Raw genomic sequence first — 198813 nt, 5'->3', positions numbered from 1 at the left:
CGGAAGATCTCGGCATCAAGCTCGAGAACGTCACGCTCAACATGCTCGGTCGCGCCAAGAAGGTGATGATCGACAAGGAGAACACCACGATCGTCAACGGCGCCGGCAAGAAGGCCGACATCGAGGCGCGCGTGGCCCAGATCAAGGCGCAGATCGAGGAGACCACCTCGGACTACGACCGTGAGAAGCTCCAGGAGCGTCTCGCCAAGCTCGCAGGCGGCGTCGCGGTGATCCGCGTCGGCGGCGCGACCGAGGTCGAGGTGAAGGAGCGCAAGGATCGCGTTGATGACGCGATGCATGCGACCCGCGCGGCGGTCGAGGAAGGCATCGTCCCGGGCGGCGGCGTCGCCCTGCTCCGTGCCTCCGAGCAGCTCAAGGGTCTGCGCACCAAGAACGACGACCAGAAGACCGGCGTCGAGATCGTGCGCAAGGCGCTGTCGGCTCCCGCTCGCCAGATCGCGATCAACGCCGGTGAAGACGGTTCGGTGATCGTCGGCAAGATCCTAGAGAACAAGACCTACGCTTACGGCTTCGACTCCCAGACCGGCGAGTACGTCAACCTGGTCACCAAGGGCATCATCGACCCGACCAAGGTGGTCCGTACCGCGATCCAGAACGCAGCCTCGGTTGCCGCGCTCCTGATCACCACGGAAGCCATGGTCGCCGAGCTGCCCAAGAAGGGCGGCGCCGGTCCGGCGATGCCCCCGGGCGGCGGCATGGGCGGCATGGACTTCTAAGGTCCAACCATCTCAAGGACTACGAAACCCCGGCAGCGATGCCGGGGTTTTTGTTTTTGAGTGATACACTCTATGGTAGTATTATTCTTCCGTCATTCCGGGGCGGCGCAAAGCGCCGAGCCCGGAATCCATTTCACCACTTGCTCATGGCCTATTACGTCTACCTCCTCGCCAGCAAGAAGTACGGGACGCTCTATCTCGGCGTGACGAACAATATCGTCCGCCGCACTCACGAACATAAGAGCAAAGTCATTGCTGGGTTCAGCAAACGATACTCTGTCAGCCGATTGGTATGGTTCGAGATCTACGACGATCCCGTCACTGCGATCACACGCGAGAAGGAGTTGAAGAAGTGGCGGAGGGAATGGAAAATCCGGCTTATTGAGGAGAAGAATCCTCAGTGGATTGATCTGTATCCCCAAATTGCGGTCTGACCTCGCCGATCAATGGATTCCGGGCTCGCGCTTCGCGCGCCCCGGAATGACGGCGGGGGCCTCACCACACCTTCCCCAGCCGCTCCATGTGCGGCTCGCCGTCCTCATCGAGCGACCAGAAGATCCGGGTCACCCGCCCGACGAGGTTGTCCATCGGCACGAAACCGATCGTCGCCATCGTGCGGCTGTCGCTCGAATTGTCGCGGTTGTCGCCCAGCGCGAAGAAATGGCCGGGCGGCACGGTGTAGACATTGGTGTTGTCGTAGTAGCCGTTCTCGACGCAGTCGTAGGTGATGTAGGAATTGCCATTGGGCAGCGTCTCGCGCCAGCGCTTGACCTTGACACTGCCATCCAGACCGCAGGCGTTGCCGGCGAGCCCGTTTGCGAGCGCGACGCGCGTCACCGGTCTGTCATTGAGGAAAAGCTGTCCCTGCCGCATCTGGATGCTGTCGCCGGGCAGCCCGACCACGCGCTTGACGTAGTCGACCGAGGTATCCTTTGGCGCGCGAAACACGACGATGTCGCCGTGCTCGGGATCGACCGCGAAGACACGGCCCGAGATCCAGGACGGCGCGAAAGGAAAGGAATAGCGGCCGTAGCCATAGGCATATTTGGCGGCAAAGACGTAGTCGCCGACCATCAGCGTCGGTGCCATCGAACCCGACGGGATGTTGAACGGCTGATACAGGAAGAAGCGAAACAGGAACGGCGGCGACCACAGCACCGGGATCATCAGGATCAGGACGACGATCGCCTTCCATTCCCGCGGCCGCGCCGTAGGGCGGATCGATTGCTCAAGAGTGCTCATGCGCTTGCCATGATCGAGACTGTGGTCGTCACCGTGAGATTACGCAACCTTCGCGCGCGTGCAATGCCCACTCATGGCTTTTGGTCGCACGGGCGCGCGCACGCGTTCACCGCAAGCGTCGACAATGGACATATGAAGGGCCGCCCGTGGGCGGCCCTTCTGCTTCATGCGCTCTCGGGCGCCTTCAGGCGCACGAGCCGGGTCAGGAGGGCATCGAGGCCCTCGCCGTTGCCGGCATGGAGGTCGATGCGGCCGACCTTCTCGACCAGCCGCTCCAGCGACTCCAGCTCCTTGAGCCGCAGCAGCAGGGGGTTCTCCTCCATCAGGCGGGCGGTGTTCAGGAGCGAACGCGTCGCCGCGGTCTCCTCCTGCCGGCGGATCAGGTTCGCCTTCGCGACCCGCTCCGCCTCCACCACCTTGTTCACCAGCTCCCGGATCTCGCCGGGCAGGATCACATCCTTGACGCCGAGCTCGGTCACCTCCACGCCGGACTCTGCGACGCGTGCCCGCACATAGTCGCGCAGCTCCGCATCCAGCGCCGCCTTCGCAGACAGCACCTCGTCCAGCGTCCGGCCCGCCACCGCCTCGCGGATCGCGAACTGCACCAGGCGGTACAGCCACGCTTCCACGTCGGGCACGGTCGCAACCGTGCGCTCGGGATCGACCACCTTACGGAACGCCGTCAGCGTCACCCGCAGCGCGATGCGATCCTTGGTCAGCATCTCCTGCGCGGTGATCTCGACCGCCTGGGGCCGCAGGTCGAGGCGCTTCACCTCGATCTTGCGGCCGACGGTCCAGAAGGCGTGCCGGCCGGGCGCAAGCCGCTCCACGAGCCGGCCCTCGACATAGAGCAGGCCCGCCTCGTGGTTCTCGACCACCGCTTCCATCACGACGGTCGAGCGGTTGCGCTCGATCATGGTCAGGTGCCGCGCGCCAACCCGGGGATCGGCGGACACATCGATGCGCTCGACATCGATGCGGGTCGCGACCTTCCAGTAGACGCGCACCTGCCAGGGCGTCATCAGATGCACGGGCCGGCCGTCGAGGCTGACGATGGCGATCTCGTCCGCCTTGGTCTCGATCGCCTCGAACAGCTCCGCGGCCAGATCAGGCCGCGCGGCCTTCAGCACCGCGTAGCGATCCGCAGAGAATTCGCTGCGGACCACGTCGAGCACCTCGGCCTTCAGCTCGCGCAGGGGATCGAACAGGCGATGCTTGCCGGGCGCGAGCACGCGCACCAGCTGTCCGTTGCGCGTGAGCAACGCGCGCTCGCCATCCTTCACCGTCACGTTCAGCATCAGCAAATGCCAGGTCATGGCACGCCTCCATCATGTTGCCTCCGGCCGAACGCGGCCGGATGGCGGTTTCGTTTGCAAAGGACGTGAGGACGCGGACGACGCTTCCCGGGAAATCGGCGGGCCGGGGCTTGAGCTTGCATGATGACGGGCGCACGCGCGCAATCGCTCGACGCGTGTCGAGCGGTCATGCGGAGCCACCCGGCATCAGCGCAAGCGGTATCTGCCCGCGGCGCAAAGCCGGTCTCACAGTGTCGTTGTTCGGACGAAAGCCTTTTGGGCAATGCGGCCGGACGGCGACTGAAGCGCGCGTCCGGTCCCCTTCAGAGGTATCAGCTTTTCAGGCTGAAACGGAGCGCTGGAGCGGGATTCGAACCCGCGTCACGATGATTAACAGTCATCTGCTCTACCAAACTGAGCTATCCTTTGTGCAAGAGATCGGAATCGAACCGATGCCTTCGGGTTTTCAGCCCGACGCTCTCCATGAGCTACGTCCTGCGTTTGCCCTTCATTCGGCGGAACACGAAACCGCAGAGCGGCCCGCGCCAGTCGGGATCTCAGAGAGCCCGAACCCATGGCCTAGCGAAGGAGGGCGCTAATAGACGAAGCACGTTCGGGTTGCAAGGGGGAAAGCCAAGATTTTTCGTCACGCACTCCGCACTGTGACGCGATGATCACAATGCGATGTGACGTCAGCCGCGCGACGTTTCCTGAAAACACGCCCTCACCCAGTCGATCGTGACACGCGTCGCGGGATCGCGCTTGAGGTGGTTTTGCACCAGCAGCCAGGCGTCGCGCCGCTTCGGCAGCAGCGTGGCGCGCAGGCGGCGATCGCCGAGCAAGTCCGCGCAAACATACTCCGGCAACACGCCGACGGCCCGATGCGCGCGGATCAGGTTACGGATGACGCGAACGTTGTCGGTGACGCAGCGCGCGCGGGCTTGCTTCATGCGCAGGAATTGCATCTCGGGAATGGCACCGAGTTCGTCCGGATAGGCGCACAGCACCGGCTCGCCCTCGGTCGCAACAGGCTCGAAGTAATAAAGCTTGACGTCGCCGAGCCTGGAGATCGCGAAGTCACCCTTGTCGGGTTTGCGCAGCCGGATGGCGAGATCGGCCTCCCAGCGCGAGAACTTGACGTTCTCGCTCGAGGTGAGGAATTGCAGCGTCAGGCCGGGATTGGCGCGCAGGAAGTCGCTCGCGCGCGGCGACAGCACCTCCTCGGCGACCGTGTTGGTGGAGGCGATGCGCAGGCGGCCCACCGGACCTGCCAGACTCGCGCCGACGCGGCCGATCTCGGCGGCATGTGCGGCCATCGCCTCGACATGCGCCAGCACCGCCTCGCAACTCCGCGTCGGCCTGCGGACGCCGTCGGCGGCCTCGAACAGACGCAAACCGAGCGCACGCTCGATACGCGACAGCCTGCGCCCGACCGTGGTCTCGTCGATGCGCAGCCGCGCGCTGGCGCCCGCGTAGGTGCCCTCGTCCCTGACGGCGGCGATGATGCGCAGATCGTCCCAGTTCATTGCGCAAGGCTATACCGGCCGGGAGCAGCCTGCAATATCGCAGCCATCCGCTGCAATATCCCTGCATATCGGCAGGCATTCCCGGGGCTATGTTTGTGCAGCCTTTTGCCCCGGAGATTTCCAGACCATGACGACCGCAAAGACCCTGCTGCAGCTCGCCGGTGCCGATCTCAACCCGCCGCGTCTTGGCGACGCCGCGCTGGTGCTGATCGATATCCAGAACGAATATCTCGCAGGTCCTCTCGCCCTGCCCGACGCCCGGCCTGCGATCACGCGGGCGGCTGCGCTCCTGGCACGGGCACGCGAGAGCGGAGCCGCGATCATCCATATCGCCCATCGCGGCAAGGCCGGCAGCCTGTTCGATCGCGGCGCCGACCGCGGCGCCATCGTCGCCGAGCTGAGCCCACGTGCCGGCGAGCTGGTGATCGAGAAGGAATTGCCGAATGCGTTTGCCGGCACTGATTTGCAGGCGCGCCTTGCCGCAACCGACAGGAAGAACATCGTACTGGCCGGCTTCATGACGCATATGTGCGTCAGCTCCACCGCGCGCGCCGCGCTCGACCTCGGTTTTCGCACGACTGTTGACGCCGATGCCTGCGCCACGCGCGACTTGCCCGACGGCCGCGGCGGCACGCTGGACGCCCGGACCATCCACGAGGTTGCACTCGCCGAGCTGTCCGACCGCTTCGCGATCATCGCGCGCGGCGATGCGCTAAAATAACGGAGCAACGCGATGCTGCAGCTCTATTTCTCGCCGATGGCCTGCTCGCTTGCGAGCCGCATCGCGTTGATGGAAGCCGGCCTCGATGCGCGCTATCATCTGGTGCATCTCCGGACCAAGACGGTCGCGGACGACGACAGCGATTTCCGCGGCGTGTCGCCGAAGGCCGCGGTGCCGGTCCTGGTGCTGGAGAACGGCGACCGGCTGACCGAAAGCGCGGCGGTGCTGCAATACATCGCCGACGTGAAGCCGGAGGCGGGCCTCGCGCCCCGGTCCGGCGATCCCGACCGCTACCGCCTGCAGGAATGGCTGAGCTTCATCGGCACAGAGATCCACAAGGCATTCCTGTTTCCGACCTTCTGGTACCAGGACGACGGCTCGCTCGCCAAGCCGCGCGCAAGGATCACGCAGACATTGGCGGTGCCATCGGCACATCTCGCGGACCGCGAATTCCTCGTCGGTGACCGCTTCACCGTCGCGGATGCCCATCTCGCCTGGGCCTTGCTGCTGCTCCGTCCCGCGGGCGTCGACGTCGCGCAATGGCCAAGCCTGTCGGCCTATCTCGCGCGTATGCAGGCGCGGCCTGCTGTGCGGGATGCGATTGCAACCGAGATGACGCTGCGCAAGGCGATGGCGGCAGACCCGGCGTGACAGGATGTCACGGTCGCCCGATCTGACGGGTCCACAGCGAGGGCATTGATACCAACGCGGCATGCGCTAATCTGGGGGGATATTTTTCGATATTTCCCTGGAAGGCATTCATGCGTGCTCCTTCTGGAATTTTGCTCCAGTTTGTCCTGGCCCCCCTCGCCCTCTGGCTGAGCCTTGCCCCGCATCGGCGGACACGCGGGTCGCGCTGGTGATCGGCAACGGCGCTTATGTCTCTACGGCGCAGCTACCCAACCCGTCGCACGATGCCGAAGACGTCGCAGCCTCGCTCAAGCGCAGCGGTTTCGAGGTGTTCCAGGGAATCGACCTGCGCCAGGCCGACATGCAGGACCTGACCATCCGCTTCGCGCGCGCAGCCAGCCGCGCCGATGTCGCGATGTTCTATTACAGCGGCCATGCGATGCAGTACAACGGCGTGAACTATCTGATGCCTGTCGACGCCGTGCTGACGGATGAAGCAGACCTCAAACGCTTCGTGCGGGTCGACGACATCGTGAACGATTTGCAGCAGGCCAAGAATTTGCGCATCCTCGTGCTCGATTCCTGCCGCGACAATCCGCTGGCCGAAACCTTGAAGCGCTCTGCCGGCTCGACGCGCGCCGCCTCGATCGGACGTGGTTTGTCGAAGGTCGAGGCGCCGCGCGGCACGATCGTGTCGTTCTCGACGCAATCGGGACAGGTCGCCGCCGACGGCACCGGCCGCAACAGCCCCTATACGACCGCGTTCCTGAAGCACATCGAGGAGCCGCAGGAGATCGGCGACGTCTTTCGCGACATCAGCAGCGACGTCTATGATTCCAGCGGCAAGACCCAGCTGCCGGAGCTGTCGCTGTCGATCATCGGCAAGTTCTATCTGAACGGGCCGGTGTCGGTCACGGTCGCCCCGGCCGCACCCCAAGCCACGCCGAAGGCCGATCCCTGCGCAGCCGCCGAGGCGCACTGGAAGGCTGCTGAGGGCATCGGCACGCTGGGTGCCTTTGAGGATCATCTCGCGAGATTCCCGAACTGCATCTTCGCCACTCTCGCCAAGGCACGCATTGAAGGCCTGAAGCAGAAAGTGGCGCTGGCACCTTCCGGCAACGCCAGAACCACGGGAAGCAAGGATTTCGACGGCAGTTGGGACGTGACGTTAAACTGCTCGGCTTCCGGCAAGGCGCAGGGCTTCACCAGGCCCCTGGTCGCCACCGTGACCAATGGCGTGTTTCACGCCGAGGTGCAGGGTCCGGGCGGTGTCAATCGACTGGAGATCGACGGCCAGATCCCGCAGGACGGCAAGACGACCTTGAGCGCACGCGGCACGACGGGGGCGAGCACCTACACACTCAACAACCTCGCGCCCGGCTCGCCTTACGCCTTTACGGTCGATGCGCAGTTCGATCGCAACCGCGGCAGCGGCAAGCGCAACGAGGCGCGCGCCTGCAATCTGGTTTTCGTCAAGCGATAAGCCGCGCGATGATCGCGCGGCTTCGCGTGCAACGCCCGCTCACACGCCCGTCTGGCTGATGAACTTGGTGTTGAAGTAGCCTTCCATCGCCTCGGTGCCGCCTTCCGAACCATAGCCGGAATCCTTGATCCCGCCGAACGGCACTTCGGGCAGCGCCAGACCAAAGCTGTTGATCGACATCATGCCGGCCTCAACCGCCGAGCCGATCGCGGCCGCCGTCCTGGCCGAGCTGGTGAAGGCGTAGGAGGCGAGACCAAACGGCAGCCGGTTCGCCTCCTCGACCACGTCGTCGAAGGTCGAGAAGCGGGAGATCAGCGCGAGCGGGCCGAACGGCTCCTCGTTCATGGCGCGCGCATCCTTCGGCACATCGCTCACCACGGTCGGCTCGAAGAAATGGCCCTTGTTGCCGACACGCTTGCCGCCGGTCTCGAGCCTGGCGCCCTTGCCGACGGCATCCTGCACCATGCCTTCGATGGCGGTGACGCGGCGCGGATTGGCGAGCGAGCCCATTTTGGACTCGGGATCGAGGCCATTGCCGACCTTGAACGCCTTGGCGCTGTCGACGAATTTTTCGACGAATTCGCTGAACACGTCGTCCTGCACCAGCATCCGCGTCGGCGAGATGCAGACCTGTCCGGCGTTGCGATATTTCGCCGCCGCCAGGATCTTTGCGGCCGACGCGACGTCGGCATCCCCAAAGACGATCGCCGGCGCATGACCGCCGAGCTCCATGGTGGCGCGCTTCATGTGCAGGCCCGCGAGCGCGTTGAGCTGCTTGCCGACATGGGTCGAGCCGGTGAAGGAGATTTTCCGGATCACCGGATGCGGGATCAGATATTCGGAGATCTCCGAGGGCACGCCGTAGACGAGGTTGATGACGCCATCGGGCACGCCCGCGTCCGCAAACGCGCGGATGAGCTGCGCGGGCGAAGCTGGTGTCTCCTCCGGCGCCTTGACGATGATCGAGCAGCCGGCAGCGAGCGCCGCAGAGAGCTTGCGCACGACCTGGTTGATCGGGAAATTCCACGGCGTGAACGCGGCGACCGGGCCGACCGGCTCCTTCATCGCGATCTGGTAGATGCCGGGGCCGCGCGCGGGGATCAACCGGCCATAGGCGCGCTTGGCCTCCTCCGCGAACCACTCGATGACATCTGCCGCGGCCATCGCCTCCATCTTCGCTTCGCCGAGCGTCTTGCCTTGCTCCATCGTCAGGAGCGGCGCGATCTCGTCATTGCGCTCGCGCATGATCGCGGCAGCCTTGCGCATGATCCGGCAGCGCTCGAACGGCGCGACATTGCGCCAGATCTTGAAGCCGGCGGAAGCAGCGGCGAGCGCCTCGTCGAGATCGGATTGGCCGGCATGCGCGACGGTGCCGATCACCTCCTCGGTCGCGGGATTGCGCACCTCGATCACTTTGCCCGAATGGGCCGGGCGCCATTGGCCGGCAATGAAAAGCTGCGTGTTCGAATAGGTCAACGGAATCTCCTTTTACGTCGAGCTGTGACAGATGGCGTCCGCGGCGCGCGTCATCTCCGCTCCGAGATAGAGCCGGAAGCGCGGCTCGGCGGCGAGCGTGCGGAAGTCCGCCATCCGCGTCACCCCGCCGCCGGCGACGAACAGGAATTGCCCGGCGATCTCGGCGAGGATGTCGAGGTGCCAGCTGGCTGTCGGATGCATGCAGAGAATGACCAGCCTGCCCTCGTCGCGCAGCTTGCGGAAGAAATCGAGCATGAAGCCGATATAACCGTCCTGCAGGTTGAACTGCGGTTCGTCGAACAAATGGACCAGCGGCGTTTTTGTCGGCGACGGCGCCAGCAAGGCGGACGGAATGCGCTTGCGAAACCGCCGGACCTGATAGGACTGGTGATAGTGGATCGCGAGCCGGTCGCGCTCGCGATATTTGACGCCATGGATATCGGTGCCCGCAACCAGCACGCGCCCCGAGGTCGGCGCGTTGGAACCGGTCATCATCTCAAACAAGGTCGTCTTGCCGGCGCCGTTCGGCCCGACCACGCCGACAATGCCCGGCTCCTCCAGCGTCAGGTTCGCCCGAAGCGTGAACGTCGGACGGCGGATGACGCGGCCCCTGGTGTAGACCTTGCGGACATCATCGAGAACGAGCAGCGGTGCGGCCACTTATTGTACTCCCAGCAAGCGCTGCCGAAGGGCGCGATCATCGCGCAAGGTCGCGGCCTCACCGGTCCAGACGATCCTGCCACGGTCGATCACCGCGGCGTGGTCGGCGACCGACAGCGCGATCTCGGCATTCTGCTCCACGACCAGCGAGGCGATCCCCTCGTCCTTCATGCGCAAAATGGTCGCGAGCACATCGCCGACGATCTTTGGCGCAAGACCCTGGCTCGGCTCGTCGAACAGGACCAGTCCCGGCGAGCCGACCAGCGCGCGGGCAATGGCGACCATCTGCATCTCGCCGCCCGACAGGTTCTCGCAATCGCGCTCCATCAGATATTCGAGCGGCGAGAAGATCGCAGCCGCCTCCTTGACGGACCAGTTGCGAAAGCGCGTGCGCTTTTGCGCGATCGACAGATTGCGCGCCACCGACAAGGTCGGGCACAACCGCCGGTCATCCGGCACCCAGCCGATGCCGGCGCGCGCAATCTCGTGGGTCGGATTGCGCGTCACGTCGTGCCCGTCGAAACGAACGGCGCCGCGGCGCGGACGTGTCAGCCCGAGGATCGAACGGAGCATGGTGGTCTTGCCGGCGCCGTTGGGCCCGAGCAGTGCAAACACCTTGGCGTGCTCGATGGCGAGCGAGGCGCCGAACAGCGCCTGGGTCTCGCCGTAAAAGGTATCGACCCCGTCCACTTCGAGGATCATGCGAACTTCCCGAGATTGGAGCGACGCACCCATTCGTTCTGCTGCAGCTCGCGCGGCGTGCCGCGCGCCACCACCTGGCCCCAATGGATCACCGAGATGCGATCGGCGAGCGAGAACAGGAATTCCATGTCGTGCTCGATGGCGACGATGGTCAGCCGGCCCTTCAGGCGCGCCACCAGAGCTGCCAGCCGCTGCACGCCGTCGGAGCCGAGGCCGGAGGTGGGCTCGTCCAGGCACAGCACGCGCGGGGCCTGCGCCAGCGCGACCGCGATCTCCAGCGCGCGGCGGTCGCCATAGGATAGGTCTTTGGCGCGGACATCGCCCTTGTCGGCAAGCCCGACCGCGGCGAGCGCTTCGGACGCCTGCTCGGCAAACCTGCGGTCACCGGCTGCGGCACGGGCGATATCGAGGCCACGGGCGCGAAACGCGGGCAAGCCCATCATGACGTTGTCGCGGGCGGAGAATTCGTCGAACAGCGTCATGATCTGAAACGAGCGGGCGATGCCCTTGGCGGCGATGCGGTGCGGGCTCAATCCCGTGACATCCTCGCCGCCGAGCAGGACTCTGCCGCGGCTCGGTTTCACCCTGCCGGTGAGGACGTTGAAGAAGGTGGTCTTGCCCGCGCCGTTGGGACCCATCACGCCGTGAAACTCACCCTCGGCAACGGCGAGATCGACGCTTTCCAGCACGACGCGATCGCCGAAGCGGACGTGCACACCCGCGGCCTCGATCATGCTCATCGCCCGCCCCCGACCAGCAGTCGCATCGCGGACGTGCCGCGCCGCCGCAGCGCGTTGAGTGAGTGCTGCTGCGCGGCGGCCGAGAGCGCGCCGGCGATGCCTTCCGGGCGGAACAGCACGATCGCAATGAACAGCAGACCGAAATAGAGCATCCAGGCATTGGTCAGCGCGCCGATCACGTCGCGCGCGGTGAGGAAGAGAAACACGCCGATCACCGGCCCCCAGAAGCTGACGAGCCCGCCACCGACCAGCGTCATCATCACGACGTAGCCGGATTGATGCAGGCTCATGACGTCGGGGAATGCGGCGAGTTGCGCCATCGCGAACAGTCCGCCGGCAAAGCCGGACACGGCCGCCGACAGCGCGAACACCGATGCCTTGTAGAGCCACACGTTATAGCCGAGATGAGCGGCGCGAACCTCGCTCTGCATGATCGCCGCGACCACGCGGCCATAGGGCGAGTGCACCAGCCGCCACAAGACGGCGGTGCCGACCGCGAAGACCGCGAGCACGAAATAGTAGAACGCGACATTGTCGGTGAGATCGAACGACACCAGCCCGAAATCGGCCGGCAGCCGCTTGATCTTGAGCAGCCCGTCCTCGCCGCCGGTGATCCGGTGCGACTTGATCGCCAGCGTCCAGAAGATCTGGCCGAAGGCGATGGTCATGAAGGCATAATAGATGCCGCGCCGGTGCGAGATGAACAGCGCCACCAGCACGCCGGCAAGCCCCGCGACCGCGGCAGCAGCAGCAAGACAGATCCAGAGATTGGCGACGATATCGAGCTGGCAAAGCCCGAACGCATAGGCGCCGATGCCGAAATAGGCGCCATGTCCGAACGAGGGAAGTCCGGCCGTGCCCAGCACCAGGTTGAACGCAAGCGCATAGAGCGACCAGATCAGGATCTCGATCCCGAGATAGGGATAGAGCCCGATCCGCGTGATCCAGAGCGGCACCGTTGCAAGCACCAGCCAGAGCACCAGCATCGTCGGCGTGACGAGGCGCGCGGCGTCGGATGAAGAATTTGATCCCACAATCATTCCCTAGGCCTCGAGCACGCTCTTCTTGCCCCACAGGCCGCGTGCACGGAACGTCACGACGGCGACGAGCAGGATGTACATCGACAACAGCGACCATTCGGACGCGTAGGCGCCGGCAAGGCCGACACACAGTCCGACCAGCAACCCCGCCACGACCGCGCCCCAAAAGCTGCCGACGCCGCCGAGCACGATTACCAGGAACGCGGGGATGACCGCATCGACGCCCATATGCGGGCGAATCCCCCAGATCGGCGCGACGATGATGCCCGCGATCGCGGCCAGCATCGTGCCGAACACAAACACGAGCAGCCGCAACCGCGACAGGTTGATGCCGAGCGCGCGGACGATCTCGCTGTCATGCGCGCCGGCCTTGACGGTCGCGCCGAACGAGGTCTTTTCGATCAATAGCCAGACCAGGCCAATGACCCCGGCCGCGATGCCCGCCGCGTAGAAGCGATAGGTCGACCAGATCAGGTCGCCAAACAGGAAGCCGCCGTTGATGGCGGACGGCACCTGCAGCACGTAATCGCGTGTGCCCCAGACCAGACGGATCAACTCCTCGATCACCATCGCTGCACCGAAGGTCAGGAGAAGCCCGTACAGCGGGTCCTTGCCGTAGGTCCGCCGCATGCAGAGCTCGATCAGCATGCCGACGAGACTCACGATCACGGGCGCGATCACCAGCGTGGCGGCGTAGCGCCAGCCCAGCGGGAGCGCGAGCCACGCTTTCGCAAGATCGGCCGGCATTGGCGGGCGCGGTCCGGTCAGCTGCATGGCCACATAGGCCCCGAGCGCGAACAGGGAACCGTGCGCAAGATTGATCTGCTCCATCAGCCCGGCGATGAGCATGAAGCCGAGCGCGATCAACGCGAACAGCAGGCCGAGCGTCAGGCCGTTCAGAAGATGCGGAAGAAGGTCGAACAAGGTTTTGACTCTCGCAACTGGCAATGCTCACCCAGGCCTCGATGGCCCGGGCCTGCGGCGCGCGACTTGCGCGCCGCTCGTTCCACGACGCGACACACCGTCGCTAGGAGTCGACGGTCGGCACCTGCTCGTAGGGCGTGAGCTTGCACTTGCCGGGGGCGGCGTCATCGGCGGCCGATTTCGGTTCGGTCCAGCTGATGATCTCGAACAGATCGGTGTTGTCGGCCGGCTTGGCGTTGCGCCGCGCCAGATAGATCGTCTGCTGCATCTGATGCGTCATGGGATCCATGTACGCGTCGAAATGCTGCATGCGATCGGTCGCCGAGACCTTCAGGTTCTCGATCTCCTTGATGATCTTGACGTTGTTGGTCGACCCTGCCCGCTCGATCGCACGGAGCAATTCGCGCGTCGACATGTAGCCGTTGTAGGAGACGTTGCCCGGCACCGGGATCGGACCGTCCTTGTTGGCGGCCTGCCATTTCTTGACGAACTCGGCGACGCCGGGCAGCTGCAGCTTGTGATACCAGGTCGTGCCGAACACGCCGAACAGGCTGTCGGGCGCGCCCCAGACATCGGGCCAGTCCTGCTGGTTGTTGATCCAGGCCGGCTTGCCGTCGAGCTTGAGCTGCGCGACCTGCTCGCGCAGCGCCTTGATGTCGTCGCCGCCGATCGCAGTTGCGACCACGTCGGGTTTTGCCTGCTGGATCTTCAGGAGGTAGGCGGTGAAGTCGCGGGTGTTCTGCGGCACCAGGAGATTGTCGATGATCTTGCCGCCGGCAGCCTCGACCTGCGCCTTGGTCGCTGCAGAGGTCGTGTGGCCCCAGACGTAGTCATTGGTCAGCAGCATCCAGTTCTTGCCGATGGAATCGACGGCGTTCTTGACCGATGCCTTGGAGAAATTGGTGCCGTTGCCGTCCCAGACAAATTTCACGCGTGAGCAATTCTCTCCGGCTTCGCTCGGCGCGGAGGAATTGGTGTTCATGTAGATCACGCCGTATTTGCTGGCGACCTGGGTGATGGCGTTGGCGACGCCGGAATGCAGCGCGCCGATCAGGATGGTGCAGTCCTCGCGGGTGATGAACCGCTCGGCGACGCGGCTGCCGGTGGCCGGCGTCGTCTCGGTGTCCGCGGTGATGAACGATATCTGGCGGCCGAGCACGCCGCCTTTGGCATTGAACTCGTCGATCGCCATCTTGATGCCGCGGAAATCATCCTGGCCACTGTTGCCGTATTGGCCGCTGGCATCGCAGGTCAGGCCGAGCTTGATAGGCTTGGCGCCTTGCGCCCAGGCATGATTCTCTTTCCACGGCCCAAAGAAGCTGCCGGTGCCGCCGATGACGCTGGCCATCAAGCTGCCCTTCAAAACGCTTCGCCGTGAGATCTGAGGCCCTCTCATCGTTTCCTCCCGTTTTCGAAGTCTTTTGCTTTTTTCTGCGATTAGAATATTCATTCCATTTCTGATGTAAAGTGGAATATTTGATCCGAACAGTGAAATGCCGTTAAACAGGCGACCGATCCGGAGACCCGAGACGATGAACAAGGCACAAGGCGCGATGAGCTACGACGAGCTGCGCGGCGCCATTGCGCAGCGGCACCGGGCGCTGTCCGGCCGGCTGCAGCAGATCGCGGAGTTCGTGCTCGATCACCCGACCGATGTCGCGCTCGGCACCGTCGCAGAGGTGGCGCAGCGCTCGGGCGTGCCGCCCTCGGCGATCGTTCGCTTCGCCCATGCGCTCGGCTTTGGCGGCTTCACCGAGATGCAGCAGGTGTTCCGCTCGCGCCTCGTCGCCGGCGTCGCGCCGAGCTACAAGGCGCGGCTCGCCCGCATGAAGAGCGAGGAGAAGTCGGTGCTCGGCCGCCAGCCGGCCGCGGTGCTGTCGCGCTTCGTCTCGGAAGCGCAATCGGCGCTGGTGACGCTGAGCCAGTCCGTGCACGCGCGCGAGCTCGACGCCGCGACCGCGATCCTCGCCAAGGCGCGCGACATCTATCTGCTCGGCCTCGGCGGCTCGTTTCCGGTCGCGACCCACCTCGCCTACGTGCTGCGCAAGCTCGGACGTCGCGTCGTCCTGCTCGATGGCACGGGCGGCAGCATCCACGAGCAGTCGCATGCCGCGACCACGGAGGACGCGCTGGTCGCGATCAGCTTCCGGAACTACTATCCGGATACGGCGCGGCTGTTTCCCGAACTCGTTGCGCGAGGCGTGCCGACAATTTCCATCACCGATAGCCTCCTGAGCCCGATCGTCGAAGGCGCGAGCGTCGTGTTCGAGATCCAGGACATGCCCGAGCCGGCGCTGCGCACGCTGGTCGCGCCGATGTGCCTCGTGCAGGCGATGGCGATCGGGCTCGATCTCGCGGCAGACTGACATTCACAACAGGAAAAAGATCATGACATCGCATGACACGGCGAAGATTTTGGCAGGCAAGGTCGCGCTGGTGACCGGCGCGGGGCGTGGGCTCGGACGCGCCTTTGCGGAGAAGCTCGCCGCGCTCGGCGCCGATGTCGCCATCCACGGCATGCGCGAGAACGGGCCGGCGGAATATGGCGAGGGCACCACCCTCACCGCGGTGGCGGCAGAGATCGGCCAGCAATTCGGCGTCCGCAGCCGGCGCGTGCTCGGCGATCTCACCAGGGGCGAGGACATCGCGCGCGTGATTGCCGAGACGGAAGCCGCCCTCGGCCCGATCGACATTCTCGTCCATAATGCCGGGGGCGACATCGCGGCCGCCGGCGGCAAGCCCGACCCGAACGACGCGGTGAACATCAAGGAGGCCGATGTGCGCGCGGTGCTGGAGCGCAATCTGCTCTCGACCATCCTGACCTGCCAGGCGGTCGCGAAGGGAATGATGGAGCGGCGGCGCGGCCGCATCGTCACGCTCGGTTCGGTCGCCGCTTTCAAGGGCCGCACCCAGGGCTCGATCTATGCGGTGTCGAAGGCTGGCGTGACCCACTACACGCGATGCCTGGCCGACCAGCTCCGCGCTTACGACATCGCCGTCAACTGCATCGCGCCCGGCGATACCCGCACCGGCCGTTTCCTCGGCACCCGTGCGGTGGACCCTGACAGGATGGTCGAGACCGGCACGCTCGACCGCATCGCGACCGTCGATGAGGTCGCACGCGTCGTCGAGTTCTTCGCCGGTCCCATGGGCGCCTTCGTCTCCGGCCAGGTGCTGAGGATCGACGGCGGCGGACAATGCTGGCCGAGCTAAATCAAAAAAGAAAAAGGGCCGCTGCAAGCGGCCCTTTGAGATCATCGCGAATTGACTGAGCTTACTCGACCCGCGACAGCACCGCGAGCTTGCGGATGCCCTTGTTACGGTAGGCGTCGAGGAACGCGTAATAGTCCTTGAACGACACGCAGCCGTTGGAATCGCCGTTCGGCCCGAGCATGAAGGTGTGGGCGAGCAGGCCGTCGCGGCCGTAGATCGCGCTCTCGCCGCCGATCGGGGTCAGGCGCAGCGCCGGCACGCCATGGAACAGCGCTTCGCGCGGCTTCAGCGTGTAGATGTGCGGCGGCGTCACGCCGCGCATGCGGACGCGCGAGGAGCGCGGATCGTCGAGATTGGAGCCGAGGCCGGAATGTGCCTCGAGCTTGGTGCCGTCGGGCAGATAAACCATCTTGGCGGTAATGTCGTAGACCGCCGTGTCGCGCTCATAGGGCGCCGAACCGCCGAGCATGGGGTTCTGCTCCCTCGGCGCGATGGACGCGGTCACGCTGGCATCGGCCGAGGCATAGGCCAGCAGCCCGCCGGACGGCTCGCGCTTGCCCCAGAGCTTCTCGACCATCGACTGGCGCGGACCGGTGATCGACATCACCGCGGCCTTGGCGCGATCGGCAAACGATTTCGGCTTCGCCTCGGGCGCCTGCACGATCTCGGCCGGGTCGGCCGAAGCCAGTTGCATCTGCGCATCCGGTGCGCGCTTGGCCTTGTCCGCGCCCTTATCAGCGACCTTGGCCGCCGGCTTCAGCGCTTCCGCGACCTTCGCGATCACGCTCTGCTTGGGGGCATCCTTCAACGTTTCCTTGGACGTTTCCTTGGCGACGGCGACCTGGGTTGCGGGCGCGACGCTCGCCGCGTTCGACACAACGCCCTGGGTCGCGGCCGCGGCAAAGCGCTCGTTGAACATCTCGCGCGAGATCGGAGCTGCGACCTGGAGCCGGTCCGGCAGCAGCGCAAAGGTGTCCCGGATGGCCTCGCCAGCCTCACGCAGCACCACCCTGGGCGCGCGCTTGATCACGGGCTCGTCGTAGCCAAGGCTGCCGACGATCGGATAGACGCTGGCGCCGAAGACGTTGCTGTAGATGGTCCAGCCGGCGCCCATCACGACGCAGCCGATCGCCGCGGCGCCAAGCCAATTGGTCGCAGTCATTTTCCGGGAAGACTTCCGAAGAGAGTTCTTGGACTTCCGTGCCGCGTTACTCTGCGCAGCGATACTCGTACTCATTCGCCTTGCGTCCAGGACGGTGTCACTCAGTCCCCCTTCGAAGTGCCGCTGGTCACGATCCGGGAACAGCATCTCGCAGGAGGTCGGAGCGTCATTAAGGCGACTTTTAGTTAAATGCTGATTAAGTTCGGGCAGATGTGAGGCACCGCGTCAACGCTGTCCCATTTCGAGAAAAAAGCCCGCACAACTACGGACTTAGCAGCGTCTGTTAACTATAATTCTCGGCCGGGTCAGCACGTTGGACGGGCGTCACAAGCCACGTCTCTAAGGCCACCCAACCAAGTCGTTTTCGTGGTCTTCAATACCCGGACAATAGCGGGGAAGCGTTGCGCGGAGCTGGTGCGCGCTGCGCCCTTTCCTCTTCGGTCGCGGCGCGGGCGTCAGCAGAACGGCAGCAGCTCACACAGATCACACATCCCGCGGAGAGCGCTCACGCGGCACGGCGCCCTGACTGAAAGTTGATCGCGTCGGACTGGAAAAGACCGCACCGAGGAAATAGCTCCGAGAGCGGCACTTTTCAGCAGCCTCTGCGTGTGATACGGTACCGTATCAACATCGCCTTGAACTGTGCCGAGCACGCAAACGGAGGCTGGCATGAGAGGGTTCGCGCGCGCAGGGTTTTTCGCTCTGGCGGGGTCGTTTCTTTTGATTGGATCTGCGATTGCACAGCCGGCTGCCAATGTCGGCTGCACGCCATCGCCATCGGCTGCGGGCACGCAAGTCTGGCGCTGCGACAACGGCATCACCATCGTTGCGGAAAACGGCGCCAGATTTGAACTTAAGGACGCCAACCGCGACGGACATATTGACTCCGTGGAGTTGAGCAGCAAGGCGCTGCTGATCGAGGTGCCCAAGAAGCCCGGCGGCAATCCCTTCAAGGTGCTGACGCCGCAGGCGATCGCCGCAGTGCGCGGGACCAAATGGGCCGTCGATGTCGCTGAGGCCAAGACCGCGGTCTTCGTTGCCGACGGCCGTGTCGGTGTGAGCCGCAGGGCTCGTGGACGCGGCGTCGTGCTCGGACCGGGCCAAGGCGTCGATGTCGAGGCAACCGGTCCGTTGACAGTCAAGACATGGGGCCAGCCGCGCGTCGACGCGCTGATGGCAAGACTGGGTCAATAAGACTGGGTCAATAAGGCCTGGACAATTAAGGCCCGCGCAGCAACGCCCGGGCGACAAAGAAGATTGCAGCACGTAATGACTAGACGCGTTCAGATCCTGGTGGCACTCTTCCTCACCGCGCTGTGGGGTGCCGGCATCTATGCCGGCCACGCCAACGGTCATCTGCGCTTTCTCGATCGGCTCGAGGCGACGCTGACGGATTGGCGGACCCAGGTCCGCGGCGTGCAGGCTCCGCCCGATCTCGTCACCATCGTCGCCATCGACGACACCGTCGTGAAGCGCGGCGGCAGCTATCCGCTGCCGCGCGCCGATCTCGCGCGCGTCGTCGACACCATCGTGCAGTTCAAGCCGAAGGTCGTCGCGATCGACCTGCTGCTGGTCGACCGCAGCGCGGCGATCGGCGACGCGACGCTGGCCAACACGCTCGCCACCGGTCCCATGGTGCTCGCCGCCGCGGCGATCTTCCCGACCGCCAGCGAGACCGTAGAGCCGGGCACCCAAGGTCCCCTCGCCGCGCTGCCACAGGCCGAGCGCTTCCTGCTGCCGCTGCCCGCCTTCGCCGATCATGCCGAGGTCGGAGTCGTCAACGTCGCGACGGGCCAATCGGGCTCGCCGCTTTCGGTGCCGATGTTGTTCCGGACCAGCGACAAGGTCGAGCTGTCGTTTCCCTTGCGCGTCGCGACGCGCGCGCTCGACAAGCCGCTGACGATCGCGCCCGATCACCTCATGCTCGGCGACCGCGCGGTGCCGACCGACTCCGACTTCGCGCTGCCGATCACCTATTACGGCCCGCGCCGCACCATCCGCACCGTCAGCGCGCAGAGCATTTTCGACGGCACGCTCAATCGCGCGGCGATCGAGAACCGCATCGTCGTGATCGGCGCCTCGGTCGCCGGCGGCGGCGACTTTTATCCGACACCGTTCGATTCCCTGATGCCCGGCGTCGAGGTGGTCTCGACCGCGATCACCCATCTCGTCGCCGGCGACGGCATCGTGCGCGACCGCAAGGTCCACATCGCCGACGCGCTCACCGCGATCCTGCTGCCGATGCTGCTGGTGGGCCTGCTCGCCTGGCGGCGCAGCGCGCCCGGCATCATCGCCGCAGCCGCGGTGATGATCGCCTGGGCCGGTCTCAACCTGTTCGCCTTCACCCACGGCGTCTGGCTGAACGCTGCGACCACGCTCGCCGCGGCAGTGCCGCCGGTGATGGTCTTTGCCGGCGTGCAATTGTGGGCGGGAGGCCGCCGCACTCAATATCTCGCCGCCAAGAGCCGGTCGCTCGCGCAATTCCAGGCACCGGCGGTGCAGGAATGGCTGGCGCGCGATCCCAATTTCCTGTCCAAGCCCGTCCGGCAGGACGCAGCGGTCGTCTTCATCGATCTCTCCGGTTTCACGACGCTCAGCGAGCGGATCGATCCGGACGAGCTGCAGCATCTGCTGAGGGCATTTCACGCGCTGATCGACAAGGCCTCGGTCGATTCCGGCGGCATGATCACCGGATTTCTCGGCGACGGCGCCATGATTCTGTTCGGCCTGCCCGGCGCGATGCCCGACGACGCCGCGCGCGCGCTGCAATGTTCGATCGACCTGTATCGCAGCGTCGATCGCTGGATCGCTTCGCTGCCGCCCGCCACCCGCGGCCAGCTTGGTTTCAAGATCGGCGCGCATTACGGCCCGATCGTCGCATCCCGTCTCGGCGAAAGCCACCAGCACATCACCGCGACCGGCGACACGGTCAACGTCGCGAACCGCTTGATGGAGGTTGCCGCCCATAACTGTGCGCGGCTGGCGCTCACCGATACGCTGCTGGATTCGGCCGACCTCCACGGCGCTCCCGACGGCATTCTGTCAGGTCCCCTGCTCACCCAGGTCCGCGGCCGCTCCGGCGTCGTGACCGTCTGGTTCTGGCGCGACCAGAACGGGCCGGGTCAGGCCGCCACCAGGGCCGAGATGATCGACTGAATTTTGGGGCCGCCTACCGCGCTTCCGGCGGCGGCGAGCGGTCGAGCACGTCGCCCTTGGCGCCTTCGAGCAGATCAATGCCGTAGGTCTCGACCACGAGCGGCCCGCGCTTGCGCTGCAATTGCGCAATTTGCGTCACCTTCGCGAAGAGCTCGTCGAGGGCGGGATGGCCGTCCGGGCGCAGCTCGTCGACAGAGATCAGCTTGCCGGCAAGCAGCTTTGGATCGGGCTCGGGCATGTTGACCCAGCGGATGCGTTGGTTCTGCTGCAGCACGCAGGTGCCGCGCGGCAAGTAAAAGGCGAGCCAGCCCGTGGTGCCGTAGTCCTGCGCGAGCACGCAGGTCGCGCCACTGCGCGCGCGCGCCGCTTCGATCTCGGCGGCGAGCTCGCGCCAGCCGACGCCGACGCTGCGCACCGTCGCGTCGCGGCGATACCCCGACAGCCAGCCGGTGTTGGCCTGCACGATCAGCGCCGCAAACATCACGATGCCCACGGGCGCGGCCCAGCGCAGGCAGAAATCCGCGAGGCGGCGCGCGCGTGGTTGCCACTGCACGAGATTGGCAGCAGCGGCCGCGGCAACGATGAAGGGCGGATAGACCGGCGCGAACCAGTTGGCCTCGACGCGGGCATGCAGCGAATGCCAGACGAAATAGGCGACGATGGTCCAGAACAGCGTCTCGATCAGCATTCGCGAGGCCAGCGCGCCGGCCCGGCGCCAGGTCAGCGCGTGCAGGCCCATCGCGCCGAGGATGAAGACCAGCGGCGTTGCGAAGGCGATCTGGGTCGGGATCAGCTCGGCGATGAAGACGGGACGGAAGTCCTCGATCTTCGCCCGCCCAAGCTGCTTTACGAACGAGACCCATTGATGATCCGCATTCCACAGGATCACCGGTGAGAACAGCGCGAACGCAACGAGACCGCCGAGATAGGGCCAGGGCGAGAGGAACCAGCGCCGCAGTTTCGGCACGGAACCGAGCCAGATCAGGATCGCGGCGCCAAAGAACATCGCGGTGTATTTCGACAGCAGCGCCGCGCCGACCGCCGCGCCGACAGCGAGCCACCAGACGCCGCGGCCGGTCTCCAGCACCTTGGCGAGGAAGAACAGCACAAAGCTGGAGGCGACCAGCAGCGGCGCATCGGGCGTCACGATCAGCGTGCCGATCGAGGCCATCATGGTCACGTTGAGCAGGATGGCGCTGGTCGCAGCCACCCGCGCGCCGCCGAACAGGATGGCGGCGGAACGGTAGATCGCGTAGCTCATCGGCAGCGCGAGCAGGATCGAGAATACGCGGACGCCGAACTCGGTGTCGCCGGCGATCATGGTGCCGGCGCGGATCACATAGGCGACCATCGGCGGGTGGTCGTAATACCCTCCGGCGAGGTTCTTCGACCACATCCAGTAATAGGCTTCGTCGAAGGTGATCGGCGTGAACGCTGCCGCAACCAGCCGCAAGCCGACCAGCGCAACGATCACCAGCGCGGTATTACGGACAATCCGCGCGTCAGCCCCGCCCATGTCGAGCTATTTCTTGCGCCAGACGAACAGTCCGGACATCGCGTAGTTCCACACCACGCCCATCAGCGCACCGGCCATGCCGGCCAGCCACCAGATCGGCTCCTGGTCATAGACCGAGAAGGCGACGCCGACATTGGCGAGCAGGCCGACGCTGCACACGATGTAGAAGGCGATCAGGCCGCGCAGCAGCGCAAAGCCCTTGAGCCGCTGGTCGCGATAGGTGAGGAAGTTGTTGAGGGCGAAGTTGCTGGTCATGGCGACGACGGCGCCTGCGGCCTGCGCCTCCGCGAACGGCGCCTTGAACAGCTGAAGGGCGATGAACAGCGTCGTCAGATGCACCACGAGGCCGATGCCCCCGACCATCGCAAACAGGATGAAGCGCAGCGAGACGGCATCGTTGGTGAACTTGGCCAGCACCAGGCCGAGAAAATCCAGCGCGACCATGGAATCGAGCTTGCTCTCGCCGTGCTGGCGCTCACCGAACGTGTAGGGAATTTCAACGGCTCGCAAGCTACCGTTCGCGCTCGCGACGAGGTCGAGCAGGATCTTGAAGCCGTGCACCGACAGCTTCGGCGCGAGCTCCTCGAAACGGTCGCGGCGAACCATGAAGAAGCCGCTCATGGGATCGGCGATCTCGACCCGCAGCGCCTTCCTGGCGAGTTCGGTCGCAAGCGCGCTGGCGCCAGCGCGCTGCTTGTTGAAGCCTTCGCTCTTGTAGCCCTCGATATAGCGGCTGCCGACGACGAGATCGGCCTGGTCGCTTGCGAGCAGCAACAGCATCTTCGGCAGTTGTGTCTCGTCGTGCTGGAGGTCGGCATCGATCACGGCCACATAGGGCGCGCTCGAGGCCAGGATGCCCTCGATGCAGGCGCCCGACAGACCGCGGCGGCCGATGCGGCGGACACAGCGCACGCGGTTGTCGCGCTGCGCCAGCGCGCGCACGACGTCCCAGGTCCCGTCAGGAGAATTATCGTCGACGAACACGACTTCCCAGGCGACGTTGACGAGCGTCGCCTCCAGCCGCCGGTACAGCACCGTGACGTTGTCGCGCTCGTTGAACGTCGGGACGATGACCGACAGTTCCGGTGCCTCGTGAGCCTGCGGGGGAGTGCCGGAGCCCGGTCTGATCGCTTCGTTCATGACGGGAGCGTATATCCGCCGCGTCCTGCGCTGCCAAGACGTTGCGCTGCCAAGATCTACGGAGCCGGGGGTCTGTGGGGAAAGGCCCAAAAAGGGCCCAAAAATGCCAACGACCCCGGAACGGCGGACCGCGCGTACATCCGGCGCAAGTCCAAGCTATTCCAAGGTCGTTCCAGCGCCGGAGGTTTCACTCAACGTCGCCGTTACAGCCTAGATAGGAACGGCAAGACCGCTTCGCAAGGGGGCATAGCGGCCCTTTTTCAGATCCTGCTAGTTCGGGACTTCCTTGATTACCGGCCCGCGCGGCGCGGGCGCGGCCGGGACAGCGGGCGCTGCCGACGGAGCCGACTCGGCCTTTGCCGGCCTGGGCGGCTTGCCGTACTGGCCGATCGGCCCCAATACGACGGCGACCGCAAGCACGACCGCCGCGACGATCGCGCCCAGAATGCCACCCACCGACTCAGACGACATGGAAGCCCATCCCTGTTCCCGATGCCTCCAGTGATACCATGGATGCGCGCGGAGCTGGAAGGGCTGCCGAAGGGGCGAATAGCGAATGGTGAGTAGCGAATGAGCCAACACGGGCTTCCGCCCTACTCGCTACTCGCCACTCACCATTCCCTACTTCGCCGGCGGCCTGTGCTTGACGAAGGCCGTCACGATGTCCTTCTGCGCCGACTCGACCGCCCTGTTCGCGGTGGCGAGATGGGCGCCGGCATCGATGTTCGGATATTGCGTGGTGAGATAGTCGAGCAACGCCACCCGGTAATATTGCCGCTCGGACGGACAGGCGCCCGCGACCGAGCGGCCGAAATCCTGTTCCGATAGTCCCTGATTGGAGTCGCGCGAATATTCCCGCGCCAGGCAATGCCAATAATCGTCGCGGCCCTGCATGGCGAGCTTCTGCGCACCCTTGGCATCGTCGTCATCGTCCGCCATTGCAGAACAAGTCATGGCAGCAGATGTCATCATGACGAGCGCCGCTCCCACCATCAGCATCCGCATTCTTGTTCTCCTTTTGCGCGGGTCCGGCTGCGAGCTTAGACGGGACGGCGCAACTGGCCAATCACATCTGGTTTGATTAGGATGAGGTCCCTCCCCGTCGATGCGAGACCCTCCCGTGGCCAAAGCAAAAACCGCGTCCAAAAAATCCGGCAACATCTTCATCGGCGTCGGCGGCTGGACCTTCGAGCCCTGGCGCGGCGTGTTCTACCCGGAGAAGCTCACGCAGGCCAAGGAATTGTCCTATGCCGCCTCGAAGCTGACCTCGATCGAGATCAACGGCACCTATTACGGCTCGCAGAAGCCGGAGAGCTTTCGCAAATGGGCCAGCGAAGTGCCCGATGGTTTCGTGTTCTCGGTGAAGGGACCGCGCTTCGCCACCAACCGCCGCGTGCTCGCCGAGGCCGGCGATTCCATCAAGCGGTTCTATGATTCCGGCGTACTGGAACTCGGCGACCATCTCGGGCCGGCGCTGTGGCAGTTCGCGCCGACGAAAAAGTTCGACGGCGCCGATTTCGGCAAGTTCCTGGAGCTGCTGCCGCGCAAGCTCGAGGGGCGCGCGCTGCGCCATGTCGTCGAGGTCCGCCACGACAGCTTTTGCGCGCCGGACTTCGTCGCGCTGATCCGCGAGTTCGAGACGCCCGTCGTGTTCGCCGAGCACGGCAAATACCCGGCGATCGCCGACGTCGCCGGCGATTTCGTCTATGCACGGCTCCAGAAGGGCAATGACGAGATCAAGACCTGCTATCCGCCGAAACAGCTCGATGCCTGGGCCAAGCGCTTTCAGGACTGGGCCGAGGGGAGTGAACCCGACGATTTGCCGAAGGTCGACAAGGCCAAGCCGAAGAAAGAGCCGCGCGACGTGTTCGCCTATGTCATCCACGAGGGCAAGGTGCGCGCACCGGCCGGCGCCATGGAACTGATCGCGCGGGTGAGCTGAGGATGGTTCATGGCAAAGGCGAAAAAGCTCTTCACCATCGGTTATGAACAGACGCCGCCCAAGGCGGTGCTCGACGAGCTGGAAAAGGCCGGTGTCAGGCTCGTGGTCGATGTGCGGGCGGTGACCTCTTCGCGCCGGCCCGGCTTTTCGAAGAAGCAATTGTCCGCGGGGCTCGATGAGCGCGGGATCGCCTATGTCCATCTCGCCGCGCTCGGCACGCCGAAGGAAGGCCGCCTCGCCGCGCGCAGCGGCCAATACGATGTGCTGGAGAAGATCTATTCAAAGCACCTGAAGACGCCGCAGGCCAGGGAAGAGATGGACGAGCTCTCGGCGCTGGTGATGAAGGCCGGACCGGTCTGCCTGCTCTGCTACGAGCGCGATCACACCCATTGCCACCGCCAGATGATCGCGGAGATCATCGAGGAGCGCGATGGCGTGGCGGTGACGAATTTGGCGGGACGGCAGGTATAGCCGGCTCCGCCGTCATTCCGAGTTCGCGCTACGCTCGCCCCGGAATGACGAGTGCAGAGACCTCAGCCCTCACCTGCCAGCTCGAACGTCCCTTCCATCATCTGCACGCAATGGCCGCCGACATAGGCATCGAGAAGGGCGCCGCCCTCCTTTTCCACTGTCGTCCGCAGGATGCTCGGCCGGCCCATGTCAAACCCCTGGCCGATAGTGAGCTTCAGCTCGCCGTCGCGAAGCGGATCGAGCGTCGCAAGCAGCGCGGCGGCGGCGACCGTTGCGCTGCCGGTGGCGGGATCCTCGGCGAAACCGCTGGCGCCGCGCATGAACATCCGCGCCTGGAGGTCGCAAGGCGCCTGCGCCGCCGGGATATCGCGCGTGTAGAAATAGATCGAGAACGCGCCGTCGCGCGGCAGTGTCCGGCCGAACGCCGCAGCGTCGGGCGTCGCCCGCCGTAGCGCGTCGCGCGAATGCAATTCCGCGACAACGAACGGCGTGCCGACGCCGACGACCTCCGGCACATGACGATCGGTCCTGATGTCGTCCGCGGTCAATGACAGGCACGCGGCGACCTCGGCGGCGGACAGCTTTGCAAGACGCGCCAGCGGCTGCGGCGCAGTCAGCTCGGCGCCGACGACCTTGCCCTGCTCCCGCCAGATCTCGACCGGCACGATTCCGGCCTTCTCCTCGAACAACAATCGCGGCCAGGGCTCATTGCTGCGCCGGGCCAGCACGAAAGCGGTGCCGACATTGGGATGACCCGCGAAGGGAAGCTCCCTCACCGGCGTGAAGATGCGGACCTCTGCGTCGTGACCGGGATTGCGCGGCGGCAGCACGAAGGTCGTCTCGGAATAGTTGAACTCGGTCGCGATCGCCTGCATCTGCTGCGTCGTGAGCCCGCCGGCATCGAGCACCACGGCGAGCTGGTTGCCGCCGAAGGCGCGGTCGGTGAACACGTCGACGGTGATGTAGCGGCGCTGCATCGCTCATTTCCTCTTCACCCAAATCGCAGCCGCGCTCGGCTGCATCGCCGGCACTCTACAAGTGGCGGCATCGCCCGTCATGCCCCAAAATTGAGTGCAATCGGAGCAATCGCGGAAGACGATTCAGAAGCGGAAGAGTGAACGTGGCGATGCGAGCACTTGCGCACGCTCGGCTGGATCGGTGATCAGCGTGTCGAGAAACCGGCGGTTCCTCTCATAGCTCTGCGACGCCTCGAACTGCGTGTGCGGCCAGTCGCTACCCCACAGCAGACGATCAAGACCGTAAGCACTACACAGCAGCGGATAGGCTTCCTTCGCAAAGCTCTCGCCGGCCGCACCGTTGCGATACGGCGCCGAGATCTTCACCCAGACGTTCTTCGTCGCCCCTAACTTCAGCACCGACTGGAAGCCGGGATCGGCGACGCCGAGTTTCGGATCCGGCAACGCATAGTGATCGAGCACGACGGTGACACCATGATCGAGCAGCTGCGGCGCCAGCAGTGCGAGGTCGGACGCGTTGCGCTGGAGCTCGACTTGCCAGCCCATCGATTTCACGTTTCCGAGCAGCGCCTTCCATTCGCCGGCAGCGAGATCGGGCAAGGACTGGCCGACGAGATTGAGACGGATGCCGACGACGCCGGCGCGATCGAGCGCGCGCAGTTCGTCCGCGGTCACGGAAGGATCGACCACCGCGATCCCACGCAGGCGCCCGCCGGCCGTCTTCAGGCCCTCGACCAGATAGGAATTGTCGGTGCCGAGAAAGCTCGGCTGCACCAGCACGCCGTTGCTCATGCCATTGCGGTCGAGCTGCTCCAGATACAGCGCCAGCGGCGCATCATAATCGGGGGCATAGCGCCGGCCGGGCGCGAGCTTGAGGCCGCGGTGGAAGACATGGGCATGGGTATCGATCGTCGGCAAGCTCGTCTCACTCTTCGCTCGGCTCGCGGCGGCCGTGGCCGACACGAGGGATACAAGGCCTGTGCCGAATTGGCGGCGCGTCAGGCCGCGTTCGCGGGACATCATGGTGACTGCTCTCCATCCGGCGTCAGGCGCGCGTCGCGGCGGCTTGTTCAAAAACCTTGCCGCGGGTTTCGGGCAGCAGCACCACCGCGATCAGCACCAGCGAATAGGCGAAGGCCGCATCGATGCCGATCGCCGGTCCGAGCCCGATATGGTCGCTGAGATAGCCCACGAGGAAGGGGAACGCGGCGGAGACGATGCGGCCGAAATTGTAGCAGAAGCCGACACCGGTGCCGCGCACGCCGGCCGGATAGAGTTCGCTGAACAGCGCCGCCATGCTGGCGGGAATGCCGGCGGAGAAGAAGCCGAGCGGAAAGCCGAGCACCAGCATCTCGCCATTGGTCAGCGGCGCGAAGATGTAGATCAGCACGGTGACGATGCAGGCGCTGGCGAAGAAGGCGACATTGGCCCTGCGGCCGATACGGTCGCTGATGATGCCGCTCGCGACGCAGCCGCAGAAGAAGGCGACGATGATCACGGCAAGGTAGCCGCTGGAGCCCAGCACCGACAACTGCCGCACTTCGCGCAAGTAAGTCGGCAGGAAGGTGGTGAGCGCGGCGTAGCCGCCGTGGGCGCCGATGCCAAACAGGCCTCCGATCAGCGTCGAGCGCAGCACGTCGCGATGGAAGATGCCCGAGAGCGTGGCGAAGAACGGCGTCTTGTCGGCAGCGACCGCGCGCGGCGGCTCCTTTAGGCCGCGACGGATGAAGATGATGAGAAGCGCGGGCAACAGTCCCAGCGCAAACAGCAGCCGCCAGGCGATGTCGGCGGGTGCATAAGTGAAGACGAGGGCCGAGAGTAGCACGGCTGCGCCCCACCCCACGGCCCAGGCGCTCTGCACCGAGCCCAGCGCCTTACCGCGATGCTCGGGGCGGATGATCTCGGCCATCAGCACCGCGCCGCAAGCCCATTCGGCCCCGAAACCGAGGCCCTGGATCGCCTTGAGCGCCAGGAGCTGGGTGTAGGTTGTTGCGAACGCGCAGGCGAAGGTCGCGAGCGCAAAGGTCGCAACAGTAATCTGAAGCGCTTTGACGCGACCAAAACGGTCGCCGAGCGCGCCACCGATCCAGCCGCCGAACGCGCCGAAGAACAGCGTGACCGAGCCGAGCAGGCCCGCATCGGCCTTGCTGATGCCGAAGGCCGCGATCAGCGCGGGGATGGCGAGGCCGAACATCTGGACGTCGAGCGCATCCAGCGCCCAGCCGCCAAAGCTTGCCCAGAACGTGCGCCGCTCCAGCGGCGAGCTTTCGCTGTACCAGTTTGACATTTTTCCTACCCTGTACTCGTTATTGCTTGATGTCGTTGAAACGTCGCTCTCACCTGATCTCGGCGTGGTAGCGGAACCGGTCGGCCGGCCCCCGCGACCTGCGCCATTCGATCGGCCGCCGCTCCAGGTCGAGCGCGAGGCGCTCGATCACGATCAATGGTGCGTGCGCTTCGAGGCGCAGCAGGCGCGCCTGCATCTCGTTGGCGGTTTCGACCGTCAGGATTTCCTCGGCGGACACCACCACCTCCCCGCAGCGCTCCTCGTAGAGCGGATAAAGCAGGTCGCCGAATTCGGCGGTGTCGATCTCCAGGATCGGCGCGAAGCGCGATTGCTGGAGCCAGATTTCTTCGGCGAGCAGCGGCACATCGTCGATCAGGCGCAGACGCGACAGGCTGATCACGGGCTCGCCGACAGGGATGCGCAGCGCCGACGCAACGGCAGAATTCGCCGCAACGCTCCTGCGCCGGATGATGCGGCTCTTCGGCACGCGCCGCTCGCCGCTCTCGGACTGGAAGCGGAAAAAGCGGAACAGCGAGGAGTTGAAGCGCGCCCGGCGCACGAAGGTGCCGCGACCCTGCTGGCGCTCCAGCACGGCATCCGCAACGAGCTGATCGATCGCTTTGCGCACGGTGCCGATCGCAACGCCGTAATGCGCCGCGAGTTCGGCCTCCGACGGGATCGGCTCGCCCGGCCGCCATTCATTGCGGTTGATCCGCGCGGCGAGGTCGTCGCGCAGACGCTGGTAGCGTGGCAGGCGGTCGTCGTGCGGAGCTGCATTCATATAGTCATATAGATGACTATATGAAGTGGGAGTCAAGCACTACCACGGTACCGCAATTGCGAGAGCGGCGACGCGAGGTCGGGCCGGCGGATGTTGCCAACCCGACCCCGCCTTGCGCGTTAGTTCGCGGCCTTCGGCGTGCAGGGCGGCTGCTTGTAGGGCGCTGAAGCAAACGCGCCCTCTGCTGGCGCCCTCACACAATCCGCCGCCGCCTGAGGCGGAGCGCGCCGCGGGGCGACGTCGCGGGCGGCTGCGGCCTGGGTTTGATAGACGGCGGCGGCGATCAGGGCGGCCGAGACAAGGGTCAATCGGGTCATGGGTTCTCTCCGCGTGGCAATCGGAAGCCGAGAGTTTTCGGCGTCCTGACAACACGAGCGGAAATCGCCGTGAGATATTTCATCACGCGCCTTCAACGAAACGCGAGCACCTCACCCCAGTTGAAACACCGCTACCTTGTGCTCGTAGCCGCGAACCGCGACCTCGCCGAGCGCGACGGCGTCCTCACCGTCGTCGCCGAGCGCCTCGCGGACGGACTCGGAGATCAGGAGCTGCGAGCCGAGCTCCTTGTTGAGTGCCTCCAGCCGCGAGGCGAAGTTCACGGTGTCGCCGATCACCGTATACTCCTTGCGTCGGGGCGAGCCGATATTGCCGGCAACGACCTCGCCGAAATGGATGCCGATGCCGATCCGCAGCGGCCAGCTCGTTTGCGCGTTGATACGGTCCATCGCGGCCAGCATCTCGCGGCCCGCGGCAACCGCGCGGTGCGCGGCGTCGGAGGCCTCCAGCGGCGCGCCGAACAGGGCGAGGAAGCCATCGCCCAAAAACTTGTTCACGATGCCGCCCTGGCGATCGAGGATGTCGACCAGCACGGCGAACGCGCCGTCGAGCCGGTCAACCACCTCCTGCGGGGTGCGCAACCGCGCGCCGGCAGTGAAGCCGCGGAAATCGACGAACATCACCGCGACGCGGCGAAGGTCGCCGCCCGCGCTGGGTCCCGCCGCCATCAGCCGCTCCACCACCTGCGGCGAGACGTGCTGGCCGAACAGGTTGGTGACGCGATCACGCGCGGTGGCGGCCGCGATGCTCGCGGCAAATTGCCGCCGCAGCCGCGCGCCGACGGAGCCGGCGAGCACGCCGCAGATCAGGATGATGGTGCTGCGCACGGCGTGAAAGTAGATCAGCGGTTCGCCAGCGTCGCTGGTCGAATTGTAGTACAGCGCGACGGCCAGGAGTTCGGCTGCGGCCACAAATCCCGTGAAGGTGGACAGCCAGAAATCGAGCCGCAGCGTCGAAAGAATGATGAAGATGAAATAGGCCAGTGGCAGCACGAAACCGAGCGCCGGTCCAGCGCCCATGCTGCGAATCTGGAGGATCAGGATGATCGTCGGCAGCGACGTTTCGATGAGGGCGCCGATGTATCGCCTGATCACCGGCAGATCGCGATCGAGCTTGAGGTTTCGCCTGATCTGTCTGTGGACCCAGACCTCGAAGAGGATGAAGCCCGCCAAGAGGATGTATTCCCGAACCAGGCCCGCCGACCCGCGCCAGATCCGGTTCACGATGGCAGGGTCGATCAGGTAGGTTGCGGTGAGGAACAGGATCATGACGCAGCCCGTCGTGATCAGCGCCCTCACCCGCAACAGCTCGGTGCGCAGCACTTCCCGCATCAGCTCGCGCTCGAACTCCTCCGACATCACGGCATGCTGCCGGGTCTTCCTGCTGGCAAACCTGACCATTCGGCCCCTCGATTCCGGGGCATCTTGCCTCAATCCAGCGTGCGGCGGAAGCGCGTCACCGCGATGGTCATGGCGACCAGCATCAGGATCGCCAGCGCCAGCGCGTCGAAGCGCAAATTCTGCATGGTCGCGCCCTTCAGCATGATGGCGCGGACGATCCGCAAGTAGTGGGTCAGCGGCAGGCATTCACCGAGATATTGCGCCCAGACCGGCATGCCGGCGAACGGGAACATGAATCCGGAGAGCAGAATGCTCGGCAGGAAGAACATCATGGCCATCTGCATGGCCTGGAGCTGGTTCTGCACCACCGTCGAGATGGTGTAGCCGATCGACAGATTTGTCGCGATGAACAAGGTCGACAGCAGCGCGAGCAGGAACAGATTGCCGAGCAAGGGCACGCCGAACAAGCCGACACCGATGCCGATGATGAGGAAGGCCTGAAGGAAGCCAACCAGCACATAAGGAACGATCTTGCCGAACATCACCTCGACCGGCTTGATCGGCATCGACAGCAGGCTCTCCATGGTGCCCCGCTCGACCTCGCGGGTGACCGAGAGCGCGGTGAAGATCAGCATGGTCATGGTGAGGATGGTGCCGACGAGGCCCGGCACGATATTGAGGCTGGACGACGCGGCCGGATTGTAGCGCGCATGCGCGCGGATCTCGAACGGCATCTCGGGCGGATTGCCGATATAGAGATCGTGTGCAAGCGCGGTCTGCACGACCATGCCGAGCGAGCCGAGCGCAGCGCTGGCCGCAACGGGATCGGTGGCGTCGGCCGCAACCAGCAGCGCCGGCCTGTCGCCGCGCCGCACCGCCCGCTCGAAGCCGCGCGGAATCTCGACACCGAACAGCACCTTGCCCGACTTCAGGAGGTTGTCGAAATCGTCGACGTCGTGCACCTCGTAGATGAAGCGGAAATAGGCGGTGTTCTCCAGCGCCTTCAGCACCGAGCGGGCAAGATCCGAATCCTCCTGGAGCAGCACCGCGCTCGGCAGATTGTGCGGCGTGGTGTTGATGGCGTAGCCGAACAGCAGAAGCTGCATCACCGGCAGCATCACGATCATCGCGAACGAGACGCGGTCGCGCTTGAGCTGAATGAACTCCTTGACCAGCATCGCATAGGAGCGCTTCCAGAAGCCGAAGCGCTCGCGGATCTCGTGCGCGGGTGCGGGGTGATCGGCGGCGCTCATTGGAAATTATCCCTGGAACGGCTCATCAATTCGATGAACACGTCTTCGAGCGAGGGCGATGATTCGTGCCAGTGCAGGCCGCCCTTCTCGCGCCACGGCGCGATGCTGGCCTCGAGCGCGGCGACGTCGCGCCCGGAAACGTGCAGCGAGGTGCCGAACGGTGCCACCATGTCCACGCCGGGCTTGCCGGTGAGCGCGGCCGTGAGCCCGTTGAGTTCCTCGCCCGTCACGGTGTAGGTCGTCAGGGCGGACTTCGCGATCACTTCCTCCACCGTGCCGTGCGCCAGGAGATGGCCGTAGGCGATGTAGGCGATCTCGTGGCAGCGTTCGGCCTCGTCCATGTAGTGGGTCGAGACCAGGACGGTGAGGCCGTCGGCCGCGAGCGCATGGATCTCGTTCCAGAAATCGCGCCGCGCCTTGGGATCGACGCCGGCGGTCGGCTCGTCCAGCAGCAACAGTTTCGGACTGGGCAGCGTGCAGGCCCCGAGCGCGAGCCGCTGCTTCCAGCCGCCGGAGAGCTCGCCCGCGAGCTGCTCCTCGCGCCCCGACAGCCCGAGCCGCTTGATCATGTCGCGCGCGGCACCGCGTGCGTCAGCGAGGCCATAGAGCCGCGCGACGAATTCGAGGTTCTCGCGAACCGAGAGGTCCTGGTACAGGCTGAAGCGCTGGGTCATGTAGCCGACCTGGCGCTTGATCTTTTCGGCATCGCGCCGGATGTCGTAGCCGAGGCAGGTGCCCTCGCCGCTGTCGGGCGTGAGCAGGCCGCAGAGGATGCGGATGGTGGTGGTCTTGCCCGAGCCGTTCGGCCCGAGGAAGCCGTAGATCGAGCCGCGCTTCACCTGCATCGACAGATCGTGCACGACCTCGCGGCCGCCGAACGACTTGGTCAGGCCCTTGACGTCGATCGCGATGCCGTTGCCGCCGTTCATCGCTTGTCCGCCACCGGCGTTTTTGGATGGAGATAGACGTCGATCGGCTGTCCGACCCGCAGGGCATCGGGCCGCGAGGGCCGCGCCTGGATCAAATAGACCAGCTTGTTGCGCTCATCGAGGCTGTAGATGACGGGCGGAGTGTATTCGGCCGAGGTCGCGATGAAATAGATCTTTGCGGTGAGATCGGCCGCGCAATTGTCGCATGAGATGCGCACCGTGTCGCCGATCGCAAGCTTCGGCAGCTCGGTCTCGGGCACGAAGAAGCGCAGCTTCATGTTGCCGGGCGGCATGATCGAGAGCACCGGCCGCTGCGCCGCCACCATCTCGCCCTCGCGGAAATAGATCTGCTGGATAGTGCCGGCAACGGGCGCAAAGCCCCTGCGCCGCGCCATTCGCGTCTCCGACGTCGCAACCCTTGCTTCGGCAACACGCAAGGACGACACCGCGGAATCGAGATTGGCCTGCGTACCGGAGCCGGTTTTGTTCAGCGAGGCCGCGCGATCATAGGTCTGCTGCGCATTGGCCAGTGTCGCCTTGTTCTGATTGAGGTCGGCAAGCTGGAGATCGTCGTCGACGGAATAGAGGGCATCGCCGACCTTCACCTCGTCACCCTCGCGGACATTGAGCTTCGTCACCCGGCCCGCTTCGTCCGGGCTGACGAAGATCATGTCGGCCTCGACCCAACCCTGAAATCCGGGATCGCGCTTGTCCTTGCAACCGGCAAGGCCGGTTGCAAGGACGGCGGCCAATGCAAATGCAAAAAATGCTCGTGACGACCTCATGTCGTCCTCCGTTCGCCAAAAATCAGATCGAGATGGACGCGCAGCATGTCCTGGGCGTCGAGCGGCGCGTGCCGTGCAAACAGGCTCTGCCAGATCACCGCGATCATCGCGGGGGCGACCAGGATCTGCGGATAACGCGCGAGGTTCTTCTCGCGGATCTCGCCGCGGGCAATGCCGAGCTCGATCAGCGCGCGCATACCGGCGATCCCGCGCGAGACCACCTCTCGGTAGTAAAAATCGGCGACGGACGGAAAGCGCGGCCCTTCCGCCACGATCAATCGCACGAGATCGCCTCGCCTCGTGCCGATGACTTCCCTGAGGAAATTGCCGGCGAAGGCCTCGACGAGATCGCGCACCGAGCCCGTCGGCGGCGGCAGCGCATTCAGCTTCGCCACGACCGGCACGATCACAGTGCGCACCAGCTCCTCGAACATCGATTCCTTGTCCTTGAAGTGCAGGTAGATCGTGCCCTTGGCCACGCCTGCCCGCCTGGCGATGTCGTCGAGCCGCGTCGCGGCAAAGCCACGCGCGATGAACTCCTCCATCGCCGCTTCCACGATGGCCGACCGACGCTCGGCCGCACGCGTGGCACGGTTCGACGCGGGCGCGGCGTCGGCGGGCGCACGGCCCTTCGCATCGGCGCGAGCTGCGGTTGGCGTCGCTGCTTTGGTTGGCTCCTTTGTCATGCTCCATTTATGACTGACTGGTCAGTCATAGTCAAGATACCGATCCAGCCCTATACGAGCTAACAAATTAGCGTTGACTAATGCATTAGCGCCTGCTAATCGAATGCTCATGATCGAAGCCGCCCCAAATCCCGTCACCACCGTGATGCGCGCCCTCGCCGATCCGACGCGCCGTGCCGTGTTCGAGCGAGTGTTCGAGAGCAAGGAGATCAGCGTCGCCGAGCTCACCCGCGGCAGCGGCGTAACGCAGGGCGCGATCTCGCAGCACCTGAAGTCGCTGAAGCAGGCCGGCCTCGTCGCCGAGCGCGCCGAGGGCCGCAACGTCTATTACCGCGCCGCGCCGCAAGGACTCGAGCCGCTGGTCAGCTGGATGGACCATTACGGCGTGTTCTGGCGCGAGCGCTTCCAGAACCTGCGTGACCTCTTGAAGGAGATCGATCCGTGAGTGCAGCCGAGTTCAAAGCCGAGACAAAAGACGTCGTTCAAGACATTGTTTTGGAGGAGGTCTTCCCTCACGCGCCCGAGACGATCTGGAAGACGCTGACCAGCGCCCAGTTGATCGCGCGCTGGCTGATGCAGCCGACCGGCTTCGAAGCCATCGAGGGTAAGGCCTTCACGTTCCAGACCACGCCGGGCGGCAACTGGGACGGCGTCATCCATTGCCGGGTTCTCGAAGTGATACCGAACCGGCGCCTCGTCTATGCCTGGAAGGGCGGCGACGAACGCAACACCGGCTACGGCGCGCCGCTCGACACCGTCGTGACGTGGTCCCTCACCCCCATCGAAGCCGGCACGCGGATCCGCCTGGTGCATGCGGGCTTCGTCATGCCGATGAACGAGTCGGCCTACACGGTCATGAGCGGCGGCTGGAAGAAGGTCGTCCGCCAGCTCGACGAGATCAGTGGCGAGAAGTGAGTGGGAGATCTTTCGATGACCAAGCCTTTTACCGGCGGCTGCGCCTGCGGCGCGATCCGCTATTCGATTCTGGGTGAGCCGCTGTTCAGCAATCACTGCCAGTGCCGGGACTGCCAGCGCGAAAGCGGCAGCGGCCACGGCTCGTACATGACCTTCGCGCGCGAAGCTGTCACGCTGACCGGCGAGGCGAAGCATTGGGACATGGTCGGCGACAGCGGCAACGTGAAGACGCGCGGTTTCTGCACGCAGTGCGGCTTGCCGGTCTACATGACCTTCGCCGCAATGCCCGACATCTTCACCATCCGCGCCGCAAGCCTCGACGAGCCCGCCCGCTACAAGCCGCAGGTGGTCACCTATGCCGCACGCGGACATGATTGGGATCGTCTCGATCCCGACCTGCCGAAATTCGCGGGCATGCCGCCGGGATGAGGCGGCTGTATTTTGAATGCTCCGGTCCGCGCATCACTCGGTACCCGTTGCATCGTCAATGACAGCAGGAAGATTATCCCTTGGCGTCGCAGGCCCAGGCGCGGATCACGCATTCCTTGCCGCCGTATTTGTAGCACTCGCGCGTGGCGGCATTGAGCGAGGCCGATATCTTCGGCTTCACGGCATAGCCATAGGCGCCGCAAGGGTTGGACATATCGACCGACATCGCGGCGCAGGCGCGCTTCATCGTCACCGTCGTGCAATCGCCCTTGCACTGCTTCTGAGCGGCGGCACGGGCCTCGTGCTCGGCGCCGTAATCAAAAGCCTGGCCATAGGCCCCGCACTTGCCGACCGCAAACGCACCGGCAGCATGCGCATCCGTGATGTAGCGCGCGCCGGCGACACAAACCGACAGCGCAAAGAAAAACATCGCGCAACGGCGCGCGACGACGTTCGAAGCCATGGAAAAACCCCTCCCCCCAAGGCAGGTGGAGAGGACTCTACGCGCGGGACCGTTTCCACTTGGTGAACGAGTGGTTGAGAATCCTGATGGACGAATGAGCGGCGCAATACATCTTTTAGTTGCAATTTTCCAGCGCTTCATTTAAAGTAGTTGAAGCTCCAAGCAAAGAGCCGGAGGAAACAACCATGCGTCACATCAACGGAATGCTCTTGGCGATGATTGCGTCGGCGTCCCTGATCGGCCCCCTGCCCGCATATGCGCAATCGGTGAACTGGACCTGGACCAACCAGTATGGCTCGACCCTGGCCATCACCAGCTTCAACTCGAACACAGGTGCCATCACGGGGACCTATACCAACAACGCCGCTAACAGTTGCGACGAGGGCAAGCCGCAAGGTGTGGCGGGTTGGCTGGCCTACGGCAACACGGGCACTGCGATCAGTTTCTCGGTGAATTTCCTCGGCTGCGGATCGACCACCGTCTGGACCGGACAGCTCAATAACTCGTCTGGATTCCAGGGACTGTGGTATCTGTCCCTCGGCGAGGCCGTCGCATGGAACGGCATCAGCGCGGGCGCCGACACTTTTACGTTCTCGAGCGGCGACAAGGCCCTGCTGACGAAGAGCGGCGTCGATCTGAAGGCCGCCAGCGAGAAGCTGTCGAATACCAAGAAGTAGGCGAGCGACGAACGTAGTGCGTAGGGTGGAATAGCTCGCCGCTGCGCGAAGCGCAGTCCGCACGGCGTAATCCATCACCTTCGTCCGGCAAACGCGGAAACATGGTGGGTTACGCCCGGCGCCTGCGCTTCGCGCAGCCGCAAGGCTAACCCACCCTACGGCATCACGGCACAGTCATCCCCGTCGCGCCGCTTCCAGCGCCTGCGGCGTGTCGATGTCGAGGAAGGCGCTCTCGCCATCCACGGGGACTTCGGCCACCGCTTCGGTGTGCTTGGCGATCAGATGGCGCGCGCCGACGTCGCCGTCGAGCGTCATCAACTCCTTGAAGAAACGGCGCGACCACAGCACGGGATTGCCGCGGCGGCCCTCGCTGACGGGCACGACGATGAGGTTGCCACGGTCCGGCGCAAAGCCGTCGATGAGGCGATCGATCAGGCCGGCATCGATCAGCGGCATGTCGCCGAGACAAACCACGGCGCCGTCGCAGGCCTCAGGTACCGCCGCGATGCCGGCCTTGACCGAGCTCGCAATGCCGCCGACGAAATCCGGGTTGCGGACGAATTTCACCTTCAAGCCTTGCAGCGCCTGCTCGACCAGCTCGGTCTGATGGCCGGTGACGACGATCACCTCGGAGGCCCTGGAGGCCAGCGCCTGCTCGGTCGCGATCCGCACCAGCTTCTTGCCGTCGAGCTCAGCGAGCAGCTTGTTCGGTCCGCCCATCCGGGTCGAACGGCCCGCCGCGAGCACGATGGCCGCGACCCGGCTGTTGCCCTCGATCGCGGGTTCTGCGCGCGGCTGCGGCCGCGTGACGATCTCCATCAGGAGGCCGCCGACGCCCATGCCCATCAACTCGGAACGCGTCACTTTGATGCCGGCGAGCAGCCGCATCAGCACCCAGTCGAAACCGTTCTCGACCGGCGAGCGTGCGCAGCCCGGCGCGCCCAGCACCGGCACCCCGCCGGCCCGCGCGATCAGCAGCAGATTGCCGGGATCGACCGGCATGCCGAAATGCTCGATCTCGCCGCCGATCCCGGTGACGGCCGCCGGAATCACGTCGCGGCGGTCGGCGATCGCGGACGCCCCGAACACGATGACGAGCTCGGCGCCGAGGCCGAGCAATTCCTTGATCGCGGCCGACAGCGCCCGTTCCTCATGTTGCACGCGCCGCTCGGCAATGATGCTGGCGCCGGCCGGCGCGAGCCGCTCGGCGGTGACGCGCAGCGTCTTGTCGATCACCTTCGACGAGAGGCCCGGCAGCAGCGTCGACACCACGCCGACGCGCTTGATGACGTAGGGCGCGATCTTCAGCGCGTCCCTGCCCGCCTCCTTCACCGCGGCATCGCGCAAATTGCCTTCGACGCCGAACGGGATGATCTTGACGGTGCCGACCATCTCGCCCTCGACCACCGGCTTGTAGGCGGAGAGCGTCGCAAAGGTGATGGCCTCGTCGATGTTGTTGATGCGGTCGACCGCGGCGCGGTCGATCACCAGCACGCCCGGGCTTGCGGCGAACAGATTGGCGCGGCCGGTGAAGGCGCGCTCGACATGAATGCCCTCGCCGCCGACCGCCAGCGCGATGCTGGCGGCGGCGACGTCCTCGGAGACGTCGCCCTCCTCCATGCGCACCACCACGACGTCCTTGATGCCGGCGCGCGTCAGCGCCTCGACCTCGGCCGGGCCGATCGTCGTACCTTTCTTCAGCACCAGCGGACCCTGGCGCAGGGTGTGGACGGTCACCCCGCCGATCGCATCCTTGGGGCTCGCCGGTCCGAACTTCATGCCGCTTCTTCTTTTTCTTTTGGTGGCAGGCGGAGCACCGCCGTGATCTCGGCCATGATCGACACCGCGATCTCGGACGGCGAGACCGCGCCGATCGCAAGCCCAATGGGCGCGTGGATGCGCGCGATGTCGCTGTCCTTCGCGCCCTGCGCGCGCAGCCGGTCGCCGCGCTTGGCATGCGTCTTCCGCGAGCCGAGCGCGCCGATATAGAAGCAGTTGCGCTCGAAGGCGTGCAGCAGCGCGGGATCGTCGATCTTCGGATCGTGCGTCACCGCGACGAAAGCCGTGTAGGCATCGACATTGAGCGGCGGCAGCGCCGTGTCGGGCCATTCGGCGACCAGGGGAATGTCAGGGAAGCGCTCCGCGCTCGCAAACGCCGTGCGGGGATCGACCACGGTGACGTCATAGCCGAGCGAGCGCGCCAACGGCGCCAAGGCCTGGCTGATATGGACCGCGCCGACGATGACGAGCTTTGCGGTCGGAGCATAGACGTTGAGGAACAGCTTTTTGCCGCCGGCTTCGACACTGGCGCTCTTGCCCATGCGAAGCTGCTTGTCCAGTTCGGCACGTAGCGGGTCTTTTGCAAAATCCGCAGCCTTCACCAGGCGCTGCTCGCCGCTCTCGGTGTCGGTCACCAGGATCACCGGCCGGCGCGCGGCGCGCTCGGCATTGAGTTCGTGCAGGATTGCGAGCTTCACGGCTAGCCGACCTTCTCGACGAAGACGCGGATGGTGCCGCCGCAGGACAGCCCGACATTCCAGGCCGTCTCATCGGCAACGCCGAACTCCAGCATCCTGGGCTTGCCACTCTGGATCACGTCCATGGCCTCGGTGACCACGGCGCCCTCGACGCAGCCGCCGGAGACCGACCCCAGAAACGTGCCCTCATCGTTGATGACGAGGCTCGAGCCCGCCGGGCGCGGCGCCGAGCCCCAGGTCTCGACAACGGTGGCCAGCGCGACGCCGCGGCCGGCCTTCTGCCAATCCTCCGCCGCCTTCAGAATATCCTCGTCGCGATCGAGCATGGCTTAACCTCTCAAGCTGCGGAACGGATCAGGCTGCGGTGATGCGGCGGCAGCGGCCGGGAGAGCGTCGTGATCAGCTCCTGGATCGAACTCAAATTATGTACCGGGCGGAATTCGTCAACGTGCGGAAGCATCATTTTGATGCCCTGCGCCTTGGCCTCGAAGCCGCCGAACCGCAGAAGCGGGTTGAGCCAGATCAGTCGCCGGCAGGACCGGTGCAGCCGGTCCATCTCGAAGGCGAGCCTGGAATCGGCCTCCCGCTCCAACCCGTCGGAGATCAGCAGCACGATGGCGCCCTGGCTCAGCACGCGCCGTGCCCACAATTTGTTGAAGTTGTGCAGCGAGGCCGAAATCCGGGTGCCGCCGGCCCAGTCCTCGACCGAGGCCGAGCAGCTCGCCAGCGCCTCATCCGGGTCGCGCTGGCGCAGCGCCCGGGTGACGTTGGTCAGCCGGGTGCCGAACAGGAACACCGAGACGCGCTTTCGCGCGTCCCCGATGGCATGCAGGAAATGCAGGAACAGGCGGGTGTACTCGCTCATCGAACCCGAGATATCGAGCAGGGCTACGATCGGCGCCGGCTTCTCGATGCGCCCGAGGCGATGGATGTCGATGATGTCACCGCCGGTACGCAAGGACGCACGCAGCGTACGGCGCAAATCGAGACGAAGCCCGCGAGCATCGGGCCGGTGCCGGCGCGTCAGAAGCTCGGCCTGCGGCAGCCGCATCCGCTCGACGGCGCGGAGCGCTTCGGTGATCTCAGCCGCGCTCATCTGCGCAAAATCCTTCTTCTGAAGGATCTCCTTGTCGGAGACCGACAGGCGCAAATCCTGCTCCTGGTGCTGCGGCGTCTCCGTCATCCGCGGCTGCGACATCGCCTCCTGCACGCGGCGGGAGCCGGCCTGCGGCTTCTTCTTGGCCTGCTCCGGCAACGGCACCGAATCCAGCATGTGCTTCCACTCTTCCGAGGCCCGGAAGAACAGGTTGAAGGCCTGCCTGAAGATCAGCGCATGCTCGTGGCGCTTGACGAAGATCGCCTCCAGTGTGGTGAAGACGTCGGCGCGGTTGCCGATGTCGATCACCTGGAGCGCGCTCATGGCATCGATGACGGCGCCCGGCCCGACCGGCATGCTGGCTGCACGCAACGCGCGGGCGAAGCCGACGATGTTGTCGGCGAACTGCTCGGTCTGGTCGGGCGCAAGGTGGTTGATAGTCATGGGTCCACACTCTCAGCCGTCATTCCGGGGCGCGACGAAGTCGCGAGCCCGGAATCCATTCATCCACTAACTCTGCGGCCCGATGGATTCCGGGCTCGCGCTGACGCGCGCCCCGGAATGACGGGAAAATCAATTCTCGCTCGTCGCTTCCTTCAGGACCTTCTGCAAGGTATCGCCCTGCATCCGGGTGATATCGTCCTGGTACTTGAGCAGCGCCCCCAGCGTGTCGCCGACCACTTGCGGGGTCAGCGAGCGGGCGTCGAGCTCCGACAGCGCGGTGGCCCAGTCGATGGTCTCGGCGACGCCAGGCGACTTGTAGAAATCCTGGTTGCGCAGCGCCTGGACGAAACGCACGACCTGCTGCGACAGCTTCGCCGAGATGCCGGGCACGCGCGTCTTGACGATCGCGAGCTCGCGCTCGGCTTCGGGATAGTCGACCCAGTGATAGAGACAGCGCCGCTTCAGCGCATCGTGGATCTCGCGGGTGCGGTTGGAGGTGATGATGACGATCGGCGGATGCGGCGCCTTCACGGTGCCGAACTCAGGGATGGTCACCTGGAAGTCGCTGAGGATTTCGAGCAGGTACGCCTCGAACGCCTCGTCGGCGCGGTCGAGCTCGTCGATCAGCAGCACTGGCGGTCCCGCAACGTCGGGCTCCAGCGCCTGGAGCAACGGCCGCTTGATCATGTAGCGGTCGGCGAAGATGTCGGACGAGAGTTGATCGCGGTCGGTGTCGCCGGCGGCTTCCGCCATTCGGATCGCGATCATCTGCGCGGCGCTGTTCCACTCGTAGACCGCGGACGACACGTCGAGGCCCTCGTAGCACTGCAGGCGGATCAGCTTCCGTCCCAGCGCCGCCGACAGCACCTTTGCGATCTCGGTCTTGCCGACGCCGGCTTCGCCCTCAAGGAACAGCGGCCGGCCCATGCGTAGCGACAGATAGGTCACCGTCGCCAGCGATCGCTCCGCGAGATAACCGCGCGAAGTCAAAAGTTCGAGCATCGCATCGACCGATGCCGGCATGGCCGTGAGAGTCATGAAAAAGCCAGTCTCGCTACGCCCTCACCGGGGACAAGTTTGGGCCGAGGCGTGAGGTTCACTCACTCCTTGGCGTTGGCGGCATCGAGGGCGCGTCGCGTCAGCACCCCGATGAGATGCGCACGGTATTCGGCGCTGCCGTGGATGTCGCTGTTGAGGCCTTCCGCCGGCACCTCGATGCCGTCGAGCGCCTTCGCGGCGAAGCGCTTCTTCAGGGCTTCCTCGAACGCGGTGACGCGGAACACGCCTTCGGAGCCGGCACCGGTGACGGCGACGCGCACGTCCGAAGGACGCCGCGCCACGAACACGCCGACCAGCGCATAGCGCGAAGCCTGATTGCGGAACTTGATGTAGGCCGCCTTCTTCGGCAGCGGGAACATCACCTTGGTGATGATCTCGTCGGCTTCGAGCGCCGTCGTGAACAGGCCCTGGAAATACTCTTCCGCCTTGAGACGGCGCTTGTTGGTGACGATGGTGGCGCCGAGCGCGAGCACCGCGGCCGGATAGTCCGCGGTCGGATCGTTGTTGGCGAGCGAGCCGCCGATCGTGCCCTTGTGGCGCACGGCCGGGTCGCCGATCTGGCTGGCAAGATTGGCCAGCGCCGGGATCGCCTCACCGACGATCGCGGAGCTCGCGACCTCGGCATGCCTGGCGGTGGCGCCGATCACGAGTGCGCGGCCCTTCATCTCGATCGTGTTGAGCCCCTCGATGTGGGAGAGGTCGACCAGATGCGGGGGGCTGGCGAGACGCTGCTTCATGACGGGAATCAGCGTATGGCCGCCGGCGATCACCTTGGCGTCTTCGTTCTTCACCAGGAGGTTGGCCGCCTGGCGAACGGTCCCAGGGCGATGGTATTTGAATTCGTACATCTGAATGTCCTGATCGCAGAATGCGCGCGCGGTTAGGCGAGATCGGATTTCGCCATCGCCTTGGCGCCGGCGGAGATCGAAGCGACGATGTTCTGGTAGCCGGTGCAACGGCAGAGATTGCCTTCCAGCTCCTCGCGGATGGTGTGGTCGTCGAGCTCGTGGCCCTTGCGATGGACGATGTCGATCGCCGTCATGATCATGCCGGGCGTGCAGAAGCCGCACTGCAGGCCATGGTGCTCGCGGAAGGCCTCCTGCATCGGATGCAGCGGCGCGCCGTCGGCGGCCAGTCCCTCGATCGTCTTGACCTCGTGGCCGTCGGCCATCACGGCCAGCGTGGTGCAGGCCTTCACGGCCTTGCCGTCGAGATGCACGACACAGGCGCCGCACTGCGAGGTGTCGCAGCCGACATGGGTGCCGGTCAGGCGCAGATTCTCGCGCAAGAACTGCACCAGCAGGGTGCGGGGATCGACGTTGGCCGTGACAGGATTGCCGTTCACGATGAGGGAGATTTTTGCCATAAGCACTCTCTATCAGCGCCCCGACGGGTCCCGTCGAAGCGGTTCTTATAATTATTCCAACCTATCATATGGGCCATTATGCCCGGGGGCAACATCGCCCCGGACGCAAGGCGCCATGCCGAAAGGCGATAGCCTTCAGTCCTGTACAGCTAGCCCTGTACCGCCTTGGCGAAGTTTGCGAAAAATTCGTCGGCCAGTTTCTTGGCGGTGCCGTTGATAAGGCGCTGGCCGAGCTGCGCCAACTTGCCGCCGATCTGCGCCTCGACCTCGTAGGCGAGCAGCGTACCGCCGTCCTTCTCCGCGAGCTTGACCACGGCGCCGCCCTTGGCGAAGCCGGCGACCCCGCCCTCGCCTTCGCCGGAGATCTTGTAGCCGTTCGGCGGGTCGAGATCGGAGAGCGTGACCTTGCCCTTGAAGCGCGCCGACACCGGCCCGACCTTCATTTTCGCCGTCGCGCGAAAGCCGCCGTCGTCGGTCTTCTCCAGCTCCTCGCAGCCGGGGATGCAGGCCTTCAGCACCTCGGGATTGTTGAGCTTCTCCCACACGGCCTCGCGCGGCGCCGCAAGCTGGACTTCGCCGTTCATCGTCATGGCCATGGGGTGCCTCCCGGATGCTTCACTATAATACTGCTCAAGTAACGCACGGAGGCCGCAAAGGAAAGGGCAGCCCCCGGCCACGTGCAATGCATATTCGCAACTGCAAAAAGCTGCGCGCTGACGGTTTGGGATTGGCAGAGCCGGAGCATGGTGATTAGGTCCCGCGCAACATGAGCACAGCCCTCTCCCCCCTGCTCGCGCCGATGCTGTCGAGCCCAGCCATGCGCGCGGTCTGCGACGACCGGTCGACCCTCCAGAACATGCTCGATTTCGAGGCAGCCCTGGCACGCGCCGAGGCCGCCACGGATGTGATTCCCGCATCCGCGGTGGGCCCGATCGAAGCCGCGTGCAAGGCTGATAGCTTTGACATGGCCGCCCTGGGCGAGGCCGCGACGCGATCCGGCAATCTCGCGATTCCCCTGGTCAAGGCGCTCACGGCCAATGTCGGCAAGGCCGATGCGGAGGCCGCCCGCTACGTCCATTGGGGCGCGACGAGCCAGGATGTCATCGACACCGCGACCATGCTCACGCTTCGCGCCGGCATCGATGCACTCGATGCCGATCTCAGCCGCGCCATCAAGGGCTTTGCCGCCCTGGCACGGAGCCATCGCAACACCGCCATGGTGGCGCGGACCTGGCTCCAGCACGCGCTGCCGATGCCGTTCGGCCTGAAGGCCGCAGAATACGCATCGAGCCTTGCCCGCGCCCGCTGCCGCCTGCGGCGGCTCTCCCGCGAGGGCCTTGCGCTGCAATTCGGCGGCGCGGCCGGCACGCTCGCGGCCCTCGGCGACAAAGGGCTCGTCGTTGCAGAGCGATTGGCGCAGGAGCTCAACCTGCCGCTGCCGGAGGCGCCCTGGCACACCCATCGCGACCGGATCGCGGAAGCCGCATCATGCCTTGCGATTCTCGCCGGAAGCTGCGGCAAGATCGCGCGCGACGTCTCGCTGATGATGCAGACCGATGTTGGCGAAGCGTTCGAGCCTGCCGGCGAAGGCCGCGGCGGCTCCTCGACCATGCCGCACAAGCGCAACCCGGTCGCGGCCGCGAGCGCGCTGGGTTGCGCGACCATGGCGCCGCAACTCGCCGCGACGATTTTTGCAGCCCAGGTGCAAGACCACGAGCGCAGCGCCGGCCCCTGGCACGCGGAATGGCCGACGTTGCCGCAATTGATGCTGGTCGCCTCGGGCGCGCTCGCCGCCATCGTCGACATCGCGGAGGGCCTTGACGTCGATGCCGCGCGCATGCGCAGCAATCTCGATACGACGCATGGGCTCATCATGGCGGAAGCGGTCACGTTTGCGCTGGCCGACAAGATCGGCAAGAGCGATGCGCATCATCTGGTCGAGGCCGCGAGCAAGCGCGCGGTCGCGGAGAAGAAGCATTTGCGCGAGGTTCTCGCGGCCGATTCGCAGGTCACGGCGCATCTCGCACCGGAAAAAATTGCGGCATTGTTCGAGCCGATGGCCTATCAAGGGGCTTCCCAAGCCCTGATCGACCGGCTGCTCGACAGCCTCGAGCGCGATTAATTGTTTGAGCATGATCTTTTTCGGAAAACCGCTCCACACTTTTCCGGATCATGCTCCAGAACGGAGACGCCCAGCATGCCCATGATCGATGCCGACGGTTGCCTGATCAACGTCTCCGTCGAGGGCCGCGACGGCGGACCGACGCTGATGCTGTCCAATTCGCTCGGCTGCACGTTGCAGATGTGGGAGCCGCAGATGAAGGCGTTGACGCAGGTGTTCCGCGTCATCCGCTACGACCGCCGCGGCCACGGCAAGTCCAACGTTCCGCCCGGCCCCTATACGATGGAGCGCTTCGGCCGCGACGTGCTGGCGATCCTCGACGACCTCAACATCGAGAAGGTGCATTGGTGCGGCCTGTCGATGGGCGGCATGGTCGGGCAGTGGCTAGGGGCCAATGCGCCGGAGCGCTTCGGCAAGCTCATCCTCGCCAACACCTCCTGCTACTACGCCGAGCCGACCAAATGGCTGGAGCGCATCGACGCGGTGAAGAAGGGCGGCATCGCCGCGGTCGCCGATGCCGTGATCGCTGGCTGGCTGACCCAGGATTTCCGCGAGCGCGAGCCTGAGATCACGGCGAAGATGAAGTCGATGCTGCTGGCTTCCCCCGTCGAGGGCTATCTCGCCTGCTGCGTGGCGCTGTCGACGCTCGATCAGCGCGAGATGCTCGCCAAGATCAGGAGCCCGACGCTGGTGATCGCGGGCCGCCACGACATGGCGACGCCGATCTCGGCGGGCGAATTGATCCGCTCCAACATTCCCGGCGCCAGCATGACCATCATCGACGCCGCGCACATTTCCAATGTCGAGCAGCCGCACGCGTTCACCGACGCGGTGGTGGGCTTCTTGACGCAGCGCTAACCGCAACCGTCATTGCGAGCGCAGCGAAGCAATCCAGAAATCCCTCCGCGGTGACATTCTGGATTGCTTCGTCGCTACGCTCCTCGCAATGACGAAGAGGAGGAAACACAATGAACGACCAGAAGCGCCGCGATGCCGGCATGAACGTGCGCCGGAAGGTTTTGGGCAATGCCTGGGTCGACAAGTCGATCGCGGGCCGCAATGCCTTCAACACCGACTTCCAGGACATGATCACGCGCTACGCCTGGGGCGATATCTGGACGCGGCCGCATTTCGACGAGCGCACGCGGCGCGTGCTCGTGATCGGCACCATGGTCGCGCTGGGGCAGTGGGACGAATTCCGCCTGCATGTGCGCGCGGCGCTCGCCGAGGGCGGCTTCACCCCCGACGACATCAAGGAAATCCTGCTTCAGCAGGCGATCTATTGCGGCGTGCCGGCGGCGAACCACGCCGTCAAGGAAGCCTCAGCGATTGTGCAGGAGCTCGGCCTGCTCAAGAGCTAGCGGCGCGACGGTCTCGACGGTGTTCTGGACGATCCTGGGCGCCGGCGCGGGCCGTTCGATCACCACCACGATGGCAGCGCCGAGCAGCAGCAGGAGCTCGGTGGCATGCAGCCGGAGCGCGGCCAGCTCGCCGACCTTCGAGGCCATCAACATGCTCGTAAACGAGATGAGGCTGCCGATCCCAAGCGCAATGCCGAGCGCCTCGTCGCTGCCGCCATTCTTGCGGACGCGGGGAATGCACAGAAGCGTGAGATAGATGGCAAAGAACGCCACCACCGTCAGCCGGCCCAGCGCCAGCAGCCAGGCGGCACGCACCGTGCTCATCCCCGCCATCTGAAGATGGTCGCTGAGGAACAGCGCCACCGCGACACTCGGCCGCTCGTAGAGGCCGTGCACCGGTGCCACCATGATGTTGAAGGCCACAAGCGTCCAGGCCGGGATGAAATAGGCCGCCAGCAGGGCGCCGTTGACCGAACCGATCCGCCAATTCCTGAACATGCCGCTTCCCGCTTCGCTCGCTGCGCGCCTTCCATGGGAAGGCTTTGCCGGGGAGCTAACTCGCATCAGACCATGGCGGCAATTTAAACCCTTTGTTTACCTTAACTGGCCCGCCGGGCGGCGCGCCCAAGGAAAAAGGGCCCCGCCTCCCGGCGGGGCCCTCTTCACGTCTGGGCTCCGAAACTACTTGTCCTGGCCGTGCTGGCCGCCCTGTTGCTGGCCGGGCTTCTCGCCCTGGCGCTGCGGATCCTGCTGCTGCTGTCCGGGTTTCTGGCCGCCACCCTGCTGCTGCCCGGGTTTCTGGCCGGGGTTCTGAGTCTGCTGGCCCGGATTCTGATCTTGCTGTTTCGACATTCGGGGGAACTCCCTTGTTGGACCTCAGAGGAGAGACAACGGCCGGGATTCAGTTTGGTTGCTTTGCGGAACCCGGTTCCTCGCACCTGCGGAACCGAAATGACGTCCGTAATGAAATGACCACTGTACAAGCCTTTGTGCCGAGGCATGGCCAGTTGCAGCCGCCAGTTCCCTCCTGTTACAAAACGGGAAGAATGCTTAGGGGCTGCCGGGGCCCGAGAAGAAATTCGCAGAAACTCTCTCTCGAAGAGCTCCCTTTGAGCCGCGTCAGGTGGTAACGGCAGCCCATGGATTATTTCGCCCAGCAGCTCATCAACGGTCTCGTTCTGGGCTCGATCTACGGCCTGATCGCCATCGGCTATACGATGGTCTACGGCATCGTCGGCATGATCAATTTCGCCCATGGCGATGTCTTCATGATCGGCGGCTTCATCGCCCTGATCACCTTCCTGATCCTGGTCTCGCTCGGCCTGACTGCGATCCCGGTGATCCTGCTGGTGGTGCTGCTGGTCGCGATGGCGATCACCGCGCTCTATGGCTGGACCATCGAGCGCATCGCCTACCGGCCCCTGCGCCATTCCTTCCGCCTCGCCCCGATGCTGTCGGCGATCGGCATGTCCTTCGTGCTGACGAATTACTCGCAGGTGGCGCAGGGCGCCCGCGTCAAGCCGATCCCGCCCTTTATCACCGGCGGCTATACGCTGCACGAAAGCGCGGACGGTTTTGTGATCCAGCTCTCCAACATCCAGATCATGGTGGTCCTCACCACCATCGTGCTGCTTGGGATCTTCACCTGGCTGGTGTCGCGCACCCGGCTCGGGCGCGACATGCGGGCCTGCGAGCAGGACCAGACCATGGCGGCGCTGCTCGGCGTCAACGTCGACCGCACCATCTCCATGACCTTCGTGATCGGCGCCGCGCTCGCCGCGGTCGCGGGCCTGATGTACCTGCTCTATTACGGCCTGGTGGATTTCTTCATGGGCTTCGTCGCCGGCATCAAGGCGTTCACCGCGGCCGTGCTCGGCGGCATCGGCTCGCTGCCTGGCGCCATGCTGGGCGGTCTCGCGATCGGCCTGATCGAGACGTTCTGGTCGGCCTATTTCTCGGTCGAGTACAAGGACGTCGCGGCGTTCTCGATCCTGATCGTCGTGCTGATCTTCATGCCGACCGGCCTGCTCGGCCGTCCCGAAGTCGAAAAAGTCTGACGGTCGCCGCGTGACAGTTCTCTCGAGCAATACGGCCAAACCTGCAACGGACATCCCCGCTCTGCTGAAGACGGCCTTCGTCAACGCCCTGATCGCGCTGGTGCTGTTCTCGTTGATGGTCGGCGTCCGCACCGAAGCGGGTTCCGACGGCCAGCTCACCTATTGGACACGCTTCGGCGAGGTCGCCTCCCTCGTTGCCGCCGTGTTCGGCGGCTCGATCGTGCTCGGGCTGCTCAGGCAATGGATCGGTCCGACCGGCGCCGAGAAGCTGGTGCCGCCGGCGGTGCGGAGCGGAATGTCGTTCGTCGGCCGCTACCTGGCGCCCGCGCTCCTGATCTTCACGGTGCTTGTGCCCGTGATCTTCTATGACCAGCGCTACATCCTCGACCTCGCGATCCTCGTGCTCACCTATGTGATGCTGGGTTGGGGGCTGAACGTCGTGGTCGGGCTCGCCGGCCTGCTCGATCTCGGCTACGTCGCCTTCTACGCGGTGGGCGCCTATTCCTACGCGCTGCTTGCCACCAATTTCGGCTGGTCGTTCTGGGTCTGCCTGCCGCTTGCCGGCATCCTCGCCGCGTTCTGGGGCGTGCTGCTCGGCTTCCCCGTGCTGCGCCTGCGCGGCGACTATCTCGCCATCGTGACGCTCGCCTTCGGCGAGATCATCCGCCTCGTCATCATCAACTGGCAGAGCCTCACCGGTGGCCCCAACGGCGTCTCCAGCATTCCCCGCCCCTCGTTCTTCGGCATCCCGCTGGACAACAGCGACAACGGGCTCGCCGCCAGGCTCGGCATCGAATATTCGCCGACCCACCGCATCGTCTTCCTGTTCTATCTGATCCTGGCGCTCGCGCTGCTCACCAACTGGGTGACGATCCGGCTGCGCCGCCTGCCGATCGGCCGCGCCTGGGAGGCCTTGCGCGAGGACGAGGTCGCCTGCCGCGCGCTCGGCATCAACACCACGACCACCAAGCTCACGGCGTTCGCGACCGGCGCCATGTTCGGCGGCTTTGCCGGTGCGTTCTTCGCGACGCGCCAAGGCTTCATCAGCCCGGAATCCTTCACCTTCCAGGAATCGGCGCTGGTGCTCGCCATCGTCGTGCTCGGCGGCATGGGCTCGCAGCTCGGCGTCGCGCTCGCCGCGCTCGCCATGATCGGCGGCTTCGAACTGTTCCGCAGCCTCGAGACCTACCGCATGCTGGTGTTCGGCATGGCGATGGTGCTGATCATGATCTGGCGGCCGCGCGGCCTGATCGGCCATCGCGCGCCGACCGTGTATCTGACCAAGGCGCAGGCGATCTCCTCCGACCTCGTCAAGGAAGGGCACGGATGAGCGGCGACAAGATTCTCGGTGTGGACCGGCTGACCATGCGCTTCGGTGGCATCGTCGCCGTGCAAGACCTGTCGTTCGCGGCCGAGCGGAAGAAGATCACCGCGCTGATCGGACCGAACGGCGCCGGCAAGACCACCGTGTTCAATTGCATCACCGGCTTCTACAAGCCGAGCGGCGGCGCCATTCGCCTCACCCATGACGACGGCAAGGTGATTGCGCTGGAGCGGCTGAACGATTTCCGCATCGCCAAGCAGGCCAAGGTCGCGCGCACCTTCCAGAACATCCGCCTGTTTCCCGGCATGACCGCGCTGGAAAACCTGATGGTGGCGCAGCACAACGCGTTGATGCGCGCCTCCGGCTTCACCTTTCTCGGCCTCATCGGCGCGCCCGGCTACCGCGACGCCGAAAAGCGCGCGATCGACCTCGCCACCGACTGGCTGAAGCGGGTCAATTTGCTCGACCGCGCCGACGATGCCGCCGGCAATTTTGCCTATGGCGACCAGCGCCGGCTCGAGATTGCGCGCGCGATGTGCACCGAGCCCGCGCTTTTGTGCCTGGACGAGCCCGCCGCGGGTCTCAACGCGCGCGAGAGCGCAGCTTTGAGCGAGCTCCTTCTCTCGATCCGCAACGAGCTCGGCACCTCGATCCTGCTGATCGAGCACGACATGTCGGTCGTGATGGAGATCTCCGACCACATCGTGGTGATGGACCATGGCGTCAAGATCGCGGAAGGCTCTCCGCGCGAAATCCGCGACGATCCCAAGGTGATCGCCGCCTATCTCGGCACCGACGAGGAAGAGGCCGTGGCCGTGATGGAGAGCGGGTCGTGACGTCGTCCGCTCCCCTGCTGTCGATCCGGGGCCTGCGCGCCGCCTACGGCAAGATCGAGGCGCTAAAGGGCGTCGATGTCGAGATCAGCGCCGGCGAGATCGTCGCGCTGATCGGCGCCAACGGCGCCGGCAAGTCGACGCTGATGATGACGATCTTCGGCAAGCCGCGCGCCCGCGCCGGCCAGATCCTGTACGAAGGCCGCGACATCACCGACGTTCCCACCCATGAGATCGCCCATTTGCGCATCGCGCAATCGCCGGAAGGCCGCCGCATCTTCCCGCGCATGAGCGTGGCGGAAAACCTCCAGATGGGGGCGGATGCCACCGGCTGCACCGACGCAGAACGCGAGGCCACGCTGCAACGCGTGTTCACGCTGTTCCCGCGGCTGAAGGAGCGCTACGCCCAGCGCGGCGGAACGCTGTCCGGCGGCGAGCAGCAGATGCTGGCAATCGGCCGCGCCCTGATGAGCCGCCCCCGCCTGCTTCTGCTCGACGAGCCCTCGCTCGGGCTGGCGCCGCTGATCGCGCGCCAGATTTTCGATGCGATCCGCACCCTGAACCGCCAGGACGGCCTGACGGTCCTGATCGTCGAGCAGAACGCCAACCATGCGCTGAAGCTCGCCCATCGCGGTTACGTCATGGTCAACGGCCTGATCACGCTGGCCGGGACCGGCGCCGAGTTGTTGCAGCGCCCCGAGATTCGCGCCGCCTACCTGGAAGGCGGCCGGCACGGCTGAGGTTGCCCGACGGCGGAGCCCGTGCGGCCGAATGTGGCGAGATATCTCCGCCAATGCCCGTATTTTGCCGGTGACTTCTCCCGAGATTCATTCAAGAATGGCGCCGGTTTGGACCGGGCGTACCCGGCAACTTCCACAGTCGACCACCCGCGAGGTATCTCATGAAATCACTGAAGCTCATCGGTCTGGCATTCGGCGCGTCGATCGCGCTATCGAGCGCGGCTTTCGCGCAGGATGTCACCGTCGCAGTCGCAGGCCCGATGACCGGCGGAGAGTCCGCCTTCGGCCGCCAGATGAAGAACGGCGCCGAGATGGCCGTGGCTGACATCAACGCCGCCGGCGGCGTCAACGGCAAGAAGCTCGCGCTCAACGTCGAGGACGACGCCTGCGACCCGAAGCAGGCGCGCTCGATCGCCGAAAAGATCGCCGGCGCGAAAATCCCGTTCGTGGCCGGGCACTATTGCTCATCGTCGTCGATCCCCGCCTCCGAAGCCTATGCCGACGGCAACGTGCTCCAGATTACCCCCGCCTCGACCAATCCGAAGTTCACCGACAGCGGACTCTGGAACGTGGCGCGCGTCTGCGGCCGTGACGACCAGCAGGGCCTGGTCGCGGCGCAGTACATCGCCAAGAACTACAAGGGCAAGAACATCGCGATCCTCAACGACAAGACCACCTACGGCAAGGGTCTCGCCGACGAGACCAAGAAGGCGCTCAACAAGGCCGGCATCACCGAGAAGATGTACGAGTCCTATAACAAGGGCGACAAGGACTTCAACGCGATCGTCTCGCGCCTGAAGCGCGACAACATCGACCTCGTCTATGTCGGCGGCTACCATCAGGAGAGCGGCCTGATCCTGCGCCAGATGCGTGACCAGGGCCTCAAGACGATCCTGATGGCCGGCGATGCGCTCGCCGACAAGGAGTACGCCTCCATCACCGGTCCGGCCGGCGAAGGCACGCTGTTCACCTTCGGCCCCGATCCGCGCAACAAGCCGACCGCGAAGAAGATCGTCGACGCCTTCAAGGCCAAGAACATCGATCCCGAGGGCTATACGCTCTACACCTACGCGGCGATGCAGGTCTGGTCGCAGGCGGCCAAGAAGGCCGGCACCACGGACGCCAAGAAGGTCATGGCGGCGATCAAGGCCGGCAAGTGGGACACCGTGATCGGCCCGATCGAGTATGACGCCAAGGGCGACATCAAGCAGCTCGACTATGTCGTCTACAAATGGGACGCCAAGGGCGGCTACGCCGAGATCAAGGGCAACGGCACCTGAGACAGGATGCCTGACCTTTTAATCAGATCAATCCAACGCCCCGGTTCGCCGGGGCGTTTTCTTTCGCCATACGGTCACACGGCTGCGGAGAGCTCGCCGCCCGCCGCGGCCTGGGCCTTGTGAAGCGCTTGCAGGAGATCGTTCGGCCGAAATGGCTTTTGCAGGCATACCACGTCGCGCAGACCAGGCGCCTCGCCCATGAAATCCAGCGCGGTCATGCCGGAGACCGCGACGATCGGAAACCCGGGAACTCGCTCGCGAATGGCCACCATGACGTCGACGCCGCTGGTGTCGGCCAGGAAAATATCGACGATCGCGGCATCGAAAGCGCCCTCGCCGAAGGCTTTCAGGCCCGCTGCGCCGCTCTCGGCCTCGACGACGTCAAAACGGTTGACCCGAAGCACGATCGCGACCATGGCGCGGACCTCCTTCTGGTCGTCGACAACGAGGACACGGCGCATGGGAACAACTCCCGGATACCTATCATTATTTGGTTCAATTCACCGCAAGTGCCCGGCAAGGCAGTATGGGTCTGTCCCGGTAAATCACCTCTTACCAGTTACCTGTTCCAAGTCCCACTCCAAGTTAATTAAGCTGTAACCTTCGGTTGAGTCGCATGCGCTTTCTGTCAGGATGCGCGCCCGGAGCGGGCTACCATGCAGGTAGCCGCTTCCCGGCCGGAAGAGATTGACGTAGGAGGTGATCATGCCGGCTTACGAGAGATCGACGTGCTAGCGCCTAACGACCGAAGCACATTCCTGTCGACCTTGCCGGCTACGCGAAGCGATCGCAGGGCTGCGTTGGCGATCGTCGGCATCTCCGCAATCCTGTTCGCACTGGCGGTACCGTTTGCGGGCTTGCCGCTCGTACAGGTGCCGGCCTTCGTGGCGAGCTACCAGTCGGCGCTCGCGGTCATCGACATCATCACTGCCGTCTTGCTGCTGTCGCAGTTCGCCGTGCTGGGCAGCCGCGCGCTGCTGCTGCTGTCGACCGGCTATTTGTTCACGGCGGGCGCCGCGGTGACCCACGCCCTCACCTTCCCCGGGCTGTTCGCCCCGGCCGGATTGTTCGGTGCAGGCTCGCAGACCACCGTCTGGCTCTACATGATCTGGCACGGCGGTTTCCCGCTGTTCGTGCTGGCCTATGCCTGGCTCAAGGACGGCAAAGGCATCAACAGGATTGCGGGCGCGACGGCTCCCGCGATCGCGCTCTCCGTCGCCGGCGTGTTCGTCGCGTTGACCGTCTTCGCCTGGCTGGTGACTGCGCAGCACGGCCTGCTGCCGGTCCTGCTCAAGGACGGCCACTACACCCCCACCATGATCGGCGTGGTGTCGTTCGTGTGGTCCCTGAGCTTCGCGGCGCTGGTCACGCTCTGGTTTCGCAAGCCGCACACGGTGATCGACGTCTGGCTCATGGTCACGATGTGTGCCTGGCTGTTCGACATCGCGCTGTCGGCGATCGTCAACGTCGCGCGTTTCGACCTCGGCTTCTATGCCGGCCGGCTCTACGGCCTCGGTGCCTCGAGTTTCGTGCTCGCGGTGCTGCTGATCGAGAACGTGCGTCTCCAGGCCAACACGGCCGGCATGGTCGGCGCGCTGCAGCGGCAGTCGAGCTCGGAGCGGAACTATTATGCCGAGCGCGAGCGGCTGTTCAGCGCCGTCGTCGAGTCCTCCAACGACGCCATCATCACGAAGTCGCTCGACGGCACCATCACGTCCTGGAACAAGGCGGCCGAGCGCGTCTTCGGCTACTCCGCCAGCGAGGCGATCGGCCGCCAGGTCGATATCATCATGCCCGAGGGGCAGCGCGAGGAAGTCGCCGAAATGCTGGCCCGCACCCGCAACGGCGAGCTCATCGACCAGTACGAGACCGTGCGGCTGCACCAGAACGGCCAGCCGATCGACGTCCTGCTGAGCCAGGTCCCGCTGCGATCGACCGACGGCAAGATCATCGGCGCCTCCAAGGTCGCCCGCGACATCACCGAACGGAAGCGGGCGGAATCCGCCCTCAACCGCGAGATCGAGGAGCGCCAGCGCATCTTCGAGACCTCACAGGACCTGATCCTCGTGACGGACGGTTACGGCAATTTCATCCAGATCAGCCCGAGCGTGAAGGACATCCTCGGGTACAAGCCGGAGGACATGATCGGGCACAGCGCCATCGAGTTCATTCACCCCGACGACCTCGACAACACCCGCAGCGAGATGCGCGCAGCGCGGCGTGGCGCGGTCAAGCGCAGCTTCGAGGCGCGCTACTACCACTACGACGGTCACGAGGTGACGCTGAACTGGATGGGGACCTGGTCGGAGCCGGTGAAGCGCCATTTCTTCATCGGCCGCGACCTCACCGAGAAGCAGGCCGCAGAAGCCCAGTTCAGGCAGGTCCAGAAAATGGACTCCATCGGCCAGCTGACCGGCGGCGTCGCGCACGATTTCAACAACGTGCTGACCGTCATCACCGGCACGATCGGCATCCTCGCGGATGCGGTGGCCGACCGTCCCGAGCTCGCAGCCATCACCAAGCTGATCGACGACGCCGCCGAACGCGGCGCGCAACTGACCAAGCACCTGCTCGCCTTTGCCCGCAAGCAGCCGCTCCAGCCGCGCGAGATCGACGTCAATGCGCTGGCGCTCGAGGCCGCCAAGCTGCTGCACCCGACCCTCGGCGAGCAGATCACCATCATGCCGCAGCTCACCGAGGATGCCTGGCCGGCGCTGGTAGACCCGGGCCAGCTTTCCACCGCGATCCTCAATCTCGCCCTGAACGCGCGCGACGCCATGCCGGACGGCGGCACACTGGTGCTGGAGACCCGCAACATCTTCCTCGACGACGGCTATGCCAGCATGAATCCCGACGTCGTCGCCGGCAGCTACGTGATGATCGCGGTCAGCGACACCGGCACCGGCATTCCACCGGACCTGATGGAGCGGGTGTTCGACCCGTTCTTCACCACCAAGGAGGTCGGCAAGGGCACCGGGCTCGGGCTCAGCATGGTGTTCGGCTTCGTCAAGCAGTCCGGCGGACACATCAAGATCTACAGCGAGGAAGGCCACGGCACGAGCGTGAAGATCTACCTGCCGCGCTCGAGCGGCGTGCAGGAGACCGAGTACGAGTCGCTGCAGAACGTGCCCATCGCCGGCGGCGACGAGAAGATCCTGATCGTCGAGGACGACGCCCTGGTGCGCCAATATGTCGTGACCCAGATCAAGAGCCTCGGCTATGCCGCGCTCGAAGCCGCCAACGCGGCCGAAGCCCTCACCATCATCGATGCCGACAAGGGCATCGACCTGCTCTTCACCGACATCATCATGCCCGGCCACATGAACGGCCGCCAGCTCGCGGACGAGGCGGTACGGCGGCGTCCCGACCTGAAGACGCTGTTCACCTCGGGCTACACCGAGAACGCCATCGTCCATCACGGCCGGCTCGATTCCGGCGTGCTGCTGCTGGCCAAGCCCTACCGCAAATCCGAGCTTGCCAAGATGCTCAGGACGGCGCTGGCGAGTTGAGCGAGCGGCATCGGTGCGCTATCGCTGATGCCTGAAGCGCATGGAGTGCCGGCCTTGAAAAATCTGCTCACCGATATCGCCGGCGTCCGGGTCGGCCATGCCGAGGATGCGAAAATAGCCTCCGGCACGACTGCGATCATCTTCGATGCCCCGGCGGTCGCCGCGATCGACGTGCGCGGCGGCGGGCCCGGCACGCGCGAGGATGCGCTGCTCGACCTTGCCAGCACGGTCGAGCGCGTCGATGCGATTGCACTGTCCGGCGGCTCCGCCTTTGGCATCGAGGCCGGCGGCGGCGTCCAGGCCTGGCTTGCCGAACAGGGCCGCGGCTTCCGGATTCGCGAGGCGGTGATCCCGATCGTGCCGGGCGCCATCGTGTTCGACCTGCTCAACGGCGGCGACAAGGCCTGGGGTCGCTTCGCGCCCTATCGCGATCTCGGTTACGCGGCAGCTGTGGCCGCGCGCCACGATTTCGCGCTGGGCAGCGTCGGCGCGGGCCTTGGCTGTACCACCGCGACCTTCAAGGGCGGGCTCGGCTCGGCCTCGGCGGTCCTGCCCAACGGCATCAAGGTCGCCGCCATCATTGTCGTCAACGCGGTTGGCAGCGCAACCGTCGGCGAGGGACCGTGGTTCTGGGCGGCGCCGTTCGAGGACAACGGCGAGTTCGGCGGGCGCGGCCTGCCGGCCAAATTCACGCCGGACATGCTGGCGATGCGCATCAAGGGCGGCCCCGCCGCGAGCGCGCGCGAGAACACCACGATCGGCGCCGTCGTCACCGATGCCACGCTGACCAAGGCCCAGGCCAAGCGGCTGGCGATGATCGCGCACACCGGATTTGCCCGCGCCATCTATCCGGTCCATGCCCCGACCGACGGCGACGTGCTGTTTGCGGCTGCGACCTGTGAGAAGCCGATCGAGCCGCTGGTCGGCCTCACCGAGCTCGGCACGGTCGCCGCCAACGTTGTCGCGCGCGCGATCGCGCGCGGCGTGTACAGCGCGACGGCGCTGCCGTTCCCTGGCGCGCAGCCGGCGTGGAAGGATCGGTTCGGCGGGTAGTTAAACGCCCGTCACACATTAGGTGTCATCGCCCGGCGAAGACCGGGCGATCCAGTATTCCAGAGACGGTCGTGATTGAACCGGAAGGCCGTGGCGTACTGGATGCCCCGCTTTCGCGGGGCATGACAGCGTCATTTGCCGAGGGATCGCTCTTAGCTCACACGCTCATCGACATCGACGAGCCGGCGGCCGCTGAGGGGCCTTGCCCCTGCCCGCCTTGCCGCTGCATCAACTGCGCGAACAGATCGTAGGCCGAATTGCGAGAGGAGCTGGAGGCGCCCGGGACCGTCGTCGACATCTTGAAGCCGTCGGCATAGGTGACGGTGGTGGTGGTCGAGCCGTCGGCGGCGATCGTCGTGGTCGAGGTCGATCCGCCGCTCGCCTTCGAGGCGGAATCCGATCCGTCGCCGGAGCCGCCGGCACCGTGGGCATGCTGGCCGTGATGGCCGCTCTTCAGTGCCTTCGACATCTCATCCAGGCTGACGCTGCCGTCGGAATTCGTATCCATCTTCGAGAACACGTCGTCGGCCTGCGCGAGGTTGGTGCCGCCGGCCCCCAGCGCGTTCTCGAATTCGGACTTGGTGATCTTGCCGTCGCCGTCCCCGTCGATCTGGGAGAACAGGTCCTTCAGCGCGGCGTCGCGGCTCGTCGGGGTCGAAGACGTCGAGCTCGAGCCGGCCGTGCTGCCGGTGCTGCTGGACGACTGGCTCTGCGCGGCGAACAGCGCGTTCATCGTCTCCGGCGAGATCTGCGGAGTTTTGCCCGCATTGACCGACGAGGTCGCGCCGCTGGTCGTGCTGCTGCCGCTGTCGATCGCGAACGGATTGGTCGGCGCGCTCTGCGAAGACCCCGTCTTCTGGGTCGACGAGGACGATTTCGAGTTCGTCAGCGACTGGATCGCGTCGAGCGCGCTCGATACGGCACCAAGGGCAAACAACATTGCACAACTCCAACGATGCGGCACGCCGCAGCCAATGTTCTGTCGGTGACGTCAGCAAGCGTCGTGCCAGCGCAAAAAGCTCAATGAAATCCGCCTTCGCGACGCCTGGCGCGGCCCGGGAACACCGGCAATTCATGCCGGTCGCGGCAGAAATTTCCGCCCACAGGAAGCACACCACCCCTGCATTGCCCGGCGGAGAGGCCCATGTTAGGCGAGCATCATCTTTCACGGCCGCCACGGGACACCGCGCCATGACCCAAGCCTTCACTCCCCGCCCCCTGGCCATCGCGCCCTCGATCCTCGCCTCGGACTTCTCCAAGCTCGGCGAAGAGGTGCGCGCGGTGGACGCGGCCGGCGCCGATTGGATCCATCTCGACGTGATGGACGGTCATTTCGTTCCCAACATCTCCTACGGCCCCGACGTCATCAAGGCGATGCGCCCGCACACCAAGAAGATATTCGACGCGCATCTGATGATCTCGCCCTGCGACCCCTATCTCGAGGCCTTCGCCAAAGCCGGCTGTGACCACATCACCGTGCATGCAGAAGCCGGTCCCCATCTGCACCGCTCGCTCCAGGCGATCCGCGCGCTCGGCAAGAAGGCCGGCGTCTCGCTCAATCCGGGCACGCCGATCAGCGTGCTCGAATACGTCATCGACCTCGTCGACCTCGTGCTGGTGATGTCGGTCAATCCGGGCTTCGGTGGCCAGGCCTTCATCCCCTCCGCGATCGGCAAGATCCGCGACATCCGCGCGATGACGGCGGGACGGCCGATCGACATCGAGGTCGATGGCGGCGTCGGTCCCGATGTCGCGGGTCCCCTGGCCGCGGCGGGCGCCAACGCCTTCGTCGCCGGCACCTCCGTGTTCAAGGGCGGCACGCAGGAAGCGTACAAGACCAACATCGCCGCGATCCGCAACGCCGCCGCAGGCGCACGCGGCGAAGCGATCTGAAGCGCAAGCAAGACATTCGCTGAAAAGCTGCGGATCTTGCGGGTGTTGCGGCCCGCAATGCCTAAAATTGCAACCTTGATCCGTACTCCTCCGGGCTTCCCTGATTCGTGCAAATCACCGCTAGTGATTCTTGCCTGTTTTCGCGGGAGCACATCATGACGACGACCCTGGTTTGGACTGGCGTGGCGTTGTGGCTTGGTTTCAGTGCGTTTGTTGTGTTTGGCCCATCGGCCGGACCGGCGAGGGTCCCGGCACGTTCGGCCCGCATCGTCCGTCGCGACTGGTACAGGGCCTGAGCCCATGCAGATCGCGCTCGTGAAGCGTCAAGCGAAGCGCAGGTGCCGCATCCCGCGACGCCCGCATCCTGACCTCGACTATTTCTTCGGTCGGCTCGAACGCACCGAAGGCGAGAGGCGCGACGACACCGGGCCCGAGATGGCGGACCCGGACCACCCGCTCCGGTCACCGCGCCGGCATTGAATTCTTTTCTGGACCACGCTCGATGAAACCGCACTGCCCGAACTGCCTGAAGGAAATGACCAAGGCATCCGCGTCGCGTAACCTCTTCAATTGCGAGCCCTGCCGCGAGATCATCCAGTATTTCGGCGGCGGCGCGGATCACGGCGAGCCCGGCCCGCAATTCTGCTGGCCGATCCGCCGCAAGCGCTCCGTCCACGCCGCCCGCGCGGCGTGATCTTTCCTAAAGCGCGATGAGATCGCGCTTTAGGTTCTTGTTTAAGCATGATCTTTTCGGAAAACCGCTTCGCACTTTTCCGGATCATGCTTTAGCCCCACACGACGCCGGCGTCTGGTTTCGCCGAAGCCATCCGCGGCGGCCGCACCACGGTGACGGTGCAGGCCGCCTCCGAGGCCACCTTGGCCGAGACGCTGCCGAGCAGCGTGCGGCGGAACGAGCTCTGTCGTGCGCCGATGATGACGTGGTCGACCTGATTGACCTCGGCGAATTCCAGCAGCGCCGCGGCGGGGTCGACGGCCTCCAGCACGTGAACCGACAGCCGGCTCTCATCCAGCTTGAGCGGCGTCGCCCAATGCCGGAGCGCGACCAGGCGGTCGATATGCTTGTTGGAGCCCTGCTCGTCGAGCCTCCGGTCGATCGCGATGCGGTTGAGCTTGAGCACGTTGACGCAGGCAAGCCGCGCCGAAGGCAGCGTCGCGAGAATGCGCTCGGTCGTCACGCGCAGCGCCTCGTTCAGCTCGCCCGCGCCTTCCACCGTGTCGAGCGCGACCGCGAGGATCGGGCTGGAGGCGATTTGCGCGGCCACGTCCGATTTCGCGCGTGGCGCCATGACGCCCAGGTTGAAGCGCCGCCGCCAGGCGACGCTCAAGGGGTCGCGCTTCAGCCGTTCCGAACGAGCAGTGAGCTTGACCTGTTCCGGATGAGCGAGATCGAAGGCGAGCTGGGACGCGGTCGGATAGCGCCACACCGGCTCGATCGCGAGACAGCGCAGCACCACCTCCTGAAGCCAGGGCGGATAGTCCGCGCGCAATTCGCGCGGCGGATGCGGATCGCGCCACAGCCGGCGACGCATCGCGCGCAGCGTCTCGCCCTCGCCGAAGGGACGCTCGCCGGTGGTGAAGAAATAGAGCAGCACACCCAGCGAAAACAGATCGCTGCGCGGATCGTCGCGTACCCCCAACAGCCGCTCGGGCGCCATGTAGGGCGCGGTGCCGTAAGGCAGGCGGAATTCTTCCTGCAACAGGTCGGGCAGATGGTTGTGGTGCGACAGGCCGTAATCGATCAGGACCGCCTCGCCGCTATCGCGGAACATGATGCTGCTCGGCTTGATGTCGTGATGGATCACGTTCTGCCGGTGCAGATCGGCCAGCGCGGCGGCGATCTTTGCGACGAGCTGCCGCGCCTCCTCGTACGGGAGCGGCAGGTCGGGCAGCCGCTTGTAGAGCGTGGTCCCGGGAATGCGCTCGATCACGGCGTAGGCCTGGTGCGCGAAGTCGCCGGTGCCGAAACACGAGGGCACGTGCGGCCCGGCGAGCCGCGGCAAGATCATCATCTCCATCTCGAACGAGACGATCGCGGCGGGGTCCTCGCCCTCCGACACCCGCGGAATCTTCATCAGCAGCGGCACGTCGATGCCGGGATGGGTGACGGTCCACAGCGTCGCCATGCCGCCGGCATGGACGCATTCGCCGATGGTGTAGCCGTCAATCTCGGCGCCTGATTTGACCAGGGGTTGCGGCATCGGCCTCTAGCGTCCCTGCAACAGCCGGTCGGCGAGCCAGGGCGGCAGGCCGTTCTCGCGAATCTTGTTCGCCGCGCTCGCGATGTCGTAGGGCGCGCGGCAATAGGTGATCTGGCACGACACGGTGTCGAACAGCACGAAGGCTGCGGATGGATCGCCATCGCGAGGCTGGCCGACCGACCCGAGCACGACCAGCCATTGCCGCCCGCGCAAGAGCGGCACGGAAACATCAGTCTTGGGCACGAGGCTCGTCATCTTCGCCGTCACCGACATCGAATAGAGCGCCGGGCGATGGATGTGGCCGCAGAAGGTGACATGGGCGGGCGTCGATATCAGGCTCTTGGCGGCATCCGCCGTCGAACGGACATAGTGCCAGCGCTGCGGGCTCGAGGCTTCCGAGTGGACGTAAAGGCGCTCCTTCTCATCCACCAGCATCGGCAGCTCGGCGAGGAACCGCCGTTGCGCGACGTCGAGCCGCCCGCGCGTCCATTCGATCGCGATCTGCGCCTCCGCATTCATGGCTTCGGTCGTGGTGTTGACCGCCTCGTCATGATTGCCGCGGACGGCGATGGCGCCCTCCCGGACCAGACCCATCACGGTATCCACGACCCATTCCGGATCGGCGCCATAGCCGACGAAATCGCCGAGCAGGACAAACCGCTCCGCGCCCTTCGCGCGGGCAAGCTTCAGGCAGGCCTCGAACGCCTGCCGGTTGCCGTGGATATCCGAGAAGACAGCGAGAAGCACGCACCCTCCACCCCAAAGGTCTTATCGGAAGCCGATAAGGCCAAATTGAGAGACGTCAAGAAGATGCGCCAGTGCGGGTGCGTTTTCCAGCTTGCCCCTGTCGCGATGGTGAAGAGCCTATTGCTCGTCCTTCGGCGGCATCCTGGGCGGCGGAATCGGGGTGAACACCGCGCCTTGCGCGCCGGCGGGTGGTGCCAGGAATTCGCCGGTCGAGGAATCGCCGCCGCTGGTCTCCAGAATGGTCTTGGGCGTCACATATTCCCGGACCATGTCGATGAGGCTGCCATCGCCGCCGCCGAAATCGGCGGCGCGGCCGCCTTGCGGATGTCCCAGCGCGATTTCGTTCTCCGCCGCATGGGTCTTGTCGGCCAGCCTGTCATTGTAGGGTACACGAAAGGCGCGCGGGATGCCGCTCGGGCGATTGTCCTCGTCGAGCTGCTCGACCCAGAGATAGATCGAGCCGGGATCGCCTTCCAGCGAATGCGGCTCGACGATGCGGGCCTTCAGCAGCTTGAAGGTGGCGGGCAGCCGGTCGGCGCTGGCCCAGCCGAGCAGCCCGCGCATCTCGGTGAAGCTGACGACATAGAAGGCGCTGGTCACGACCACCGCAACCGCCTTCAGCGCCCAGTGCAGCCGCGCATAGACCAGCACGACCAGCAGCAGCGCGCCGATAACGGCGTAGGCCACCGACAGCGTGAGGATGACCGTCTGCAGGCTAGTCACGGCGCACCCTCACAGCGTTCTTGCTCACCCCCGTCCGCGGGTCGAGATCGGCGCCGTTGCGCCAGCTGCTGCGGAACGTCTCCAGCAGCGATTTCGGCCGCTGGTCCACATTGACCACTTTGCCCTCGGCATCGAGCCGGAACCGCACCGCGGTCTTCTCGTCGCCGGTGTGATCGAGCGTGAATTTATTGTCGAAAACCACCTGCGCGGTCGGATTGAGCTTCTGCACCTTCACATTGGCCTGGACCGGTTCGCCGGTCGTTGCCACGAAATGCGAGACATTCACGGTGTATTCGCCGGCGACGATGCCGCGGACGGTGACGATCTCCTCGCGGATTGGCGAGGCGATCTTCTTGCCGTTGACCATGATGAAGTCGTTGGCCCCGCCACGGTCGTCGCGATCGAGCGTGAGGAAGCCGGCTTCGCGGTGGCGATACCAGGCGATGTTGCCGGCGGGATCCTGCACGAACAGGTCGAGATCGTCTGGATGGCTGTCCGGCCAGTCCAGCGTGATCATGAACTCGGCCTTGGAATCGATCTTGCCGTCCTTGGCATCGGGCGACACCGCGAGGAGCGCGAGGAAGAACAGGAAGGCGATCACCTGGAGCGCCTTGAACAGCATTACGCCGAGCGGATCGAAAGGCTCCTCGCGCGGATAGAGACCGAAATCATCCATCATGACGCGGTTCCAGCGCCTTTGCGCTCCAGCACCGGCGTCACATAGGTCTCGGTCAGTACCACGGCGTCCGAGAACACCCGCTGGGTCGCGGCATCCAGCATGTAATACTGGATGCGGACCAGGATCGAGCCGACGAGGCCCGCCAGCGTGGTGTACATCGCGACCGCCATGCCGTCGCTCATCAGCCCCATCGAGGAGCGCATCGCGACCTTGTCGGCGGCATCCAGCCCCGCGATCGGCGCCAGCATGATGATGAAGCCGATGATGGTGCCGAGCAGGCCGAGCTTCATCAGCGTGTCCGAGACGAAGGCACCGAAGCCGTTGGAGCCGCGCAGCCGGTCGGCCAGCGTTCGCAGCAGCAGCGTCTGGTCGACCGCCCGGTAGTCCTGCGCGGACGCTTTCGTCACGAGGCTCTCGATGTGGTCCCGCACCAGCCCGCGCGGCAGCGCGGCCGCGCTGCCGTCGAGCACCTTGCTGCCCCCGGGCGCCGCGAGCACCGCCCGGCAGCGCCGCGCCGCCGCGCCTTCACGGGCGATGGCCCGTGTCCGCAGGAAGCAGTGGCCGCAGGTGACGACATAGAGCAGCGCGATCACGCTGGAAATGTAGGTGCGATCCGAGGTCAGCATCAGACGGATCAGGCCGAAGCGCCACAGCAGCACGACGGCGAAGATCGACAGCCCGGTGAAGATCATCCAGAACAGCAGCGCGCTGCGCTCGGAAGGATCGGCTGCAGACCCCGCGATCGGTCCAATCGTCATCGAACTCATGCTGCACTGCTCCTGGCTTGCAGGGTTTGGCCTGCAACGATTCCACCCCGATTAGATCAAAGCCGCCGCGCGCGGTCCAAAGAGCCATGCCCAATCCAGCTTGGGAAATTTGCCCGAGCTGCAGTCCGGCCCAAACCCCGCAATTGGCAAGGCGCGGCGGCGTTGTTAGGCTGACCTTACCAAACGTTGAGGGTGATCGCATGCGCCTCGTGCTTCAGCTTGTCGCCCGTCTGCTTCTCATCGTCGCGCTCTGCCTTGGCGCTGCGACCGTCTGGGCCACGTTCGACGCCTATCGCAGCGTCGACCGGGCGACCGCGGCCTCGGCGCAGCGGGTCGCGCAGGCGCTTCAGGCCCTGTACTGGCACGAGTTCTTGTTGCGCAGCAGCAGAACGCGCGAGCAGCTCTTGCCGGTTCCGGAGTGGCGCACCCTGGAGACGATGAAGCTGATCTCGCCCGGCGTCTGCGTCGAGTTCCAGCCGGCCATCGCATTCGAAAGACCGCTCTGCGGCCAGAGCGCGGGGCTCGGCAAGACGCCGCCGCACTGGTTCACCGCGATCGTACCGATCTTCCTCGGCAGCCACGCCGAAGTGATAAGGCCGGTCAGTCCCCGCGCGGCAGCCGCCGGAACGGTCGTCGCGACGCCGGATGCCGCAGCGGCCATCTCGCTTGCCTGGGAGTATCTCCTCAACGTGGTCGATGTCGCGCTGCTGATGGCGGCGGCGATCGCACTGCTGGCGTCGCTCGCCATCGCACACGCGCTGGCGCCGGCGCGCACCATCGTCACCGCGCTCCAGCGCATGGCGCGGGGCCAGTATCGCACGAAACTGCCGCGCTTCCGCTCCATGGAGCTGGCGATGATCGGCAGCGCCGTCGGCGAGCTCGGCGGCCGGCTGGAGGAAGCCACCGAACAGCGCGCGGCGCTGACAAGGCGGCTGATCGAGATCCGTGACGACGAACGCCGCGCGCTCGCCCGCGAGCTGCACGACGAGTTCGGCCAAAATCTCTCCGCCATCCTCGCCTTCGCCAACACGATCGAGACGGCCAGCGCGAAGGAGAGCAAGGATAACGGAATCGCGCAGGACGCGCGCATGATCTCGCAGGCCACCCATCATCTGATGGCCTCGCTGCGCGATGCGCTCAAACGCCTGCGCAATCCCCTGCCCGAGGAGCTCGGGCTCGAGGCCAGCCTCGTCAATTTGGTGGACAGCTGGCGCTCGCAAAGCGCAGCGCAGCCGACCATCCGGCTCGATCTCAGGGGCGACCTCACCGACATCAGCGGCCCGGCCGCCACCACCGCCTATCGCGTGGCGCAGGAATGCCTGACCAACGCACTGCGCCACAGCTCGGCGCGTGAGATCTCCTTGCGCATCGAGCGGCGCGCCGGTGACGACGACGCGTTGCTGATCCGTGTCGAGGACGACGGCGGCGGCGATGCCGCACGCGTGGCGCAGTCGACCGGCTTCGGCCTCACCGGCATCCGCGAGCGGGTCGCGGCGGCCGGCGGATCGCTCTCGATCCTGCCTGCGCGAGGAGGCCTCAGCGTCGCCGCCACCATTCCGCTCGCAGCGTGAGGCCGACATGAGCGAGGTTGCGGCAACAGGCATCTCCGTGCTGCTGGTCGACGACCATCCGATCGTGCGGCAAGGCTACCGGCGCGTGCTGGAGAGCCAGGGCGATCTCCATGTCGTGGCGGAGGCCGACAACGCGGCCGATGCCTACGGCGCCTTCAAGGCGCACGACCCTGATGTCGTCTTGCTGGATATCTCGATGCCCGGCGCGAGCGGGCTGGAGGCGATCCGCAACATCCGCGCGCGCAGCCCGCGGGCACGCATCCTCGTCTTCACCATGCACAACGAAGCCGTGCTGGTGAAAGCCGCCTTCAGCGCCGGTGCCAGCGGCTTCGTCACCAAAAGCAGCGAACCCTCCGCGGTCGTCACCGCGATCCGCAGCGTTGCGCGCGGCGAGCGCGCCATGAGCGACGACATCGCGCATATCCTGGCCGAGGACAGCCTGTCGGCGGGCTCGGCGCTGGACCAACTGGGTGAGCGCGAGATCGAGATCCTGCGCCAATTCGCCGGCGGCGCGACGACCGAGCAGATCGCGGCGCATCTCAATCTCAGCGTCAAGACGGTGCAGAACTATCACTATTTGATCAAGACCAAGACCGGCGCGCGCACCGATGCACAGCTCGTGCGGCTGGCAGCGAGCTGCGGGCTGACGCGAATCTAGAGCTTGGCGGCTGGACGCCTATCTGGTTCCGGCCGGCCGCCCCAACGAAGGTCTCCAGTCGCTCTCAGATTGTGCTAGGCTCGATCGTCTTCGAAGCCGCCCTCGTTCCCCCGTTGTATGCCTTGCACGACAACAGGAGACGCTTCCATGAACATCAGGGACAGTCTTCTTGCCGTACTGATCGCCTTCAACGTTGTCGCGATCGGAACCACCGAGAGCGCAGCAGCCGAGGCGAAAGACCAGATCACCATTCTTTATGACGCCTTCGGCACGAATGACGCGATGACAAAGGACTGGGGTTTTTCCGCCCTTGTCGAAGTCGCGGGAAAACGCATGTTGTTCGACACGGGTAACGACCCCGAAATCTTCGCGGCAAACGTGAAGGCCAGGGGTGTCAACCTTTCGGACCTCGACTTTGTCGTTCTTTCGCACCGCCACTCCGATCATATGGCGGGTTTGTCCTACGTCCTGAGCGTCAATCCGACCGTCAAGATCTACGCGCCGAAGGAAGGATTTGGCATCTACGGCTCTTCACTGCCTTCCGGCTTCTTCCGGAAAGACGAGGCCTTGCCGCCGGAGATGCGGTACTACGGAGGTAAGCCCCCAGCGGTGATAAAGTCCGGCTCGGCATGGGCCAACGCAAACTTCGAACTGATCGATCAAACGACCGAGATTGCTCCTGGCATCACGCTGATTTCGCTGATCTCCGACGCGCCCGGGACAAGAGAGCTCAAGGAGCTGTCTTTGGCCGTCAACACCGCAGAAGGCGTAGTCCTTCTGGTCGGTTGTTCGCACCCCGGGATCGAGCGCATTGTCGAAGCGGCGACCGGTATCAATCCCAGGATTCATCTCATCGCAGGCGGATTTCATCTGGTCGTGGCGCCTGACGATGCAATCGCGAAAGTCGTTACCGCTCTGAAGGACAGGTTCAAGGTCGAAGCCGTAGCACCGGGACATTGCACCGGTGAGCCGACTTTTGCCGCGCTCAAGAAGGCGTTCGGCGACAGCTATCTCTATGCCGGCCTCGGCACGTCGATTCCGGTTGGAACGAGTGGGAATGTCCGACGCGGGGGAGGTCCGACGCTTGACGACCTTGCGACATATCGGAAACTGGCCGGGCGCGAAGACCCGTTCGGCATATTGCGGTCGCGCAGCCAGCGGTCGGGATCCGCGCTCTAGCGCGGCGGCGCGCAGTTCGCACCTTTATCCAGCGCTTGAGGCGAGCGGAATGGAACCGACACCGTCGCGCTTTGGTTAGCAGCAGAGTGAAGGAGTTGCGCCATGAGTAAGGCCATCCACCGAACGGTCGTCGATCCTCCGCTCCTCACCGTGGGTGAGCTCATCGACGAACTCTGCCGCTTGCCAGATACGGCCGTCGTCCACTTCCGCTGCCCCGCGCTCGATCAGGAGCTTACATTCTACCGCATTCGGAAGCGGTCGAAGGACGCTGTCGAAATCGCGGTGAACACATATCCGGAGAGCCCGCCGGTTGTCCCATCTTCCAACGGAAGGCAATCGACCCTCTCGCCTCCCCTTCGCGAGGAGGCCCTGCTGCGCAAGGCGAAGGGCTGAATCGGCGGTTGCGCGTTTTGGAGGGAGCGTGTCGGTCTAGGCCGCCTTCAATCCGCGCAGCACCAGCCCCAGGGTGGCATCGACACGGGCGGGCAGATCGGCATCCTTCCACTCGTCGGCATGGGCCGGATGGTGGAAGCGGACGGTGGCATCGAAGATGGCGCGGGCGGTGGCCTTGACGTCGCCCACCTCGAACACGCCCTGCTTCACGCCGTCGGTCAGGATCGACGCGATCTGGTCGATCATGGTATCCTTGTGGCACTTGACGGCGGCGCAGGCCTCGCGCGCCAGCGTCAGATAGGTGTCGAACATCTCGGGATCGTCGAGCACGCGCGAGCGCTTGGCGGCGAACAGCGTGCGCAGCCAGCGGTCGAGCCTGACAGGCGCCGGCCCCTGCTCCTCGGCGATCGCCAGCAACGGCGCATCGATGCGATCCAGCCAGCGCTTGGCGACGGCCTCGCGTAGCGAGGCCTTGCTCGGGAAATGGCGATAGACGCTGCCGTGGCTCACATCGAGCGCACGAGCAACGTCAACCACGGTGGCCTTGGCAAGTCCGTAGCGCCGCAGAACGTCCTCGGTGACTTCGAGGATCCGCTCCGGCGTCAGTACAACGGCTTCATTCATGCCAGCACCTTGTTCCCGTTCAGGGTTCACCCGGCGATGGAGCTGCTTCCGAAGCGCCCGTGCCGGTCGTTTCGGAAAGCTCTCGCCTTAATGAGGCAGTTTTGCAGCCTGCGCCGCGATCTGGCGCGCAACCAGTAAATTGAGCCAATGCCCAATCGTTCCGGTGAAGTTGATGATTTCGGTCGTCATTGTCTTAAGTCTCCATTCGTCCGCGGTCCCCACCGCCGAATTACGTCCCGCGATCCGCAAATGTTTCGGACCTCGGGCTCCCCGGGCGGGTCACCGCGGGACGCCCAACCGGAGCGTCCGAGAACGGATATACACGTCTCGCTGACAGATTTCAATATCTGTCAGTCAATGATCCGTGATTGACAGTTAATTTTTGTGGGCGGCGTCTCCTCAGCCTGGGCTAGTTCCGGGGGCGGTGGATAGCTCGCCGATCCCCCTCGCCCGGGGTCCAGATCGTTTGTTTCGCCCTGCCCGCTCTGCTAAATCACGGCGTAAAAAGCATTTTGGCCGGTCGCCGCCCCCCTTGGGCCGCCCGCCCACCTTCCTGGAGCAGTCTGATGATCCCCCGCTATACCCGCCCGGAAATGGCCTCGATCTGGGAGCCGCAGACCCGGTTCAAGATCTGGTTCGAGATCGAGGCGCACGCGGCGGACGCCCTCGCCGAGCTCGGAACGATCCCCAAGGAGGCCGCCAAAACGGTCTGGGCCAAGGCCAAGGACGCCACTTTCGACGTCGCCCGCATCGATGAGATCGAGCGCGAGACCAAGCACGACGTCATCGCCTTCCTGACCCACCTTGCCGAAATCGTCGGCCCCGAGGCGCGCTTCGTACACCAGGGCATGACGTCCTCGGACGTGCTCGACACCTGCCTCAACGTCCAGCTCACCCGCGCCGCCGACCTCCTGCTCGCCGATCTCGACAAGGTGCTGGCCGCGCTGAAGAAGCGCGCCTTCGAGCACAAGATGACGCCGACCATCGGCCGCAGCCACGGCATCCACGCCGAGCCGGTCACCTTCGGCCTCAAGCTCGCTTATGCCTATGCCGAATTCTCGCGCGCCAAGGAGCGCCTGATCGCGGCGCGCAAGGAAGTTGCGACCTGCGCCATCTCCGGCGCCGTCGGCACCTTCGCGCAGATCGACCCGCGCGTCGAAGAGCACGTCGCCAAGGCGATGGGCCTCGTCCCCGAGCCGATCTCCACTCAGGTCATCCCGCGCGACCGCCACGCGATGTATTTCTCGACGCTTGGCGTGATCGCCTCCTCGGTCGAGCGCCTTGCCGTGGAGATCCGCCACATGCAGCGCACCGAGGTGCTGGAGGCCGAAGAGTTCTTCTCGGAAGGCCAGAAGGGCTCGTCTGCGATGCCGCACAAGCGCAACCCGGTGCTGTCGGAAAACCTCACCGGCCTCTCCCGCATGGTCCGCGCCTATGTGACCCCGGCCCTGGAGAACGTCGTGCTCTGGCACGAGCGCGACATCTCGCACTCCTCCGCCGAGCGCATGATGGGCCCGGATGCGACCGTGACGCTCGACTTCGCGCTGGTGCGCCTCGCCGGCCTGATCGACAAGCTGCTGGTGTACCCCGCCAACATGCAGAAGAACCTCGACCGCCTCGGCGGCCTCGTGCATTCGCAGCGCGTGCTGCTGGCGCTGACCCAGAAGGGCGCAAGCCGCGAGGACGCCTACAAGCTGGTGCAGCGCAACGCGATGCCGGTCTGGCGTGGCGAAGGCGACTTCCTCCAGCTCCTGAAGAAGGACACTGAAGTGAAGAAGTATCTCACCGACGCCGAGATCGAGGAGCAGTTCGACCTCGGCTACCACCTCAAGCATGTCGACACGATCTTCAAGCGCGTGTTCGGCGAGAGCTGAGCGCGCGTCCGCAGAAGCTGCCGGGTGGTTAGCCGCAAGCATCACCCACCATTCCTCGTGACACGGCGGTGGGTTACGCTACGCTGACCCACCCCACGAACAAGAAACGGATCCCCTCATGCCCATCGTCAATCGCGTTGCCGCCCTCTCCGACGAAATGGCCGCCTGGCGCCATGACTTCCATGAGAACCCGGAGCTGCTCTACGAGGTCCATCGCACCGCCGGCATCGTCGCCGATCGCTTGCGCGAATTCGGCTGCGACGAGGTGGTGACCGGCATCGGCCGCACCGGCGTCGTCGGCGTGATCCGCGGCCGCAAGTCTGCCTCCGGCAAGACCATCGGGCTGCGTGCCGACATGGACGCGCTGCCGATCATGGAGACGTCGGGCGTCGCCTACGCCTCCAAGGTCCCCGGCAAGATGCACGCCTGCGGCCATGACGGCCACACCGCCATGCTGCTCGGTGCCGCCAAATATCTCGCCGAGACGCGCAATTTCGACGGCACCGCGATCATGATCTTCCAGCCTGCGGAAGAAGGCGGCGGCGGCGGCAAGGCGATGGTCGAGGACGGCTTGATGACGCGCTGGAACATCCAGGAGGTCTACGGCATGCACAACATGCCGGGCCTGCCCGAGGGCCATTTCGCGACCACGCCCGGCGCGATGCTGGCCTCCTCCGACAACATCCAGATCATCGTCCACGGCAAGGGCGGCCACGCCGGCGCCGGTCCGCACAAATCCGTCGACAGCGTGCTGATCGGCTCGCAGATCGTCAACGCGCTGCAGTCGATCGTCGCGCGCAACGTCGACCCGCTGAAGTCCGCTGTCATCTCGATCACCCAATTCCACTCCGGCACGGCCTTCAACATCATCCCTGAAGTCGCCGAACTCGGCGGCACCGTCCGCACGCTCGATCCTGAAGTGCGCGATCTCGTCGAGCGCCGCATCGGCGAGGTCGCCGAGAGCGTCGCCCGTGCCTATGGCGGCTCGGCCGAGACCAAGTACTCGCGGATGTATCCGGTGACGATGAACCATGCGCGCGAGGCCGGCCTCGCCGCCGACGTCGCCCGCGACATCGTCGGTGCCGAGCGCGTCAACGACAAGTTCATACCGATGATGGGCGCCGAGGACTTCTCGTTCATGCTGGAAGCACGTCCCGGCGCGATGATCCTGGTCGGCATGGGCGACGGCAACGAGTGCCATCACCCGGCCTATGTCTTCAACGACAACATCCTCGGCCACGGCGCCTCCTACTGGGCGCGCCTGGTGGAGACGCGGATGCCGGCGGGCTAGCGCCGCTTCGCAGCAGCCGTGGCCCAGGCGACATTCCCGCCAAAGGGCCACGCCACGCGGAGCCCGTCATCGGGCCGCAGAGCGTTGCCCCGTCGGCTCATCCGCCTCCAGAAGGCGAGATGCGGTCTCGTCTGACGCGAGAGGCAGGGTGAACTGGAAGAAGGCGCCCCGCGGCTCGTTTGCGCCGGCCCACATCCGCCCGCCATGTGCTTCGATGATCGAGCGGCAGATGGCGAGACCCATTCCCATGCCTGTGGGCTTGGTGGTGTAGAAGGCTTCGAACAGGCGGTCCACATTCTTCGGATCCAGCCCCGGACCGGAATCCCGCAGGGTGACGTGGACGCCGTCCGATCCAACCCGACCGGTGCTGATCAGCAACTCCCGTCCCCCCTCGCCGACCGCGGCCATCGCCTCGATCGCGTTGACGATCAGGTTGAGCACCACTTGCTGAAGTTGAACCCGATCGGCCTGAATGGGCGGCAAGCCCTCGGCAAATTGGGTTCGCACCGAGACGCCGTTCTTGAACGCCTCGCTGCGTGTCAGCGCGATGACCTCAAGCACCGCCGGGTTGATCTCCAGGGCCTCCTTTTGCGGGGGCGCGTTCCTGATCAACGCCCGGATCCGGCCGATGATGTCGCCGGCTCGCATGCCGTCACCGGTGATCCAGTCGAAGGTCTGTCGAACCCGCTCCAGATTTGGCGGTTGCGCCCCCAGCCAACTGACCCCGGCCTCGGCGTTCGCCACGATCGCCGCGATCGGCTGGTTGACTTCATGGGCGATCGAAGCGGTCAGTTGTCCCATCGTGGTGACGCGATTGGCGTGCGCGAGCTCCATCAGCGCTTCACGGTAGCGCCGCTCGTGTTCGCGGCCTTCGGCTTCCGCCCGCTTGAGAGCCGTCAGATCAAGGACAAAGCCGACGCCATGATCCGTACCTTCTCCGAACATGGTCCCGCCGATCAGCACCGGAACACGGCCTCCGTCCTTCCGCACATACTCCTTCTCGAATGGCTGGGCCGTCCCGACCCGCTTCAGTTCCGCCACGGTCTGCAAATCGCGGTCGCGCCATTCCGGTGGCGTGAGGTCGGTCCGATGCAAGCGCCCTGCGGTGAGATCTTCCCGGTCGTATCCCACGATACGGAGGAAGGCATCGTTGGCTTCGAGAATGCGCCCCCCGACTTCCCAGATGATGATGCCGATGATGTTGGCATCGAACAGGCGCCTGATCTTGATATCCCGTGCTGCAACATCACTCTGGAGCTGGATGTTCTGCTCGGTCGCCTCCCGCCGCCGTTTCGCTTCGAGCCGTGCGAGCGCCAGCGCGGCTGCGGCCAGCGCGACGACGAGGACGACGGCGCCGGCGATCAGCCAGGTCCAGCGTTGCTCGAATGCTTCGGCGCGCGCCTCCCGGTCGGCGAGCCGAAAGCGCTCGTGATCCACCATCTGGTCGATTTGCGAGCGGACCTCGTCCATGCTGCGGATCATTGCGAGCGCGGCCATCCCGGACGTGCCGGCCGTCTTCAGCAGCTCGTCGATCTCGCGCAGCGTGGCTGTAACGGTCAGCGCCAGATGTCCGGCCCGAAGGCCCTGCAACGGATCGTCCGCGACCAGCGTCTGCAGCGCCTGAGCCTCCCGCCGTACACTTTCGTCAGAGACGCCGTAGGCCTTGAGATAGGCGGGGTCGAGGGTCATGAGATACCCGCGCCTTTCAGTGTCCAGTTCCGCGACGATGGCCCGCAGCCGATCGAGCGTTTCGAGGATCTGGCGGCTATGCTCGATGAAGTGATGAGCGGCTTGCCGCTCCTGCCAATATTGCAGGCCGAGGAAGCTGGTCGCGGCAAACAGGGTCACAAGCACTGCGACCGCAAGGATCAGCGGACGAGCAAACCATCGCAGAGGCAGGGCCCGAACAGGAACGGACATTGGCCGTAGGTCTTCGATGCTCGTGTGACCGCGCGTGTTCTGGTGCCGACGCCAGAGCATGATAGGACAATAGCACGTTCAGGGAGGTCGAGAACCCGACATTCATCGGATATACCAGGGCGAGGGCCGTGATGTCGCAGGGCTGCCGCCCCATGCCTGTGCTATGGATGAATGCCCTTGGTTGATTCCAGGAGCATCATCATGGCGCAGGGTGAAAACTCATTGAGCCATCCGGCGAGCCGGCGCAGTTTCATCAAGGGACTGGGGGCGGCTGGCGCGGGCCTGACCGCGCTGCCGCGCTGGAGCTTTGCCCAGGATACCGCTGCGGCCTACGCCAACGCCGCGATCGACTGGAAGCAATTTGCGGGACAGACGATCGCGCTTTCGGGCGCAAACCATCCGTGGTCGAATGCGATCACGCCGCTGTTGCCGGAGTTCACCATACTCACCGGCATCAACGTCACCATCGATTTCCAGCTGGAAACCACCTTCCTCGGCGCGCTGCCGGTCAAGCTCGCCCGCGGCAGTAGCACGCCCGACGTCTTCATGTTCACGACCTATGGCCAGGGCATCTCGAACGGATGGGTGGAGCCGCTGAACGGCTATTATTCCATGAGGTCGCTGACCGATCTCGCCTGGTATGACGAGAGCGACCTGCTCAAGACGGCCCGAGCCTTCCCGCTGTGGTCGGATGGCGAACGCTACGCCGTCCCGATTACCTCGGAGGCGATGACCCTGTTCATCAACAGGGATGCGCTGGCAGCCAAGGACCAGCCGGTACCCCAGACTTTCGACGAGCTGCTTGTCACCGCCAAGGCAGTCAAGACCAACGGGATGTCGGGGATCGCGATGCGGGCCCAGGCCAGCGGCAATTCCTCCCCGCCAGCCATGGGCTTCCTGTTCTCCTACGGTGGGGCCATGGTCGAGCACAACAGGGTCGCTTTCGCGAGCCCGGAGGGGATCGCGGCCGTCGAGATGTACGGACAGGTGCTCGGTCAGGCCGGGCCTGCCGGCGTCGGCAGCTACGAATGGTACCACGTGCTGGACGACTTCCTGCAGGGGCGGACGGCCATGGCGATCGACAGCAGCAACTTCGCGACCGACATCTCCAATCCCGTGAAAAGCCGTGTTGCCAAGCAGGCCGGGTTTGCAACCTTTCCGCATCTCGCCGGTCGCGGACCCGTCCCCTTCATGTCGCACTGGCAGGCGTGCATCAATTCCAAATCGCGAAACAAGCGCGCGGCTTTCCTGTTCCTGCTGTGGGCGACGAGCAAGGCGACCTCGCTGCGGACTGCGGCAGCGGGGCTGGCGACGACACGCGTGTCGGCCTGGTCGAGCGAGGGCTTCAAGAAGGCGTTCGGCCCGCAGGCCGCCGAGGCTGCGCTGACCAACTTGCAGGATGCCGACGTCGACCGCGCCAAGGCGGTACTTTTCCATCCGCAATCGAGACTGATCCTGGACGCCTTCATGATCGGCGTGAATGAAGTGGTCAACGGTGCGAAATCGGCGAAGGATGCGATGACGGGCGCGGCCGAACGGGCCAATGCAGCGATCCGCGGGTAGCAGCGGGGCGTCGCCCGATCGGAAGAGGTGGCCACGGCGGACAAGTCGCCGACTCCCGCTGCGCGGCGATTACCCCTGATATTGCAGCACGTGCATTCCGGCATTCCAGTCCGACACGAACATCAGCCCGTCAGGCCGGACATAGGCGTCGCAGGTCTTGGCCGCGAGCGCGACGTTCGGCCGGGGATCGATCAGCTTCTTCGGCACCGGCGGCACCCAATGCGCGATCTCCTTCGGCGCAAACTGATCCCTGACGTCGAAGACCCTGGCGCCGGCATTGTTGTAGGTCGCGAAAATAGTCTCCTCGCTCTGGAAAGAGCCGGGGCGGTTCTCATGCAGATTATGCGGACCGAAGGTGCCCTTCGCACAGAAGTCGCGATCGCGTGGCGTCGGCAGCGTCGCGATCGGCACCGGATTTTGGGGCGCGCGCACGTCAAGCACGAATGTGTGAAACAGGCCCTTGGCGCATTGATCCGCATTGGCTTCATCCGCGACGATGGCGAGCTGACGCTTGGGCAGCGGCAGCGGCGTATGCGTGCCGCCGGCGAAGGGCGGCGACCAGTTGATGTGCGAGAGCAGCTTCGGATTGGCGGGATCGCCGATGTCGTGGATGGTGAAGCCGCCGTCGCGCCAGGCGGCATAGCCGCGATCGCCCGCCGTGATCATGTGATGCAGTGCAAAGCGCTTGCCCTTGGGCGTCGCCGGCTCGCCGGCCGCGCGGTTCATGCCCGGCAGCCACCATTTCGCGACGATCTCCGGCTTGGTGATGGTCTTGAGATCGACCACGCAAAGGATGTGGTCGGTGAAGCCGTCGAAATGCGCCGACACATAGGCATAGCGGCCGCCGGGCCACCACAGCCGGTTGATGCCGAAGCCCGGCATTTCGAGGAACGCGACCTCGCGCATCTCGCCCGGTTTCGAGATGTCGTGGATCGACAGGCCGGAGCGGAATTTCTTGGCCTTGGTGATGCTGTCGGCGAGCGTATTCTCGAAATAGCCGCGCATGCTGTCGTAGGACTGCATCGCGACGATGTTGGCGCCGTTCGCAAGCAGCAGCAGGTCTTCCGCCACCTGCAGATGGTGGGTGCGGGTGTATTGTCCCGCGGTGAAGAAATTGACCGGCTTGAGCGCACGTGGATCGGAGGCGTCGAGGATCGTCACGCCGTCGCTGAACATGTGCCCGACATAGACATGCTGCCGGTTGAACATCACCTGCACGCTGTCGGGCCGGCCGCCGATGTCGCTGTAGGAGATGTGCTTGATGCCCTTGCCGATGCCTTCCGGCGGAATGTCCGGCTCTGAAGCTGACGCGGACCTCGACCATCCCGATAGCGCGGCGGCTCCGAGCACACCCGACAATTGCTGAAGGTGATGGCGGCGCGAGACGTGAGGCATCGATTTCCCCCATTTTTTTGGGGAATGATGCGCGCTTGCGGCGAGGCATGCAAGCCTCGCGTGCCCTCACTTACGCCTGCACCACCTCATGCCGCATCACGAATGGCGCGAGCAATCTGTGCACCTCACCGGCGACGGCCTCGCGCTGGTCCGCCGGCAGGCCTGCGAGCGTCACGGTGGCGACCGAGCCGTGGCTACCGTGGGCGCCGACCTTCACCCTGCAATCGATGCCGCGCTCAATGAGCGGCGACAGCACCTTGGCGAACACGCGCTGCGCGGCATCCCAGCGCAGCTGTGGCTTGAACACCTTGCCGACGCCGGTCACCGGCATCGGATCGATCGGAATGACCTGCACCGGAACGGCCGCGCGCTCCGGCGTGCGTTCGCGCACCCAGGCTTCCAGCTCGCCCGGCTCGACCTTGGCGCCCGGCTTCAGCTGCACATAACCGACCGGCAATTCACCGGCATAGGCGTCGGGCTGGCCAATCACGGCGGCGAAGCCGACGGCGGGATGGCGAAACATGATCTCCTCGATCGGCGCGGGATCGATATTGTGGCCGCCGCGGATCACGAGATCCTTGGCGCGGCCGGTGATCCAGAGGTAGCCGTCGGCATCGAGACGCCCGAGGTCGCCGGAGTTGACCCAGACCTCGTCGACGAAGGCGCCCTTGTTGTGCTCGTCGTTGAGATAGCCACCGAACACGCCGGGCCCGGCCATGATGACGACGCCGATCTCGTCGGCTGCGCAGTCGCGGATCAGGCGGCCGTCAGCATCGAGCTGCACGATGCGCACGCGCGCGTAAGGCATGGGAAGGCCGACCGAGCCGAGCCGGATCGGTCGCGACGGATAGGCCAGCGTATGCACGCTCGAGGTCTCGGTCATGCCGTAGACCTCGACCACCGGAAGCTTCAGCTTCTCCTGGATCGCCGAGCCCACGGCGACCGGGATCGCCGAGCCGCCGCCGGCGGCATATTTCAGGCTGGAGATGTCCGCATCGCCCGGCGGCACCGCAAGCGTGGCCGCGAGCACCGTCGGCACGCTCGACAGCGCCTCGGGCTTGAAGCGCTCCACCAGCCCCCAGATGTTCTTCACCGAATTCGGATTGCGCCAGCCGCTCGGCGACAGCACGACCAGCGAGCCGCCGGCGGACAGCGTCAGCAGCACCTGGGTCAGCGATCCTCCGACGTGGAATAGTGGCATGCCGAACAGCATGTTGGCACCGGGCTTCGACTTCAGCAGCAGATTGAGCGCCCAGGCCTGATAGACCTGATTGGCATGGGTGTGCCGCACGAGCTTCGGCGTGCCGGTGGTGCCGCCGGTGTGGAAATAAGCCGCTATGTCGCCACCCTGAATCTTGCGCCCGCTGATAAGCCGGTCGGACGGCTGCTGCTTGATCAGGTCGTTGAAGGCGAAGATGCCCTTCTCCGGATCACCTCCGCCGAACACCTGCACGACCGCCTTGAGGTGTTTGAGCTGCGGGCGGATCTGCTCGACCTTCTGCCAGATGTCGGTGCCCGGCATCGGCCCGAGCGCCACCAGAACCTTGGTGTTCGCGGCCTCAAGGATCTCCGCGATCTGGTGCGGCTCGAGCAGCGGATTGACGGGATTGGCGATGCCCGCGGCCTCGGCGCCGAACAGCGTCACGAAGGCATCGGGCACCAGCGGCAGCATGAAGCTGACGACGTCGCCCTTCTCGACGCCGAGCGCGTGAAACATGTTGGCGGCCTGCGTGACGCGCGCGACGAAATCGCGATAGGTGACCAATACAGGCGTATCGGCCGGATCGGCGTTTTGCAGGAACTGGATCGCCGCGCCGTCGGGATTGCGCGCCGCACCGAGCCTGATGGCGTCATAAGTGCTCTCAGCCGCGACGCGATCGGCGTAGGCGACCTGCTCGAAGGCCCGGACCTCTGCGTCCGTCGCGAAGTCCGGATAGTCGTCGCCGATGAACCGATCGAGCGCGTGGATGCCCGCCATGGAATTCCGTCCTCCCTCAGATGCATTTCCCCGCCCCCTGTCTTTTGACATTTTGGTCGGCGAGGCCTCGGCCGATAGCCGGTCGAGCGCGGACAGAATGATGGATGATTGAGCGTTCGTCCATGGCCGAACGGCTACGGTCGTAGCACTCGTAGTCGAGACCATTGAACCTCCGCGCCCGATCCGGGGACCAAGAGCTGGCATCGGACTCCCCTGCCAGCGTCCTGCCGCAAGACTTGAGGAAATCATGACCACGCCCCCGCGCGACCGCGTCACACGGCTGATTGTTGCGCTCGCCGTGACCTCGGCGATCATGACTTCAGCGATCGTGACTTCGGCGATCGTCCCGCCCCGCGCGGCGCGCGCCGAGGACGGCCAGTTCGACAAGATGCGTGCCAGGATCGCCGCCTCCGTCGCCGACAAGATGGAGAAGCTGGGCGGCTCGCGCATCATCTACAGGGTCGATACCGACGGCTTGCGCGAAAGCGTCGTCACGGATTTGCGCGACGATGTCTACAAGACCCTGCGCGAGGGCAAGATCGCCTTCTCCGGTCTTGCGATCCGCGACGCCGGCGTGGAGGTGAAGATCGCGGATGCCAAGAGCCGCGAACAGCTCGCACGCAAGCTCGCGTCGGCCGCGGAGGGATTGCCATCGCATGCGCTCACGGTGACCGATGGCGGCGACGGACTGGTCAGGCTCGCGCCGACCGATGCCGCATCCGCGGCACGGCTGCGCGATCTCGTCGAAGATTCCATCGCCATGATCGAGCAACGCCTCAAGGATGCCGGCATCAACCTCGCCAGCGTCCAGCCGAATGGTACGGATCGCATCCGCATTTTCATCCCGGGCATGATGGAGCCCGCCCGCGTGACCGCGGTCTTCGCCAGGAAGGTCAAGGTCAGCTTCCGCCTGATCGACCTCTCGATGGCGGCGGAGCAGGCGCAATCCGGCACGCCGCCCTCGGGCACCGAAGTCCTGCCCGGCTTCAAGGACGAGCGCCATTACCTGGTCGCCAAGGACAGCGCGCTCGACGGTGACGACATCAGCTATGCCGGCCCGGGATTTGCCAGCGGCACAAAAGACCCGATCGCCTCGTTCCGCTTCAACGGCCGCGGCACGCGGCGCTTTGCCCACGTCACCGAGGAGAACATCGGAAGGCCCTTCGCCATCGTGCTCGACGGCAAGGTGATCTCCGCCCCCGTGATCCGCGAGCCCATCACCGGCGGCTCGGGCCAGATCTCCGGCAATTTCACCCTGGAGGAAGCCAATAGCGTCGCGATGCTGCTGCGCGCCGGTTCGCTGCCGGGGCACCTCGACCTCGTCGAGCAGCAGGTCGTGCAACCCGCCGCCAAGCCGTAAGGCTGGTCGCCCTGCGCCCCCGCCCCGTCGGGGCGCCACGGTCCACGACGCCAAAGCCCGCGCCCCCGGGGGCCCCGAATCACGGGCGCAACACGGCCATGCGCACAACCAACGGGCAATTGCCGAAACGCCCGATCAGGCTAAAATTTGCCTCTTGCGGCTTGGCGGCCGACGGCTTCATTTCAAGCGGTCGTCATTCGATTTCGGCTATACGTGTCGAGCATACCGACCAGGACTGAAGGCCTTACGCGGGGTTAGTACATGCCGTCCGGCAGCGCAGACATTTCCTCGATCCTCGACCGCATTCTGGATGCGGCGACGGACAACCTCAGGATCGCAAAGATCCTGGTCCAGATGGGCCTCGATCCCAACAACGTCACCTACGACGCGATCTTCAACCGCCTGCTGGAGATCTTTGTCCAAAACATCACGCTGGCCAATCTGTTCGCCGCGGTCGGCGCCGGCTTCTTCGTCGCCACCCTGCTGATGCGGACGATGGTGCCGCTGCGCGTCGCCAACATGGTCGGCTGTGCGTTCTTCGCCGTCTTCGGCGCGCTCTCGGCCAACGTCTCGACCTTCCTCCTCTATCTGTTGCTGCTTCCGATCAATGCCCTGCGCCTGCGGCAGATGCTCAAGCTCGTCAAGAAGGCGCGCCATGCGGCCGAAGGCGACATGTCGATCGAGTGGCTCAAGCCGTTCATGACCGAGCGCAAATATCGTAGTGGCGATACGCTCTTCAAACTGGGCGATCCCGCCAAGGAGATGCTCCTCACGGTCACCGGCAAGTTCCTGGTCAAGGAGATCAATGTGGAGATCGGGCCCGGAGCTCTCATGGGGGAGCTCGGCTTCCTCACGCCGGACAACCGGCGCACCGGAACGATCGAATGCGTCGAGGACGGACAGGTGCTGACGATCACCTATGACCGTTTGCTCGAGATCTATTTTCAGGACCCGCAGTTCGGCTATTACTTCCTGGTGCTGACCAGCCAGCGCCTGCTGCAAAACATCGACCGCTTGCAGAAGCAGCTGGCGAGCGAACGGTCAACGACCACGAACCGGATCGCGTGAACCGGGCAGCCGAACGCGCTTCGGCCGCCCGGCCACGGCTCAGAGCTTCGAGCCGCCGTCGACGTGGATGGTGTCGCCGGTGATCCAGCGCGCGTCGGGAGAGGCGAGGAAGGCAACCGCATCCGCGATGTCGTCGGGCTCGGCAATCCGCTTCAAGGTCTGCATGCCCAGCGTGTAGTCGCGCCCGGCATCGGTCTTGGTGAAGGACGACATCTCGGTCCCCACCACGCCCGGCGCCACCGCGTTGACGCGCACGCCGCGCGCACCGAGCGCTGCCGCAAAGTGCTTCACCAGGGTGTCGATCGCACCCTTGGTGGCGGCATAGGCCGGCAGCGTCCCGACCACCGCATGGGCGGCAAGCGAAGAGACGAGTACGACGCTGCTGCCCTCATGCAGGATCGGCAGCAATTGCTGCACCAGGAAGAATGGCGCGCGAACGTTGACGGCAAACAACCGGTCGAAATCCTCAACCGTCGTTTCCTCGATCACGGCCGATTTGGCGATGCCGGCATTGGCAACGAGAATATCTAGCCGGTCGCCGACGATGCCACGCACCCGGGTCGCCAGTTGATGCGGGCCATCAGGCGCGCCGAGATCGGCCCCGATCGCGTCGGCCCGCCCGCCGCTCTTGCGGATTTCGGCGACGACGGCCTCGGCCTCCTTGGCGGCCTGGCCGTAATGCACCAGCACCTGCGCGCCGCGCTTCGCGAGCGCCAGTGCCGAGGCGCGGCCGATGCCGCGCGAGGCACCGGTGACGAGAGCAGTTTTTCCCTTGAGGTCGGTCATGGTCATTCTCCTTCGCCGGGCGCCGGCGCCCCCATTCCCTGCCAGTCAGGTATGGTGCTGGTGCAGCGCCCTTTGCTGGAGTGCTATTTGGTGCAGGCTGGCGGCGTTGAAAAAGACTTTGTAAGCTCATGGGCATACCTAGGAGGTATGCTTCATGGAGCTGCGCCATCTCCGCTATTTCATCGCCGTGGCCGAGGAAGGCAGCCTGACGGTCGCCGCCGAGAAGCGGCTGCACACCGCGCAGCCCTCGCTCAGCCGCCAGATTCGCGATCTCGAATACGAGGTCGGCGTACCTCTACTGGTACGCAGTGTGCACGGCGTCGAACTGACGGCCGCGGGAAGAGCCTTCCTTGATCACGCGCGCCTTGCGCTGACGCAGGCCGATGCGGCGATCGAGGCGGCGCGTCGCGCCGGCCGCCCCGAGAAGTCGCGTTTTGCCCTCGGCTTCCTCACCGGTCAGGAAATCGATTGGCTGCCGGAGGCCATGCGCGTGCTGCGCGACGAACTGCCGAACATCGACGTGACTGTGACGAGCGATTTTTCGCCTGCGCTGGCCGACGGCCTAAGGCGCGGGAGTCTCGACCTCGCCTTCATGCGGCGCGAGGCAAGCTCAGCGGAGCTCGTCTACAAGACCGTGATCGAGGAGGCGCTGGTCGCAGTGCTCCCAAGCGACCATCGCCTCGCCAAGCTCGACCGCATCGACCTCGCCAAACTGGAGGGGACGCCCTTCGTCAACGTCTCCGACACCGCTCCAGAGCTCCTCAAGATCATCAACAACCATGTTCGCGAAAGCGGCCTGCCGATCGCGACGGCGCATGATGCCGACAACATCGCCATGGCGGTGTCGATGGTGGCTTCCACCCGCGGCTTCGCGCTACTCCCGGGCTACGTCAAGAACTTCCTGCCCTGGTCCGTCGTCAGCCGTCCGCTCAGGGGCAAGGCGCCGACGATCGATCTCGTCGTGGGCTACCACAAAACCAATGCCTCACCGATCCTCGCAAAATTCGTCTCGAGGCTGAGCGACTTGATCGAGCGCGCGACCAAGCATATGGCGCACTGATCATGACCCGTTCTGCGGCTCAGCTCAGCAGCAACGCCATTCCCGGATCGCCCTTCTCCATTGCGCGCCGATAAGCCGCCCGCGCGCCGATGCGGCCGAGATAGTTCACCACATTCGGGCAGCGCTGGAGATCGTAAGGCTGGAAGTAGCGCATCGTGGTGAGCGAGAAGCCCATCATGATGTCGGCGGTGGTGAAGGTGTCGCCCGCCAGATATTCAGCGTCGCGAACGCGCGCATCGACCAGGTCGAAGGCGCGGTCGGTACGCCCTCTGCTCGCGGCCAGCATCGGATTGTCCGCGGCGAGCTTGAGCCGGTTCAGGATCATCAGCCGGCCCATGCCGGCCTGCAGCGTGCCGTTGGCGAAGTGAAACCAGTACAGGAACTGCGCGAAATCAGGATGATCAGGGCGGAGCGCAAGGCGCCCATCGCCGTATTTGGCCATGATGTAATCGACGATGGCGCCGGACTCGGCGAGAACGAGGTCGCCGTCGGTGATGACGGGCGCACTCCCGATCGGATGCAGCGCCTTGTAGTCGGGCGGCGCCAGCATGGTGACGGAATCGCGCGCGTAGCGCTTCAGTTCGTAGGGAATTCCCAGTTCCTCGCAGAGCCAGACGATGCGCTCGGATTGCGACTTGCCGAGATGGTGGACGGTGAGCATGACGTCTCCTGCGACCGTGAGTTGGACCTGCCGTGACGCCGCATCTTAACCCGTCATTGCGAGCGCAGCGAAGCAATCCAGACTGCCACTTCGGAAAGGCTCTGGATTGCTTCGCTGCGGTCGCAATGACGAGGTGGAGAGACCGTGCCCTACCCCACGTCGTCCGTCACCATCCGCGCCACGACGCGGTCGCGGCGGATGAAGTGGTGCCAGAGGGCAGCGATCACGTGAATCGCGATCAGCGCCAGCAGCACATAGGCAAAGAGGATGTGGCGGTCCTCATAGGCGCCCGCCGCCGCACGGTCGGGAGAGGTGAATTGCGGCACGTGAAACAGGCCGAAGAAATCGGAATAATCAGGCGTACGCGCGCCGGAATGCGCCCAGCCCAACATCGCGACCAGGATGACCACGAGATAGAGCGCGCCGTGGCTGATATGGGCCGCGATCTTCTGCCAGCGCGAGGTTTCAGGCGGCATCGCCGGCGTTGGGTTGACGGCGCCAGGCCAGGCGCAGCACGGTCAGCAGCAGGATCACATAGCCGATATCGGCGTGGATCGAGCGGTAAAAGAAGCGGTCGGGACGCGCCGGGATGTGGTTCATCCACCAGCCGAAGCCGATCGTGGCGAGGATGGCCAGCGCCAAAATCCAGTGCAGCCACCGGGAAACGCTGCCCCAGCCGTTACTGGTATTTCTGATCATGTCGGCTCTCCGGAGTTTTGCGGATATGTCCCCGTCCGCAGCGCAGCTGCTGATAGCGGGAACTTGCGGTAACCGTGAAATTGAATCGTTCCAAATCGGTCCCAAACGGCCCCGCCGCAAAACCGCCCCAAAAACCGAATGGTAACCATGGTGCCCTTAAGGTAGCGACGTGACCAATTCTGCGACGATCCTGGTGTTCGATTCCGGCCTTGGCGGACTCACGGTGCTCCGCGAGGTCGTGGCCGCGCGCCCGGACGCGCATTACGTCTATGTCGCCGACGATGCCTTCTTCCCCTATGGCCACCACAGCGAGGACGAGATCATCGCCCGCGTCGTGCCGCTGATGGGCGAACTGATCGGCACGCACGATCCTGACCTCGTCGTCATCGCCTGCAACACGGCGTCCACCCTGGTCCTATCTCACTTGCGCGCCGCTTATTCCCTGCCCTTCGTCGGCACCGTGCCGGCGATCAAGCCCGCCTGCGCGCAGTCGAAGAGCCGCCGCGTCTCGGTGCTCGGCACCAAGGGCACGGTGAAGCGCGAATACACCAAGGCGCTGATCCGCGATTTCGCGCTGGGTTGCGAGGTGACATTGGTCGGCTCGCCCGAGCTCGCCTCGCTGGCAGAAGCCGCGCTCAGCGGCCATCCGATCAGCGACGGCGACATCCTCGCCGAACTCGCCCCCTGCTTCGTCGGCGATCCCGCGGACGCGACATCGCGCACCGACACCGTGGTGCTCGCCTGCACGCATTATCCGCTGCTGCTCGACCGGATGAAGACGCTCGCGCCCTGGCCGGTCGAATGGATCGACCCCGCGCCCGCCATCGCCCGCCGCGTCTCCGACTTGCTCGGCGCGCAAATCGGCGGCATCGCGCAGTCCGGCGCCGAGATGATCTTCACCTCGAACCGCGTACATGGCCTTTCGGCCACGCTGACGCCGTTCTTCGGCGGCCGCGCACTGGCCTGACTTTTCGCAGACACGGCGCGCTGCTAGGCTTCGCCGTCGTCACTTTTGCGCAAGGTCATTCCATGTCGGTCCCCGCAGCGCCGCTCAACCGTCTCCGCCAGCTCTGGAGCGAAGGGCGCCCCGCCTTCGGCGCGATCGCGACGATCCCGAGCGTGCAGACCGTACAGATCATGGCGCGCTCGCTCGATTGGATCATCGTCGATCTCGAGCATGGCCCGATTGGCTTGACCGAAGCACATGCGATGATCGCGGCCACGACAGGCACGCCGTGCACGCCCCTGGTGCGGATCGCGGCGAACGAGCCGTGGCTTGCGAAAGCGCCGATGGACATCGGCGCCTTCGGCATCAATTTCCCGATGATCACCAATCGCGCTGAAGCCGAGAAGGCGGTGCGCAGCGTGCGATATCCGCCGCGCGGCGATCGTCTCTGGGGTCCGTTCCACGCACCGTTCCGCTGGGGCCAGTCGATGCCGGACTACATGGCCAGCGCCGACGACGAGATGATCTGCATGATCACCATCGAGCATGTCGAGGCCGTCAACCGCATCGACGAGATCATGGCGACGCCGGGTATCGACGTCGCGGTGATCGGCCCCGGCGATCTCGCGACGTCCATCAACAAGCGCGGGCAGATGGACGATCCGGAATTGCTGGAGCTGGTCGCCCGCGCCGAGGCCGGCATCCTCAAGAGCGGCGTGCCGATCGGCGGCGTGGCCCGCACCGCAGACCAGGCCAACGCCCTGGTCGATCGCGGCTATCGCGCGATCGCGCTCGGTTTCGACTGGTCGCTGTTCCAGCGCGGCATCATGGCAGCGTTCGAGGGGATCAAGCGCTGAACGAGCCGGTCGCGGCCTTGCCGGGAACTGCGGTGCTGCTAGGGTCGGCGGTTCCAGAGAGGAAGAACCATGCTCAAAAAGACTTTGCTCGCTCTCGCCTTTACCAGCCTTGCCCTTGCAGCCTTCGCCCAGCAGACCGGCATCAAGCGGACCCCACTGCAGAAGCTCGAATTTCCCGACGGCTACAACACCGTCACCGCGATCGCGGAGGTCCCGGCGGGCGGCGCAGCCGGACGCCATACCCATCCTGGGGTCGAAACCGGCTACGTGCTCGAAGGCGAGCTGAATCTCCTCATCGACGGCCAGCCGGAGAAAACCCTGAAAGCCGGGGACTCCTACCAGATCCCGGCAGGCGTCGTGCACGACGCCAAGGCTCACGGCGACAAGGCCATGAAAGTGCTTGGAGTTTACATCGTCGACAAGACCAAGCCGCTGGCCTCTCCGGCACCCTGATGCGGCGAACCGACCCGCCCCAGGCAGGTTGGTTCGTGCTAGAGCACGCGGCGAGCGGGCCACCCGCTCGCTGCACATATTTTAGTCCGCAGGAACCGAAAGACCCATGCGCGGGACGTCCAAGACCATTTCGCTGCCGCGCCGCCTGATTTGCGACCTCATGCGGGCGTCGATGGACGTGCCATTCGTCTCGCTCTCCCGCCCCCTCAATATCCGCCCCCTGCTGGAGGCGCGCGCCGGGGCGATGGCGCCCGCCGGCTGGGCCGCGATGTTCGTCAAGGCCTTTGCCCTGGTCGCCAGGGACGAGCCGGTCCTGCGCACCGTCTACGCCAAATGGCCCTGGCCGTCGCTCTACGAGCTGCCCAATAGCGTGGCGTCGGTGGCGATCGCCCGGGTCCAAGACGGCGAGGAATGCGTGATGCCGCAGCGAATCGCGGCTCCCGAAGCCATGGCGCTGGCCGCGGTGGACGCCGAAATCCGGCGTGCCAAGACGGCCCCGATCGAAGACGTTCCCATGTTCCGCAAGATCATGCGGGCCACCCGCCTGCCGCTGCCGCTGCGGCGGCTGTGCTGGGCGGTCGGGCTGAATTTCGGCCGGCAGCGCGGCAACTGGTTCGGCAGCTTCGCGGTGAGCTCGGTTGCGGCCTATGGCGGCGGCGAGCTCCATCCCATCACGCCCGGCCCCTTCATCGTCAGCTATGGGGTGGTCGAGGGCGACCAGACCATCCATGTCGTGATCCGCTGGGACCACCGGGTCACCGACGCCGCCCCCATTGCCCGGATCCTGACCCGGCTGGAACAGGTCCTGAACACTGAAATCGCTGCCGAATTGCGCGCGGCCGGGGCGAAGCCGATCCGGGCGGTCCGGACATGATTTCGGGGCTATTCGCATTGACAGAACGGCCCAAACTCACCTAAAAGCCGCCTGCTCGCGGGCCGATTTCGGCCCGCGAAGCGTTTCGCGACCCGTGGTCCTCTCCCTTAAGCTTTGGGGATCGGACCTGTCAGTGCCGGGCCCAGCCCGTCACACAGGAGGGCGCGTTTCCTCAAACCATGTACCTGAAGAGGACGCGATGACTAAGCGCAGTGAGGCGAAGTACAAACTCGATCGCCGTATGGGCCAGAACATCTGGGGCCGCCCGAAGAGCCCCGTGAACCGCCGCGAGTACGGCCCCGGCCAGCACGGCCAGCGCCGCAAGGGCAAGCTCTCCGACTTCGGCGTGCAGCTGCGCGCCAAGCAGAAGCTGAAGGGCTATTACGCCAACATTTCCGAGCGTCAGTTCCACGGCATCTATGTCGAGGCGAGCCGCCTCAAGGGTGACACCGGCGAGAACCTGATCGGTCTCCTGGAGCGTCGTCTCGACGCGGTCGTGTACCGCGCCAAGTTCGTCTCCACGATCTTCGCCGCGCGCCAGTTCATCAACCACGGCCACATCAAGGTGAACGGCCGCAAGGTGAACATCTCGAGCTACCAGCTCAAGGTCGGCGACGTGATCGAGGTCAAGGAAGCCTCCAAGCAGCTCGCCCACGTGCTCGAAGCCAGCCAGCTCCCCGAGCGCGACACCCCCGACTATCTCGAAGTCGACCACGGCAAGATGACCGCGAAGTACGTGCGCATCCCCGGCCTCTCCGACGTGCCGTTCCCGGTGCAGATGGAGCCGCATCTGGTCGTCGAATTCTATTCGCGCTGATAGTTCGGCAGAACGACATTCAAAGGCCCCGGTTCACCGGGGCCTTTTTGTTTGAGCCGGCGATTCCTATGTCTCAGGCCATCTGTGCTATGATTGCACAGCGCGGAGTTGAGCATGACTCGTCTTCTGGAAGAGGCCTTCAGCAAAGTTTCCGGCCTGCCCGATTCAGAGCAGGACGAACTGGCGCGGACCCTGCTTGAGCTTGCGGGGGGCGATCAGCCACCAATCCAGCTGACGGCGGCGGAAGAGGCAGATCTCACCGAGGCCGAAGCCGAAATCGCCCGCGGCGAGCTGGCCAGCGCTGACGAAGTCCGCGCGATGTGGGCTAAGCACGGGCTGTGAAGGTCCGCTATACGAAGCGGGCGCTCGCCCAAATCGACCAAATTCTGACCTACATCGAGGCGCACTCGCCCCAAGGCGCAGGCCACGTGCGAGGCCGCATTGTCGCTCTCATAGCATTGCTAGAGACCTACCCCCCACGCAGGGCGAACGACTACGCGTGCATACGTCCGTCGCTTGCCGGTCAACCCTTATCCCTATCTGATCGATTATCGTGTGACCGAGACAGAAATCGTTATTATGCGGTTTCGTCACGCCGCCCGGCGTCCACCCAGAGCTCGCTGACCGCGAGCGAGTGCCATTCCCCTCAGGGAGCAAGTTGATGCTCTACACCCCTCCCCCGATCGATCCCAAGGCGCCGCCGGTGCGCATCAATCTGCTCTCGGACACGCAGACCAAGCCGACGGCTGCGATGCGCGAGGCGATGGCGCGGGCCGAGGTCGGCGACGAGCAGGTCGGCGACGATCCGACCGTGAACGCACTGTGCGAGCGCGTCGCCGCGCTGCTCGGCAAGGAGGCCGCGGTCTACATGCCGTCAGGCACGATGTGCAACGTCACCGCGACGCTGGTGCATTGCCGTCCCGGCGACGAGATCCTCGCCCACGAGAGCGCACATATCATCGCCCGCGAAGGCGGCGCGCATGCCGCGATCGGCGGCTTCCAGGTGACCCAGCTCAAGGGACCCGACGGCCAGTTCACGCCGGAGACCTTCCGCAAGGCACTGCATCCGCGGACGCGCTACCAGCCGCCGCAGACCGTCGTCAGCGTCGAGCAGACCGCCAATATCGGCGGCGGCACGATCTGGAAGAAGGCCGCACTCGACGAGATCGTCGCGATCGCCAAGCAGCACGGTCTCGTCACCCACATGGACGGTGCGCGCCTGCTCAACGCCACGGTGGCGAGCGGCATCCCCCCGCGCGACATGACGGCGGGTTGGGATTCGGCTTGGATCGATTTCTCGAAGGGCCTGGGCGCGCCGATCGGCGGCGTGCTCGCGGGCACCCGCGCCTTCATTGACGCGGTGTGGCAGTGGAAGCAGCGCCTCGGCGGCTCGATGCGGCAGGCCGGCGTCTGCGCGGCCGCCTGCATCTACGCACTCGACCATCACGTCGATCGCCTCGCCGACGATCACGCCAATGCGCGCGCGCTCGCCCGCGGCCTGTCGCAGATCGCAGGCGTCGAGGTGCAGGAGCCCGAGACCAATCTCGTGTTCTTCAAGCCTGATGGCGCCGGAATTGCCGGCGACAAGATGGTCGCCGCACTGCGCCAGCGCGGCGTGACGCTCGCGATGATGGACGGCCGCATCCGCGCCTGCACCCATCTCGACGTCAATGCGGCCCAGGTCGAGGAAATGATCGGATACGTCCGCGAGATCGTGCGCGGGGCGTAAGTCCGTAGCCCGGATGGAGCGCAGCGAAATCCGGGGGCCTCGCCTCGCGGAAAGATTTTCCCGGATTGCGCGGAGCCTGTCATCGGGCGGCGCTTCGCGCCGACCCGTTGGCTCCATCCGGGCTACGAAGGCGGCTAGCTACCGCCCCATCGCCTGATAGATCAGCGTCTTTAGTGCCAGCTGAATCCGGCCACGCTGCGACGGGGTCTGCACCATGAAGATCCCGAACAGATCGTCTTCGGGATCGATGAAGAAGAAGGTGCCGCCGACGCCGTCCCAGCGATATTCGCCAAGAGGCCACGATGTCCCCGATGGCACCGAGGTGCGCACCGCGAAGCCGAGGCCGAAGCCGGAGCTTCCGCCCGGATAGTAATTCTGATCGCGCGCGATCTTCGTCTCAGGACCGATATGATCCGACGCCATCAGCGCGATGGTCTCCGGCTTGAGATAGCGCCGGCCTTCATAGCTGCCGCCGTTGAGCAGCATCTGCGAGAAGCGCGCGTAGTCACCGACCGTACCGACAAGGCCGCCGCCGCCCGACTCCCACCTCAGCGGTTTCCTGGGATCGCGGACCTGCGTCATCGGGCTAATCGCGCGATCCTGCGGCATCGGCTCGGCGATGCGCGGCCACTTGGCAGGATCGGCGACATAGTATGCAGTGTCCGTCATCCCGAGCGGATCGAGCAACCGCTCCTTCTCGAACCCGAACAGCGATTTCCCCGATACGACCTCGACGATGCGGCCGAGCACGTCCGTGGAGTGGCCATAATCCCAGTTCGTGCCGGGCTGTTCGGCGAGCGGAAGCGTGGTGATCTTCGCGACGAGTTCGGCGTTGGTCAAAGCCTTGTTGTCGAAGAGACCGGCGTCGGCATAGAGCTTGTTCACCAAGCCCCCGCCATAATAACCGTAGGGCAGCCCGGCAGTGTGGCGCATCAAATCCTTGATCGTCACGGAGCGACTGAGCGGCTCCAGCGCCAGCGCGACCTTGCCGTCCTCGGCCTTCGTCTCGACACCGACCTTCATCTTGCCAAAGGCCGGAATGTACTTTGCGACGGGATCGTCGAGCGAGAGCTTGCCCTCCTCGACCAGCATCATCGCCATGACTGTCGTGACCGGCTTCGACATCGAATAGAGCCGGAAGATCGTGTCCGCGCTCATCGAGATCTCGGTGGCGACATCGCGGACGCCGAAATTCTCGTAATAGACCGGCTTGCCGTGCTGCTGGAGCAGCAGGATCGCGCCCGGAAAGGTGCCGGCTGCGACCTCACTCCTGATGTAGTCGGAAACCTTTGCCAGGCCCTCTGGCGAGAAAGTGCGGGCGCGCCTCTCGGAGCCCGCTTGCGCACCAACCGCACCGAACAAGAGAACGAGCGCCGCGATCAGCGCGCGGCGCCCGAACATGTCACTTCTCCATGGCTTCATAGACCAACTGCTTCAATGTCCGTTGCACGCGCTGGCGCTCGGTCGGGGTCTGCTCCAGCAGCACGAAGAACATGTCCTGCTTGGGATCGATGACGAAATAGCAGCCTGAGGCGCCGTCCCACTTCAATTCCCCGAGATCGCCGGGCGGCGGCGGCTTGGCGTTGCCGGGATCGGTGCGGACTGCAAGGCCGAGGCCGAAGCCGAAACCGTCGCCGGGGAAATAAAAATAGTCGCGACTGACCCCCGAGGTCGGACCGACCTGATCGGTCACCATCAGCTTGAATGTCTCGGGCTTGAGGATGGTCTTGCCGTCGAGACTGCCGCCGTTGAGCAGCATCTGCGCAAAGCGCTCATAGTCCGCCATGGTCGTAACCATGCCGCCGCTGGCGAATTGGATTTTTTTGACAACCGTCGGATCGTTGATCCGGCCGACGCGAAAATCGGCGTCATTCGGCACCGGCTGGGCCAGAAGCTTCTGCTTCTCGGGGGCGGTGACGAAGAAGCCGGTGTCGACCATGCCGAGCGGATCGAGTAGCTTTTCCCGCTCGATCTCGAGCAACGGCTTGCCGGTTGCGACCTCCATCACACGCGCCAGAATGTCGGTGGAATGGCCGTATTGCCACAGCGCGCCCGGCTGGTTGTGCAGCGGCAGTTTGGCGATGCGCTCGGCGAACTCCGCGAGGTCGAAATCGCCGGCGTAGATATTAGCCTCGCGATAGGCCTTGCGGACCAGGCTGTCGCCATAGAAGCCATAGGTGACGCCCGAGGTGTGCGTCATCAGATCGTGCACCGTCATCGGCCGGTTCGGTGGTACGAGCTCGAGCGACTTGGTGCCGTCGTCGGCCTTCTTCTCGACGCCGACCTTCACATTGGCGAAGGACGGAATGTATTTCGAGACGGGATCGTCAAGCTTGATCTTGCCGTCTTCGATCAACTGCACCGCGACGACGGAAGTGATCGCCTTGCTCATCGAGAACAGGCGGAAGATGGTCTTGTCGGTGATCGGCGCCTTGCTCTCCACGTCCTGCACGCCGAAGGCTTCGTGGTAGACCGGCTTGCCGTGCTGCTTGATCAGCACGGTGGCGCCGGCGATCTTGCCGGTCGCGACCTCGTTCTTGAAGAACTCGCTGACCTTGGCGAGCTTGTCCTGATTGAAATGCGCGCCGGCCGGAATCTCGTAGGTGCCTTCGGCGCGCGCGAGCGACATCGCACCCAGCGACACCAGTGCGCCGCAAACGAACGCACGCAGTCCGAAATGTGAATTCATATCCCCTCCCCGGGAAGGTGGCCGAGCGGAGTGTACTGACCGCGTCATCAGGCACAAGGGCTGGCGTACCGCGCCAAAACGTCAGTGTGGAGCGCGGCGCTTGTCTCCGAGAAACAACAGAATATGACGTGGGTGACCAACGGCGCTGCCGGCAGGGCTTCAATGGTCGTGTGGACCGCAATCTTCGCGGCCTGGTCGGCCGGAAAGCGATATACCCCGGTCGAGATCGCGGAGAAGGCTAGAGAGTTCAGTCTATTGGCCTGGGAGAGCTCAAGCGAACGGCGATAACAGGAGCGCAACGCATCCGCCTCGCCGTGGCTGCCGCCGTGCCAGACGGGGCCGACTGCGTGGATCACATGCCGCGCGGGCAGACGGTAGCCCTTCGTGATCTTGGCATCGCCGGTCGGACATCCCCCGAGCGTCCGGCACTCGGCCAGAAGCTCGGGACCGGCAGCGTCGTGGATTGCGCCGTCAACGCCGCCTCCGCCGAGGAGAGACGAATTTGCGGCGTTGACGATGGCGTCAACGCCGATTGTCGTGATGTCAGCAACGATAACCTCGAGCTCGGCGCCGCCGATGCGGCGCGTCAGCTGGGTCACCGGATCAAGCCGCGACGGCGACGCCCTTCTCGGAGAAGAGCTGCTGCAGTTCGCCGGCCTGGAACATCTCGCGGACGATGTCGCATCCGCCGACGAACTCGCCCTTCACATAGAGCTGCGGAATGGTCGGCCAGTTCGAATAGTCCTTGATGCCGTTACGCAGTTCGGCGGATTCGAGGACGTTGAGCCCCTTATAACCAACGCCGATGTGGTCGAGGATCTGGACGACCTGGCCGGAGAAACCGCACTGCGGAAATTGCGGCGTACCCTTCATAAACAGAACCACGTCGTTCGACTTCACTTCGTTGGCGATGAATTCCTCGATGCTCATATCCATGTCCTTCCGGGGCGGAGCCCTCAACGATTCCCTCGGGCCGGCCCAGCCGATTTAACCCGATACTTGCCCATATATGTAGCCCAAACCGTTGTGCATCCAAAGTAAAATGGCGGCGAACACCCCTTGAACAGCCCTGGGGCGGCCGGTCCAGGCCACGCCGGCTCCATTACATGATGCCACGAATATCATCGCCGGGGAGGACTTTCATACCGTAACGGAGCCCTTATCTAGGACGAACCCCGGTTTTTGGAACCGGGCAACGCCAACAACGTTCTCTTGTGCTGTCTGGAGAAAAACGTGACGAAACAAGCCTCCGCTACGGCCACCCCGCCGCTTTCGTCACCGTCGGCCGACCCGCGCGGCCTCGCCCAGGGGCTGGAAGAGGCGTTTCTCGCCGTCCGCAACGAGACCGAGCGCCGGGCCGCGCCGCTGTCGCCTGAAGACCAGCAGATTCAATCCATGCCGGATGCGAGCCCCACGAAATGGCATCGCGCCCATACCACCTGGTTCTGGGAGCAATTCCTGCTCGGCGAGCACTGTCCCGGCTACCGGCCCTTCCACCCTGATTTCGCTTTCCTGTTCAATTCCTATTACGTCAGCGCCGGCCCGCGTCATTCCCGCAATCACCGCGGCGACATCACCCGCCCCGGCGCCGATCAGGTCGGCGCCTATCGAACATATGTCGATGCTGCCGTCGTCAAATTCTTCCGCGAGGTCGGCGCGGTCAAGCTTCGCGAGGTCGCACCGCTGGTCGAGGTCGGGCTCAACCACGAGCAGCAGCATCAGGAATTGATGTTCACCGACATCCTGCATGCCTTCGCGCAGAACCCGATTCCGTCGGCCTATGATCCGGACTGGCGCTTCCCGGCTTCGACACGCGCGGGTGAGGGTTGGCTGACGCTGAACGAGGGCATCCACACCGTCGGTCATGTCGACGACAGTTTTCATTTCGATAACGAGAAGCCGGCGCATCGCGCGCTCGTCGGTCCGGTCAGGGTCGCACGCAATCTCGTCACCAACGCCGAGTGGCTCGCCTTCATGCGCGACGGCGGCTACCGGACCCCAGCGCTGTGGCTGATGGACGGCTTTGCCACCGTCAACAACGAAGGCTGGGACGCCCCCGGCCATTGGCGCGAGATCGACGGCCAGTGGCACATGATGACGCTCGCCGGCCTCAAGCCGGTCGATCCGGACGCGCCGGTCTGCCACGTCAGCTATTACGAGGCCGATGCGTTTGCGCGCTGGGCCGGGAAGCATCTGCCGACCGAGATGGAATGGGAGGTCGCGGCCCGCGCCGGCCAGCTCAACGACGCCTTCGGCATCGTCTGGCAGTGGACGCGTTCTTCATATTCGCCCTACCCCGGCTACCGCGCCATCGAAGGCGCGCTCGGGGAGTACAACGGCAAGTTCATGATCAATCAGTTGGTGCTGCGCGGCTCCTCGCTTGCAACTCCCGAGGGCCACAGCCGTATTACCTATCGCAACTTCTTTTATCCGCACCATCGCTGGCAGTTCACGGGACTGCGGCTCGCCGACTACGAATAAAAATCATCCGACGACAAATACGCGCCGGACAGCGCGTTCAGGAGAGTATCATGAATGTGCACGCCAGCGCTTTGGCCGAAGCCCATCTCCCCGACGAGCAGACCACCGCCTTCGCCCGCGAGGCCATCGAGGACCTGTCGCAACAGCCGAAAAAGCTGTCGCCGAAATATTTCTACGACGCGGCCGGATCGGAGCTGTTCGAGGCGATCACGCGCCTGCCGGAATATTACCCGACGCGCACCGAGCTTGCGATCCTGAAGGAGCGCGGCAGCGAGATCGCGAAGATCATTCCGCAGCATGCGGCGCTGGTCGAGTTCGGCGCCGGAGCAACCACGAAAGTCCGCCTGCTGCTCGATCACTGCAAATTCGCAGCCTATGTGCCCGTCGACATCTCCGGCGACTTCCTGAAGGCGCAGGCCAACGGCCTGAAGCGGGACTTCCCGACGCTCGGCATCTATCCGGTGGCGGCCGACTTCACCACCCCGTTCGAGTTGCCGAGGGCAGTCGCATCGATGCCCAAGGTCGGCTTCTTCCCCGGCTCGACCATCGGCAATTTCGAGCCGCATGAGGCGCAGGCCTTCCTGAAGAGCGCCCGCAAGATCCTGGGCAAGGGCGCGCAGATGATCATCGGCGCCGACCTCGAGAAGGAAGAGCGCGTCCTCCACGACGCCTACAACGATGCCGCCGGCGTCACCGCCCGCTTCAACCTCAATGTGCTCGTGCGCATCAACCGCGAGCTCGGCGGCAATTTCGACCTGTCCGCCTTCACCCACCGCGCGATCTACAACCGCGAGCGGCACCGGATCGAGATGCACCTGATCAGCAAGAAGAGCCAGACCGTGCGCCTGCTCGGCACCAGCTTCTCGTTCCGGCCGGGTGAGAGCATCCACACCGAGAACAGCTACAAATACAGCCTCGAGCGTTTTGCTGCGCTGGCGCAGGGCGCGGGCTGGCAGGTGCGCGAAAGCTGGACGGACGCGGCGAAGATGTTTTCGGTGCACGCGCTGGAGGCGACGGAGTAAACGCTCCGGCGCCAGTGGCGCCGGGTCAATGCTCCTCGGCCTCTTGCGGAGACGACCCCAGCGACACCGACTCCCATACCGCGACCACGATCATGATCACGGTCGACGCGACCGACAGCCAGAGTGGCGAGAGATCGGCGGCGAACCACCACAGCACCAGCAGCAGGATAATGCCGATGCCGTGGGAGAGCTGGAGGAAGCCGCGGATCGCGTGCTTGAACAGGATGGTGCCGACCAGGAACACCAAGGGACCACCGATCGTGCTCACGATGGTCCTGATATCGGAATGTCCGGTCGGATGTTTCAGCACCAGCTCGTCCGACACCGCGGTCAGGATGATGCCGGCGACGATCGGCATGTGCAGATAGGTGTAGGCGAGCCGCGCCAGCCGGCCGGATTCCGCGGACTTCGAGATGCGCTCGGAGCCGGCCTCCGCGCCCTTGTGGAAATAGACCCACCACATCGCAATGGCCCCGGCCAGCGCCGAGACAAAGGCCAAAATATTATCCGCGGTCCAGTCGAGCTCGGCAAAGGTGGCGCCGTTGACGACGACGGCTTCACCGAGCGCGATGATGATGAAGCCGGCGCAGCGCTCGGCCATGTGGCCGCCCTCGACGGCCCAGGCTTCGACCGACGAGAAGCCGAGCTTCGGGACCCAGAAGCGCACCGCGGGCGAGACGTATTCGATCGCGAGCGCCGCGATCCAGCACCACAGCCGTGCCTCGTCATGGGCGAGACCGCCGAGGATCCAGAAGATCGCGGAGCCGCAGAGCCAGACCAGAATGCGGATCGCGTTGTGCCGGACGGCCGTTCGATGGCGCGGGGTCGCGAAGAGCCAGAAGGCGGTGCGTCCGACCTGCATCGTCGCGTAGGCGATCGCGAACCACAGGCCCCGCCCCTCGAACGCGGTCGGGATCGTCGTCGACAGCACGAGGCCGCCCAACATCATCAGGAAGATCAGGATGCGGACCGGGGTCAGCTCGGGATTGAGCCAGTTGGTGACCCAGGCGGTGTAGACCCATACCCACCACACCGCGAGGAACAGCACCGTGACGTGCACCGCGCCGAGCGGGGTGAAATGGTGCAGCAGCGTGTGCGAGACCTGCGTGACGGCGAAGACGAAGACGAGGTCGAAGAACAGCTCGGCATTGGTGACGCGGCTGTGCTGGTTTGGAGCGATGACGCGAAACATCGCGCCGCGAGGATTGTCCGCAGCCATCGTCATCCCCCCGTCACGCGATCAGATCAGGCCCCCGGTACCCCGGTTTGCAGCGCCAGCGCATGCAGCACGCCGCCCATCTGGCCTTGCAGGGACCGATAGACGATCTGGTGCTGCTGGACGCGGGACTTGCCGCGGAAGGATTCCGAGATCACGGTCGCGGCATAGTGGTCGCCATCGCCGGCGAGGTCACGGATCGTCACCTCGGCATCGGGGATCGCTGCCTTGATCATCGCCTCGATATCGTGGGCGTCCATGGGCATTCGGGTCTTGCTCCTGTCTCGGCTTCGAATCGCTTGCCGGGGTCCCCGGACCGGCAGGGCCAAACTTAGCGTGAACGGCCTTCTACGTCACGCATTCCGGCACTATATCCCTGATCCCATCCGGATAAAGGCACGACAAAGTGCCGCGCGCGGCAGATTGATCGAAAAGGCGTGAACTCATGAAGCTTCCAGGGCCCGACCACCCCATCACCATCACCCAAAATCCCCGGCGCGTCCGCGTCACGGCCGGCGACATCGTGATCGCCGAGACCAGCAAGGCACTGATCTTGAAGGAAGCCAAATATCCGGCGGTGCAATATGTGCCGCGGGAGGACGCCAACATGGCGCTGCTGGAGCGCACCGACCGCGTCACCCATTGCCCCTACAAAGGGGACGCGAGCTATTACAGCGTCAAGGCCGACGGCAAGACGCTCGACAACGCGATCTGGACCTACGAGACGCCTTTCCCCGCGATGACGGAGATTTCCGGCCATCTCGCCTTCTACCCGGACAAGGTGAAGATCGAGGAAGTGGGGTAGGCTCGTCGCGCCGGGGCGGTCGCAGGTCGCTTCCTCTCCGTCGACACAAGGCTCAAGATGCCGCGCAAAGCCGCAAGACTGATTGGGGTCTCGTTGCTGGGCGTGGCCGCCATCCTCATCGTGGTGGCCGCCGCCGGACTGGGTTTTCGCGCCTATCGCCAGCATCTTGCCGCCGAAACCCTCGCGATCCGCTCACCAAAGGGCGTGCAGGAGGGAGGGTTCGTCGACATCGGCGGAATCAAGCAATGGATTCAAATCCGCGGCGAGGATCGGGATAACCCGGTCCTGCTGTTCGTCCATGGCGGGCCCGGAGGCTCCAGCTGGCCGATGTCGTCGGGTTGGCGCCCCTGGGAAAAGCACTTCACCATCGTGCAATGGGACCAGCGCGGCACCGGCCGCACGTATGGCGCCGCCGGAGACACGCTGGCTCCAACCATGACACTGGAGCGAATGGCGCAGGATGGCGTCGAGCTGGCCGAGCATCTGCGCACGCATCTGCACAAGGACAGGATCGTCCTGGTCGGGCATTCCTGGGGCTCGTTCCTGGGAATTCACATGGTGAAGCAACGCCCGGATCTGTTCTCGGCCTATGTCGGCACGGGCCAGGTGGTTGGCAGGACGACCTTCGAGAAGGCATTCGAGCTCACGATCGCGCGCCTGCAACGACTTGCGGCGTCCGCCAACAATCCCGAAGCCCTGGCGGAATTGGCGCCGATCGCTGCACAGCCAACCCTCACCCCGGAAAATCGCCTGATTGCGGACAAATGGAGCAACGCGCTGGGTCTGCGGCCCGCCGGCGGCTTCCAGTTCGCGGGCCCCATCCCGCCGCTCTTCATGCCGGATGTCTCGCTGCTCGACTTGTACAACTGGCGCAAGGGCGTCGCCTTCTCGGCCAAATATCTGACCGGACGGAACGGGCCGATGTTTCAGAGCGACATGGCCTCGATGGGATTCAGATCGCCGATCCCCATGTTCTTCATTGAGGGCGACGCGGACGGCGTGACGCCGGGCGAACCCGCCGAGCAATATTTCAAGGAGATCACGGCCCCGCATAAGGAATTTGTGTGGGTTCGCGGCGGCGATCATTTCATTCCGTTCGATCGTCCTGATGAGTTCTTGGCCGAGCTGATGGCCCGCGTCATGCCATTCGCAGGCAATTGAGGGCCGGCGCCCCGGCCCCCCGATTCGAGCGGCAGCCCGGCTACGCCCTGAAGATCGTGAGCCCCAGTATCAGCAGCACCAGGAAGATCACGACGAAGATATAGAACAGGAAGCGGGCGACATCGGCCGAGGCGGCCGAGAGGCCGGTGAAGCCGAGCACGCCGGCCACGATCGAGATCAAGAGAAAGATCAGCGCCCATTTCAGGATCGTCATAGCCAACTCCGCCTTGGATGCCGCATGTTTTGCGGCCCTCGACCCATTCGCGAACGCTAACTTCGCTGCATGGAACTGGTTCCTGAGGGCCCTCCGCGGGCAAGGCGCGACACAAACTGCGCTTGCTGAATCCGGTTCCCGACGGCACAGTCCGGCCAGGGCAGGAGCGCAATCGGGGCGACCATGATGACGATGTCACATTCCGCGACGATCGGCGCAGAGGCGCACGCCGCGCCGAAAGCCAAGGCGCGCAATCTGTCGCTCGATCGGACCCGCACCTTCCTCACGCTGGTGGTGCTGCTGCACCACGCCGTCATTCCCTACACCTATTTCGGTCACACCGACCCGGCGTCCTGGATCGGCTTCGACATCGTTGTGCTCTGCACCGACAGCTTCTTCATGGCGATGTTCTTCTTCCTGTCGGGACTGTTCACGTGGTCCGGCATCGCGCGCAAGGCGCCACAGGTTTTCCTGCGCGACCGCCTGTTGCGGCTCGGGCTGCCGTTCGTGATCGCGGCCTTCACGGTCACCCCGCTCGCCTATTACGCGATCGCGCTGCGGCACGATCCCGAGCTGACCTTCGCTTCGTTCTGGTGGAAGACGATCACCGTCGGGCCGTGGCCGAGCGGGCCGATCTGGTTCGTGTGGGTGCTGCTGGCGTTCGACCTGACCGCGAGCCTGCTCTACCGGGTCTCGGCCCACCTGGTCGATCCGGTCAACCGCGTTTCGCTGCGCGGATTTGACCAGCCGGCCGTGTTCTGGCTGCTGCTCGCCGTCGTCAGTGCCGTCGTCTACGTGCCCGCGCTGGTCCATTTCGGCGCCAACAAATGGTTCGAGTTCGGACCGTTTTCGGTGCAGGCGAGCCGCGTCCTGCTCTACTTCGCCTATTTCTTCATCGGCGTCAGCGTCGGCGCCGCCAACTTCGATCGCGGCATCCTCAGCGCCGAGGGCCAGTTGCCGAAGAACCGATGGATGTGGGTGATCGCCACGCTGGTACCCTACTGCCTGATGTGGTGCATGATCTACATCAAGCGCGCAATCCTCGGGAATCCCAACGTGCTGCCGGACTGGTATCAGGCGATCTACGGCACGTTCGTCGTGCTGTTCTCGGCCGCGATCCTGCTCGCGATCCTCGCCTTCTTCCTGCACCAGAAGTCGCCGGGGCCGAACCTGCTCGACCGCATGCAGGCGGACGCCTACGGCATGTTCCTGGTGCACTACCCGATCGCGCTGTGGATCCAGTATGTGCTGTTCGACTATTCGTGGCCTGCGATCTTCAAGGCCGGGATCGGCTTCGTGCTCACGGTGATGCTGAGCTGGGGACTGACGGCAATGTTGCGGAAGATTCCGGGCGCGTCACACGTTTTGTGAGGCCGAGGTCTCTCCGTCCGTCATTGCGAGGAGTTCTTGCGACGAAGCAATCCAGTCTGCCGCCGCGGAGACGGTCTGGATTGCTTCGCTTCGCTCGCAATGACGGAGTTCGCGGCGGCGGCTCAGGCCGCCTTCCCGCCCATATACTCCGGCAGCCAGCGCTCGAACGATTTCCGCAGGCTATCGATCGTGACAGGCGCCTCGCCCGCGATCGCGATCGCATCGCCGCCGGTGGTGCCGATGCGCACGCAGGGCACCTCGCAGCCACGCATCTTGGCCAGCACGCGGCCGGCGTCCGCTTCCGGCACGGTGACGAGATAGCGCGCCTGGTCCTCACCGAACCAATAGGCCTGCGGCACGAGCGCCGCCGGCGCCGCCAGCAGTTTTGCGCCGATGCCGCTGGCCATCGCCATCTCGGCGAGCGCGATCAGGAGGCCACCGTCGGAGAGATCGTGCACCGCGGTCGCAGTGCCAGCATGGATCATGCCGCGCACGCAGTCACCGTTGCGCTTCTCGGCCGCGAGGTCGACCGGCGGCGGCGCGCCCTCCTCGCGACCGCAGATGTCGCGCAGATAGACCGACTGGCCGAGCCAGCCGTGGGTTTCGCCGACCAGGAGGATCGCCTCGCCCTCGGCCTTGAAGGCCAGCGAAGCGGACTTGGTGAAATCATCGAGCAGGCCAACGCCGCCGATCGAAGGTGTCGGCAGGATCGCGCGGCCGTTGGTCTCGTTGTAGAGCGAGACGTTGCCGGACACGACCGGGAAATCGAGCGTGCGGCAGGCCTCCGAGATGCCCTTCAGGCAGCCGACGAACTGGCCCATGATCTCGGGCCGTTCAGGATTGCCGAAATTGAGATTGTCGGTGATCGCGAGCGGCTTGCCGCCGACCGCGGTGATGTTGCGCCAGGCTTCCGCCACCGCCTGCTTGCCGCCCTCGAACGGGTCGGCTTCGCAATAGCGCGGCGTGACGTCGACGGTCAGCGCCAGCCCCTTCGGCCCGTCCTGCACGCGCACGACGGCGGCGTCGCCACCGGGACGCTGCAAGGTGTTGCCGAGGATGACGTGGTCGTATTGCTCCCAGACCCAGCGCTTGCTGCACATGTCGGGCGTGCCGATCAGCTTCTCAAGCGCGGCACCGACGCCCATCGGCGCCGGCACGTCGCGCGCATGCACGACCGGCAGCGCAGCGGAGGGCACGTGCGGGCGATCGTAGAGCGGCGCTTCGTCGCCGAGCTCCTTGATCGGCAGGTCGGCCATGACGTCGCCGCCATGCTTGACCACGAAACGCTTGCTCGGCGTGGTGTAGCCGACCACGGCGAAGTCGAGGCCCCATTTCTTGAAGATGGCCTCGGCTTCCTTTTCCTTCTCGGGCTTGAGCACCATGAGCATGCGCTCCTGGCTTTCCGAGAGCATCATCTCGTAGGCGCTCATGCCGGTCTCGCGGGTCGGCACCGCGTCGAGATCGAGGTCGACGCCGAGGTCGCCCTTGGCGCCCATCTCGACCGCCGAGCAGGTCAGGCCGGCCGCGCCCATGTCCTGGATCGCGATGACGCAGCCCTTCTCCATGATCTCGAGGCAGGCCTCGAGCAGCAGTTTTTCGGCGAAGGGATCGCCGACCTGCACGGTCGGGCGCTTCTCCTCGGACTTGTCGTCGAACTCGGCCGAGGCCATCGAGGCGCCGTGGATACCGTCGCGCCCCGTCTTGGAGCCCAGATAGACGATCGGCATGTTCACGCCGGAAGCGGCCGCATAGAAGATCTTGTCGGCGTCGGCGAGGCCCACGGCCATCGCGTTGACGAGGATGTTGCCGTCATAGCGGGTGTGGAAACGCACCTGGCCGCCGACCGTCGGCACGCCGAAGGAATTGCCATAGCCGCCGACGCCGGCCACCACGCCGGAGACGAGATGCCGCGTCCTGGCATGCTCGGGCGCGCCGAAGCTCAGCGCATTGAGGCAGGCGATGGGACGCGCGCCCATGGTGAAGACGTCGCGCAGAATGCCACCGACGCCGGTGGTCGCACCCTGGTAGGGCTCGATGTAGCTCGGGTGGTTGTGGCTCTCCATCTTGAAGACCACGGCCTGGCCGTCGCCGATATCGATCACGCCGGCATTCTCGCCGGGGCCCTGGATCACCCAGGGCGCCTTGGTCGGCAGGCCGCGCAGATGGATACGCGACGATTTGTACGAGCAGTGCTCGTTCCACATCGCCGAGAAGATGCCGAGCTCGGTGAAGGTCGGCTCCCGCCCGATCAGCTTCAGGATGCGCTCGTACTCGTCGGGCTTGAGCCCGTGGGCGGCAACCAGTTCGGGGGTGATCTTGGGTTCGTTCTTCATGGATTCGGGGCTTTCGGCGGCGTTTTGCCGTTCTTAGGAAGATCGGGGGCCTACGAAAAGCCCTTTATGGCGCATTTTCCCGCTGTCCCACGTTTTGCGGCCGGGGGATGCGGGAACAGGAATTGCAAGGTGCGGACGGATCGGATTTAAGGGCTAAAGACCCGTAATTGAAGGCCCAATTCCTTGCACGTGCTGACCAAAGTCCCATCCACCCGCCGCCCCGACCTGCACGTGGCCACCGAAGGTGAGTTCAAGGGTTGGCGAACCTGGATTCGCGACAGCTTTGAGAGCCATATCGGCCCGTTCTGGCACAAAGTCGAGGAAGACGGCAGCGTCCGCTCGGCCTTCCGGGTCGAGAAGAAGCACCTCAACGGCTCCGGAAACGTCCACGGCGGCTGCTTCATGGCATTCGCCGACTATTGCCTGTTCGCGATCGCCACCCACGAGCTGGATGGCCCGGCCGTGACGACGAATTTCGCCTGTGATTTCCTCGACGCGGCCCGCAAGGGCGAGCTGGTCGAATGCGCCGGCGAAGTGTCCCGCGCCGGCGGCTCGCTGATCTTCCTGCGGGGCAAGCTGACCTCGGCCGGGCGGCCGCTGTTCACCTTCTCCGGGACGATCAAGCGGGTGAAGCGGAAGCCGGCACTCCAGCCAAACGCATAGCTCGACGCCTTCCCTTTTCGCACCCCCTCGCCCAGACTTGCGACAAGCGCTCTGGCGCGGGGGAGCAGGAACAAGGTGCCGCAGAGCACATCGTCGGGCCGCACGGCGGCCGCCGCATCATCGTCGCCATCCATCATCGCCACCGGCGTCCGCAACTGGCGCGACTATGCGCTGCTGTTCGCGCTCGCCTGCTGCTGGAGCTCCACCTATCCGCTGGCGAAGCTCGCGCTTCCCACCATCCCGCCTGTCACCTTCATCTCGGCGCGCTCGCTGATCGCGGCCGCCTTTCTGTTCGCGATCCTGTGGGTGCGCGGCCTCAAGCTCCCGACCGATGCGAAGGCCTGGAAGCTGTTCGCAGTCCAGCAGCTGATCAACTCGACCTTTCCGTTCCTGGTCATCACCTGGTCGCAGCAATATGTGCCGGCGTCGAACACGGTGGTGCTGGCCTCGACGACGCCGATCTTCGCTTTCCTGATCACGTCGTTGATCACGCGGCATGAGCCGGCGACGCTGCTGAAGCTCGTGGGCGCAATTCTCGGCCTTGCCGGCACCATCGCCATCGTCGGTCTCGACGCGCTGCGCGGCTTCAGTGGCGAGATCGTGGCCGAGATCGCGATCCTGCTCGCCACCATCTCCTTTGCCTGCGCGACCATCTTTGGCTTGCGGCTCTCCGAATACGATCCGATGGTGGTGGCGACCGGCTCGCTGCTGTTCGGTGGCCTCGTGCTGCTGCCGCCCTCGCTGATCATCGACCAGCCCTGGACACTGCACCCGACGCCGACGGCAATCGTCGCCACCATCGCCATGGGCATCATCTCCAGCGCGCTGGGATTGATGCTGTTCTACATGTGCCTGGTTCGGCTCGGCACGCTGACCACCAACGCGCAGGGATACTTGCGGATTCCGATCGGCGTCGCACTATCGATCGTGCTGCTCGGCGAATCCGTGCCGTCAAACCTCGCGCTCGGTCTCGTGCTGGTCATGGCCGGCGTCGCCACGATGACGATCCCGGGCGATGTTTACAAGCGGTGGCTTGGACGATTGCGCAGGCTCTGAGTGCTAACGCAACGAGGCGCACTAAGGCACAGTCACAACCTGATTGACACATGATGGACGAATGTGAGGTAGTCGCGCGCAAGCCTGTCGTGATGCATCCCTCCCTCAAGGCCCAGCATGGACAGTCGTTCACCACACGCCATTGGCGATTCAAAAGCCGATCGCGTGCCCAGCATTTGGTGGTTCGCACTCGCGCTTGTTCCGCTATTTGCATCCCAGCTCATGCGACTGCATCAGCACACTGCGGCGGGTTGGCTTGTCTGGGACTATGCCGGGCGGATCGCCGCCCTGGCCATCCTTGCAGCGATTCCTGCAGCACGTGCTGTTGCCTATCGACGCGAGCAACGCCGGATTTCTTTTCTTGAGATCGGGGTCTGGATCGCAGGAATTGTACTGCTGGACCGCTTGAGTCAGTGGCCGCGACGACTCATCAATGCGACATTGCCAGCGACCGTCATTGGCAAATACCCGCACCCGACCGGCTGGCTCAACGTCTTCGATCTCATCGTTGGCTTGGCGCTGGTCGCGGCCAGTGAAGAGATCATTTTCAGGCGATTGCTTCGGAACGCGTCACAGCCTTACCTGGGCGATGGGGTCTTTGCTATCCTCATGACGTCTCTGATCTTCGGCGCCTTTCATTGGTGGAGCGGGATCGGAAACATCCTGCTTGCCGCAACAACCGGCATCCTTTTCATGGCGATGTACCGGCGCTCAGGTGCGCTTTGGCCGGTCGTGCTCGTGCATTACCTGGTTGACCTGATCGCCTTCTCTGGCGTTTGGCGTTGAAGCGGCAATCAGCGCGACGCCGACAATTGCTTCTCGGCGATGTTGAGCCACTCGGCCTGCGCCTCGCGCAGATATTTCGGCGCGCGCCGCATCTGGATCAGGAGCTCGTTGAAAACCACGCGCGCCTCGGCGCTGCGGCCGACCATCTGGAGCAGCATGCCGTAGCGCACCCGTGCTTCGGCGCCGGGAAAATAGTCGGTGACGGCGTGATATTCCTCCAGCGCCTCGTCGAGCCGGCCAACCTCGGCAAGCGCGCGGGCATAGAGCAGATGCGCATCGGCGGAATCGAAGTCCGGCCATTGCTTCTGAAGATCATCCAGCGTCGCCAGCGTATCGGCCGGACGCTTTGCGGAGAATTCGGCTTGCGCCTTGCCGAAGGCGTAGGCGGGATCGTGGCCCATCGGCAGCGCCAAAATATGATCGTAATGCTGCTCGGCTTCACCGTAGCGCCCGATCTTCGCGCACTCCTCGGCCAGCGCCGCACGATTGGCGATGGTATCGGTGACAGCCAGCCGGTCGGACAGCTCGCGGTAGCGCTTCTCCGGATCGAGCCGATTGGCGACGCGTTGGCGCGCCTGCCGCGCGCCGGGGCTGGAAAACCATTCCGGGATGAGTTCGACCGCGATATAGGCGAGCGCGCCCATCATCGGCACCAGCAGGATGATGAAAGCCCAGGGCCGCAATCGCCCGGTTCGCGACGCGTGATAGATCAGCGTGATATCGAGCAGCAGAACGACCAAAGCGACGGGCATGTGACATCCGGGAGCACAACGACAGCGTACGCTTCCTGATATCGCAACTCGCGCAGCGAAACAACTTTGAGTTGCTTCCATCCGCGCGGAAATCAGCGACCCCGGATGCACGCGCCTTGATGGCGACGAGGAGTCAGTCGTCTCAAACGCGATTGAGGTTCATGAGACAGCAAGCCCAAACCGCTATGACTTGGGCAGCTATGATTTGGGCGGCTGCTACTTGGCGTCGTCCGCGAGCATCTTCCGGTACTTCTCGACGTCACGCGTCACGAGCTTCTGGAGCACCTCGGGCGTATGCTCGTCGGGATCGGGCGTAACGGTCGACAGATCCGCAAAACGCTTCTTCACCGCGTCGGTTTCCACCGCGGTGCGCGCGGCTGCATTCAGCTTGGCGATGACGGCCTGCGGCGTGCCCTTGGGTGCGAACAGGCCATTCCAGCCCTGCGCTTCGAAGTCCGGCAAGCCCGCCTCGGCAGACGTCGGCAGATCGGGCAGCGTGGCCAGCCGCACGGTCGAGCCGACCACGAGCCCCCGCACCAGCTTCTCGTTGATCGACTGCGAGACGGAGGCGGCGGCGTCGCAGACGCCGTCGATCTGGCTGCCGACCGCGTCGGTGAGCGCAGGCGCCGCGCCGCGATAGCCGACCAGCGTCGCATCGATGCCGGCGGCCGTCACGAAGCTCTTGCAAATGAGGTAATTCGACGAGCCGACACCGGCGTGGCCGAGATTGATCTTGCCGGGGTTGGCCTTGGCGTAGGCGATGAACTCTTTCAGGTCCTTCGCCGGAAAATCCTTGCGAAGCGCGATGATGCCGAACGTCTTCGCGACCATGGCGATCGGGACGAAGGATTCAGGCGTGAACGGCAGTTTGGGATAGATCGTGTAGGTCGCGGCATTGGTGCCGGCGTTGCCGATCGCGATGGTGTAGCCGTCAGGCTCGGCGCGGGAGGCGCGCGCCAGCGCGGTCGAGCCGCCGGCGCCGGCGACGTTCTCGATCACGATGGTCTGGCCGAGCGCGATGCCCATCTGCTCGGCCACCGTGCGCGCGATCACGTCCGACGTGCCGCCGGCCGCGAACGGCACGATCATGGTGAGCGGACGCTTGGGGAAATCCTGCGCGAAGGCGGCGGTCGCGAGCGAAAATGTCGCGAGCGACAGCGCCGCGATCGCGGCGAGAGCCCGCTTCGCCACGAACGCGATCACGCGGCCTTTTCCAGATGGGCAGTGAGGCCGGCGAACAGGCCGCGGCCATCGGTGCAGCCCATGATGTCTTCGACGTGGTTCTCCGGGTGCGGCATCATGCCGAGCACGTTGCCCCTGTCGTTGACGATTCCGGCGATGGATTGCGCCGCGCCATTGATGTTGCTGATATCATCGACCACGCCGTCGGCCGAGCAGTAACGATAGAGCACCCGCCCCTCGCCCTCGAGCCGCTTGATGGTCTCTTCGTCCGCCTCGTAATTGCCCTCGCCATGCGCCACCGGCACGCGGATCACCTGGCCCGCATTGTAGCCGCGGGTGAACGGCGTGTCGGAGCGCTCGACGCGCAGATGCACGTCGTGACAGATGAACTTCAGCCGCGCGTTGCGCATCAAGACGCCGGGCAGCAGGCCGGACTCGCAGAGGATCTGAAAACCATTGCAGACGCCGAGCACGAGACCGCCCTTGGCCGCATAGTCGCGCACCGCGTCCATCACCGGCGATCGCGCCGCAATCGCGCCGCAGCGCAGATAGTCGCCGTAGGAGAAGCCGCCAGGCACCACGACGAGGTCGGTGCCCGCGGGCAGCGACGTCTCGGCGTGCCAGACCATCGCGGGCTCGCTGCCGGAGATCAGCCTCAATGCGCGCGCCATGTCGCGCTCGCGGTTGATTCCGGGAAAGACGAGGATGGCGGCTTTCATGGTTCGGGTTCCGAAGGTGATGGGAATCGGGCTGGCCAAAGAGGGCCAAAATCGTGAAGAGAGATAGCCATTTGACGGGGATTTTACCAGTGCTAGCCTTGCCGGGCGGCCTTGTACACAGGCCATAGCCACGGCACTTTTGCCTGACGATCTTGCCCGGGATTGAAGCCATGAACGTCCCGTCGCGGCCCGCCTCCCCCTCCGAACCGGTGTCCACTCAGGGCGTCATCGCCGCCGGCGCCTATGTCGACGGCCGGCGTGTCGCCAATATCGCCATCAGCGAGGCTTCGAGCTGGCGGGCCAAGCCCGGCCACGTGGTGTGGATCGGGCTGCACGAGCCCGACATGGCGCTGCTCGGCGCCGTGCAGAAGCAGTTCGACCTGCACGACCTTGCCATCGAGGACGCCAACAACGCCCATCAGCGGCCGAAGATCGAGCAATATGGCGAGGCCCTGTTCATCGTGGCGCGGACGGCGCAACTGATCGAGGGCCGGATCGCCTTCGGCGAGACGCACATCTTCGTCGGCGAAAGCTATCTGGTCTCGGTGCGCCATGGCGCCTCGACATCCTACACGCCGGTGCGCGAACGCTGCGAAAGCTGCCCGCGGGCGCTGGCGCGCGGCGAGGACTACATCCTCTACGCCATCCTCGATTTCATCGTCGACAACTACTCGCCCGTGCTGGAGAGCATCCACGAGGAGGTCGAGGGCATCGAGGACGACGTGCTGTCCAAGCCGATCAGCAAGGCGCAGATCGAGCGGCTCTACATGCTGCGCCGCGACCTGTTGCGGCTCAGGACCGCGATCGGCCCGCTGGTGGAAGTCTGCCGCCGCCTCGAGCATGACGAGCTTGCGATGGTGCGCGCGACGATGCAGCCGCTGTTCCGCGACGTCACCGACCACGTCAGGAACATCCAGGAGCGCATCGATTCAATGCGCGAGGTGCTGGCCTTCGCCTTCGAAGCGAGCCTGCTGGTCGGACAGGCGCAGGAGACCGCGGTCTCCAAAACGCTCGCGTCGTGGCTCGCGATCCTCGCCGTCCCCACCGCAGTCGCCGGCATCTACGGGATGAACTTCAAATACATCCCCGAGCTGCAATGGGAATACAGCTATTTCGTCGTCATGGGGATGATGGCCCTCGCCTGCCTCGGATTGTACTGGCGCTTCCGCCGCGTCGGATGGCTGTGAAGCGCCGCGCGGGCTAGACGATCTCGACCCGATAATTCTCGATCACGGTGTTCGCCAAGAGCTTGTCGGCGGCCTCCTTCAGCGCCGCTTCGGCCTTGGCCTTGTCGGCGCCGGCAAGCTCGATGTCGAACACCTTGCCCTGACGAACGCTGGCGACGCCGTCGACGCCGAGCGACTTCAGCGCGCCTTCGATGGCCTTGCCCTGCGGATCGAGGATGCCCGTTTTCAGGGTAACGGTAACACGTGCCTTCACGTCAAATCCCTCTTAGCTCTTCACCAGCACCGGGCCAGTGCCCTGCGGACGCTCGTTCTCCATGAGGATGCCGAGGCGTTTTGCGACTTCGGTGTAAGCCTCGAGCAGGCCGCCGAGATCCCTGCGGAAACGGTCCTTGTCGAGCTTCTCGTTCGACTTGATGTCCCAGAGACGGCAGCTATCCGGCGAGATCTCGTCGGCGACGATGATCCGCATCATCTCGTTCTCGAACAGCCGGCCGCACTCCATTTTGAAGTCGACGAGGCGGATGCCGATGCCGAGGAAGAGGCCGGTGAGGAAATCGTTGACGCGGATGGCGAGCGCCATGATGTCGTCGATCTCCTGCGGCGTGGCCCAGCCGAAGGCGGTGATGTGCTCTTCCGACACCATGGGGTCGTTGAGCTGGTCGTTCTTGTAGTAGAATTCGATGATCGAACGGGGCAGCTGCGTGCCCTCCTCGATGCCGAGGCGCTGCGACAGCGAACCGGCGGCAACGTTCCGCACCACCACTTCCAGCGGCACGATCTCGACCTCGCGAATCAATTGTTCGCGCATGTTGAGGCGGCGGATGAAATGGGTCGGCACCCCGATGTCGTTGAGGTGCTGAAACAGGTACTCCGAGATCCGGTTGTTGAGGACACCCTTGCCCTCGATCACCTGATGCTTTTTCGCATTGAACGCGGTGGCGTCATCCTTGAAGTGCTGGATCAGGGTACCGGGCTCCGGGCCTTCGTAAAGAACCTTTGCCTTGCCTTCATAAATACGACGCCGACGGCTCATGGGGATGTACCGTGTTTTGTTGAAATCCATGTATTTGGTGTGCTCCGGTTACCAGGTTACGACCCACAGCGGAGCTGCCGTGAACGGCTGGGAACCCGTCTATAACCCCTTGGAAACAGAACGGGAACCAAGCCTTCAGGCAACCTATCCGATTGGCTGTCCCAGCACAATCGATCCGGCCGCCCGGCATCAACTTATACCGTCTTGCCTGCGGCTTAACGGCTCGTTGTTTTGCCGATTCGTGCCCCCTATCTAGGCATGCGCCGGGGCCGTCGCAACGACGGCCGCCGGATCCAGTCAGCAGGGAATTGGAAAAGGCATGAGCAGTTTGGACAAGCGCGAGGAAGGCTTCGAGAAGAAATTCGCCCTCGACGAGGAGCAGAAATTCAAGGCGGAAGCCCGCCGCAACCGGCTGCTCGGCCTTTGGGCCGCCGAGAAGCTCGGCATCACCGGCGAGGCCGCCACCGCCTACGCCAAGGAAGTGGTCGCGGCCGATTTCGAGGAGGCCGGCGATGCCGACGTCCTGCGCAAGGTCATGGCCGATTTCGCCGCCAAGAACGTCGCCATCACCGAACAGGCGATTCGCGCCAAGATGAGCGAATTGATCGCCGTGGCCGCGGCCGAGGTGAAGGCGGGCAAATAGGCGAACTAGGGAGCGGCGGGTAGCGAATGAGCCCATTCGCTACTCGCTGTTCGCCATTGGCGTCCCTCACCCCTCCTTGAAGCCGTATTCCGGCACATTGCCGCTGGCGCCGTAATATTTGTACGGCAAAAACTTGCCGCTCATGGTGATCTTGACGCGGTCGCCCTTCGGGTTGGCGACGCACTCCATTGCCATGTCGAAGTCGATCGCCGACATAATGCCGTCGCCGAATTCCTCCTCGATCAGCGCCTTCCACGCCGGACCGTTGACCATCACCATCTCGTAGAAGCGATAGATCAGCGGATCGGTCGGCGGCATCGGCGTGCCGGTGCCGCGCATCGGCACCTCGTTGAGCATCGTGGTCTCGGCCTTCGACAGGCCGAACAGCTCGCCGGCATTGGCGGCCTGCGGTTTCGTCAGCTTCATCTGGCCGAGGATCGCACCGACGATCAGCACCTCGGAATAGCCGCCGACCTTGTCGCAGATGTGTTTCCAGCTCCAGCCGTTCTCGCGCTTGATGTCGAGCAGCTTTTCGGTGAGGTCTTCGCGCTTCATGTCAGGGTCTCCCTTGGCCAGGCATCGTGTCACGTCGTTTGTGCCGCTTTGGGAGGCACGAAACGTGCCAATAAATGAGGCTTGAGGCGTCACCGCCCCGACCTCCCCTCACGCGGTAAAGCCTCCGTGAACCGCTTGATCGCCTCGAGCACCGGCTGCTGGTCGCCGGCAAAGAACCAATGGTCATTGCCGTCGAGCTCGACGAATTCCGCACCGGTGATCCGGCTCGCGATGTCGCGCCCGGCCGCGATCCGCACGGCCTTGTCGTCCCGCCGATGCAGCACCAGCGTCGGCACCGCAATCCGCGCCAGAAGGTGTCGCACGTCGGCGTCGCGAAAGGCCTCGAGCACGGCGGAGATTCCGCCCGGACTGGACGCCGCGCGCAACAGCCCCGCCCACCAGGCGCGCGCCTGCGGATCATTGGCCAGGCTCGGCGCGAAGGCTTCGATCCCGACCGGGCCGCCCCATTGCGCAATCAGGTGCTTGCTCCAGGCATCATACTGGCTGGCGCGCAGTGCGTGCGGATAGTCCTCCGACCAGCAGCCCTTGGCCAGTGCGCCGAACAGGATGAGCCCGGCCACATGGCGGGATTGCTCGACCGCAAATTTGATGCAGGCCGGCCCGCATTCGGATGCGCCAAACAGCACGACGCGGCGCGAGTCCGCCGCCCGCAGCACGGTGCCGATGTCGTCCGCGGTGACGTCGATGCCGGGGGCCGATCCGACCCGGTCGGACAGGCCGATGCCGCGGCGATCGAAAACGATCAGCCGCCCAAGTCTCATCAATGAGGCCAGAAACGTCCGGCTCGCCGGATGCTCCCAGGCGCGTTCCACATGCGAGACGAAGCCGGGCATGACCAGGATGTCGAGCGGACCGCTGCCATAGGTCTGATACGCCAGATGCACGCCGGCGCCCTTCACATAGCGTGTCGCTGGAAGAGCATCGCGCAGCGGCGCGGCCGCGCGACTCATGAGCGCTTCGGTCTCCGCTTCCGGCGTGACGCCAAGCTCGTCGCGCAGCCGCTGCGCCAGTGCGGCGTGATGCCGTTCCGCCGCGCTTCGGTCGCCCGCAAGCAGGAGGCTGCGGATCAGGTGCCGGCCATACACCTCGCTGAGCGGATCGAGCTCGACCAGACGGCCCGCATGCAGTGTCGCGGCGAGATGATCGCCGGCAGCATTCCTGTCCTGCACCAGACGTTCGAGCGCCTGCACGAGCCGTCCCCGCAACGCCTCGCGGCGAAAGAACGCCCAATCGTCGAATTCGGGACAGTCGTCCGGAGAAAAGCCCGCCAGGAAGTCACCGCGATAGATCCGGCAGGCCTCTTCAAACGCACCGCGATCGCAGGCGCTCTCGAACAGATGCGAGTCGATCTTCAGCTCGACCTCCGGGGACCAGCGCAAGCTTGTGCGGTCGGTCTCGAAAACCGCCTGGCCGAGCGTGAGTTCGACGCGGTGAAGCAGACGCCGCAATCGCGCAAGGCACGTCTCGCGGGACGTCTCGGGCCACAGCAGCGTGGCAATGACGTCGCGCGCGACGGGGGCTTTGGCTTCCGCGAGATAGACCAGCAGCGCAAGTCCCTTGCGCAAGGCCAGCTTGATCAGGCGGTCGTCGGCATGGACCTCGGGGAACCCGAACGTGCCAAGCGAAAAGGCCGTCATGGAGATCCTTCCTCCCCGGTCGGCGCCCCGGGGGACGCGCAGGGGACGGTCCAGCGATAGCAGTCAGGCCAGATCGAGCCCGCTCGCCAGCGAGCAGCTCAGGCTCCTGAATGCGGCACCGCCGTGTCAGGCACAATAGGAAAAACCATGTTCGCGCGCCTCGCAATCCTGCTCTACGCCATCGTGAGCTACGCCGTCTTCACGGCTTCATTCCTCTACGCGCTCGGCTTCGTCGGCAATTATGTCGTGCCCAAGTCAATCGACACGTCGATCGACGTCGGCGCGCCTGCGAATTTGGGTGAGGCCATCGTCGTCAACCTGCTGCTGATGAGCCTGTTTGCCATCCAGCACAGCGTCATGGCGCGCCCGGCCTTCAAGCGCTGGTGGGCGGGAAGCCTTCCCATCGCCTGCCAGCGCAGCACCTATGTGCTGCTCTCGAGCCTGATCCTCCTGCTGCTGTTCTGGCAGTGGCGTCCGATCCCGGCGCCGATCTGGCAGGCCAGCGGAATTACAGCGTGGCTCCTGACCGGCGTGCATTGGCTCGGCTGGCTGATCGTGTTCGCCTCGACCTGCATGATCGATCATTTCGATCTGTTCGGCCTGCGCCAGGCTCTCTTCGCGTTGCGCGGAGCCGACATGCCTGGTCAATCCTTCCGGACGCCGCTGCTCTACAAGATCGTGCGGCATCCGCTCATGCTGGGCTTTCTGCTCGCGTTCTGGGCGACGCCCGAGATGACCGCCGGCCATCTGCTGTTCGCGATCGCGAACACGGCCTACATCCTGGTCGCCCTGCAGTTCGAGGAGCGGGACCTGATCGCCGAGTTCGGCGCGACCTATCAGGACTATCGCCGGCGCGTTCCCATGCTGTTGCCGCGCATTTTCGGAGCGCCCCGATGAAAGCGGTTCTGTGCAATTCGTTCACTGGCCCTGCGGATCTGCGCCTCGGTGAGATCGCTGCGCCGCGACCTGCCGACGACGAGATTCTCATCGATGTCCACGCGGCGTCCGTGAGCTTCATGGACCAGCTGCTGGTCTCGGGCCTCTACCAGATGCGGCCGCCGACGCCCTTCGTGCCCGGCACCGAAGCTTCCGGCGTCGTCGTCGCGGTCGGCGACAAGGTCACGATGTTCGCACCCGGCGATCGCGTGGCGTGCAGTGCCTGGACCGGCGGCTACGCCGAACGGATGATTGCGAAGGAATCGAAGAGCGTGCGGCTACCGGATGGCGTCGCGTTCGAAGCCGCGGCGACGGTGCTGCACAATTACGGCACGGCCTATTATGCGCTGGTCGAGCGGGCTCGGGCGCAGCGCGGCGAAACCCTGTTCGTCACCGGCGCAGCCGGCGGGGTTGGCCTTGCCGCCGTCGACCTCGGCCATCATCTCGGCCTGCGCGTCGTCGCCGGCGTCGGCTCCGACGACAAGGCCGCCCTGGTGCGCGGTTACGGCGCCAGCGAGGTCATCAACTATCGCAGCGAGGACCTGCGCGACCGGATCAAGTCGATCACATCGGGAGACGGCATCGATATCGGCTTCGACAATGTCGGCGGCGCGATCTTCGAGCAGATGGCCCGATCGATGAAGTGGGGCGGACGGCTAATGCCGATCGGCTTCACCAGCGGCGAAATTCCACAGATCCCGATGAACCTGCCTCTCCTGAAAAACTATGCCATCATCGGCGTCTTTGTCGGCGCCTGGGCGGAGAAATTCTCCGCGGAAGCCGCACGCATGAATGATACGCTGATGCAATTGCTGACCGACGGAAACATCCGCCCGCACATCGATCGCGTCCTCCCTTTGGAGGAGGCCGGCGACGCCATGCGCGCCGTCGCCAATCGCACGGTTCAGGGACGAATTGTCCTCAAGATCAGGTAGACTGGGCCCGACGACGAAGAGAGGACAGAACCGATGACCGGGATCATCATCGACAAGCGCTTTTGCGGTCCTCCGAACTCCGGGAACGGCGGCTATGTCTGCGGGCGGCTGGCCCGCCACATTCCCGGCGACGGAGAGGTGACGCTACGCGCGCCGCCTCCCCTGGACAAACCGCTCGCTGCGGTCGCGACCGACGACGGCACATGGGAGCTTCGCGACGGCGCCAAAGTCGTCGCGACCGGGCGAGCGACGAGCGTTGAACTCACGCGCGTAGAGACAGCCACCTTGCAGGAAGCACGCGCAGCCGAATTGCTGACGCCTGTGAAACCGCACGAGCATCCGCTGCCGAACTGTTTCGTCTGCGGTCCCGCAAGAGCGAAAGGCGACGGCCTGCGCATCTTCGCCGGTCCGCTCGGACGTCACAACGCCGTTCTCGCGGCGAGTTGGACGCCGGCTGCTAATCTGACAGCCGAAGATGGTTTGGTCGCGCCAGAATTTCTCTGGTCGGCGCTCGATTGTCCTACCGGCTTTGCCTGCAATTGCGATCAGCAGAGCGCGACCTTCGACAAGACGCCACTGCTGCTGGGCCGGATGTCGGCACGGATCGAAGCCCGGCCGCGCCCCGGAGACCGCTGCGTCATCACGGCTTGGCCAACCGGCCGCGACGGCCGCAAGCGTACGGCCGAGGCCGCGCTCCACGATGAAGCCGGGAAGTTGCTGGCCGTGGCCCGTACGACATGGATTGCGGTGGAACGCGAGGTGCAGCTCGGGCGTACCTCGTAGGGTGGGCAAAGGCGCGAAGCGCCGTGCCCATCACTCCTATCTCAGCTCCGTTGAGCGACATGGTGGGCACGCTTCCGCCTGCTCTCTTCGAGCTACGGCGGACAAGTCGCTTTGCCCTCCCTACCTCTAATCACGCAACACATCCGTCGCCGCACCTTCGGCCTGCACCAATCCGCATTCTCCTGCACGCCAGCGGCCGCGCTTGCGACGGTTTACCTTGCGTCAAGCACGCCCGGCAATCGATGGCTGTCTTAAAAGGCTTGTTAGGAGCGGTCATCGTTGTTGGCGCCCGGAATACGGGGACGCTCTGCAATGCAATCGGACGAGGGACTCTACAGTGCGCCACGCTGGCGCCTGACACGCTGGCTCGCCGAGCCGGGGCTAGGTGTTCCCGACGACATCCGCGCCGCGCTCATTGTCCAGCTCTATGGATCGTTGCCGGTTTTTGCTGCCGGCGCCGTCAACACCGTTGCCGTCGCCGCCGTGATCGCTGGCCGCAAGCAGACCGCACCATTCATTGTCTGGCTGGTCATGGAGATCGCGATCAGCCTGGCCCGCCTCGCCGTGCTCGTCAGCGCGCATCGCAGGGCGCGTGCCCACCGCCCGACGCCGACCGACCTTCATCTCCTGCTCGCGGTCGCCTGGAGCGCCAGCGTTGGATTTGGCGTCGTTGCCAGCCTGGCCAGCGCGGACTGGGTCGTCGCCATGCTGGCCTCGCTCTCGGCGGCGGCGATGGTCGGCGGCATCTGCTTCCGCAATTTCGGCGCGCCGCGGCTGGCCGGGACCATGATCCTGCTGAGCCTCGGTCCCATCATCCCCGGCGCTGCGTTCGCCGGCGAGCCGCTGTTCTACATCGTCTACCTCCAGGTGCCGATGTATCTGGCCGCGATGACGGCCGCCGCCTTCCGCCTCAACCGGATGCTGATCACCACCATGCGCGCCGAACGCGAGAACAGCCATCGCGCGCATCATGATGCACTCACGGGGCTGCTCAATCGCGCGGGCTTCGTCGAGGCGCTCAGCGCCAGACTTGGAGCCCACGCCGAACGACGGTTCGCTGTGATGTTCTTCGATCTCGACGACTTCAAACCGGTCAACGACACGTTCGGACATGCGGCGGGCGACGAGGTCCTGAAAGCGGTGGCCGGGCGCGTGCGCCGGGCGCTGCCGGACGGCGCGGTGGTCGCCCGGATGGGCGGGGACGAGTTCGTCGTGCTCGTCGACGGCGTCACGGCCGAAATGGCCCAGGAGGCGGGACACCGCCTCATCAGCGAGGTCGCCGTCTCCTATGAGCTCGGCGGCGAGGTGCGCGCCGGTGTCGGCGCCAGCGTCGGCATTGCGATGTCGCCGGATCATGGCGCCGAAGTCGAGGAATTGCTCGCGGTCGCCGATGCAGCACTTTACGAGGCGAAGTCAGGCGGCAAATCGCGTTGCTGCCTGGCCTCGGTCGAGACCAACCTCGCCGCGTTACGTCGCCTCCAGCAGAGCGGCCCGAAAGCCCCGGTCGCAAGCGCCGCCTGACGCAGTACGACTAACGCACCCCACAAGCGCGATCTCGTAGGGTGGACAAAGGCGCGTAGCGCCGTGCCCACCACTGCTGTCCCGGCACGTCGATTGATGGTGGGCACGCTTCCGTTTTGCCCACCCTACGCTGTCGTCTAAACTAGACTGGACAGTGCCCAAACGTCGCTAGGGGCTCGCAGCGAGCGCCTTGAGCTCGGCCGCGGCCGCCTGTGCCTCCACGAAGGTCGGCGGGCAATCGGCAAGCGCCAGTCCGAAAAGCCGCCGCGCCTGCTCTTTCGCACCGCGTTGCAGGGCGAACTCGGCGGAGTAGAAGTTCGCCTCACATATTTGGCCAGACCGCTTAGCAGGAAGCGGATCGTTGGCTGCTCGCAACACCTCCTCTGCCGTCACTTCTCCAAGAAATAGTCGGACAATGGGAGCAGGCCAAGCAGTCATATCGAGCTTCATCGTCGCGGCCGCAAGCCGGCTCGGCGCTCCGCTGCGCATGCTTACGATCTCTCGCCACAACGCTGCGTAGACATCCCTGGGATCGAGCGACGTTGCTCGATCGAAATCCGCGAGAGCTTTGGTCAGTGAGCCGCTCTGGAAGTAAGCGAGCGCCCGTGACCGATGGGCCAACGCATCTTCTGGGTCCAATTGGATTGCCCGGTCGGCGTCGACGATTGCGCGGGCGAAGTCGCCCTTTGCGTTGTAAGCTCTGGCTCGGTAATCAAACGCGTCCTTATCTCTCGCGTTGATCCGAAGCGCTTGATCGTAGTCATCAATAGCGTGATCGATGTCCCCCTTTTCATAATACGTGGCGCCGCGCGCCAGAAATATACGGCCATCAATTCCTTCCGGCTCGCTCGCGGCGGCGTCTCCGCCGACGGGAGCGGCAAGATCGTCGCCCTTGCGATTTGGCTCATTTTGATTCTTTCGAAGCGCCTGATCCTGAGATGTGAGTTGCACCGACCGGGTGTAGTCGCCAATCGCCCTGTCATAGTCTCCCTTCCTTGAATAGATGAGACCTCGGGCGTAGTGGGCAATGCGATTCCTTGAGTTCAGTTGAATCGTGCGGTCGAGATCGGCGAGAGCGCGGTCAAAATCTCCGAGATTATAATGCGCGACGGCTCGGCAGTAGTAAGCGCGTTCGGCCGTCGGATCGGCTTCGATTGCAGCGCTGTAGTCTGCAATGGCGAGCTCGTACTCACCCTTGATGTTGTTAGCACTGCCTCGATTGAAATAAATCCGAGCAATGTTCTGCCGATCGTACTCGTCCAGCCGCAGTAGCGAAGTACAGGCCGCAATTCGTTCGTCGGGCGAGACTTTGGTCTGGGCGCTGCACTTCTGTTCGTCAGCAGAGTTTGCGGCCGCAGGCGAAACAAGCGCGATCATTGCCAATGTCGCTACCGTACTCGAGAGCACGCGGCCTACCCTTCCGATCATGGAGCCCCCGATGATATCAAGCAGCTCGTCATAGCAATCGGAAGGGCTCTTGCACAGCTCTTGGTTGCAAAAACCCAGCCAGATCGAGGTCAGGTCATTCCCTGGATCATCCCCTGCAACCGCACCAACTCCGCCTCGAGATCGCGCTCCACGTCCGCTGCCCGGATCTCCAGCACGCGATAGTCGCGCGCCTCCAGCCACGTCCGCCGGCCCGCGCGATCGGCCGCGATGGTCTCGCCCTCGCCCGGATTGACCAGCTCGATCGCGATCCGGTGCGGGAACGAGACGAAATCGGGAATGTGGCGGCCGACCGGGGTCTGGCGCTTGAACGCTCCTGCGAAGCGGCGGTCGCGGGTCAGGGCCTGCCAGAGCAGGCGCTCGGCATCGGTCGGGTTGCGGCGGAGCAGGCGAGCAAGGCCGCGCACGGTCGAGCCGCTGTCGGGCACGCCGCCGCCCTGGCCGTGCTCGGCGAGAAGCGCGCGCAGGCGCGTGGCCTGCTCGCCGTCGAGCACGCCGCCCTTGGCCGGGCCCTTGCGCCCTTCCGCGATCGCCATCACGACCCCGTGCAGGGTGTGCATGTCCTGCTTGGTCGGCTCCATGCGGCTAAAAATGTTGCGCAGATTGACCAGCATGGTGTCGCGTTTCTCGGCCGGGCGCAGGAATTCGACCCGGTCGAGCTCGCGGATGAGATTGTCGAAGAAGGCCTGCATCTGGTGCTGCGAGGCGCGTTCGGAACGCTCGGGCATGCTGTGCGGCAGCTCGCCTGACGTTGCCCGCTTGAACCATTCATAGCCGACCAGCAGCACGGCCTGGGCGAGGTTGAGCGAGGCAAAGCCCGGATTGACCGGGAAGGTGATGATGCGGTTGGAGAGGCCGACCTCCTCGTTGGTCAGCCCCCAGCGCTCGCGGCCGAACAGGATGCCGGCCTTGCCGCCTGTGGCGATGTGCCCCGAGATCTCGGTCGCAGCCGCCTCGGGCCCCACCACCGGCTTGGCCTGGTCATGGGGACGCGCGGTGGTGGCGAACAGCAGGTCGAGATCGGCGACCGCCTCGCCGACCGTGTCGAACAATTCGACTTTTTCCAGAATGTAGTCGGCACCGGCGGCGGCCCGCTGGGCCGCAATGTTAGGCCAGCCGTCGCGGGGGTTGACGATGCGCAAGGCGCCAAGCGCAAAGTTGCCCATGGCGCGCGCACACATGCCGATGTTTTCGCCGAGCTGCGGCTCGACCAGGATCACGATGGGACCATCGAGGGCGAGGCCCACCTTGCTCTTGTCAGTCCCCGACATCTCGTTTCGCTTTCACACTGGTTCGCAAGGCCTCGGGTTCTCAAGACCTTGGGTTCTCAAGGCCTTGGCAAGGCGTTCTTCAGGAATTGATTCAAAGCCGGCCTTGCCCCGATCCTTGGGGCCGGCCGCCCGTTCGCCTGTCGTTTGCCTGTCCTGACGAAATTCTCAAGGGAAATAACGGGTTGGATTCGACTTTTGAATCTCTTCTGAAGCCTGAGGCCCGCCCCCGCGGCAGGGCCCGTCCCGCCCCCCATCTGGGCAAGCTGGATGAGCTAAAAGTGCATAATCCCTTGGCTTTCGCCCGCTGCAGTCCGGTGCTAAGAGGCGGCGGATATTCCCGTGGCGCGCCAAAGCGCCGTTCCCAAGAGGCTTCCCCGATCATGGCAAAAATCAAGGTGTCCAACCCCGTCGTCGAACTCGATGGCGACGAGATGACCCGGATCATCTGGCAGTACATCAAGGACAAGCTGATCAATCCGTACCTTGATGTCGAGCTGCTGTATTTCGACCTGGGCATGGAGTACCGCGACGAGACCAACGATCAGGTCACCATCGACGCCGCCGAAGCCATCAAGAAGGTCGGCGTCGGCGTCAAGTGCGCCACCATCACCCCGGACGAGGCCCGGGTGAAGGAGTTCAATCTCAAGCAGATGTGGAAGTCGCCGAACGGCACCATCCGCAACATCCTCGGCGGCGTGATCTTCCGCGAGCCGATCATCTGCAAGAACGTGCCGCGCCTGGTTCCCGGCTGGACCAAGCCGATCATCATCGGCCGCCACGCCTATGGCGACCAGTACCGCGCCACCGACATCAAGTTCCCCGGCAAGGGCACGCTGACGATGAAGTTCGTCGGCGAGGACGGCACCGTCATCGAGAAGGAAGTGTTCAAGACCCCGGGCTCCGGCGTCGCGATGCAGATGTACAATCTCGACGACTCCATCATCGACTTCGCCCGCGCTTCGTTGAACTACGGCCTGCTGCGCAACTACCCGGTCTATCTCTCGACCAAGAACACGATCATGAAGATCTATGACGGTCGCTTCAAGGACATCTTCCAGGACGTCTTCGACCGCGAGTTCAAGAAGGAATTCGACGCCAAGGGCCTGACCTACGAGCACCGCCTGATCGACGACATGGTGGCGTCGGCGCTGAAATGGTCCGGCGGGTATGTCTGGGCGTGCAAGAACTACGACGGCGACGTGCAGTCCGACACGGTCGCTCAGGGCTACGGCTCGCTCGGCCTGATGACCTCGGTCCTCCTCACCCCCGACGGCAAGACGGTGGAAGCCGAGGCCGCCCACGGCACGGTGACCCGCCATTACCGCGAGCACCAGAAGGGCAAGGAGACCTCGACCAACTCGATCGCGTCGATCTTCGCCTGGACCCGCGGCCTGTCGCATCGCGCCAAGCTCGACAACAATGCCGAGCTCGCCAAGTTCGCGAGCACCCTGGAGAAGGTCTGCGTCGACACCGTCGAGGAAGGCTACATGACCAAGGACCTCGCGCTCCTGGTCGGCGCCGACCAGCGCTGGCTCTCGACCACCGGCTTCCTCGACAAGGTCGCGGAAAACCTCACGAAAGCGTTGGCGTAAGCCCGCGCATTATTTTCGTCTGATCGGGGTTAGACATTATGGGCCGCGCCTGGGCGCGGCCCATTCATTTTGACACCGTTGCGCGGAGGCCACCCATGTCCATCGTCAAGTTCGCCGTCCCCTGCCTGCTGCTCGCGGCCGTGGCCGGACCCACCGCAGCCGCGGAGCCGCTCCCCGAGGCCATCGCCGCGCCCGGCGAGAGCGTCGTGCTCAGCGTCCACGCCGAGGGCGCGCAAGTCTATGAGTGCAAGGGAGGCACCGACGGCAAGCTCGCCTGGGCTTTCCGCGAGCCGGTCGCGACGCTCCTCGCCGAGGGCAAGACCGTCGGCCGGCACTATGCCGGCCCGAACTGGGAGCTTGCCGACGGCAGCGCCGTGGCCGGCAAGGCCATCGGCAACGCGCCGGGTGCGACGGCCGCCGATATCGCCTGGCTGAAGCTGGAGGTCGCCTCGCGCCGCGGCAGTGGCGTGCTGACGCCTGTCACTACGGTCCAGCGCATCAACACCCATGGCGGCAAGCTCGATGGTGCCTGCGACAAGGCCGGCGAATTCAAAAGCGCGCCCTACTCGGCCGAGTATGTTTTCCTGAAGAAGGGCTGACCGCTCAGCGGTCGGTGGCCTCGCGCTCGGCCTGCGCCAGTTCTGCCGCCGCGAGGTCGCCGGTCTCCTCCAGCCGCGCCTTCGCGGTCATCTGGACGTGGGCGGCGAGCGTCGGCATGCGCTCGATCAAAGCGTGAAAATCCTGGGCGTCGAGCAGCAACAGTCGGGTCTTGCGCGTCGCCGTCACCGTGCCGCTGCGTTTTGTCTTATGCAGCAGCGCGATCTCGCCGAAGAAGGTGCCGTCGCCAAGCCGCACCTGCTGGCTCGGCAGCGCGATCTCGACCTCGCCGGCAGTGATGAAATACATCGACGAGGCGGCGTCGCCGCGGCGGACCAATATCTCGCCCTGCTCGATGGTGCGGGCGCGGAGCAACCGCATGATGTCGGCAATCTCCGCTGCGCTGAGATGCGAGAACAGCGGCACCCGCGCCAGCATGCCCCAGGTGACGACGAAATCGCGCCGCCTCACCTCCTCGGCAAAGGCGGTCGAGATGATCGCGACCGGCAGCGCGATCATGGCAAAGCCGCTGATGATGGCGAACACCGAGATGAACTTGCCGAGCGGCGTCACCGGCACGACGTCACCATAACCGACGGTGCCGAGCGTCACGATCGCCCACCACATCGCATCCGGAATCGTGCCGAGCTTGTTAGGCTGCACATCACGCTCGATGGCGTAGAGCAGCGAGGCGAAGGTCAGTACCACACCGATCAGGATGACGATGCAGCCGATCAGCGCACGCCGCTCGGCATGGATGGCCGCGAGCAGCGAGCGCATCGCCGGCGAATAACGGATCAGCTTGAAGAACGGCAGCACGCCGAGCCCGGCCAGCGTCGCGTGCCGGCCTGTGGCGAGCACGATTCCCGCCGGCAGGAACGCCATGAGATCGATGATGCCGAGCGCGGAGAAGGCATAAGAGAGCCGGTCGGACAGCGCGGAGCCGTTGCGCTGGGTGTGCCCCGCCACGGTCCACAGCCGCGCCAGATATTCGAGCGCGAACACGATGACAGCGAGGACGGCGACCGCGCTGAACAGCGTGTCGAACCGCGCGTCGAGCTCCGGCACCGAGGCGAGGATCATCGCGACCACGTCGAGCACGATGACGCTGATGATCACCTGGATGAAGCGCGACCCGATCGAGTAGGCGAGCGGATCGTGCTCCAGCAATTCGTACAGGCGATCCCTTAGGTTGGGATCGGCCGAGCCACGTCCTCGCGGAACGAGGCGCATGGGATTTTAAGCGCCTGCCATCGCTTTTTCGATCGCCGCGAGCGCCTCGGGCGCCTTGGCGCCGTCGGGGCCGCCGGCCTGTGCCATGTCGGGACGGCCGCCGCCGCCCTTGCCGCCGAGCGCCTCGGAAGCGACGCGCACCAGGTTCACGGCATTGAAGCGCGCGGTGAGATCCGCGGTGACGCCGACCACGATTCCGGCCTTGCCGTCCTCGGTGACGCCGACGATGGCGACCACGCCGGAGCCGATCTGCTTCTTGCCGTCATCCGCAAGGCTCTTGAGATCCTTCATCTCGATGCCCTCGACCGCGCGCGCCATCAGCTTGACGTCGCCGACCTCGCGCACGCCTGCGGCTGCGCCATTGCTGCCGGCGGACGCGCCGCCGCCCATCGCGAGCTTCTTGCGGGCGTCGGAGAGCTCGCGCTCGAGCTTCTTGCGCTCCTCCATCAGCGCTGTGATGCGCGCGGGTACGTCGTCGATCGAGGTGCGCAGCTCGTTGGCCGCGGTCTTCGCCAGCGCCATGGTCTCGTTGGCGTGCCGGCGTGCGTAATTGCCGGTCAGCGCCTCGATGCGGCGCACGCCGGAGGCAACCGCGCTCTCGCCGGTCAGCGTGATCAGGCCGATGTCGCCGGTGCGCTTCACATGGGTGCCGCCGCAGAGCTCGACCGACCAGCCGAGCACATTGGCGCCGCGCTCACGTGCGGTCCTACCCATCGAGACGACGCGGACCTCGTCGCCATATTTCTCGCCGAACAGGGCGCGCGCCCCGGCCTCGCGGGCCTCGTCGACGCCCATGACGCGCGTGGTGACCTCGTCGTTCTCCAGCACCACGTCGTTGGCGATGTCCTCGACGCGGGCGAGCTCTTCCGCCGTGATCGGCTTCGGATGCACGAAGTCGAAGCGCAGGCGGTCGGGCGCGACCATCGAGCCGCGCTGGGCGATGTGATCGCCGAGCACCTGGCGCAGCGCCTCGTGGATGAGATGCGTCGCCGAGTGATGCGCGCGGATCGAGGAGCGCCTGCCGTGATCGACCTCGAGCTGCAGCGCAGTGCCGAGCTTCAGCTCGCCGCTCTCGACGGTGCCGACGTGAACAAAGAGATCGCCGAGCTTCTTCTGCGTGTCGGTGACGCGGAACTTGATGCCGCCTTCGCCGCTAAGCACGCCGGTGTCGCCGACCTGGCCGCCTGACTCCGCGTAGAACGGCGTCTGGTTGAGCACGATCGCACCGGTATCGCCGGCCTTGAGGCTGGCGGTTTCCTTGCCGTCCTTGACCAGCGCGGTCACGACGCCTTCAGCGCTCTCGGTCTCGTAACCCAAAAATTCCGTGGCCCCGAGCTTCTCGCGCAGTGGGAACCAGATCGCCTCGGAGGCCGCCTCGCCAGAACCCTTCCAGGACTCGCGCGCCTTGGCCTTCTGGCGCTCCATCGCGTCGGTGAACGAGGCCTGATCCACGCCGATGCCGCGCGACTTCAGCGCGTCCTGGGTCAGGTCGAGCGGGAAGCCGTAGGTGTCATACAGCGTGAAGGCGACGTCGCCGTCGAACATGTCGCCCTTTTTCAGGGACGCGCTCTTCTCGTCGAGGATGGCAAGGCCGCGCACCAGCGTCTTGCGGAAGCGGGTCTCTTCCAGCCGCAGCGTTTCCTCGATCAGGTTCTCCGCGCGCATCAGGTCGGGATAAGCCTGGCCCATCTCGCGGACCAGCGCCCAGACCAGGCGATGCATCAGCGGCTCTTTCGCACCCAGCAGCTGCGCATGGCGCATCGCGCGGCGCATGATCCGGCGCAGCACGTAGCCACGGCCCTCGTTCGACGGCAGCACGCCATCCGCGACCAGGAAGGCCGAGGAACGCAGATGGTCGGCGATGACACGGAACGAGGCGACGGTCTGCTCGTTCGGCCCGCTGCCGAGCGCGGACGCGGTCGCGTCGATCAGATGGCGGAACAGGTCGGTCTCGAACACGCTGTCGACGCCCTGCATGATGCAGGCCATGCGCTCGAGGCCCATGCCGGTGTCGATCGAGGGACGCGGCAGGTCCACGCGCTCCTCCTTCGTCACCTGCTCGTACTGCATGAACACCAGGTTCCAGAATTCGAGAAAGCGGTCGCCGTCCTCTTCCGGCGAGCCCGGAGGTCCGCCCCAGATATGGTCGCCGCGGTCAATGAAGATCTCGGAGCACGGGCCGCACGGCCCGGTGTCGCCCATCGCCCAGAAATTGTCCGAGGTCGGGATACGGATGATGCGGTCGTCGGAGAAGCCGGCGATCTTCTTCCACAGGCCGGCCGCCTCGTCGTCAGTGTGGTAGACGGTGACGAGCAGCTTGTCCTTCTTGAGCCCGAACTCCCGCGTGATCAGGGTCCAGGCCAGCTCGATCGCGCGCTCCTTGAAATAGTCGCCGAACGAGAAATTGCCGAGCATCTCGAAGAAGGTGAGATGGCGCGCGGTGTAGCCGACATTGTCGAGGTCGTTGTGCTTGCCGCCGGCGCGCACGCATTTCTGCGACGTGGTGGCGCGCTGATAGGGCCGCTTCTCGACGCCGGTGAAGACGTTCTTGAACTGCACCATGCCGGCATTGGTGAACATCAACGTGGGATCGTTGCGCGGCACCAATGGCGAGGACGACACGATCTCGTGGCCGTTCTCGGCAAAGAAGTTCAGAAAGGTCGACCTGATCTCGTTGACGCCGCTCATGTTCATCCAATCGGGTGTGCTTGGACCCGCGATACGCCATCCAAACCTGGCATTTGGGCTGATATCTGCGGGTCAAAGCGCTTTTAGACAAGGCCAGCTGCGCTGTCCAGAAACTGTGCAAGGAGATCAGTGAGTTGCCGCAGGCGCGCAATTCCGTTGCAATCCCGTTGAAAGCCGCCAAGTGCGCGTTGACAGGCTTGGCCGGCCTGTGGTCTCTACCCATCTGTATCGTACGGCCACGTCGGGAGAGACCGGCTTTGGTGCCGGCGCCGAAGGAGCAACCGCCCCGGAAACTCTCAGGCAAAAGGACCGCGTGGCTTTGACGACATCTGGAAAGAGGCGCCGACGGGCTTAAGGCCCGGACTGCGTCCGCCGACGGGATAATACTCTCAGGCACAGCGACAGATGGGGCTTCGACTGGTTAGCTCGGGGAATCGTCCCCGGGGAACCACCGAGGGCCCCGTGATGCTTGCGCGCGACGACCAAGATTCCCTGAAAAATACGCCCCTCCACGGGCTTCATGTCTCCCTCGGCGGCAAGATGGTGCCGTTCGCGGGCTATGACATGCCCGTGCAGTATCCCGCGGGCGTCCTGAAAGAGCACCTCCATACCCGTTCCTCCGCCGGCCTGTTCGACGTCTCCCACATGGGCCAGCTCGCGCTTCGGCCGAAATCCGGCAACGTCGAGGACGCCGCCCGCGCGCTGGAACGGCTGGTGCCACAGGATATCGTGGCGATCGCCCCGGGACGGCAGCGCTATGCCCAGTTCACCAATCCGGATGGCGGGATTCTCGACGATCTGGTGGTCGCCAATTTCGGCGATCACCTGTTCCTGGTCGTCAACGCCGCCTGCAAGGCCGAGGACGAGGCGCATCTGCGCGCGCATCTCTCGGGCGACTGCATCATCGAGCACCTTCAAGACCGCGCCCTGATCGCGCTGCAGGGCCCGAAGGCGGAAGGGGTGCTGGCGAAATTGTGTGCAGAGGCCCCCGCCATGAAGTTCATGGATGCCGGTCCACACAAGGTCGCCGGCCTCGACTGCTTCGTCTCGCGCTCCGGCTACACCGGCGAGGACGGGTTCGAGATTTCGGTCCCCGCGGCCGATGCCGAGCGCCTCGCAAAAACGCTGCTGGACAATCCCGATGTGATGCCGATCGGCTTAGGGGCCCGCGACAGCCTGCGGCTGGAAGCCGGGCTCTGCCTCTACGGCCACGACATCGACACCGCGACCACGCCGGTCGAGGCCGCGCTGGAATGGTCGGTGCAGAAGAGCCGCCGCAGCGGCGGCGCCCGCGCCGGTGGCTTCCCCGGCGCCGAAAAGATCCTGGCTCATTTCGATAACGGCGCGAGCCGCCGCCGCGTCGGCCTGCGCGCGGAAGGCCGCGCGCCGGTGCGTGAAGGCGCGCTGCTGTTTGCCGATGTTGCGGGCGGCGAGCCGATCGGAAAGGTCACCTCGGGCGGTTTCGGCCCGAGCCTGAGCGCGCCGGTCGCGATGGGCTATGTGCCCACCGCATCGAGCGTGCTCGATACAAAACTCTTCGCCGAGGTGCGCGGCCAGCGGCTGCCGCTCACGGTCGCCGCCATGCCTTTCGTGAAAAACACCTACAAACGCTGAGGACTTAAGAAAATGACCACGACGCTGTACACCTCCGACCATGAATGGCTGGCCATCGACGGCGATGTCGCCACCGTCGGGATCACCGATTACGCGCAGTCGCAGCTCGGCGACGTCGTATTCGTCGAGCTGCCGAAGGTCGGCCGCAGCCTGAAGAAGGCGGAAGCCGCCGCCGTCGTGGAATCGGTGAAGGCCGCCTCCGACGTCTACGCGCCTGTCACCGGCGAAGTGCTCGAGACCAACGACGCGCTCGCCGCCGAGCCGGCGCTGGTGAACTCGGATGCGCAAGGCAAAGCGTGGTTCTTCAAGATCAAGATGGCCGACAAGAGCGAGCTCGGCGGCCTCATGGATGAAGCCGCCTACAAGGCCCACACGGCGTGAGATGACGAGAACAGCCGCCCCATACTCGGTGTCATCACCCGCCTTGTGCGCACTGCGCACTGGGGCGGGTGATCCAGTACGCCGCGGCTTCTCGGTTCCAGCCGTGTCGCCTGCGTTTACTGGATGCCCCGCCTTCGCGGGGCATGACAAAGAAATCTAAAGCGAGGACCCATGATGACCGCGCACCGCAAATCCAACGGCGACACCGCCAGTTTCGTTCGCCGCCACATCGGCCCGTCGGCGCGCGATGTCACGGCAATGCTGGAGGCCGTCGGCGCCAAGAGCGTCGACGCGCTGATGGCGGAGACGCTGCCGGCCTCGATCCGGCAGTCCGCCCCGCTTGATCTCGGCAAGCCTTTGAGCGAGACCGAGGCGATCGCGCACATGGCCGAGCTCGCGCGAGAGAACCAAGTCTTCACCTCGCTGATCGGCCAGGGCTATTCCGGCACGATCTTGCCCGCGGTGATCCAGCGCAACATTCTGGAGAGCCCGGCCTGGTACACCGCCTATACGCCCTATCAGCCCGAGATCAGCCAGGGCCGGCTGGAGGCGCTGCTCAACTTCCAGACCATGATCTGCGACCTCACCGGGCTCGACGTCGCCAACGCCTCGCTGCTCGACGAGGCGACAGCCGCGGCTGAGGCCATGGCGCTCGCGGAGCGGCACTCACGGGTCGAAGCCAAGGCCTTCTTCGTCGACAAGGACGTCCATCCGCAGACGCTGGCGGTGATGCGCACCCGCGCCGAACCGCTGGGCTGGACCCTGATCGTCGGCGACCCCCTTGCCGATCTCGATAAGACCGACGTGCTCGGCGCGCTGCTGCAATATCCAGGCTCTTCGGGCGCATTGCGCGACCTCAGGCCCGCGATCGCGGCCTTGAAGGCCAAGGGCGCGCTCGCGATCGTTGCCGCCGATCTCTTGGCCCTGACGCTGCTCGCCTCGCCCGGCGAGTTGGGCGCCGACATCGCGATCGGCTCGGCGCAGCGCTTTGGCGTGCCGATGGGGTATGGCGGGCCGCACGCGGCCTATATGGCGGTGCGCGATGCGCTGAAGCGCTCGCTGCCCGGCCGCATCGTCGGCCTCTCCGTGGACTCGCGCGGGATGCCTGCCTATCGCCTCGCGCTGCAGACCCGCGAGCAGCACATCCGCCGCGAGAAGGCGACCTCCAACATCTGCACCGCCCAGGTGCTGCTCGCCGTGATCGCCTCGATGTACGCGGTCTATCACGGCCCCGAGGGGCTTTCGCAGATCGCCCGCAACGTGCATCGCCGCGCGGCCGTGCTCGCTAGCGGCCTGCGCAAGCTCGGTTTTGCGCCGCAGTCGGAAGCCTTCTTCGACACGCTCAGCGTGGATGCCGGCGCCAAGCGCGCCGAGATCGTCGCGCGCGCGGCTGCCGAAAAGATCAATCTCGGTATCGGCGAGACAGCGTTGCGCATCGCGCTCGACGAGACCACGACGCCGGCGACGGTCGAAGCCGTCTGGCGCGCATTCGGCGGCACGCTCGCCTATGCCGAGATCGACGCCACCACGCGCGAAGCGCTGCCGGAGTCGCTCAAGCGCACCACCGCCTTCCTCACCCATCCCGTGTTCCACGCGCATCGCTCCGAGACCGAGATGCTGCGCTACATGCGCAAGCTCTCGGACCGCGACCTCGCGCTCGACCGCGCGATGATCCCGCTCGGCTCCTGCACCATGAAGCTGAACGCGACCACCGAGATGATGCCGCTGACCTGGCCGGAGTTCGCCTCCTTGCATCCCTTCGCGCCGCGCGAGCAGGCCAAGGGCTATCACGCGCTGTTCGCGCGGCTGGAAAAATGGCTGTGCGACATCACCGGCTATGACGCGATCTCGCTGCAGCCGAATTCCGGCGCGCAAGGCGAATACGCCGGCTTGCTCGCGATCCGCGGCTATCATGCCGCGCGCGGCGAGACGCACCGAAAAATCTGCCTGATCCCTTCCTCCGCCCACGGCACCAATCCGGCCTCGGCCGCGATGGTTGGCATGGACGTGGTGGTGGTCGCTTGCGAGAAGAACGGCGACGTCGACGTCAATGATCTCCGCGCCAAGGCCGAGAAGCACTCGAACGACCTCGCCGCTGTCATGATCACCTATCCGTCGACGCACGGCGTGTTCGAGGAGCATATCCGCGAGATCTGCGACATCGTCCACGGCCATGGCGGCCAGGTCTATCTGGACGGCGCCAACCTCAATGCGCAGGTGGGTTTGTCGCGGCCCGGCGATTACGGCGCCGACGTCAGCCATCTCAACCTGCACAAGACGTTCTGCATCCCGCATGGCGGCGGCGGCCCGGGCATGGGCCCGATCGGCGTCAAGGCGCATCTCGCGCCGTTCCTCCCCGGTCATCCCGCGACGAATGGGGACGCACCGGTCGGCCCGGTGTCGGCCGCGCCGTTCGGCTCGGCGTCGATCCTCACCATCTCCTACATCTACATTCTGATGATGGGCGGCGACGGATTGAAGCGCGCCACCGAAATCGCGATCCTCAACGCCAACTACATTGCCGCGCGCCTCGATGCGCACTTCCCGGTGCTCTACAAGAACGCGAAGGGCCGCGTCGCACATGAGTGCATCGTCGACCCGCGCGCGCTGAAGACGACCTCAGGCGTCACCGTCGACGACATCGCCAAGCGCCTGATCGATTACGGCTTCCATGCCCCGACCATGAGCTTCCCGGTCCCGGGCACGCTGATGATCGAGCCGACCGAATCGGAATCCAAGGCGGAGCTGGATCGTTTTTGCGACGCCATGATCGCAATCCGGAAGGAGATCGCCGAGGTCGAGGCCGGCCGCTTCAAGATCGAGGCCTCGCCGCTGCGAAACGCTCCGCACACCGTGCACGACATCGCAGACGATGCGTGGAATCGCGCCTACACCCGTGCCGAGGGCTGCTTCCCCGCGGGCACCTCGCGCACCGACAAATATTGGTGCCCGGTCGGGCGCGTCGACAACGTCTATGGCGACCGCAACCTGGTGTGCTCTTGCCCGCCGGTGAGCGACTACGCGGAGGCTGCGGAGTAAGGGATTCGCAGGGTGGGCAAAGCGACTTGTCCGCCGTAGCTCGAAGAGCGAAGGCGGAAGCGTGCCCACCACCTTAGTGCGCGTTGAAATATGGTGGGCACGGCGCTTGCGCGCCTTGGCCCACCCTACGGTCCCTTCGTCAAAACAGGGCCGTAGCGCCATAGCCGATCGTTGATCAGGTGCGTACCGCCCCACCAGCGATCGATTGGATTGTGGCGGCTGAAATCCTCCTGATGGGCCAGGACAGCCTTGCCGAATTCGGTCAATGACAGGCAGCTGCGCAGATACGCGGCGTGCCGATCCCTCAGGTTTTCCCGGTCGATTGTGCGCAGTTCATCGTCCAACCCTGCCACCGCGGGCCTCGGACCATGCGCCAGCCCTTGAAGCAACCATCCTGACTCAAATTCACGGAATATCCGCGTGCCTCGGAGTGTGCGCAGGTGAAACAGCGCATTTGTGAGCGTGAACCCTCGCGCAATGAGCTCCAGAAACCGAAACTCAGTTGCACCAAGTCCTGTCAAAGGCGACGGAAGCTCTTCCAACAGATCGAGCAGAGCCAGCCTCAACATCGGCAATGCGCTAAGGTCCTTGTGGATCAGATCAGCGCAGGCCTCGGGTGTCGGCGCGCTATAGGCCTGCCAGGCCATCTTGGCGGTCATAAGCTCATTGGCCGTGACGCTCACGACGGGAATATGGGATGCGGAATTTCCGAGCCTTTCGATTCTCACGTCGAAAAAATCGGACGCTAGCAAACGTAATCGAAGCTTTTCGAGCAGCTGGGGGCATGAATCGAAATAGTCGAGCAGCCAAATCAACTGCAATTGATCTTCAGGGTTCGAGTCAAACCAAAGTTCAATTTCGTCATAGCGCTCGCAAAACTCGGCAAAAGGCAGGTTCCTGCGATCCTTGAAGGCGCGAGGCCAGACGACGCCCCAATCCGACCAGTGATCGCCCGTCCTGAGCGGGCCTGAGCGCGCCCCGAAATAAGCTGCGAGATATTCAGGTGAAGGCAGCGGATCCCACGCGAAACGAAAAAAGAAAAAAACGACGATCTCAGCCAGCTCCGACTTGGCAAGATCAGCGCCGGACGAACTGGTCAAGATCAGACGTCTCATCGCTCCACCAGATCATTATTATCAGGCCCAAAACGAAACGGGCGCTGACGACGTCGGCAACTCAACGTCCTCAGCGCCCGCTCCTCGCGAAAGTTCTTCGCGTTAGGTTTACTCGTCCGCCGGCTCCTCGCCATCGGCGTCGCGCTCGGGCGTGCCGGCGAGAATCTGCTCGGCGATCAGGCCGGAGTTCTGGCGGATCGAGGTCTCGATCTTGGCGGTGATGTCGGGGTTGGCCTTCAAAAACGCCTTCGAGTTCTCGCGGCCCTGACCGAGGCGCTGGCTGTCATAGGAGAACCAGGCGCCGGACTTTTCGACGATGCCGGCCTTGACGCCGAGATCGAGGATCTCGCCCATCTTGGAAACGCCCTCGCCGTACATGATGTCGAACTCGACCTGCTTGAAGGGCGGCGCCAGCTTGTTCTTCACCACCTTGACGCGCGTGGTGTTGCCGACCACTTCGTCGCGCTCCTTGATCGCGCCGATGCGGCGGATGTCGAGGCGGACGGAGGCATAGAATTTCAGCGCGTTGCCGCCGGTCGTGGTTTCCGGCGAGCCGTACATCACACCGATCTTCATGCGGATCTGGTTGATGAAGATCACCATGGTGTTGGATTTGTTGATCGAGGCCGTCAGCTTGCGCAGCGCCTGGCTCATCAGACGAGCCTGGAGACCCGGCAGCGCATCGCCCATCTCGCCCTCAAGCTCGGCCTTCGGCACCAGAGCCGCGACCGAATCGACCACCAGCACGTCCACCGCACCCGAGCGCACCAGCGTGTCGCAGATTTCCAGCGCCTGCTCGCCCGTGTCCGGCTGCGAAATCAGGAGCTCGTCGATGTTGACGCCCAGCTTGCGCGCATAGACCGGGTCGAGCGCGTGCTCGGCGTCGATGAAGGCACAGATGCCGCCCTTCTTCTGCGCTTCCGCCACCGTGTGCAGCGCCAGCGTGGTCTTGCCCGACGATTCCGGCCCGTAGATTTCCACGACGCGCCCCTTCGGCAGACCGCCGATCCCGAGCGCAATGTCGAGCCCGAGGGACCCCGAGGACACCGCCTCGACATCCATCGACCGGTCGTTCTTGCCGAGCTTCATCACCGAGCCCTTGCCGAACTGGCGCTCGATCTGGGAGAGCGCGGCGGCCAGAGCTTTACTCTTGTCCATGGAAGATCCTTCGACGATACGCAGGGCAGTGTTGGACATTGGGTCGTGCTCCTTATGGCGAGGATTCGGGTGCGGGACAAACGATTGGCGCGGCGGGTCGTCGATAAAAGCAATGTACCCCATTTGTTCCTGGTTCGCAATATGTTCTTTCGCGGATTTTGGTACTGGCCTGTTTCCGAGCGCGGCGGCCTAGTTTGAATTTGGGAGTGGCCTGTTTTGTTCTTGCACTATTTTTGCGTGCATCTGCAGGCGAAACACCCGAAGGTAACTTTGGCAGCAGATGTCAGGGATAACTTATAAGCTCAATTGTTGAGCATAGGTATTATCGTAGGGCCAACACTTTAGACAGGTGCTTTCCGTATTGACCCTGAGTGTCTTTCGAATTTGTGAGTGACCTAGTTCGTTGGACGGCTCATATTAAAGGCATGGTCATAAATGCTCTCAAACTTGCCGGAGTGGCCGCCCTGGTACTGATCACGACCGGGGCGTGGCCCAACCCGCGCTACGGGGCGGCAATTGCCTTGGGCGTTTGCATCATGGCGGCCGTCGTACTTCATTTCGCCGCCCCGTAAGGCCGCCTCAGTTGGCGGCCTCGTTCACAAGTCCATTTCATACTGTTGACCGAAAATCCTTCTGACGTGCCCCTCGTACTCGCCCTGATCTCGCGATACCTGAGCAATACCTGGAAGCTGACCCAGATGCTGGCGTAGCGCCTTCACGCCGATATCGGAAAGGAATTGGTGCAGCCTCTTGCGTCGCCGGCCAGTACCCAGATTTTGGCACAGACCTGTTTCCGACCTCGATGGCCTGATTTGAAAACGACAGCGGCCCGTTTTTGTTCTCGGCACTACGATTGGTGTATCCGGGAGCGGAACGTCGCCGTCATAAATCCGCAATCCCCAGCGAATCTTTTGCGGTGTCCGGCCTGTCTGAGGATGGTGCCGCTAGTCGTTGAGGGAGCCTGGGTGATGACGGAAAACACGCAGCAGGCGGACAGGCGCAATCGGCTCTTGGAAGCCGCCGCGCAGGAAATGATCAAATTCGAACAGAAGGAAAATGAGTTCCGCAGGCGAGATCGCGAGGAGCGCGCGGCGGAGCTTCGTCTGCCTCTGGATAAGTTCAATCTCCACTGAGCGGCGCCGACAATTTCACACAACTGTCATGGCACGTTCCTAGCATTGTCATGCGACGGGGGTCCGGCGCGCGGCTCTCCGTCCAACCTCGGCCTAGACCACCAGATGGGCGGAGAGCTCGCCGACCTCCTGAACCATCGCGGCACGCCCGGGTTAGCTCGGCATGTATCGCGTCTGGTATTTTGTCGCCTTCCTCGCCGCGACCGGGATCGGCTTCGTATTTCTGGTCACGACAACCCGCCTTGTGGGCGGATGACGCAAGACCGCCTCAGTAGGCGGCCTGACGGGAACGACTTTCCAATAAAGCGATTGAGATTCCGGTCTGTGGCGCGACACTCTCGCGCCATCCACCCGGAACGGTCCATCGTACAATGCGCGCGTTGGCGATGGGCCGGATCTCGTGAGGCCGCCCCGGTTGGCGGCCTCTTTCGTTTCGTGAAGTCTTCCTTCTGCCAGGGAAGCCCCTTGGTACCGACTGGTTGATCCCGATGGATCAGCTTGAAGATGCGGGGCTTGGCAAAGCGCCGCGTTGCGGCGTCGCCCCAGTGTCCCAAGTTGAATTCGGCAGTGTCCCGCAACGTGACATAAAACCTTGGCACAGGTTGTGCAGACTAATCGTCACCGGGGTTTTGCATCGACCTCTCCGGGGCTGGAAAGCCGCCGCCCGCGCAACATTTAAGCGGGCGGCGTTTTTATTGGTGTCCTGATCTGACAGCGCTCGTGTCCTACTTAGGCCAAGCATCCGGATTTTGGCGTTGGCCCGTTTCTGAACGCGGTGGCCTGGTTTGATCTTGGGAGTGTTCCAGTTCGAGAAGTTAACAATCGGCAAGGAACCCAAATCCTCGCCGTGCTATTTTCATTCATCACAGAAAGGACCGTGGCTTTTATCTGTGATGAGAACGCCATTAGCGCTCCCGCCTTCCTCCCATGGACAGGAGCGCGCCATGTTCAAACGGCGTCGTTTCAAGCAACAGCTTACGCTTCAAGACCGCCTGTCCGCATGGGCGAAGCACCTCGAAGAGCAGGCCGCGAAACTTCCGCCGGGTGCAGAGCGTGAAGCCCTCGTTAGGAAGGCCCGCCAAGCCGACGTGGCAAACCATCTGGACGATTGGGCGAAGTCTCCCGGCTTGCAGCCGCCGAGGTGAGGCCCATGATCGAGCAGCCCCACGTCAATCCGTATTCAGTTCACGCGCGCATCTGCCTTGGCATTGCAGCCTTCGGCGCCGCGCTGTTTGTTGCAGCGCTCTTCATGGGTATGCGGTAAGGCCAGGTGCCGCTCTCGTTCCGCTGGAACCATCGAATATGACCAAGCCCGAGGAACAGATCGACGCGAAAGAGCCCAATCCCCCCCGCTTGGAAGAGGCACGCCAGATCATCGAGGAATACACAGCCAGCCTGCGCGAGATTATCCGGAAGCTCCGCCAGAAGATGAATTAAGGCCGCCTCAGTTGGCGGCCTCTTTCATTTCAAAGGTCACTGAGCCGGTAGGCCGGTTCGCGCTGATATCGTTCGGCGGATGAATTCACTTGGAGCCGCCTCCCTTCAACCATATGGAAACTGCCGATCGTCAAGCGCGAGATTGGAATGCTTGTCGCACCGCTAATCCGCCTTCGCGGGTGTCAAAAGAACGGCCCCGGCGCGCGAGCAGCACAACGGGGCCGGATGGCCGCAAGGAGGCTGAAGTCGGTGGCGACCATCGGCTTAGATACGGGTCATGCCGCCACTGGTTTCAGTCAGGCCACCTGTCCTAATACGCGACACAAAACCTTGGCACAACTTGTGCAACCTCATCCTCACCGGAGTTTTGCTCTAAACCCACCGGGGCTGGAAAGCCGCCGCCCGCGCTCATTTTAAGCGGGCGGCGTTTTTGCTTCTGCCACCCATGAATTTCTCAGTGTCCTAATTCGATTTGCCGGGTGTCCTATTGGGACAGCCCCCGGATTGGTGCTGTCCTAATTAGGACAGCCGTGAGAGGCCGCCAACTGAGACGGCCTCTCATGTTACTATGAGCAGGCCCTAATCCGTTTGTGGACACTCTATCGGTAGCGGCTTCGCGCCTGATTTCCGATGGGGGTAGCCAGTGCAGAAATTTTTGACGCAATCTGGGTTTCTGCCCGAGCCGCATTGTTGGCACCGGGCCACACAATCTTCGTAGGTTACCCCCGGTCGTGTTCGCTCAATAAGGGCGGGCTCTTTGGCCTTCTGGGCCAATGCTGGACCGACAGCTAACCCAAGGAGAAGCAGTCCGACTACGTACCGCAATGCGATCCCTCCCTGTTGGAGGGCCAATGCTTATGCTGCGGTGTCATATTGCGTTGATCTGCCTCAATGGAAATTAGGACATCGCCAATTTCAACTTAGGACACCGGGGTCAAATACGGACAGCACCAAAATCCGGGCGCTGTCCTGTTTCCGACCTCAGTGGCCTGGTTTGAGATGTGAGTGGCCGGTGCTGTGTACAATTTTGAACAGAACTCGCCGGCTCGAAGTGCGTTAATGGAGCATCACAGACCGGATCGTGGCTTTTATCTGTGATGAGATCGCCTGTCACAGCGCTCCCGCCTTCCTCTCATGGAAAGGAGCGCGCCATGTTCAACCGGCGGCGTGTCAAACAGCAGATCACTCTTCAAGATCGGCTAGCAGCTTGGTCCAAGAAGGTTCAAGAGCAGGCCGGCAAGCTTCCACCGGGTCCGGCGCGAGAGGCCCTGATTAGAAAGGCGCGGCAAGCCGACGTTGCGAACCATCTGGACGATTGGGCGCGATCTCCCGGCTTGCAGCCGCCGAAATGAAGGACTTCCAGGCTTCAATCGAAAAGCTCCGGAAGGACGCGGCAGAGGCCGCCCTGATCCGCGACCTTGCGACTGACAAGGTCAAGCGCGAAATCTACGATAGACTGAATCTACATTTTAGCAGGCTGGCCGATGAGGTTGAGCAAGCCATAAAGTCCAGCGGAGCAAAGTAAGGCGCCTCAGTTGGCGGCCTCCTTCATTGATGTGGTCCCGGCCTGTTTCCGGCCTCACTGGCCCAAATTGAATTTCGAAGTGGCCTGATTTGGTTTGTCTTGGCGTATGGACTGCGCCATGCAACTCCGTCATTTGGATCAAGCCCAGCGTCGCCAAAGGCAAGCGGCGGCATATCGCCGAGCAGGAAGAGCGCATTGCGGACCTTGCGACGTTGGGTCCGACACAGCGAAGCTCGCAAGCTGCCAGACAACTCCTACGCCTCAGGCGCAGCATATCCAACCTAGTGACTGCACCTGAGAGGGGTGGAACAGTAGGACTACAACCTCATCTATTGATCGGTGAGGCCAAGACACAAACTGCACAGCACAAACTGCACGGACGGCAAACTTTCCACGTCGGCCGCTTCGAAACGTCGCGGCCTGCGGGAACAAATCTCATGCGAATGGACGATGACCACGTCGAGATCGTCTCCTTAGCATTCTAGCATTCACGGCGCCTCGTTCGCTGGGTTCGAGAATGCTCAATGTGTTTGCGAACAGGTTCAAGCCCGAGGCGGGTCTGCCACTTCCAGTTCACGACCGCTTCGATGAGTGAGGTACGACGGAATGGATCAACTGCACGCCGAGCGGTTCGATAGCTCCCACAGTTCAGAAGACCGCCCATTCATTTCGGTGGCAATCCCAACCTTCCGCCGACCGGAGATGGTGCGCCGTGCGATTGAAAGCGTGCTGCAGCAGGAGCACGCCGACTGGGAAATGGTGATCAGCGACGACGAAGGACCAGAAGGCACGACTTGGAGCATCCTGTCCGAGCACGCGCGGAGCGATCGGCGCATTCGCGTCATCGAGAACCACCGCGGCCGGGGCCAGGTCGAGAATACCAACAACGCGATGCTCGCATGTCGCGGCCACTGGATCAAAGTGTTGCACGACGACGATTGGCTCGCGCCAGGATCGCTTGCGACTTTCGCGAGAATGGCGAGGACGTACCCTGCAGCTGCATTCATGACCTCTACGTCCCATCTGGTCCAGGACAGCGGCATAAGGTACCGGCGAGGACACCAGATTTATCTGTATTCGGGCCAGCAGTGCCTGGCGGATCTCTATCTGGCGGGCAAGACCCGACGGCTTGGCATTGTACCGTCGACCCTGCTGATCAACGGCAGGGTCATCCAGACCGGTTGCCTGATGCGAAACTACAAGTCGATCAGTTGGGGCGTGGACCAACTGTTCTTTCTCGATCTCGCCTGCCAGGGCGACATGGTGGCGATCGACGACGGTCTTGTGTTCTACGACACGACCAACCACGCGAGCATCACGGCATTGGGATCGTTCCCTCAGATTGACCAGGAGACCATCGAACTCAAACACCTCGCCTGGAGCCTTCTGGAGGATAAGCGCGGACTTCCCGATCCTGAAACGATGGTGCGTGCATTGCGGGTTGCCCGGCTGCGCACACGGATCCTTCAGCAGCCCCTGGGCGCAACGATCCGCGATGCGCTTCAAATCTTGCGCCCCTCGGTTTTGAAGGCGGCCAATTTGGCGATCCGAGCCTGGGTGCGTGCACCGGGCGTGATTGTAAGCTTACCGGGGCTAGCTCATTGCACGTCGGAATTCTTTTGAGCGCCACCGCTGACCCGGCAGCGTCGCGCCGGCATGCGCCAATCGGATCGCTTGCCCTTCACGCCGCCCCGGTTGGCGGCGCATGCGAAGGCGCAGCAGGGTTTGCCGTGGCCAATCGGTCGCGGGAACTTTTGGCAATGCGGCGGACTTGACGGCCGCTCGCCCGCATAGACATCGGGCGCAGTCCAAATGGACCGCTGGCCAATGGGAAGTGCGACGCCCAGGCCGGCGGCTCCAAGGGACGGCTCGGGCCCCGGGCTCAGTCAGTCGTCCGCTGAGCCCTGAAGCTGATGCAGCTGCCGTTCGGCCTGTCCCCCTGTCAGATTGGCTGCAAACTCTGTTTCAATGATCGCCAGGCCCTTGCGCTCTCGGTCGGAGATCCTCCAACCGATGCCACCCAATGAAAAATCTGCTCTGCGAGAGTGCTCGGTCAGGCAAACGCGCACGTCCCCGTCGCCTGCCAATTGGCAGACGATAGGGAAACCGTGCCGCCCTCGAGATGCATTTGCGCATGTGAATGCGGGTCAGGAAAATTTGGCAATTATGTGCTGAAACGAACAGAGGCGCGGTGAGGGTCGACTAAACTCGGATTCGCTTGGTCTTTGCCAAGGGCCAAGCATCCCCAAGCGGCCCCGGCCCTCACCCCTATCAAGCCCCACCGGCCGGGGCCGTCTTTAGGTACGAGACTGTTTCCCGGCCTGTCGCTTGATTTGTGGCGCAGAACACAACTTGACCGCGAATACCTGTGGTAAGATACGAGGTATTGCAACGCCAAGGGTCGTCAGCGCCCGCGTGGGAACCGTATTAGGGATGAGCTGTTGACCCGTTTCATAGATGGGCTCAATTATGATCGACGCTGCTAAATGCGAAGAACTCGCAAATCATTACAAGGCCCTCTCTCAAGCCTCCGGCGTTTCGGTGGAGAGGGCTTTCCTGTTGAAGAACATCGCCCGGAGCCTAACTGGCGTAGCTAGCCAATTGGATAGGCTGGCCGCCCTTACGAGAGACGAAGCAAGGGTCACGCCGCCACAGCTGTAGCTGGACGCAAAGCCGATCGACATCGGCCGACGGGAGCCGACCAAGCCTCGGGGTCGCCTATTGCCTCTTGGGACAGCACCCGCATTGCAGCCACCGAACTAATTAGGAACCGTCCTCTCGAGGCGGGGTTGGCGCCTGTACTCTCACTGAGAGGCGGCGCCATGGTCCGGTACTTTTTCGATATCCGAGACGACACCGGCCTCTACGCCGACGAAGAGGGATTGGAGTTTCGAACCCAGCGCGAAGCAGAGATCGAGGCGACGCAGACATTGAGCGGCCTCGCGCGCGACCTGGCGGCACACGAGGATCGAACGGACGTTGCCATCGAAGTCCGCACCGACGCCGGGCGGGTGTTCCAAGCCGCCCTCATCTTCGAGCCGCCGACGACGAAGCAATAGGCCGCCACAGCTCGCCACATTGGGCGTGCACGTCGCGACGGAGCAAGGCCGCCTCAGTTGGGCGGCCTCCCCGTCTCACCATGCATCGATTTAGTCCCGGGCGCGCTTTGAAGGGTCCCGCCTGATCGGTCCATTCCCCGGAGCGCTCGCCCAACCCCACCTGGGATAAGCGATCCGCTTCACTTTGCCCCCTCCACTTTGCTCCCTCCACTTTGCCCTGTCTCGGTCCGCGTCGAGGGCAACGGTTCGTCGACATGCCTCGGAACGAACTTGAATGTAACGCTACGTTGTGTAACGCTCACATTGGTAGCGCTACTTTTCGTACCGTTCGGACAACCTCAGGAGGCATGATGAAGGCAATCCTCAAGATCGTTCTGGCGCTCTCTGTCCTCGCCGGCTCGGTGCCGGCGCAAGCCCAGATATCAGGTGCCGCGACGGCATCGGGCGCCCCGAAGGTCGGCGCAAAGGTGACGAGGAAGTCTCAGTTGCACGACGGCTGCCATAGCCGGCACGCCCAGATGATTGGCAAGCCCTGTCGTTAGAAGCCCTGTCGTTAGAAGCCCTGCCGTGAGAACCCTTGCCGCTACCGGGCTGGGGATTCAAAGATGATGAGAGGCCGCCTCGGTTGGCGGCCTTTTTGATTTTTGCCGATCCTCCGCATTCGTCACCCTTCGATTGAAGATGACGCGCATCAAAGACGCAGCCGCCGCGCGCCGTCATAATTCCGCAATCCTGCGGCATCGAACCTTTCTGCGGTGTCCGGCTTTCTTCGGGATGTGATCGCAACCATGGGGATCTGGAACATGACGGAAGACACGCACCCCAATGCTGTCCGGCGCACGCTCCTCCTGGAGGCGGCGCACGAGGAGATGGTGAAGTTCGAGCGGAAGGAAAACGAGTTTCGCAAGAAGGACCGCGAAGAGCGCGCCGCCGAACTCCGCCTCCCCCTGGGTGAGATCAAGCTCCACTGAGCCTGCCGACGGGCTCCTGATGATCTGACCAAGGCTGGCGCCGCGATGGGCGGTAGCCGCCCCTGCGCGCCGTTACGCGCAGCAAATGGCAACCAAATGCCTCAACTAAGCCATTGATCGCACAACGAAATCGCGCCACCCCCTACTGTGCATGGGGTTGTTTTCCATATTTTGAAAGGGCGCGGCGGCGTCCTGGGTGCCCACCCAGGATCGAAGCGCCTGCTTTAGCCCGGTCCGGCCTTGGCTGCCGTCCGCCGGTACGCCTTACAGCAGCGCCAGCAGCACGAGGCCGATCACCAGCACGACGAAGCCAGCCGCCGTCGCGGCGGCGAATGACCGCTCTACGTTATCCATGATGCCACCCCGCTGCCGGCGCACCACGTTTCCCCCATGGCGGCGCCGACGATGCGGAATCTCGCCGAGGGGTGTGGCTCCAGTGGTGCGATCGGGTGGCCAAATTGGGACGTGTGCGAGGCCAGTCTGCGGCCTCGCGACGCGGATTCCGGAGCCGCCGTCAGGCACCCGTAAGCCTGGTCTCCTAGTCTGGCTGCGCCCGGTGGACCAACACCGGGCCTCCATACACAGTCGAGGACCCCGCTCCGCCCCGAGCGGGGTTTTCTGTTTGCGGGCGCAGACGCGCGGCAGGTTGAATGCCGATCGGCCGGCCCTGTCAGGCTGTCGTAAGCTCAACCGGCTAGGGTCGTCTGGCTACGGTGTTGCAGCCCAGCACCTCAGCCTCCAATAACCTTTCACCCGCTTGGCTCTCCCCAAGCGGGTTTTTTCATGCGTGCCGGCCACTTCACCGAGCAGCGGGAAAGTTGGCCGGCGTTGGATCAATGCCGCGAATCGGACAGCCGCGCGCGCCGCAGCGCGTCAGTGCAATCGGGCCGGCTCGATAGTCCTTCGAAACGCCAGAACGTGACGACGCTGGTCTCGCCGCACTCTTCGCAGACGAGCGTCTCGTCACCGAGCATGAAGCGCGCGCGCCTGAAGCTCGATGAGGACGCGGGATGCTGGCAATGGGGACAGGTCAGCGAGAAATTCCGTGCACCCCAGCGCAGCACAAGATGTCTCAGCCAGCTCACACCTTCCCCTTCGTGACATCGCGCTCGAACCGTCATTCACAAGCAGAGCATAGATACATGACACGCAAAAGTGGAAATGTATCGACCACACCTGTGCTCGCATTCGTCCGGCTGTTCCGTGGTTCTCCGACCATGAACAGAGTTCCTCTGCGTGGACGGTTGCACGGCAAGACCGGGTGAATTGCCATGCCTTGCCCGAATTCCGTGCACGGTTTTCGGAGCCCAATTTCGTTTGAAGGCGATCGGGCGCAAGACCGCATGAATGAACCAGCCGGGTTCAGCAGCCACGCGCGCCCGCGAGGTGTGGTCCGTAGCGGCCCGGAATTGATCTGTCCCTGGTTTGGGACTGCACTGCGCGCGCCCATGGCCCGGGAGGCGGGACCATCATGTGACCGGTGCCAGTCATGCCGCGCTACTTTTTTCGAATTCGGAACGGCCGCTATTCCGGCTGCGCGGACCAGGCGACGGAATTTGCCGATCGCGATGCCGCCTGGAAGATGATGACCAGCATCTGCGCCGACATGGCCGCCGGCCTCGCGCGCAAGCTCAACGAAAATTCCGAATGGCACATGGAGCTGTTGGACGAGGCCAAGGAGCCCGTGTTCCGGATCCGCATCGTCGCCGAATCCTTCGAGGAGACTTGACGCCTAGTCGGCGCTGGGCAGCCGCCGCATGGTGAATTCGATCTCGCCGCCCGGCAGTTCGCGCCAGGTCTCGACCGCGCTCATATAGCCGGCCTTGGGGTAGCGGGCGAAGAATGCCTCCGCCCTCGCCCGCGCCGCCGGGCGCGGCAGAGTGAAAGTCTCACGCAAGAAGCCATCGCCGCCGCGCTCGCCCGGCTTGCCGCCCATCTTGCGCCGGCGCGCCATCCGCTCGGCGAGATCCCGCGGACGATCAGCCATGCCGTTCCTCCTCAACGCAATACGCTCTCGAAGATGTAGGAAGCAGGCCGGCCGAAGAGGAGTCCCGGCCGGAGGCATCAACCGCCTCCGATCGGGCCGAAGGTCAATTGGCGGTCGTGCCGGACTTCTTCTTGGGCGCGCTGGTTGCGGCCGACGCCTTCGGCGCAGCCGCCTGCTTCGGCGGGTCGGAACGCATGCCGCCCCAGGGATCGTTGGACGCCTTGGAGTCCGGAATCTTCTTCAGCGTTTCCTTGTAGGCCTTGTCACGCTCGGCCTCCGCGGCCTTTTCCTCCGGGGTCTTGCCCGGGCCTTCCTGCAGCAAATTGAGATTGGGCATTTGCGCGTAGGCCGGTCCCGCCAGCACGGCCAGCAGCACCGCCGCCACAGGGAAAAGCTTCATCATTGACTCCTCGATCATTCCTGAAGGGCGGGTCAACCGCGCCTTGTCGTCCTTGTCAACGGCCCGCTCGGGCCGAATGGCGCGCTAGAGCCGGTCCGATCTGCACGATTTCGGCGCCTGCAGCCAGTCGTCCCAAATCGGGCCGCATCTGGTGCACCCGTCCAGCGCGAGACCTAGCGCTATCAACCCAAACACGAGGACACACCGACGCAACATCGCCCACCCATTCCCAAGCCCGGTATCATATCGGGCCAAGTCAGGCATTTTCAAGCCAACAGAGCCGACGGAAGACCGGGTGACTTTGCCGCGCCGATGCGCGCAGAATGGCCGAAATATCCGGCAACACAGGGGGACCGACAGCAATGCCATCGCAGCCAGAAGCCGAGTTCGGCATCGCTGAGGCCAGACGCATACTCGGCGAGGTTTTTGCGCCCTGGGTCCAGGATCTCAACCTCGCCGTCGAACGCATCGAGCACCTCGCGCCGCCGGACGTGCCGGATTGGCAGCCGGGCGCGCTGCTGCGCATGCCATTCTCGGAGCGGTTGTGCCGCAACGGCGGCGTGGTGTGCGGCCAGGCGCTGATGGCGCTCGCCGATACCGCGATGGTGATCGCGAACCTCGCCGCGAATCGCGGCTATCGTCCGATGACGACGGTCGACCAGACCACGCATTTCATGCGTGCGGTCTCCTCGTCGGACGTGCTGGCTGATGCCCGCGTGGTGCGGCTCGGACGCACCATGAGCTTTGGCCGCGTCACGCTGCTCTCGGCCACCGACAACAAACAGGTGGCGATGGTGTCGAGCGCGTTCGCGATGCTGCCGGGCTGAGCAAAAAAAGACGAGAGCCGCGTGAGCGCAAGGCGCACCGCGGCTCTTCATCACGATCGTGTCGAAGCAACAGACCGAAGCGCGATACATCCGCGCTTCGGTCCGCTTCGAAAATTACTTGCCGAGAATTTCGTCAGCCGCGGTGACGACGCTGACGGTCGGATTCTTTCCGCAATAGGCACCGAACTTCTTGGCGTTCTCGATGAACACCTCGGTGTCGATGATCGCGTTGTCCTCGTCGCCCTTGTACCAGCCGTCCATCCAGGTCAGCACGACCGCGATGTTGTCTTCGCCGCTCTCGAGGAACTGCTTGCAGGTCATGGTCGAGAGGTCCCACTTGACGGCGTGGGCGGGCATCGACGACAGCGAGAGCGCTGCGGCGAACAGAAGCGAAAGCGTGGTCTTCATCAATATTCTCCATCGGCGCGTAACGCCATAAAGGAAGGGCTTGTGAGGAAAGTCGGCGGGAAGTGACTCACCGCTCCAACGTCGTAAACGAAGTCTGAAGCGCTGTGCAAGTAGCGCCAGTATTGAGTTTATTTCAACGTAATTTCTATGCACTACTTCACAATCATCGTTATGGATTAATGCCGATGATCGAGAAACGAGCAGCGCAGCGTTACCGTGTTTTCAAGGGTGGAACGATCACCTTTGAAAGCAGCGGCATCGCCTGCACGGTGCGAAACATGTCGGAAGACGGCGCGGCGATCGACCTCGATTCCCCCGTCATATTGCCGCAATCATTCACGCTCTCGATCGCGCGCGACAATTTCGTAAGGAATTGCCGCACCGTATGGCGCAATGATAGGCGCATCGGCCTCGCTTTCGTACGATAGCGTGCGCGATGTGAACAACCGTTCGCATCGCATCCACAACGCAGCATCATGCTTGCTTTATACGACGTCGACGACGCCAGCGCAGGCTCGCGATGATCAGCACGATGATCGCGAGCACAATTGCTGACGACGACACCCAAAATCGTCCGCCCGGACGATCGATGGTGCGCGACCACAGCGACGGCCCTTCACCCGGCCGCGCCAGGCGAAACGCAACGACGCTGTCGCCGATCGAGGTGCCGACCTCGGAGTGACCGCCGGCGCCGATCGCGACATACTGCTCGCCCTTCCAGAGATAGGTCATGGGGTTGGCGACGCCGGGCACCGGCAGCCGGCCTTGCCACAACTCCCGGCCGCTTCGCGCATCGAAGGCGCGCAGATAGGCGTCCATCGCACCGGTGAAGACGAGACCGCCTGCAGTGACCGCGAGCCCGTTGACGAGCGGCGCGCCCCACGGCAGCGGCACGCCGAGCGGCGCAAGGTCTTCCGTGGTGCCGACCGTCGAACGCCAGAGGATCTTGCCGGCCTTCAGATCGACCGCGACCATCTCGCCCCAAGGCGGCTTGTTGCAGAGCAGCCCGAGCGGCGATTTCACCACCGCACGCGACATTGCAAACGGCGCGCCCTTCTGCTGGCCGAAATCATGGCCGGGCGGCGGATCGAATCCAGCGGCCTCCGCACGCGGGATCAGCTTGATGAGATGAACGGCGCGGCCGGTGTTGGCGTAGAGGATCTGGTTGACCGGGTCGAAGGCTGCGCTACCCCAGTTGACGCCGCCGCCGGTGAAGGGAAACTCCGCCGTGCCTTGCGTCGAGGGCGGGGTGAACAACCCCTCGTTACGAGCCTCCGCGAACTGTCTTTCGCAAGCAGAGCCACCCAGGCCAGGGAGGAGCGAGAGCGCGTCCTCAGTCGAGATTCTTTGCGACGTCAGCGGCGGCACATGCGTCGGGAATGGCTGCGTCGGCGACAGTCGTTCACCTTCCGCGCCGCCTTGCGGCACGACGCGCTCTTCCACCGGCCACACCGGCTTGCCGGTATCGCGGTCGAGCACGAAGACAAATCCCTGCTTGGTCGGCTGAATCACGACATCGCGCTGGCCGTCTCCGGTGTCGATACGCGTGAGCGTCGGCTGCGACGCCAGATCGTAATCCCAGACGTCGTGATGCACGGTCTGGAATGCCCACACGACCTCGCCGGTCTCGATGCGCAGCGCGACCACCGAATTGGCGTGCTCGTTATTGCCCGGCCGCTTGCCACCCCAAAAGTCCGGCGACGGCGAGGACGTCGGCAGGAAAACCAGCCCGCGGGCCGCGTCGACCGACATCGGCGCCCAGACATTGGCATGACCGGCTTCGACACCGTCGCGCTTGAGCGGCTCGAAGGTCCAGCGCGGCTGGCCGCTGCGCGCATCGAACGCCCGCACCACGCCGCTCGGCGCGTCGACGCGGCGGTTGTCGCCGATCGCGGAGCCGACCACGACGACACCGCGGCCGACCGCCGGCGGCGAGGTGATCTGGAATTCGCCGGGCCAGTCCAGCTTCATGCCGATATCGGGCCTGACCTCACCGCCGGTGCCGAAACCCGCGCAGGGAATCCCGGTCTTTGCATCCAGCGCGATCAGGCGGACATCGTTCGTGCCCATGAAGATGCGCGACCGGCAGGCGGCATCTGCAGGCGCCTCATCGTCGATCCAATGGGTCACGCCACGGCAGACATAGCGGTTGGCGGGCCGCTGATTGGTCGCGATCTTCGGATCGAAGCGCCATTTCTGCGCGCCCGTGCCGGGATCGAGCGCAATCACCTCGTTGAAGGGCGAGCAGAAAATCAGGCTGTCCTCGACGAACAATGGCGTCGCCTGGAATTTGGTTCGCCGCATCACCTCGGGCGGCCGCGCCGCGAGATCGCCGGTATGGAATTCGAAGGCCCGAACCAGATTGCCGACATTGTCGGGCGTGACCTCCCGCAATGGCGAGAAGCGTGAGCCGCCGGGATCGCCACCCCAGCTCTCCCAGGCGATGCCTGGCCACGACGAAAACAAGAGGAACACGATGACGGCGGCCGAATGACACAGACGGGTCGCCACCGCCCACCTCATTTATTTGGGCTTCTTGGCAGGTTCAGCCGGACGGGCTCCGCTCCACGGGTCGTACTTCTCCTTGGGCTCCGGAATGCGCTCCAGCGCGGCCTTGTAGGCCTTTTCGTCGACCTTGGGCTTGTTGTCCGACTTCGCTTCGTTCGGCTGGCCTCTGCTGCGGCCCTGCGCCTGCGCCGACGCAGCCGTTAGCGCCAGCACTGCGGCCGCGATGACCAATATCCTCATTGGTGCAATCCCCCCGTCTGGGGCACAAACTAGCCTGCAATCCCATAATAGCAAATGCCGGAGGGGCCGGGGTTTCAGCAAATCTTGATCGGGCGGGACTTTGCTGGATCGTATTCCTGCCTATCTGTTGGCCCGCGGGGGACCTTCACGGATGTTGCGGATTGTTGCTCATGCGGCGCTGCTGGCCGGCGCGCTGGCGCTCGGTTCTTGCGGCTTTGCCGACAGCCGCGCGCCGGTGCCCGAGTTCATGCGCCTGAAGGAAGCCGAGCAGCCGCCCCCGGAAGCGCCCCCTGACGTCAAGCGCGTGGTCCGCGAGCAGATCAACGTGGTTTTCCTCAACACGTCCTATCCGCGCGAGGTGCACGTCGCCCCGCCCCATCGGGAGGTGCGGGGACCGGGCTGGACCGCTTGCGTCCGCGCGCAGCTCACCTCCGCCACCGGCTCCACGCTCGGCACCCAGATTTACATCGTGACGATCTCAGGCGGAAAAGTGGTCGATCGCCGCCGCGCGGAAGCCGACGACATCTGCGGGACGGAAAGCTACGAGCCGATCTAGGAACAAATCTCTCCGACACGCGCTCCGGTTCCGGGAAAAACCCGTAATTCGACCCGGAACGATCACCGCCTCCCCTTCTTGTTACCACCGAGGGCAGTTTCGGAGGAGGACACGATGAGGACATTCACGATCGCACTGCTGGCTGGCGTCGGCGCCCTCGCTGCGGCGAGCGGCGCGAAGGCCGCCGATATCTATACGACCAGCGAATACACCAGCCCGGATCTCATTCAGCAGGTCCGGATGGTCTGCGACGATGCCGGCAATTGCTATCGCACCCGTGGCGGCTCGCGCGTGATCGTGCGCGACTCCTATAACACCATGCCGCGCGATCGCTATTACGAGCGCCGCACCTATCGCGACTGGGACGATGGTCCGCGCGGCGGCGTCGGAATTCGGGCGCCCGGAGTCAGCGTTGGCGTCGGTGTCGGCGGCGACCGCTGGTAGTCACTGAAGCTGTAACAGGACAGGACCGGACGAGATCCACTCGCCCGGTCCTGTCCATGTCAGGTTTCGAGCGGATCGGCGGGCGTGGCGAAGCGCGTTGACGACGGGAGCTGCGCGATGAAGCGGGCGAGCACCATGCCGGCACACATCGCGGCGACGAAGATGAAAGCGGACGCCGAGCCGAATCCGAGCGCGGTGAGCGCGGGGCCCGGACAAAAGCCTGCGAGCCCCCATCCGATTCCGAAGATGGCGGGTCCGACGATAATTCTCGAATCGATGTCCTTTCGCGTCGGAACGTAGAAGCGGTCAGCGAAAAACGGTCGCGCGAGTTTCAAGACACGGCTGAAGCCGATGAAGGTTACCGCGACCGCACCTGCCATCACGAAGGCGAGGCTCGCATCCCACGTTCCGGCGGGAATGCCGGCGACGTCCAAGAAGTTCAGCACCTTGGCCGGATTCGACATGCCGGAGACGATGAGCCCGATACCGAAGACAAGGCCGATCGCGAATTGAATGAGGATTGCCATCGTCGTCATTCCCAGTGCCGCATCACGAAGACAGTGGCGATGCCCGCCGACATGAAGGAGATGGTCGCGACCAGCGAGCGCAGCGACAGCCGCGACAGGCCGCAGACGCCATGGCCGGACGTGCAGCCGCTGCCCCAGACCGCACCGAAGCCCGTGAGCAATCCGGCGACGACCAGCACCGGCGTTCCCGCCGCAATCGTTTGCACCGGCAGGCTTCCGCTGACGATGCGCACCAGGATGGGCGCGGCGACGAGGCCGACGACGAAAGCGAGCCGGCCGGCGAACTCGCGGTCCTCGTAAGGCGGAAACAGCCGCGCCGCGATGCCGCTGACACCGGCGATCCGTCCCGTCGCCCACATCAGGAGCACGGCGGACAGTCCGATTAACGCGCCACCAAGGAGCGACGCCATCGGCGTGAAAGGTGTGGCGATCATTGTGATCCTCCAGCTCGAGAGCTTCTATCATGGCACGCCGCGGCCTGTCGCCCGAATGCTCAATGAGACGTTAATATTACCATTCGAATTGAAGCGGCGTCCCAACGGAATTTTCCAACCTTTGCGCTAAGCCTGACCTTCTGAACGGGGAACGACGGGACGTGGTCGATATCGCGCATCAGGCAGCGATCAATCCGGCATCGGCAAGGGCTGCCGCGGCAACGCGCGCGCGCGTCCCCCTGACGTCCATCGATCCCGGCCAATGGCGCGCGCTCGCGCAGCGCGTGATCGAGCCGAACGGCTATTACCTGCCGGGCTGGGAGCTCGCCGTGAGCGAGGCCGCACGCGGCCGCACGGACGCCTCGGCGCTGCCCGCCTTCGACGGCTCGTCGGCGCGGCTGATCGGGTTGATGCCGGTGGTCTCGCTCTGGCACGCCCTAAAGATCCCCCTGCCCGCGCTGGTGAGCGCGCATCCCTATGGCACCCTGTGCAGCCCGCTGATCGACCGCGATATGCCGATCGAAGCGGCCACGCGGCTGTTGCAGCAGGCGCGCGAGGCCGGAGCGCATGCGCTCGTGCTGAACGACGTTGCGCTCGACGGCGCGGCGATGAGTTCGCTCAAAGACGTTCTCAATCGCGACGGCCTGAGGCCGCGTATCCTCTCCTCCTACATCCGCGCCAGCCTCGACGCGACGCAGGATGGTGAAACGCTGTTGCATGGCGCGCTCGGCGCCAAGAAGCTCAAGGAGCTGCGTCGCCAGCGCCATCGCCTCGAAGAGCACGGGCCCGTCGCGTTCGAGGTCGCGCGCAAGCCCGACGAGATCGGGCCGGCACTCGAAACATTCCTGCAACTCGAGGCCAGTGGCTGGAAAGGCAAGCGCGGCACCGCGCTGATCCAGCATGCGGGCGATGCGACTTTCATTCGCCGCGCGGTTCCCGCGCTGGCGGAGACCGCGCAGTGCGAAGTCATCACGCTGCGCGCCGGCACGACGCCGGTGGCAGCCGGCATCGTGCTGCGCCACCAGGACCGCGCCTTCTTCTTCAAGCTCGGTATCGACGAACGCTTTGCAAGATATTCGCCGGGCGTGCAGCTCACGCTCGACCTTACCCGCCATCTCTGCGCCGATCCGGCCATCGCCAGCGCGGACTCCACGGCGAGCGCCGACCACCCCATGATCAACCCGATCTGGCGCGGGCGCTTTGCCATCGGCGACGTGCTGATTCCGCTGCGGCGTCACGATCCGGTCGTCGCGCTCATTCACGCGGCGCTGGTTGGCCTCAACGTCGCGCACGACGGCGCGCGACGCCTGGTGCGCCTGCTCCGCAAATAGGCGGAAGCTACTCCGCCGCCTGCGCGTTGATCTCCGCCGAGACCTCGCGGATGGCGCGGGCGAGCAGGTTCGGATCCTGCGCGCCGGAGACAGCGTATTTCTGCGCGAACACATAGGTCGGCACGCCGGAGATGCCCTTCTCGGCGGCCTCCTGCGCGTCGGCCGACACGCGCGCGACGTCCTCGTCGGTGGCGAGGCGCTTGCGCACGTCGTCGGCATCGAGGCCGACATCGGCGGCCGCCTGCACCAGCACGTTCACGTCAGTGAGGTCGCCTCCGTCGCGGAAATACAGCTCCATCAGCCGCTGCTTCATCTCGGGCGCCTTGCCGATCGCCTCGGCCCAGAGGATCAGGCGGTGACAGTCGGTCGTGTTGGGCTGGCGCGCGACCAGTTCGGGCTTGTAGACGAGGCCCTCCTCGCTGGCCGCCGCGACGACGCGGCCGGCAATGCCCTTATAAACTTCGACCGAGCCGAACTTGGTGGTGAGATAGTCCTCGCGGCTGATGCCCTCGCGCGGCACCCACGGATTGAGGAAAAAGGGACGGAAATTAAGTTTGACGGGAACGTCGGGCACGAGCGCGAGCGCGCTCTCGATCCGGTGTTTTCCGATATAGCACCAGGGGCACACCACGTCGGAGACGACATCGATCTGGAGCGGTTTCAACGTGCTCATGAGCGCCTCCTTCGGGCGATGCGGGTTTGACCCAAGATAAGCCGAAGATAAGCCGAACCCGCTCCGAGGCAAGGGCGCTAGGTCATAGCTGCTGCCATCTGCTTCAGCCGCTCGGCGGTGCGCTCGTCGGCCGGGAAGAACGTCTCCAGCGCCAGCTCCGACAGCGTGATGTCCACAGGTGTGCCGAACACCATGGTGGTGGAGAAGAAACTTAGTATCTCTCCGCCATGGCGCAGCTTGAAGGGAATCGCGACATTGTCGCTCGACAGCGGCCCCGAGCGCGCCGGGATGGGGTAGCTCTTGAGGTCGTTATAGAGCTTGATCAACTCGGGATCGGCCGTTGCCTCGCATTGGCGGTGCAGCCGCTCCAGCAAATGCCCGCACCATTCTGCGAGATTGACCGTGCGCGGCGCCAGCGCCTCCGGATGAAAGGCAAGCCGCAGCACGTTGAAGGGCTGGCCGAGCAGCCGCGGCGGGATGCCGTCGAGCAGCGGCGCCACCATGCGGTTGGCGGAGACCAGGTTCCAGTGCCGGTCCACCGCGAGCGCGGGATTGGGCTCATGCGCTTTGAGCACGAGGTCGATCGCCTGGCGGGCTGATTTCAACGCGGGATCCTCCAACGGGCGCTGCTGGAACGCCGGCGCATAGCCGGCGGCGACCAGCAGCACGTTGCGCTCGCGCAAGGGCACCTCGAGACGTTCGGCGAGCCTGAGCACCATGTCGCGCGAGGGCGCGGCGCGACCGGTCTCGACGAAGCTCAGATGCCGCGCGGAAATCTCGGCCTCGCCCGCCAGATCGAGCTGGCTCATGCGGCGGCGCTGCCGCCATTCGCGCAAATGGTCGCCGATATGGACGGGCTGGCTGCGTTCGGCCTGTGCCGTGGATGCGTGTGCGTTCATGGTCAAAAACCTAGCATGCGGATTTCAGCCCTTCCATTACCCGCGAGGTAATGGAAATTGGCACATAACAATCTGAAATTGCTTTGCTTTTTCGCGGCGGGTACGCGCGATACCAACAAAAATACCAACATTTCGGAGTCAACGACTGACGGCGAAAAAATTTCGGATGGCTGATTGGTGATCGACCAGCAAAGCCGCTGACGAGCCCTCAACCCAATCAAATTATCTGTCTAGTGATGTTTGTTGAGCCAATGACGCTCGTGAACAAGTCTAAGCAGACCCCGGCTGCTCTGGGCCCGGCTCCGCCTTTGCGAGTGCCGCCGCTGAAAGCACACGGTAGGGGACGCCGTAATCGGCACGAAACCTCTCCGCAACGGCTGCTTCCTGGTCCATTCCGCGCTCAGTTCTATGCAAGACGCGAAATCCGTCGCGACGAACCAGGCTCTCTGCTCCTGCAGCGGCAATGAGGGGAGCGTGTGCCTCTGCAGCTCGAGCGACGAGAGCTGAATGAACCTCCACCGCTTGTCTGTAGCGCGATCCACCGGAGTGCCACCAGTAACTCAGAAGCGGACCAACGTGCGGCCCGAGGTGCCGCAAGCGCCAGTGCACGTCGTTCGTGTTGCCCAGGATGATCTTCCAAAGCGAGCGCAAGTCTCGCGGCATCGCGAACGGCTCAACCGCCTCGCTCTGAATGATTCCTGCGTTGCCAAAACTTGTTGCCCGCCCCGGCGCTTGCCGGTCGATAAGGGCGACCGACCAACCGCGTCTCTGCAGCATGAGAGCGGCTGAAACGCCTGCCATGCCGGCACCAAGCACGAGTGCGTCGGTCATCGGTGGTCCTTCGTACTCTTGCGACTAACTCAATTCGGCCTGAGCAGGTCGCAGACTAGTCAACGCGCCAGGCAATGCAGGATCAGCTGGACATCAGCTTGTCAAAGACCGGTACCGGGTCATCAACCTCGACAAGTCGCTGACCTGTGATGACCCAGATTCGCGTCGCCACGGCTCGGACAAACGCTCGATCATGGCTGACCAAAAGACAAGCCGCGCCATGCTCGACCAACTCGCTTTCCAGCGAGTCCTGCCCGTTGATATCGAGATGATTGGTTGGCTCATCCAAAAGGTAAAAGTTTGGCTGGAGCAAGCGCAGAAGAAGCATTGCGAGCCGCGCTCGCTGCCCCCCGAAAGGCGAGGTATGGGCGCAGTTTGGGCGTCTATGCCGACGCCGGCGCCCGCGAGCAGGGAGCGCGCCTGGTGATCCGGGAGATTGCTCAGGCTCTTGAACGCCTCCTGCGGGGTCTTGAACATCTCGAGCTGTGATAGCGCCTGATTTGAATATCCCAACTTGAGGCTCGTCGCGACACGGATATCCGGATCGGACCCCGCAACAGCCGCCCGCAACCGCTCGATCAGCCTCGTCTTGCCCGTACCGTTTGCTCCTAGGAGCGCAACCCGATCCCCGTTCTCGATCCATTTCGTACCGGTACGGAACAACGGCCTCCCATCCGGTGTGACGATGGCAGTGTCCTTGATCCGTCGATCGCCCTACATCAGATGGATGACGGCACGATCGACAAATCCAGCTCTCCCTCCGTCTCCGGTAATTTTATCCGCAAAACGGGAATATTTCCCGGACAAGGTTGAAGACTTTTCGGCGAGCGCCAGTTCTGTAGAGAACGTCCGGTTCCGCACCGCCGGCTCCGCGACCCGCGTCGGCACGCGGCTCAAATTATCGCTTCAAAGCCCGAATATGGTTTTACACGGAGACATCCAGGGTCGACGCGGCCTCAGCCGCAATGGGCTTCGATTCGCATGCAAGCGTTGCGAATGGTCCGCCAAGGGTCGCTATAGCGCATAGATGGTGCGCTCCTCCCGAGACTATCTGGTTTCTAGCTGTAGAAGATACCTCCGTCCACGTTGAGGGCTTGGCCGGTCACAAACGCAGAATCATCCGATGCAAAAAACGCCACGGGACCTACGACATCTTCCGGCTGCCCCAGCCGATGCAGGTCCGTGACCTTCTCGAAATAGGCGACCCTCTCCGGATCCCGGAGATTGTTGAGCCCCATCTCCGTCACGATGATGCCCGGACATACGGCATTGACGGTAATGCCGTGGCCTCCGAACTCCATTGACGAAACCCGCGTAAAGCCGACTACGGCCGACTTGGATGCAGCGTAGTGCGACTGCCCTGGACCGCCCGTTCGGGCGGCGAGCGAAGCGATGTTCACGATTCGCCCATACCTGCGCTCCTTCATATGCGCGACGACTGCCTGGGTCATTTGGAACACGCCGCGCGTGTTGACGGCGAACGTCTGGTCCCAGGTGTCGGGCGTCAGTTCGTCGATGGTCGCCAGCCTGAGTATCCCCGCATTGTTGACGAGGACGTCGATATGCCCGAGACCTTGCGCGGCTTCGGCCACCGCCCGTCTGCAGTCGCCGATATCGCTGACGTCGCCCAGCACCGGGATGCAGCGGCCGCCAAGCTCCCTGATCTCCGCGACAGTTTCCACAAGGACCTTCTCCTGAGCAGCGATGTCGGTCAGCGCGAGATCGTAGCCGCGCCTGGCAAGGCCAATGGCAATCGCGCGACCAATTCCGCGGCTTGCTCCCGTCACGATTGCATGTCGGGCCATATTGCGTTCTCCCCTGTTGTTTGGATGACGTCTTTTGATTGTGTGGAACGATTACGCGCGAACAGGCTTCCTGACCGGGAGCGTGTTCATGGCAGTGACCGTGTCTTCGAACGATACGAGATTGGCGCCCGAACCCAAACCCGTCGCGACGATCGCGGCGGTCGCGGTCGCAAGCTTCGCACAGTCGAGCAAGTCCCAGTTGCGGACCAGCCCGGCGATGAAGCCTCCGGTGTAGGAATCACCGCATCCCGACGTATCGCGCACCGCGACCTCGAAAGCCGGCAACGTAAATTGACGTCCGTCGCGTGTCATCACGAACGATCCATCGGCCCCAAGAGAGATGGCGCAGGCTCCCGCCCCCTTGTCGATGAAGAACCGCGCACACGCTGCGGGATCGTCGGTTCCGACCATGGCATTGGTCTCGTCGATGCTCGGCATGAAGAAGTCCACATAGGGCAGCAGCGGCTCGACCAGCGCACGCGTTTCACGCCGCGCCTGGATGAGATCGAGCGTCGTCGTGCAACCGGCCGCCTTTGCGTCCCGCAGCAACGCGACGGAAGGCGCTCCGTCCATGGCGAGTAAAGATCCAACTCCGCCGAGATGCAGAATTCTGCTCCGACAGGCGGCCTTTTGCGTTTCGGGTGCGATCCGCCAACGGGCGGACGCTCCCCTTGCATGCATGACCGGACGCGAGCCGTCGGGCCGGATCGGTAAGATCGTGGCCGACGTCGGACTGTCGGCCATTCGTTCCATCACGGAAGTATCGATGCCTTCGCGTTGCATCGCGCTCAGCATCCAGTCAGCCTTCTCGTCGGAGCCGACCGCGCCCACCGCGAGCGCTTTCAGACCGAGACGCGCACAGGGGACGACCGTTCCGCCGGCGGTTCCGGCGACCGCGAGCCGAATTTCTTCGATCAGCAGCCTGCCGCCACCGGGCGGAATTTCGGTAACCGGCACCCCCAATATATCCAGAATGTACGTACCGCAGACGCTGACGTCGTGAGTGTAAGCCATGAGTTCTCGCAGGACAGTGGTTTGACCGGGATCTAGCTTGACCGCTGGGGACTCTTGGGCGCGCCGTTGCTATCGCGCAGGCCGTACTGCCCCCATCGCCTCAAGATGCTGTCGATCTCCTCGTCCGGCAGGAGCGGAGGAGAGCCGAGTTGAAGACAACCGTGGTACTGCTTGGCGAGCACTTCGACCTCCACCGCGAGCCACATGGCCTTGCGCAGGTTGGGACCTACGGCGATCAGTCCGTGATGCGCGAGCAGGCAGGCGCGCCGAAAGCGAAGCGCGTTCAGGGCCGACTGCGAAAGCTCAGCCGTGCCGTATTGAGCATAGGGTGCACACGGGATGTCGTTACCGCCGGCCGCGGCGATCATGTAGTGAATGGCGGGGATCGCGCGATTCATGATCGCGATGACCGTGCAGAAGATCGGGTGCGCGTGAACGACAGCGCCGACCTCCTGCTTCGATTTCAGGATGTCGAGATGAAAGCGCCATTCTGTTGACGGAACATTACCGGCCGACGCGGTCCATGACCCGTCCCATTTCATGGCCACGATGTCCTCCGGCTTCATACGGTCGTATGGAAGACCGGACGGCGTGAGCAGGATGCCGTCGTCGGTCCGGACGCTGATGTTTCCGGACGTTCCCTGGTTGATGCCTTGCGCTGCCATCTCGCGACAAGCGTCGATGATGGACTGACGAAGTTCGAGGTCCGCTTCGCGGCTGGTCATACGCTGCTCCCACTCACGTTCATGCCATTGCTCCGAGCTGAACCTGCCGATCGACCAGCAGCCACGTGGTTCGTGCGACCGCCAACACCTCCTGATCCGAACTCAGCAACGCGCTCTCCGCAAAGAGCTTGCGACCTTCCCGCCCGGTCGACCAGGCCGCCACCACGCAACGATCCCCGGGACGCGGCCGGCTATCGATCCGTGCAGCCATGCGACCGAGCAGAGCCGTTTCGTTACCGTTCAATCCGAGGTGACGGGCGCCCACGCTACAATAGCCGGTCGGACAGTCGAGAGCGGCCCAGACGAATTCGGACGCGACATGGCCATCTCCGCCGGAAAGATTGCGATGAGGCACCCAGGACGCCGCGAATACGGCCGGCTTCCCCGAGGTCGTCGCCACCTCCAGCGGACCTGCGAAGATCCGAAGACCATCGCCATGGGCACGCGCAGGGCCGCAAACAAAGCATGTCGGGAGGTTGTGGGTCTGCTCGTCGTAGGGTGTTCTGCCGACCGCCGCTTCGGCCGCCTCGTAGCTCACCCCGGGAACATCCGGCACATCAATGCTCGCGACCCGCGCTGTCGCAAGCAGCCTATCGTTCTCGCGTAGTTCGACGTCGCCGTCAGTTCCCGTCAGGATGTCGAGCGGCAGCTCCAGCGGCGATGGCGCGCGCAAGGTCACTTCGACGTCTCCGGCAACGTGCTTTGCGAGACATCCGCAGACATACCCTCCGTTGCCCGAATTAGGCGGGCCCCGGAAGCGACTGTCTATGACAAGCGACACCATTGGATTCTTTGCCCGAAGCGTTCAGCGTCCCATCGCATAGAACTCGTCGTTCGGACGCATGCTGGTGACGTTGGCGAGGCGGTTCGACATGCCGAAGAATGCAGCGATGGCCGCAATGTCCCAGACGTCCTCCTCCGTGAAACCGTGCTCCTTCAGATCCTGGACGTCGGAGTCGTCCACCTCATAGGCTTGTGCCGAGACCTTCATCGCGAAATCGAGCATCGCTCTTTGCCGCGCGGTGATGTCCGCCTTGCGGTAGTTGACGGCCACCTGGTCCGCGATCAGCGGATTCTTCGCCCGCACGCGCAGGATGGCGCCGTGCGCGACGACGCAGTACTGGCATTGATTGGCGCTGCTGGTGGCCACCACGATCATCTCGCGCTCGGCCTTGGTGATCAAGCCGGGCTTGTCCATGAGGGCGTCGTGATAGGCGAAGAACGCCCGAAACTCGTCCGGACGATGCGCGAGCGTCAGGAAAACGTTGGGTACGAAACCGGACTTTTCCTGGACCGCAGCTATCCGCGAGCGAATATCCTCCGGGAGCGTTGCGATGTCGGGGACAGGAAAGCGGCTGACGGCGGGCGCAGACATGTTCTGAAGCTCCTGTTAGATTGCCGCGAGTGCGACGAGCGTTTCTTGATATGCTTCGAACGCATCGCGCCGATCGCGGGCATACGGCTCCACCCTCACAAGGCAGGTGTGCGCCGAACAGCCCTGGCCGAATTGAGACGTTCCGATGTCGAGCGTGAGCACGTTCGGATTGCCGGCGATCTCCAGTCCGCTATTGCCGGTCGGCGTGAACCATGCACCGGTCGGGAGCACCAGCACGCCTTGACGGACCCTGTCGGTGACCTCTGCGGTCGCGAGGCATTCTCCCCGGCCGTTCCAGATGCGTATCGTCTGGCCGTCCTCGACGCAGAGAGCGGCTGCGTCTTCCGGATGAACGCGTGCCTGTTCACGGCCATTGCGCTTCATGGCTCGGCTCGATGCACCCGTTTCGAGCTGGCTGTGAAGACGACCAACCGGTTGGTGCGAGATGAGGTGCATTTGCGTCCGGTCGGCAACGTTGCCAAGCCATTCGGCCGGTTCGATCCACGCGGGATGCGAGCGGCAGTCGGCGTAGTCAAGCTTGGCCAAGGTCTCGCTGCCAAGCACGATCTTTCCGCTTTCGGTCTTGAGCGCATACTCTTCCGGTTTATCGCGGAAGTCGGCCAGGAACGTATGCTCGGCCTGGACCGGGCAGCGGGCGTAGCCCGCTTCCCAGAAAGCATCGAAATCCGGCATCTCGAAGCCGAAGCGCTCCGATGCATCGCGGCGGCAGCCTTCGTAGAGATGCCGGAGCCAGCCCATCTCGTCGCGACCTTCGTTGAAGCGATCGGCCACCCCGAGTTTCCCGGCAATCTCATTGAATATCTCGAAGTCCGAACGGGCTTCACCCAAGGGCTCGATCGCCTGCTTCATCGCCAGGATGAAGTCTGAGCGCTTGTTGCCGGCAAGATCGTTCCGCTCGATCGACGTGCTCGCCGGCAGCACGATGTCGGCCCGCTGAGCGGTCGCGGTGAACATCGGGTCCTGTACGACGATGGTTTCCGGCCTCGTCCAGGCTTCGGACAAGCGATTGAGGTCCTGATGATGATGATAGGGATTGCCGCCCGCCCAATAGACCAGCCTCGTATCCGGATAGGAGCGGATCGCTCCTTCGTAGCTGAATGGCCTGCCGGGATTGAGCAGCATGTCGCTGATCCGGGCCACCGGAATGAAGCTATCTATCGGCCTCGTGAGCTGCGAGACACCCGGAGACTTGCTGACGTTGAACGGGGACCCCACGCCCCCAAGGGAAGCGTAGCCGTAGCCCACCCCGCCGCCGGGCAATCCGATCTGACCAACGATCGATGCGAGTCCGAGCGCAGCCCAGAACGGTTGTTCTCCGTGATGGGCCCGTTGCAGGCTCCAGCTCACGGTCAGCATGCTCCGCGTGTCGACCAGGCGCCCCGCAAGAGCGGCAATCTTGGCCGCCTCGAGTCCGCAGATGCCCGCGGCCCACGCAGCGTCCTTGCGTGCGTCGTCCGTCTCGCCTTCGAGATAGCGAAGGAGGCGATCCGCACCGCTGGTACAGCGCGCGAGGAAGTCCCTGTCGTGCCGGCCTGCCTTCACGATCTCGCCCGCAAGGCCGAGCATCAGCGCAGTGTCGGTGTTCGGGCGGATCGGCCACCACTCCGCGTTGACCCAGTCGGGCAGATCGTCCTTCAGCGGCGAGACATGAATGACCTTGACGCCGCGCTCGACCATCTGTCGGAGATAGGTTTCAAGCCGGTGGCTGCCGATTCCTCCGGCCTCGTTTTGCGCGGTTCGAGGCGACATGGCACCGAACACCACCAGCGTCTCGGTGTGCTGCGCGATGGTGTCGAGCGTGTTGGCTCGGCCGCCGCACGCGTCATCGCTACCCAGGGTGTGCCGCAAGATCACGGGACCTGCCGCGATGGAATATGTGTCGACATGTCTCGTGAAGCCGCCAACCAAGTTGAGCATGCGCTTCAGAAGCGATGAGGCATGGTGCAGGCGGCCCGAGTTTGTCCAACCATAGGAGCCCGCGAATATCGACGCATTGCCGAAGGTGCCGGCCACGCGGCGCACTTCTTCCGCAACCAGCGTCGTTGCCTCGTCCCAGCTGACTGGCACGAACTTTTCCCGCCCGCGTCCCCGGCGATCGCTCTTCTCGCGCTTGTCCAGCCAGCCGGAACGGACCATCGGTCGCAGCACGCGGCGCTCCGGATTCGCCCATTCGGTGATCGAATGGATGATCGGGGAAGGCGCCGGATCGTGCTCGAACGGCTCCACGCCGACAATATGCTGCCCCTCGACGAGGATCGTATACGCACCCCAATGGCTGCAATGCGGTACCCGCTTGATCCTGCTCATGCGTCAACCGTCCCAAGATCGCGCCGCATCTGGGCGGCGAATTCGGGATAGGTCTCGGCGAGCTCGTCGAACACCCGGCCGCGGAGCAGCTCCAGCGTCGATCGATCCGGCAGCGCGGTCTGCCGCGGCTCGGCGTCATGGGCGAACCGAAAGCCGGTCGCTTCCTTGATCTCCGCAAGATCGTGCCCGGGATGAACGCTCTCCAGCTCGAACCCCGGTCGCGTCTTGTCGAACCGAAACAGTCCCTTGCCGGTCAGGAGCGCGATAGGGCCGCCACTCCGGAATACTCCGTCCTCGCTGACACCGGGGGCACTGATGAAGTCCACCTTCTCGACGAAGACGCGCGGCGTATGCTCCTCCCGGAACAGGATGACGCGCGGCACAACGAAATAGAGATAAGCCGACCCGAACGAGCCTGGCCAGCGCACGCTCGAACGCGGATAATCACCGGCGCCGACGAGGTTCACGTTGCCGAAGCCGTCGATCTGGCCGCCACCGAGGAAGAACGCATCGATCCGGCCTTGACCCGCGCAATCGAACAGTTCCGCCGAACCGTTGGTGAAGAAATTGTGCTCGACAGAACCGAGGATCGAGATGCGCGGGCCGATGGCACCGCCCGCTTCCTTCACCGCACGCAGGAGCATCGCGCCGGCGGCGGGAATCGGAGAGGACGCCCCCACGGCGACATGCCTGACACCGTCGAGCAGCCGCGCGATCGTGCAAATCAGCACTTCGCGAGGGAGAACATCGGCCATCACGCGGGCTCCATCTGGGCCTGGGCCATATAGGCGGAGAAGCCGTCGGCTGTTCGCGCGGCTTTCGCATAGCGTGCGATCTCCGCGCTGTCGGCTGGATACTCGCCCCACAGACCATAGGGCCACGCCCCCTTGGGAGCGCGCGCGACCGCCGTGACATAGAGTGCCGGCAGCACGCCGGCTGCGCTGGCCTCATCCGCGAGCAGGTTCTTCTCGACGACTCGCTCCGCCGTGACGAGAACGGTGCGCGAGGCGTAAGCCATTGCGGCAAGCTCGCGGCGCCGCCCGATCCAGACGTTGCCGAAGCGATCAGCCGCCGGCACGTGGAAGATCGTGACGTCGGGCTGGATGGCCGGAATCAGCACGATCGGATCACCTCCGTCCACCAGCGGATTGTCGATGACGCGCCAATCGTCGCGATGACGGAGCAGATCCGTTCCGATCAGCCCCCGAAGCGGCATGAAGGGACTGCCCTTCTGCGCCGCCATCAGGCCGGCATGGATGGCAGGACACGTCGCGTCTATCAGTCGAACCGCGCCTTCCTTGACGGCGGCGTTGAACCGGGGCGCTCCACCCGCTTCGCCCAATGAGACGGCGCTGGTCTCCACCGACCGGACCAGGCCCGCACCGATAAGCTGGTCGACTTGCAATCCGCCGGTCGGCACGCAGACGAGATCGAGATGGCCCGCGCCCTGCTCGATGATCGCCCGCGTCATGGCCATGGAGACGCCGGCGTAGTCGACCGGCAGCGCGACCCGCATGCCCGGCTCGATGTGCTTCGCCAATACGCGAGGCTCGCTCAACACCATCATCCTCCCAATGCGTTCTATATTGTAGAACGCTATTCTAAATTTATGTTAGGCGGATTTGGATGGCACTGTCAATCTGGCTTCGCCGGCGAGACCTTTATTTGCAGAGGTTCACGCTTGCGCAACCGATCGTAGCGGCGCGCCATTGCGCCGCGATCGGTCAACTCGACTTGACAAGACGGCGCGCCGCGCCAACAATAATTGGAATAACGTTCTACAATATAGAACATTTGGGAGGGAGAGAGATGGGTGAGCCCGCGGCTCTGCGCGCAACGCGCTCCGGCGATGCCAGCGTTCGGACGTCGCCGACCGGGCGCCTCCGGGAACGTGACGCCATCGGTTCGAGCATCGCCGTCCGCGAAGCGGTGAAAAGATACGGCAGCTTCCACGCCGTCGACCGGATCAGCATCGACGTCGAGCCAGGCGAATTCATCACGCTTCTTGGCCCGTCCGGCAGCGGAAAGACGACGCTGCTCAACCTCGTGGCCGGATTCCAGAGCCTCGACAGCGGCGAAATCCTCGTCGACGGAAAGCCGGTTCACAACGTGCCCACGCACAAACGCGGCTTCGGCATGGTCTTCCAGAGCTACGCGCTCTTTCCGAACATGACGGTGAGCCAGAACGTCGCTTTTCCGCTTCGCATGGCGGGCGTCGATCGAGCGACTGCGGAGCGACGTGTCGCCGAAACGCTGGAAATCATGCGGCTGACGGAGCACGCGACGAAATCTCCTTCCCAGATGTCGGGTGGGCAGCAGCAGCGCGTCGCGATCGCCCGCGCCATCGTCAGGAGGCCCAAGGTGGTGCTGATGGACGAACCGCTCAGCGCTCTGGACAGGCGATTGCGCGAGTCGATCCAGATCGAGATTCGTGACCTTCACCAGACCATCGGCAGCACGATCCTGTTCGTCACGCATGACCAAGGCGAAGCCCTGACCATGAGCGACCGCATTGCGGTGCTCAACGCCGGCAGGATCGTTCAAATCGGCCGTCCGCTGGACATCTATCGACATCCGACCGATCGCTTCGTCGCCTCGTTCGTCGGCGAGAGCAATCTGATCGAGGCGGAGATTCTGCAGAAGCGTGGATCGACGCTGACGATGAAGAACCGAGCGGGATACGTGTTCAGCGCCGAAAGCCGGGACACGATCGATGTCGGACGCGCGACCGTGCTCGTGCGTCCGGAACGCATTGCCGTGTCGAACGAACCGACTGCGAATTCCACGCCCGTCAGCGTCACGTCCGCGATCTTCCTCGGTGAAATCCTGCGGATCGAGGCGCAAGTGGAAGGCGGAGAACCGCTCCTGATCCGATGTACCGACATGGCCGATCGCCCCCTGCCAGCCGTCGGAGATCGTCTCCACGTGAGTTGGGGCGCCGCGGACTGCTGGGTGCTTTCATGACCTCGGCCTCGATCGGCGTCCATGCGAGCCGGCTTGCGGACCTTGATCTCGTTAGAAGGTTGAAGGATCCGGCGTTTCTGCTCCTGCCCGCGATTGCGTTTCTGGCATTCATCTATCTCCTCCCGCTGATCGATCTCATCCGTATCAGCCTGAGCGGGCCGTCGTGGTCGTCGTATTTTGCGCGGGTGTTCGCTATACCGCTCTATTGGGATTCGCTCGTCCGCACGATGCAGATCTCGGTCACGGTCGCAGGCCTGTGCTTGCTGTTCGGATATCCGACCGCACTGCTCATTCACCGCAGTCGCGGCATTACCCAGGTCATGATCGCGACCGCGATCGTGCTGCCCTACTTCATAGCCATCCTGATCCGGACCTACGCCTGGATGGTCCTGCTCGGACGCAACGGACCGGTCAACAAGCTGCTGGTTTCCCTCGGCATATTGAGCGAGCCCGTGCAGCTTCTCTTCAATCGCGGCACGGTGCTTCTCGGCATGACGGCGGTGCTTCTGCCGCTCATGGTGCTCACGATCTATTCCAGCGTGGCGCGCCTGGATCAAAGCCTGACCCGCGCGGCGCTGGCGAGCGGTGCCGGGCCCATTGCGGCATTCTGGCGCGTGTTGCTTCCGCTGACCTTGCCCGGCATGGGCGCCGGCTTCCTGCTGGTCTTTGTCGCGGCGATCGGCTTCTTCATTACACCGACCTTGCTTGGAGGGCCCGGTGACCAGATGTTCGCCATGCATATCACCCAACAGGCGGACTCGGTCACGTCGGAGGGATTCCTCCAGGCATTGGGCGTTGTGCTGCTGACGATTACGTTGGCAGTGGTCGCGGTGGCCGGACGCTTCCTCGGCTTCGAGTTCATTTGGGGCGGTCGCAAGCTGACGGAGGCAGCGCCAATAGCGACTGACCGTCACGTTGCAGATGTCGGCCGTCGCAGTTTCGGCGCCTCGCTCGCCGACCTGATCGGTTGGCCGCTACTGAGGCTATTCGGGCGTCTGCCCGCGAGTTGCGGAACCTGGACTATTCGTCTCATGGGCGGCCTGGTCATCGCCACTCTCATTCTGCCGATCATCGTGGTGATGATCATTTCCTTCAGCAGCGCAAGCTATCTGACATTCCCGCCGCCGGGCTTTTCACTCCGCTGGTATGAGCAGTTCTTCTCCGATTCCAACTGGATGCGGGCGTTCTGGACGTCATTGATCGTCGCGGCGATGTCGGCCGGTATTGCGATCACGCTTGGCGCGTCGGCGGCCCTCGGTATCGTCAGGAGCACGATTCGCGGCAAATCCGCCATCATGCTGCTTCTCGTGAGCCCGATCATCGTTCCCCCGGTCGTGCTTGGCCTGTCGCTCTACAGCCTGTTCCTGCGCTTCGATCTCGTCGGCTCCGTCTTTGGCCTCGCCGCTGCGCATGCGATCGGCGGCCTTCCCATCGTCGTGGTCATCCTGTCCGCTTCGCTTCAAGGCGTCGACACCAGGCTTGAACAGGCGGCCGCCGTGCACGGCGCATCGTCCTTGACGGTGTTCCGGCTGGTGACGCTCCCGGCCATCATGCCGGGGCTGGCTGCAGCGACGTTCTTCGCCTTCCTGCACTCGTTCGACGAGCTGGTGCTGACGCTGTTCCTGTCGAGCGCGCAGTTGAAGACACTCCCGCTCATGCTGTGGGGCGACATCAATTATCGGCTCAATCCGGTGCTGGCCGTGGTCTCGACGCTGGAGGTGCTGCTGGTGGTCGCAGGGCTCGTCCTTGCGCGCCCCGTTCTCGCTACGTCACGAAAAGCGGCATGACACAGATCAATTTCAGATGGAGGAAAGAGAAAATGCTGGGAATGAAACGCTTACGATTATCGGCTTCCGTACTGGCCTCGGCCCTGTTCGTCGCGATGGGTACGGGTCTCGCCGAGGCGCAGAGCAACGTCGTGATCATGCAGGATCCGGGCGGCGGATACGGCGATGCATTGCGCAAGGTCATGTACGACCCGTTCGAGAAGGAGACCGGCATCAAGGTCGTGACCGTCCAGGAGGCCCGCAGCGGTCCGCGCATCAAGGCTCAGGCCGAAGCCGGAAAGGCGCAATGGGACCTGACGTTCATCTTCGACCAGGAGACGAAGCTCCTGGGCGACTGCTGCCTGGCCGATATCGACTATTCCAAGCTTTCCGACGCGGCGAAGCAGACGCTGGCGGCAATGCCGGACAACCTGAAGCGCAAGAAGGGCGTCGCATTGCAAGTGATCGGCGTCGGCCTCGTCTACAACAAGGATAAGTACAAGGGGGAAAATGTACCGACAAGCTGGGCCGACTTCTGGGACGTGAAGAAATTCCCAGGGCGGCGCTGCATGCCCGCCTGGCCTCGTTTCGTGTTCGAAGCGGCGCTGATGGCTGACGGAGTGGAGAAAAGCAAGCTCTACCCGATCGACATGGAGCGGGCGCTGAAGAAGGTCAAGGAGATCAAGCCCCATATTGCAAAATGGTGGACGACGGCCGCACAGCCGCCACAGCTCCTGCTCGACGGCGAGGCCGACATGTGCATGGCTTACACCGGCTCGATGAGCAAGCTCGCACTGGAAGGCGCCCCGATTGACCTGACCTTCAATCAGGGCTTCGTCTACTATGACTTCTTCTCGATCCCCAAGGGAGCACCGAACTACGACAACGCGCTGAAACTGCTTTCCTGGCGGCTTGACGCCAAGCGCGCGGCGCAGCTCACCTCGACCTTCCCGGTCGCCCTTCCTTCCCCGGTTGTCTTCGAGGCGGCGACCGACAAGAAGCTCGCCCGCTACTGGGCAAACAATCCGGACAACATCTCGAAAGCGATCGAGTGGAGCCCGGACTATTGGGGCGCAACTTCGCCGGCGGGAAACTCCACCAACGAAGAGTACGGGCAGGAGAAGCTCAACGCATTGCTGGCCCAATAGGCAGCTGATTGGCAGGTGGCCCCGTTTCTGAAAGGATTCGGGGTTGCCCCTTCCGCGGGCTATGGCCGATCGCCCGGCCATGCTAGATCCGGTGAAAGATCATTCTATTTTGGTTGTTGGATGGATAAGGCTTTCACCAAGGGACTGCGTCTCCTGGAAACACTTGCTTTGAGCGAGCAACCTCGTGGGGTCACGGACCTCGCGAAGGAGCTGAAGCTCACGAAAAGCAATGTGCATCGGCTGCTGATGACGTTGCAGACCCAAGGGTATGTACGCCAAATACCCCCGCACAGCACGTATGAGCTCACGACCAAGATCTGGGCTCTCGGCAGCCATGTCATCCATCGGATGGATCTCATCAACGTCGCTCGGCCGGCGATGACCAAACTTGCCGAGATAACCGGCGAAACCATTCATCTTTCTGTCCTCGAGGATATCGACGTCGTCTACGTCGACAAGATCGAAAGCGCTCACCATATCCGCGCCCATACGAGCGTGGGCATGCGCGCGCCCGCCTTCACCATGGCGACGGGAAAGGCGATGCTCGCACATATGCCGGACGACTATCTGGAACGATTTCGGCCGCATCTCAGGCGCTACACCGACGCGACGCGAACGACGATCAAGGAGCTCCGCGAAGACATCGAGCTCGCACGCACGCAGGGCTACTCCTCCGTGCTGCATGGCGAATGGCGCGAGGGCATAGCGGCCTGCGCCTGCGCGATCCTTGGACGGTCCGGCGAACTCGTTGGAGCGATCGGCATGTCCGGGCCCGACACACGCATCAAACGCAAACAGATCAAGGAGTACTCGGTTCACGTGATGGAGGCAGCCCGGACGATCGGCTCCGCCCTTGGCTATTCCCGATAGGCCCGCCGCCCGCACCGATCATCGGCGCCTCCACCCTTCTGGTCGATCTCGGCGCCTTCGATGTCGACGCCAAGGGTAAAGATAGTAGAGGATCGCAATCTAGCGAACAGAATCGCGCAAATGGCGGAGAGAGTGGGAGTCAAATCCACGATTTTCGATCATTCCACCTCGAGCAATTGAGAGTGCTCGTTAGCACTCGCCCGCCTCTTCCCCTCGAAATCAGATCCTACACATGCGCTTCATGGCTGCTCACATTGGCTGTGGTGAGATTTCTCTTGATCTCCCTTTGCACACATCGTGCACACGCCGCCTTCTGCCCGACTGAAAAACTTAAACTCTCGCTTCAGTCCATCACTGGACCAGCTTGGCCGACCGAAACAGGGGCGGCTTGATCAACGTTCAAAGGATCCGCGAAAGGTCAGTCACTGGAAAATGATCCTCAAGTTCTTATCCGATTTCACTGGTTCACAATGATCCTCGGCTCTTTCAGCTGCCCTGCAATGCTCGAAGCGTTCTTTGCCTTCACTAGACTGACGAGCGAGCGCCATGAGAACCCTCTTCCTGCGGCCCGGCGAGCAGCCCAGCACTGAGGGGATCCTTCAGCCTGCATCGCCCGAAAGAAGGCAAGCACATCAGGGCGTTTGATGTCCTTCCGGTAGAATCTGCCGAAACGCTTCCTCAAACAACCGGCCCATCTTTCTAGCAGAGCGATGGTCTCGGGATTGCGCACGGTGACCAGCCTGCCGCGCTTGATCTTCTCGGTGTTCTTCTCCGCTAGCCAGTCTTCGATCCACGCGCCGAACGGGCGCTCAACTGCTTGGCGATGCCGTTCGAATTGCTTTTCGATCGAGGGATCGACCGGGGGTCTTGAGCGAGCAGGGCTTTTGCGGCGTCGCACTTCTGGCAGGCGGTCGCGAGCGAGACGGTGCCGTCGTTGCCGTTGCCGTAAGGCCCGATCGAGTAGGTCTTCTGCCTGCCGCGAAATCGATAAGCCATCCGCCAAAGCCTGGAGCCGGCCTTGCCCGGTCTATTCAGATCCGGCGTGATCAGGAGATAGAGACCACCGCCAGTCGCGTCGGAAATCTTCGTGGCACTCCGGGCCCCGTTCTCAAGCTTCGGTCGAGCGGCGCGGCAGTCAACGTCGGTCCTGATCTGCCTGGGGTTGGCGTGTTTGGTTGCGCGCACCTCGCGAACAGCATCGAACACCTTAGGACAGTCGCGAACGGGCGTATTTTTTACCCGCGAGGTAATCGAATTGGTCCCCGCCATGGCGCATCTTCGGTGGCAACAGGAGATGACCATGATCGCGCTGCTGCTCTACCGGACCGTCGCAGACCACCTTGTTCCCTGGGCCGTGACGCTCGCGACCCGCGTGCTGGCACGCAGCCTCAACATGCCCGAGCCGCTGGTGCATTCGACCGGCGACTATGTCGTCGCGCAGGTCACAGCCTTCGAGCACGGCGTCGGCAAGAGCCTCTGCCCGTTCCGCATCGCCCGCCTGTTCCGCGCCTGGTGGCGCGGACGGCACTGAGTTCACCCCAAGCCCAACCCAACCATGGAGACCACGATGATCGACGCATCCACCTTCCTGCGCCGCGCACTTCTCGCCGACGCCATCTTCAGCGGCGTCGCCGCCCTCGGCTTCACCTTCGGTGCCGGCGTATTCGCATCGCTGTTCAACCTGCCTGAAGCGCTGCTGCGCGAGACCGGCCTGTTCCTGATCGTCTACACCGCGCTGGTCGGCTGGCTTGCCTCGCGTGCCTCCGTGGCGAGGCCGCTCGTGCTGCTGGTCGTGGTCGGCAACGCGGCCTGGACGGTCGGCAGCATCGCGCTGCTGTTCTCGGGTGCGGTGTCGCCGAACATCAGCGGCGAGCTCATGGTCGTCGCGCAGGCGATTGCGACCGGCGTGTTTGCCGAGCTGCAATATGTGGGATTGCGGAAGAGCGGGAGTGTGGTGGCGGCGTGAGGTTCGGCTCGACCGGCACACCGCGTCCAGTCGTCGCCCGGCCTGGCCGGGCGACCCAGCATTCCAGAGACAGTAGACGTATGCGGATGGGCTGCGGCGTACTGGATGCCCCGGTCAAGGCCGGGGCATGACAGCGGAGATGGGGGCTCGACCTCGCGCTATGCCCGCGCGCGACCGTTCTTCTTGCCAACGGCATGGCCGTTAAGCTTCTTCTTGCCGGCCTTCGCGCTCGCCTTCTTGGCCTTGGCTTCCGTGCGCGCCTTCACCTTGGTGCGTTCGGCGCGGGCCTCGGCACGCAGCTTCTTGCGCTTTGTCTCGCAGGAAGGGCATTTGCAGCCGATCGGCTTCAGATAGGCTTTGAAGTAGTCGGTGCCGTAATCGTAGTTGATCTCGTCGCCCGGCTCGATGTTCCTGATGGCGCGGATGAAGACCTTGCGCTCGCGCGGACGGACGTCGGACTCGGCGTTCGGGCGGCAGGAATGGTTGATGTAGCGGGCGAGGTTTTTGCGTACCGAGCCGTCGATGGTCCAACGGCCGTTCAGCTCGAACAGGTACTTGTTCTCGATGTCGTCATGCGCGGGGATCCGCGAGTCCAGGATCGGTCCGAAATAGCGGATGATCCGGGTGCCCTTTTTGATCGGCATGGTGGCAAAGAGGCCGAGTCCGGTCTTGGAACGGCCGACACGGTAGGATTTGCTGGAAGCGATGGCTGGCATGATCGAGAGAAATGAGGACGCGAACGAGGCCCGATGCCTCAAGCGAAGCCGCCCTTCTAGAACGATTCCGCGCCGCTGTCAGGTACATCCCGCCCCTGTTTGAACCTTGCCCACAATGAAGACGTCTGATGGAGCGAGTTCCCTCTGCATCAAGGCGTCGTCATGAGGCGTATCGCGTTCCTTTGTCTGACCCTGCTGCTGACTTGCCTGAGCGCGGGTCACGTCGCCGCCCAATCCATGGGCAGCACCTATTCCTCCACAGCGCCAAAAGACTGCCGCCAGATCGGCAAGCCCAGCGAGCTCGACGGCAGCACACGGGTCTGCCCGGGAAAAAACGGCCTGATCGTGCTGATCGCCGAGGATGATCTGCGCGAAATCGTCTCGGTCGGCCGCAATCGCAAGGCCGCAGCGGAGGAACCGGCGGCAAAAGTCTGGTTCGCGCCGTTCAATTCATCGGAGGCCACCGTCGAATGGCGTAGCGCGGGCACGAAGCCGTTTGCCATGATCCAGCGCTGGCACATCGCCGATAGCACCGATCCCGACAAGCAGGGACGGCCGAACACCAAGGCCATGCTCGTCGTGACGCGGCTGCCGCCGGGGCCGGTCTGCCACGTCGCCTATGTCGATGCCATCGCCAACCCCACCGCCAATGAGCTCGCGCGCAAGGCGGCCGACGATTTCGCCCGCAGCTTCACCTGCGGCAAGGACGTAGTGAAGATTGTCGGCACGCGTGGACGCGCGGTCGAACTCGCGACGATTCGCTAGACCTTGGCGCTAGACCTTGGCACTCGGTCTTGGCGCCAGGTTTTGGCGCTAAACCTTCGCCTTGGCGCGCCGGTAGCGCGCCAGAAGCCGCTCGCCCTTCGCGGCAATGCGCCGTGCCGCCGCCACCGTCTTCGGCACGGGCTCGCCCCAGGCATGCGCCGACAACGCGTGCCGGGTCGGTCGTCCGTTGGCATCGACGAGCGGCGGCAATTTCGCGCGGCCATAGAAGCGCACGGCCCAGCTTCCCTTGCGGCGCATCTCCTGCGGCGTCATCTCCGATTCTTTCCTGGTGACGCCGGGCCGCAAGTGAGCCCCCTGCTTGCGCGCAAAAGCCTTACGGCCCGCCGCGGTCAGGCCGCCGCGTGGATCCTTTTCCCGTGCCGATGCAGTGCGCTTGCGCGAGGATTTTGCCGTCTTCTTCTCCGCACGCTTGCGGATTTTCTTTGCGGATCTCTTTTTCGCCGACTTCCTTGCCTTCGAAGTCTTCTTGGCTGCCATGCGCATGTTGTCCACGAGGTTGGGATAGCGGCGCCCGGCCCGGCGGGCGCGCGCCTTCGCCGCCGATTTCTGCGCGGGCGTGAGCTGCTTTGACGCCTTGCCCGCGCGTTTACGCGGGTTGGCGCGTTTCCAGGGTGCGCGGGGTGTTCTTGCCATGCGGCGTCAACGCCCAACGATGGCAAGGGTTGCTCTCGCGCCTGATGATCAGGGGCCGGGCAATTTCCCCGTGATGGGCGCCGTCAGCATCGCCTCGAGCAACTGCTCGGCCGTCGTCCCCTCGGCCAGCCGCCCCAAAATGTCTTCGAGACGGCCGTCGAGCAGCAGCATGGTGAAGCCGTGCACCAACGACCAGGCGCGTGCGATCGCGGCGCCCTGGTTCAGCGTCAGCGAATCTTCGCTGATCTGCTCCTGGCGCATCATGCCGATGGCATTGGCAAGGCCGGCGAAGGAGGCTTCGGCCGCCTCGTGCAGCGAGGGCCTGGAATAGTCGAGCCGTTCGGTGCGGAACATGATGCCGTACATGCCCGGATGGGCCTGCGCATAGGCGACATAGGCCTTCGGCCGCGCCAGCGCGCGCTCCAGCGGCGTGGTGGCGGCGTCGCAGGACGAGGCCATCGCCGCGTTGAACTGGCGGAAGCCGACGGCCGCGAGCTCGCTGAGCAGGCCGGTGAGATCGCCGAAATGATGGGTCGGCGCAGCGTGCGAGACGCCCGCCTCCCGCGCCACCGCGCGCAAGGTCAGGCCGGACAGCCCGTCGCGCTCCAACACCCGTTCAGCGGCCTGGAGCAGCGCCTCGCGCAGAGCGCCGTGATGATACGGTGTCTCCGTCTTCGCTACTGCCGGACGGCGTGCGGAACGCGCCTGCGCGCTCGCGGCCGACGATGTCTTGCTCGGGCTACGCGGCTTGCGCGCAGTTTCGCTGTTGGTGTCGCTTTTGGCCATTTGCAAGCTATATGACGCAATATTGACAGTGTAAAGATTTCACTTGACGAATCCGGCGATCGGCATTATTCGATCTTTACGATGTAAAGATAAGGAGGGATACGCCGTGCAGCACGACGCCGTCATCGAGCGCCGCAACAATATCGCGCCGATTCCATTCGAGGCCGACGCGCCTTTCCTGAAAATCGTCGGGGAATTGCCGCGCGATCTGAATGGCGTGCTCTATCGCAACGGTCCCAATCCGCAGTTCGATGCGCCCGATGCGCACTGGTTCGTCGGCGACGGCATGCTGCACGCCTTCCACCTCGAAAACGGCCGCGCCAGCTACCGCAACCGCTGGGTCCGCACGCCGAAATGGCTGGCCGAGCACGATGCTGGCCGCGCCCTGTTCGGCGGCTTCGGCCGCAAGCTGCCGGATGCCCCGCAAAACCTCACCGACGGCGGCGTCGCCAACACCAACATCATCTTCCACGCCGGCAAGCTCTTGGCGCTCGAAGAAGCGCATCTGCCGACCGAGATCGAGCCGGGCACGCTGGCAACGCGCGGCTATCACAATTATCAGGGTCGCGTCGCCGGCAGCTTCACGGCGCATCCGAAGGTCGACCCGGTCACCGGCGAACTCGTGTTCTTCGGCTACAACGCCGCGGGTCCGCTGACGCCTGCCCTCTCCTACGGATCGATCGAGGTAACAGGCAAGGCGACGCGCTTCGAACGTTTCGAGGCGCCCTATGCCAGCATGGTGCACGACTTCATCGTCACCGAGAACCACGTGCTGTTTCCGATCCTCCCGATCACCGGCAGCATGGAGCGCGCGATGAGCGGACGGCCGCCTTATGCCTGGGAGCCGGACAAGGGCGCCTACGTCGGCGTGATGAAGCGCAACGGCACGGCCAAGGACATCGTCTGGTTCCGCGGTGAAGCCTGCTACGTCTTCCACATCATGAATGCGTGGGAAGACGGCAACCGCATCGTCGCCGACGTCATGCAGTTCGAGGAAGCGCCGCTGTTTCCACATCCCGATGGCCGGCCGACGGATCCGGAGAAATCACGCGCCCGCCATTGCCGCTGGACGTTCGATCTCTCAGGGAAGACCGATCGCTTTCAGCAGACCTACCTCGACGATCTCACGGGCGAATTCCCCCGCATCGACGACCGCCGCGCCGGATTGAAAAGCCATCACGGCTGGTACGCCTGCGCCAATCCGCGGCTGCCGATGTTCGGCGCGCTTTCGGGCGTCGTCCATGTCGACGGCAACGGCAGACGGCTCGGTCACTATCTGCTGCCGGCCGGCGATATCATCTCCGAGCCGGTGTTCGTCGAACGCGCGACGGATGCAGCGGAAGGCGACGGCTGGCTGTTGGCGGTGGTCTGGCGCGCGCGGGAGAACCGCAGCGACCTCGCCGTGTTCAACGCCACCGATGTCGAAGCCGGCCCCGTTGCGCTGGTGCAGCTCGGCCACCGCGTGCCCGACGGCTTTCACGGCAATTGGGTGGGCGCGCAGTAACTCCGGTCATTCCGGGGCGCGACGACGTCGCGAGCCCGGAATGACATCGCGGATATCACCAAAGAGGCCTCGCATGCACATGCCCTCGATCACCGCAGATTGCCTTGCCGTCCTCGCCCTGGCCTGCGCCGCGCTCGCACTCCGGGCGATCCGGCCGCGACGGAGCGGCCATGTCATGTTGAACGGCGGCATCTTGCTCTCGGTCGGCCTCCTGCTCGCCGCCGCGCTGCCGCTTCTGTCACGCCTGCCCTGGGCGGAATTCGCCGACGAGGCGTCCGACCAAGCCATTGCAGCACTTCATTATTTGGAAGTTACTTACGTTATTTTGACACTGTAAAGATTTCGCTTGACCCGGCATCGCTCCTGATTTATTGATCTTTACATCGTAAAGATTAGCCAGACCGAGGCGGCTCATGGCGATTTTCCTGATCCTCGCGCCCTACGGCGCCTACACTTTCCTGATGCTGGTGACCTCAGCCACGATCAGCGTGTTCGCAGCGTCTGCAATCTGCCTCGCCACCATCACGGTCGATGTCGCGCGCGGCCGCTCCGTGAAGATCCTGGCGATGGGCTCGGCGATCATATTCGCCGCAATCGGTCTCTACCTCGCGCTGATCGACCCGAAGCTCGGCACGCTGGGCGTCAAGCTGTCGGTCGACATCGGCATCTTCGTCATCTCGCTCGGCTCGATGCTGGTCCGCCACCCGTTCACGCTGCAATATGCGGTTGAAACGGTCCCGGCCGAGACGGCGGCGATGCCCGGCTTCCTCACCGCCAATTACGTCATTACCGGCGCCTGGACCGCCGCCGCACTGTTGATGATGGCCGCCAACATCGCACTGCTCTACGTCCCCGGCCTGCCGCTCTGGTCGGGCCTTGCGGTCGCCTTCGCCGCCCGCAACAGCGCGATCTACTTCACAAAATGGTATCCCGAGTATCGCCAGATCAAGTACGGTGCGCCGGCCAGCGCAATGCCCAACACCCGCTGAACAGGACAGACGATGAAGGACGTATTCGCCCGCCTCGCCTCCGACTTCCTCTCCGCCATCGTTTTCCTGGTCATCTACCTCATCACCGACAACGTCGTCCTGGCAACGTCGGTGGCGATTGCCGGAGCGATCGCGCAGGTGATCTACGCGCGCGTGAAGGGGCAGCAGCTCAATTACATGACCTATGCGAGCCTCGCGCTCGTCGTCGTGCTGGGCACCGTCACCCTGCTGACCAATGATCCCCGCTTCATGCTGGCAAAGCCCTCGATCGCGCATTTCGCCATCGGCGCCATCATGCTCAAACGTGGCTGGATGCTGCGCTACATGCCGCCGATCGTCGTCGAGACCGTTCCGGAATATGTGACGGCCGCGGGCTATGCCTGGGCGTTGCTGATGTTCGTGATCGGCGCCGGCATGATCGCGGTCGCCTCCACCGGCGATCTGAAGCTATGGGCGTTCTACATCACGGTGGTCGCAGGCGGCGCCAAGATCCTCGCCTTTGCCGTGCAGTATGTCGTGCTTCGCCTCATTGTCACCAGCCGGCGCCGTGCCGCCGCCCGCGCCTAAATGCCTCCAAGGGAGGGTTAGGCAGCTGCTGCGAGTTGCGCTATACGCTCGGCCAGGGACGGGCCGCGGATCGTCGCTGCCCGCCGGGATTTATGGGAGACACGAATGGCCGTGGACGGCAACTGGACTCTGACCATGACGACGCCCATGGGCGAGCGCAAGGCCACGCTGACCTTGCTGAACTCCGGCGGCACACTGACCGGAACGCAGGGCGCCGACGGCAATTCGGCCGAGATCTTCGACGGCACCATCAGCGGCGACGCCGTCAACTGGAAAGTCTCGATCACCAATCCGATGCCGCTGACGCTCGAGTTCATCGGAACGGTCTCTGGCGACAGCATGAGCGGCGAGATGGGCATCGGCCCGATGGGCAGTTTTCCGTTCACGGGTGCGCGCGCATAAACACGTTGCGAACCGCGCGCGTGCTCCGTCTCATCGCGGCAATGATCCTGTGTGTCGCGACACAAGTGGCGCGCGCGGATGACACCGAACCGGCGTGGCGCGCGAGCGCGCTCGCCATGGTGCCGGCGGGCTATGTCGCCGGCACGGCCTACCGGACCGAAGGATCGACCGGCTACCTCGCCGTCTATCCGGCCTCGTCGAACGATCCGAAGACACCGGCAAGCGTGTTCGCTGCGCGCCAGGCCCTCGTCGTCACGCTGACATCGGATGCGACGCGCGCGGGCTCGGCCGAATTGAAGCCGCGCAGCGGGCCGGATCCTGACAACGACGATACCGATTTCGCAAAGCTCCACACCGGTCTCGCCGCCAGGCGCGCCACGCTTCCCGACGGCACGGAGCCCTGCGATCTCGGCGCCTGGTCCATCGACAAGGATCCTGATGGCCTCAACGTGCGCGCCGAGCCTTCGGCAAAAGCGCGCGTGCTCGGCACGCTGCCGCCGCCCTATCGGCTCAAGCTTGGCGGCGCCGAGAACACGCCCGATGGCGGCTGGCTCACCGAATTCCGCATCATCGGCTTCAAGGACGGCTGGTTTCTGATCGAAGGCGCCAAGCCGCCGGGCAAGGATTACGAAGACGAGAAGAGATATCCGCGCAGCGCGCCAAAACCCTATGCGGGGCGCGGCTGGGTCGCGTCCAACAAGGTCGGCGCGTCCTATGCCAACGGCGCCACGCGCATGGGCGGCCTGTTTCAGGCGCCCTTCGTCGATGCCAAATGGATGCCCGCCCAGCGCGAGCTCGGCGGCCCAATCGACACCGACGGCGGCCCAAAGCGCCTGCTCGCCTGCAGCGGCCTCTGGGGCCTCGTCGAGAGCCAGGACGGCATCCACGGCTGGTGGCGCTCGCTGTGCTCCAACCAGGTCACGAATTGCAGCTGACGGTCTGCGGTCATTGGCCACGGGGCCAAGGCGCTCGGGTCGTTGACCACAGCCGGCTTCGCGAGCAGGATACAGCATACAACTAAAGATTTTTATTGATCTCAACACACTTTCAGAAGGGGAATTTGCATGCGCTCCCTCCCCGCTCACAATCGCATCCACCTGTTCCTGGCCACCACCGTCGCCGCACTTGCCGGAGTAGCGCCGGTGAGTGCCGATATGCTCGAGCCGCAGTCGCCGGCGTGGCAACTGAGCGAGCCGTTCAAGAAGAGCGCGGATGCGCGCACCAACATCAGCGGAGCGGCGTGCGCGACCACGTCCCCGCCCCTCAAATCCTGCCTCGTCGTCAACGACGAAAAGAAATACGCGCAGTTCTTTGCGATCGAAGGCACGACGATCAATCCCGGCAAGGTGATCCGCCTGCTGAGCGATCAGGCCAGCGGCGATCCGGATGCCGAGGGCGCCGCTTACGATGACGGTTATTTCTACGTGGTCGGATCGCACGGCCGCAAACGTCATCATCCCGACGACAGCAATCCGACGAGCTATCACGTCTTTCGCTTTCCCGTCGACAAGGTCACGGGCAAGCCGACCTTCCCGATCTCCGAGGACGAGGTGATCGGCGTCGAAGCATCCGTGACGCGCCTGCGCGGTGCAATCAAGGACGCACTGCCGGCGGATTACGACAAGCCCCTGGGCGACAACGGCGCCAACATCGAGGCCATCGCGGTCAAAGGGGACCTGATGTATCTTGGTTTCCGTGGTCCTTCCAAAGACGGCAATGCTTATATTCTCAAGGTCGACGCAAAGGCCGTCTTCACCGAGAACATGCCGCTCAAGGCCACGCTCATCGACCCTCTGCTGCCGCTTGGTACAACGACCGGTATCAGGGACATCGCCGCCGTGTCAGGCGGCTTGCTTCTCCTGACCGGGCCGGTCAACGAACAGCAGATCGCGCCCGCCGTCGTGTTCTACGATACCAGCAGCGGCAAGCTTGGAACGAGCCACACGCTCAACGTCGCCGACAGCACCGCCAAGGCAGAGACCCTGCTGGTGCTCAGCGACATCAGCGGCGAGCCATGGCGCGTGCTCGTGATGTTCGATGGGCCCGAAAACGGCGCGCCGACGCAGTATCTGGTGCCGCGCTAAAGCGCACCATCAGCGACGGGCCGCCGTTCGACTGCTCGGAGCGCTAACCGAGGTTCAGCTCCTTGAAGAAGTCGTTCCCCTTGTCATCGATGATGATGAACGCTGGGAAGTCGACGACTTCGATGCGCCAGATTGCTTCCATGCCGAGCTCGGGATATTCGAGCACCTCGACCTTCTTGATGCAGTGCTCGGCGAGGTTCGCCGCCGCACCGCCGATCGAGCCGAGATAGAAGCCGCCATACTTCTTGCAGGCCTCGCGCACGGCAGGCGCGCGGTTGCCCTTGGCCACCATCACCATCGAACCGCCGGCGGCCTGGAACTGGTCGACGAAGGAATCCATGCGGCCCGCGGTGGTCGGGCCGAACGCGCCGGAGGCGTAGCCCTCCGGCGTCTTGGCGGGACCGGCGTAATAGACCGGGTGGTTCTTGAAATAGTCCGGCAGCGGCTCGCCCCTCTCGAGGCGCTCGCGCAGCTTGGCGTGTGCGCTATCGCGCGCGACGATCATGGTGCCGGTCATCGAGACCCGCGTCTTGGTCGGGTACTTCGAGAACGTCGCCAGGATATCCTTCATCGGCTGGTTGAGGTCGATCTTGACGACCTCGCCGCCGAGCGACTGCTCGACCTGCGGCAGATATTGCGCCGGGTTGTGCTCGAGTTCCTCGAGATAGACACCGTCTTTGGTGATCTTGCCGAGCACTTGGCGGTCGGCCGAGCAGGATACGCCGAGCCCGATCGGCAGCGAGGCGCCGTGGCGCGGCATGCGGATCACGCGCACGTCGTGGCAGAAATACTTTCCGCCGAACTGCGCACCGACGCCGAGCGACTGCGTCATCTTGTGGATTTCCTGCTCCATCTCGACGTCGCGGAAGGCGTTGCCGTCGGGCGAGCCGTGGGTCGGTAGCGCGTCGAGATAGCGGGCGGAGGCGAGCTTCACCGTCTTCATGCACAGCTCGGCCGAGGTGCCGCCGATCACGATGGCGAGGTGATAGGGCGGGCACGCCGCAGTGCCCAGCGTCAGAATCTTCTCCTTCAGGAAGGCGAGCAGCCGGTCCTTGGTCAGCACCGAGGGCGTGGCCTGGAACAGGAAGCTTTTATTGGCGGAGCCGCCACCCTTCGCCATGAACATGAACTTGTAGGCGTCGTCGCCCTCGGCGTAGATCTCGCACTGCGCCGGCATGTTGTTGGCGGTGTTCTTCTCCTCGTACATCGACAAGGGTGCGACCTGCGAGTAGCGCAGATTGCGGCGCAGATACGCATCGCGCGCGCCTTCCGACAGCGCCGCCTCGTCGTCACCGTCGGTGATGACGTTGCAGCCCTTCTTGCCCATGATGATCGCGGTGCCGGTGTCCTGGCACATCGGCAGCACGCCGCCGGCCGCGATGTTGGCATTCTTCAGGAAGTCCAGCGCAACGAACTTGTCGTTCGGGCTCGCCTCGCCGTCCTCCAGGATCGCACGGAGCTGCTTCAGGTGGCCGGGGCGCAGATAGTGGTTGATGTCGCCGAAGGCCGCCTCCGACAGCGCCCGCAGCGCCTCGCGCGACACCACCAGCATGTCCTTCCCCAGGACCTTCTCGACCCTGATACCCTCGGCCGTGATCTTCTTGTAGGGCGTCTCGTCCTTGCCCAGCGGGAACAGCGGGGTGTGCTTGTAGGGCGGAACGGGCTTTGCGGGATCGGGGATGGCGGTGGGAGCGTTCATGGGCAAATCTCGGGGTTTTGGAGCCCTCGCGGGCCTCTAAGCGTAGAAGCGTTCTAAGCTTTTTTGCCGCGAATGGAAGGCGTTCTGGCGCGGCCGGGGCATCCCGATTCGGCGTCGCCACGGCCCTTTCTCGGTTGCCATCGGCCGGACGCAAGGTGTGGATGGTCGTCCCGGCAAGCCTGGGTGCACCCCTTGCGCTCGGCGCGCGACGAAGGTTGAATGCGCGGCCTAAGGGGCTTTTCATCATGATTTTCAAACTGAACGTCCGCGGCGCGATCCTGGTCGCCGCCGCCATCACCGGCCTTGTGACCCTCGCCTCGCCTGCCCGCGCGGATCGCTGCGACGACAGCGCCAAGGAGCTGGCGAACCAGGTCGAGCGCCTGAAGGTGAATTTCCGGGCCGCCAACATCGTCTACCTCTCGCACCCCGCAGCCAAGGAGCTATCCGTGGGTTGCCGCGGCGACAGATATTCCATCGAGCTCTATGCCAAGGGCGATCGCAAGCCGACACCGGAGTTCTTTTCACTGGTGGGGTCGATGGCGGCGATTGTCTTCACCGTCACGAAGGACGACACCACGACGGGCGCGACACGCTGCCTGAAGCGGATGGGACTGTTGCGCGGCGACAAGGTCGTCATGCGCTACCGGCGGCTCAACATGGAATGCACCCGCACCAAGACGGATGCGTCCATCGCGATCACGCGCGGCAAGGACGAATAGGCGGCACTCGCTCTCTCCACACGCTCCGTCATTGCGAGCGCAGCGAAGCAATCCAGAATCCCTCCGCGGTGACAGTCCTGGATTTCTTCGCTGCGCTCGCAATGACGAGGAGAGGTTCGTCCGCTCCCTCGTACAGCGCAAGGAGGCACAGAAAAGGCACATCCCACCGCACCAACTTCCTCGCATTTTAACGATTGGCTTGACGGAAGCTTCGCTCCTCGCAGCGCAAGGTCGATTGTTTCCATGTGTGAGGATTTGTGGATGAGCGTCTCGACCGTTACGCCGCCGCCGATCGCGATCGTGGTGCCGAGCTACGACACGACCAAGCAGCAGGACGACCAGAAGACCAAGGACAACGACCCGACCTACAAGCCGCCGCCGCCCGCGCCGCTGCCGCCGGGTCAGGGCACGCGGATCGATCAGCTCGCCTGATCAGGGTCGGTCAAAGATGAAACGCCCGATCCGGTCGATCGGGCTTTTCGCGTGTCCGGCCGCATCTTCGCCGGATAGCGGGACCAATATCGTGCGCGGCAGACCGGGACCTGCGCATGATCGCAAAACTACTGTTGCAGAACACGATCACCACCGCCGGCATGGGTGCGCTGCTCTTCGCCTGCGCCGGGACGATGCACTGGCCTTCGGCCTGGGTGTTCCTCGCCACCTGCGCCCTGCTCGGCCCGCTCTGCGGCTGGTGGCTTTATCGGGTCGATCCGGCGCTGCTCGCCGAACGCCTGCGGCCGGTCCTGCAAAAGGATCAGCCTGCCGCCGACAAAACCTTCATGATCGTCTTCGTCATTGCGATGCTGGCCTGGCTGGCCGCGATGGGGCTCGACCGGCGCACGCAATCCTCCGACATGCCGGTTGCGTTGCAGGCGCTAGGTCTCGTGCTGTTCGTCCTCTCGACGCTGTTCATCCTGTGGGTGTTCCGCGAGAACTCGTTCGCCGCGCCCGTGGTGAAGCTCCAGGCCGACCGCGCACAACGCGTGGTCTCGACGGGGCCTTACGCGCATGTGCGCCACCCCATGTACAGCGGCATGATCCTGTTCTTCGCCGGCGTGCCGCTGCTGCTGGGCTCGTGGTGGGGCCTCGTGATGGCGCCGGTCATCGTCGTTTTGTTTGCTGTCCGCATCGACATCGAGGAGCGCACGCTGCGCGAGGGCCTGCCGGGCTATTCCAGCTATATGACGCGCGTGCGCTATCGCCTGCTGCCCGGCGTGTGGTGAGCCGCTATCCGGACCGGCTAATTGTCCAATTCCTTGTAGCGGCGGAAGATGCCCAGCTCGTTGAAGGGGATCCGGCGTTCGCTCGCAAGATAGGCCTTGATGTTCGGCCGCGCGGCGATGCGGTCATGCAGGCCGACGAGGCCCGGGATATTTCCCTCGAACGCCTTCATGCGCTTGGGGAAGGCGTAGCGCAGCCCATCGACGATCTGGAACAGCGAGAGATCGGCGTAAGTCAGCCTGCGACCGGTGACATAGGCGCCGCCATTGCCGGCGAGAAGCTCTTCGAAATAGCCGAGATATTTCGGCACGCGCTCGTCCCAAAACTCCGCCGTGCGCTTCTTCGCCGGCACCTTCTGATCTTCATAGTACATCGAAGGCCCGAGCGGGTGATGGGTGTCGTGGATCTCGGTCACGAGGTCGGTGATGGTGAGCTGAAGCTGGTGCACCCAAAGCTTGCCCGCTTCCGTCTTCGGCGCGAGCCCATGACGGGCGCCGAGATAGAGCAGGATGTTGGCGGTCTGGCCGATGACGAGCTTGCCCGCTTTCAGGAACGGCGGCGCGAAGGGCGGCGTGCCGCCATGCGCGTCCATCATCTTCATCATCGCAGCTGTTCCGCGCGCCCCCCGCGCGACGTCGACGTAAGCCGCCCCCGCCTCCTCCAGCGCCAGCCGCACATATTCGCCGCGGCCCTGGATCTCGGGCCAGTAATAGAGCTCGTATTTCATGGGAGAGGTCCGTGAGCGTGGAAGCGGTCGGACCAATGTAACATGCGGCCGAAGGTTCCGTGAGAGCGAGACGGAACGGCGGCACCACATTCTCCGTCATTGCGAACGGCTTGTCCGCCGAAGCTCGAAGAGCGAAGGCGGAAGCGAAGCAATCCAGACTGCTTCCGCGGAGAAAGTCTGGATTGCTTTGTCGCTTCGCTCCTCGCAATGACGGAAGATAGAGCCTCGCCTCAATTCGCCGCGAAACAATACAGCAGGCCGTCGCCGCCGGTGCTCTTCAGATCGGCCTGCGAGCAGCCGCCGTCGGGACCGCGCGAGGGGTGAGAGCTGTTCCAGGACTTTGACGGCTCGTCGTCGCGCAGGCCCTTACGATCGACATGGCCGACGACCGCCGCGCCCTGCGTGCTCGACGTCCAGTTCCTGCAGGTCTTGTCGTCACCCGCGGCAAAAGCGGTGCCGTCCGGTTGCGATCCCGTGAGGATATCGTGCCGGTTCGGCGTGTCGCCGGCGCCGTTGATGACCTCGCCCTTCTCGCTGAGCGCGGTCTGCTTGGTGAGATTATTGGCCGCGCCGTGCAGGTCGGCAACGTCCTTAGCAATCACCGCACCCTTGGCATTCTGCCACGGTCCCTTGCCAATGCGGTCCTTGGCATTGACGGCGGGCTTGCCGTCGGCGGCCTGCGCCGAGAGATAGGCGCGCCAGGTCTTGCCGCCGGCGCCGCCGGCCTGCGCCAGCTTCTGGCACTGCGCATCGGCTCCCTCCAGGCCGCCAAGATCGGCGCCCTTGCCCGGGCCGCTCGAGGTCACGAAGAACGTCATGTCGGCTGACTGCGCCCGCACCGATGGACTTGCGAAGACCGCCAGCGCAACGCCTGCTGGCACGATGACCTTGGCAATAATGCTCATCCTATCCTCCCGATTGTTCCTGCGATTGCGCCTGGCTGGACGGTCTTTGATCCGCTGACATGAACCCGTCACGACAGACATTATTCCAGCGGCCATCCGCCGCACGCGCATCACCTCGAGCGGAGGCGCACGACCGGTCGCCCCGAGCGCCATGTCGATTAATTGCTTCCAGAGACCGTAGCGCCGGGCGAGCATACCAACGTGGGGCCGATCCTCAAGAGATCGCCCAGGAGAGGACGCGGGAGTCTGCTGCGGGGCCGTTCAGGGCGGCATCCGCGATCACATCGGGGCTGCCGCCGGGCGCGGCGCGAGGGGAGATCGTCATGCACTGGAACACCGTCCGCCCAATTGCGGCAATTGCCGGCTATGCCGCGCTTTGCTGCCTCGCCATCAGTCCGGGCTGCGCCGCGGCCGCGGAATTGCTCAAAGCCCGGCTTGCGCAAAACCTCGCGCCGATCTCCGGCCTTGCGATCATCGCCAAATCGAAGGGGATTTTCGGAAAGCACGGACTGGACATCACGGTCTCGAACTTCACGTCCGGCAAGCAATGCCTGGACACCGTGATCGGGGGCGGCGCCGACATCGCGACAACGGCGGAGGCGCCGGTTACCGCTTCGGCGATGGCAAACCAGCCCATCGCCTTTGTCGCCGGCATGGAATATTCCGACCTCAAGACGGTCGTCGCGGCCAAGGCCGGCGTCAAGACCAAGGCAGACCTGCGCGGCAAGCGAATCGGATTCACTGCCGGCACCGGCAGCGAGGTCTACACGGCGACGTTGCTGAAGTCGGCGGGATTGGCTCCCAAGGATGTCACCCTCGTCAATCTGCGGCCGCAGGAGATGCTGCCGGCGCTTGCAGCCGGAAGCATCGACGCGATCGACACCTGGGAACCCCACATCGCCAACGCCAAGAAGGCCCTGGGCGAAGCCGCCGCTGAACTCGATACAAAGGGCACCTACTCCGAAACGTTCAACATCGTTGTCATGAGGACCTATCTGGATGCCAACCCGGCGCTGGTTGAGAAGTTCATCGCCGCGCTGATCGACGCCGAGGTCTGGATGAAGGCACACCAGGATGAAGCGATCACGGTCGTGGCGGACGCGGTCGGCATGAAGCGGGACGAACTCGCTGCGATCTGGGCCGACTATGTTTACCGGGTGCGCCTCGACGATAGGCTGATCGAGATTCTCAAGACCCACTCCGCATGGCGCCTCGAGAGCGGCAACCATCCTCCGGGAGCGGCGATGCCCGACTTCAGCAAGGTCGTCGTCGCCGAGCCACTGAAGAAGGTCGACCCCGCACGCGTCACCCTCTCGTGGAAATAGGCACACGCACAGCCATGCAGGAGGGCACTTCAGCACGACAAGAGATTGCTCTCCGCACCGACGGTCGCGGTCGGCGGCCGGATTCAGCTCGTCTTCGTCGCCTCAATATTCTGGTCGGGGCGCTTTCGCTTCCCCTGTTCATCGGCCTCTGGGAACTGGTCTCCCGTTCCGGGGCCGTCAACATGGTGCTGTTTCCGCCGCCGACGGTGGTTGCTGCAGCGGTCCTCGAGTGGATACGAAGCGGACAGTTCCTTGGCGATCTGCTGGCCAGCCTCTTTCGCGTCACCACGGGGTTCATCGTAGGCGGCCTGCTCGGCATCCTGCTCGGTATCCTCACCGGCCAATTCCCTGTTGTTTCGAGCTTGCTGTCCCCGCTATTCCATATCCTGCGGCCAATTCCGCCGATTGCTTTCGTGCCGATCGTCATCCTCTGGTTCGGCCTGTCGGAGGCGGGAAAACTGTTCCTCGTCGTATGGGGCGTGTTCTTCACGGTTTGGCTTTCGACCCACATCGGCGTGCAGAAGGTCGACCGCGGCCTGATTCGGGCGGCGTTGATGCTCGGCACGCCCCGGCGGCAGATGCTCCAGGAGATCGTGCTGCTGGGTGCGCTTCCCTACATCGTGGTCGGGTTGCGCACCGCCGTCAGTATCTCCTTTTACACGCTTGTCGCCGCCGAACTCGCAGGCGCTTTCGCCGGCATTGTCTACAGGATCGAGATTGCGCAGCAGAATTTGCAAACCGGCCAGGTCATGGGCGGGCTCGCAGCGCTCGGGTTGATTTCGTTCGCTGCCGACCGGCTGTTTTCGGCTCTTGCGGAACGTACTGTCTGGTGGCGTTGATGTCGGGAGCTCGATCGATCATGAAACTGGCTCTGGCAAGTGCGCCAGCCTCCGTCGAATCGGCGCGGAAACAACCGGCCATTCAAGTCTCAAACCTGAGCATCGTTTTTGACACCCGCCGCGGGCAGACCATCGCGGTGGATCGCGTGTCCTTCGACGTGGCACCTGGCGAGTTCATTTGCATCGTTGGGCCCTCCGGCTGTGGCAAGTCGACGGTGCTCAATACGATCGCCGGACTGGAAGTGCCGTTTGAAGGCGACATCCTGGTAGAGGGCTCGCGTGTCTACAGCCCGCGACCCGATGTCGGCATGGTGTTCCAGCAGCCGCATCTTTTCCCCTGGAAGTCTGTCCGCAGGAACATCGCCCACGGCCCCAGGATGCTTGGGAAGTCGAGGACAGAAGCGAATGCCATCGCCGACGATCTGATCGCGATGGTCGGTCTCAAGCGTTTCGCCGACGCCTATCCGAACACGCTGTCCGGGGGCATGCAACAGCGCGTGGCGATCGCGCGAGCCTTGGCCAATCAGCCCCGCGTGCTGCTGATGGACGAGCCCTTCGGGGCCCTCGACGCGCAGACCCGGGCGGTGATGCAAGACAATCTGCTGGAGCTGCGCGACCGGATCAAGGCGACGATCGTGTTCGTCACGCATGATATCGATGAAGCCATCGTGCTGGCCGACCGTGTTCTCATCATGAGCGCGGGACCCGGCCGCATCCTGCGCGAAGTCGCGGTCAAGCTGCCGCGCCCGCGGTCGAATTCTGTCATGGTCGAACCAACCTATCTTTCCCTCAAGAAGGATTGTCTCGACGTCATCCGCGCAGAAGGGTTGCGGGCGTTCAATCAGTCGGACGCGAGCTGATCGCCCAGAACTTGGAAATCGAGAGGCAGCCCGCAGCGCGCTGGCATGGTTCTTGAATAATCGATGCCGGGTCTCACAGGGGAGCCGGCGATGCACAGGGCGAATAGCGCGATAGCGGCAGGCGTGATGCTGGCCGAGTCGGACAATCTCGTCAGGCCGCTGCCCGGCTTGCTGGACGGTCTCAACCGGGCTGATAGCAATCGGTTGCGTGCGATCGGACGCGAGAAGGCCCTGGAAGCCGGCCAACTGGTTTGGTCTCAGGGCGACACACAGGCTGGGATCTACCTGATCAGCGAGGGACGCATACGCAGCTACTATGCGGCGCCGTCGGGGCGTGAGGTCACGCTCGCCTACTGGTTTCCCGGCAACTTCGTCGGTGGCCCCGATATATTCGGAACGGGCCCGCACATGTGGTCATCGGTTGCGGCCGAACCCAGCCTGTTGACGTTCATGCCGGGACTGGCGCTGCGGCGGCTTGCGCTGGAATCGCCGGCGATCGCCGTCGCCTTGCTGGATGCCCTGGCCTTCAAGGCGCGATGCTATTCGGCGATGGCCCAGATGCTCGGGACGCGCTCGGTGACGGAACGGCTACATAGCCTGTTGATCTTCCTGTCGCATGTCTACGGCGTGAAGCGCGACGGCGAGATCGTCATCGGGATGCCGTTTACCCACGGCGATCTCGCCAATCTCATCGGATCCACCCGCCAATGGGTGACAGTACAGCTCGCACGGCTCCAGGAGGAAGGCGTGATCAGGTACGACAGATCCGTGATTTCGATCCTGGATCTTTCGACGCTCGAGCAAGAGATGGAATAATATCCGTCCGTCAGCCACCAGACTTCAATTCGAACGCCGCTCGGCCTGCACTGACCTCGAACCGCCGCGCCAGTCCGATCAGCGCGCGATCATGCCAGGCCGGCGCCAGCAGGGTCACGCCCATGGGCATGCCGTTCGGCAATGTCGCGTTCGGAACCGCCACGCCGCACAGATCGAGCAGATTGGCAAAGTACGAGTAGTAGCCGAGGCGATTGTTGAGGGTGATCGGATCGCGATCCATCTCCTCCAGCGTGAACGGCCGCGGTGCGGTCGGGACCACCAGCGCATCGATACCCGCAAAGATCGCCTCGGCGTCGCGGCGAAGCCGGTGCAGCCGGTGAATGGCACCAAACGTGTCGATCGCCGAATACCCAGCGGCTGAGCCCAGCACGGTCCTCGTGACATCAAGCAGGGAGCCGGAATCGATGTCCATGAGCGAAGCGATGGCCGAGTGCCGCTCCGCGACCCAGGGTCCGCTGAACATCAACTCCCCGGCCTGGCGGAACGGCGCGAAGTCCACCTCGATCGCCGTTCCCCCGATCTGCGTGAAACGCTCGCAGGCGCGCTCATAGAGCTCGCCGCATTCCGGCATGCCGAAGCATTCGAGATCGGCGGACGCGATGCGGCCGAAGCGGAAGGATGGCACCGTCCCTGTGGCGAAAGAAAAGGCCCTGGGCAAGCGGCTGTAGGGATCTTCGAAATCGAACCCTTCGATGATTTCGATGATCGCCTCGCCGTCGCTGACAGTGTTGCAGAACACCGAAACGCAATCGATCGTCGGGCAATTCGGCACCAGCCCGCGTGATGACACCAGCCCAACGGTCGGCTTGATTCCGACGATGTTGTTGAAGCCGGCAGGTATGCGGCCGGACCCGCCGGTATCGGTGCCGAGCGCGAACGCGACGTGCCCGGCCGCCACGGCGACCGCGGACCCGGAACTGGAGCCGCCCGCAATATAGCGCGCATCGGCAACCGACGCGCAGGGGCCATAGGGCGAACGTGCACCGGACAGGCCTGTGGCGAACTGATCGAGATTGGTCTTTCCGAGACAAATTGCGCCGGCCGCGGTGAGGCGTTCGACGCTGTGCGCGGAATGCCAGGGCGTGTAGCTAAATGCCGGGCATGCGGCCGTGGTCGGCATTCCCTCGACATCGATATTGTCCTTCACACCAAAGGGAATGCCGAGCAGTGGAAGATTTTCGCCTGTCCGCGCGCGCGCCACGAGCTTCCGGCATGCTTCGAGCGCCTCCTCCCGCGGGCGGAGATAGATCCAGCAATTGCGGTCTCGCTCGGCCTCGATCCGGTCATACGCCGTTTCGATCGCCTCCAGCGGCAGGGACGAATTCCTGGCAATGGTTTCGTGATTTGTCCTGGAGCGCGCGACAGACTGGCTCACCGAATATCTCCCTCTCGAACCGGCAGGCGCGAAATTGCGGGAGCTCTGCGCGGGCAACAAGCAATTAAGTGCTTCGCGCAATTGGTCGGCCGTATCAGGATATCAGCGGCTCAAAGAAAAAGGGCGCCGTGCCGAAGCACGACGCCCTTGTCTTTAACCTGCGTGCGATCAGTTGGTCTGCTGGATCGCCGACAATTCCCAGCCGTTGCCTGGACGGCGGGCGAAGGTCCAGATCTCGGTCGCCTCGCCCGGCTGCTCGCTGCCGGCGACAACCGCACCGCTGTTGCGGTCCAGCGTCTTGTCGGTGAGGGCGAAGCGCAGCGCCACCGTGGCGTATTCGGTCTCGCCTTCGCGCCAGGCCTCCGCGAGGTCGCCCTGCAACAGCTTGACGTTGGTCACCTTGTTGACAACGTTGCGCGCGCGGTTCTGGCCAAGGTCCTGCTCGAAATAGGAGACCATTTCCGGCGTCGCGAGCGTGTGCAGCTTGGCCACGTCCTCGTTCGACCAGGCGGCCTGGACATCGCCGAGCAGGCGCTCGAACGCCTCATAGTCGTCAGGCTTGATCTCGAGCGGTGCGTTGTTGGCGCCGAAGCCGAAGCCACCAAGTCCACCGCCGAGGCTGCCGCCACCGAGGCCGCTGCGATAGTTCGTCTGCGGTCCCGGACCGCTACCTGCATCAGCATTGGCGTAGGCCGCCTGCTGCGTATGGCGGCGCTGCCACCACGACATCGCCAGCCGCACCACCAACACCACGAGCGCGATCTGGATGATCAGGCCAATGATTGACGACAGGCCGCCGAGGCCACCGAACAGGCCGCCGCCGAACAGCATGCCGAGCAGGCCGGCGCCGAGGAAGCCGGCCGCAAGGCCGCCCATGAAGCCACCGGCGCGGCCGAACAGGCCGCCACGCGCGGGTGCGGCGGCAGCCGAATTCATGCCGGCACCCGGCTGGGTATAGGTGCGGTTGAACTGCGAGGTCGAGCCCGGCGCGGTCGTGGTCGAAGGCGGCGCCGAATAGGTGCGCGAACCGCGCGAACCCGACGACATGCCACCACCGACGCGGGCGTCGGCGGACGAAATCACCAGCGCAGTCGGCAGCGCAAGCGCCAGCATGACGGCGAGGGTCTTGAAGAGAGTGAGGGAGCGTTGCGAGAAAGTCATGTGCGTTTCCCAAATCCCCGGCATGGGGACGTGCTCCTAAGATGGGCAGACTTCCCGAAAAGTGAAGCCGGTTTCGGAACTTATGGCTGCGGCCCTCAGTCGCGGGGATGTGGCAAAAGCCCATATTTGGCGGGGGTTTGGCCGGGGAGCCGGAGGAACAGCGGTCGCGGGTTACCGGCGGGCTTACGAGGCGAATTCCGCTTTTCCCCGTCATTGCAATGACGGAGAACGTGACGAGCGCGCGCCGTCACCCCGCCTTTGCCATCGTCTCCTTCACGGCTGCCACGAGCTGGCTGAGCGTGAACGGCTTTGGCAGGAAGTCGAATTGCTGGCCTTCGGGCAGGCTCTTCTCGAAGGCATCCTCGGCGTAGCCGGAGACGAAGATGAACTTGATGTCGGGATTCTTCTCGCGCATCGCCTTCAGCAGCGTCGGGCCGTCCATCTCAGGCATCACGACGTCGGAGACGACGAGATCGATCGCACCGCTCTGCTCCTCCAGGACCTCCATGGCCTCGACGCCGTTCTCGGCCTCGACCACGGTGTAGCCGCGCGAGCGCAGGCCGCGTGCGTTCAGCGCGCGCAGGCCCTCTTCGTCCTCGACGAGAAGGATGGTGCCCTGTCCGGTAAGATCGGTGCGCGGCTTGGCCTCCGCCGCCGCAGGTGCGGTCTCCTTCGCGGCGCCATTGGCCGCGCCGACCACTGCTGTGGGCTGCTCCTGCACCTCGGGCTCGGCGTGATGGCGCGGCAGGAAGATATGGAACGAAGTCCCCTGCCCCGGTTCCGAGTCCACGTAAATGAAGCCACCGGTCTGCTTGACGATGCCGTAGACGGTGGAAAGCCCGAGGCCGGTGCCCTTGCCCACTTCCTTGGTCGAGAAAAACGGCTCGAAAATCTTGTCGCGGATATCGGCGGGGATGCCGGTGCCGGTGTCGGCGACCTCGATCCGCACATAGTCCGCGGGCGGCATGCCCTTGTAGGCAAGCTTGGCTGCTTCCTCAGCGGTGACGTTGGCGGTGCGGATGATCAGCTTGCCGCCATCGGGCATGGCGTCGCGCGCGTTCACCGCGAGGTTGACGATCACCTGCTCGAACTGGGAGACGTCGACCTTCACCGGCCAGAGATCGCGGCCGTGGATGGTCTCCTGCTTGACCTTCTCACCGATCAGCCGTCGCAGCAGCATGGCGAGATCGGAGAGCGCATCGCCGAGGTCGAGCACCTGCGGCCGCAGCGTCTGCCGCCGTGAGAACGCCAGCAACTGCCGCACCAGCGTCGCGGCGCGCGTCGCGTTCTGCTTGATCTGCATGATGTCCTGGAACGACGGATCGGTCGGCTTGTGCGCGTTCAGCAGGAAGTCGTTCGCCATCATGATGGCGGAGAGCACGTTGTTGAAGTCGTGGGCGATGCCGCCGGCGAGCTGGCCGACCGTCTCCATCTTCTGCGACTGGTTGATCTGGTTCTCCAGCGCGCGCCGCTCGGTGGTCTCGAGCATGTGCACGATGGCGGCTTCGGCGTCGTTCTCGGCGGCATCGACCGGCGTGACGAAGAACTGGCCCCAGCGCTCCTTGGTTCCTTCGAGCGCCACCTCGACCGGCGCGACGTCGGCCTGGCCCTCCGCGGCCTGGTTGATGGCCGTGATCAAGAGGTTCCGGTCGCGCGAATTGACCGCGCGGAAGATCGACTTGCTGGCGCTGTCGAGCCCGAGAGCCTGCCCGAGCTTGGCGTAGCGCGCGTTGGCGCGCACGACGTTGCCACCGCGGTCGACGGTCGCGATCGCCATCGGCGTATGGTCGAAGAAGCGCATGAAGCGCACTTCGGCGGCGCGGTCGGGGTCGCTGCGCTCGTCGCGGGCACGGCTGATGACGAGCGTGCGCGACGGCCCCGGTGCACCGTCGGCGCCGAAGGCGAGCTTGTGATAGAGCCGCACCGGCATGGTCTTGCCGGTGCGCATGCGCAGGTCGATGTCGAAGACTTCCGTCTTCACCTCGCCCGGCACCGCCACGATCGCGGTAAGCAGCGAGGCGCCATCGCCGGAGACGATGTCGGTGAGCTTCAGCCCGCCCGAGCCGATCTCGGCGAGGTCGTAGTCGAGCCAGTTGGCCAGCGTCGCGTTGACATAGGCGAGCTCGCCGGCCGGATTGACCGAGAAGAAGCCGCAGGGCGCGTGATCGAGATATTCGATCGCGTGCTGGAGTTCCTGGAACACGTCCTCCTGGCGCTCGCGGTCGCGGGTGATGTCGGCGATCGACCACACCGCGTATTTCGCCTCGCGCTTCCCGGTGCCGAGCGGGCGCACCCGCATGCGCAGCCAGCGGCCCTGGCTGCCGTCATGGCCCGAGATGCGCACCTCTTCCTGCTGCCGTTTTCCTTCGCGCGCGGCCTTGAGCAGGCGGAACACGGCTTCGGAGACGTCGGGGTTGCCGATGAAGACGCGCTCCACGGGCCGCACCTCCTGCGGTCCGCTTGCGCCGGTGAGCGTCAGATAGGCGGCGTTGGAATAGACCACGTGGCCGCGGGGATCGGTCACGGCCAGGCCGTCGAAGGCGTGGTCGGCAATGCGCCCCATCACGGGATCGTCGAGACTGCGGTCGACGAAGCGGATGATGCCGGCGGCGAAGGCGAACAGGTTGAACAGGCCGACCATCGCCAGCACGGCGAGGATGCCGAGGATATAGGGCTGGGCCTGCGCGCGCCCGAGCGTCATCAGCCCGACGGCGACGGCGACGAGGCCGGCGGCCACCAGTAGCACGAGCGCAATGCTGCCCGAGCGCGGCGACGGCTCGTGCGCCGCAACGGGCTCGCGTGTGAGGTCGTGGTCGGTCTCGGCAGTCATTTCAAGCTGGCACAGCCTGTCGGCAGAGAATCAACGCGCTACGGGGCGCGTGGGGTCCTCCCTGCCTGAATCGGACCCGCAGGCGCAAGGGCAGCAAGGGCGAAAGGTACGCTGATTCCCAGATTACGGCCATTTCCGGTACTTTTCGGGTATTTTATCCGCGTCCGGCACCGAATCCGTGCTTCAGCCGCATGACGTAACCGATGACCTCGGCGACCGCATGGTAGTGCTCGGTCGGGATTTCCTGGTCGATTTCGACGGTGGCATAGAGCGCGCGGGCGAGCGGCACGTTCTCGACGATCGGGATGTCGTGCTCTCGGGCGATCTCCCGGATCTTGAAGGCGAGGTTGTCGACGCCCTTGGCGACGCAGATCGGCGCAGACATTCCGCGCTCGTAGGACAGCGCAATCGAATAGTGGGTCGGGTTGGTGATGATCACGGAGGCCTTGGGAACCGCCGCCATCATGCGCTTCTTGGAGCGCTGCTGGCGCAATTGCCGGAGCTTGCCCTTGATGTGCGGGTCGCCTTCGGACTGCTTGAACTCTTCCTTGATCTCCTGGAGCGACATCTTCTGCCGCTGGAACCAGCTGCGATACTGGAAGAAATAGTCGCCAATGGCGATGATCGCGAGCGCCGCGACCACTGCGCCGAGCAGATGAATGGTCAGGCTGGTGCTGGCGCCCAGCATGGCGGCCGGATCGAGCCTGACCATCGCCTCCATGCGATGGCGCTCCGGCCACAGGACCACGGTCATGACCGCGCCGAGCACGATCAGCTTGCCGAGCCCCTTGAGGAAGTTCGCGGCCGCCTGCTTGCCGAAGATGCGCTTGAAGCCCTCGGCCGGCGACAGCTTGCTGAATTTGGGTTTGAGGGATTCGGCCGACCAGACCAGGCGATGCTGGAGCACGTTACCGGCAATCGCCGCCAGCACCAGCATCAGCAGGGGCACGCCGATCGCTGCGAGCACGGCGACCTCGATCTGCTGCATCAGCGCGAGCAGAGCCCTGCCGTCGGTCTTGATCATCCAGGAGTTGGCGAGCAGGTTGCGCATCGGCGTCACCAGCCCGCTGCCCACCGAGCCCGAGAAGGTGGAGACCACGAGCGTGCCGCCCGCGATCATGAACCAGGTGTTGATCTCCTGGCTCTTGGCGACGTCGCCGCGTTCGAGCGCCTCTTCGAGGCGCTTTTGTGTCGGGTCTTCTGTTTGACTGTCGGGATCGTTGTCGTCTGCCATCGATCACCTATCTGAGCGGCATCATCTGGTGCATCACACCGATGAAATAGTCGAGATACGTGCCCATCATCGCGGTGAGCACCACGGCGAGCACCAGGAAGCCCGCGAAGATCGACAGCGGCACGCCGACGAAATAGACCTGCATCTGCGGCATCAGCCGCGCCAGCACGCCGAGCCCGATGTTGAAGACGAGGCCGAACACCAGAAACGGTCCGGAAAGTTGCAAGCCCAGGCTGAACGCGGCGGCAAAGGCGCGCGTCGCCAGCGAAGCGACGTCGCCGCTCGATACGGTCTCTCCCGGCGCGAAGATCGTGTAGCTGTCGTTCAGCGCGGCGATCACCAGGTGATGGCTGTCGGTGGCAAACAGCAGCGTCACCCCGAGCATGGTCAGGAAATTGCCGACCAGCACGCCCTGCTGTCCCTGCGTCGGATCGACCGAAGTGACGAACCCGAGCCCCATCTGCTGCGCAATCACGGCGCCCGCGACCTGAAGCGCCGACAACGTCACGCGCGCGGTCGCCCCCAGCACGATGCCGATCACGATCTCATGCAGCATCATGACCAGCAGCGGCGCGATCGAGCCCATGTCGACGTGGTAGGCGTTGCGATGCAGCGGCAGGATGATCAGCGTGAGCAGCAGCGCGATCGCCAGCTTGATCCGCGTCGGAATGTTGGTCTCGCCCAGCCCCGGCAACAGCATCACCATCGCACCGACCCGGGCGAAGGCGAGCATGAAGGAAGCGGCGAGCGCCGGCAGCAGCGAGACGTCGATGCGCATGTCGGGCGCATTGTGCCTCAGCCGCCGATGATTCGCGACGAGATCCGCATCATGTGGGAATGGAGTGCGTCAGCCATGAACGGCAGCGCCAGCAGCATCGTGGCGAAGATGGCCAGGATCTTCGGCACGTAGATCAGCGTCTGTTCCTGGATCTGCGTCAGCGCCTGGAACAGCGACACGACGACGCCGACAACGAGGCCGACCACCATCAGCGGCGACGACACGATCACGATGGTCCAGATCGCATCACGCGCGACGTCGAGGGTTTCAGGTCCGGTCATGTGCAGAATTCCTTGTTCATTTCTCGCCTCCTCACCCCTGTTCCGAGCGAAGCAAAGGCTTATCCCCGTCTTTGCGAGCGCGCAGCGAAGCAATCCAGACTGTCGCCAGCAAAAAAGATTCTGGATTGCTTCGCTTCGCTCGCAATGACGATTGGGGCGAGCGCGAGCGCCAAAAATCAGATCGGCATCTTCATGATGTCTTCATATGCCGCGATCACGCGGTCGCGGACCGAGACCAGCGTCGACACCGCGACGTCGGTGTCGGCGACCGCCGTTACTACGTCCATCACGTTGGCCTTGCCGGCGGCCATCGCCACCGTCTGCGCGTCGGACTTGCGGCCGGACTCCATGACGCTGCCGACAGCGTCTTTCAGCAGCGACGCGAAAGACTGCCCGCTCGCTTCGCTGCCCTTGCCGGCGCCGCTGTTCTCCAGCACGCGGGCGAGGTTGGCATAAGCATTGGCTGCGATTGTCGGTGATGCCATGGCTCAAATGTCCTGTTCAGCTCTTGAGGATGTCGAGCGTGCGCTGGATCATCCGGCGCGTCGCACTGATGATGTTGAGATTGGCCTCGTAGGACCGCTGCGCGTCGCGCATGTCGGTCATCTCGACCACCGAGTTCACGTTGGGATATTTGACGTTGCCGGTCGCATCAGCCGCCGGATTGTTCGGCTCGTATTTGGTGCGAAAGTTCGACTGGTCCGGCTTGATCCTGCCGAGGGTGACGACCTGCGCGTCGAGCGTGCGGTCGAGCGCGGAGGAGAAGGTCGGCACCTTGCGCCGGTAGGGATCGCCGCCTGATGTCTGCGAGGTCGAATCCGCGTTCGCGATGTTTTCGGAGATCACCCGCATGCGCCCGGCCTGCGCGCGCAGGCCGGAGGTCGCGATCGCCATCGAGCGGGCAAAGTCGCTGCTGTCATTCGCCATGATGCGCTTCCCTTAGCTCTTGAGCATGATCTCCGCGCAAACGCTCCGCGTTTGTCGCGAGGGAAAACCGCCGCACACTTTTCCGGATCATGCTCTAGCCCTTGCCGATCGCGGTCTTGAGCAGACGCAGACTCTTGGAATACAGCGAGGTCACCGCCGCATAGTCCATCTGGTTGCTGGCGGCCTTCATCATCTCTTCCTCGAGATTGACGGCGTTGCCCGCGGGACGGGTCTCGAAACCTGCATTCCTGTTCTGGTCGAACGCCGAGGCAGCACCTGACGGCGTCATGTGGGAGCCGCTGGTGCGGGTGAGCGCCAGGGGGCCCATCGAGCCGGTGACCGCCCCCGCCTTGTCGAGCTTCGGCTCGACCAGGTCGCGCGGCCGGAATTTGGGCGTGTCGGAATTGGAGACGTTCTCGGATAGGACGCGCTGGCGTTCCTGGTGCCACTGCATCTTGGTGCGAAGCGCCGACAGCTCCGGGAGGTCGTTGATGGACATCGTTGCGGCTCCTTCCGCCTCTCGGACCAAAGGCCCGAAGCTAGGCAGAATTTGCCGCGTGTATGGTTAACAGGTGGTTAAAGATGGCGTCGATGCATGTCCCTTGACGGAACACCACTTTGCGCCCCCGTGATTCTACGCATCCAAAAGTGGCATTAACCCAACCGTTTGGCGGGCCTTGCACAGGCCAAGAAGTCGTTTTGGATCGGGCGATTCATAGGTTATTAAGAGCTGGGGACGGCAAAACTTGCCGTGGGACGTTAAGAAATCGCAGTTTGGGGCATCCCACGCCGATGGTCGGCGCGTCTGACCATGGGCACGAGAAAAGCGCCATTTGTCGGGGACAAGTATGCAAGGCAGCCCAATCACCTTCATCGTGGCGTTCATCGTCGTTCTGGCGTTGATCGGCGTCGCCGCATGGTTGGTTCGCCGATTCGCCAGCAGCCGGCTCGGTGCCAACACCCAGCGCGGCCGGATGCCCCGGCTTGCCGTGATCGATGCCGCCGCGGTCGATGGCCGGCGCCGCCTGGTGCTGGTCCGGCGCGACAATGTCGAGCATCTCCTGATGATTGGCGGTCCCACCGACATCGTCGTCGAGCCCAATATCGTGCGCGCCGCGCCCGGCCGCGACCAGCTTCCGCAACGTTCCAATGCCGCCGAGCCGCCGCGCCTTGCCCCGATGCCCGATACCAGCAGCTGGACCGACGAAGCTCCGCGGCCCGAACTGCTCGATCATCCCGAACCGCAAATGCCCGAGCCGCCGCCGCCGCGGCCGCGTCCCTCCTTCGCCGACGAGGTCCGCCGGCCCGCTCCCGCACTGGCCGAGCGCCGCAACGAACCGCCACTGGCCGGCTTTCCGCCCGAGCCGATTCTGCCGCCGCGCCCCGAGCGCGAGGCACGCCCCGAGCCGGTTCCGCCGCGCATCGCCCGCAGCGAGCCTCCGCTGATGCCCCGTCCTCCGCGGCAGAGCGAGCCGGTGAAAGTGCCGCCGGTGCGCGCCGAGC

The 198813-nt window shown here is 64.4% G+C and carries 204 protein-coding genes, 2 tRNA genes, 2 pseudogenes and 1 riboswitch; of the genes and pseudogenes, 99 read left to right on the top strand and 109 right to left on the bottom strand.

The window, feature by feature from the left end; genetic code table 11:
- Window positions 1-737, top strand: a 737-nt coding sequence (locus OWC48_RS29845; protein WP_282523193.1) for a TCP-1/cpn60 chaperonin family protein, incomplete at its 5' end; no start/stop codon positions are given.
- Window positions 738-883: 146 nt separating this feature from the next.
- Window positions 884-1171 (top strand): GIY-YIG nuclease family protein, encoded by a 288-nt coding sequence (locus OWC48_RS29840; protein ID WP_282523192.1) that lies wholly within the window; start codon window positions 884-886, stop codon window positions 1169-1171.
- A gap of 61 nt (window positions 1172-1232) precedes the next feature.
- Here OWC48_RS29840 and lepB read toward each other — a convergent pair whose 3' ends face one another.
- The 5 genes from lepB to OWC48_RS29815 form a co-directional block, all read right to left on the bottom strand.
- A complete protein-coding gene (gene lepB / locus OWC48_RS29835; protein ID WP_282523191.1) occupies window positions 1233-1979 on the bottom strand; it encodes a signal peptidase I in 747 nt (248 codons plus the stop codon).
- A gap of 164 nt (window positions 1980-2143) precedes the next feature.
- Entirely contained in the window at window positions 2144-3295 is a 1152-nt protein-coding gene (locus tag OWC48_RS29830; RefSeq protein WP_282523190.1) for a slipin family protein, read from the bottom strand.
- A gap of 338 nt (window positions 3296-3633) precedes the next feature.
- Window positions 3634-3699 (bottom strand) — tRNA-Asn (locus OWC48_RS29825).
- A gap of 4 nt (window positions 3700-3703) precedes the next feature.
- Window positions 3704-3773, bottom strand: a tRNA-Phe gene (locus tag OWC48_RS29820).
- Window positions 3774-3966: 193 nt separating this feature from the next.
- Window positions 3967-4800, bottom strand: coding sequence for a LysR family transcriptional regulator (locus tag OWC48_RS29815; protein WP_282523189.1), 834 nt, complete (start codon window positions 4798-4800; stop codon window positions 3967-3969).
- A gap of 127 nt (window positions 4801-4927) precedes the next feature.
- Here OWC48_RS29815 and OWC48_RS29810 point away from each other — a divergent pair, with 127 nt between their 5' ends.
- The 3 genes and pseudogenes from OWC48_RS29810 to OWC48_RS29800 all read left to right on the top strand — a co-directional run bounded on the left by OWC48_RS29810 (window position 4928) and on the right by OWC48_RS29800 (window position 7634).
- Window positions 4928-5521, top strand: a complete 594-nt coding sequence (locus OWC48_RS29810; protein ID WP_282523188.1) for a cysteine hydrolase family protein — start codon at window positions 4928-4930, stop codon at window positions 5519-5521.
- 12 nt (window positions 5522-5533) lie between these two features.
- The gene (locus OWC48_RS29805; RefSeq protein WP_282523187.1) at window positions 5534-6172 is read left to right on the top strand and encodes a glutathione binding-like protein; all 639 of its coding nucleotides are present in this window, start codon (window positions 5534-5536) and stop codon (window positions 6170-6172) included.
- Between the two features lie 110 nt (window positions 6173-6282).
- Window positions 6283-7634 (top strand): annotated as a pseudogene (locus tag OWC48_RS29800) (caspase domain-containing protein).
- A 39-nt stretch (window positions 7635-7673) separates the two neighbouring features.
- On the opposite strand, the gene OWC48_RS29795 reads toward OWC48_RS29800, so the two are convergent.
- From OWC48_RS29795 to OWC48_RS29765, 7 genes are all read right to left on the bottom strand, one after another.
- Window positions 7674-9110, bottom strand: a complete 1437-nt coding sequence (locus OWC48_RS29795; protein ID WP_282523186.1) for an NAD-dependent succinate-semialdehyde dehydrogenase — start codon at window positions 9108-9110, stop codon at window positions 7674-7676.
- 12 nt (window positions 9111-9122) lie between these two features.
- The gene (locus OWC48_RS29790; protein ID WP_282523185.1) at window positions 9123-9770 is read right to left on the bottom strand and encodes an ATP-binding cassette domain-containing protein; all 648 of its coding nucleotides are present in this window, start codon (window positions 9768-9770) and stop codon (window positions 9123-9125) included.
- Entirely contained in the window at window positions 9771-10472 is a 702-nt protein-coding gene (locus tag OWC48_RS29785) for an ABC transporter ATP-binding protein (RefSeq protein WP_282523184.1), read from the bottom strand. It lies immediately after the preceding gene.
- Window positions 10469-11212, bottom strand: a complete 744-nt coding sequence (locus tag OWC48_RS29780) for an ABC transporter ATP-binding protein (RefSeq protein WP_282523183.1) — start codon at window positions 11210-11212, stop codon at window positions 10469-10471. The genes OWC48_RS29785 and OWC48_RS29780 overlap by 4 nt, the downstream gene beginning before the upstream one ends.
- On the bottom strand, window positions 11209-12252 hold the full coding sequence (locus OWC48_RS29775) for a branched-chain amino acid ABC transporter permease (RefSeq protein WP_282523182.1): 1044 nt from the start codon (window positions 12250-12252) through the stop codon (window positions 11209-11211). The genes OWC48_RS29780 and OWC48_RS29775 overlap by 4 nt, the downstream gene beginning before the upstream one ends.
- 3 nt (window positions 12253-12255) lie before the next feature.
- On the bottom strand, window positions 12256-13176 hold the full coding sequence (locus OWC48_RS29770; protein WP_282523181.1) for a branched-chain amino acid ABC transporter permease: 921 nt from the start codon (window positions 13174-13176) through the stop codon (window positions 12256-12258).
- 103 nt (window positions 13177-13279) lie between these two features.
- Window positions 13280-14524 (bottom strand): ABC transporter substrate-binding protein, encoded by a 1245-nt coding sequence (locus OWC48_RS29765; protein WP_282523180.1) that lies wholly within the window; start codon window positions 14522-14524, stop codon window positions 13280-13282.
- A 184-nt stretch (window positions 14525-14708) separates the two neighbouring features.
- Here OWC48_RS29765 and OWC48_RS29760 point away from each other — a divergent pair, with 184 nt between their 5' ends.
- Window positions 14709-15542: a MurR/RpiR family transcriptional regulator gene (locus OWC48_RS29760; protein ID WP_028147416.1), complete on the top strand. Its 834-nt coding sequence runs from the start codon at window positions 14709-14711 to the stop codon at window positions 15540-15542.
- A gap of 22 nt (window positions 15543-15564) precedes the next feature.
- A complete protein-coding gene (locus OWC48_RS29755; RefSeq protein ID WP_282523179.1) occupies window positions 15565-16389 on the top strand; it encodes an SDR family NAD(P)-dependent oxidoreductase in 825 nt (274 codons plus the stop codon).
- 61 nt (window positions 16390-16450) lie between these two features.
- Here the strand turns inward: OWC48_RS29755 and OWC48_RS29750 are convergent, their stop codons facing one another.
- The gene (locus OWC48_RS29750; protein WP_282523178.1) at window positions 16451-17551 is read right to left on the bottom strand and encodes a DUF2778 domain-containing protein; all 1101 of its coding nucleotides are present in this window, start codon (window positions 17549-17551) and stop codon (window positions 16451-16453) included.
- 669 nt (window positions 17552-18220) lie between these two features.
- On the opposite strand from OWC48_RS29750, the gene OWC48_RS29745 reads away from it, so the two are divergent.
- Both OWC48_RS29745 and OWC48_RS29740 read left to right on the top strand, forming a co-directional pair.
- Window positions 18221-18745 carry a FecR domain-containing protein gene (locus tag OWC48_RS29745; protein WP_282523177.1) on the top strand — a complete coding sequence of 175 codons (525 nt, stop codon included), beginning with the start codon at window positions 18221-18223 and terminating at the stop codon, window positions 18743-18745.
- Window positions 18746-18820: 75 nt separating this feature from the next.
- Entirely contained in the window at window positions 18821-20707 is a 1887-nt protein-coding gene (locus tag OWC48_RS29740) for a CHASE2 domain-containing protein (RefSeq protein WP_282523176.1), read from the top strand.
- 13 nt (window positions 20708-20720) lie between these two features.
- Here OWC48_RS29740 and OWC48_RS29735 read toward each other — a convergent pair whose 3' ends face one another.
- The 4 genes from OWC48_RS29735 to OWC48_RS29720 all read right to left on the bottom strand — a co-directional run bounded on the left by OWC48_RS29735 (window position 20721) and on the right by OWC48_RS29720 (window position 24368).
- Window positions 20721-22223 (bottom strand): glycosyltransferase family 39 protein, encoded by a 1503-nt coding sequence (locus OWC48_RS29735; protein ID WP_282523175.1) that lies wholly within the window; start codon window positions 22221-22223, stop codon window positions 20721-20723.
- 6 nt (window positions 22224-22229) lie between these two features.
- Window positions 22230-23363 (bottom strand): glycosyltransferase family 2 protein, encoded by a 1134-nt coding sequence (locus OWC48_RS29730; protein WP_282523174.1) that lies wholly within the window; start codon window positions 23361-23363, stop codon window positions 22230-22232.
- Window positions 23364-23633: 270 nt separating this feature from the next.
- Entirely contained in the window at window positions 23634-23834 is a 201-nt protein-coding gene (locus OWC48_RS29725; protein ID WP_282523173.1) for a hypothetical protein, read from the bottom strand.
- A 150-nt stretch (window positions 23835-23984) separates the two neighbouring features.
- Entirely contained in the window at window positions 23985-24368 is a 384-nt protein-coding gene (locus tag OWC48_RS29720; RefSeq protein ID WP_282523172.1) for a hypothetical protein, read from the bottom strand.
- 100 nt (window positions 24369-24468) lie between these two features.
- Here OWC48_RS29720 and OWC48_RS29715 point away from each other — a divergent pair, with 100 nt between their 5' ends.
- Together OWC48_RS29715 and OWC48_RS29710 are read left to right on the top strand one after the other, a co-directional pair.
- Window positions 24469-25305, top strand: a complete 837-nt coding sequence (locus OWC48_RS29715) for a DUF72 domain-containing protein (RefSeq protein WP_282523171.1) — start codon at window positions 24469-24471, stop codon at window positions 25303-25305.
- Between the two features lie 9 nt (window positions 25306-25314).
- Window positions 25315-25776 (top strand): DUF488 family protein, encoded by a 462-nt coding sequence (locus OWC48_RS29710; protein ID WP_282523170.1) that lies wholly within the window; start codon window positions 25315-25317, stop codon window positions 25774-25776.
- 62 nt (window positions 25777-25838) lie between these two features.
- On the opposite strand, the gene OWC48_RS29705 is transcribed toward OWC48_RS29710, so the two are convergent.
- The 10 genes from OWC48_RS29705 to OWC48_RS29660 form a co-directional block, all read right to left on the bottom strand.
- Window positions 25839-26753, bottom strand: coding sequence for a PhzF family phenazine biosynthesis protein (locus OWC48_RS29705; RefSeq protein ID WP_282523169.1), 915 nt, complete (start codon window positions 26751-26753; stop codon window positions 25839-25841).
- 123 nt (window positions 26754-26876) lie between these two features.
- A complete protein-coding gene (locus OWC48_RS29700; RefSeq protein ID WP_282523168.1) occupies window positions 26877-27776 on the bottom strand; it encodes an amidohydrolase in 900 nt (299 codons plus the stop codon).
- Between the two features lie 22 nt (window positions 27777-27798).
- Complete coding sequence (locus OWC48_RS29695; RefSeq protein WP_282523167.1) at window positions 27799-29040, bottom strand: MFS transporter; 1242 nt, start codon at window positions 29038-29040, stop codon at window positions 27799-27801.
- Window positions 29041-29089: 49 nt separating this feature from the next.
- A complete protein-coding gene (locus tag OWC48_RS29690; protein WP_282523166.1) occupies window positions 29090-29821 on the bottom strand; it encodes a GntR family transcriptional regulator in 732 nt (243 codons plus the stop codon).
- A 119-nt stretch (window positions 29822-29940) separates the two neighbouring features.
- The gene (locus tag OWC48_RS29685) at window positions 29941-30138 is read right to left on the bottom strand and encodes a hypothetical protein (RefSeq protein ID WP_282523165.1); all 198 of its coding nucleotides are present in this window, start codon (window positions 30136-30138) and stop codon (window positions 29941-29943) included.
- A gap of 111 nt (window positions 30139-30249) precedes the next feature.
- On the bottom strand, window positions 30250-31557 hold the full coding sequence (locus tag OWC48_RS29680; protein WP_282523164.1) for an adenylate/guanylate cyclase domain-containing protein: 1308 nt from the start codon (window positions 31555-31557) through the stop codon (window positions 30250-30252).
- Between the two features lie 29 nt (window positions 31558-31586).
- A complete protein-coding gene (locus OWC48_RS29675; protein ID WP_208087581.1) occupies window positions 31587-32750 on the bottom strand; it encodes an ABC transporter permease in 1164 nt (387 codons plus the stop codon).
- Window positions 32747-33679 (bottom strand): ABC transporter ATP-binding protein, encoded by a 933-nt coding sequence (locus OWC48_RS29670; protein ID WP_282523163.1) that lies wholly within the window; start codon window positions 33677-33679, stop codon window positions 32747-32749. Before OWC48_RS29670 ends, OWC48_RS29675 begins: the two co-directional genes overlap by 4 nt.
- Window positions 33676-34464 (bottom strand): HlyD family secretion protein, encoded by a 789-nt coding sequence (locus tag OWC48_RS29665; protein WP_282523162.1) that lies wholly within the window; start codon window positions 34462-34464, stop codon window positions 33676-33678. The genes OWC48_RS29670 and OWC48_RS29665 overlap by 4 nt, the downstream gene beginning before the upstream one ends.
- Complete coding sequence (locus OWC48_RS29660; protein ID WP_282523161.1) at window positions 34461-35150, bottom strand: TetR/AcrR family transcriptional regulator; 690 nt, start codon at window positions 35148-35150, stop codon at window positions 34461-34463. The genes OWC48_RS29665 and OWC48_RS29660 overlap by 4 nt, the downstream gene beginning before the upstream one ends.
- Window positions 35151-35259: 109 nt before the next feature.
- Here OWC48_RS29660 and OWC48_RS29655 point away from each other — a divergent pair, with 109 nt between their 5' ends.
- The 3 genes from OWC48_RS29655 to OWC48_RS29645 are packed head-to-tail and all read left to right on the top strand — an operon-like array spanning window position 35260 to window position 36494.
- The gene (locus tag OWC48_RS29655) at window positions 35260-35595 is read left to right on the top strand and encodes a helix-turn-helix transcriptional regulator (RefSeq protein WP_007611986.1); all 336 of its coding nucleotides are present in this window, start codon (window positions 35260-35262) and stop codon (window positions 35593-35595) included.
- Entirely contained in the window at window positions 35592-36065 is a 474-nt protein-coding gene (locus tag OWC48_RS29650) for an SRPBCC domain-containing protein (protein ID WP_282523160.1), read from the top strand. The genes OWC48_RS29655 and OWC48_RS29650 overlap by 4 nt, the downstream gene beginning before the upstream one ends.
- Before the next feature lie 15 nt (window positions 36066-36080).
- Complete coding sequence (locus OWC48_RS29645; RefSeq protein ID WP_282523159.1) at window positions 36081-36494, top strand: GFA family protein; 414 nt, start codon at window positions 36081-36083, stop codon at window positions 36492-36494.
- 73 nt (window positions 36495-36567) lie between these two features.
- Here the strand turns inward: OWC48_RS29645 and OWC48_RS29640 are convergent, their stop codons facing one another.
- Window positions 36568-36957, bottom strand: coding sequence for a DUF4189 domain-containing protein (locus OWC48_RS29640; RefSeq protein WP_282523158.1), 390 nt, complete (start codon window positions 36955-36957; stop codon window positions 36568-36570).
- A gap of 185 nt (window positions 36958-37142) precedes the next feature.
- On the opposite strand from OWC48_RS29640, the gene OWC48_RS29635 reads away from it, so the two are divergent.
- A complete protein-coding gene (locus OWC48_RS29635; RefSeq protein ID WP_282523157.1) occupies window positions 37143-37634 on the top strand; it encodes an avidin/streptavidin family protein in 492 nt (163 codons plus the stop codon).
- A 174-nt stretch (window positions 37635-37808) separates the two neighbouring features.
- On the opposite strand, the gene OWC48_RS29630 is transcribed toward OWC48_RS29635, so the two are convergent.
- From OWC48_RS29630 to OWC48_RS29595, 8 genes are all read right to left on the bottom strand, one after another.
- Window positions 37809-39413: a molybdopterin-binding/glycosyltransferase family 2 protein gene (locus tag OWC48_RS29630; protein ID WP_282523156.1), complete on the bottom strand. Its 1605-nt coding sequence runs from the start codon at window positions 39411-39413 to the stop codon at window positions 37809-37811.
- On the bottom strand, window positions 39410-40111 hold the full coding sequence (locus OWC48_RS29625) for an XdhC family protein (protein WP_282523155.1): 702 nt from the start codon (window positions 40109-40111) through the stop codon (window positions 39410-39412). The genes OWC48_RS29630 and OWC48_RS29625 overlap by 4 nt, the downstream gene beginning before the upstream one ends.
- A 2-nt stretch (window positions 40112-40113) precedes the next feature.
- Window positions 40114-40437 (bottom strand): XdhC family protein, encoded by a 324-nt coding sequence (locus OWC48_RS29620; protein ID WP_007602422.1) that lies wholly within the window; start codon window positions 40435-40437, stop codon window positions 40114-40116.
- Window positions 40438-40448: 11 nt separating this feature from the next.
- Entirely contained in the window at window positions 40449-41651 is a 1203-nt protein-coding gene (locus OWC48_RS29615) for a VWA domain-containing protein (RefSeq protein WP_282523154.1), read from the bottom strand.
- Window positions 41652-41780: 129 nt separating this feature from the next.
- Window positions 41781-42689 carry a MoxR family ATPase gene (locus OWC48_RS29610; RefSeq protein ID WP_028158471.1) on the bottom strand — a complete coding sequence of 303 codons (909 nt, stop codon included), beginning with the start codon at window positions 42687-42689 and terminating at the stop codon, window positions 41781-41783.
- A 62-nt stretch (window positions 42690-42751) separates the two neighbouring features.
- A complete protein-coding gene (locus OWC48_RS29605; protein ID WP_014494195.1) occupies window positions 42752-43558 on the bottom strand; it encodes a xanthine dehydrogenase family protein subunit M in 807 nt (268 codons plus the stop codon).
- A gap of 32 nt (window positions 43559-43590) precedes the next feature.
- Window positions 43591-44076, bottom strand: a complete 486-nt coding sequence (locus OWC48_RS29600; RefSeq protein ID WP_282523153.1) for a (2Fe-2S)-binding protein — start codon at window positions 44074-44076, stop codon at window positions 43591-43593.
- A 149-nt stretch (window positions 44077-44225) separates the two neighbouring features.
- Complete coding sequence (locus tag OWC48_RS29595) at window positions 44226-44672, bottom strand: CoxG family protein (protein ID WP_282523152.1); 447 nt, start codon at window positions 44670-44672, stop codon at window positions 44226-44228.
- A 170-nt stretch (window positions 44673-44842) separates the two neighbouring features.
- Here OWC48_RS29595 and OWC48_RS29590 point away from each other — a divergent pair, with 170 nt between their 5' ends.
- The 3 genes from OWC48_RS29590 (at window position 44843) to OWC48_RS29580 (ending at window position 47559) form a co-directional block, all read left to right on the top strand.
- The gene (locus OWC48_RS29590; RefSeq protein ID WP_282523151.1) at window positions 44843-46198 is read left to right on the top strand and encodes a 3-carboxy-cis,cis-muconate cycloisomerase; all 1356 of its coding nucleotides are present in this window, start codon (window positions 44843-44845) and stop codon (window positions 46196-46198) included.
- Between the two features lie 75 nt (window positions 46199-46273).
- Complete coding sequence (gene pcaD / locus OWC48_RS29585; protein ID WP_282523150.1) at window positions 46274-47056, top strand: 3-oxoadipate enol-lactonase; 783 nt, start codon at window positions 46274-46276, stop codon at window positions 47054-47056.
- Window positions 47057-47166: 110 nt separating this feature from the next.
- Window positions 47167-47559, top strand: a complete 393-nt coding sequence (locus tag OWC48_RS29580; protein WP_282523149.1) for a carboxymuconolactone decarboxylase family protein — start codon at window positions 47167-47169, stop codon at window positions 47557-47559.
- Here OWC48_RS29580 and OWC48_RS29575 read toward each other — a convergent pair.
- Complete coding sequence (locus OWC48_RS29575) at window positions 47521-48057, bottom strand: hypothetical protein (protein ID WP_282523148.1); 537 nt, start codon at window positions 48055-48057, stop codon at window positions 47521-47523. The genes OWC48_RS29580 and OWC48_RS29575 overlap by 39 nt on opposite strands.
- Window positions 48058-48240: 183 nt before the next feature.
- Window positions 48241-48411, bottom strand: coding sequence for a hypothetical protein (locus OWC48_RS29570; RefSeq protein WP_208087590.1), 171 nt, complete (start codon window positions 48409-48411; stop codon window positions 48241-48243).
- Window positions 48412-48698: 287 nt separating this feature from the next.
- Here OWC48_RS29570 and OWC48_RS29565 point away from each other — a divergent pair, with 287 nt between their 5' ends.
- The 5 genes from OWC48_RS29565 (at window position 48699) to OWC48_RS29545 (ending at window position 53793) form a co-directional block, all read left to right on the top strand.
- The gene (locus OWC48_RS29565; RefSeq protein WP_282523147.1) at window positions 48699-49616 is read left to right on the top strand and encodes an ABC transporter permease subunit; all 918 of its coding nucleotides are present in this window, start codon (window positions 48699-48701) and stop codon (window positions 49614-49616) included.
- A gap of 10 nt (window positions 49617-49626) precedes the next feature.
- Window positions 49627-50946: a high-affinity branched-chain amino acid ABC transporter permease LivM gene (gene livM, locus OWC48_RS29560; RefSeq protein WP_282523146.1), complete on the top strand. Its 1320-nt coding sequence runs from the start codon at window positions 49627-49629 to the stop codon at window positions 50944-50946.
- On the top strand, window positions 50943-51776 hold the full coding sequence (locus OWC48_RS29555; protein WP_282523145.1) for an ABC transporter ATP-binding protein: 834 nt from the start codon (window positions 50943-50945) through the stop codon (window positions 51774-51776). Before livM ends, OWC48_RS29555 begins: the two co-directional genes overlap by 4 nt.
- A complete protein-coding gene (locus OWC48_RS29550) occupies window positions 51773-52513 on the top strand; it encodes an ABC transporter ATP-binding protein (protein ID WP_014494184.1) in 741 nt (246 codons plus the stop codon). Before OWC48_RS29555 ends, OWC48_RS29550 begins: the two co-directional genes overlap by 4 nt.
- A 161-nt stretch (window positions 52514-52674) precedes the next feature.
- Window positions 52675-53793 (top strand): branched-chain amino acid ABC transporter substrate-binding protein, encoded by a 1119-nt coding sequence (locus OWC48_RS29545; protein ID WP_028147453.1) that lies wholly within the window; start codon window positions 52675-52677, stop codon window positions 53791-53793.
- A 74-nt stretch (window positions 53794-53867) separates the two neighbouring features.
- On the opposite strand, the gene OWC48_RS29540 is transcribed toward OWC48_RS29545, so the two are convergent.
- Window positions 53868-54254, bottom strand: coding sequence for a response regulator (locus tag OWC48_RS29540; protein WP_282523144.1), 387 nt, complete (start codon window positions 54252-54254; stop codon window positions 53868-53870).
- A gap of 195 nt (window positions 54255-54449) precedes the next feature.
- Between OWC48_RS29540 and OWC48_RS29535 the strand changes: the two genes are divergently transcribed.
- Both OWC48_RS29535 and OWC48_RS29530 read left to right on the top strand, forming a co-directional pair.
- Window positions 54450-57302: a PAS domain S-box protein gene (locus tag OWC48_RS29535; RefSeq protein ID WP_282523143.1), complete on the top strand. Its 2853-nt coding sequence runs from the start codon at window positions 54450-54452 to the stop codon at window positions 57300-57302.
- Window positions 57303-57356: 54 nt separating this feature from the next.
- A complete protein-coding gene (locus OWC48_RS29530; protein WP_282523142.1) occupies window positions 57357-58355 on the top strand; it encodes a P1 family peptidase in 999 nt (332 codons plus the stop codon).
- Between the two features lie 157 nt (window positions 58356-58512).
- Here OWC48_RS29530 and OWC48_RS29525 read toward each other — a convergent pair whose 3' ends face one another.
- The gene (locus tag OWC48_RS29525; protein ID WP_282523141.1) at window positions 58513-59295 is read right to left on the bottom strand and encodes an EF-hand domain-containing protein; all 783 of its coding nucleotides are present in this window, start codon (window positions 59293-59295) and stop codon (window positions 58513-58515) included.
- Window positions 59296-59546: 251 nt separating this feature from the next.
- On the opposite strand from OWC48_RS29525, the gene rpe reads away from it, so the two are divergent.
- Both rpe and OWC48_RS29515 read left to right on the top strand, forming a co-directional pair.
- Entirely contained in the window at window positions 59547-60248 is a 702-nt protein-coding gene (rpe, locus tag OWC48_RS29520) for a ribulose-phosphate 3-epimerase (protein ID WP_135215441.1), read from the top strand.
- Between the two features lie 502 nt (window positions 60249-60750).
- Window positions 60751-60942 carry a hypothetical protein gene (locus OWC48_RS29515; RefSeq protein WP_282523140.1) on the top strand — a complete coding sequence of 64 codons (192 nt, stop codon included), beginning with the start codon at window positions 60751-60753 and terminating at the stop codon, window positions 60940-60942.
- Between the two features lie 91 nt (window positions 60943-61033).
- Here the strand turns inward: OWC48_RS29515 and OWC48_RS29510 are convergent, their stop codons facing one another.
- The 5 genes from OWC48_RS29510 to OWC48_RS29490 all read right to left on the bottom strand — a co-directional run bounded on the left by OWC48_RS29510 (window position 61034) and on the right by OWC48_RS29490 (window position 65383).
- Entirely contained in the window at window positions 61034-62467 is a 1434-nt protein-coding gene (locus OWC48_RS29510; RefSeq protein ID WP_282523139.1) for a bifunctional serine/threonine-protein kinase/universal stress protein, read from the bottom strand.
- Between the two features lie 6 nt (window positions 62468-62473).
- Window positions 62474-63214, bottom strand: a complete 741-nt coding sequence (locus tag OWC48_RS29505) for a metallophosphoesterase family protein (protein ID WP_282523138.1) — start codon at window positions 63212-63214, stop codon at window positions 62474-62476.
- A gap of 117 nt (window positions 63215-63331) precedes the next feature.
- The gene (locus tag OWC48_RS29500; RefSeq protein WP_282523137.1) at window positions 63332-63937 is read right to left on the bottom strand and encodes a hypothetical protein; all 606 of its coding nucleotides are present in this window, start codon (window positions 63935-63937) and stop codon (window positions 63332-63334) included.
- Window positions 63930-64616, bottom strand: coding sequence for a hypothetical protein (locus OWC48_RS29495; RefSeq protein ID WP_135215437.1), 687 nt, complete (start codon window positions 64614-64616; stop codon window positions 63930-63932). Before OWC48_RS29495 ends, OWC48_RS29500 begins: the two co-directional genes overlap by 8 nt.
- On the bottom strand, window positions 64613-65383 hold the full coding sequence (locus OWC48_RS29490) for a MotA/TolQ/ExbB proton channel family protein (protein WP_212487398.1): 771 nt from the start codon (window positions 65381-65383) through the stop codon (window positions 64613-64615). Before OWC48_RS29490 ends, OWC48_RS29495 begins: the two co-directional genes overlap by 4 nt.
- A gap of 200 nt (window positions 65384-65583) precedes the next feature.
- Here OWC48_RS29490 and OWC48_RS29485 point away from each other — a divergent pair, with 200 nt between their 5' ends.
- The 4 genes from OWC48_RS29485 (at window position 65584) to OWC48_RS29470 (ending at window position 69184) form a co-directional block, all read left to right on the top strand.
- The gene (locus tag OWC48_RS29485; protein WP_282523136.1) at window positions 65584-66954 is read left to right on the top strand and encodes a sensor histidine kinase; all 1371 of its coding nucleotides are present in this window, start codon (window positions 65584-65586) and stop codon (window positions 66952-66954) included.
- A gap of 7 nt (window positions 66955-66961) precedes the next feature.
- Window positions 66962-67612 (top strand): response regulator transcription factor, encoded by a 651-nt coding sequence (locus OWC48_RS29480; protein ID WP_028158452.1) that lies wholly within the window; start codon window positions 66962-66964, stop codon window positions 67610-67612.
- A gap of 147 nt (window positions 67613-67759) precedes the next feature.
- Complete coding sequence (locus OWC48_RS29475; protein ID WP_282523135.1) at window positions 67760-68791, top strand: MBL fold metallo-hydrolase; 1032 nt, start codon at window positions 67760-67762, stop codon at window positions 68789-68791.
- Between the two features lie 102 nt (window positions 68792-68893).
- Window positions 68894-69184, top strand: coding sequence for a hypothetical protein (locus tag OWC48_RS29470; protein ID WP_282523134.1), 291 nt, complete (start codon window positions 68894-68896; stop codon window positions 69182-69184).
- Window positions 69185-69220: 36 nt separating this feature from the next.
- On the opposite strand, the gene OWC48_RS29465 is transcribed toward OWC48_RS29470, so the two are convergent.
- Entirely contained in the window at window positions 69221-69808 is a 588-nt protein-coding gene (locus OWC48_RS29465) for a TetR family transcriptional regulator (protein WP_282523133.1), read from the bottom strand.
- Window positions 69809-70374: 566 nt separating this feature from the next.
- Here OWC48_RS29465 and purB point away from each other — a divergent pair.
- Window positions 70375-71682: an adenylosuccinate lyase gene (gene purB, locus OWC48_RS29460; RefSeq protein WP_282523132.1), complete on the top strand. Its 1308-nt coding sequence runs from the start codon at window positions 70375-70377 to the stop codon at window positions 71680-71682.
- A 118-nt stretch (window positions 71683-71800) separates the two neighbouring features.
- Window positions 71801-72973 (top strand): M20 aminoacylase family protein, encoded by a 1173-nt coding sequence (locus OWC48_RS29455; protein WP_282523131.1) that lies wholly within the window; start codon window positions 71801-71803, stop codon window positions 72971-72973.
- Between the two features lie 66 nt (window positions 72974-73039).
- On the opposite strand, the gene OWC48_RS29450 is transcribed toward OWC48_RS29455, so the two are convergent.
- A complete protein-coding gene (locus OWC48_RS29450; RefSeq protein WP_282523130.1) occupies window positions 73040-74893 on the bottom strand; it encodes an ATP-binding protein in 1854 nt (617 codons plus the stop codon).
- 201 nt (window positions 74894-75094) lie between these two features.
- On the opposite strand from OWC48_RS29450, the gene OWC48_RS29445 reads away from it, so the two are divergent.
- Window positions 75095-76456 (top strand): ABC transporter substrate-binding protein, encoded by a 1362-nt coding sequence (locus OWC48_RS29445; protein WP_282523129.1) that lies wholly within the window; start codon window positions 75095-75097, stop codon window positions 76454-76456.
- 69 nt (window positions 76457-76525) lie between these two features.
- Here OWC48_RS29445 and OWC48_RS29440 read toward each other — a convergent pair whose 3' ends face one another.
- Both OWC48_RS29440 and OWC48_RS29435 read right to left on the bottom strand, forming a co-directional pair.
- Entirely contained in the window at window positions 76526-77851 is a 1326-nt protein-coding gene (locus tag OWC48_RS29440) for an LVIVD repeat-containing protein (protein WP_282523128.1), read from the bottom strand.
- Window positions 77852-77921: 70 nt separating this feature from the next.
- On the bottom strand, window positions 77922-79829 hold the full coding sequence (locus OWC48_RS29435) for an acyl-CoA synthetase (RefSeq protein ID WP_282523127.1): 1908 nt from the start codon (window positions 79827-79829) through the stop codon (window positions 77922-77924).
- A 247-nt stretch (window positions 79830-80076) separates the two neighbouring features.
- Between OWC48_RS29435 and OWC48_RS29430 the strand changes: the two genes are divergently transcribed.
- Together OWC48_RS29430 and OWC48_RS29425 are read left to right on the top strand one after the other, a co-directional pair.
- Window positions 80077-81189 (top strand): SecDF P1 head subdomain-containing protein, encoded by a 1113-nt coding sequence (locus OWC48_RS29430; RefSeq protein ID WP_282523126.1) that lies wholly within the window; start codon window positions 80077-80079, stop codon window positions 81187-81189.
- 261 nt (window positions 81190-81450) lie between these two features.
- Window positions 81451-82257: a Crp/Fnr family transcriptional regulator gene (locus OWC48_RS29425; protein ID WP_282523125.1), complete on the top strand. Its 807-nt coding sequence runs from the start codon at window positions 81451-81453 to the stop codon at window positions 82255-82257.
- Between the two features lie 39 nt (window positions 82258-82296).
- Here the strand turns inward: OWC48_RS29425 and OWC48_RS29420 are convergent, their stop codons facing one another.
- Window positions 82297-83043 carry an SDR family NAD(P)-dependent oxidoreductase gene (locus OWC48_RS29420; protein ID WP_039157433.1) on the bottom strand — a complete coding sequence of 249 codons (747 nt, stop codon included), beginning with the start codon at window positions 83041-83043 and terminating at the stop codon, window positions 82297-82299.
- Window positions 83044-83197: 154 nt separating this feature from the next.
- Here OWC48_RS29420 and OWC48_RS29415 point away from each other — a divergent pair, with 154 nt between their 5' ends.
- Window positions 83198-84103, top strand: coding sequence for a LysR family transcriptional regulator (locus OWC48_RS29415; protein WP_282523124.1), 906 nt, complete (start codon window positions 83198-83200; stop codon window positions 84101-84103).
- 19 nt (window positions 84104-84122) lie between these two features.
- Here the strand turns inward: OWC48_RS29415 and OWC48_RS29410 are convergent, their stop codons facing one another.
- On the bottom strand, window positions 84123-84764 hold the full coding sequence (locus OWC48_RS29410; protein WP_282523123.1) for a glutathione S-transferase family protein: 642 nt from the start codon (window positions 84762-84764) through the stop codon (window positions 84123-84125).
- A gap of 149 nt (window positions 84765-84913) precedes the next feature.
- Window positions 84914-85463: pseudogene (locus tag OWC48_RS29405) on the bottom strand (cytochrome b).
- A 169-nt stretch (window positions 85464-85632) separates the two neighbouring features.
- Between OWC48_RS29405 and murI the strand changes: the two are divergent.
- From murI to OWC48_RS29365, 7 genes are all read left to right on the top strand, one after another.
- Window positions 85633-86430: a glutamate racemase gene (gene murI, locus OWC48_RS29400; RefSeq protein WP_282523122.1), complete on the top strand. Its 798-nt coding sequence runs from the start codon at window positions 85633-85635 to the stop codon at window positions 86428-86430.
- 62 nt (window positions 86431-86492) lie between these two features.
- Window positions 86493-87266, top strand: coding sequence for an HpcH/HpaI aldolase/citrate lyase family protein (locus OWC48_RS29395; protein WP_247309353.1), 774 nt, complete (start codon window positions 86493-86495; stop codon window positions 87264-87266).
- A gap of 69 nt (window positions 87267-87335) precedes the next feature.
- Window positions 87336-87719, top strand: a complete 384-nt coding sequence (locus OWC48_RS29390) for a cupin domain-containing protein (RefSeq protein WP_282523121.1) — start codon at window positions 87336-87338, stop codon at window positions 87717-87719.
- Window positions 87720-87825: 106 nt separating this feature from the next.
- Window positions 87826-88593, top strand: coding sequence for an acyltransferase (locus OWC48_RS29385; RefSeq protein ID WP_282523120.1), 768 nt, complete (start codon window positions 87826-87828; stop codon window positions 88591-88593).
- 199 nt (window positions 88594-88792) lie between these two features.
- The gene (gene rpsD / locus OWC48_RS29380) at window positions 88793-89410 is read left to right on the top strand and encodes a 30S ribosomal protein S4 (protein WP_018316575.1); all 618 of its coding nucleotides are present in this window, start codon (window positions 88793-88795) and stop codon (window positions 89408-89410) included.
- Window positions 89411-89524: 114 nt separating this feature from the next.
- Entirely contained in the window at window positions 89525-89752 is a 228-nt protein-coding gene (locus OWC48_RS29375) for a hypothetical protein (RefSeq protein WP_282523119.1), read from the top strand.
- A gap of 319 nt (window positions 89753-90071) precedes the next feature.
- Window positions 90072-91139 carry a low specificity L-threonine aldolase gene (locus tag OWC48_RS29365; RefSeq protein WP_282523117.1) on the top strand — a complete coding sequence of 356 codons (1068 nt, stop codon included), beginning with the start codon at window positions 90072-90074 and terminating at the stop codon, window positions 91137-91139.
- A 138-nt stretch (window positions 91140-91277) separates the two neighbouring features.
- On the opposite strand, the gene OWC48_RS29360 is transcribed toward OWC48_RS29365, so the two are convergent.
- From OWC48_RS29360 to grxD, 4 genes are read right to left on the bottom strand one after another with little or no spacing between them, the layout of a single operon-like run.
- Window positions 91278-92540: a serine hydrolase gene (locus tag OWC48_RS29360; RefSeq protein WP_282523116.1), complete on the bottom strand. Its 1263-nt coding sequence runs from the start codon at window positions 92538-92540 to the stop codon at window positions 91278-91280.
- Between the two features lies 1 nt (window position 92541).
- A complete protein-coding gene (locus OWC48_RS29355) occupies window positions 92542-93828 on the bottom strand; it encodes a serine hydrolase (RefSeq protein WP_282523115.1) in 1287 nt (428 codons plus the stop codon).
- A 47-nt stretch (window positions 93829-93875) separates the two neighbouring features.
- Window positions 93876-94427, bottom strand: coding sequence for an O-acetyl-ADP-ribose deacetylase (locus OWC48_RS29350; protein ID WP_282523114.1), 552 nt, complete (start codon window positions 94425-94427; stop codon window positions 93876-93878).
- A 4-nt stretch (window positions 94428-94431) separates the two neighbouring features.
- Window positions 94432-94758, bottom strand: a complete 327-nt coding sequence (grxD, locus tag OWC48_RS29345) for a Grx4 family monothiol glutaredoxin (RefSeq protein WP_007602294.1) — start codon at window positions 94756-94758, stop codon at window positions 94432-94434.
- Between the two features lie 252 nt (window positions 94759-95010).
- Here grxD and egtB point away from each other — a divergent pair, with 252 nt between their 5' ends.
- Window positions 95011-96309 carry an ergothioneine biosynthesis protein EgtB gene (gene egtB / locus OWC48_RS29340; protein WP_282523113.1) on the top strand — a complete coding sequence of 433 codons (1299 nt, stop codon included), beginning with the start codon at window positions 95011-95013 and terminating at the stop codon, window positions 96307-96309.
- A gap of 50 nt (window positions 96310-96359) precedes the next feature.
- Window positions 96360-97331, top strand: coding sequence for an L-histidine N(alpha)-methyltransferase (egtD, locus tag OWC48_RS29335; RefSeq protein WP_282523112.1), 972 nt, complete (start codon window positions 96360-96362; stop codon window positions 97329-97331).
- A gap of 25 nt (window positions 97332-97356) precedes the next feature.
- Here egtD and OWC48_RS29330 read toward each other — a convergent pair whose 3' ends face one another.
- Both OWC48_RS29330 and OWC48_RS29325 read right to left on the bottom strand, forming a co-directional pair.
- A complete protein-coding gene (locus OWC48_RS29330; RefSeq protein WP_282523111.1) occupies window positions 97357-98550 on the bottom strand; it encodes a low temperature requirement protein A in 1194 nt (397 codons plus the stop codon).
- A gap of 26 nt (window positions 98551-98576) precedes the next feature.
- On the bottom strand, window positions 98577-98813 hold the full coding sequence (locus OWC48_RS29325) for a BolA/IbaG family iron-sulfur metabolism protein (RefSeq protein WP_014494139.1): 237 nt from the start codon (window positions 98811-98813) through the stop codon (window positions 98577-98579).
- A 179-nt stretch (window positions 98814-98992) separates the two neighbouring features.
- On the opposite strand from OWC48_RS29325, the gene OWC48_RS29320 reads away from it, so the two are divergent.
- On the top strand, window positions 98993-99352 hold the full coding sequence (locus tag OWC48_RS29320; RefSeq protein ID WP_014494138.1) for a DUF427 domain-containing protein: 360 nt from the start codon (window positions 98993-98995) through the stop codon (window positions 99350-99352).
- A gap of 57 nt (window positions 99353-99409) precedes the next feature.
- Window positions 99410-100513 carry an alpha/beta fold hydrolase gene (locus OWC48_RS29315; RefSeq protein ID WP_282523110.1) on the top strand — a complete coding sequence of 368 codons (1104 nt, stop codon included), beginning with the start codon at window positions 99410-99412 and terminating at the stop codon, window positions 100511-100513.
- A 40-nt stretch (window positions 100514-100553) separates the two neighbouring features.
- On the opposite strand, the gene OWC48_RS29310 is transcribed toward OWC48_RS29315, so the two are convergent.
- Window positions 100554-100727 carry a DUF1328 domain-containing protein gene (locus OWC48_RS29310; RefSeq protein ID WP_014494135.1) on the bottom strand — a complete coding sequence of 58 codons (174 nt, stop codon included), beginning with the start codon at window positions 100725-100727 and terminating at the stop codon, window positions 100554-100556.
- A gap of 183 nt (window positions 100728-100910) precedes the next feature.
- Between OWC48_RS29310 and OWC48_RS29305 the strand changes: the two genes are divergently transcribed.
- Window positions 100911-102098 (top strand): acyltransferase, encoded by a 1188-nt coding sequence (locus tag OWC48_RS29305; protein ID WP_282523109.1) that lies wholly within the window; start codon window positions 100911-100913, stop codon window positions 102096-102098.
- 122 nt (window positions 102099-102220) lie between these two features.
- Here OWC48_RS29305 and purL read toward each other — a convergent pair whose 3' ends face one another.
- A complete protein-coding gene (gene purL / locus OWC48_RS29300) occupies window positions 102221-104431 on the bottom strand; it encodes a phosphoribosylformylglycinamidine synthase subunit PurL (RefSeq protein WP_282523108.1) in 2211 nt (736 codons plus the stop codon).
- 183 nt (window positions 104432-104614) lie between these two features.
- Between purL and OWC48_RS29295 the strand changes: the two genes are divergently transcribed.
- The 3 genes from OWC48_RS29295 (at window position 104615) to OWC48_RS29285 (ending at window position 106936) form a co-directional block, all read left to right on the top strand.
- Window positions 104615-105094, top strand: coding sequence for a PaaI family thioesterase (locus OWC48_RS29295; RefSeq protein WP_282523107.1), 480 nt, complete (start codon window positions 104615-104617; stop codon window positions 105092-105094).
- A gap of 75 nt (window positions 105095-105169) precedes the next feature.
- The gene (locus OWC48_RS29290; protein WP_282523106.1) at window positions 105170-106150 is read left to right on the top strand and encodes a DMT family transporter; all 981 of its coding nucleotides are present in this window, start codon (window positions 105170-105172) and stop codon (window positions 106148-106150) included.
- A 117-nt stretch (window positions 106151-106267) separates the two neighbouring features.
- Window positions 106268-106936: a CPBP family intramembrane glutamic endopeptidase gene (locus OWC48_RS29285; protein WP_282523105.1), complete on the top strand. Its 669-nt coding sequence runs from the start codon at window positions 106268-106270 to the stop codon at window positions 106934-106936.
- Between the two features lie 8 nt (window positions 106937-106944).
- Here OWC48_RS29285 and OWC48_RS29280 read toward each other — a convergent pair whose 3' ends face one another.
- The 3 genes from OWC48_RS29280 to purQ form a co-directional block, all read right to left on the bottom strand.
- Window positions 106945-107688 carry a tetratricopeptide repeat protein gene (locus OWC48_RS29280; protein WP_282523104.1) on the bottom strand — a complete coding sequence of 248 codons (744 nt, stop codon included), beginning with the start codon at window positions 107686-107688 and terminating at the stop codon, window positions 106945-106947.
- 216 nt (window positions 107689-107904) lie between these two features.
- Window positions 107905-108891, bottom strand: coding sequence for a tripartite tricarboxylate transporter substrate binding protein BugD (locus tag OWC48_RS29275; RefSeq protein ID WP_282523103.1), 987 nt, complete (start codon window positions 108889-108891; stop codon window positions 107905-107907).
- Window positions 108888-109589 carry a phosphoribosylformylglycinamidine synthase subunit PurQ gene (gene purQ / locus OWC48_RS29270; protein ID WP_282523102.1) on the bottom strand — a complete coding sequence of 234 codons (702 nt, stop codon included), beginning with the start codon at window positions 109587-109589 and terminating at the stop codon, window positions 108888-108890. The genes OWC48_RS29275 and purQ overlap by 4 nt, the downstream gene beginning before the upstream one ends.
- A 170-nt stretch (window positions 109590-109759) precedes the next feature.
- Between purQ and OWC48_RS29265 the strand changes: the two genes are divergently transcribed.
- Window positions 109760-110776: a magnesium and cobalt transport protein CorA gene (locus OWC48_RS29265; RefSeq protein ID WP_282523101.1), complete on the top strand. Its 1017-nt coding sequence runs from the start codon at window positions 109760-109762 to the stop codon at window positions 110774-110776.
- Between the two features lie 13 nt (window positions 110777-110789).
- On the opposite strand, the gene purS is transcribed toward OWC48_RS29265, so the two are convergent.
- Together purS and purC are read right to left on the bottom strand one after the other, a co-directional pair.
- Window positions 110790-111029, bottom strand: a complete 240-nt coding sequence (purS, locus tag OWC48_RS29260; RefSeq protein WP_014494125.1) for a phosphoribosylformylglycinamidine synthase subunit PurS — start codon at window positions 111027-111029, stop codon at window positions 110790-110792.
- Between the two features lie 12 nt (window positions 111030-111041).
- Window positions 111042-111809 (bottom strand): phosphoribosylaminoimidazolesuccinocarboxamide synthase, encoded by a 768-nt coding sequence (purC, locus tag OWC48_RS29255; protein WP_172782948.1) that lies wholly within the window; start codon window positions 111807-111809, stop codon window positions 111042-111044.
- Window positions 111810-112128: 319 nt separating this feature from the next.
- On the opposite strand from purC, the gene OWC48_RS29250 reads away from it, so the two are divergent.
- Entirely contained in the window at window positions 112129-112452 is a 324-nt protein-coding gene (locus OWC48_RS29250; RefSeq protein WP_014494124.1) for a DUF1476 domain-containing protein, read from the top strand.
- Between the two features lie 66 nt (window positions 112453-112518).
- Here the strand turns inward: OWC48_RS29250 and cynS are convergent, their stop codons facing one another.
- Complete coding sequence (gene cynS / locus OWC48_RS29245) at window positions 112519-113007, bottom strand: cyanase (RefSeq protein ID WP_282523100.1); 489 nt, start codon at window positions 113005-113007, stop codon at window positions 112519-112521.
- 89 nt (window positions 113008-113096) lie between these two features.
- Window positions 113097-114665 carry an alpha/beta fold hydrolase gene (locus OWC48_RS29240; protein ID WP_282523099.1) on the bottom strand — a complete coding sequence of 523 codons (1569 nt, stop codon included), beginning with the start codon at window positions 114663-114665 and terminating at the stop codon, window positions 113097-113099.
- A 147-nt stretch (window positions 114666-114812) separates the two neighbouring features.
- On the opposite strand from OWC48_RS29240, the gene mddA reads away from it, so the two are divergent.
- The 4 genes from mddA (at window position 114813) to OWC48_RS29220 (ending at window position 118840) form a co-directional block, all read left to right on the top strand.
- A complete protein-coding gene (gene mddA, locus OWC48_RS29235; protein WP_282523098.1) occupies window positions 114813-115562 on the top strand; it encodes a methanethiol S-methyltransferase in 750 nt (249 codons plus the stop codon).
- Window positions 115559-116536, top strand: coding sequence for an NADPH:quinone oxidoreductase family protein (locus OWC48_RS29230; protein WP_282523097.1), 978 nt, complete (start codon window positions 115559-115561; stop codon window positions 116534-116536). The genes mddA and OWC48_RS29230 overlap by 4 nt, the downstream gene beginning before the upstream one ends.
- Window positions 116537-116569: 33 nt before the next feature.
- The gene (locus tag OWC48_RS29225; RefSeq protein ID WP_282523096.1) at window positions 116570-117319 is read left to right on the top strand and encodes a PaaI family thioesterase; all 750 of its coding nucleotides are present in this window, start codon (window positions 116570-116572) and stop codon (window positions 117317-117319) included.
- 312 nt (window positions 117320-117631) lie between these two features.
- Window positions 117632-118840, top strand: coding sequence for a GGDEF domain-containing protein (locus tag OWC48_RS29220; protein ID WP_282523095.1), 1209 nt, complete (start codon window positions 117632-117634; stop codon window positions 118838-118840).
- A 168-nt stretch (window positions 118841-119008) separates the two neighbouring features.
- On the opposite strand, the gene OWC48_RS29215 is transcribed toward OWC48_RS29220, so the two are convergent.
- Both OWC48_RS29215 and OWC48_RS29210 read right to left on the bottom strand, forming a co-directional pair.
- On the bottom strand, window positions 119009-120217 hold the full coding sequence (locus OWC48_RS29215) for a tetratricopeptide repeat protein (protein WP_282523094.1): 1209 nt from the start codon (window positions 120215-120217) through the stop codon (window positions 119009-119011).
- A gap of 140 nt (window positions 120218-120357) precedes the next feature.
- Window positions 120358-121557, bottom strand: a complete 1200-nt coding sequence (locus OWC48_RS29210) for a TrmJ/YjtD family RNA methyltransferase (protein ID WP_282523093.1) — start codon at window positions 121555-121557, stop codon at window positions 120358-120360.
- A 380-nt stretch (window positions 121558-121937) separates the two neighbouring features.
- Here OWC48_RS29210 and OWC48_RS29205 point away from each other — a divergent pair, with 380 nt between their 5' ends.
- Window positions 121938-123149, top strand: a complete 1212-nt coding sequence (locus tag OWC48_RS29205) for an NADP-dependent isocitrate dehydrogenase (protein ID WP_282523092.1) — start codon at window positions 121938-121940, stop codon at window positions 123147-123149.
- A gap of 95 nt (window positions 123150-123244) precedes the next feature.
- The gene (locus OWC48_RS29200) at window positions 123245-123748 is read left to right on the top strand and encodes a DUF3455 domain-containing protein (RefSeq protein ID WP_282523091.1); all 504 of its coding nucleotides are present in this window, start codon (window positions 123245-123247) and stop codon (window positions 123746-123748) included.
- Window positions 123749-123752: 4 nt separating this feature from the next.
- Here the strand turns inward: OWC48_RS29200 and OWC48_RS29195 are convergent, their stop codons facing one another.
- Together OWC48_RS29195 and alaS are read right to left on the bottom strand one after the other, a co-directional pair.
- Complete coding sequence (locus OWC48_RS29195) at window positions 123753-124979, bottom strand: cyclic nucleotide-gated ion channel (RefSeq protein WP_282523090.1); 1227 nt, start codon at window positions 124977-124979, stop codon at window positions 123753-123755.
- 6 nt (window positions 124980-124985) lie between these two features.
- Window positions 124986-127667, bottom strand: coding sequence for an alanine--tRNA ligase (gene alaS / locus OWC48_RS29190; RefSeq protein ID WP_282523089.1), 2682 nt, complete (start codon window positions 127665-127667; stop codon window positions 124986-124988).
- Between the two features lie 232 nt (window positions 127668-127899).
- Window positions 127900-127988, top strand: a riboswitch (glycine riboswitch).
- Window positions 127989-128132: 144 nt separating this feature from the next.
- Here alaS and gcvT point away from each other — a divergent pair.
- The 3 genes from gcvT (at window position 128133) to gcvP (ending at window position 132701) form a co-directional block, all read left to right on the top strand.
- Window positions 128133-129281 (top strand): glycine cleavage system aminomethyltransferase GcvT, encoded by a 1149-nt coding sequence (gene gcvT, locus OWC48_RS29185; protein ID WP_282523088.1) that lies wholly within the window; start codon window positions 128133-128135, stop codon window positions 129279-129281.
- Between the two features lie 12 nt (window positions 129282-129293).
- Window positions 129294-129662 carry a glycine cleavage system protein GcvH gene (gene gcvH / locus OWC48_RS29180; protein WP_282523087.1) on the top strand — a complete coding sequence of 123 codons (369 nt, stop codon included), beginning with the start codon at window positions 129294-129296 and terminating at the stop codon, window positions 129660-129662.
- Between the two features lie 174 nt (window positions 129663-129836).
- Window positions 129837-132701, top strand: a complete 2865-nt coding sequence (gene gcvP / locus OWC48_RS29175; protein ID WP_282523197.1) for an aminomethyl-transferring glycine dehydrogenase — start codon at window positions 129837-129839, stop codon at window positions 132699-132701.
- A gap of 125 nt (window positions 132702-132826) precedes the next feature.
- Here the strand turns inward: gcvP and OWC48_RS29170 are convergent, their stop codons facing one another.
- Both OWC48_RS29170 and recA read right to left on the bottom strand, forming a co-directional pair.
- A complete protein-coding gene (locus OWC48_RS29170) occupies window positions 132827-133801 on the bottom strand; it encodes a hypothetical protein (RefSeq protein ID WP_282523086.1) in 975 nt (324 codons plus the stop codon).
- A gap of 123 nt (window positions 133802-133924) precedes the next feature.
- Entirely contained in the window at window positions 133925-135013 is a 1089-nt protein-coding gene (recA, locus tag OWC48_RS29165; protein ID WP_014494106.1) for a recombinase RecA, read from the bottom strand.
- A 929-nt stretch (window positions 135014-135942) separates the two neighbouring features.
- On the opposite strand from recA, the gene OWC48_RS29160 reads away from it, so the two are divergent.
- The 8 genes from OWC48_RS29160 to OWC48_RS29120 all read left to right on the top strand — a co-directional run bounded on the left by OWC48_RS29160 (window position 135943) and on the right by OWC48_RS29120 (window position 143099).
- Window positions 135943-136107, top strand: a complete 165-nt coding sequence (locus tag OWC48_RS29160; protein ID WP_282523085.1) for a hypothetical protein — start codon at window positions 135943-135945, stop codon at window positions 136105-136107.
- Window positions 136108-137051: 944 nt separating this feature from the next.
- A complete protein-coding gene (locus OWC48_RS29155; protein WP_282523084.1) occupies window positions 137052-137252 on the top strand; it encodes a hypothetical protein in 201 nt (66 codons plus the stop codon).
- 157 nt (window positions 137253-137409) lie between these two features.
- A complete protein-coding gene (locus OWC48_RS29150; RefSeq protein WP_282523083.1) occupies window positions 137410-137544 on the top strand; it encodes a hypothetical protein in 135 nt (44 codons plus the stop codon).
- A gap of 1348 nt (window positions 137545-138892) precedes the next feature.
- Window positions 138893-139069 (top strand): hypothetical protein, encoded by a 177-nt coding sequence (locus OWC48_RS29140; protein WP_282523081.1) that lies wholly within the window; start codon window positions 138893-138895, stop codon window positions 139067-139069.
- Window positions 139070-139675: 606 nt separating this feature from the next.
- Entirely contained in the window at window positions 139676-140692 is a 1017-nt protein-coding gene (locus OWC48_RS29135; RefSeq protein WP_282523080.1) for a glycosyltransferase family 2 protein, read from the top strand.
- 1199 nt (window positions 140693-141891) lie between these two features.
- Complete coding sequence (locus tag OWC48_RS29130) at window positions 141892-142128, top strand: DUF6894 family protein (RefSeq protein ID WP_282523079.1); 237 nt, start codon at window positions 141892-141894, stop codon at window positions 142126-142128.
- A gap of 350 nt (window positions 142129-142478) precedes the next feature.
- Window positions 142479-142670, top strand: coding sequence for a hypothetical protein (locus tag OWC48_RS29125; protein WP_282523078.1), 192 nt, complete (start codon window positions 142479-142481; stop codon window positions 142668-142670).
- Window positions 142671-142931: 261 nt separating this feature from the next.
- Window positions 142932-143099: a hypothetical protein gene (locus OWC48_RS29120; RefSeq protein WP_282523077.1), complete on the top strand. Its 168-nt coding sequence runs from the start codon at window positions 142932-142934 to the stop codon at window positions 143097-143099.
- Window positions 143100-143932: 833 nt separating this feature from the next.
- On the opposite strand, the gene OWC48_RS29115 is transcribed toward OWC48_RS29120, so the two are convergent.
- A complete protein-coding gene (locus tag OWC48_RS29115; RefSeq protein WP_282523076.1) occupies window positions 143933-144184 on the bottom strand; it encodes a hypothetical protein in 252 nt (83 codons plus the stop codon).
- 404 nt (window positions 144185-144588) lie between these two features.
- Here OWC48_RS29115 and OWC48_RS29110 point away from each other — a divergent pair, with 404 nt between their 5' ends.
- Window positions 144589-144828 (top strand): DUF6894 family protein, encoded by a 240-nt coding sequence (locus OWC48_RS29110; RefSeq protein WP_282523075.1) that lies wholly within the window; start codon window positions 144589-144591, stop codon window positions 144826-144828.
- A 3-nt stretch (window positions 144829-144831) separates the two neighbouring features.
- Here OWC48_RS29110 and OWC48_RS29105 read toward each other — a convergent pair whose 3' ends face one another.
- A complete protein-coding gene (locus OWC48_RS29105) occupies window positions 144832-145086 on the bottom strand; it encodes a hypothetical protein (RefSeq protein ID WP_014494095.1) in 255 nt (84 codons plus the stop codon).
- Window positions 145087-145189: 103 nt separating this feature from the next.
- Window positions 145190-145486 carry a hypothetical protein gene (locus OWC48_RS29100; protein ID WP_282523074.1) on the bottom strand — a complete coding sequence of 99 codons (297 nt, stop codon included), beginning with the start codon at window positions 145484-145486 and terminating at the stop codon, window positions 145190-145192.
- A 362-nt stretch (window positions 145487-145848) separates the two neighbouring features.
- Here OWC48_RS29100 and OWC48_RS29095 point away from each other — a divergent pair, with 362 nt between their 5' ends.
- On the top strand, window positions 145849-146313 hold the full coding sequence (locus tag OWC48_RS29095; protein ID WP_282523073.1) for a PaaI family thioesterase: 465 nt from the start codon (window positions 145849-145851) through the stop codon (window positions 146311-146313).
- Between the two features lie 114 nt (window positions 146314-146427).
- On the opposite strand, the gene OWC48_RS29090 is transcribed toward OWC48_RS29095, so the two are convergent.
- Window positions 146428-146721, bottom strand: coding sequence for an HdeA family protein (locus tag OWC48_RS29090; protein WP_014494092.1), 294 nt, complete (start codon window positions 146719-146721; stop codon window positions 146428-146430).
- Between the two features lie 179 nt (window positions 146722-146900).
- Between OWC48_RS29090 and OWC48_RS29085 the strand changes: the two genes are divergently transcribed.
- Window positions 146901-147149 (top strand): PilZ domain-containing protein, encoded by a 249-nt coding sequence (locus OWC48_RS29085; RefSeq protein ID WP_282523072.1) that lies wholly within the window; start codon window positions 146901-146903, stop codon window positions 147147-147149.
- 46 nt (window positions 147150-147195) lie between these two features.
- Here the strand turns inward: OWC48_RS29085 and OWC48_RS29080 are convergent, their stop codons facing one another.
- Together OWC48_RS29080 and OWC48_RS29075 are read right to left on the bottom strand one after the other, a co-directional pair.
- The gene (locus tag OWC48_RS29080; RefSeq protein WP_282523071.1) at window positions 147196-149244 is read right to left on the bottom strand and encodes a pyrroloquinoline quinone-dependent dehydrogenase; all 2049 of its coding nucleotides are present in this window, start codon (window positions 149242-149244) and stop codon (window positions 147196-147198) included.
- On the bottom strand, window positions 149245-149469 hold the full coding sequence (locus OWC48_RS29075; protein ID WP_028152662.1) for a hypothetical protein: 225 nt from the start codon (window positions 149467-149469) through the stop codon (window positions 149245-149247). It abuts the gene before it with no gap.
- 151 nt (window positions 149470-149620) lie between these two features.
- Between OWC48_RS29075 and OWC48_RS29070 the strand changes: the two genes are divergently transcribed.
- On the top strand, window positions 149621-150025 hold the full coding sequence (locus tag OWC48_RS29070) for a hypothetical protein (RefSeq protein WP_282523070.1): 405 nt from the start codon (window positions 149621-149623) through the stop codon (window positions 150023-150025).
- A gap of 114 nt (window positions 150026-150139) precedes the next feature.
- Window positions 150140-150469, top strand: coding sequence for a hypothetical protein (locus tag OWC48_RS29065; RefSeq protein WP_282523069.1), 330 nt, complete (start codon window positions 150140-150142; stop codon window positions 150467-150469).
- Window positions 150470-150528: 59 nt separating this feature from the next.
- Here the strand turns inward: OWC48_RS29065 and OWC48_RS29060 are convergent, their stop codons facing one another.
- Both OWC48_RS29060 and OWC48_RS29055 read right to left on the bottom strand, forming a co-directional pair.
- Window positions 150529-150996 carry a DUF6691 family protein gene (locus OWC48_RS29060; protein WP_282523068.1) on the bottom strand — a complete coding sequence of 156 codons (468 nt, stop codon included), beginning with the start codon at window positions 150994-150996 and terminating at the stop codon, window positions 150529-150531.
- Between the two features lie 5 nt (window positions 150997-151001).
- Window positions 151002-151430: a YeeE/YedE family protein gene (locus tag OWC48_RS29055; RefSeq protein ID WP_282523067.1), complete on the bottom strand. Its 429-nt coding sequence runs from the start codon at window positions 151428-151430 to the stop codon at window positions 151002-151004.
- A gap of 161 nt (window positions 151431-151591) precedes the next feature.
- Between OWC48_RS29055 and OWC48_RS29050 the strand changes: the two genes are divergently transcribed.
- Window positions 151592-152761: a GNAT family N-acetyltransferase gene (locus OWC48_RS29050; RefSeq protein WP_282523066.1), complete on the top strand. Its 1170-nt coding sequence runs from the start codon at window positions 151592-151594 to the stop codon at window positions 152759-152761.
- Window positions 152762-152768: 7 nt separating this feature from the next.
- Here OWC48_RS29050 and OWC48_RS29045 read toward each other — a convergent pair whose 3' ends face one another.
- The 12 genes from OWC48_RS29045 to OWC48_RS28990 all read right to left on the bottom strand — a co-directional run bounded on the left by OWC48_RS29045 (window position 152769) and on the right by OWC48_RS28990 (window position 163975).
- Window positions 152769-153434 carry a DsbA family oxidoreductase gene (locus OWC48_RS29045; RefSeq protein WP_282523065.1) on the bottom strand — a complete coding sequence of 222 codons (666 nt, stop codon included), beginning with the start codon at window positions 153432-153434 and terminating at the stop codon, window positions 152769-152771.
- Window positions 153435-153511: 77 nt separating this feature from the next.
- Entirely contained in the window at window positions 153512-154333 is an 822-nt protein-coding gene (locus OWC48_RS29040) for a helix-turn-helix domain-containing protein (protein WP_282523064.1), read from the bottom strand.
- Between the two features lie 270 nt (window positions 154334-154603).
- Window positions 154604-155164: an FAD-binding oxidoreductase gene (locus OWC48_RS29035; RefSeq protein ID WP_282523063.1), complete on the bottom strand. Its 561-nt coding sequence runs from the start codon at window positions 155162-155164 to the stop codon at window positions 154604-154606.
- 82 nt (window positions 155165-155246) lie between these two features.
- A complete protein-coding gene (locus OWC48_RS29030) occupies window positions 155247-155492 on the bottom strand; it encodes a hypothetical protein (protein ID WP_282523062.1) in 246 nt (81 codons plus the stop codon).
- A gap of 730 nt (window positions 155493-156222) precedes the next feature.
- Window positions 156223-156969, bottom strand: a complete 747-nt coding sequence (locus OWC48_RS29025; RefSeq protein ID WP_282523061.1) for an SDR family NAD(P)-dependent oxidoreductase — start codon at window positions 156967-156969, stop codon at window positions 156223-156225.
- A 51-nt stretch (window positions 156970-157020) separates the two neighbouring features.
- Window positions 157021-157983, bottom strand: a complete 963-nt coding sequence (locus OWC48_RS29020) for a carbohydrate kinase family protein (protein WP_282523060.1) — start codon at window positions 157981-157983, stop codon at window positions 157021-157023.
- Window positions 157984-158015: 32 nt separating this feature from the next.
- Window positions 158016-158708, bottom strand: coding sequence for a class II aldolase/adducin family protein (locus OWC48_RS29015; protein ID WP_282523059.1), 693 nt, complete (start codon window positions 158706-158708; stop codon window positions 158016-158018).
- Between the two features lie 19 nt (window positions 158709-158727).
- The gene (locus OWC48_RS29010) at window positions 158728-159387 is read right to left on the bottom strand and encodes a hypothetical protein (RefSeq protein ID WP_308777020.1); all 660 of its coding nucleotides are present in this window, start codon (window positions 159385-159387) and stop codon (window positions 158728-158730) included.
- Window positions 159388-159513: 126 nt separating this feature from the next.
- The gene (locus OWC48_RS29005; RefSeq protein ID WP_282523057.1) at window positions 159514-160083 is read right to left on the bottom strand and encodes a peroxidase-related enzyme; all 570 of its coding nucleotides are present in this window, start codon (window positions 160081-160083) and stop codon (window positions 159514-159516) included.
- A gap of 15 nt (window positions 160084-160098) precedes the next feature.
- A complete protein-coding gene (locus OWC48_RS29000) occupies window positions 160099-162411 on the bottom strand; it encodes a molybdopterin-dependent oxidoreductase (protein ID WP_282523056.1) in 2313 nt (770 codons plus the stop codon).
- Window positions 162408-163166 carry a CoA transferase gene (locus OWC48_RS28995; RefSeq protein ID WP_282523055.1) on the bottom strand — a complete coding sequence of 253 codons (759 nt, stop codon included), beginning with the start codon at window positions 163164-163166 and terminating at the stop codon, window positions 162408-162410. Before OWC48_RS28995 ends, OWC48_RS29000 begins: the two co-directional genes overlap by 4 nt.
- Window positions 163166-163975, bottom strand: a complete 810-nt coding sequence (locus OWC48_RS28990; RefSeq protein WP_282523196.1) for a CoA transferase subunit A — start codon at window positions 163973-163975, stop codon at window positions 163166-163168. The genes OWC48_RS28995 and OWC48_RS28990 overlap by 1 nt, the downstream gene beginning before the upstream one ends.
- Before the next feature lie 245 nt (window positions 163976-164220).
- On the opposite strand from OWC48_RS28990, the gene OWC48_RS28985 reads away from it, so the two are divergent.
- From OWC48_RS28985 to OWC48_RS28970, 4 genes are all read left to right on the top strand, one after another.
- A complete protein-coding gene (locus OWC48_RS28985) occupies window positions 164221-165375 on the top strand; it encodes an ABC transporter ATP-binding protein (RefSeq protein ID WP_282523054.1) in 1155 nt (384 codons plus the stop codon).
- Window positions 165372-167162 (top strand): ABC transporter permease subunit, encoded by a 1791-nt coding sequence (locus OWC48_RS28980; RefSeq protein WP_282523053.1) that lies wholly within the window; start codon window positions 165372-165374, stop codon window positions 167160-167162. The genes OWC48_RS28985 and OWC48_RS28980 overlap by 4 nt, the downstream gene beginning before the upstream one ends.
- Before the next feature lie 32 nt (window positions 167163-167194).
- Complete coding sequence (locus OWC48_RS28975; RefSeq protein WP_282523052.1) at window positions 167195-168289, top strand: extracellular solute-binding protein; 1095 nt, start codon at window positions 167195-167197, stop codon at window positions 168287-168289.
- A 120-nt stretch (window positions 168290-168409) separates the two neighbouring features.
- Window positions 168410-169159 carry an IclR family transcriptional regulator gene (locus tag OWC48_RS28970; protein ID WP_282523051.1) on the top strand — a complete coding sequence of 250 codons (750 nt, stop codon included), beginning with the start codon at window positions 168410-168412 and terminating at the stop codon, window positions 169157-169159.
- A gap of 774 nt (window positions 169160-169933) precedes the next feature.
- Here the strand turns inward: OWC48_RS28970 and OWC48_RS28965 are convergent.
- Window positions 169934-170428 (bottom strand): Arm DNA-binding domain-containing protein, encoded by a 495-nt coding sequence (locus tag OWC48_RS28965; protein WP_282523050.1) that lies wholly within the window; start codon window positions 170426-170428, stop codon window positions 169934-169936.
- A 31-nt stretch (window positions 170429-170459) separates the two neighbouring features.
- On the opposite strand from OWC48_RS28965, the gene OWC48_RS28960 reads away from it, so the two are divergent.
- Window positions 170460-170690 carry a hypothetical protein gene (locus tag OWC48_RS28960; protein WP_282523049.1) on the top strand — a complete coding sequence of 77 codons (231 nt, stop codon included), beginning with the start codon at window positions 170460-170462 and terminating at the stop codon, window positions 170688-170690.
- A gap of 36 nt (window positions 170691-170726) precedes the next feature.
- Window positions 170727-171125 carry a hypothetical protein gene (locus OWC48_RS28955; RefSeq protein WP_282523048.1) on the top strand — a complete coding sequence of 133 codons (399 nt, stop codon included), beginning with the start codon at window positions 170727-170729 and terminating at the stop codon, window positions 171123-171125.
- A gap of 158 nt (window positions 171126-171283) precedes the next feature.
- Here the strand turns inward: OWC48_RS28955 and OWC48_RS28950 are convergent, their stop codons facing one another.
- Window positions 171284-171841 carry an SET domain-containing protein gene (locus OWC48_RS28950; RefSeq protein ID WP_282523195.1) on the bottom strand — a complete coding sequence of 186 codons (558 nt, stop codon included), beginning with the start codon at window positions 171839-171841 and terminating at the stop codon, window positions 171284-171286.
- A gap of 162 nt (window positions 171842-172003) precedes the next feature.
- Here OWC48_RS28950 and OWC48_RS28945 point away from each other — a divergent pair, with 162 nt between their 5' ends.
- Entirely contained in the window at window positions 172004-172606 is a 603-nt protein-coding gene (locus OWC48_RS28945; protein WP_404979825.1) for a hypothetical protein, read from the top strand.
- 48 nt (window positions 172607-172654) lie between these two features.
- Here OWC48_RS28945 and OWC48_RS28940 read toward each other — a convergent pair whose 3' ends face one another.
- Both OWC48_RS28940 and OWC48_RS28935 read right to left on the bottom strand, forming a co-directional pair.
- Window positions 172655-173260, bottom strand: a complete 606-nt coding sequence (locus tag OWC48_RS28940; protein WP_282523047.1) for a DUF6321 domain-containing protein — start codon at window positions 173258-173260, stop codon at window positions 172655-172657.
- A gap of 48 nt (window positions 173261-173308) precedes the next feature.
- Complete coding sequence (locus tag OWC48_RS28935; protein WP_282523046.1) at window positions 173309-174046, bottom strand: TetR/AcrR family transcriptional regulator; 738 nt, start codon at window positions 174044-174046, stop codon at window positions 173309-173311.
- A gap of 106 nt (window positions 174047-174152) precedes the next feature.
- Between OWC48_RS28935 and OWC48_RS28930 the strand changes: the two genes are divergently transcribed.
- The 7 genes from OWC48_RS28930 to OWC48_RS28900 all read left to right on the top strand — a co-directional run bounded on the left by OWC48_RS28930 (window position 174153) and on the right by OWC48_RS28900 (window position 179592).
- Window positions 174153-175550, top strand: coding sequence for a carotenoid oxygenase family protein (locus OWC48_RS28930; protein ID WP_282523045.1), 1398 nt, complete (start codon window positions 174153-174155; stop codon window positions 175548-175550).
- Window positions 175551-175623: 73 nt separating this feature from the next.
- Window positions 175624-175887, top strand: a complete 264-nt coding sequence (locus tag OWC48_RS28925; protein WP_282523044.1) for a hypothetical protein — start codon at window positions 175624-175626, stop codon at window positions 175885-175887.
- A gap of 76 nt (window positions 175888-175963) precedes the next feature.
- A complete protein-coding gene (locus OWC48_RS28920; RefSeq protein WP_282523043.1) occupies window positions 175964-176539 on the top strand; it encodes a hypothetical protein in 576 nt (191 codons plus the stop codon).
- 12 nt (window positions 176540-176551) lie between these two features.
- Entirely contained in the window at window positions 176552-177106 is a 555-nt protein-coding gene (locus OWC48_RS28915) for an inner membrane-spanning protein YciB (RefSeq protein ID WP_014494042.1), read from the top strand.
- A 105-nt stretch (window positions 177107-177211) separates the two neighbouring features.
- Window positions 177212-177508 carry a hypothetical protein gene (locus tag OWC48_RS28910; RefSeq protein WP_071912259.1) on the top strand — a complete coding sequence of 99 codons (297 nt, stop codon included), beginning with the start codon at window positions 177212-177214 and terminating at the stop codon, window positions 177506-177508.
- Window positions 177509-177549: 41 nt separating this feature from the next.
- The gene (locus OWC48_RS28905) at window positions 177550-178443 is read left to right on the top strand and encodes an SH3 domain-containing protein (protein WP_306664537.1); all 894 of its coding nucleotides are present in this window, start codon (window positions 177550-177552) and stop codon (window positions 178441-178443) included.
- Window positions 178444-178572: 129 nt separating this feature from the next.
- Window positions 178573-179592 carry a DUF3616 domain-containing protein gene (locus OWC48_RS28900; RefSeq protein ID WP_282523041.1) on the top strand — a complete coding sequence of 340 codons (1020 nt, stop codon included), beginning with the start codon at window positions 178573-178575 and terminating at the stop codon, window positions 179590-179592.
- A 43-nt stretch (window positions 179593-179635) separates the two neighbouring features.
- On the opposite strand, the gene OWC48_RS28895 is transcribed toward OWC48_RS28900, so the two are convergent.
- Window positions 179636-181291 carry a fumarate hydratase gene (locus tag OWC48_RS28895; RefSeq protein ID WP_282523040.1) on the bottom strand — a complete coding sequence of 552 codons (1656 nt, stop codon included), beginning with the start codon at window positions 181289-181291 and terminating at the stop codon, window positions 179636-179638.
- Window positions 181292-181536: 245 nt separating this feature from the next.
- Between OWC48_RS28895 and OWC48_RS28890 the strand changes: the two genes are divergently transcribed.
- The 3 genes from OWC48_RS28890 (at window position 181537) to OWC48_RS28880 (ending at window position 183233) form a co-directional block, all read left to right on the top strand.
- Entirely contained in the window at window positions 181537-182010 is a 474-nt protein-coding gene (locus OWC48_RS28890) for a hypothetical protein (protein WP_166342591.1), read from the top strand.
- 261 nt (window positions 182011-182271) lie between these two features.
- Window positions 182272-182442, top strand: a complete 171-nt coding sequence (locus OWC48_RS28885) for a hypothetical protein (protein WP_282523039.1) — start codon at window positions 182272-182274, stop codon at window positions 182440-182442.
- A gap of 116 nt (window positions 182443-182558) precedes the next feature.
- Window positions 182559-183233 carry an isoprenylcysteine carboxylmethyltransferase family protein gene (locus tag OWC48_RS28880; RefSeq protein WP_282523038.1) on the top strand — a complete coding sequence of 225 codons (675 nt, stop codon included), beginning with the start codon at window positions 182559-182561 and terminating at the stop codon, window positions 183231-183233.
- Window positions 183234-183250: 17 nt separating this feature from the next.
- On the opposite strand, the gene OWC48_RS28875 is transcribed toward OWC48_RS28880, so the two are convergent.
- Together OWC48_RS28875 and OWC48_RS28870 are read right to left on the bottom strand one after the other, a co-directional pair.
- Complete coding sequence (locus OWC48_RS28875; RefSeq protein WP_282523037.1) at window positions 183251-183958, bottom strand: glutathione S-transferase; 708 nt, start codon at window positions 183956-183958, stop codon at window positions 183251-183253.
- 230 nt (window positions 183959-184188) lie between these two features.
- A complete protein-coding gene (locus OWC48_RS28870; protein WP_282523036.1) occupies window positions 184189-184863 on the bottom strand; it encodes a lectin in 675 nt (224 codons plus the stop codon).
- 323 nt (window positions 184864-185186) lie between these two features.
- Between OWC48_RS28870 and OWC48_RS28865 the strand changes: the two genes are divergently transcribed.
- The 4 genes from OWC48_RS28865 to OWC48_RS28850 all read left to right on the top strand — a co-directional run bounded on the left by OWC48_RS28865 (window position 185187) and on the right by OWC48_RS28850 (window position 188703).
- Window positions 185187-186188, top strand: a complete 1002-nt coding sequence (locus OWC48_RS28865) for an NrtA/SsuA/CpmA family ABC transporter substrate-binding protein (RefSeq protein WP_282523035.1) — start codon at window positions 185187-185189, stop codon at window positions 186186-186188.
- Between the two features lie 14 nt (window positions 186189-186202).
- Window positions 186203-187027 carry an ABC transporter permease gene (locus OWC48_RS28860; RefSeq protein WP_282523034.1) on the top strand — a complete coding sequence of 275 codons (825 nt, stop codon included), beginning with the start codon at window positions 186203-186205 and terminating at the stop codon, window positions 187025-187027.
- Window positions 187028-187047: 20 nt separating this feature from the next.
- The gene (locus tag OWC48_RS28855; RefSeq protein WP_282523033.1) at window positions 187048-187887 is read left to right on the top strand and encodes an ABC transporter ATP-binding protein; all 840 of its coding nucleotides are present in this window, start codon (window positions 187048-187050) and stop codon (window positions 187885-187887) included.
- 90 nt (window positions 187888-187977) lie between these two features.
- Window positions 187978-188703, top strand: coding sequence for a Crp/Fnr family transcriptional regulator (locus OWC48_RS28850; RefSeq protein WP_282523032.1), 726 nt, complete (start codon window positions 187978-187980; stop codon window positions 188701-188703).
- Window positions 188704-188713: 10 nt separating this feature from the next.
- Here the strand turns inward: OWC48_RS28850 and atzF are convergent, their stop codons facing one another.
- The 9 genes from atzF to flgB form a co-directional block, all read right to left on the bottom strand.
- Window positions 188714-190099 carry an allophanate hydrolase gene (atzF, locus tag OWC48_RS28845; protein WP_282523031.1) on the bottom strand — a complete coding sequence of 462 codons (1386 nt, stop codon included), beginning with the start codon at window positions 190097-190099 and terminating at the stop codon, window positions 188714-188716.
- A 168-nt stretch (window positions 190100-190267) separates the two neighbouring features.
- A complete protein-coding gene (locus OWC48_RS28840; RefSeq protein WP_282523030.1) occupies window positions 190268-191284 on the bottom strand; it encodes a Tim44 domain-containing protein in 1017 nt (338 codons plus the stop codon).
- Between the two features lie 223 nt (window positions 191285-191507).
- A complete protein-coding gene (gene cckA / locus OWC48_RS28835) occupies window positions 191508-194090 on the bottom strand; it encodes a cell cycle histidine kinase CckA (protein WP_282523029.1) in 2583 nt (860 codons plus the stop codon).
- A gap of 154 nt (window positions 194091-194244) precedes the next feature.
- Window positions 194245-195324 (bottom strand): flagellar biosynthesis protein FlhB, encoded by a 1080-nt coding sequence (flhB, locus tag OWC48_RS28830; RefSeq protein WP_282523028.1) that lies wholly within the window; start codon window positions 195322-195324, stop codon window positions 194245-194247.
- A 7-nt stretch (window positions 195325-195331) separates the two neighbouring features.
- Window positions 195332-196102: a flagellar biosynthetic protein FliR gene (gene fliR / locus OWC48_RS28825; protein ID WP_212095509.1), complete on the bottom strand. Its 771-nt coding sequence runs from the start codon at window positions 196100-196102 to the stop codon at window positions 195332-195334.
- A 17-nt stretch (window positions 196103-196119) separates the two neighbouring features.
- The gene (fliQ, locus tag OWC48_RS28820) at window positions 196120-196383 is read right to left on the bottom strand and encodes a flagellar biosynthesis protein FliQ (protein ID WP_014494021.1); all 264 of its coding nucleotides are present in this window, start codon (window positions 196381-196383) and stop codon (window positions 196120-196122) included.
- 176 nt (window positions 196384-196559) lie between these two features.
- On the bottom strand, window positions 196560-196868 hold the full coding sequence (fliE, locus tag OWC48_RS28815) for a flagellar hook-basal body complex protein FliE (protein WP_008142413.1): 309 nt from the start codon (window positions 196866-196868) through the stop codon (window positions 196560-196562).
- Between the two features lie 16 nt (window positions 196869-196884).
- Complete coding sequence (gene flgC / locus OWC48_RS28810; protein WP_014494020.1) at window positions 196885-197310, bottom strand: flagellar basal body rod protein FlgC; 426 nt, start codon at window positions 197308-197310, stop codon at window positions 196885-196887.
- Between the two features lie 94 nt (window positions 197311-197404).
- Window positions 197405-197809: a flagellar basal body rod protein FlgB gene (flgB, locus tag OWC48_RS28805; protein ID WP_014494019.1), complete on the bottom strand. Its 405-nt coding sequence runs from the start codon at window positions 197807-197809 to the stop codon at window positions 197405-197407.
- Between the two features lie 349 nt (window positions 197810-198158).
- On the opposite strand from flgB, the gene OWC48_RS28800 reads away from it, so the two are divergent.
- A partial coding sequence (locus tag OWC48_RS28800) for a flagellar biosynthetic protein FliO (protein WP_282523027.1) occupies window positions 198159-198813 on the top strand: 655 nt, incomplete at its 3' end.

This window comes from Bradyrhizobium sp. Arg816 (assembly GCF_029989365.1).
Classification (GTDB): Bacteria; Pseudomonadota; Alphaproteobacteria; order Rhizobiales; family Xanthobacteraceae; genus Bradyrhizobium.
This window is presented reverse-complemented; position numbering and strand designations above follow the sequence as displayed.

Coding starts and splice junctions, on each gene's coding strand:
- OWC48_RS29390 (WP_282523121.1), top strand. CDS start 87,336: ATGCTCAAAAAGACTTTGCTCGCTCTCGCCTTTACCAGCCTTGCCCTT.
- OWC48_RS29620 (WP_007602422.1), bottom strand. CDS start 40,437: ATGCTCGATCGCGACGAGGATATTCTGAAGGCGGCGGAGGATTGGCAG.
- OWC48_RS28855 (WP_282523033.1), top strand. CDS start 187,048: ATGAAACTGGCTCTGGCAAGTGCGCCAGCCTCCGTCGAATCGGCGCGG.
- OWC48_RS29365 (WP_282523117.1), top strand. CDS start 90,072: ATGCTCTACACCCCTCCCCCGATCGATCCCAAGGCGCCGCCGGTGCGC.
- OWC48_RS28905 (WP_306664537.1), top strand. CDS start 177,550: ATGATCCTGTGTGTCGCGACACAAGTGGCGCGCGCGGATGACACCGAA.
- OWC48_RS29265 (WP_282523101.1), top strand. CDS start 109,760: ATGAACGTCCCGTCGCGGCCCGCCTCCCCCTCCGAACCGGTGTCCACT.
- OWC48_RS29705 (WP_282523169.1), bottom strand. CDS start 26,753: ATGCAGCGCCGCTACATCACCGTCGACGTGTTCACCGACCGCGCCTTC.
- OWC48_RS29700 (WP_282523168.1), bottom strand. CDS start 27,776: ATGATGTCCCGCGAACGCGGCCTGACGCGCCGCCAATTCGGCACAGGC.
- OWC48_RS29395 (WP_247309353.1), top strand. CDS start 86,493: ATGTCGGTCCCCGCAGCGCCGCTCAACCGTCTCCGCCAGCTCTGGAGC.
- OWC48_RS29430 (WP_282523126.1), top strand. CDS start 80,077: ATGACCACGCCCCCGCGCGACCGCGTCACACGGCTGATTGTTGCGCTC.
- OWC48_RS29090 (WP_014494092.1), bottom strand. CDS start 146,721: ATGAAGACCACGCTTTCGCTTCTGTTCGCCGCAGCGCTCTCGCTGTCG.
- OWC48_RS29605 (WP_014494195.1), bottom strand. CDS start 43,558: ATGTACGAATTCAAATACCATCGCCCTGGGACCGTTCGCCAGGCGGCC.
- OWC48_RS29250 (WP_014494124.1), top strand. CDS start 112,129: ATGAGCAGTTTGGACAAGCGCGAGGAAGGCTTCGAGAAGAAATTCGCC.
- OWC48_RS29130 (WP_282523079.1), top strand. CDS start 141,892: ATGGTCCGGTACTTTTTCGATATCCGAGACGACACCGGCCTCTACGCC.
- OWC48_RS29135 (WP_282523080.1), top strand. CDS start 139,676: ATGGATCAACTGCACGCCGAGCGGTTCGATAGCTCCCACAGTTCAGAA.
- OWC48_RS28865 (WP_282523035.1), top strand. CDS start 185,187: ATGCACTGGAACACCGTCCGCCCAATTGCGGCAATTGCCGGCTATGCC.
- OWC48_RS29645 (WP_282523159.1), top strand. CDS start 36,081: ATGACCAAGCCTTTTACCGGCGGCTGCGCCTGCGGCGCGATCCGCTAT.
- OWC48_RS29775 (WP_282523182.1), bottom strand. CDS start 12,252: ATGATTGTGGGATCAAATTCTTCATCCGACGCCGCGCGCCTCGTCACG.
- OWC48_RS29595 (WP_282523152.1), bottom strand. CDS start 44,672: ATGGCCATGACGATGAACGGCGAAGTCCAGCTTGCGGCGCCGCGCGAG.
- OWC48_RS28885 (WP_282523039.1), top strand. CDS start 182,272: ATGAGCGTCTCGACCGTTACGCCGCCGCCGATCGCGATCGTGGTGCCG.
- OWC48_RS28945 (WP_404979825.1), top strand. CDS start 172,004: ATGAGGCGTATCGCGTTCCTTTGTCTGACCCTGCTGCTGACTTGCCTG.
- OWC48_RS29675 (WP_208087581.1), bottom strand. CDS start 32,750: ATGAGCGCCGCCGATCACCCCGCACCCGCGCACGAGATCCGCGAGCGC.
- OWC48_RS29355 (WP_282523115.1), bottom strand. CDS start 93,828: ATGAATTCACATTTCGGACTGCGTGCGTTCGTTTGCGGCGCACTGGTG.
- OWC48_RS29545 (WP_028147453.1), top strand. CDS start 52,675: ATGAAATCACTGAAGCTCATCGGTCTGGCATTCGGCGCGTCGATCGCG.
- OWC48_RS28890 (WP_166342591.1), top strand. CDS start 181,537: ATGATTTTCAAACTGAACGTCCGCGGCGCGATCCTGGTCGCCGCCGCC.
- OWC48_RS29320 (WP_014494138.1), top strand. CDS start 98,993: ATGAAGCTTCCAGGGCCCGACCACCCCATCACCATCACCCAAAATCCC.
- OWC48_RS29140 (WP_282523081.1), top strand. CDS start 138,893: ATGAAGGACTTCCAGGCTTCAATCGAAAAGCTCCGGAAGGACGCGGCA.
- OWC48_RS29220 (WP_282523095.1), top strand. CDS start 117,632: ATGCAATCGGACGAGGGACTCTACAGTGCGCCACGCTGGCGCCTGACA.
- cynS (WP_282523100.1), bottom strand. CDS start 113,007: ATGAAGCGCGAAGACCTCACCGAAAAGCTGCTCGACATCAAGCGCGAG.
- OWC48_RS29655 (WP_007611986.1), top strand. CDS start 35,260: ATGATCGAAGCCGCCCCAAATCCCGTCACCACCGTGATGCGCGCCCTC.
- OWC48_RS29020 (WP_282523060.1), bottom strand. CDS start 157,983: ATGGCTTACACTCACGACGTCAGCGTCTGCGGTACGTACATTCTGGAT.
- OWC48_RS29015 (WP_282523059.1), bottom strand. CDS start 158,708: ATGACCAGCCGCGAAGCGGACCTCGAACTTCGTCAGTCCATCATCGAC.
- OWC48_RS29670 (WP_282523163.1), bottom strand. CDS start 33,679: ATGAACGGCGGCAACGGCATCGCGATCGACGTCAAGGGCCTGACCAAG.
- OWC48_RS29745 (WP_282523177.1), top strand. CDS start 18,221: ATGAGAGGGTTCGCGCGCGCAGGGTTTTTCGCTCTGGCGGGGTCGTTT.
- OWC48_RS29385 (WP_282523120.1), top strand. CDS start 87,826: ATGCGCGGGACGTCCAAGACCATTTCGCTGCCGCGCCGCCTGATTTGC.
- OWC48_RS29475 (WP_282523135.1), top strand. CDS start 67,760: ATGAACATCAGGGACAGTCTTCTTGCCGTACTGATCGCCTTCAACGTT.
- OWC48_RS29635 (WP_282523157.1), top strand. CDS start 37,143: ATGCGTCACATCAACGGAATGCTCTTGGCGATGATTGCGTCGGCGTCC.
- mddA (WP_282523098.1), top strand. CDS start 114,813: ATGTTCGCGCGCCTCGCAATCCTGCTCTACGCCATCGTGAGCTACGCC.
- OWC48_RS29600 (WP_282523153.1), bottom strand. CDS start 44,076: ATGGCAAAAATCTCCCTCATCGTGAACGGCAATCCTGTCACGGCCAAC.
- OWC48_RS29325 (WP_014494139.1), bottom strand. CDS start 98,813: ATGCCCATGGACGCCCACGATATCGAGGCGATGATCAAGGCAGCGATC.
- flgB (WP_014494019.1), bottom strand. CDS start 197,809: ATGTCCATCAACGACCTCCCGGAGCTGTCGGCGCTTCGCACCAAGATG.
- OWC48_RS29840 (WP_282523192.1), top strand. CDS start 884: ATGGCCTATTACGTCTACCTCCTCGCCAGCAAGAAGTACGGGACGCTC.
- alaS (WP_282523089.1), bottom strand. CDS start 127,667: ATGAGCGGCGTCAACGAGATCAGGTCGACCTTTCTGAACTTCTTTGCC.
- OWC48_RS29205 (WP_282523092.1), top strand. CDS start 121,938: ATGGCAAAAATCAAGGTGTCCAACCCCGTCGTCGAACTCGATGGCGAC.
- OWC48_RS29565 (WP_282523147.1), top strand. CDS start 48,699: ATGGATTATTTCGCCCAGCAGCTCATCAACGGTCTCGTTCTGGGCTCG.
- OWC48_RS29105 (WP_014494095.1), bottom strand. CDS start 145,086: ATGGCTGATCGTCCGCGGGATCTCGCCGAGCGGATGGCGCGCCGGCGC.
- OWC48_RS29615 (WP_282523154.1), bottom strand. CDS start 41,651: ATGACTATCAACCACCTTGCGCCCGACCAGACCGAGCAGTTCGCCGAC.
- OWC48_RS29045 (WP_282523065.1), bottom strand. CDS start 153,434: ATGAGCACGTTGAAACCGCTCCAGATCGATGTCGTCTCCGACGTGGTG.
- OWC48_RS29730 (WP_282523174.1), bottom strand. CDS start 23,363: ATGAACGAAGCGATCAGACCGGGCTCCGGCACTCCCCCGCAGGCTCAC.
- OWC48_RS28850 (WP_282523032.1), top strand. CDS start 187,978: ATGCACAGGGCGAATAGCGCGATAGCGGCAGGCGTGATGCTGGCCGAG.
- OWC48_RS28965 (WP_282523050.1), bottom strand. CDS start 170,428: ATGGCGGGGACCAATTCGATTACCTCGCGGGTAAAAAATACGCCCGTT.
- OWC48_RS29810 (WP_282523188.1), top strand. CDS start 4,928: ATGACGACCGCAAAGACCCTGCTGCAGCTCGCCGGTGCCGATCTCAAC.
- OWC48_RS29420 (WP_039157433.1), bottom strand. CDS start 83,043: ATGACCGACCTCAAGGGAAAAACTGCTCTCGTCACCGGTGCCTCGCGC.
- OWC48_RS29715 (WP_282523171.1), top strand. CDS start 24,469: ATGCGAGACCCTCCCGTGGCCAAAGCAAAAACCGCGTCCAAAAAATCC.
- purL (WP_282523108.1), bottom strand. CDS start 104,431: ATGAAGAACGAACCCAAGATCACCCCCGAACTGGTTGCCGCCCACGGG.
- OWC48_RS29280 (WP_282523104.1), bottom strand. CDS start 107,688: ATGCCCGTCGCTTTGGTCGTTCTGCTGCTCGATATCACGCTGATCTAT.
- OWC48_RS29580 (WP_282523149.1), top strand. CDS start 47,167: ATGAACGACCAGAAGCGCCGCGATGCCGGCATGAACGTGCGCCGGAAG.
- fliR (WP_212095509.1), bottom strand. CDS start 196,102: ATGCGCATCGACGTCTCGCTGCTGCCGGCGCTCGCCGCTTCCTTCATG.
- OWC48_RS28995 (WP_282523055.1), bottom strand. CDS start 163,166: ATGGCCGATGTTCTCCCTCGCGAAGTGCTGATTTGCACGATCGCGCGG.
- OWC48_RS29755 (WP_282523179.1), top strand. CDS start 15,565: ATGACATCGCATGACACGGCGAAGATTTTGGCAGGCAAGGTCGCGCTG.
- OWC48_RS29060 (WP_282523068.1), bottom strand. CDS start 150,996: ATGGCAATCCTCATTCAATTCGCGATCGGCCTTGTCTTCGGTATCGGG.
- OWC48_RS29315 (WP_282523110.1), top strand. CDS start 99,410: ATGCCGCGCAAAGCCGCAAGACTGATTGGGGTCTCGTTGCTGGGCGTG.
- flgC (WP_014494020.1), bottom strand. CDS start 197,310: ATGGCGAATGACAGCAGCGACTTTGCCCGCTCGATGGCGATCGCGACC.
- OWC48_RS29085 (WP_282523072.1), top strand. CDS start 146,901: ATGCCGATGATCGAGAAACGAGCAGCGCAGCGTTACCGTGTTTTCAAG.
- OWC48_RS28895 (WP_282523040.1), bottom strand. CDS start 181,291: ATGAACGCTCCCACCGCCATCCCCGATCCCGCAAAGCCCGTTCCGCCC.
- OWC48_RS29780 (WP_282523183.1), bottom strand. CDS start 11,212: ATGAGCATGATCGAGGCCGCGGGTGTGCACGTCCGCTTCGGCGATCGC.
- OWC48_RS29195 (WP_282523090.1), bottom strand. CDS start 124,979: ATGCGCCTCGTTCCGCGAGGACGTGGCTCGGCCGATCCCAACCTAAGG.
- OWC48_RS29735 (WP_282523175.1), bottom strand. CDS start 22,223: ATGGGCGGGGCTGACGCGCGGATTGTCCGTAATACCGCGCTGGTGATC.
- OWC48_RS29095 (WP_282523073.1), top strand. CDS start 145,849: ATGCCATCGCAGCCAGAAGCCGAGTTCGGCATCGCTGAGGCCAGACGC.
- rpe (WP_135215441.1), top strand. CDS start 59,547: ATGACCCAAGCCTTCACTCCCCGCCCCCTGGCCATCGCGCCCTCGATC.
- cckA (WP_282523029.1), bottom strand. CDS start 194,090: ATGACTGCCGAGACCGACCACGACCTCACACGCGAGCCCGTTGCGGCG.
- OWC48_RS29590 (WP_282523151.1), top strand. CDS start 44,843: ATGAGCACAGCCCTCTCCCCCCTGCTCGCGCCGATGCTGTCGAGCCCA.
- OWC48_RS29100 (WP_282523074.1), bottom strand. CDS start 145,486: ATGAAGCTTTTCCCTGTGGCGGCGGTGCTGCTGGCCGTGCTGGCGGGA.
- gcvP (WP_282523197.1), top strand. CDS start 129,837: ATGACCGCGCACCGCAAATCCAACGGCGACACCGCCAGTTTCGTTCGC.
- OWC48_RS29490 (WP_212487398.1), bottom strand. CDS start 65,383: ATGAGTTCGATGACGATTGGACCGATCGCGGGGTCTGCAGCCGATCCT.
- OWC48_RS29240 (WP_282523099.1), bottom strand. CDS start 114,665: ATGACGGCCTTTTCGCTTGGCACGTTCGGGTTCCCCGAGGTCCATGCC.
- OWC48_RS28980 (WP_282523053.1), top strand. CDS start 165,372: ATGACCTCGGCCTCGATCGGCGTCCATGCGAGCCGGCTTGCGGACCTT.
- OWC48_RS29040 (WP_282523064.1), bottom strand. CDS start 154,333: ATGAACGCACACGCATCCACGGCACAGGCCGAACGCAGCCAGCCCGTC.
- OWC48_RS28975 (WP_282523052.1), top strand. CDS start 167,195: ATGCTGGGAATGAAACGCTTACGATTATCGGCTTCCGTACTGGCCTCG.
- OWC48_RS29075 (WP_028152662.1), bottom strand. CDS start 149,469: ATGAGGATATTGGTCATCGCGGCCGCAGTGCTGGCGCTAACGGCTGCG.
- OWC48_RS28970 (WP_282523051.1), top strand. CDS start 168,410: ATGGATAAGGCTTTCACCAAGGGACTGCGTCTCCTGGAAACACTTGCT.
- OWC48_RS29425 (WP_282523125.1), top strand. CDS start 81,451: ATGCCGTCCGGCAGCGCAGACATTTCCTCGATCCTCGACCGCATTCTG.
- grxD (WP_007602294.1), bottom strand. CDS start 94,758: ATGAGCATCGAGGAATTCATCGCCAACGAAGTGAAGTCGAACGACGTG.
- OWC48_RS29375 (WP_282523119.1), top strand. CDS start 89,525: ATGACTCGTCTTCTGGAAGAGGCCTTCAGCAAAGTTTCCGGCCTGCCC.
- OWC48_RS29000 (WP_282523056.1), bottom strand. CDS start 162,411: ATGAGCAGGATCAAGCGGGTACCGCATTGCAGCCATTGGGGTGCGTAT.
- OWC48_RS28875 (WP_282523037.1), bottom strand. CDS start 183,958: ATGAAATACGAGCTCTATTACTGGCCCGAGATCCAGGGCCGCGGCGAA.
- purC (WP_172782948.1), bottom strand. CDS start 111,809: ATGAGCCGTCGGCGTCGTATTTATGAAGGCAAGGCAAAGGTTCTTTAC.
- OWC48_RS29435 (WP_282523127.1), bottom strand. CDS start 79,829: ATGGCGGGCATCCACGCGCTCGATCGGTTCATCGGCGACGACTATCCG.
- OWC48_RS29725 (WP_282523173.1), bottom strand. CDS start 23,834: ATGTCGTCTGAGTCGGTGGGTGGCATTCTGGGCGCGATCGTCGCGGCG.
- OWC48_RS29450 (WP_282523130.1), bottom strand. CDS start 74,893: ATGTCCGTTCCTGTTCGGGCCCTGCCTCTGCGATGGTTTGCTCGTCCG.
- OWC48_RS29765 (WP_282523180.1), bottom strand. CDS start 14,524: ATGGCCAGCGTCATCGGCGGCACCGGCAGCTTCTTTGGGCCGTGGAAA.
- OWC48_RS29445 (WP_282523129.1), top strand. CDS start 75,095: ATGGCGCAGGGTGAAAACTCATTGAGCCATCCGGCGAGCCGGCGCAGT.
- OWC48_RS28900 (WP_282523041.1), top strand. CDS start 178,573: ATGCGCTCCCTCCCCGCTCACAATCGCATCCACCTGTTCCTGGCCACC.
- OWC48_RS29515 (WP_282523140.1), top strand. CDS start 60,751: ATGAAACCGCACTGCCCGAACTGCCTGAAGGAAATGACCAAGGCATCC.
- OWC48_RS28915 (WP_014494042.1), top strand. CDS start 176,552: ATGAAGGACGTATTCGCCCGCCTCGCCTCCGACTTCCTCTCCGCCATC.
- flhB (WP_282523028.1), bottom strand. CDS start 195,324: ATGGCAGACGACAACGATCCCGACAGTCAAACAGAAGACCCGACACAA.
- OWC48_RS29035 (WP_282523063.1), bottom strand. CDS start 155,164: ATGACCGACGCACTCGTGCTTGGTGCCGGCATGGCAGGCGTTTCAGCC.
- OWC48_RS28935 (WP_282523046.1), bottom strand. CDS start 174,046: ATGGCCAAAAGCGACACCAACAGCGAAACTGCGCGCAAGCCGCGTAGC.
- OWC48_RS29225 (WP_282523096.1), top strand. CDS start 116,570: ATGACCGGGATCATCATCGACAAGCGCTTTTGCGGTCCTCCGAACTCC.
- recA (WP_014494106.1), bottom strand. CDS start 135,013: ATGTCCAACACTGCCCTGCGTATCGTCGAAGGATCTTCCATGGACAAG.
- OWC48_RS29710 (WP_282523170.1), top strand. CDS start 25,315: ATGGCAAAGGCGAAAAAGCTCTTCACCATCGGTTATGAACAGACGCCG.
- OWC48_RS29510 (WP_282523139.1), bottom strand. CDS start 62,467: ATGCCGCAACCCCTGGTCAAATCAGGCGCCGAGATTGACGGCTACACC.
- OWC48_RS29025 (WP_282523061.1), bottom strand. CDS start 156,969: ATGGCCCGACATGCAATCGTGACGGGAGCAAGCCGCGGAATTGGTCGC.
- OWC48_RS29155 (WP_282523084.1), top strand. CDS start 137,052: ATGTTCAAACGGCGTCGTTTCAAGCAACAGCTTACGCTTCAAGACCGC.
- OWC48_RS29610 (WP_028158471.1), bottom strand. CDS start 42,689: ATGACTCTCACGGCCATGCCGGCATCGGTCGATGCGATGCTCGAACTT.
- OWC48_RS29160 (WP_282523085.1), top strand. CDS start 135,943: ATGACGGAAAACACGCAGCAGGCGGACAGGCGCAATCGGCTCTTGGAA.
- OWC48_RS29640 (WP_282523158.1), bottom strand. CDS start 36,957: ATGGCTTCGAACGTCGTCGCGCGCCGTTGCGCGATGTTTTTCTTTGCG.
- OWC48_RS28870 (WP_282523036.1), bottom strand. CDS start 184,863: ATGAGCATTATTGCCAAGGTCATCGTGCCAGCAGGCGTTGCGCTGGCG.
- fliE (WP_008142413.1), bottom strand. CDS start 196,868: ATGGCATCACCGACAATCGCAGCCAATGCTTATGCCAACCTCGCCCGC.
- OWC48_RS29470 (WP_282523134.1), top strand. CDS start 68,894: ATGAGTAAGGCCATCCACCGAACGGTCGTCGATCCTCCGCTCCTCACC.
- OWC48_RS29815 (WP_282523189.1), bottom strand. CDS start 4,800: ATGAACTGGGACGATCTGCGCATCATCGCCGCCGTCAGGGACGAGGGC.
- OWC48_RS29360 (WP_282523116.1), bottom strand. CDS start 92,540: ATGTTCGGGCGCCGCGCGCTGATCGCGGCGCTCGTTCTCTTGTTCGGT.
- OWC48_RS28880 (WP_282523038.1), top strand. CDS start 182,559: ATGATCGCAAAACTACTGTTGCAGAACACGATCACCACCGCCGGCATG.
- OWC48_RS29570 (WP_208087590.1), bottom strand. CDS start 48,411: ATGTCGAAACAGCAAGATCAGAATCCGGGCCAGCAGACTCAGAACCCC.
- OWC48_RS29030 (WP_282523062.1), bottom strand. CDS start 155,492: ATGCTTCTTCTGCGCTTGCTCCAGCCAAACTTTTACCTTTTGGATGAG.
- OWC48_RS29055 (WP_282523067.1), bottom strand. CDS start 151,430: ATGATCGCCACACCTTTCACGCCGATGGCGTCGCTCCTTGGTGGCGCG.
- OWC48_RS29305 (WP_282523109.1), top strand. CDS start 100,911: ATGATGACGATGTCACATTCCGCGACGATCGGCGCAGAGGCGCACGCC.
- OWC48_RS29330 (WP_282523111.1), bottom strand. CDS start 98,550: ATGGCTGCGGACAATCCTCGCGGCGCGATGTTTCGCGTCATCGCTCCA.
- OWC48_RS29665 (WP_282523162.1), bottom strand. CDS start 34,464: ATGAGGTCGTCACGAGCATTTTTTGCATTTGCATTGGCCGCCGTCCTT.
- OWC48_RS29125 (WP_282523078.1), top strand. CDS start 142,479: ATGAAGGCAATCCTCAAGATCGTTCTGGCGCTCTCTGTCCTCGCCGGC.
- OWC48_RS29310 (WP_014494135.1), bottom strand. CDS start 100,727: ATGACGATCCTGAAATGGGCGCTGATCTTTCTCTTGATCTCGATCGTG.
- fliQ (WP_014494021.1), bottom strand. CDS start 196,383: ATGACCGGACCTGAAACCCTCGACGTCGCGCGTGATGCGATCTGGACC.
- OWC48_RS29065 (WP_282523069.1), top strand. CDS start 150,140: ATGAGGACATTCACGATCGCACTGCTGGCTGGCGTCGGCGCCCTCGCT.
- OWC48_RS29785 (WP_282523184.1), bottom strand. CDS start 10,472: ATGATCCTCGAAGTGGACGGGGTCGATACCTTTTACGGCGAGACCCAG.
- OWC48_RS29005 (WP_282523057.1), bottom strand. CDS start 160,083: ATGTCTGCGCCCGCCGTCAGCCGCTTTCCTGTCCCCGACATCGCAACG.
- rpsD (WP_018316575.1), top strand. CDS start 88,793: ATGACTAAGCGCAGTGAGGCGAAGTACAAACTCGATCGCCGTATGGGC.
- OWC48_RS29455 (WP_282523131.1), top strand. CDS start 71,801: ATGCCCATCGTCAATCGCGTTGCCGCCCTCTCCGACGAAATGGCCGCC.
- OWC48_RS29080 (WP_282523071.1), bottom strand. CDS start 149,244: ATGAGGTGGGCGGTGGCGACCCGTCTGTGTCATTCGGCCGCCGTCATC.
- OWC48_RS29535 (WP_282523143.1), top strand. CDS start 54,450: ATGCAGGTAGCCGCTTCCCGGCCGGAAGAGATTGACGTAGGAGGTGAT.
- gcvH (WP_282523087.1), top strand. CDS start 129,294: ATGACCACGACGCTGTACACCTCCGACCATGAATGGCTGGCCATCGAC.
- OWC48_RS29760 (WP_028147416.1), top strand. CDS start 14,709: ATGAACAAGGCACAAGGCGCGATGAGCTACGACGAGCTGCGCGGCGCC.
- OWC48_RS29070 (WP_282523070.1), top strand. CDS start 149,621: ATGTTGCGGATTGTTGCTCATGCGGCGCTGCTGGCCGGCGCGCTGGCG.
- OWC48_RS29680 (WP_282523164.1), bottom strand. CDS start 31,557: ATGGTCAGGTTTGCCAGCAGGAAGACCCGGCAGCATGCCGTGATGTCG.
- OWC48_RS29750 (WP_282523178.1), bottom strand. CDS start 17,551: ATGACTGCGACCAATTGGCTTGGCGCCGCGGCGATCGGCTGCGTCGTG.
- OWC48_RS29695 (WP_282523167.1), bottom strand. CDS start 29,040: ATGTCAAACTGGTACAGCGAAAGCTCGCCGCTGGAGCGGCGCACGTTC.
- OWC48_RS28950 (WP_282523195.1), bottom strand. CDS start 171,841: ATGCCAGCCATCGCTTCCAGCAAATCCTACCGTGTCGGCCGTTCCAAG.
- OWC48_RS29555 (WP_282523145.1), top strand. CDS start 50,943: ATGAGCGGCGACAAGATTCTCGGTGTGGACCGGCTGACCATGCGCTTC.
- OWC48_RS29215 (WP_282523094.1), bottom strand. CDS start 120,217: ATGATCGCGCTTGTTTCGCCTGCGGCCGCAAACTCTGCTGACGAACAG.
- OWC48_RS29465 (WP_282523133.1), bottom strand. CDS start 69,808: ATGAATGAAGCCGTTGTACTGACGCCGGAGCGGATCCTCGAAGTCACC.
- OWC48_RS29540 (WP_282523144.1), bottom strand. CDS start 54,254: ATGCGCCGTGTCCTCGTTGTCGACGACCAGAAGGAGGTCCGCGCCATG.
- OWC48_RS28910 (WP_071912259.1), top strand. CDS start 177,212: ATGGCCGTGGACGGCAACTGGACTCTGACCATGACGACGCCCATGGGC.
- lepB (WP_282523191.1), bottom strand. CDS start 1,979: ATGAGCACTCTTGAGCAATCGATCCGCCCTACGGCGCGGCCGCGGGAA.
- pcaD (WP_282523150.1), top strand. CDS start 46,274: ATGCCCATGATCGATGCCGACGGTTGCCTGATCAACGTCTCCGTCGAG.
- OWC48_RS29410 (WP_282523123.1), bottom strand. CDS start 84,764: ATGCTCACCGTCCACCATCTCGGCAAGTCGCAATCCGAGCGCATCGTC.
- OWC48_RS29740 (WP_282523176.1), top strand. CDS start 18,821: ATGACTAGACGCGTTCAGATCCTGGTGGCACTCTTCCTCACCGCGCTG.
- OWC48_RS28860 (WP_282523034.1), top strand. CDS start 186,203: ATGCAGGAGGGCACTTCAGCACGACAAGAGATTGCTCTCCGCACCGAC.
- OWC48_RS28960 (WP_282523049.1), top strand. CDS start 170,460: ATGATCGCGCTGCTGCTCTACCGGACCGTCGCAGACCACCTTGTTCCC.
- OWC48_RS29210 (WP_282523093.1), bottom strand. CDS start 121,557: ATGTCGGGGACTGACAAGAGCAAGGTGGGCCTCGCCCTCGATGGTCCC.
- OWC48_RS28920 (WP_282523043.1), top strand. CDS start 175,964: ATGGCGATTTTCCTGATCCTCGCGCCCTACGGCGCCTACACTTTCCTG.
- OWC48_RS29150 (WP_282523083.1), top strand. CDS start 137,410: ATGACCAAGCCCGAGGAACAGATCGACGCGAAAGAGCCCAATCCCCCC.
- OWC48_RS29480 (WP_028158452.1), top strand. CDS start 66,962: ATGAGCGAGGTTGCGGCAACAGGCATCTCCGTGCTGCTGGTCGACGAC.
- OWC48_RS29575 (WP_282523148.1), bottom strand. CDS start 48,057: ATGTTCAGGAATTGGCGGATCGGTTCGGTCAACGGCGCCCTGCTGGCG.
- OWC48_RS29630 (WP_282523156.1), bottom strand. CDS start 39,413: ATGAAGTTCGGACCGGCGAGCCCCAAGGATGCGATCGGCGGGGTGACC.
- OWC48_RS28985 (WP_282523054.1), top strand. CDS start 164,221: ATGGGTGAGCCCGCGGCTCTGCGCGCAACGCGCTCCGGCGATGCCAGC.
- purB (WP_282523132.1), top strand. CDS start 70,375: ATGATCCCCCGCTATACCCGCCCGGAAATGGCCTCGATCTGGGAGCCG.
- OWC48_RS28840 (WP_282523030.1), bottom strand. CDS start 191,284: ATGCCGGGGATTTGGGAAACGCACATGACTTTCTCGCAACGCTCCCTC.
- OWC48_RS28990 (WP_282523196.1), bottom strand. CDS start 163,975: ATGGTGTTGAGCGAGCCTCGCGTATTGGCGAAGCACATCGAGCCGGGC.
- OWC48_RS29805 (WP_282523187.1), top strand. CDS start 5,534: ATGCTGCAGCTCTATTTCTCGCCGATGGCCTGCTCGCTTGCGAGCCGC.
- OWC48_RS29110 (WP_282523075.1), top strand. CDS start 144,589: ATGCCGCGCTACTTTTTTCGAATTCGGAACGGCCGCTATTCCGGCTGC.
- egtD (WP_282523112.1), top strand. CDS start 96,360: ATGAATGTGCACGCCAGCGCTTTGGCCGAAGCCCATCTCCCCGACGAG.
- OWC48_RS28925 (WP_282523044.1), top strand. CDS start 175,624: ATGCACATGCCCTCGATCACCGCAGATTGCCTTGCCGTCCTCGCCCTG.
- OWC48_RS29440 (WP_282523128.1), bottom strand. CDS start 77,851: ATGCCTCACGTCTCGCGCCGCCATCACCTTCAGCAATTGTCGGGTGTG.
- gcvT (WP_282523088.1), top strand. CDS start 128,133: ATGCTTGCGCGCGACGACCAAGATTCCCTGAAAAATACGCCCCTCCAC.
- OWC48_RS29230 (WP_282523097.1), top strand. CDS start 115,559: ATGAAAGCGGTTCTGTGCAATTCGTTCACTGGCCCTGCGGATCTGCGC.
- OWC48_RS29830 (WP_282523190.1), bottom strand. CDS start 3,295: ATGACCTGGCATTTGCTGATGCTGAACGTGACGGTGAAGGATGGCGAG.
- OWC48_RS29495 (WP_135215437.1), bottom strand. CDS start 64,616: ATGATGGATGATTTCGGTCTCTATCCGCGCGAGGAGCCTTTCGATCCG.
- OWC48_RS29720 (WP_282523172.1), bottom strand. CDS start 24,368: ATGCGGATGCTGATGGTGGGAGCGGCGCTCGTCATGATGACATCTGCT.
- OWC48_RS29415 (WP_282523124.1), top strand. CDS start 83,198: ATGGAGCTGCGCCATCTCCGCTATTTCATCGCCGTGGCCGAGGAAGGC.
- OWC48_RS29690 (WP_282523166.1), bottom strand. CDS start 29,821: ATGAATGCAGCTCCGCACGACGACCGCCTGCCACGCTACCAGCGTCTG.
- purQ (WP_282523102.1), bottom strand. CDS start 109,589: ATGAAAGCCGCCATCCTCGTCTTTCCCGGAATCAACCGCGAGCGCGAC.
- OWC48_RS29485 (WP_282523136.1), top strand. CDS start 65,584: ATGCGCCTCGTGCTTCAGCTTGTCGCCCGTCTGCTTCTCATCGTCGCG.
- OWC48_RS28940 (WP_282523047.1), bottom strand. CDS start 173,260: ATGGCAAGAACACCCCGCGCACCCTGGAAACGCGCCAACCCGCGTAAA.
- OWC48_RS29685 (WP_282523165.1), bottom strand. CDS start 30,138: ATGACCCGATTGACCCTTGTCTCGGCCGCCCTGATCGCCGCCGCCGTC.
- OWC48_RS29285 (WP_282523105.1), top strand. CDS start 106,268: ATGGACAGTCGTTCACCACACGCCATTGGCGATTCAAAAGCCGATCGC.
- OWC48_RS28955 (WP_282523048.1), top strand. CDS start 170,727: ATGATCGACGCATCCACCTTCCTGCGCCGCGCACTTCTCGCCGACGCC.
- OWC48_RS29200 (WP_282523091.1), top strand. CDS start 123,245: ATGTCCATCGTCAAGTTCGCCGTCCCCTGCCTGCTGCTCGCGGCCGTG.
- OWC48_RS29660 (WP_282523161.1), bottom strand. CDS start 35,150: ATGACAAAGGAGCCAACCAAAGCAGCGACGCCAACCGCAGCTCGCGCC.
- OWC48_RS29120 (WP_282523077.1), top strand. CDS start 142,932: ATGACGGAAGACACGCACCCCAATGCTGTCCGGCGCACGCTCCTCCTG.
- OWC48_RS29525 (WP_282523141.1), bottom strand. CDS start 59,295: ATGTTGTTTGCCCTTGGTGCCGTATCGAGCGCGCTCGACGCGATCCAG.